This window comes from Bacillus sp. WC2507, from assembly GCF_052656125.1.
Genome location: NZ_JBQXPN010000001.1, coordinates 5,105,001 through 5,312,500 on the forward strand (window position 1 = coordinate 5,105,001; position 207,500 = coordinate 5,312,500).

A 207,500-nucleotide genomic window follows, 5' to 3' on the forward strand; every position below is an offset into this window, starting at 1 on the left:
GTCAATACTTTTTATAAAAAAATTTCACATCCCGTTAAAAGTTTAAAAACATGTTCTAAAAACCATTATAGCCTCCCGTCATTCTTCATCATACTCCACATTTCATATCTCATCGCTTTATCACATTTATGAACGAGTGAAAATTCTAAATTTTATGTTATATTATTGTTATAGGAGTGTGATGCAAATGAGCATTAAGTATTCAAACAAAATCAATAAAATCCGGACCTTTGCATTAAGTTTAGTATTTATCGGCCTCTTCATTGCATATTTAGGAGTCTTTTTCCGTGAAAACATTATTATTATGACAACATTTATGATGGTTGGCTTTTTAGCTGTTATCGCTAGTACTGTTGTTTACTTTTGGATTGGCATGTTATCTACTAAAACTGTACAAATTATTTGTCCAAGCTGCGATAAGCCAACAAAAATGCTCGGTCGTGTCGACGCATGTATGCATTGCAATCAACCTTTAACAATGGATCGGAATCTAGAAGGAAAAGAATTTGATGAGAAATATAATAAGAAGAGCTATAAATCATAAGTATATATGAGGACAGCGAGTAAAATGTATCCTTACAAAAACTAAAGAGGTTTCAAATTATTAAAAAGGTGATTTCTTAACCAAGAAATCACCTTTTATATTTGTCCTTAATTAAGTTAGGTTCTTCACTTAACATTTTAAATCCTCCTGAACCTAACGTAATTCCCATATATAATAAAGAAAGAGGTCGACGTAAAGCCGTCAGCCTCTTTCTTTATTATATATTACGCCTTATGACACTCTGGACAAACGCCATAAATTTCTAAGCGATGGCTATTAATAACGAAGCCTGTCGTTTTCGCAGCTTCTTCTTCAAGCTGTTCCAAGCCCCCATAAGGAAAATCAACAATCTTACCACATTTTTCGCAAATCACATGATAATGTTGACTTGTAACATAATCAAATCTACTTGAAGCGTCTCCATAAGTTAATTCCTTTACAAGTCCAACCTCTTTAAACACACGTAAGTTATTATAGACAGTTGCAACACTCATATTTGGAAACTTACCTTCTAATGCTTTATAAATGTCATCCGCTGTTGGGTGCGTCATTGATTCCACAAGGTACTCTAAAATAGCATGACGCTGTGGAGTAATGCGTACACCCGTATTTTTCAGCATTTCTAGCGCTTCTTTTAATTCTTCTTTGACCACCGTCATGCACCCCGATTCTATACGGATTATTATTTTATAATTCTTATAAAGAGTGTACTCCTTTTCTTATAAATCGTCAATATTTCTACTATAAGTATGTGGTTTATTTTTGTATATAGCCTTATTCTTATGTATCTTTCCCCATTTCCTATACATTTACATAGAAAAAAAGTGCGACATAATCGCACTTGGAATACTATCATCTGAGGAGGTATGCCCTACACTTCACTTTATGTAACACAGTAAAATATGTATAGACACTTGCCTTACTTTTACATATTTTATCTCCACCATAGATTTACTTTATATAAGAAAGAACATCTTCAATATGTCCCTTCACTTTCACTTTACGCCATTCTTTTACAAGCTCACCATCTTTATTAATAAGGAATGTAGAACGCTCGATTCCCATGTACTCTTTCCCAAAGTTCTTTTTCAACTTCCAAACATCGTATAATTCTGCTACTTTATGATCCTCGTCTACTAAAAGTGTAAATGGAAGTTCATGCTTCTCAATAAATTTCAAATGTCTATTTGCCGGATCCGGACTCACTCCAAGAATAACCGTATCCTTCTCTTGAAATAATCCATAAGCATCACGGAAATCACACGCTTCGGTTGTACACCCTGGAGTCATATCTTTCGGATAAAAATATAGAACTACATTTTTACCACGAAAATCAGCTAAGCGAATTTGTTCCCCGTTACTTCCCTCTAATGTAAATTCTGGAGCCATTTCTCCTACTGTGATCATTGTTATCACTCCTACTCTTTTCTTTTACTATATCAAATGCTATCCTATTTTTCATTGTCTATTACAGACCTCATCACAAAAGCAAACGGTAATGTATATCCAATTAGCGCTTCCGCAATTGCAATCCATCTCCCAATTCCAATCGGAGATATATCACCATATCCAACAGACAATAAAGTAACCGCGCTAAAATATAAACAAATTTCTACAAGTTGAAAAGAGTGAGCGTTCAAGCTTTCTCCATCCTCTTTCAAAACTGCAAAACCCATTTCCTCTAATACAACGTAACTTAATCCAAACGCAATTAGTACAGTTGTATAAATCAAAAATAATGTGGCTAAATTATACAGCGAAAAAAAACGCGTTGAATCTGAATAGGAACTCCATAACAATTGGACACTCTTCAAAATAGCTATCGTTGCAAGTAATAGAATAAATCCCCATAACATGTCCTCCACCTCATTTTATATGTATGAGACGGCCATTGGATTTATCCCTTAGAAACAAACAAGCTTCTATAATTAATTCCCAGCACCACGGTACCTTTTTACCCCTTGATTCCAAAGAGTAATTGCAATCGTAAAACAGATAACACCAACGAATGGTGTTGCAAATGCATAGCTATTCCACTCTGTTTTTCTTAAAAAGTATGCTGCCGGATACACTCCGACAAACGCAAATGGTAAAACAAACGTTAAAATGAAGCGAATCACACGGTTATAAATATTCACAGGATAGCGACCATAGTTACCTATGTTATACATTAGCGGCATAATTGAACTTTTCGCATCCGACCAAAAACCAAGACTCGCAAGCGTAACAAATATCCCTCCATATACAAGTGCTCCTCCACCTACCATCAGTAAGAATAAGAAGAAATCGTACCAGTAAAAAGATAATTGTAACTCCACAGCTGCGTAGCCCATTACAATCATTCCTGTAATCGCTCCAATTAAAGATTCAAGTTCCATTCTTTCTAATATAATTTGAAATAAACTATGAATCGGTCTCGTTAATATACGGTCCATTTCCCCTTTAATAATGTAACGATCATTAAAGTCCCATATGTTAAAGAAAGCCGAGAAAATGGCAAACGGTACTAAAAAGAAACCATAAATAAAGATTACTTCTTCTCTACTCCAGCCTTTTAATGCTTGTGTATGTCCAAATACAACGAGAATAAAGATTAAATTAACAGCCTGTAGTGATAAATCAGAAAGTAATCCAACGATAAAATCGCCCCGATACTCCAATTTTGTTTTTATATATTGGCTTGCATATTGCAAAAATAGGTTTATATATATCATCTCATCATCCCCCCTGTACAATTAGACGTTTTCTCGCCGTTCTCCACATGAGTACAATTGGAATAATAAGTACAATTGCCCAAATTACTTGGAATAATAATGCCTCATACAATTTACTTCCTTGTATACCTTCTGAAAAAATCATACTCGGAATATAACTAATGGCCTGAAACGGTAAAAATACCATTGCCTTCTGGGCCCATAACGGATAAAAACTAATTGGTAATAATAGACCTGAAAATAAATCAATAACAACACGTTTTGCATACATAATTCCACTATTATTAAATAGGAAGAACGTGAGCATTCCCGTCATTAAATTAATTTGTGTATTAATAATAAAACTAAATATTAAAGATAAGAAGAAATATAACCACGTTTGAAAATTCGTTGTAATTTGCAATGAAAATAATAAGGTAACGATAACCATGCCTGGAATTGAAAAGAAGGCAAAACGAAATATTCCTTCACCAAGACCTTGCATCACTTTCATGCCTAAATAGTTATATGGACGAATCAGTTCTACCGCTACACGTCCTTCTTGAATCTCCATCGCAATTTCCCTGTCTATATTATTAAAATAAAAGGCACGTGCCATCCACGCAATTGCAATATACGTAGTCATTTGCGAAATAGATAAACTTTCAATATTCTCTTTTCCACTATAAATTGCTTGCCACAAAAAATAATACGCACCGATATTAATTGTATAAATTAAAATCCCGCTATAATAGTTTGTACGATACGCAAGCATCATTAAAAAGCGAATCCGAATCATTTCAATGTACTTACCCATGTTTAATACCTTCTTCATAAATGTTACGAATAATTTCCTCTGTAGACACTTCGTTAATTTTTAAATCTTTAATTTGAAAGGCTTGTACTACTTTAGAAATAAGCATTGAAATGATAACTTCTTCATTCGGTATTTTTGCAACCCACGCGTTTTCCTCTTTCGCTTTCGACCAAACGACATGACTATCTGGCATAACCATTGATAAAGCCTGATAGGAAACTGGTGCAATAAATTGAAAATGTATTTCCTTCTCTGCTCCCCACTGCATACGAAGATTATTTAAAGAACCGTCATACATAATATTTCCTTCATCCAGCATGATAACGCGCTCACATAAAGCTTCAATATCAGTAATATCATGGGTTGTTAATAAAATTGTTGTTTTATAACGTTCATTCATTTCTTTTAAAAATTCACGTATTTTCAATTTCACAAGTACATCTAACCCAATGGTTGGTTCATCTAAAAATAATAACGGCGGATTATGAATTAATGCTGCCGCTAATTCACAACGCATTCTTTGACCTAGAGATAACTTTCGAACTGGCTTATCTAATAAAGGACCAATATCTAACGTTTCAATCACGTGCTCCATATGCTCTTTATACTGAGCGTCTGATACACCGTACACTTTTTTTAATAAACGAAACGATTCTTGTACAGCAATATCCCACCAAAGCTGTGAGCGTTGCCCAAAAACAACACCAATTGTTCTTACAAATTCTTCTCTCTGCTTATGTGGATTCATCCCGTTTACTAAAATTTCTCCTGATGTCGGAGTCAAAATTCCAGTAAGCATTTTAATTGTCGTTGATTTACCGGCACCGTTCTCACCAATATACCCAACCATTTCACCTTGTTTTACAGTAAACGATACATCATTTACTGCTGGTACTATTTTATAATTACGATTTAATAAATCGCGAAATGCACCCTTTAAACCCGGACGACTTGAATAGGCTGTAAATTCTTTACGTAACCCTTGTACCTCAATTACCGATTTCATAATCGGACCCCCTTCCTAAATGTCACAACGAATAGTTTACCCAACTGCCTTCTCTATCACAAACAATACGTCTTTTCGAAAAACATGTTAGAATAATACATAGATTTTTGTAAGGAGATGAATTGTAGTGAAATTCACAAAATCAGAAGCATTACATAAAGAAGCTTTAGAACATATCGTTGGCGGCGTTAATAGTCCTTCTCGTTCTTTTAAAGCAGTTGGCGGCGGCGCTCCTGTTGCTATGGAACGCGGAAAAGGTGCTTATTTCTGGGATGTAGACGGAAATAAATATATCGATTATTTAGCAGCATACGGTCCTATTATTACTGGACATGCTCACCCGCACATCACAAAAGCAATTACAACAGCTGCTGAAAATGGTGTACTTTACGGAACACCAACAGCGCTAGAAGTAAAATTTGCAAAAATGTTAAAAGAAGCAATGCCTGCATTAGATAAAGTCCGCTTCGTAAACTCTGGTACTGAATCAGTAATGACAACAATTCGTGTCGCTCGTGCTTACACAGGCCGCACAAAAATTATGAAATTTGCTGGTTGTTACCACGGTCATTCTGATTTAGTACTTGTAGCAGCTGGATCTGGTCCTTCTACGCTAGGAACTCCTGACTCAGCCGGTGTACCACAAAGTATCGCTCAAGAAGTTATTACCGTTCCATTTAATAATGTAGAAACTTTAAAAGAAGCACTAGATAAATGGGGACATGAAGTAGCAGCTATCCTTGTAGAACCAATCGTTGGAAACTTCGGTATTGTAGAGCCTAAACCAGGATTCCTTGAAAAAGTAAATGAACTTGTTCACGAAGCTGGTGCACTAGTAATTTACGACGAAGTTATTACTGCTTTCCGCTTTATGTACGGTGGTGCTCAAGACTTACTTGGCGTAACCCCAGACTTAACAGCGCTTGGTAAAGTTATTGGCGGCGGACTTCCAATCGGTGCTTACGGTGGTAAGAAAGAAATTATGGAACAAGTTGCCCCGCTAGGACCTGCATATCAAGCTGGTACAATGGCAGGAAATCCTGCTTCTATGGCATCTGGTATTGCTTGTCTAGAAGTTCTTCAACAAGAAGGGCTTTATGAGAAATTAGATGAACTTGGTGCAATGCTTGAAAAAGGAATTTTAGAGCAAGCAGCAAAACATAATATCGATATTACATTAAACCGTCTAAAAGGTGCTTTAACTGTATACTTCACAACAAATACAATTGAAGATTACGATGCAGCACAAGATACAGATGGTGAAATGTTCGGTAGATTCTTCAAGCTTATGCTTCAAGAAGGTATTAACTTAGCACCTTCTAAATATGAGGCATGGTTCTTAACGACAGAACATACAAAAGAAGATATTGAATATACAATTGAAGCTGTAGGTAGAGCATTTGCTGCTTTAGCAGATAATAAATAATCCCTATAATGAAAAGGAAAAAAGAAAGCACATCTTTCTTTTTTCCTTTTTTCTATTTCATAAATCCCTTATTAATAGTATAATTATTCATAATTATCTGTTTTATTTTTCTTTTATATCCTTACTATCTTTGTATACAAGGCTGTTCATGCCTTAAATAGTAAGATTATTCAAACTTTAATAAGAGGGGGGATTGACGGATGCTCAATAAAACAAATACATGGACACCGTCTTTATTTCGAGATTATAGAAATGCAGAACATGATGCGTGTGGAATCGTTTCCGTTATGGAGAAACGAAAAATTGCTACGAAAGAGAACATTGATCTTTGCATACAATCACTCGTCAAAATGAATCATAGAGCTGGTTTCATTAATGGTGAAGGAGATGGTATCGGAATTCACGTTGATGTCCCAAAAGCACTTTGGAATGAGAAGCTGAAAAATAACGGATACAATCCAACGATTGTGGATCATCCCCACTTTATCGTTGGACATTTTTTTCTAAATAAAAAAGAAAATATTGCTACTTTAAAAAATTATATTCGTATGCAATTAAATAACGAAAATTTCACTATTATTTTTGAAAGTGATGATGTAATAAATTCCGATGCACTCGGCCCACTTGGTAAACAAGAAGAACCTTTATTTTGGCAAGTTGCCCTTATCGCAGAAAATGAAGTTCAAAATATTGAGCGAACATTATTTTCTGTAACGATAAAAATAGAGGAAAACGAAGCGATTCATGTTGCTTCATTAAGTCGTAATCATGTTGTATATAAAGTTCTAGGTGCTGGCGATACACTTGTTGCCTATTACAACGATTTACAACACCCACTTATCGCTTCAACTATGACGCTAGGACATAACCGTTATTCTACTAATACATTATCTAATTTTTTTCGTGTACAACCATTTAGCATCCTTGGACATAATGGTGAAATTAACACAATTGCAAAATTACGCGATCAAGCTGACATGATTCATGTTCCACTTACTGCTGGGGGCAGTGACTCCCAAGATTTAAACCGCACCTTAGAAACTCTACTTGTTCAATACGACTACAGTTTATTTGAAGCAATGGATATACTATTCCCACCAATTATTAATGAAATTAAACTTTATGAACCGCATTTACAAGATTTATATACGTATATACGTGAAGCATGGGGGCATTTCGCACAAGGGCCAGCTGGCATTATTTCACGTTATAAAGATGAAGCTGTTTTCAGTGTCGACTCCCTTGGACTGCGACCAGTATGGAAAGTGGAAACAGAGAGTTCTTATATTTTCTCTTCTGAACCTGGAGTTGTATCACCAACTGAATATGTAGCCGAACCAAAACCACTCGCTCCTGGAGAAAAGGTCGGATTAAAATGGAATGAACGAGATGAACTTGTTCTTTATGAATATGACAAATACCAAACCCAAGTATACAACCGTTTTAAAGAGCGAATTGATACTAAAGATTATCATTTAAATTTATCTATCCCTAAAACAGAAGAAATTCAGGGATTATGTGATTCTGTCCAAGTTGAAACAAAACAATACGTTGCTTTCGGATGGGACCGAGAACATATTCAGCTTCTTGAACAGATGGCAACAAAAGGCGTTGAGCCAATTCGCTCACTGGGGCATGATTCACCACTTGCTGCACTCGATACTGATAGACGAAATATCGCTGACTTCATTAAGGAAAGTGTAGCCGTTGTTACAAATCCAGCAATCGATCGCGATCGAGAGGTCGAACACTTCTCCACACGAACGATACTTGGAGAGCGCCCAAGTTTATTAAGTGGTGCTAAACAGCCATTTGTAGTTGAGATGCTTTCTCCAATTATTTTAGAAGGAAGTGTAGCACAATCTATCACAGAGGAATTACACACAATTACGTACGAACAACTTATACAGCTATTCAATACTCATAGCTCTATCGCTACAATTTCTGCTACGTTCAGTCCGACAGAAACTTTACAATGCGCCTTAAATCGAATTAGTTCTGAAGCGATAACAGCCGTGAACGATGGGGCTTCCCTACTATTAATAGACGATGCCAACGCTCATCTAAATGAACGGTTATGGATTGATCCGCATTTAGTTACCGCTAAAGTACATCAAGTATTAAGCGAAAATAAATTACGCCGAAACTGTTCTCTCGTTATACGTTCTGGTGCCCTTCGCTCCTTACACGATATCGTCACACTGTATGGATTAGGAGCAGATAGTATTAATCCATATTTATTATTTGCAACCGTCAATGATGGGACAAAAACACCAATTATGAATTTGTATAATGCTCTTAATAAAGGACTGGAAAAAGTCATTTCAACAATTGGAATTCATGAATTGCGTGGTTACGGTCGTCTCTATTCCTCTATCGGATTGCATGAGGAAATCGCAAATATATTACAAATTACGAATTTCTTCGGTTCAAATGATTTAGCTTTTTCGCTTGAATCACTTGCTGAAGATGCACAAATGCGAGCGGATGATTATAACAATCCTAAAATTAGAATGCGAAAATCTTTTCACATATTTCCGCGAATTTGGAAAGCAATTGGCGATGTCGCAAAAGGCAACTCTTATGATGATTACCGTGACAAGTTAAGTGAATTAGAAGAAAATAACCCAATCGCAATTAGACACCTTATTCAAACGAAACAAACAAAACAGGTAGTTCCAACTGAAGATGTGTCCATCGGTATCCGCAATCATGATTTACCATTTATTATTAGTTCCATGTCATTCGGTTCTCAAAATGAAGTTGCCTTTCGTGCATATGCAGAAGCGGCCGATCAGCTAAATATGATTAGTTTGAACGGTGAAGGCGGCGAAATTAAAGATATGATCGGAAAATACCCACATACACGTGGACAACAAATTGCGTCCGGACGATTTGGCGTAAACGCCGAACTACTAAATTCATCAAACTTAATTGAAATAAAAATCGGGCAAGGGGCAAAGCCTGGTGAAGGTGGACATTTGCCAGGTTCAAAAGTAACAGCCAAAATCGCTGAAGCACGTAATGCTACAATTGGCTCAGATTTAATTTCACCTTCTAACAACCATGATATTTATTCAATTGAAGATTTAGCTCAAATGATTACAGAAATTAAAACGGCTAATCAACTTGCAAAAGTAGCTGTAAAAGTCCCTGTCGTCCCTAACATTGGAACAATTGCTGTCGGTATCGCAAAAGCTGGTGCTGATTTTATTAACATTAGCGGATTTGATGGTGGTACAGGTGCTGCACGCATTCACGCATTGCAACATGTAGGCCTTCCTGTAGAAATTGGGGTTAAAGCTGCTCATAATGCTTTACTAGAAGCCGATATGAGGCATAACGTAGAGATTTGGGCTGATGGTGGTATTCGAAGTGTAAATGACGCCTTAAAAATCATGCTCCTTGGAGCAAACCGCATCGGATTTGGCACATTATCAATGATTGCAATCGGCTGTACAACTTGCCGCGGATGTCACCTAGATACTTGTCACGTTGGCATCGCAACACAAATCGAGTCTGAGGCTCAGGCGAAAGAACACGGATTACGCCGCTTCGTCCCACGCGAATTAGAAAGTGCCGTTGCTGGATTATTACATTTATTCACCACTTTTGGCGTAGAACTAAAACGATTAACAGGAAATCTTGGTTATACAAATTTACAAGACATTGTTGGGCGTTCCGATTTATTAGAGCAAGTTCGAGGCAAAAATTCATTAAACTTATGTAATTTACTACAAACGATAAAACATCCATCTGTTACAAAAACAGAATATGTACTGGAAAAACAATTTGAAACAGTTCATTCCCCTCACTCAAAAGAATTAGTGGGCGTCGGCGTAGAGCAACGCGTTATGGGTGGTCTAGAATCTTGCTATCGCGTTCGTAGTAAATTATATGAAGACACAAAACTTGAACCACTTACATTAAAGTATACGAATGGCTCTATTCCTGGAAATGGATTAGGCGCTTACAATAGTGAGAACTTATTTATACACGTAAATGGCGGTGCACAAGATGGTATTGGTAAAACCTCCTTTGGTGGTGGTATTTATATAACGAAAGCAAAAGGAAAAGACGGCATATATTATAACGGTTCTGTCGGAAAAGGTTTTGGATACGGCGCACAAAAAGGATCCCTATACGTTCAAGGTAACGCTGATGCTCGCGCTGGCATTCGCCTCTCTGGAGCAGACATGATAATTGGAGGGCGAATAACAAAGCCACTCCGTGAAAAAGAACAAGGGAATATAGGTGCATACTCTAATATTAAAGGGTTCGCTTTTGAATATATGACAAATGGGCGAGCGCTTGTTTTAGGGGATCCCGGTCCATGGATCTGTGCTGGTATGACTGGCGGTGTTGTTTATTTACGTCATGATGCAAGCCTTGGTTTAACAGAACAGGCCTTAAAAAGAAGAATCGCAAAAGGGGCAAATGTTACATTACAATCAATTAGTAAAAATGGTGTGCAAGATGTGACTGAGTTATTGCTAGATTATATTCGTGTATTAAATGAGCATGAGCAATATGAGGAAGTTGCTTTATTAACACCGTTACTCGATGATATGCAGCACCAGTTTTTTGAAATTATCCCGAAAAAAGAGCAGGCTGATCCATCTATCTCGACAGAGTGATATACCTCATTTTCATTTTCAAGAAAAAATTGACGAAGTACACTTCTCATAGTAATCTATAATAACAATTTGAAACCTGCTGAAATTCAGCAGGTTTTTTTACTAAAAATTGATGTTTAAAAAAAATTAGGAAAAATTATAAATGAATCTTAATTTCTTATTAACGTCACTAAAATATCACTTGCTAACATATTGTAATGAATGTATAGTATCATGTTGTACATTCATTATGACAAGAGAAAGGATCTTATTAAGGGTATGAAACTTGGTGCTCGCATTTTAAAAACGGGTATTGCCATCACATTAGCTTTATTTGCTTGTATTTTACTTCAATTACCGAGTCCGGTATTTGCGGGAATCTCAGCTATCTTCGCTGTTCAACCGTCTGTATACCGTTCGTATTTAACTGCACTTGAACAAATTCAAGCAAACGTCATTGGCGCGATATTCGCTATCGTATTTGCTACTGCTTTTGGACATAATCCTTTTATTATTGGATTAACATGTATATTAGTAATTGCTCTTACACTGCAATTACGATTAGAAAACACAATATCAATTGCTTTAGTAACAGTTATCGCCATTATGGAGTATCAGGGCGAAGATTTCTTTAGTTTTGCCTTACTTCGCTTTGCGACGATTATGATTGGGATTATTGCAGCTTCACTTGTAAATTTAGTGTTTATGCCGCCAAAATACGAAACAAAGCTATATCATCGTATCGTTGATAATACAGAAGAAATTGTAAAATGGATTCGAATGAATAGCAGGCAAGCTTCTGATTTTACAACGCTAAAAACTGATATTGATCGTATGAAAGAAAAAATGATCAAACTAAACCATTACTATTTGCTGTATAAAGAAGAAAGAAGCTACACGAAAAAAGTAAAGTTCGCAAAAATTCGTAAGCTCGTTTTATTCAGACAAATGTTAGCGACGACAAGCCGTGCTTTAAGTACGTTAAAATCATTACATCGTACTGAAAATGAACTGCGCTATATGCCAGAAGAATTTCAGGAATCTATCCAAAACGAACTTGATTCATTAACGCATTATCATGAACAAGTTTTATTAAAATTTATTGGTAAAGCAAAAAAACAACAATCCGTTGAAATGCTTGATGAAGTTGAAACAGGTAAACAAGAATTAATTGATATCTTTATGGATTATCAAAACAAAGACGATGAGGAAGCGTATAAAACATGGCTACACCTCTTCCCTCTTATTTCTGCCATTATTAACTATAGTGAAGAAGTAGAGCATTTAGATTTACTTGTGGATAGCTTCTACACATACCATAAACCAGAAGCAGAACTCCAAATCGACGATAAAAAAGAAGACGAATAAAGAAAACAGCTCCTTTTACGCTAAAGGAGCTGTTTCTGTTATGTGTTGAAGTTGATATAAATTGTAATAAAATCCTCTTTTTTTCATTAACTCTTCATGAGAACCTGTTTCTTTAATTTCACCATCTTCAATGTAAATAATCGTATCAACATGCGTAATCGTCGCCAATCGATGTGCGATTATAATCGTCGTCCGATCAGCAGCTAACGTCTGAAGCGCCTGTTGAATATATCGTTCATTTTCTAAATCTAAAGCAGACGTTGCTTCATCTAATATAAGTAATGATGGATTCTTTAGAAACACTCGTGCAATCGCTACACGTTGCCTTTGTCCACCGGATAACTTCACACCACGTTCCCCAACTACAGTATCATAACCATCAGGTAACTCAATAATAAAATCGTGAATTTGTGCAGCTTTGGCAGCTGAAATCACTTCTTCCTCTGTAGCTTTCGGATTTCCATATAAAATATTAGCTCCGATTGTATCGCTAAATAATAAATTATCTTGCAGTACAATTCCAATATGACTACGTAAATTTCTCATATCATACTTTCTTACATCTATCCCATCTACATAAACTGCACCTGAAGAAACATCATAGAAACGCGGGATTAAACTAGCAAGAGATGACTTCCCTCCCCCACTCGCTCCTACAAGTGCTACCTTCTCTCCTGGTAACATAGTTAACGAAAGGTTATGTAATATCTCTTTTTCATCCGAATTGTAACGAAAAGATACATTATCAAATATCACTTCACCATTTAATTTTTTCACTTGTACCGCACTTGGTACATTGACAATATCATATTTTTCATCTAACAATTCAAATACTCGATCCATCGATGCAAAAGACTGCGTTAATGTTGTAGATGAATTAACAAGGCGGCGAAGCGGACTATACAAACTATCCATATATCCAACGAAGGCAACCATAGTCCCTAATGTTAACTGCCCCTGAATCACTTCATATGCTGCAAAACCAATCACAAGTAACGGGCCTAAATCTGTTAACGTATTTACTGCCGAAAATGTTCTCGCCGTCCAACTCGTATGGGTTAATGCTTTCGTCAAAAATTCATTATTTCTTTTTTCAAACTGCTTCCCCTCATACTCTTCTAATGCAAAGCTACGTGTCACTTGCATCCCTTGAATACGTTCATGTAAATATCCTTGCATCGTTGCTAACGCTTGTGAACGCTCTTTCGTCAATTTTCGAAGACGCCCGAAAAAATATTTCACTGCCACTACATAAATAGGTAAAATTAAAAGCGCAACAAATGTCAATTTTATATTCATAGAAAACATAACGATAATAGCAATAGCAATTGTTGCCGTATCTAACCAAACATTCATCAAACCAGTAATTACAAAGTCCTTCGTTTGTTCTACATCATGAATGACACGTGAAATAATCTCCCCTGTTTTTGTATTCGAATAATAGCGTAAACTCAACTTTTGCAAATGACCAAAAATATGCTTTCGCAAATCATACAGTATTGTATTTGCGATACGCTGTGCGAAATATTGACGATAATATTCAATTGGCGGTCTTAATACTGCAAAAATAAAAAAAGCAATTCCAACGGCTGTTACTAATTGGGACGTTTTATCTTGAAGTGACCCTCCGCCTTGAATTACATCATCGATAATATATTTTAATAACCACGGCATAATAAGCGGGATGCCGAATTTAACTAGGCCAATCATAATCGTAATAGCAATAAGCCATCGATACGGTTTAACAAATTGCAAATATCTTTTTATGCCTTGCACATAATCCCCCCTCTAATAGGACAAACCTGCCGGGAAATCCCCTGCAGGTTTGTTTTAATTTCTGTACATTAAATATCTTTCATACCACATATCTACGAAATCTGGCGCGAATGGCCCTTTTCTTTGATGAATCCATTGTGTTAATTGTGCTACATTTCGTTTTAAAATGGTATCAATAACAGGTGGATACTGCATAATTTGACTGTGCTTTTCATACTCATCTTCATCCAAAAGTGTATATGTCATATCTGGATACACTTTAATATCTAAATCATAATCAATGTACTTCAATGCTTCGGAATCATATGCAAACGGTGAGCTTAAATTACAATAATAATATACTCCCTCTTCCCTTAACATTCCAATCACATTAAACCAATAGTTTGCATGAAAATAACAAATTGCTGGTTCACGAGTAATCCATGTTCGGCCATCTGATTCTGTCACTACTGTACGATCATTTGCTCCGATCACAAGACTCTGTGTCCCCTTTAAAATTGTTGTCTCTTCCCACATTCTATGAATGGAGCCATTATGTTTATAACTATGTATTTGTACTTTTTCTCCTTCGTTGGGAAATCCCATATATGCTCCCTTCTTTCAACTGCAAATGCCCTTTGAACTGCATTCACTTTTTTTCTATTATAACTTTTTTGTCGAAATTTTAAAACTAAAGCGACAAGACTCTATTTTTTCACACTGAATACCATATCCCTAATCTTCTTAGGAGACGGTGTCTTCGCTGAATTATTTACAAACGAGGAAATTGGAATAGAAAAAGCCCTTCCTTATTTCTATGTAAAGAAGGACCTTGCACCGAAAGGTAACAATATATCTTATCCTAAATTCGAAATCATTTTTTCAGTTTCAAAAGATTGAATCACACTATTTGTTTGCTTTTCAAACTTCTCATGTAACAGCTTTAACGCTAATTCTGTTCTATATATTTCTTGGCGGATAAAATGTAATTCCTTTTTATCGCACGTATCCTTTTCGCTCATTTCAATTTGCTGATACTTCTCTAGATGAGCTTGTAACTTCAACAACTCATCCATCGTTTCCAATTGCTCTCCTACCAACTTATCAAAATCGTTCATTACTTACCCCCTTTTGGACTTATTTATCAGTTATTATTCCTCATTACATATTTCTAATCTTTAACTTCCTTCTCCTTTGACTACATTTGTTGACTTATTAGAAGTTATGTCGTTCGCTTTATTTTCATTACCATGACCAAAGCACAAAGAAAACACTTCTCACGAATTAGAGAAGTGTTTTTCTTTCATTACTGATTTGAACTAGAAGATTGTGATTGTTTTGCAGCTGATTGTGCATTTTGTTTTTTCACAGCATGCACATCTGTTTCAGTTGCAAATTCTGTACCATAACTAGCGTTTGCACTTTGTGCACCAGAAGCTTGCGCTTTCTTTGCTTCTGATTGTGCGTTTGCTTGTTTTACTGCTTGTACATTTGTTTCAGTCGCAAACTCTGTACCATAACTAGCATTTGTACTTTGAATGCTAGCACCAGAAGTTGCCTTGTTATAACCTTGTTGTTTTTTACTCATCTTTCTCACCTCCACAACCAATAATGTAACCAATTCACTTAGAAGCTATCCGTAATTTTCTTTAAAAAAATTCCGCATATATCTCTTATTACTCATTCAAACTATAGAAAATGGAGGTGGAAATATGTATATAGGACGCGATATGACTGAACTAACGATGCTTTCAAAAAATGAATGGAAAGAAGATGAATTAGCTTATTTTCATCATTCATTACAACAGATTCTGCCCTATTTAAACGCAGAAGGACAAAGTATTTATAAAGAAATTGTTATAGAAATTGAATCAAGAGGCGGCTTACAAGAAGGTGAAGCTAGTTGGACTCATGGGACAAAAATTTCTTACGATTAAAAAAGTGTTCCCAATTTAGGGAACACTTTTTTGTTTATTGCATTGTAATTTTCTCAACGCAACTCTCATAAATCGTACGATGCGATTTAGAGAAAGGTAACTGTTCAAATGCTTCTTTCGATACAAATTTCAATGTATCTGTTTCAACAATTTCACCAGTTACTTTTCCGTAAAATACGAATATATCCCAAGTCCGATGTGTAAACGTATGTTGTACATTCATCGCGTATTCTTCAATAGAAATCGAAATCTCAAATTTTTCTTTCATATAATCTATAAGCTGTTCCTTCTGATTACGAATCCCTTCGCCAAGTTCAATATTCGGAAACTCCCACATATTAGCTAATAAACCGGTACTTGGACGTTTATTAATGACGTAACGACCATCTTCTGTTTGAAGTACTCCTGCAACAATCGGTACCATCGTAGGAGCCTTCGCTTTACTTTTTACTGGTAATTCCTTTTGAACACCTTCAGCATATCCCCTGCAATGCTCACGTACAGGACAAAGTAAGCATGCTGGATTTTTAGGAATACAAATCAGTGCTCCTAATTCCATCAAACCTTGATTAAAATAAGATGGATTTTCAGCCGAAATAATTTCACGCACAATCTCTTCAAACACTTTTCTAGTCTTCGGTTTTGCAATGTCATCCCACACGGATAAAATGCGAGATAATACACGCATAACATTTCCGTCAACTGCTGGCTCTGGTATACCATATGCGATACTTAAAATAGCACCTTTTGTATATGGTCCGACTCCTTTTAACTTTTCAATTTTCTTTACATCACTCGGTACTATCCCGCCATATACTTCTTTTACCTCTTTTACTGCTGCATGTAAATTTCTCGCTCTAGAATAATACCCTAAACCTTCCCATGCTTTTAATACTTCTTCATCATCCGCATTTGCCAAAGCCTCTAGAGTAGGAAACTTCCCCATAAAATTCGCGTAATATGGTTTTACAGCTTCTACCCTTGTTTGCTGTAACATAATTTCCGAAACCCAAACACGATATGGGTCTTTATTTTTACGCCACGGTAAGTCGCGTTGCTCTTTTTCAAACCAACCAATTAAATCATTTTGAAACTGCTCTATGTTAAAATTATTTAAAATTTCAAGTGTCAAACTTGATCCCCCTCATTTTTTTGCATATAAGTACTATTATAAAGATTTTAGGAAAAAATTTAAGTAAGATGACATAGGAAATAGAAGGCAAAGGACTTGAGGTATCGAATAAAAAGAGTTACATTAATAAAAAACGGAGGTGGATTTCTATGGACACAGCCACTCACCTTGTTATGGGCGTTACTCTAGGCAGTTTGGCTACATTAGACCCAGCCATAGCACAAAGTGATATTGGGCCACAAGCAGTTATGCTTGCTACAATTGCCGGTTCCAATATTCCTGACATCGATACAGTTTTAAAATTGCGTAATAACGCTAAATATATAAGAAATCATCGTGGTATTACTCATTCCATTCCTGCAGTGATTCTTTGGTCATTCCTTATAAGTGGCATCTCTTTCGCCTTCTTTTCAGAAGCTCCATATTTGCATCTACTACTTTGGTCATTTATTGCCGTCTTTCTTCATGTCTTTGTAGATATTTTCAATGCTTACGGTACACAGGCATTACGGCCCTTCACAAAAAAATGGGTAGCACTCGGCATCATTAATACATTTGATACCGTCATTTTCTTTATCCATATACTCGCAATTGCTTGTATGCTCGTAGGTTCCCATAAAGGGTATACTGCCTTAGCAGCGTATATATTGATGACTGTTTACTACATCGGACGGATTATGATGCATAGAAACATACGTAGCGTCGTATATAAACGTTTCAATAACGTTGAGAAGATCATCATTTCTCCTTCTTATCGATTTTATCATTATCATTTAGCAATCGTTACAACTGATTATTACTACGTTGCTAGATGGCATCGTGGTAACATCATGCTATACGATAAGTTCGATCGGGTACCGTTCCCAGATAATGCTATTATGCGCGCTGCTAAACAAGATGAAAACATCTCAGCATTTCTATCTTTCTCTCCTGTGTATCGCTGGGACATTTTCGATTATGATCATTATTACGAAGTTCGATTCATTGATTTGCGATATCGCAGTAAAGATTATTATCCATTCGTTGCAATTGTTCAACTCGATCAAAATTTAAATATTATTAGTTCCTATACAGGATGGATTTTTAGTGAAGAAAAACTTCGAAAAAAGCTGGAATTACTTCCACATTAAAAAAAGCGACTTAAGTCGCTTTTTTTAATGTTTCAAATGATCTTCTTGATTAATTAAATGGCTATATTTCGGATTATTTGTACGCATTTCATGAAGGCGTCCTCCATGATTATTAATCCATGATCGAACCACTTGTTCAGTCATTTCCTCTCCTTGATAACGACCGGATTTCGCATAAGTTGTTCGAAAGTCTTCCCACAGTAATTCAACCCACGCACGAGCCTGTGCGTAAGAAAGCTTGTCATTTTTGTCTAATAGTTCTTTCGTTAATGCTTCATAAATATCATTCATGTTCTAGTCTCCTTTTACCTAATTATCCCTTCATTTCTAAAGGATAGTTTCTTCTATTTTGCACATTCTATAAGTGATACTTCTTAAAGAGGTATCAACTGATGATGAGGAGGGCGTTCGCAATGGGTAAACAAGCCGAATTTTGGTCTGAGTCAAAAAACAACAGCAAAATCGACGGTCAACCGAAAGCGAAATCACGCTTCGCTTCGAAACGACCTAACGGCACAATTAACACGCACCCACAAGAACGTATGCGTGCTGCAAATCAGCAGGAAGAGTAGTACAAATTAAATTAACTTCCTACACGAGGTGATAAAGATGAGCTACCGTGATCGCTTAGATAGTCGTTCTGAATTATTTAACCATACGTGGACTCGTCCGAAACATGCTAAAGCGCAAGTTAACGGACAGACGCAACAAACCCAGTCTCTCATTATATTGGCAAATGAATGTAAGAAACGCCAATTTTAGAATCTCCTATCTCCTGTAACGCCTACCAAAGATGAAAACCAGAGAGATATTCGCTCTCTGGTTTTTATTTTTCTTGTAATAAGGAAATTGGTATTCCAATCTCTTCATTATCATTTTGCTTATGTCCCCAAGCAAATACCCCATTGAAATACGTAATTTCAAATAATATACCAGGTTCTTCTACCAATTCATATGTCTCACCAATATGGAATTTGTTTATGTCAGTCATATAAGCACGAGCCATTGCCATCTTTCTCATTAATACATCGAACTCATTTACAATTCCGAGCTGCTCTGCCTTTATTGCTTGCTCTTTCAAAACCCCAATTTCTTCCCTTAGCTCATGTGGTGTCATTTCACTGTAGCGCTTTGGCATATTCATCTTATTCCCCTCATCCCTCTTCACGTTTCATTTGCAAAAATATCTCTATCTCATCAATAGAGAATCCTTTGCGATATAGCGCTTGTTTCATCTTATTTTCAAATGTCCAGCCATCATACTTCTTATATTTCTCATAATATTTATTCCCATGATAGTGTAACGCTTCTTGTTGCTGTTCGTCATCTTTTTCGTCTTTCAATTCTTCCAAACAAATTTGAATCACATCTCTAGAATACCCTTTACGAACAAGCATTTCGTCTAACTTTAGCTTCATTTGTAAAAAGGAATGTTTTTGATAAGATCTTTTCTTCTTTTCTATAAGATGTAAAGCATTCTCAATTTGCTTTTCCTTCGGATATTCTTGTAAACTATGCGTAATAATTAGATCCTGAACTCCTTTATTTAACAACTCTCTTTTAATAACAGTGGGACCTTTTCGATTCACATTACTTTGTGTTCTCGTATATAAAACAGCGTACTCTTTATCATTAATATATCGGTCATGTAATAATTTCGAAACGACTTCAGAGATGATGGACTGTCCCACTTCTTTTTTTCGTAAAAAATCTTCTATTTCTTGTTTCGTTCTCATTTGATAGGATAAATAGGAGATTGCTTGTAAATATGCTTTTTGTACCTCTTCATTGTACAAAATATTTCCTAACGCTATTTCATCAATTTCTAAGCCCTTTTGTAATCCGTGTTTTATTAAGATTACTTGATTCACACTAAACCCGTACTCTTCACCTTGACCTTTATCAATATAAATATTAAACCGTTCTTTCGATCGTTTTTGCACTTCTATTTTTGTAATGACAGCCATACTCTCACCTCTCTATTATTTTAACGTATTATCCGAAAGAAGTCTCCTTCCTGGGGCGTGTGAAAGACGATAGTCTAGCGGTAGGTGGGGGATGAATTTCGGTTTGGCGTAGCCAAACATTTGGTTTTCTGATTTTTTTTGCCTCTGATATAATCATTCTTATAAGAGGTAAAGTTTGGTATAACAATGAAAGTAGATAATAATAATGTAATATTCAGGTTGTGTGATCACCGTCATAGCTTATGGGAAATGAAGCGAAAACTGAGGTGAATGGAAATGCTAAAGCAGAATAAGGCGTACAAATTTCGTCTGTATCCTACAGAAGAACAAGCTCATCTCATACGTAAAACGTTCGGATGTGTACGCTTTGTGTATAATAAAATGCTGGCTGAGCGGAAAGAAATATACGAAACATATAAAGAGAACAAGGAAGAGCTGAAGAAACAAAAATTCCCTACTCCTGCGAAATACAAAGTGGCGTATGAATGGCTTAAAGAGGTCGATTCCTTAGCATTGGCTAACGCGCAATTAAACTTGCAAACTGCGTATAAGAACTTTTTTAGTGGTCAAAGTGATTTTCCTACATTCAAAAGTAGAAAGAGTAGAAAATCTTATACAACGAATCGCGTAAACGGAAATATTATGTTATTTCATGGTTATATCAAATTACCGAAATTGCAAATGGTGAAACTGAAGCAACATAGGGAGATACCGCCAAATCATATCATCAAATCTTGTACGATTTCGATGACACCTACCGGTAAATACTATGTGTCTATCTTGACTGAATATAAAAAAGAGATTGTACAAAAAGAAGTACAAAGTGTAGTTGGATTAGACTTTGCAATGGCTGAATTATATGTGAGTAGCGAAGATGAGAAAGCCAATTATCCTCGCTTTTATCATCAGATGTTAGACAAACTAGCGAAGGCACAACGAGTATTAGCCAGACGTGTGAAAGATTCGGTACGCTGGAATAAACAACGCATTCGTGTAGCGAAGCTGCATGAAAAGGTCGCAAATCAACGTAAGAATTTCCTTCATCACAAGTCTAAAGAATTGGCTACTCATTTTGACGTTGTAGCAATCGAAGATTTACATATGAAAGGAATGTCACGAGCACTTCGCTTTGGTAAGAGTGTAGCTGATAACGGCTGGGGGATGTTCACGACATTTTTAGCATATAAGCTACAAGAACAAGGAAAACAGCTTGTGAAAATAGATAAATGGTTTCCTTCTACAAAGATGTGTAGTCGTTGTGGAAACAAAAAAGAAATGTCACTATCTGAACGTACGTATGCGTGTTCGTGTGGACTAACAATCAGTCGTGACTATAACGCAGCGATCAATATCAAAAAGGAAGCGATGCGGTTATTCGCATTGATATAAACCGTAAAAAATAACCTTTGGAACAAGGGAGTTAGCTCGGCTGTCTTAAGACAAATTCGTTAGCTATCAAAAGTAGCGATGAACCGAGAAGCCCCCACTTCAAGTCAGCTCGTAAGAGATACTAAGTGGTGGGTAGTTCACCATAGTCAAGGAACGTTTTTGCTTTTCAAGAATATATATAATGAGGAGGAAATAATTGTGAGAATCGCAATTTCTGGTGGTACCGGCTTTATCGGTAAATACCTTTCTACTTTTTTTATTCAAAAAGGATATACTGTTTACATTCTTACTCGAAACAAAACTACTGAAACTTCACATCCTAACCTTCAATACGTACAATGGACACCAGATTTACAAATCTTCCCCCTCTCCTCTATTGATGTAGTTATTAATCTAGCTGGAGAGTCTATTAATAGTAGGTGGACAAAGAAACAAAAGGAATCCATTTTAAACAGTAGAATTCAAACAACAAAAGGACTCATTAAACAATTGCAAAAACTAAATACAAAACCAAGCACATTTATTAACGCAAGTGCCATTGGATACTATGGCACTTCTGAAACCGAGTCTTTTACAGAACAGCATGAGACTCCTGGAAATGACTTTTTAGCAAATACAGTATATTCATGGGAACAAGAAGCATCTAAAGCACGTTCTCTCGGAATACGAACAATCTACGCAAGACTTGGAGTTGTATTAGGCGCAGACGGAGGAGCTCTTCCAAAAATGCTACTCCCCTATCAATTCTATATCGGAGGTACAATTGGATCTGGAAACCAATGGTTATCATGGATTCATATAGATGATGTCGTTCGCCTAATTGATTTCATCATACACAAAGAAGAAGTTGATGGACCTTTTAACATTACGGCTCCCCTACCTATAAGAATGAAGGAATTTGGAGAAACCATTGCAACTATAATGAAAAAACCTCATTGGTTACCTGTCCCTTCATTTATGCTTCACACTTTATTGGGTGAGATGAGTATACTTGTACTAGAAGGACAACATGTATTACCTACTAAAGCAATTGAACATGGGTATCAATACACATTTCCAACAGTAGACCATGCATTACAAAATATACTTTCGCATACAATGTAGTACTTCTAAAACACAGTTTTACAGGGGCCCTTTCAAAACCTTCATTTTCTAGAATCCGGAGCATTATTACACAAATAATCTTTCAGTTACTTCCCCTTAAATTCCATTAACATTATAAAGTAACAGAAATGAGGTACCTATGAAAATATTGCTCAAACAAGCCATTGTCTATCCTATTACATCCTCGAAATTTCAAGGGGATGTACTCGTTATAGGAGAACGAATTGCTGAGGTCAAGCCTTCCATTCAACCTACTCAAGATATGACAGTTATAGACGCGCGTGCTCTTCATCTCTTACCTGGATTTATTGATGTCCATACTCATCTTGGTCTCTATGATGAAGGTACTGGTTGGGCTGGCAATGATGCAAATGAAACATCTGAAGTTTCAACACCACATATCCGTTCTTTGGACGGAATCCACCCTTTTGATATTGCATTTCAAGATGCTGTACAAAACGGAATCACAACTGTTCATGTTATGCCAGGAAGTCAAAATATTATCGGTGGTACTACTTGTGTAATAAAAACAGCTGGAACTTGTATTGATCATATGATTATTCAAGAACCTGCTGGCTTAAAGATTGCCTTTGGAGAAAACCCTAAAAAGGTCCATAGTAATGGAACGAAAGAATCCATAACACGTATGGGAATTATGGGATTACTTCGGGAATCATTTTATGAAGCACAGCACTACGGGCATGAAGCTGATTTTCGAATGCTTCCTATCTTAAAAGCATTACGCCGCGAAATACCCGTGCGTATCCACGCTCACCGAGCAGATGATATTAGTTCTGCTCTACGCTTTGCAACAGAATTCAATCTCGATTTACGCATTGAACATTGTACAGAAGGACACTTTATTGTTGAAGAGCTTTCGAAACACAATTTGAAGGTTTCCGTTGGCCCCACTCTTACACGCCGTTCTAAAATCGAACTAAAAAACAAAACATGGGATACTTACCATATATTATCAAAAAATGGAGTGGAAGTTTCTATCACAACAGATCACCCTTATACACCCATTCAATATTTAAATGTTTGTGCTGCTGTCGCAGTAAGGGAAGGATTAGACGAAAAAACTGCACTAGAAGGAATCACTATATTTCCAGCGCGAAATTTACGTTTAGAGGATAGAATTGGAAGCATTGAGGTTGGAAAAGACGCTGATCTCGTGTTATGGACTCATCATCCTTTCCATTATTTAGCCAAGCCTGTACTAACCATGATTGATGGAAAAATAATTTACAAAAAAAATAAAAAAAACTAGTTTATTTTTTTGACTAGATAAAGTATTATACGATTATAAACTGAATGAAACCATAATCAATTTGTGTCGTGATTATCATTTTCAAATTGATGAATGGGGAAGGCAAATGGTGCGCCACCAGCGTTAGAAACTGGTTCTAGTGGGTTCGATTCCCACCCCGAAATTTTTTAAAGATTGATATAAAAATTTCGAGGGTGGGGTGTTTTTTCGGCATGCTACCCTCGTGTGAGGAGGAGTTAGTATGTTGAAAAAACGCGACTTACACGACAGCCACGTTCTATACGAGTTAATGGTGGATCCAGCTGTCTTCCCTTTTGTGCGTCAAAAGGCTTATTCTTATGAAGAATATTTATTTTTAACGAAACAAACGATTGAAGCAGAAGAGCGTGGGGAATTAATTTCACGCACAATTTTAGATGAATGGGGTAACCCCATCGGAACAATTACTTTATTTGATGTGCAAGAAAAAGCCGGATTCCTTGGAACATGGCTTGGTAAACCATATCATGGAAAAGGCTATAATAAATTGGCGAAAGATTCATTTTTTAGCGAACTTTTCTATGAATTAGATATTGAAACCATCTTTATGCGTATTCGTAAAATAAATATTCGTTCTATTAAAGCTGCCGAAAAACTACAATATGTAAATCTAGCAAACGAAACAAGAAAAGCCGTTTATGATGAAATTAACGCAAATGAAGAAGTATATAACTTATATGAAATTCCAAAAGATCAATATACACTTGCTACAATGCGAGATACAACATTCCAAGATGCTCATCAACTAAAAGAAGCATAATCTAAATTTTCAGAAATAATAATTAACCATTAACATTTTGACATATACGTATATCACCCCATGTCTTTGGAAACGATAGATAGTAACTTTAAGACACGAGGTGATTTGTAATGGATAAAAAGAAACGTGACAAAGCAAAAAACACATTATCTAGTACACAAGAAGTTCTATACCAACGAGAATTTCGCAAAGCAGATCGCGCAGCGGGTTATCGCTCGAAAAGTATTTAAAGTGAGAATGAATAATTAGAAGTTTTCCCCCTAATTATTCATTCTCATTACATATTTTTTCTACGTGATAGAATAGATAAAAAAGTTCCTTATTTATAAGGAACTTTTTTTATGTGGATAACGTTATCCACATAATTTATAGAATTGTGAATAAATTCCACGAACCCTTCACGAGTTTATATGTTGTAACGCATAGTAAATGTTAGAATTGTGGATATTTTTCTAAAAATTGTGGACAATGTGGATATAGTTGTTAATATTTCGACTTTACTGTTTAATGAAAGCGTAATCTTCATGTGGATAAGTTATTACTTTATCTTATAAAACAATAAAGAACCCTCTTTAAACATATAAAAGAGGGTTTCATATCAAGTAAATAATTGTGCAAGAGCAGGTGATTTAATAGGTATATGATTCGATTCTACATGATTTTCTGCCAAAATTGTATCCACAATATGACCAGCTGGCTCCGGACGATAAATGCCTTTCATCGCTTCTTTCATTTGAAGAAGCTTCATATCATCTTGTAATAACGCCTCTGTTTTTGCAAAAACCTCACTATCATCACGAATGACAACTGCAGCTCCTTTTCTTTCAAAGTACATCGCATTTTCATTTTCTTGTCCTGGAACAGGCTTATATAAAATGACAGGTACTTGCAATGCTGCCGCTTCACTTAACGTAATACCGCCTGGCTTCGTAATCATACAAGAAGTAACACGGAATAATTCATCAATATTTTCAACATAGCCAAATACTTTTAATGCATCAGGATTTTTTTCCTGTATCCCTAATAAATCCTGTTTTAACGCTTCATTTTTCCCACAAACGACAACTACTTGTAAATCTGGTACTGACATAAATGATTGGCATAGTTCTTTTACACTTCCTAATACCCCATGAGCACCTGCTACAATTAGTAAAATCTTTTTATTCTTACATAACTGATATTTATTATATATAATGTCTGGATTTATCTTTAACTCAAAACTACTACGAATTGGAATTCCAGTTTCAACAATTTGCTCCGCAGGCACACCAATATCAATCATAACTTTTTTCACGTGATCAGTTGCTACAAAATAACGATCTACTTCCCGATGAATCCATATTTTGTGCACACAAAAATCCGTTAATACGTTATACACAGGAATTGAAATACCTGTTTGCTTTTTTAATTCTGGTACAGCTATAATCGGAAAGGTATTAATAACAATATCCGGTTTCTCTGCTTGTAAAAGTAATTTCAAACGTTTTCTTCCAAAATTCGCATACCAAGATGCTATTTTTTTATCATAAATTTTTTCTACGCCATAATAAAACAAGCGGTATAATTCTTTTCCGATTGTATAACTTTTTAAATATAAATATTTTGTAATATCGGTTATAACTGGATGTGATTCTCCGAACAAATCGCATACAATTACATCTTTAATTCCTTTTTGGCGAAATGTTTGTTCTAATGTTTTCGCTACTTGCACATGACCATTACCGTAATGTGCAGTTAATATTAAAACCTTGGGGTTTTTTATCAAACAAATCCACTCCTAGCTTATTGTTTCTCCATATTGCATATACGACAATAGGAAAAACATTTTCCTTAAAAATTACATAAACAGATTCTAATACTTCTCTTTCAGCTATGTACCTGTCGTGGATATGCAAAGCATATAAGATTGACCCCTTAATCCTATCTGTGCTCATATCTTTACATTATACTTTCCTATAAGAGCTTTCGCAATAACTTACAAATGTTCTCTATTCCATGATACTCACTCTTTTACTTCTTAATTCTTTTTACTATTTTGATTTCCCTTTACAATTATGTAAATTTCTCCACTTATTCCTTACAAAAATATGGATATTCTGTTTTCAGTATACTCTTTTATATATATATACTCTAGGTTTTATTGTAAAGAAAGCAAAAAGCCTAATCCAATATTTGGATTAGACTACTTGTAAAATATGTCTTGCTTGTTCTACATTTTTTTCAGTAGGTGGTTCTACATTCACAAGTGGGTACTTATGCCCAAGTGCCTCCCATTTATATACACCAAGCTTATGGTATGGTAGCACTTCAACTTTCTGAACATTAGACAGACTTTGAATAAAGCTAGATAGTTTTTGTAGATCCTCTTCATTATCCGTAACACCAGGAACTAATACGTGTCGTACCCAAATCGGTTTATTTTTATCCGATAAATAACGAGCAAATTGTAAAATATGTTCATTGGGTTTCCCTGTTAATTTACGGTGTTTCTTTGAATCAATATGTTTCAAATCCAATAAAACTAAATCTGTGTAATCCATTAAAATATCTAGCTTATTTTGGAATTCTGGTTCTTCAGAATAACAACCACCCGAAGAATCAATTGTTGTATGAATTCCAGCTTCTTTACATTTCTTAAATAATTCAATTAAGAAATCTAGCTGTAATAATGGTTCCCCACCACTAACTGTTATACCGCCTCCGGAAGCTTCAATAAAAGGAAGGTAACATGTCACATCCTGCATTACTTCTTCGACTGTTATTTCTTTTCCTTTACCGATCTCCCACGTATCAGCATTATGACAATATTGACAACGTAATAAACACCCTTGTGTAAATATGACATAACGAATTCCTGGGCCATCAACAGTACCACAAGACTCTACAGAATGAATTCTTCCTTTTACCATGTTACTTCCTCCTTTATTGAAACAGCCTCCCTCTGCTATTTATAAAATGCAGAGGGACACCTTTTTCACTTACATGCTTTCATGCATTGTACGGTTAATTACATCAATTTGTTGTTCACGAGTTAATTTAATAAAGTTTACAGCGTAACCAGATACGCGAATTGTTAATTGTGGATATTTTTCAGGATGTTCCATTGCATCCATTAATGTTTCACGGTTAAATACGTTAATATTTAAGTGATGGCCTTCTTTTACTGCATAACCATCAAGCATTGATACTAAGTTACGTACTTGTACATCATCTTCTTTACCAAGTGCTTTTGGAATAATAGAGAATGTATTAGAAATACCATCTTGTGCATCTTCATATGGTAATTTAGCTACAGATAATAATGAAGCTAATGCACCTTTTGTATCACGTCCATGCATAGGGTTCGCACCTGGTGCAAATGGTTCTCCAGTACGGCGACCATCTGGAGTGTTACCAGTTTTCTTACCGTATACAACGTTAGATGTGATTGTTAAGATTGACATTGTATGAACAGAATTTCTGTATGTTTTATGTTTACGAAGTTTATTCATAAATGTTTTCACAAGATTTACAGCGATTTCATCTACACGATCATCATTGTTACCGTATTTAGGGAAATCTCCTTCGATTTCAAAATCAACTGCAATACCGTTTTCATCGCGAATTGGTTTTACTTTTGCGTGTTTAATTGCACTTAAAGAGTCTGCTACTACAGATAGACCCGCGATACCTGTTGCCATTGTACGAAGAACATTTGTATCATGAAGTGCCATTTCAATACGTTCATAGCTATATTTATCGTGCATGTAGTGAATAACATTTAATGTGTTTAAGTATAGACCCGCTAACCATTCCATTGTCATATCAAACTTATGCATAACTTCTTCATAATCTAATACTTCAGAAGTAATCGGTGCGTACTCAGGACCAACTTGTGCTTTAGATTTTTCATCTTTACCACCATTAATCGCATATAGTAATGCTTTTGCTAAGTTTGCACGTGCGCCGAAGAACTGCATTTGTTTACCAATTCTCATTGCAGATACACAACAAGCAATTCCGTAGTCATCGCCGTAGTCAGCACGCATAATGTCATCATTTTCATATTGAATTGCTGATGTTTTAATAGACATTTTCGCACAGTAGTTTTTAAAGTTCTGTGGTAATTGTTTTGACCAAAGAACTGTTAAGTTTGGTTCTGGAGCTGGTCCTAAATTATCTAATGTATGCAAGAAACGGAATGAGTTCTTTGTTACTAAAGGACGACCATCTAATGCCATACCACCGATAGATTCAGTTACCCAAGTTGGGTCACCAGAGAATAATTCATTATAATCAGGTGTTCTTGCAAATTTCACAAGACGTAATTTCATAATAAAGTGATCTACAATTTCTTGTACTTCTTCTTCTGTTAAAGTACCATTTGCTAAATCTCTTTCAATATAAATATCTAAGAATGTAGAAGTACGTCCAAGACTCATTGCAGCTCCGTTTTGCTCTTTAATTGCTGCCAGATATGCGAAGTATAACCATTGGAATGCTTCTTGTGCATTTGTTGCTGGCTTAGAAATATCAAAGCCATGAGAAGCAGCCATTTGTTTTAATTCTTGAAGTGCACGCATTTGCTCAGATAACTCTTCACGTAAACGCATTGTATCTTCGCTCATCACACCGCCAGTTAAATCTAAATCAGCTTTTTTCGCTTCAATTAAATGATCAATACCATATAACGCTACGCGGCGATAGTCACCGATAATACGCCCACGTCCGTATGCATCTGGAAGACCAGTAATAACGCCTGATTTACGTGCATTTCTCATTTCTGGTGTGTATGCATCGAACACGCCTTGGTTATGAGTTTTTCTCCAATCTCTAAAAATACGACTAAGTTCTTTATCCATTTCGTATCCATAAGATTCACAAGCTTGTTCCGCCATACGAATACCACCATATGGTTGTAAAGAACGTTTAAATGGTTTTTCAGTTTGGAAACCGACTACTTTTTCAATATCTTTATTTAAATATCCTGGTTCATGTGATGTAATAGAAGAAACAATTTTTGTATCCATATCAAGAACGCCACCGTTTTCACGTTCTTTCGTTGTTAAATCCATTACTTGATCCCAAAGTTGCTTCGTTGCTTCAGTTGCTCCCGCTAAGAAAGATTCGTCTCCTTCGAAAACGTTTACATTATTTAAAATGAAATCGCGAACATCAATCTCTGCTTTCCATTTTTCACCTTTAAAGTTTTCCCATGCATTTTTAACATTTTCTAATACTTGAGTCATCCTAATCTCCTCCATTTTTGATTAGTACAGGACTAAGATTTTTTATATAACAGCTTACACACTTAGAATACTACTTTTTTGCGAAAGTGAACGAAATAGTTGTGACATGTTTGTGAAATGTTGAGCAAACTACTATATACATAGTATTAACTTCACTTAAAAGTCTTTATAATTAACCCTTTCCTTAATTGTATTTTTTTGGTATCCTTATATACGAGTCCTATTTTGTAATAGAAGAACAATACCCATTGTAGAGCTGTAATACTCTTATCTCCTAATCTGTTATAGTTTTTATAACAGAACAAAAAAGTGTACATATGTTGTACACTTTTTTTGTTACTACTCTAAAACATCTCTTTTTCTATTCCCATCATAGAATCCACCACGACTGCCTTCTAATACAATTAATTGCTCCAATCCTTCTATATGATCACCTATAATTCGCAAGACAGCTGGAGGATGGCCTATTTTCGCAAAATGTTCACTGGGACGAATGCGGTTCATCTTATCGACCTCTACACGACTTACACATGCAATTTCGAATCCTGACAGAATAGCTTTCACTTGTGCTACACAAGGTGACAGTAAAGATCTATACCCGATTTCTTTCAAACACTTACGGCTAAACGCATTCGGTACAGCGATAAGAGAGCCTACTCCTAGATCTTTTCTATCACAAGCTAAATTTAATGCATATTTAAATGCAGTTACAAGATGAAGCGGTACTCTTAAATCTAAATAATGATTTAGATCATTTAATGCGACATCCATTCCATCTGCAATAGCTTTTGCGAAAGGATATAATTCCCTAGCCGGAATAACAAAGTCACCGTCTATAAACAACATAATATCCCCTTTTGCAAAATAAGTTCCAAGTGAACGCCCCACATCGTTTCCAAGTGCTTCTTTATATACAATTGTTGTTGCTCCCTTGTCTTTTGCAATCGTTGCTGTTTTATCAGACGAACCATTTACAACAACGATAATTTCAAAAGCTTCAATTTTGCGAAGCTCTTCTATAACGTTTCCAATTGTTTTCTCTTCATCTTGTACAGGAATAATGACCGATAATTGCTTTCCTTTATACAACTTAGATGTAACGCCCCATCCTTGATAAAAATCTTTGAAACTTAAAGTATGATAGACACACTCTCTTTTCCTATTTCCGTCATCATACCCTCCGCGCTCATCACTGCCTACTATCCGCTCCGCTACTGCTTCTATATGATCACCTATCATCCGTTTTTCAGATGGGGAAAGACCCGTGCCATACGCAGCGTGCTCGGTCGGACGAAATTTATTCGGGGTAATAACGTCAATTGCACAATGACGACTAATTCTCCATTTGCTTTGTACTAGGCGTAAATGAGCCACAATAGGATTAACAAAACATTCATATCCAATGCTTTGAACAACTTCTTTCGTCAACGCATGAGGTACAGATAATAAAGAATCAATTTTTAACTCTTCACACTCTAACATTGCATTTAATATTTGGCGCCATACTGTCACGGAGTGCGGTTTTTGTTTCTTTAAAAATAATGCGTCCAAATTATTTAAAACGATGTCGGCCTGATCATGTAAAATTGGATTCAGGAATAATTGTAATTTTGAAGTTTGAATAGCAAAATCTCCATCTATAAATAGTAATACATCACCTATCGCGTGTTTTGCACCAACCGCACGGCCAACATCGTTACCAAGTGAATCCTTATACCGGATTACCTTACATCCTAAACGCTCAGCGATCGCTTCTGTATTATCGTTACAACCGTTTGCTACTACAATAATCTCTACTGGATTTAATCCTTTTACCGATTGAATAACGTCTGAAATCGTATCCGCTTCATTACATACAGGTATAATAATTGATAGCGACTTAGCCATTGTTTTCTTCACGAAACCATTTAATAGTTTCTTTCAATCCTTGTTCCCACGTTACTATCGTTTCAAACTGCACAAGTTCTTTTAATTTCGTTACATCTGGTCTTCTATTTGGAATTTCTTCAAAACCATGTGGGTATACCTCTTCGAAAGGAACTTGGACAATCTTTGAAGAAGATTTCGTTAACTTTTTAATTACTTCTGCTACTTGTTTTATACTCTTTTCATTCTCAGAACCTATATTAATAATCTCACCATTTACCTTCTCATCCATCGCTCGAATCGTTGCCTCTACCGCATCACTTACATACGTAAAGCAACGTGTCTGCTTTCCATCTCCATATACGAGAATGTCTTCTCCTTGCAGTGCCGCACTGATAAATCGTGGGATTACCCCTGCATACGGACCATCTTTCGCTCTTGGGCCATAAATATTAAAATAACGAACAATCGTTACCGGTAAACCTTCTAATGCGTAGCCTAAACATAATGTTTCTTCTAACGTTTTACAAACTGCATAACTCCAACGTATTTTAGAAGTTGCCCCGTATAATCGATCCCCCTCTTCAGAGAAGGGTGGCTTTGCCTTACCATATACTTCTGAAGTAGACGCAAAGACTACTTTCTTCTTTCCTTTTAGCGCTGCTTGTAAAATGTTTCTCGTTCCATCAAAATTCGTTTCAATAAGCTCTATACTCTTTTCCATTGTCGTTTTCACACCTAAAATTGCTGCTAAATGAAACACTACATCATGTTGATTTACTAATTCATAAATAGAATTTTTATCTAAAACGCTTATTGGAATAACCCGAATTTCTTTCATTAACTCATCATGATATTTATTTTTTCCTTTATAGAAGTTATCCACAATCGTGACTTCATTTCCTCTTTTCACCAACTCTTCGGCTAAATGCGATCCAATGAATCCTGCTCCACCTGTAATTAAACATTTCTTACTCATACACTCACCTTCTTTATAATTCCACGTGTATCTATTACTCGCTTCATTCCTTTAAAAAGCTTCCAATCGATATTAGAGTGATCAGTTAAAATTAAAATACAATCCGCTTGTTTCATGACTTGTTCATTCAAAGAAACAGATTGGTACACCTTATCTCCAAATTTTGCAGAAGAAATATATGGATCGTGATATTCGATCTCATATCCTTCTTTTATTAACAATTCAATAATTGGTAAAGCCGGTGATTCTCTCAAATCATTTACATCTTTCTTATATGCAATTCCTACAATTAAAACTGATGCAGGCGATTGCACCATGCCTTTTACTTTCCGGACTATTTTCTCTGGCATTTCTTCATTAATCACATGTGCTGCTTCAATTAATTGACTAATTGTCCCATTCTTTTTTATTCTCCATTGGAAATATAAAGGATCTACTGGAATACAATGTCCCCCTATTCCTGGTCCTGGCCAATATGGGGTAAATCCAAACGGTTTTGTAGATGCAGCTTCAAGCGCCTCATAAAAATCAATTCCTAAACTTTCACATAACATATTTAACTCGTTTACTAACGAAATGTTCACTAAGCGCTGAATATTTTCAAATAGCTTACACATCTCCGCTACTTTTGGAGAGCTAACAGGAACAACTACATCGAAGATCGTGCTATATAAATCCTGTACTTTTTGTTTGCACTTTTCTGTTTGTCCACTAATTACTTTTGGAATCGTTTGAACTGAATATTGACTATTGGCTGGATCAATCCTCTCAGGAGAATATCCAATATAGAAATCTTCTCCTACCTCTTTACCTTCTTGAGAAATAATAGGAATGATAACTTCCTCAAGCGTACCTGGATATGTGGAGCTTTCGAAAATGAAGGTTTGTCCTTTTTGAAGGTTTTGTTGTATATAATGCGAAGCTGAAATGAGGGCACTTAAGTCTGGTTCTCTTTGTTCATTAATTGGAGTTGGGACAGTGACAATAACATAATCACTATTTTGAAAATCAGCAATACCTTGATCCGGTGTATTTACTATTAATTTTTTTTTAGTCAATAAACTTTGTAACAATTTAGAAGGAACATCCGGAATATAACTTTCTCCTTTTATAATTGATTCTATTTTTCTAGTATCTTTATCTAATCCAATTACTGTATGTCCTCTCTCTGCAAAATGAACTGCCAAAGGAAGGCCGACATATCCTAATCCGATAATGGCAACTGTACTACTAACATTCATCTGTATTCTCTTCTTCCTTTCTCAATTGTTGAATGATATTTCTATCCCGCTCTCCATCTGTAAAACTCCCGCGCTCATCTGTGGATTGCAATAAATATGCAATTGCCTCAAGTTGATCGCCGAAAATACGGTCAAATGCTGGAATGCGCCCATTTACAAATCCATGTTGCTCTGGGCGTACCCGATTTGTTTTTATAACATCTACAAATTCTACTGCTGTAATAGAGAATCCCTCCAAAATAGCTTTCATTTGAGCTAGTGGCGGAATGATAAGAGAATCGTATCCAATTTTCTCTATTACCTTTTTATGCATAGCATGTGGTACTGCCGTTAATGAGTTATTCCATAAATTTGGTCGTTTCGCTACTAAATTCACAAAATATTTTCCCATGCTAATTGGATCTGCCGGATGAAACATATCTAATAAACACTGTAAATCATTTAATGCCACATCATGTCCATCTTCAATAGCATGTAAAAATGGAATTAGTTTTTTTCCCGGAATAACAAAATCACCATCGACAAATAAACAAATATCGGCCGTGGCATGCATAGCTCCTATCGCTCGGGCTACATTATGTCCGAGCGCTTCCTCGAATTCAATAACGATGACATTCTCTAGCTTCGCTTGTTTAATTGTCTCAACGTCCGCTCCATTCGCAACAACTATAATTTCATCTACACCTGCTTTTTTCACTTCTTGTATAACAGATCTTATAGTCATCTTTTCTTCTGAAACTGGGATAATCGCACTATATTTCGCTTTTTCTCTTTGTAATAAAACTGGTTTATACTTTCCTATAAACTCTCTATCCCTATTTCCTTCCGAAAAGCCACCACGCTTACCATATATTTCGATTACGTATTGCAAAGCACGTAAATGATCCCCCATAATACGACTAGTCGCTTTCGGATAAGGAGAACCAGGTGATGTACCAGTATGAACAGGCCGAACTTTATTTGTGTGAATTACATCGACCGAAGCCATATCCACAATATCTACTCCTCTAGACATCGCCATCGCTTGAAATAATGCTGGATCTGCTAAATTCCACCATCCAAGCTTCTGAATAACTTCCCTACTCATCGCATGTGGAATTGCGATTAAAGATCCAACAACAAGCTCTTTCTTATTCAAATAACGATTCAACATACATTTTCCCACTGTCGTATAATGTGGTCTCATCTTTAAATAAACAGACCATGTTAAATTATTCACAACAATTTGATGGCCTTGCTGAATTCCTTTCACGAAACGTTGTAGGTCTTTATTATCAATGACGATGTCACCATCTAAAAACAATACAATTTCACCTTTTGCTTCTCTAGCTCCAATTGCCCGTCCAACATCATTGCCAAGAGAATGTTTATAATAAATTACATGGCAATGATGTTGTAACGCTATTTCTTTCGTTCCATCTGTTGATCCATTATCAACTACGATAATTTCATAAGGTTCGAGCTTCTCCACTTCTACTAAAACTTGTGATAAAGTACTCGCTTCATTATGCGCTGGAATAACAACTGATACTCTCATATTTGTATCACGCTTACCCTTCCAAGCGAACATAAGCAATAATAGGAGTACGCACAACTACATCTTCCGGTGGTCCATAAGAAGGAGAAGTACGAACACTTACTGCCCCATCTGTCACAGATAACAGAATACCCGCAACAATTTCAACCGCTGTCACAACTTGCACTAGCTCACCAACATGGTTACGCAATTCTTCAGTAAATAACATATATAAGTCTCCTTCCTTACGCTTCTTTAATTGATATAATGCTTGTAAATGGTAATAAAATTTCTGTTCCTATCCCTTCTTGCAGTGTTAAGAAATCATCACCAACTGCTACAATTACACCCGTTAACTGTCCAACTGTCACCGTAATTTCTACGTTTTCACCCAAATACTGCTCTGCAATTTCTTTAAAAGGTGATGTATTACATTCTTTTAATATGTTACAAATAATAGATTGAAATCTGCTTGATTCAATAAATTCTTCCGTAGCTTGCTTAGAGTTTCTTTGAATAAATCTCGCGAAGTTTTGTGAAAATAAAAGTCGTTCCACAGCAGGCAATAACTTATTATCTAAAAAATAATCTAATTGTCTATTAAACAATCTCGATAACTTTTTCCAATACTTACCGAACAGACACATACACTTCTCCTCCTATTATTTTTAGATTATAAAAATACATCCATACATCTTAATGTATACAAAGCAGATTTTTTTGTGATAGGTAAGACATACATTTTTTAACAAAACAATATGTTCTAATTACAAAAAAAAAGATAGATGGTATCCCATCTATCTTTATATATATATTAATTTTTAATTGTAACTATCGCAGAGACACTGTAATAAACTGCTCGTGGTAATTCTGCCTGTTCACTTATAGAAGCTGTAACAAGAGACCCTCCGCTTGCCGAAAAATACTTAACAGCTTCTAACGGAATACCGTCTTCTTTCACATCTATATGTGTTCCATCCCGCCAATCTATTTTCTGCATTGTTGCTGAAAGGTCCCCAGTCACTTTACCAAATTCTTTACCATCCACCCCTAAAAAAATCCATTCCCACTTTGTTAAACTTAGTATTTGTGTTAACTCTCCAATTTTCTTTCCATCTACATTAGAGAAAATATAGACGTTGCGTACTCCCATCTTCTTTTGAACACGCAACAATCTTTCTCCCGAGTGATTATATAAATACAATTGTTGCTTATGTAATCCCCTAAAAAGAAAAGAAAGTACAGCTTGCCATACACGTTGAATAACAAAATCATACTCTTCTTTTAAAAACCCTACTGTATTTCCATCTAATCCAAAGTACGTTATTGCTTGAAATACCCCTACCTCTTTGCGAACAACAAATTTTTGTTGCTCAAATAATTCAGAAGTCTCTATATTATAATTTTCCTGTTTAAGTATTTTTGATCTTCGTTTTTCCATAAAGCTATATATTAATAATCCAAATGCCGGTAGTACAACACCTATTAATTTTAGATTTTCTTTCTCCGAAGTGAATAGCGTCCCTTTTTTATATTCCATCAACAATGCAATTGCAACGATAATCCATACAATGATAGATACAAAGAAAATTCGTTTCGCATTACGTGCGTGATGCTTATGTATACTCATACCCCTCCTCCTTTTCCATTTATCCTGCATTAACGGGCAGTAAGACCCACACTTCAAAATTCGGCGAAAGCCAAGAAGTTAGGTGGGGGATGAAGAACCCCCCCACTGATTAAGGTTTCACTTTATTTCATTATCTCATTGCACATACACTTCCTCAATAAAAAAAGACTATCCATCAGGATAGCCTCTTACACTTCAATATTTCGCAACATCGTATAAATGTCGTTGTTCACTTTACCAAACGATTTAATGTTGTTTTGGATGTTAGATAATAAAACGACATATACACTTCCGTTTTTACTAAATCCATTTAAACAATTCCATCCTGGCATTACACCGTGATTCGAATAACTTCCCGGGTCTACATACCAACCAAATCCGTAATCCTTTTTCACGGCCGTAAACATTTGATTATAGCTCTCTTTTGAAATTAACTTTCCAGAGAATAGCGCTTCATTAAATAAATATAAATCATGTGCACTTGTATATATATCACCACAACCATATAGTTGTGACATACTTGGAATATTAGGTGTTGTCATATTGTTATTTACTATTTTATAACCTGTCGATGGAAACCTTGTTTGCTCTAACGCTTTACCGAAACCAGAATGTTTCATACCCGCAGTAGCAAAAATATGTTGTTTAATATATTCTTCTAGCGGTTGCCCACTTACCTTCTCAGCGATGTAGGCAAGTATAGAATAGTTCGAATCGGAATACTTCCATTTCTCTCCAGGACTCCCAATACGCTTTTGCTTTCCTATTCGTTTTATCAATTCTTCATGAGAAATATCCTCTGTTCCCTGCTCATACTCTGGAATTCCTGATGTATGTGTTAGTAAATGCTTTAACTGAATACCATTACCTTGAGGGAAATCTGGAATATACTTTGCAACCGTATCCTCTACGTTTAATTTACTTTGATCTTTTAATTGCATAATAGCAGTCGCTACAAACGCCTTTGAAATAGAGCCAATATAAAAAGTTGTCTCTGAATTATTCGGTACTTGTTTCTCTTTGTTCGCCATACCGTACCCTTTATTTAAAAGAACTTTTCCGTTCTTCACAATAACAGCTGTCCCACTAAATCCTGCGTTTTGTAAATATTGATCTAATTGAGCGTTTTCATTAATTTCTTGAGGTGGTCCCTCAGCAGGCTTTTCCACAGCTTGTGCTTGCTTCACTTGTTCTTCCTGCTCTTTTTGTTTTTGTGCTTCTTGCTTCTTTTTTTCTTCTTTCTTTTTTAGCTCTTCTTGTTTCTTCATTTCTGCTGCTGCTTTTAAAGTTTTTTCTTTCTTATTATCCGCAACAATTTTTGTATACATGAAATATACAACTGAAAATAGTAAGACGAGAATGATTGTTCTTTTTATGTATACAATCGGCTGACGTGCTTTCCCATTCGCATTATTTTTTTCCTGATCCATAATTGCTTTTTTCCCCTTATTTACCGATAATTTAATTCCACTACACAAGATTCATTCCAGAACTTTTTCATAGATTTTTGACATTCCATTCGACGTCATCCCTACTTTATCACGCACTGTACATATTACCAACCTATATGCATAAAAAAGAAAAAGAAAATTTACAAAAGTAAGATTCCCGTTAAATTATTAACAAAAAAAGAGGATATCCTCTAAAAAAATTGATGTCATCAATCTTTTTGGATATCCTCTTATCTTATTATTTATACGTGTTTTTTCATATCATCGGCAACAGATTCAACATTTGTACCTACGATAACTTGGACACTCGTGTTACTTAATTTCATAACACCTTTTGCACCCGCACGCTTTAATGCTGCTTCGTTTACTTGACCAGCATCTTTCACTTGTAAGCGTAGACGTGTTGCACAGTTATCAATAACAGTTAAGTTCTCTTTTCCACCTAAAGCTGCTACGTACGTTTCACCAATTGAACCTGCAACTGGCGCATCATCCTCTTCAGCTAACTCATCGTCATCTTCACGACCAGGAGTTTTCAAGTCAAACTTCTTAATTAAGAAGTAGAATACTACAAAGTAAATTACTGCGTAAATTAAACCGATTCCCGCTAGCAATACTGGTTTTGTTGCAATACCAAAGTTTAAGAAGTAATCAATTGCACCGGCACTAAATGTGAAACCATCGTGAATGCCAAGTGCTGTTGTTACAAATAAAGAAATACCTGTTAACACGGCATGAATACCATATAATACTGGTGATAAGAACATGAATGAGAATTCAATTGGTTCTGTAATACCAGTTAAAAATGAAGTTAATGCTAGACCACCTAACATACCTGTAACCATTTTACGTTTTTCTGGTTTAGCAGCTGCAATCATTGCGAAACATGCTGCTGGTAAACCGAACATCATAACTGGGAAGAAACCAGTCATAAACATACCTGCTGTTTTATCTCCTGCAAGGAAGCGAGCAATATCACCATTTACAACGTTACCTGCTGCATTTGTAAAGTCACCAAATACGAACCAGAAGTATGTGTTCATTACATGGTGTAAACCAATTGGAATTAAGAGACGGTTTAATAAACCAAATAGACCTGAACCAACTGCACCTAAATTAACAATTCCATGAGCTAATGCATCGATGCCATTTTGAATTGCTGGCCAAATTTGTGCGAATAAAATTCCTAATATTAGCATCACAACCGATGTAACAATCGGAACGAAACGTTTTCCAGCAAAGAAACCTAACCATTCTGGAAGTTTAATCTTATGGAATTTATTGTAAAGGAATCCTGCTATAACGCCGACAATAATACCACCTAAAACTTTCATATCCACTTTAGTCGATAATTCGGCTGCCTTAGATACTTGTGTCATTGTATCTGCAAGCTTAGATGGATCTACATTAGCGCTATTACCTATTAAATCTTGAACTTTGCCTAATTTATCTTGTAATTCTACAGTAGAATATCCCTTACTAAGTGCATCAATACTGTTTTTCATAACTAGATAACCAATTGCACCTGCAAGACCTGCTGCACCACTACCATCAACTGAAAGACCGATTGCAATACCAATTGCAAAAATAAGTGCTAAATTATCAAAAACTGCTGCACCGGCCTGTGCCATAACAGGAATATCAAATACATCTGGTTGCCCTAAACGAAGCAATAATCCTGCTGCTGGTAGTACGGCGATTGGAAGCATTAACGCTTTACCAATACGTTGTAAAAACTGCAACATTTTAATTCCCCCTATCAAATTTATGAAATCGTTATCATTATAAGTACGCCTTAGAAAACGCTTTCTATTTACATAACCATAATAACATATAGTTGTATAGATGTGTAGTTTTTATTTTCGAATTTTTTATGGATAAATCTCCTATTTCCAAACTGTTATATAAAAGGGAAATTCTCCTTTTTTAATACAGAAGACCCGAAACGAACGACCTACTATCGAACATGTAACTTTCGTTTTATCATTCCACTTTTTCATGTTATTATTTATTTCCGAGCATATCGGGAAAAGTAAACGTAGTTAATTCGAAATAGGAGCGTTGGTACTATGCAGTGCATTGAAACAAACAACTTACAACAGTTGTTAGAACAAGTAAAACCATATACGAAAAAAGGAAAACTTGCTACTTATATCCCCGAACTAGGAAATGCAAATCCAGATGATTTAGGGATTGCCATTTTCCATAAAGATACAGAATACATCCATGCTGGCAACTCACAAACACTATTTACTCTTCAAAGTATTTCAAAAGTAATTACACTTGCACTTGCCCTTTTAGATCGTGGTGAAGAATATGTATTTTCTAAAGTTGGAATGGAACCAACTGGTGATCCATTCAACTCTATTATTAAGTTAGAAACAACAAGCCCATCCAAACCACTTAATCCAATGATTAATGCGGGGGCACTAGCTATTACAAGCATGTTAACAGGAAAAGATAATGAAAAAAAAATGGAGCGCATCCTTCATTTTGTACGTGAAATAACAGATAATCCTACCATTAATTATTCTTCTAAAGTTGCCAATTCAGAATTAGAGACAGCTTACTTAAACCGTTCACTTTGTTACTATATGAAACAAAACGGAATTATCGATTGTGACATCGAAGAACTTATGGATTTATACACTCGTCAATGTGCAGTTGAAGTAAACTGTATCGATTTAGCACGTATCGGCTTAATTTTTGCGATGGATGGATATGATCCATATAAGAAAAAACAAATTATCCCTAAACATATTACAAAAATCTGTAAAACATTTATGGTTACATGCGGTATGTATAACGAGTCTGGTGAATTTGCGATCCGTGTTGGTATTCCTGCAAAAAGTGGTGTAGCTGGTGGCATTTTCGGCTGCGTAAAAGGAGAAATGGGAATTGGCATTTTCGGACCGGCTTTAGATGCAAATGGGAATAGTATCGCTGGTTTTAAAATTCTTGAACTTCTTTCTGCTCAAGAAGGTTGGAGCATTTTTTAATTCAGAGTTATCCTGCTATACTAGCAGGATTTTTTTATTTCATAAAAAACCTCAACTTTATTAGCTATCCATACCCTTACAAAAAACGTACTGAAACTTTCTCTATATCATGCATATTTGCTCCCCCCTCCTGAATAATATAGTACAACCTAGCGCTATATGTGGAGGTGTGAAAGATGAAACTAATATTTCAAATGGAAAAACAGCCTGTTCTTGAAAAAACAATTCTTCTTTTTATATTGAGTATTGTAGAAAGCTTGAAGTTAAAGGTGGTTTCACTCGATGAAGCTCACCGATACATATTTAATTTAGAAGTACTTGAACTACTAATGGATCGGAATATCGATGATCAAGTACTTGAACTTATTCATTTCGGAATGGGGCTTGAAGACATTCATCATGTGCTTCCTGAAGAACTTGAACATACGATCGAAGAATTAAAGTGGCTTTGTATTCAGGTTTTAAGTGAATACAGTATGCATGAAGAATCGGAACAATTAATTGAAGATATACGTTAAAAAAGCACCTATGTAGGTGCTTTAATATTTATAAAAACAGTAGCGTTTAGATAATTACGCATCCGATGTCGATATATGCAATTCATTCGAGTATTTCCGAGGAAATGCTCGAACATTGTATGTTACAATAACTGATCTATCCCAATAAGAATTAATAGCACGCCCGCAATCACAGTAGCCCATTTCCCTAAGTATTCTGCTAAAAATCGTTTTCCTACATACGCAAAACCACTAATACAAATAAAACTAAACACACCAGAAATAGTTGCTGTAAGCCACAGATTCAAGTTTGTTACCCCAGCATCAAACCCACCTGCAATATTATTAATAGACAGTGCAACTCCTAAAACAATTGCTTCTGAAAAACTAATTGTTTTAGAACCATCAAAATCTGCTTTTTCTGGATCACGTAAAATTCCCATAAGTACATTACCTTCTTTAGAGCCTACGGTATTTCTTTGCCCCAAGAAAGGCTGGCATAAAATAAACACCCCGATTATCGCTAAAACGATTGCTCCAATCAGGTTTGCCGTAAACTCTGAAATAAATAAAGCAATCCAGTTCCCAAAAAAGCCAGCTAGTAAAGTAAATAAAAAGCCAAAAAATGCGATGATAAAATTGTTAAGCCACGAAATTCGGATTTTACGAATGCCATATGCAATCCCAACACCTGCATTATCTAAATTAGAAGCAATCCCGATTAAAAAAATTGAAAATAGACCTGCCGTACTCATAAACAGTCACCCTTTCTTCTCACTTTTCAATGCATCTTATGAAAATGTTGAGCAACTGTGCCTGTCTGTTTCATATACATGTAATAAATGCTCAACATTTTTTCAACAATAAAAAAGGAGTGCCTCCACTATGCCTAAAGAAAATCCAAATGAACGGCTTAGTACATTAATAAAAAAACTTTTGAAAGAACGTGCCTTATCCATGCGCCAACTCGGAATGCTTACAAATATTGATCCCGCAACAATCTCAAGAATTATGAATGGTAAACAACCACCAAAACAAAAACATCTACAAAAATTTGCAGAATGTCTGCAAGTCCCACCCCAATTATTATTTGATGAAATGTATCCGGATTCTCCTCACATTAATAAAGAAAAAACGGATATGTACACATCTCTTGATACAATTCAACAAACACTGCAATCCTCTAACTTATTTGACTTCGATTACACAACAACTCGCGTAAAACAAGAACTTGAAAACTATGAACGCTACGCTCAAACAACAGAAGGTGAAAAACGGATTCATGAAAGTTTCGCAAGCAAATTAGAACAAATTGATAGTGCTGGTCCTTTTATTGAACAATTAACAGATATGTATCAACAATTTTGCAATGAAACTAATCCGAAAGAAGAGCGTGCAGTTCTTGGAGGCGCATTACTGTATTTCATTTTATCGACAGATATTATTCCCGATTACCTCTTTCCAATTGGCTATTTAGATGATGCAATTGCTGTTGAATTAGCAAAAGAGAAATTAATGGAACTAAAACGAAAGACATAGAAAAATAAAGAACTATTTCAGTTGTTTCTATTCAACTCTGAAATAGTTCACTAAAAAATCGTACAAGTATACATACCTGTACGATTTCAACATACTAATCTATTTTTTCGTATGACACCATTCATATATAAATGCTGTTATTACTTTTGTAAATTCAAATAACTGTTCTACTTCAACTTTCTCATTTATTGAATGAGCTTCTTCTAATGTACCTGGTCCATAAATAACAGCTGGAATATGAAATTCACTAAACCAACCACCATCCGTTACCGTTGCTGACATATCTAAAATTGCATTTTTAGAGAGAATTGATTCGTGTACTGAGCTAAGCGTTTTTACAGCTGCATGTTCACTATCTATTTCTAAAGAAGGGAAAATTTCGCCACGATCCACAATCATTGATTCTCCGCCCCACTTAAATTGTGGTGGATTTTCACTTAACCATGGATCAGCAGCTGCTACTTTCCCAATATACTCTTCAATTTCTTTTATTATTTTTTCATGTGTTTCATTCGGATAAAAGTGCACTGTTATCCATAACCGGCACTCATCTGCAATAAACGCTGCATGACGTCCGCCCTCAATAACAGCTGGATTAATTGTTGTTGTTCCAGAGGGATAGCCTTCATATGTTTTCATGACTGCCCAATGACGCTCTAATTCTTGTAAACTTTGCACAATTTTCATCATTTTTTCAATCGCACTCGCTCCGAATAAACGTCCTCCAGCATGGATCATTTGCCTGCGTGTTGCATCATGAAACGTTTGCGGGCTCTTCACAGTAATCCATCCGGTGATTACACCGCCCTGTCCTTGCATATGTAAATCACTCGTATCCACTACGACTGCAAAATCAGCATCATAACCTCTTTTGCAGCATTGAAGTGTACCCGCTTCTCCCACTTCTTCCCCAATTACTGATTGAAAGATTAAATCTCCAGGTAATTCAATACCTGCTTCTTGTAAAAGCTGAATAGCGAATAGCGCTCCAGCCAGTCCCCCTTTCATATCAGCTGCACCACGTCCAACTAACCAACCATCTTTTATAAATGGCTCAAACGGATTTGCCTCCCACACATCATCTGCTGACACTTCAGCTACATCCATATGTCCATTAATAATAAGACTTTTATGCGTGTCACTTTCTATCCCTTTTTTCACCCCAACAACGTTTGGGTCATTCGGATATACATCCCATTTATCAACACTGAAATCTCGCTTCCTTAGAAAATCTGCAACAAATTCTTGCGCCTCACTTGTGTTTCTCGCCGGCGGTGCTGGTGTTTCAAAACGGATTAAATTCTTTGTAAGCTCTAGTAACTCATCTTTTCGTAAATCAATCTGTTCTAATAGCTGTGAAACTTCTTGATTCATCGCTAATTCCCCTTTGCATACATAGTATGTTTCCAGCTTTATTTTCACAAAAAAAGAGACTGTTTACAATTTTACAGTCTCTTTTTTCAGCATAAGTTTCTAATATATTTATAAACTTTCTGCTTCTGTTGTATTTATTTTTTCAGCATGTTCTATTTTGCTTCCCTTATTTTTTGTCGCACGGTAAAACAGTAAACAAACAATCATAAATGGAATTCCACAATACAATGCCATTCTTTGTTCTGGAATAAAGGCCATACCAACAATTACTGTTACATTTAATACTAATGCAAGCAGTGGTACGAATGGATATAATGGTGTTTTAAATTTCAAGTCCTTCACATCCCCGCCCTGCTTTATGTATGACCTTCTAGCTAATAAGTTAGATAAAGCAATAGATGCCCAAACTAATATCGCCCCAAATCCTGCAATTGAAAGTAGCCATAAATAAACTGTATCTTCCGCATAAATACCTGATAGTAATGAAAGGCAACCTACAACTGTACTTACAATCAATGCGTAAATAGGAACACCATTTTTAGATAACTTACCAAAAATCGGACTAATCATTCCTTGATTAGACATAGACCATAGCATACGGGAAGTTGCATATAACCCCGAATTCGCAACGGATAGAACCGCTGTAATAATAACGAAATTGATAATATCCGCTGCATAAGGAATACCAATCTTATCAAATACAACTACGAATGGACTTTCTATCACTCCTGCTTGCTGCCAAGGGAATAATCCCGCAAGAATGAAAATAGATAATACAAAGAACACAAGTATACGCCAAACTGTATTATTAATTGCCTTCGGGATCGTTTTCTCTGGATTTTCACTCTCACCTGCTGCAATACCGACTAGTTCTGTTCCTTGGAAGGAAAAATTAACAGCAATCATCGTAATTAAAATAGCTGATAATCCATTTGGGAACAATCCACCATAATCAGTAAAACTAGAAAACATCGGTGCTGGTTCATGTCCTTTCATATCTAGAAAACCAAACATTGCTGCCCCGCCCAAAATAATAAATGCAATGATTGTAATTACTTTAATACTTGCAAACCAAAATTCAACTTCCGCAAAACTTCTTGAAGATAACGCATTAATAGCAAAGAGAAGCACTGCAAACACTACACACCAAATCCATGACGGTACATCAGGAAACCATCGTTTCATTAAAATACTAACTGCAATCAGTTCAATACCTATCGTAGCAGACCAGTTTAACCACGACATCCATCCCACTACATAACCCGCTGCAGGGGAAATGTGCTTTGTAGCATACGTTTGATAAGATCCTGCGTCAGGCATCGCAACAGCTAACTCTCCGAGACAGAGCATCGTTAAATACATAACAAATCCTCCAACAAGATACGCTACAATCGCTCCTCCAGGCCCAGCCTCATGGATGGTATACCCAGATCCTAAAAAAAGACCGGTACCAATAACTCCTCCAAGTGCAATCATAAATATGTGCCTGCTTTTCAATTCCCTTTTTAACCCTTGGTTTTGGTCCATCATATAATTCCCCCCTCTTCCCTTTGGAAACCCATTTCATGTAAGCGTTTTTAAAATTGTCCATAATAAGAATAATTATTGAAAAGAGCAAAATACATAGTATTAATCACTACCTGTTATTAAAAGATCATCCCTCACTGTTATTAATAACTTTTGATCAGCGATGGCTTGTCCTTCTACTACTTCTAATGATTCGATATACCCACTGATCCCTACCTTAATTTCTACTTTCTGTTTATCTATCGTTTCAATTAACGCTAATTTCTCCCACTCGTATACGTAAGAACTTTCCGCAACAAATAACTTCTCTACTTTCCCGTAACAAGGACTATACACGCCTTCTATAACCGTCTTCACTTTATAAACTCCTCCTTCTTATTAATTGGTACTGAAACGTTGCATATCCCTCCTTTAAAGATTTCAACTATTATTTATGCAAAAAGCATACCAATCTCCAATTCCTATTTAAAATGAGGATTCCTCACGAAAAAATCTTCATAACCGCAAAATTTTTCTATCATTCAAGAAGTTTTAAAAAGAAAATAGCAAAAAAATTTTGCGATTTTATAAGAATTTTAATAAAATTATAAAAAGTCAGTCTTCATAGGGTGAAATGAGGAGAAGATAATCTATGCGTACAGAAGACATTAATTTTAAACAGATCATTGAAATGAATATGCTATATGAAACTTTACTCAATGAACTCGATATCGGGATTCATATTATTAATGAGGAAAGTAAAACGATTATCTATAACCGCAAAATGATGGAAATTGAATCAATGGAACGCTCAGATGTGCTATATAAAAGTCCTTTAGAAGTATTCGCATTTGAAGAAAATAAAAATAGTACTCTTATAGAAGCATTAAAATTAGGAAAAACAAACAAAAATATAAAACAAACGTATTTTAACAATAAAGGGCAAGAAATTACGACGATTAACGATACTTTCCCTATAATAGAAAATGGAAAAATTAAAGGCGCTATTGAAATTTCAAAAGAGATGAATCACTTAAAGCAAACAATAAAAATGGACTCTTCTCGAAAACAAAACACTAAATTTACCTTTGATCACATAATTGGTGATTCTGAAGCCATTCAATCAACCATTGGGGAAGGAAAAAGGGTAATTCGTACATCTTCCTCCATACTTCTCGTAGGAGAAACAGGAACTGGAAAAGAACTATTTGCACAAAGTATCCATAATGAAAGTCAACGTTCAACAAAACCGTTCATTTCACAAAACTGTGCTGCTATACCTGATACGCTAATGGAAAGCTTATTATTTGGTACGAACCGAGGTGCATTTACAGGAGCTATCGATAAAGCTGGTTTATTTGAAGAAGCCAACGGAGGAACTTTGTTATTAGATGAGATCAACTCATTAAGTCCAGCACTTCAAGCGAAGTTACTGCGAGCTATACAAGAAAAAACAATACGAAGAATCGGGGGCACACAAGAAAAAGAAATTGATGTTCGTATTATAGCAACTATTAATGAAGACCCCCTTGAAGCTATTACACACAATCGATTACGGGAAGACTTATATTACCGATTAAGCGTCGTTACTTTATGTCTCCCGCCTTTACGAGAACGAAAAAAAGATATTCCAGCCCTTGTTCAGCACTTTATCGAAAAGTACAACATTCAATTTGGACTCGCTGTAACGGATGTAGATATACATGTAAGAGAATTCCTGTATGCATATAATTGGCCTGGAAACGTACGAGAATTGGAACATATCATTGAAGGTTCAATGAACTTGGTTGAAGATGAAAATATCATTACAGCATTTCATCTTCCCACTCGCTTTCGCGAACGAATAAAAAAAGAATTCAATACGCAACCTTTCCTAACCAGTAACGATACTGATGCACCTAAAACGTTAAAGCACACAATAGCAGAAATGGAAAAGAACTACATCAATCAAATTTTGAAAGAGTATCATGGTAATATTTCACAAGCTGCAAAGTTTTTGGGATTAAGTAGGCAAAACTTACAATATCGGATTAAAAAACTTCATTTACACATATGAAATGAAGTGAAACTTTAATCAAATGTAGGATAAATTCGCTTCCAAGTGCAAATAAACACTTGGAAAAATATTCTATAATAAACATATAACATACTAGAAAGGAACGATATATATGAGTAATGATAACAAATTAAAGTTATTACAATACTTAGCCTTCTTCCCTACCCTTGTATGTATGATGTTACTAGTTGAAATGAATGCTTATCCTTATGCAAAACTATTAGCAACAATTAGCGGCTCCTTTGCAGCTATTATGCTTGCTGCTTTTTGGAATTTGAAGATACGTATGAAGAAAGAAAAATCTTCTTAACGCCAAAACAATAAAAAAATCGAGCTTACACAGCTCGATTTTTTTATTGTTTATTAAAATTCAACATTCTCCAAATACAAACCACTCGCCTCAGCAAGACAATTAATTTGATTACGTTGTTTTTCCTCTAAAATATTTGGGATTGCGTCCGCATCTAATTGTCCTAATCCAACTTCAATTAATGCTCCAACAATTTTTCGTACCATGTTATGAAGGAATCCGTTACCACTTACTCTAATTTGTACAAATCTTGCTTCTTCCATCACTTCAAGTGTATATACTTCTCGAACCATAGACTTTTTCTTTGATTTCGCATTTGAAAAAGCAGTAAAATCATGTGAACCAACTAAATGTTTCGCAGCTTCTTTCATGCTTTTCACATTTAATTTTTTATTCACATGCATGCTGTATTTACGCATAAATGGATTTGTATGCTCTTCATTCCAAATTTTATAAAGATATGTTTTTGCTTTAGAATTGTAACGAGCATGGAAGCGATCTTGTACTTCTTCTACATTCGTAATGCTAATATCATTAGGTAAATATTGATTTAAATATTTTTTCACTTTATGTTCCACTAACTTCTCATCACTTTGAAAGTTAGCAACTTGATTTAAAGCATGTACACCAGCGTCTGTTCTACTACAACCGATAATTTCAATTTCTTTTCCGACCATTTCAGATATGACACTTTCAATTTTTCCTTGAATCGTATTATCGTTATTACCGAGACGTTGCCATCCTTTAAAACGTGCACCATCGTACTGAATCGTTAATTTATAATTGTACATTTCATTCTCCTTCATAGAAAATATTCCCTCGTGTCGTGAGGGAATATGAATACACTTTACTTTCTAACAAGCTTCACTACATTTTCTACATGGGCTGTATGTGGGAACATATCAACTGGTTGTACATACTCCACTTCATAGCTCTTCATTAACGCTTGTACATCACGTGCTAATGAAGAAGGATTACAGGATACGTAAACAACTTGTTTCGGCTTCACTTTTAAGATTGTTTCCAGTAATTTATCATCGCAACCTGTACGAGGTGGATCGACAACAATTACATCTGGACGCCATCCTTCTTTTACCCATTTCGGTAACCATTGTTCAGCTTTACCTGCTTCATATTTCGTATTTGTAAATCCGTGGCGCTTCGCATTTTTTCTTGCGTCTGCAATTGCTTCTGGAATGACATCCATACCACGTACTTCCGCTGCATCATTTGCAAGCCAAAGACCGATTGTACCAACACCACAATACGCATCTACAATTTTCTCATCGCCTGTTAAAGCAGCTGCTTTTTTCGCTTCATCGTATAAAACAACTGTTTGTTCTGGATTTAACTGGAAGAATGCACGTGCTGATAATTCAAATGATAAATCACCTAGTGTTTCTTGAATTACTTCTTTTCCAGCTAATTTAAATGTTTTATCACCGAAAATAACAGATGTTTTACGCCAGTTTACGTTTTGCATAATTGATTTAACAGCTGGCATCTGTTTTTGTACTTCTGCGATAAATTGATCTTTATTTGGTAATTCTTCTTTTGTTGTAATAAGTGTAACTTGTACTTCCCCTGTTTGAACTGCAGTACGTGTCACAATTGTGCGTACTAAACCTTTTTGTTTTTTCTCATTGTAAATAGAAACATTTAATTTTTCTAATATACGTCTTACAACTTTGGTCGCTTCATTCGTTGCTTTATGTTGAATCATACAATGAGCAATATCAATTAACTGATGTGAGTTTTGCTTATACAGCCCTGTAATGACCTTTTCGTCTTTACGTCCCACTTGTAATTGACTCTTATTACGATAATGCCATGGATTTTCCATGCCAAGCGTCGGACGAATTTTCTCTTCCAAAGTGTTATTCATGTACTTCTCAAATGCTTGTACAACGATATCACGCTTTTGATTTAATTGTTCTTTATAATCTAAATGTTGCAGCTGACAGCCGCCACACTCTTCATATACCGGACATGGTGCTTTCACACGATGTGGTGAAGCTTTACGAACTTTTTTCACTTTCGCTTCAGCGAAGCCACGCTGAATTTTCGTTGTTTCTGCAACAACTTCTTCTCCTGGTAATGCCCCTGGAATGAAAACAACTTGTCTCTTAAAATAACCAACGCCTTCTCCGTTAATCCCAAGACGTTTAATTGTCACAGGAAACGTTTGACCAACTTCCAACTTACTCTCATGTTGCTTTTGTATCATTATTACACCTCTACTCTATACTTTTCCATAAATATAACGCTGCATAACTGCAGTATGGTTCACACTCTTGTTTCACTTTTTCTAAAAATGCATCATCAGGTTTATCATCTAGTTGAAATACACCTTGTACTGCACGCTGAATCCCAATGTCCGCTTTCGGAAACATATTTTTCCGTCCAAGTCCAAACATTAAAAAGTTTTGCACTGTCCATGTACCAATCCCCCTAATTGGTAACAATTGTGCCGAAACCTCTTCTTCCGCCCTGGTTTCTATACTCGCTAAATCTAATGTACCGCTGACAATACTTCGACCTAATCCTACTATATATTCAGCCTTTCGCTGACTAAACTTCTGCTCTCTCAATTCCTCTATTGAAATATTTGCTACTGTTTCTGGAGTGGGGAAAAAGAATACACCGTTCTTCTCTGTTCCATATCGTTTCACAAACTGTTCTGTTAACACAGTAGCAAATTTCAAATTTATTTGTTGATGAATGATACAGCGAAGAAGACAAGCAAAATAATCAAATTCTAAAATAATTGGAGTATAAGCATATGTTTCAAATAGTGGCCGTAATGATGTGTTTAAAAAATGGTTTTGTATATCTTGAAACGGTTCATTCCAATGAAAAATGGCTCTCATTCGTTTCATGACTTTCTCCGGATCTCCTGTCTGACTAGAAATCCAAAACTGTGGATTTTGAACAGTACCAATCCCTTGTAAGCGAACAACAATCTGTTCCTCGTCTATACAAAGCGGGACATACATAACTTTCTCATCTAATTGAATGACGTGAAGAGGGTCAAAAGATAAACGTCTTAATACCTCTTCAAAGTGATACGGATACTCTAACGTAACATGTTCGCTCCACATACGTTTCCCCATCCTTTTTACAAATCATTATAGCATGAGAAAACCGCAAGCATACATGCTTACGGTTGATTGCTTTTTACTAAGTCATCTAGACTTTTAAAATGATACCCTTTCTCGCGCAAATCATCAATGATTTTCGCAAGTGCTTCTGCATTATCTTTTGATATTGCATGAAGTAATAAAATAGATCCTGGATGAATCATCGTCATAACATTATTATGCGCATATTGCCATCCTCTTTGCTGATCCACTTTCCAATCCAAAAATGCAAGTGACCAAAATACATTATAGTAGCCCATTTCTTTCGTAAGAGCTAACGTTCTTTCACTAAATACACCGCGCGGAGGACGTACATATTTCACTTCTTTTTGCCCAGTTACTTTTTTAATTTCTTCCGTTACACTCGTTAATTCTTCACGAAGTTTCTCATCATTTACCGTTGTGAAATCAGGATGACTCCACGAATGGTTTCCAATAATGTGTCCTTCATCCTTCATTCTTAACAATAAATCTTTTTGTGTTTTAATATAATGCCCCGTTACAAAAAAGGTTGCTGGTACTTTTTTCTCTTTTAGTACGTCTAAAATTTTCCCTGTGTATCCATTCTCATAACCGTTATCAAATGTTAAATAAATATCTTTTTTCTCCGTGTCCCCTAAATAAAACCCGCCATTTTTTTGTAATAATTCTGTATACAGTTTCCCTGCATCTGGTACTGTTTCATTTTTAGGACGCGGAATTCCCCAGTTATGTGGAGTATTTGTATAAGCTAATGTTGAAACTGGAACAAGTGCCATCATAATTGAAAAAATGAGACCGATATATAACCATTTATATTTCATAAATAGTCTCCTTTCCATATATAATCGTACTTGTAGTTTCTGTTGCCTCGCATTCTTTCATGCTGAACATGTTTTTCTATATATACCAAAAAAATGCATCTCGAATCATTCGAGATGCATTTTTGTTTACTTAAATACCGGCTCTTTAAAGCTAGCTAATTTTTCAAGTGATGTTTTATCAACATCTGCATGTAAGCTATTACCATGAGAATCCATCGTTACAACTGCTTTAAATCCATCGATACGTAAATGCCACATTGCCTCTGGAATACCAAATTGTAAGAAATCAACATCTTTTACTTCTTTAATACACTCAGCATAATATTGCGCTGCACCACCGATTGCATTTAAATATACACCACCGTGCTCTTCTAAAGCCGCTAATGTTTTCGCACCCATACCGCCTTTACCAATAACAGCGCGAATACCAAATTTCTTCATAATATCGCCTTGGTACGGTTCTTCACGAATACTTGTCGTTGGACCTGCCGCTTTAATTTGCCAATTGTCATTTTCATCTTTCACGACAACTGGACCACAGTGATAAATAACTTGTCCATTTAAATCTACTGGACAATCGTTATCCATTAAATGCTTATGGATTGCGTCACGACCTGTATACATCATGCCATTAATTGTTACAACATCACCAACGCGAAGTTCACGAATTTGCTCTTCTGTAATTGGTGCTTGTAATACAATCTCACGTTGCTCTGTTTTTTCTTGTGCTTCTTGCTCCAGTGTATCCTCACCTTCTTGATATAACCAATCCATAATTTCACCTGTTTCAGGGTGGATTGTTACGCCAAGGCGGCGATATGCCCAGCAATTATACGCCACAGACACATAGAAGCTAGCTGGCAGACGGTTATACACGCCAATTTTACAACCAAGTAAAGTTGTTTCTCCGCCAAATCCCATCGTACCAATGCCAAGCTTATTCGCATTTTCTAATACGTACTCTTCAAGCTTTTGTAACTCTGGAATTGGATTGACGTCATCTAATGTACGGAATAATTGATTTTTTGCTAATTCGTAACCTGATGTGCGGTCTCCCCCGATACCAACACCAATTACACCTGCACTACATCCTTGACCTTGTGCTTGATATACTGCATGAAGAAGGCATTTACGAATCCCTTCTAAATCACGGCCAGCTCGTCCAAGTCCTTCTAATTCACATGGTAAGCTATACTGAATATTTTTATTCTCACAGCCACCACCCTTTAGGATTAAACGAGCATCAATATAATCTTTTTCCCATTGTTCAAACTTAATAACCGGTGTACCTGGTCCTAAATTATTTCCACTATTGTCTCCAAAAAGAGAATCAACAGAATTTGGACGAAGTTTACCATCTTTTGTCGCCCGCTCAAGCGCATTATAGATAGCTTCCTTCAACTTTAATTGATTCACACCAACTGGTGTATAAATTTTAAACGTTGGCATCCCTGTATCTTGGCAAATTGGCGAGATGTTATCATCAGCCATTTTAATATTATTCGTAATTGTGCCAAGTGCCATCGCTGAACGAGTCCCTGCATTTTCTCGTTCTTTCGCTTGTTGAATCGCACGACGAACATCTTTCGGTAAGTTCGTTGACGTTTCAACAATTAGTTGATACATGCTTTCTTGAAGCTTTTCCATTGTTACTTCCCCCTCAATTGTGAACGCTACCAAAACGTTATGAGCTGAAAATTCCATTGTTATGCTCTTCAGCTTTTTATTTATTTCACGCTATAAAGCATAAATGAAATTTTTCACAACTTGATTATACCTTTTTTTCTACCTTCCTTCTATTATCCATACAGAAAAAGGCTGCCAATTTTGCTTTGGCAGCCTTTTTAATATATTATTCGTCTTTTTTAAATTGCTCACATTTTAATTCTAATTCATCTAACATTGCAAGTAGACGATCTACATCTTCTAACTCTACTTCTTCAGGTTCAATTGTATCAATCACTTCAATGAACATATTTAAACGTTCTTTTAAATATACTAATTGTGTATCTTTATCTTGAATTGCTTTTCCCATGAAGGCACTCTCCTTTTAATTCGAGTTGCTTTTATTATACCGCAAAAATGATTGCTATGGGCATGAAATTTCATCAATTTTGTCACGGTCATTCATTCAAATGTAAGCCCTCTCTCTTTTTTCACAAAAAAGTTTCACTTTATAAAAAGTACATATTCTTCTATTATAGAGAATGGACAAATTGTTATTTCAATAGTCAAAGGAGTATTTCATATGACGATATCACAAAAAATGAAGCCGATTACTCCTTCTTACGATCCATGGGAAGCGTATATGGACCTTGAAGAGTACGGCAAACTACTATTAACAAACGTTGAATTTACAACGACAACGTTATGCAATATGCGTTGCGAGCATTGTGCTGTTGGTTACACATTACAGCCGAAAGATCCAAATCCGCTTCCGATGGAGCTTTTATTAAAACGATTAGATGAGATTCCTCATTTACGTTCTTTAAGTATTACTGGCGGAGAACCTATGCTTTCAAAAAAATCCGTCGACAACTATGTAACACCACTCTTAAAATACGCCCATGAACGAGGCGTTCGCACTCAAATCAACTCAAACTTAACTATAGATTTAGCACGTTACGAACAAATTATTCCTTATTTAGACGTATTGCACATATCTCATAACTGGGGAACAATTGATGACTTCGTTGAAGGCGGATTTGCAATGATGGAGCGTAAACCTACGTATGAACAGCGTGCAAAACTATTTGAACGAATGATTACAAATAGTAAAGCTCTATCAGATGCCGGTGTACTCGTATCAGCCGAAACAATGCTGAATAAAAGAACTCTACCACATATTGAACATATTCATCGTCAAATTGTTGAAGAAATGGGCTGTAAACGTCATGAAGTACATCCGATGTATCCAAGTGACTTCGCGAGTAATCTAGAAATTTTAACAAAAGCTGAAATTCGTGATGCAATTGAGCATTTACTAGAAATTCGCGATGAAAATGTATGGATGTTATTTGGGACTTTACCTTTCTACGCTTGTAGCGATGACGAGCGAGACATCGCCACATTTAAGAAATTACAAGAAAGCAAAAATGTAACCGTTCGTAACGATCCGGATGGCCGTTCTCGTTTAAACGTTAACATTTTCGATGGAAATATTATTGTAACTGATTTCGGTGACGTTCCTCTTCTAGGTAACGTACAAACAAACACACTACAAGAAGCGTATGACAAATGGAGTGCTTCAAAAACAGCAAAATCATTAAGCTGTCACTGTCCTGCTGTAAAATGCCTCGGACCGAATGTTCTTGTAAAAAACAGCTACTATCCAACAGAAGATTTCTTATCAAAAACAGCAAATATTACATTCTAAATAAAAACGTCAGCTTATAAGCTGACGTTTTTTCATATTATTGCGAGTGAGAAGAAGATATGAATTTAAAATATAAATGATCATGAATTGGAATAGCAGCTCCAATTCCTTGTGAGGTAATATTTTTTACAACAAGCCTTTTTTGATTTCCTTTTAATACAAGGTATACTTCTCCAAACGTCACTTTTCCTTTTTCATTTACTGCTGGTGTATAGGCGTATAAATATCCAAGTTGACTCGGGCTAATATTATACACGCGCTCATGTCCTGTACCATAACCAATGGTTGTTTTAAATGAAAGTGGCAATTGTACTTTTTCAAGTGCTTTGAGAAGCATCATTTTTTTCACATCTGTAGCATCTTTCATATCCGCTGTTAAATCGCCTTCAACTGTCTTCTGCGTTTCTTGTTTATAGCGTAACGGATATAAGCGATCTCCTCCGCGATTATCGTACACATTGCGATTTACTTGTTTATATTCCCAATTAATCGTTGTATCAACCGATTCATAATTCAAAGCCCATTGACCTAAATAGATTTTTGCTCGGTACCCTACCGCAAGCGGCGCATTCGAAATTGTCGTTTCATTAAACATTCGAATTAAGTCCGGATTTTCAATTTTAATATTTGCTGTTTTCAATAGTTCTTGAGCAAACTTACTCGGCTGTAAACGCGGCAAATCTTGCGCATCATTTGGAAACGTATTGTCTTTAGAAATATTTAAAACAGATGAAGGCATTTTTGTTTCTACCGTTGTCTTTGCAAAACTTATGTTAGGAAATAATAGAATAAACGAGACCATAGTTGAAAGACATATGCTGTATACTCGTTTCACCTGTCTGGCTCCTTCCTACGTAAAGGTATATACTACTTTTTTTATTGTTTTCTCTCAGCACAATTGTTATGCCTATTTTTCATAATAAATAAAAACCAATTCCCATAATGACATACGCCGCTAATAACGTACCTCCTTCAAACCAGTTTGTATCACCATCGTTTGAAATCGCTATCGTTAAGAAAACAGCTGTAATCATAGAAACAAGTTCTGGTATGGTAAATACTAAAGGCATCCTATTTGCAAAAAACATGGATAGCAATACCAATACAGGAGCAACAAACATGGCAATTTGTAATGTAGAACCTACTGCGATTTCGACTGCAATATTTACTTTATTTTTATAAGCCATAATAATTGCAGATGCATGTTCTGCTGCATTTCCAACAATCGCAACGATAATAACCCCTATAAATAACTCTGACCAGCCAAATGATTTCGCGACTGTTTCAAATGTATGCACGAGCGCCTCTGACACATAAGCTACCGCAATTGTCGCTATTGCTAAAATGAGTAACGCTTTTCCTTTTGACCACTCTGGCTCTTCTTCATGAGCGACTTCATCACTTTTATGCTGATATACACCGCGGTGCGTAACTAACTTAAATAGCAATGCAGCAAGGTACATAATAATCATAATAATAGAAACACCGATACTTAATTGATACGTCTTTCCAGCTTCCATCTTCATTGAAAAGATCTCTGGAATAACAAAAGCTACTACTACAGCAAAGATTAATAAAGCTGAATTGTGTCTTGCATCATACACATTAAAACTTTGTCTTTTGTATTTCAGACCTCCTACAAAGAAAGATAGTCCCCCTACTAATAGTAAATTTCCAAGTACAGATCCTGTTAAAGAGGCTAACACCACTTCAATTAATCCCGCTTGAAGTGCAAAAATCGAAATGATTAGTTCAACAGCATTACCGAAAGTAGCATTTAATAATCCACCTATTCTAGGTCCAGAGACAATTGCTAAACTTTCTGTCGCTCTCCCCATAAAACCAGCTAACGCGATAATCGTAATACAATACACAGCGAACATAATTGTTTGGGGCCAATGAAGTGTTTTTCCAAGTACAGACAGTGGTACACCTATAAGCCCTACTATAAGAAATATTTTATTAAACATGCCTTTCATCCTTCCATCGTATGTATTTCTCCTCGATCTTATTATTATTCTTCTCCTAACTTGTACGATTTCATCACAATTACGTTTAAAAAATCGGATTGAAGAAAACAGTATGAAAGATATTCAAATTATCTCGTTTAAACAGAGAAAATATAAATTAGGAAAAGAGGTAAAAAACATGCACTTAAAAGAAAAAATCGCAACAATTATTCAAGGACAAAGAACTGGTGTATTATCAACTGTACGTAACGATAAGCCGCATAGTGCCTTTATGATGTTTTTCCACGAAGATTTTGTACTATATGTTGCAACAGATCGACAATCAAAAAAGATAACAGATATCGAAAACAATCCAAATGTCCATGTACTACTTGGACGAGAAGGAAAAAAATTAGATGAAGATTATATTGAAGTTGAAGGCTTAGCTTCCATCGAGGAAGACTCCACATTAAAAAACAAGTTTTGGAATAATAGCTTAAAACGCTGGTTACTCGGTCCTGAAGACCCTAATTACGTATTAATAAAAATCAATCCCGACACAATTTATTACATCGATGGTGCTGGTACGACGGAGCCCGAGTTTTTACGACTATAAAATAAAACAAGCCCCCTTTAGGTGGGCTTGTTTTGTCGAAAAGTTCTTCTGAAAAAAACAATAAAATAGGTGGAACTTTCTAAAGATTCTGTTATATAATAGCAGTAACTTAAATAAACTGTATTAAAACAGATTGAGAGGAGAAATAACATTGATGAAAAGAGAAGAACGCAAAAACATGATTGAGTTTATTGAAAAGAAAAAAGGGATTGAGCGTGACGAATTATTGTTTATGACAGACGATGAAGTGGAACATATTTATAATGTAACGTACTTTTTATATGAGGAAATTGCAGAGTAGTATAATAATCCCCACCTTATTAAAAATATAAGGTGGGGATTATTTCGTTATTTATTCCGCTATTTGCGGGACGATAAAATCCCACTGATTAAAGTTTCGCTTTATACATGAGAATGGTTTTCATGTATAATAATGTAAGATTGGAGGAATTTTACTATGAGTTCATGGCTCTTATTCGCACTATTATCAGCAATTGCTGCTGCCCTTGTATCTATTTTCGGAAAGATTGGTTTAGATGGAATCGATGCCAATGTCGCCACAACTGTTCGTTCTATTATCATGGCATTATTTATGGTGGGCGTTATTATTATCCAAGGTAAATTTCAAAATATTGGCGATGTACTGCTAAATAAAAAAGCACTGCTCTTTATCACATTAAGTGGGGTTGCAGGTGCTTCGTCATGGCTATTTTATTTTCTTGCCCTCAAAACAGGGAAAGTTTCACAAGTGGCTCCTGTCGATAAACTAAGCGTCGTATTTTCTATCATTCTCGCTATGATTATACTCGGCGAAAAGTTAAACTTTATGACTAGTATTGGTGTTGTCTTTATTACAGCTGGTGTACTATTTATTGCTTTCAGCTAAAAAAACCGCGATTAGCGGTTTTTCTTTTTCTTTATGTAAAACCATACAATACATGTAACAACTACTGAAATGGATAAAATCCATATTCCATAATGATGTAAACTATACTCAACGAAACGCCACTTCTCTCCTAACTTCCAGCCAAGTCCAATAAAAACACTGATCCAAATAAACGCACCACCGTAAGCGTACAAACAAAAACGCCAAAGTGTTAAATTCGACATCCCAGCAAAATATGCTGTTAAATGACGTACTCCCGGGATAAAGTAACCAATCATTAAAAGAAATGGGCCATATTTTTCAAATAAAATATGTGTTTTTTCGATGTGATGTTCTTTGATCCTAACTTTCGGCCCATATTTTTTTAAAACAGGGAGTCCAAGTTTCAAACCTAATATATAGCTTAATGTAATGCCTAACATTGCGCCAGCCATCCCACTTAAAAACGCAGCAGTTCCTGACATAACTCCTTTTGAAACGTTATAACCAACAAAGGTCAATAAAAACTCATCTGGTATCGGTAATCCAACAATCCCACCGGCCAAAGCTATAATAATTCCAAAATACCCATAATGTGCGATTAACTCGCCAATATGTTGTTCCATTCGGAAGACACATCCTATGCACGATCGTTATTCCACATTGTGCCCTTTCTATCCTTCAGACAAACATGGTATACATATTCACTATACATTGTTTTTATAATGAACTCTACTTCTATCCATTCCTTTAACAGGAAGAAAGTGAACCATTAATCGGTGAGGGTTTGTTCATCCTGGCTCATTCTTAGTACACATCAATCGTGCGCCAGACTCCCGCCTCCTCCCCTTATATTCACCGCTTTTCGAAGCGCTAGTCTTACCATCCACAAATAACAGGATTAAAAAATAAAAATTCATATGCTTGTTTTTTTGTTACAATAAAGGAAAGTTACTTTTCGCAACGGTTTAACTCTCAGGAAAAATGATATACCTAGCAAAAACATAGTTTGGTCGATATAATGCAACTTCTACCTATTAAAAGAACATGCACCCTTTACATACAACATCATTTTTCTAAATTATACAGGGGGAACGAACATGACCATTGAAAATCAATTTATCCAAAAGGTTTACTATAAAACATTTTTAACAGAAGAAACTTCTACTCCAGTATCGGAAGTACTCGGTGAAGCATATATAAATGAATCTATAAATGAATTCTCCAACATTTCTAATATCCGCTTTGCTCAAGGTGAATTTTATTACCAAAATAAAGACTTTGAAGCAGCGATATTTAAATGGGAGAAAGTAAATAACGAGCTTGCACTTTGGGCAACCAAAAATATTGCAGATTCTTATTTTGAACTAGGCTTCTTACCAAAAGCAGAAGAAATTTATCAATCTATCCAAACGGAAGATACAACTCTTACAATGGAAGTTTCCTTACAACTTCTTTCTCTTTACATCGAACAAGATCGTTTAGGTCTAGCTTTTAAGACAATTAGTGAGGCTGTTGCATTTCAACCTGACTATCCAAACATTACTGCAATTGCTCGCTCATTCTATGAAAAACAAGCAGATTGGAATAATGCTATCGAACTTGCCGTTCAAGAAGGAATTCGAACAAAATCATTGCACTGGTTCGATACTTTAATCAATTATGTAAATCAAGGATTTACGAAACAAATCAATCCAGAATATTTCTATGAATCTTTAAAAGCTTTATATGCAATTGATCAAGTCCAATTTAAAGAACTTGTTATTGCTCTTTGGAACAGCTATCAAAATGAAAAATTGCATCTACCTTGGATTCAAACAATAAATCATTTATTCTTACATATTGAGACAGACAACAATGACGATTGGCATGAAATTATTGAACGCTATCAAGATACGTACTTTGAATTAATTACTGGTGAGCATTTCATGCATGAAATGCAGGGACTTGTACCCGATCTATTAACAAATTGGTTTAGTTTAACGAAAGCAAAAGATGCCCTATTTGTCTCTGCTGCAGTATTAGCGTGGAATGAAGTTTCACCTACAACTTTAGAGTCATTACTCGTAAAAAGTGCGGGAGCCCTACTCTCTAATTCAACAGCTGAAACAAATGTAAATATGGAAACCGTTTCTCATTTATTCGAAACAATTGCTGTATGGGCTGAAAAAAACGATGTGGATTTAAGTCATCAATTTACGTTACTCGTTCATGAACTATGTGATTTAAATGTTACACAATTACTAATAGCGGGAACTAGTGACCATGATAAATTATCATTCATCAATTCAATATTAGGAGAGAACATCTTAACTGAGACTGTAACAGCTCCTATTCTATTTAAAGATGATAGCCAAACTGAAATAACAGAATTCACTGCGTTAGATGTACACAATATACCGAACTTTGATGAATTCCATCAAATAATGGCTACACCTTCCGATTCAGAACTTGAGAAAAAATGCATAGAAATTAAGTTACCAAGTAGATTTTTAAGAAAAAATAAATTTGCATTTCTTGTTACGCCATCTGTTCAAGGGCAAGTGGATAAAAACAGCCCATATTTTGAATACTTACAAGCAGCAGATAGCCTTATTTACGTATTAAATTCAGCTTCACCATTACATGGGGCAGAGCTTGATACATTACTTTATTTACGTGAACAAGTGCCAAATTTACAAATTCATTTCGTATTACACACAAATAATACGACCAATAATGAAAAGCTAATAAGTAAGATTAAAGTCCATTTCCCAAGTGCACAGTTCTTCCCATACTCTCCTTCACAAGAGAGTAGCCAGCAACTTGGGGACGTGACAGAGTCTATTCTTTCTAATCTAGCTGGACGCGACATGGAACAAGAACGTATAGAAAAACTAATATGGTTTACTCAAAAGACAATCGCATACCTTGTAAATGAACGTGTGGAATTAGAAAATACATTAGTGAAATCAGTACGATGGAATAAACATATCTCAGTGAAACTAAATGGATTTATTAACAATCTTACTGCTCTTGAAAAAGATAAAATTCGTTCTATTACAGAATCTTATCTTTTAACGAAAGAAGAAATCACACGAGATATCCATTCTCAAATTCCTGAATTATTACAGAGCTGTTCTGACCTTGTTCAAGAAGATAGTGATTTCAAATTAGTTCATGAAGAATTAAATACTGCAATGAACGAACGAATTCAAAAACATGTACAGCAAGTGCTTCTTCCTAAATTTACTGGGTTTATTCAAGAGTGGATTGAAACAGCACATAATGAATTTATTCAAGCTCAATCTTATTTAGATGAAATGAGTGAAACGTTTAATAAATTATATAAAGAAGAACGCATGAAACTTCCTTGCGATTTCAAATTATTAGATGATTGGCATCGAGATGTTGTACGCATGACAAATAGAATTACAGTATCGAACATCAATATTTTATTACGCTTTACACCGACACAATTTTTCTTAAAGAGTGCGGGAAAACTATTTGGTAACATGCAAAAAAATCAATCTATGCTCGCAAACAAATATAAACAATATATTGAAACGGAAGACTATACGGAAATTTCTCAAACGATTTCAAAACAATTCTTCCTTCAATTTGAAGTATTTGAAGGCGCATTAGAACGAGATATTATGATGTTCTTTAAAGATCCACTTAGCATATTGAAACAAAATGTGGAAGCAGCTCAACTTGAAATAGAGGAAGACGAACAAACATTAGCAACGTTAAGAAGCAACCCAGAAACTTATCACGATCCGTTAGCATTCTTTAAACTGCAACTATTGCAGCACAAATTCGTTTTAAGTACGAACAAAAACAATGAAGACGTCTATGAATTTAATGAGTCTCCTACGATTTAACATAAAAAACCAAGCAAACTAAAATTTGCTTGGTTTTTTACTTTAATTCATTATTTTCATATGTTCAAATGGATAATAAATTGCCGCTAATTCTCCTAATACATCCGCTTTATCAATAAGTCCTAAACCATTTCTACTATCTCTGCTTATTAAGCGATTATCCCCCATAACAAAAATCTTATTTTTAGGAACTGTAATTGGTCCAAAGTCCTCTGTTAAATTCATAAGTTTTTTTTCAGCTTGTTTTTTATTACTATACAAATACGCTTCCTCTATCACTTCATGATTCACATATAATTGATCATTTCTCACCTCAATGACATCGCCAGGCAAACCAATAACCCTTTTCACGTAAAAATTATCCGTCTTCACAACAATAATGTCTTCTCTCTCATAACTTTCAAATTGCTTTGCCAACTTATTAACAATCACCTTATCCCCATCTTGTAACGTTGGCTTCATAGACGCTCCTTTTACAGTCGTAGGAAAAAACACAAAAATTTTCGTTAAAAACACCAACAAACATGCAATTGCAATCGTTCCAAAGAATTTACGCCAACGTTTTTTCTTTTGCATCATTCCACCATCTCATCATCTTTTTACTTTTATTATAAATAATACGACCGATGATTTTCTACAAAATTCTGAATTATAAAATTACAATATTAGAAATTCCAAAATGGCGATGCTGATCAAATTAAACAAGCAAAAAAGATACTCTCCAAATAGTCTATCCACTATTTGGAGAGTATCTTTTTATATTCCCACATATACAATACACATTTGAGCCGCTACATATGTAAACCAAATCCAAAGTGGTTCATACTTTAATTTACGCCCTCCAATATCTGTCACGCCTATAATAAAATCAGAAATCACAAATAATAAACCACCAAATGCTGGTATCCACCATACTCCTGAATTCTCATAATATAAGGCGAATGCAAAGCAAGCCATTCCTCCAACCCATAATCCATAAATTAGAGCTCCTATCGTAAACAATTTATCTTGTTTATCATTTCGGATAAAAAAGAACCACCCTATAATGAGAAAGAGTCCGTATACAAGTAGACCAATCCAAAAACCATTCCATGAAATGCCTGTTTGCAAAAATGCTTTTACATAAAAACAATGCGCAAGCGCAAAAGTAACCATCCCTCCAATTAACCTGTGACCAATTGGAATCAAACCTGCCATAAATAAATCCCCTACAGTTGATAACGTCATACCTAGTGCAACCCACGTACTATACGCTACTGATGGATCTTGTAACCATATCCAAATTGCACTTGCTGTTAAAGAAAAACTAAGAATAAGACGCACTGCTAAAGGCAACGGCATATTATTTCTTGTTTTTTTTGTCTGCCCTATTGCGTACATTGCACCAATTAAAAAAAGAATGATTTGTCCAATTAACACCATGTAAAGTAGATTCATAACATGTTCTCCTCAATAAATGCTTTTTGTATTTTTTTCGTTACACCTAGTCTATTATCCTTTTTCTATATAAAAAAAGAAGAACAGTACTGTTCTTCCATTGTAATCGTTTTCCTGTTATCTATGCTACTTGTTTTTCTTCCTCCATTTTCTGCTTAGCTGGCGTACGATTCACCACAATAATTCCCGCAGCTACACACGCTAAACCAATTAATACAAATGAGTGAATTGCTTCTCCTAAAATCATGCTCGATAATAACACACCAAATACGGGTATAAAGAACATGTACATTGATACTTTTCCAACCTTATTGTACTTCATAATTGTATTCCAAATACAAAATCCTGCTGCGGATAAGAAAGATAAATAGGTAAGCATAAGTATTGCATGTACACTAAATGTAAATGGCGTGATTCCCACTTGCAAAGCCCCTATACATAATAGCCCAATAGAACCAAAAATCATTTGGTATGCTGTCATATAGCCAACATCTAATGTTTTGCTACCTTCTTTCGCCAATATGTTTCCATATGAATACAACATTGCTGCACTAAGAAGTAATAAGCTACCGATTCCGAAATGGAATGACAAACTACCATCACTCGGTACATTTACTAAAATGACACCACAAAAGCCGATAGAAACCCCAATTACTTTTCTCATATTAAGAGCATCATCTTTATATAAAAAATGCGCGAGTAAAATTTGAAAGAATGATGATGTTCCTGAAATGATAGCTCCTTCAATACCAGAACTATAGCTCATTCCAATATAAAAACATATATATTGGAGAAAGGTTTGAAATAAACCAATTTGTACTAACTGCTTTCCCGTTCCTTTTTTGAAGCTCATATTTTTTCCTAACGCTTTAAAGAAGAATAAGAGCATGACTCCAGATAAAAAGAAACGATAGCCAGCAAATAATATTTGCTCCCCAACTTCTTGTGGCTGAATTCCAAGTTCAGCATAACTTAATTTAATAAAAGGGAATGCGCTCCCCCATAAAAAAGTCGCTACTATCGCAGCAATAAACACGCCAATCGGATGGGTAAAAAATTTCTCTGTCTTCACTTGTTGTCTTCCTTTCCGATCTTTTTATGAACAATATTCATATATACCAAAGGAAGTGTGAAAACACAAGTTTTCAGTTTATACACAAACAAAAACCTATCATCTAAAGAAAACATGTGCTATGCTATAGAATAATTACAACATAATAACTATTAAAATCAGGTTCAACAGAAATGCTGCTATCCATTATGGATGGCAGCTTTCGTCGTTTTATAGGGGTTTCGATTTTGATTCTTTTTCTCAATAAGAATTTGGAAGGAGCGAGTAGTAATGAACTCAGAAGTAAAAGCATTACAAGTACAAAAGTCTATTTCTCATCCCTCTTTATGGGATACATTAAAGAAACATTATGAACTTATATTTGCAATCGCATCTGGTATTTTCATTTTAGCTGGTTGGTTATTCACAAAGAACGATGTAATGAATGTAGGCATTACTTGCTATATCCTTGCTTATATAGTTGGTGGATATGCAAAAGCGAAAGAAGGTATTGAAGATACAATCGAGGAGAAAGAGCTAAATGTCGAGATGCTTATGCTCTTTGCTGCTATCGGTGCTGCAATCATTGGCTACTGGGCAGAAGGCGCAATTTTAATCTTTATCTTCGCACTAAGCGGTGCGATGGAATCTTATACATTAAGTAAAAGTCAAAAAGAAATTTCAGCGCTTCTTGATCTACAACCTGAAGAAGCATTACGTATTTCAAACGGAACCGAAGAACGTGTTCCTGTTGGACGATTACAAATTAACGACGTTATTTTAATTAAGCCAGGTGAGCGCGTTCCTGCTGACGGTACGATTCATAGCGGTGAAACAAATATCGATGAGGCAGCGATTACTGGTGAACCTATTCCAAATGAAAAAAAACATGGTGATGAAGTATTTGCTGGTACTGTAAATTTACGCGGTGCTATCGAAGTTAAAATTACGAAGCCGAGCGATCAAACATTATTCCAAAAGATTATCCGTCTCGTCCAAAGTGCACAAAGTGAAAAATCACCATCACAACTATTCATAGAAAAGTTTGAAGGAACATATGTAAAAGGTGTACTACTCATTGTTGCGCTTATGATGTTCGTCCCTCATTTCTTACTGGATTGGAGCTGGAATGAAACGTTTTATCGCGCTATGATCTTACTTGTAGTCGCATCTCCTTGTGCACTCGTTGCTGCCATTACACCAGCAACATTATCTGCTATTTCTAACGGAGCAAGAAATGGAATTCTCTTTAAAGGTGGCATACATTTAGAACGCCTTGCTTCAGTAAAAGCAATTGCCTTTGATAAAACAGGAACATTAACACAAGGAAAACCTACCGTAACAGATGTATATGTTCGAGAAAATATGACAGAAAAAGAAGTACTTTCTATTACAGCAGCAATTGAAAGTCACTCAACACATCCTTTAGCTGAATCTATTGTGAAGTATGCACAACATGCGTATGACATTACATTAAAAAAACCAGAAAATGTTGAAGATGTAACTGGTTTTGGGCTAAAAGGAATATTTGAAAGCAAAGCTTATAAAATAGGTAAAGCTGATTTTATTGGTGAAGAAACAAAGACATTTCATAATGGTATTTCTGCCTCACTTGAAAAAGAAGGTAAAACTGTCGTTTATATTAGCGATGAGGGCGGCATCCTTGGACTTATCGCTTTAAAAGATACGCTTCGCCAAGAAACAATAGCTGCTATTCGCGAATTACAAAGCATTGGTGTCGAAGCAATTATGATTACTGGAGATAATGAAGAAACAGCAAAAGCAATTGCCTCCGAAAGTAATATAAAGGAATATTACGCATCATGCTTACCAGAAACAAAAGTGGAAACGATTAAAAAGCTAAAAGAAAAATACGGGACAGTAGCAATGGTCGGAGATGGTATAAATGATGCCCCTGCACTCGCTACTGCTAGCATTGGTGTAGCAATGGGAGAAGGAACAGACGTAGCTTTAGAAACTGCAGACGTTGTACTTATGAAGAACGAGTTATCTCGACTTTCCCAAGCAATCCGTTTATCAAAACGAATGAACCGTATTGTAAAGCAAAACGTAATCTTTTCACTAGCTGTAATTGCAATGCTGATTTGTTCAAACTTCTTGCAATTCTTAGCTCTGCCATTCGGTGTTATTGGGCATGAGGGAAGTACGATTCTTGTCATTTTAAACGGGTTACGATTATTAAAAGGAAACAAATAAAAACGGGTCCCTCATAGAGGACCCGTTTTTTCTAATGGTAGCTATTATGCCCGTTCGCACTACTACTCGTTTTATGCTTTGGATGCGAACTACTCTTTTGTTTATTGTTATTTTTATTGTTGTGATTCTTTTTATTATTACTCATGAAATATCCCCCCTGTTCCCTTTTATTATGGAACAAGAGCTCACTTTTCATTACGGGAATTATTGTCACTCGTCCTATAATGATGGAGTAAACCATTAATTTCGCCACCAAGTAAAATTACCCATCCAGTCAAGTAAAACCATAACATTAAAATAATAATACCACCGAGACCACCATATGTATTGGCGTAATTCGCAAACTTATCTACATAATAAGCAAATGAGTACGATACCACAATCCATCCGACAGTAGCAAATGTTGCTCCTGAAATGACTTCTCTTCTTTTTAACTTTCGATCTGGTGCAAATGTATATAAAAAACTAAACAATGCAAATAGTACGAAGAAACTCGCTACTAATCGTGTAATGCTCCACACGTAAGAAAAACTATCCGATAAACCAATTGCTTTAAATACCGCTGCCCCAATGACTTGTCCAAACACTGGAACAATTAGCGCAAACACAATCATAAAAATGATAGCTAACGTAAACACAATTGATAACGCTCTTGTTTTAATAAAAGAACGTGTTTCTGTTACATCATACGCACGGTTAAAAGCATTCATAACCGCATTTACCCCGTTTGAAGCAAACCATAGCATTGACAATAAACCAAATGATAATAAACCACCATTTTGCTCATTTACAACTTTATCCACGTTTACTTCAATTAAGGACATTGCATCTTCCGGTACGTACGGTTCTAATAAATTGAGCACACTTTCTGTTTGAAGGTCAATGAATCCAAGAAGCGTAATTAAGAAAACAAGCCCAGGAAAAATCGCAAGCAAGAAGAAATAAGCGAGCTGTGCTGCCAAGCCCGCTACATCATCACGCATCGTCCGGTCATACAAATCTTTACCAAACGAATAAGCACGATTTCTTCTCACCTTTTCTAAAATTTTTCTCATATACGTTTAAACGCTTTTCTTCTCTTCTTTATCTTGCTTCAACTCAATGTACGCTTCAGTTTTTTTTTCCTCTACATTAGAGTCTTTCATAAATAGTTCACGCGCTTCTTTCATACCGCCATCTTCAGCAACTACTGGCTCTTCTTCTGCTTTCAGCTCATCTACTTTTGAAGATACAGCTTGAATTTCAATCGTTTCTGGCTTCTCTGCTGGCTCAACCTTTTTCTTACTAAAAATTTCTTTCGTTTCTTTTAACGTCTCTACAACAGACGGCGTCAATTTTTTAATTTCTGCTACTTTCGCTTTTACTACATTGAAGTCAGCGAGTTCGCGTCCTTTATCTGTAACAGTTTGCACTTTTTCTTTTATCTTCGCACTTTCACCGATTTCAATCATCTTTGTTTTTGCTTTTTCCGCAGTATTTTTTACTTTTTCACGGTTTTCTTTCTTCAACATAGATACAGCTACACCTGCAGCTACACCAATCGCAATGTTTCGAGCAATATTATTTTTCTTTGCCATATTCCTTCACCCTTTCATTTCTTATGTTAGAAAGTATTTCTTTCTAAGCTTCCTCATATTCCTTGTTCATTTCGAATGAAAGCTAATAGCTTTGCACACCCTTCTGTTACAAGGTCATATACTTCTTGGAAATTCCCTGTATAGTAAGGGTCGGGAACGTCTGTCCAGCCACCGTCTGGAACAAAATCGGACAGCCTACCAATATAGCCTCCAGTTTTACCTAAACTTTTTAAATCTGCTATATTCTTGTTGTCCATGGCAATAATATAATCAAACTTTGTTAAGTCTTCTTTTTCTACTTGCCTTGCTTTAATTCCTTCAAAAGTGACTGCATTTTCTTTTAAAATTTTTTGTGTTCCTTTATGTGGCGGATGACCAATATGCCAATCTCCAGTTCCCGCAGAATCAATGACAATTTTCTCTTCAAGTCCCTCTTTTACGACAAGATCTCGAAAAATCGCTTCTGCCATCGGAGAACGACAAATGTTCCCAAGACAAACAAACAATACTTGAACCATATTTTTGTTTCTTCCCTTCTTGGTGTATTTCTTAATATATAATTATAGTATAAACAACCAATTATTAATTATAAAGGAAATCCCTACTAATTTAATAGGATTGAAAAGATTCATTAACGAAAATGATAAAAAATGTTAAGATAGCCTTATGTTATTTTAAAGGGGGACACTTCGGTGGATTTATCCGTAAAGTCAGAAGAAAACGTTGAATATATGGTCGAAGCTATTAAAGAAAAATTACGTATGGTTAATGCTGGAGCGATGAGAGCTGCTAGTTTTAATGAAGAAATGTACGAAGACTTACGTGACATTTATGAGCATGTTATGAAACGTGAAACATTCAGCATTAGTGAAATGCAAGCTATTACAGAAGAATTAGGTACATTAATTAAAAAGTAAAAAAAGCCTCGCTTATATGAGGCTCTTTTTTATTTCCAACAAATTCATGACAACTCTTCTCTTCCCCTCACCCAACTGTAAAATACTGTACAATAGAAGTAGAACCTCACCTTAGATTTTTTCTCCATACATACTACTCACAAATAATAGCAACACTACCATTGCTAACTGTTTTTACTGGAGGTGCTTACTTATGAGCAATTGGTACAGTAAGACGAAAGATCAAACATTAATCGACCTAGAAACAAACGAACAACACGGTTTAACAGATGAAATTGTAAATGAACGTTTACAGCAATACGGCTCTAATGAATTAGCTACAAAACAAAAACGCTCTTTATGGCAGCGTATTTTCGCCCAAATTAATGACGTCCTCGTATATGTCCTTATTATTGCTGCCCTTATTTCTGCTTTTGTAGGTGAATGGGCTGATGCAAGTATTATCGCGCTCGTTGTAGTTTTAAACGCTGTTATCGGTGTCATCCAAGAATCGAAAGCAGAACAAGCTTTAGAGGCCTTGAAAAAAATGGCGACACCTAAAGCTATCGTCAAACGAGATGGTGAACTAAAAGAGATTCCATCTGAGCACGTCGTTCCAGGTGATATCGTTATGCTTGATGCCGGACGGTATATACCATGCGATTTACGGCTTATCGAAACTGCAAATTTAAAAGTTGAAGAATCTGCTCTAACTGGTGAGTCTGTCCCTGTTGATAAAGATGCAATCTACCACCCTTCTATGCAAAGTGATGAGCAAGTGCCGTTAGGCGATCAAAAAAACATGGCATTTATGTCTACTCTTGTAACATACGGACGCGGTGTCGGTATTGCTGTTGAAACAGGAATGAACTCACAAATTGGTAAGATTGCTACCCTGTTACATGAAGCAGACGATGATATGACACCACTTCAAAAAAGCTTAGCACAAGTCGGAAAGTATTTAGGCTTTGTCGCTGTAGCTATTTGTATCGTTATGTTTCTCATCGGCTTTTTACAAGGACGGGATACGCTAGAAATGTTTATGACTGCTATTAGTTTAGCCGTTGCAGCTATTCCAGAAGGTTTGCCAGCTATCGTTTCCATCGTTCTTGCAATTGGTGTGCAACGAATGATTAAACAAAATGTTATTATTCGTAAACTTCCAGCTGTGGAAGCTCTCGGTTCTGTCACAATTATTTGTTCAGATAAAACAGGTACGTTAACGCAAAATAAAATGACCGTTACTCACTTTTATAGTGATAACACATACGATCACTTAAAAAATTTAAATATAAATAATGATGCGCAACGACTATTGTTAGAAAATATGGTGCTATGCAACGATGCGTCTTACGGTTCCGATTCACAAACAGGGGACCCTACAGAAATCGCCCTTCTTGTTGCCGGAAACACTTTTAACATGCAAAAAGATCATTTAGAAAAGATACATGAACGCGTTAATGAGCTGCCTTTCGATTCAGATCGTAAAATGATGTCAACCATACATACATACGATGAAAGCTACTATAGCATGACGAAAGGCGCTATTGATAAACTCTTACCTCGATGTACCCACATATTTAAAAACGGTAAAATCGAGGCTCTAACAGATGCTGATAAAAATCAAATATTAGAAGCTGCCAGGGCAATGTCTCAAGAAGCTTTAAGAGTACTTTCATTCGCATTTAAACAATACAATTCAAGCAATGTGGATATAGATCATCTTGAAGAAAACCTCATCTTTATTGGTCTTGTCGGTATGATTGATCCACCACGAACTGAAGTAAAAGATTCAATTTCAGAATGTAAAAAAGCCGGTATTCGCACAGTTATGATTACTGGTGACCATAAAGATACCGCCTTTGCAATTGCCAAAGAGCTTGGCATTGCCGAAGACATATCTGAAATTATGATTGGAACTGAATTAGATAATATTTCAGATACAGAACTAGCAAGCAAAATTAATCACTTACATGTATTCGCTAGGGTCTCTCCGGAGCATAAAGTGAAAATTGTAAAGGCATTACGCGCGAAGGGTAATATCGTTTCTATGACTGGTGATGGTGTCAATGATGCTCCATCTTTAAAGCAAGCAGATGTTGGCGTAGCGATGGGTATTACAGGAACAGACGTTGCAAAAGGGGCAGCGGATGTAGTATTAACAGATGATAATTTCTCATCTATTGTGAAAGCTGTTGAGGAAGGTAGAAATATTTATCGTAACATAAAAAAATCAATTCTCTTCTTACTCTCATGTAACTTTGGAGAAATTATCGCTTTATTTTTAGCGATTTTACTTGGCTGGGCGACACCATTACGACCAATTCACATTTTGTGGGTCAATTTAATTACCGACACACTTCCTGCATTATCACTTGGCGTTGATCCTGAAGATTCAGATGTGATGAAAGAAAAACCACGCCGTGCGAAAGAAAGCCTATTTAGCGGTAGTGTCCCTTTTCTTATTTTCAATGGCGCTATAATTGGATTTTTAACGCTAGCAGCCTTTATCGTCGGAGCAAAATTCTATACTGGAGATACAAATTTATTCCCTCTTTTCCCAGAGAAAATTGATGAAGATGCTCTATTACACGCTCAAACGATGGCATTTGTTGTTCTTAGTTTTTCTCAGCTCGTTCATTCATTTAACTTGCGTTCAAGAACGAAATCAATTTTTTCAATTGGGATTTTTACAAATAAATATTTAGTCTTCTCCCTTCTTATCGGTGTTCTTATGCAAGTTTGTATCATCTCCATCCCACCCCTTGCAAATATATTCGGTGTGCATGCGTTAACGATGCGAGATTGGGGATTTGTTCTTTTATTAAGTATCATTCCACTTGTTGTGAATGAGATCATTAAATTAGTGAAAAGAAACTAAAAGGCAATGAGGAACAATCCTCATTGCCTTTTCATTTATCCCACTATTCGCCGGACAGTAAAACTCCCACCTCAAAATTCAGCTTGAGCAAAGAAGTTAGGTGGTAGATTAACTGCCCATAAATGTCCGATTGGTTCAACTAATAATCAGTGGGGAAGAACAAAACCCCACTGATTGAAGTTTCACTTTATCCTTGTAATTCTTTTTTGATGTTCTCTGTTAATGTAGCCATACGCTTACGGCTTTCTTCACGCTCACGTTTGTTTTGCTCTTCAATTTGTTGTGTTTCTTGCATACCTCTTGAAATAATGTTCCAAGTTTCCTCAAGTGTTTCCATCTTAATACTAGAAGAACCTGATAATCTCGCTACTTCCACACTTTGCGTTGCGATATTTTGTGCATTTTTCTTAAGTAATTCATTTGTACGACGATCCAGTTCAGCCATAGAATCTGCAACAAGCTTTTGACGCTTCGCATTTACCGCTTGAATGATACCATTTTTAAAGATAGGAATCGTTGTAATAAACGCTGTATTGATTTTACCAATTAATTTATTATTACCACGTTGAATCATACGAATTTGTGGTGCTGTAAGTAAAGCAACCATACGTGCTTTTTCTAAATCATCAATACGTTGTTCTAAAATTTCAACAGAGTTTTTAAGCGACTCTAACTCAATACCTGCCAATTGATCATTATTACGTACACGCTCTTCATACATCGGAACTAGCTCTGTATTTAAACGATCTAATAACATTTCTCCTGCTACTACGTATTTTTCTAAATCTAAGTAATATTTTAAGTTTTGCTCATATAACCCGTCTAACGTACCAATTGATTTTTTCATTTCATCTTGATACTTCGTAATTTCCACGTACACTTTATCAATTTCACGGCCCATCGTTTGATACTTGCTAAAGATTTGTTCAATCATTTTATCCGCTTTTTTGAACATACGTGAGAAGAAACCGCTTTTCTCTTCCGCAAAGTCTTTGCTATCAAACCTGTCCATAATTTTACCAAGCTGTTTTAATAACTCACCAGAGTCTTCTATTTTTGACAGAGACATTGTATGTAAAATTTGATCTGCAAAGCGTGAAATTTCCATAGAAGGTTCTTTTCCAAGTTCAATTAATTCTAACTGATCTTTAATATCTACCGCATTATAAATACGTTGCACATCTGCATCTTGTCTAAGTTGCAAGCGAACATCTTGTGCTGTTTGCTCATTTAATTCTGTTTTCGAATCTAGTACGACTGGGTTATTCATATCGTATTCTCCCTTTCCTTATAAAAATGGACGAAATAGTCCTTTTATTGTTTGTGATAAATTTTTATAGGCTGATGAACCATGAAACTCAAGATCGAAATTAACTTCTTCAAGCCAATGTGAATCAAATGCTGCTGCATCAATATACGGTTCAATATCATTTCGTCCCGTTGGATTGAAGTGGAATACATCTACTCCTATTTGATTTAAAAATAGTAATAAAACAGCATCAGAACGAGTTAATTCTCCACTCTTCTCATTATTAAATATAACAATTTTCGGTACATCTTGTGAATAATCAAATTTCTCAAGCTGTTCTAAAATATTCGGTGGTATTTGAGAAAGTTGCGCGAAAACATATAGCGCTACATCTTGTTTCGTCTCTTTTGCAATTGGTTTACACATTTCACTTTCACACGTATGGATAATCGCTTCTGCAATACCATGTTGTAATCCTTCTGGCAATCGTTTATGCGGCCACCAATGACTGTTCATAATTAAATCTGGATGTAATTTCCCCGCACGGTCTAATGCATCTCGATAATGATATTGGAAATTTGCTTTTTGTTCTTTCGTAAACGGAAATGTATTAATTAATAAACTGTTATCAAATGATGTAACAGCCTTTAATCGCTGAAAATACTCTTTATCATTCTTTGAAACACCTGATATTTTCGCAAATAAAGAAGGGATATAAATGTGTTTATTTTCAACAAAGAATGTCGGGCGTACAAACGCCTTTTCTTTCGTGATTAAAAAGAGTTCATCGTATGTTGTTTTTAGTGTACGAGCTACAGGCGTATAGGAACGGAATTGCCACGGCTTGTATAATAGTGAATTATCGTGGTGAAGTACTTGTTCAATTTCCTTTGAAGCTTGATATGCTACTGTTGCAACACGCTCGCGGCGACGATCTGGAAATGGTTCAAGAGAAATACGGCCTGGATGAGACACAATAAAAGTCCTTCCCTCTTCATCAACACTCTCAAATCCATCTTTTCCTTCTGGGTGATAATAAAGTACATCGCAGCCGAGCATAATAAGGAAGTATAAGAAATATATACGGCTCTCCGTCGCATCCCCATACCAAACGATACGCGGCATTTGTTTCTTATAATTAACCGTAGAGAACCACTTCGCGACGTAATTTTCGCTTAATTTAATCATGTCGATTAAGAAACGACGGAAGCCTTCTGTCTTTAAAGATTGATTATGTTGTTTCTCATATAATTTCAATACTGAAATGAACGTCGTATGTATATAATGCTGTAAGTCAGGATTGTCTACTTTCGGTAAAAGTTGTTTCCCAGATAAGTGTGCCACTAACCTATTTACTGTCAGACCATTTGGTGCTTCTTGATGTAATCCGAACACTTCTTGAATGTGACGAAGCTTTTCTGAATCAATCACTTTGTTTAAATTTTGTTCGTGTAAAACTTCAATTCCTTTCGCTTCACTATAATCAAATAGTTCATTAAAATATTCATCTACATCATTAGGAACGCCAATAATTCGACATGCTATATAACTAAATTTCATCTCATTCTCTGTCAGTTCATATTGTGGGCGTTTTTCTAAAAGTGTTTCAAATTGCTTTAAATCTGATTCATCTTTTAATGCATATGGTTGAAGTGTAAAACGTGAAAACACAACAGTTCACCTCCAAAAACATTTACGTTTTTTCTAAGTCCTTCTTCTATTATAAACTATTTTTGGTTATAAAAAATGGGCGCTCGCAAAACGAGCAAACCCATTTCAATTATTTATGATTATTTTTAGTAGCTGCAACTTCTTCTTTAGCTTGTCCAGAATTCTTCATGTAGTGAAGTATAAATGTTGCTCCAAATGCTACAACTAAAATAATAAAGAACAGTGTATGACTTACTTCAATATGAATAACAGACAGTAACATTTTTGCTGCAATAATTAAGATTAAAATATATGCTGTCGTTTCAAGTTCTGGAATACGCTCTAATAATTTTAAGAATACACCAGCGATCCCACGCATCATTAAAATACCGAGCATTCCACCTAATAATAGAATCCAAACTTCATTTGATACACCAAACGCAGCAAGCACGCTATCTACAGAGAACGCGATATCCATTAATTCAACCATCGCAACTGTTCCCCAGAAGACACCAAACATTCTGAAGAGAATACTGTTTTGGTTCATACCATGAGCTTCCTCTTCTTCTGCATTACCTTTTCTTTTATCAATGAAGTATTTAATTGATAGCCAAGCTAAGTAAAGTGCACCTAACACTTTTACCCAAGCTAATTTAATTAAGAACATTCCAATTCCAATTGCAATAAATCGGAATACATAAGCTCCAATAAGTCCATAGAATAATGCTTTTTTACGTTTTTCTTCTGGAAGGTGTTTTACCATTACCGCTAATACAAGTGCATTATCAGCAGATAATAACCCTTCAAGTACAACAAGTGTACCTATTAATCCCCAAGATACTGGATCTTGCAACACTTTAATCCACATGTCCAAGTCGAAAAACTGAGCATACGTATCAAGGATTCCTTGCAAAATACTCATCTTACCTTTATCCCCTATTCTTTGCTAGATTTATAGAAAGGTCAAAAAAAGGAAACGAATATCGTTTCCTTTCTATGCATCCAAGCCATACGCTCTTACAAGCGCACCTAAGCCACCTTGGAATCCACTTCCTACTGCATTAAACTTCCACTGTCCATTATGACGGTATAATTCACAAAAGACAACTGCTGTTTCAATGGAGAAATCTTCTCCTAAATCAAAACGAAGAACTTCTTCGTTTGTTTCTTCATTTGCTAAACGAACGAATGCGTTTCCGACTTGTCCAAAGTTTTGATTACGGCCTTCTCCATCATAAATTGTAACTGTAATAGCAATTTTATGAACATCTGCTGGAACCTTTTTCAAATCTACAACAAGTTGCTCATCATCCCCGTCACCTTCACCTGTACGGTTATCTCCTGTATGTAAAACAGATCCACAAGGAGACTGTAAATTGTTATAGAAGATAAAATCAGTTTCCTTCGTACATTTTCCGTTCGCATCTAATAAAAAAGCAGATGCATCTAAATCGAAATCTGATCCACCATCATAAGATTTAATATCCCACCCAAGACCAATTACTGCTTTTGTTAAACCAGGGCTTGTCTTACCTAAATCAATCTTCTGTCCTTTTTGCAATTGAATTACCATTTATACTCACCTCTATATTTTAATATTTAAAAATATATCCATCAGTAAACATCTGTTTCACCGATGGATATATAAAGTGAAACTTTAATCAGTGGGGGTTTTCTTCATCCCCCACTGATTATTAGTTGAACCAATCGGGCTTTTACGGGTAGTTGATCCCCACCTAACTTCTTTGCTCTCGCTAAATTTTGAGATGGGGGTCTACTGCCCGTTAATGCGGGGCAAATCTATTACTCTACATCTAAACCGAAATTATTACATAGAGACGCTAATCCACCTTGGAATCCACTTCCGATTGCATTGAACTTCCAGTCACCTGCATGACGGTATAGTTCACCTACTACAACAGCTGTTTCAATAGAGAAATCTTCTCCTAAATCGTAACGAATTAACTCTGCATTTTTTTCTTCATCAAGAATACGTACGAAAGAGTTAGAAACTTGTCCGAAGTTTTGGCTACGGCCTTCTCCGTCATAAATTGTAATTGTGAAGCAAATACGTTCGATATGTGCAGGTACATTTTTTAAATCTACTTTAATCGCTTCGTCATCACCTTCACCGTCACCAGTTCGGTTATCTCCTAAATGCTCTACAGCACCATTCGCACCTTTAGGGTTATTATAGAAAACGAAATCCTCTGCACCTGAAACTTTACCGTTAGCACCTACTAAGAAAATACTAACATCTAAATCGAAATCGTTTTGTCCGTCATAGCGATTCGTATCCCAACCAAGTCCTACAAGAACTTTTGAAAGACCTGGATTAGTTTTTGTTAAGTCTACCTTTTGTCCTTTTTTCAATGAAATTGATGCCATATTCAATTCCTCCTCGGTTTATTTTATTGATAACGTGATACAATCTCACTTAAGTTTTTATCTTGTGTGCCTTCTCCAACAGCTGAAAACTTCCATTCACTTCCGTGGCGATACATTTCACCTGCGATTAGAGTCGTTTTGCCAGCATAATTATCCGATAAATTATAGCGTGCTAATTCTTCACCAGTTTGCGGGTTTTGAATCCGAATATATGCATTACGAATCATCCCGAAATCTTGACGACGATTTACACAGTCATAAATATTTACAACGAATACTAAACGATTAATACGGCTCGGAACTTTATGTAATTCTACGAAAATTGTTTCGTCATCACCAGCGCCTTCACCTGTTAAATTATCTCCTGAATGAATAATACTACCACAAGTAGAAAGCTTGTTTCCGAAGTAAACTAAATCGTTTTTGTTTAAAAAGCGATCCCCTTCTAACATAACAACAGATGCATCACAATCTACATTTGGTTTACTTCCAAATAATGAAGACAGAAACCCACCTGATTGCCCAATTGGATCCCAGCCTAAGCCAACCTGTAGTTTTGCTACTTTTGGTTGTCCTTTCGTTAAATCGATCTTTTGACCTTTTTCTAAAATAATAGGCATGCAGTTTCTTCCTTTCTACAAAGCATTTTCCAAGGCGGAAAATATTGTATTCTTCCCTTATATTGTAGCATTATTTACCTAGTGATAAAAAGGATAAATTCTCAGTTATATGAAAACATTCATATAATTTACTTATGATGATGTAAGAAGTGGTAAATAGCACCAATCATTCCTGCACAATTTCCGTTTTGTGCAAGTTCAATCTCACAATCACTGTAAATCTCTTTATTCAAATATTTATCAATCCCTTCTTTTACTTCTTTTAAGAACTTATTTCCTCTATCAGTAATTCCTCCACCTATAACAATCATTTCTGGATTAAAAATATAAGCAAGATTACTAATTCCAATCGCTAAATGTTTAAAGAAAACCTCAACTATTTGCGTAACTTCCTTATCTCCTTTATCATACAATTCGAAAATTGTTTTTCCATTCCAATCACTTTCACCTTTATATTTTCGTACAAGACGAATTAACCCTGAAATCGAAGCGACCTCTTCAAACTGCTTTCCTTCTATTAACATATTTCCCCATTCACCAGCACTAAAAGAATGTCCCCTGTATAACTCTCCATCTATAAAAATCGCTCCCCCAATACCAGTTCCAAGAGTAAGCATAATAAAATTTCTTTTTCCGTTTCCAATACCTTTCCACCTCTCACCCAAAGCTGCACAATTCACATCATTTTCAACGGACACAGGAACTTGTAATACCTCTTGCAATCTATCAACAATAGGAATAGTCGAGTAGTTCGGAATATGCTCCGCCCCTCCCGTTACAACTCCTTTATGAATATTAACAATTCCCGCAGTACTAATGCCAATTCCCGAAATCGTATGTTCATTCATTAATTTTCGGGATAGAAGAATAAGCTTTTGAATGATTTGTTCCCCACCCAAATGAATTTCTGTTGGAACTGTTTTATGCTTTAGTACTGTTCCTGTTTCTGAAACAATTCCATATTTAATTTGTGTACCACCAATATCAAATGCAATATATTCTTTCATCTGCTGTCACTTCCTCTACTGTAATGAGTGTAAAATTCCCACCACTCTACTATTATAAAGAATTTACACTAACTCTTTTCTCTCTTCAGAAATACACCACCTTTTTCTATATATAGTTTTTTTTGCATAAAACTCTTTTTCCTAAGAAATATTACAAAGGGATGTATTTTAGATGGAATATTAATTTCTTAGGAGGAAAACAATGACGAAAATCTTCATTTTAGCATCAACACTCTCTTTATCTTTTTTTAGTGGTTTAAATATCGGTAGTGCAGCAACTGAAAACTTCTCTCCAGCAACAAACGCAATTGTACAAAATAACGATCATTTAGCAGAAGGCAACTCAAAAGATAATAATAAACCACCAGGAAACAGTGGTTCTCAGGACGATAGTGGTTCTGGTGGTAACGGTTCTGGTGGTAACGGTTCTGGCGGCAGTGGTTCCGGTGGTAGCGGTTCTGATGGCAGTGGTTCTGGTGGCAACGGTTCTGGCGGCAATGGTTCTGGCGGTAGCGGTTCTGATGGCAATGGTTCTGGCGGCAGCGGTTCTGGCGGCAGTGGTTCTGGCGGCAACGGTTCTGGCGGCAATGGTTCTGGCGGCAGCGGTTCTGGCGGCAGTGGTTCTGGCGGCAATGGCTCTGGCGGCAATGGCTCTGGTGACAACGGTTCTGGTGGCAATGGTTCTTCTGGTGGCAATGGTTCTTCTGGTGGCAGTGGTTCTGGCGGCAGTGGCTCTGGTGACAACGGTTCTGGTGGCAATGGCTCTGGTGGCAGTGGCTCTGGTGGCAACGGTTCTGGTGGCAATGGCTCTGGCGGCAGTGGCTCTGGTGGCAACGGTTCTGGTGGCAATGGCTCTGGTGACAACGGTTCTGGCGGCAGTGGCTCTGGTGGCAACGGTTCTGGCGGCAGTGGTTCTGGTGGCAGCGGCTCTGGTGGCAACGGTTCTGGTGGCAACGGTTCTGGTGGCAGTGGCTCTAGTGGCAACGGTTCTGGCGGCAGTGGCTCTCAAGGTGGCAACCGTGTTAAAGGCGATAGCAGTTCTCAAGGTGGTAATGGCTCTCAGGGCGGCAACCGTGTTAAAGGTGATAACAGTTCTCAAGGTGGCAACCGCGTTAAAGGCGATGGCAGTTCTCAGGGGGGCAATGTAAAAGATAATGCGAAAGAACAAGGCGATAAGTTACCTAATACGGCAACACATTATCCTGCATCTATTTTAATGGGACTTTCAACATTCCTAATCGGTATGTTACTATTTATTCGCCGTAAAAATGCAAAATAAAACCACATCCTTCCATCTAAAACATACATGAAACAAATTGCAGAACTAAAAAGGACTTTGGATTGCAGTTTATTATGCAGCCCAAAGTCCTTTTCATTCTCTATCAAAAAGGGCATTAATACGCTTTTCCCCAATACACCATTTGCTGAGCTTCTTTACCACAACAAATGCATTCATTAGCTACATGCTCTTGCTCAAAAGGCATACAGCGTGAAGATACTCCAACTTCTTCTTTTAGTCTCTCTTCACAAGCTAATTCCCCGCACCACATTGCCTTAATAAACCCTTGCTTTTCATCAGCTACTTTTTTCAGCTCTTCGAAATTCGTCACACTATACGTATGCTCATCGCGGAATACTTTTGCCTTATTAAATAAAGAACTATGAATTTCCTCAAGTAGTGCTGGAATGCGTTTTTCTAATTGATCCATTGAGATAAATTCTTTTTCTTTCGTATCTCTTCTTACAAGTACGACTTGATTCTTTTCAATATCTTTAGGACCAACTTCTAATCGAATTGGAATGCCCTTCATTTCATACTCATTAAATTTCCAGCCTGGAGTTTTATTACTAGCATCTATTTTCACTCGTGCAACCTTTTGAATATATCCTTGTAACTCTGTTGCTTTCGCTAAAACACCTTCTTTATGCTGAGCAATCGGCACAATAACAACTTGCACTGGTGCGACTTTAGGAGGCATTACAAGCCCATTATTATCACTATGAACCATAATAAGTCCACCTATCATTCTTGTTGATACACCCCAAGATGTTTGGTGTACATATTGCCACTTACCGTTACGATCTAAAAATTTAATATCAAATGCTTCAGAGAAATTCGTTCCAAAGTTATGGGATGTTCCTGTTTGAAGTGCTTTCCCATCATGCATTAAGCTTTCAATCGTATAAGTTGCCTTTGCGCCCGCAAATTTTTCTTTTTCTGTTTTTTGTCCTTTAATTACTGGTATCGCTAAGTAGTCTTCACAGAAAGAAGCATATAGATTTAAAATATTTAACGTTTCAGCTTGAGATTCTTCTGCTGTTTCATGAATTGTATGACCCTCTTGCCATAAGAATTCCGTTGTACGAAGGAATGGTCGCGTCGTTTTCTCCCAACGAACTACTGAACACCACTGATTATACAGCTTTGGCAAATCATTATAGGATTGCACAATTTTTGAAAAATGCTCACAGAATAAAGTTTCAGATGTAGGGCGTATACAAAGTCTCTCCGCTAACTTTTCATCCCCGCCATGTGTCACCCATGCTACTTCAGGAGCAAATCCTTCTACATGATCCTTCTCTTTTTGTAATAAACTCTCTGGGATAAACATTGGCATATACACGTTTTCATGACCAGTTGCTTTTAACTTTTCATCCATAACCTTCTGCATATTTTCCCATAAGGCATAACCGTACGGACGTAGAATCATACATCCTTTTACACTCGAATAATCAACAAGTTCTGCTTTTTTCACAATATCTGTGTACCACTGTGCAAAGTCCTCTTCCATCTTCGTAATCGCTTGTACTTGTTCTTTTGCCATAGTCAGTCTTCCTCCTTTTAGAAAATACAAAAAAGCCCGCGTCCCTAAATAGGGACCGAGCTTTGCCGGCGTTACCACCCTGATTCATGCACAAAAATTGTGCATGCTCTCTTTTTGATAACGGGAAATTCCCGCTGCATATGCAGAACTCGAAGGTAGGTTCCATATCGCCTTTTTAAGAATCTTTCAGCCTAGCGGATTCTCTCTCTGCTAAAAAGGGTAAACATGTACTAGTCCTTTTTCATCGTTATAACGAAATAAATTTGTTGATTATCATAATACAAATTCTTTTTTAAAACAATAGCTAATTTTCTTACTTTTATATATTCTTTTCATTTTTTGCAGTTTTATACGTAGCTTTTTCGCGAGATTTTTACAAGTTGATGTGCAATCATACCGATAAGTGTACCCAGTAGAACGAAGAAACCAATAAATCCATATCCCATTCCTTCCCATCCACCAATAACCATCATTGTAACGGGAAAGGATACTAAACAAAGAAGTATTAAACTAAGTGCAAATATAATATCAAACTGTTTATCTGGAAACCGTTTCTTTAGTAAATACGAAATAGCAAATACAAGGATAATCGTGATTACGCCAATGATGTAAAAGATACCGAACCCATCTAGCCAGTCCATACTATTCCCTCCTTCCCTAGATTCCCTTATACTTATTATATATTTGATTTTTCTGAAAATAAATAATAAATTTTCACCTAAAAATATATTTTTATTACTAGGTATTAATAGTAATATATAATAATAGGTTTTATATAATTAGGAGGATTACTCTATGGGTACAGCATTAACGAATCGTGTCATTATTTTATCATTCGACTGTTTATCAGCTTTAGATTTTCCTATACTACAAAAATTACCTCATTTCCAATCTCTAATAAAAAAGGGCACGGTTGTCGAAAAAGTAGAACCAATTTATCCTTCTGTAACATATCCAAGCCACTCAACAATCGTAACCGGTAATTACCCTAACAAGCACGGTGTTGTTAGCAATACATTACTTCAACCTGGATGCGAGTCACCAGATTGGCATTGGTACCGAAAATCCATTAAAGGAACAACTTTATACGATGAAGCACGTAAAGCAAATTTAACGACAGCTGCCCTTCTTTGGCCTGTGACTGGCAGAGCAAATATTGATTACAATTTACCAGAAATCTTTCCAAATAGACCGTGGCAAAATCAAGTTTTAGTTTCATTATTTAGCGGTAGCCCGCTATACCAATTAGATTTGAATCGGCGCTTCGGCCATATACGAAATGGACTGTCACAACCTGAACTCGATGATTTCGTACTTGCTTCTACCGTGCATACAATCCAGACAAAAAAGCCTAATGTCATGTTTGTACATTTCACCGATTTAGATACCCAACGACACTATCACGGCTTTGAATCCAAAGAAACAATAGCTGCAATTCATAGACATGATGAAAGGCTAGGTAAAATTATTCAAGCTTTAAAAGACAGTAATCTATATGAAGAGAGTACAATTATCGCTCTTGGTGACCATAGCGCTTTAAGTGAAAACAAAGCCATTCAATTAAATGTACTATTTCATCAAAAAGGGCTTATATCTCTAAATACAAAAGGAAAATTAGTAGACTGGAAGGTCTATTGTCAAAGTTGCGACGGCTCTGCCTATGTATATGTGAAAGACAAAAACGATACGGATACAATTCGGGAAGTACAACTACTCCTTGAAGACCTGCTTCAAAATAAACAAAATGGAATTGAATTTATGCTTCATGATGAAGCTGCAAAAGACTGCGGTGCAGATGGTAATTGTTTATTTATGTTAGAAGCGCGAGAAGGGTATTATTTCACTGAAAACTATACAGGAGATTTTATAAAGGAAATTACCGAAAAAGATGTTACGCCTAGTAAAAAATATACATTTGGTACACATGGATACTCTCCAACAAAACCTAACTATGAAACAATTTTTATCGCTGCTGGGAAAGGTATCAAAGAAGGCGTTACCATTCCGTATATGAGACTTATTGATGAAGGTCCAACTATCGCTAGACTACTCGGTTTACACTTAGGTGAAACAGACGGGTCAATTGTAGAGGATTTACTTCAATTGTAAAGAACTGTGTATATATGTAAAAGTTATGTAAAAATCATCACTGTTTCTCTTTTTACAATTTTTATTTTTGTACACTGTTAGTAGAACAAATTTAAGGGGGAACACTATATGAAAAAAATGTCCAGACAAGAAAAAAGCTGGATATTATACGATTGGGCGAACTCGGTATATTCGCTCGTCATTACAACTGCATTATTCCCAATTTACTTTAAAACAGCTGCAAAAGAAGCTGGACTATCTGGTGCAACTTCAACAGCATATTGGGGATATACAAACTCGTTCGCTACACTTTTAATTTCTATACTTGCCCCTATTCTCGGCACAGTCGCTGATTATAAAGGATTTAAAAAACGATTTTTCACATTCTTCTTTGGACTCGGTATCGTATTTACAAGTATGCTAGCAGTCGTCCCAACATCTCAGTGGTACTTATTACTAGGCTGCTATATGCTCGCATTAGTCGGTTTTGCGGGAGCAAACATTTTTTATGATGCATTTTTAGTAGATGTCACTTCTGAAGATAGAATGGATCGAATTTCTACGAGAGGTTTCGCTTTAGGCTATATTGGGAGTACTATTCCTTTTATTGGTTGTATCGCTCTTATTATTCTTGCTCAAAAAGGAACTATTCCTTTATCCGTTGGTATTGCTAGTCAAATTTCATTCGCGATAACAGCTCTTTGGTGGGGGTTATTTACAATTCCAATGCTAAAAAATGTAGAGCAAACACATTATATTGAACGTCACCCAAGACCAATTACAATGAGCTTCAAACGCCTTGCTAGTACTTTTAAAAACATTAAAGAATATAAAACTGTATTTATGTTCCTAATTGCTTACTTTTTCTACATTGACGGGGTCGATACCATTATTACTATGTCTACCGCTTACGGAACAGATCTCGGTATTAGTGCAACGAACCTATTAATCATCTTATTTGTAACACAAATTGTAGCTTGTCCATTCGCTTTATTATACGGAAAGTTATCAGAAACATTTACAGGTAAAAAGATGCTATATGTCGGTATTATTATTTATATCATTATCTGCACATATGCTTATTTCTTAAAAACGACACTTGATTTCTGGATTTTAGCAATGTTAGTTGCCACTTCTCAAGGTGGTATTCAAGCACTTAGTCGTTCCTATTTTGCAAAACTAGTACCAAAAGAATCTGCTAATGAATTCTTCGGATTTTATAATATATTTGGTAAGTTCGCAGCAATTATGGGTCCAGTATTAGTCGGTGTTACAACGCAATTAACTGGAAAAACAAACGCTGGTGTCCTTAGTATTATTGTCCTGTTTATTATTGGTGGATTTTTACTAACTAGAGTTCCCGAAAATGATACATCCGTTACACCACCTAGTCCAAAAACGAAAACGCTATAAGAAAAATATCCTCTTCACATGAGAAGGGGATATTTTTTATTTTTAACGGTGCGCCTTACAATGAGAGACTCTACTGCTTGTACAAAAATAATTTATCAACAGTTGTTCCTAATACTTCCGCTAAACGAAAGGCTAACGCTAAGCTTGGATCATATTTATTATTCTCAATTGCATTTATCGTCTGTCTAGAAACCTTGCATTTATCAGCTAATGCGCCTTGTGAAATATTATTTTCAGTGCGTAATTCATAGATTTGATTTTTCACACCATTGCTCCTAACCTGTAAAATCGTTTTTACAACATCAGTATATAATTGGCTCATATAGTTGTCAAAAGTTCCTCAAAGAAAAAGGGAGCAATTTTGCTCCCTTACAATAGTTATTTCGAAGCTAATGAATTTGTTAGTTCCTCTTTATTAACGACATCTTCTTTCTTTATTTGCATGCGTAGAACTGGCCCTATCCCTAATAAAATAAGTGCCATTGCTATACAAAACACAGTAACTAGTGAGGTCATCTCCTTTAATCCTCCAGCTAGTGAAGTTCCAATTAGCATAGCGCCCATAAACAGTGGTAAAATTGTTCCATTTACTCTTCCAACCATATTTTCCGGTACAAGTTGAATCATAAGCGTACCGACAACGATATTAACACAAGCTAAACAAATACCTGTTCCAAACCTCATGAAACTAGTAATCCAAAATGATGTAGATAGCCCTTCTACTAAAAATGATATTGCTAATATGCTCATACCGAATACAAACATCTTTTTCGGATTCACTTTTGAAGCGAAAACTGCAGCAACAATACCACCAATTAACATACCTATTCCATCAGCTGCGGCTAAATATTGAACTGCTTCTTTTTCCATTCCAAGCCGTTCTATTACAAGAAATACTTCTAATGGATTCGATAGTCCAACAGCTAAGCCAATAATGGTGAAAGTGATTGTAATCATACGTAAATTTTTCGTATGAAGAACGTATTTCCACCCCTCTTTTATATCATTTTTTAATGAATCTCTCGCCACTTGCTCTTGTTCAACCCATTTTGGTAAAAATGAAAGAGCGATAGCAGATAACAAAAATAAAATGATTAAGCTATATAGTGACGTAAATAAGCCAAGTTGTGTATACACAAGCGAGCCTACCACTGGTCCAAAAATCATAAATAATGACTGTAATGTTTGGTTAAATGCAATCGCATTTGCCACCTGTTCTTCCTTTACATAGCGCTTAAATATACGCGAAGATGATGGTTGAGAAAACTGACCTACAATCGCAGAAATGAGTGTTGCAAAAAATATAGCCTGCCAATAATCCAGCTTTAACAACAAGACAATTCCGATAATAGACAGTACACTTAACACATCCCCAGCAACCATTGTTCTTTTCGGATTCCAGCGATCAGCTAGCGCACCACCGATAAACGAGAAAATAAAAATAGGTGCATATTCCATAACCGATAACAACGAAACTGAAACCGGATCATTATTCGTTCGCTCCATTATGAAATACAAAAGAGCCATATTTCTAATCCAAATTGCAAATTGTTGTAAAATATCAGATGTCATAACGAGCATAAATGCTCGGTTTTTAAATAAAGCGTTCATTTTCATTCCTCTTTCATAAACCGACCGTTCGGTCTAATTTGTTTTGTAAGAAAAGCAACTGACTTATTATTCAGCTGCCATCCCTTTTAACAATACATCTATTGCCTTTTTATAAATACGTTTCAGCTCTTTATGATCTAATTCGTAGTAAAGTACTCCAAGCCCTGATAATAATCCATTCACAATATACATAAGATCTCGCGTATTCTCTTCACGAAACTCTCCAGACTGTATACCCGCTTCAATTAATTGCTCAAACATAACATATGATTCTCTAGTTAAAGCTAACAGTTCATCCAAAATCTCTTTACTTACAACTTGGCTCATAGAGAATTCCTCTATTGCATTTGAAATGGGTTGCTGTATGTCCTCTACATAGTATTCCGCGAGACCATATAGTTTTTCAGTACTGGTACTATACAATTTCTCTTTTTCATTCCATTTTTCAAGCCAATCATACGTATGCTGTTTTACTACAAATAAAAATAATTCTTCTTTACTTTTAAAGTGATAATAAATGCTCCCTTTACTTCGCTCTGTAATTTCACAAATCTCTTCCATAGATGTAGCTGCATAGCCCTTCTGTGAAAACAGACTTTCCGCTTTATATGCAATTTCTTTCTTTATCTCTTCTGCGCTTCTTCTCATATTCACACCTCTTTAAACCGACCGTTCAGTCTAATAATAACAAATAAAAAACCTCTATCGCAAGAGGCTATATTCCTTATTTAAGAAAACGTACTCTCAAACCACGTTCGAATCGTATGTATTATTCCAATTTTAAATCCTAATTTGACAAGAAATACGCCTCCCGCAGCTAATAAAAATAACACTACTTTCCCCTTATTTTTCACTTTTGGCTCCCTTTTCATTTCCATTCCCCTTAGTATGTTAAAAATATTTAATCAAACGTTTGTTTAATTGTTTTTATGCATAGGTAAGCCAACTAATCAAACGTTTGTTTAAAAAGAAATACGCCCCCTATAGGGCGCATTCTCATCAATCACCGCCACCTCCACCACCATCGCAGCTGCCTCCGCTATCTCCACCGAAAGATCCTCCACAATCATGTGAACCTCCATCGTGCGAGCTATCATTATCAGATCCAGCAAAGAAAAATAATGGTGATGAACTGTTAGATGAATTATGAATGTTATTTTGTTTCGTAAGATTTACCTTCTTTTTGTTTGATCGAACTGCTGTTACGATCGTTCCAACTACAACAAATAATAGTATGACAATAATAAATTCCATATAAAAGCCTCCCTTAATCTTCGAATAATTGAATCGTTCTCTCTAGATTTTCAAGTGAAATGAAGCGCGATTCACGAAGGATCTCTTTTCCATTATAAAATAATAAAACTGTTGGTCCTGTAAATACTGCATATCGCCCCGCAATCTCTTGCATGTCTTGTAGTAATATTTCTACTTTCTCTACGTAATCATAATTCTCTAATACGCAATTTACTTTTCTTAGCATAACATCACAAACACCACAATTTTCCGTTTTAATAAACAGAAGTACTAATTGTTGTTCTTCAATATATGTCGCTAATTCTTCTATCGTTTTAAATGTAGTCATCTTATCCCTCTTAGCGTAATTTACGAAATACCTTATCTTGATACATACGAAAAGCCGAATTCTCTTTAATCTTTCTCTTTTCCATTATCTGCTGAAAACGAAGCATTTTTGCTGTTAACTCTTCTTGTAATTTTTTTCTCTCTACTTCATCATAACAGCACGCAATTAAGTCTTCTATTTTTAATATATCTTTTTGTAGTTCCATTTCTGGTGGAATCATACCTGCATTTTTTAATATTTTATAACTCATTCTAAGTTCTGGAGGTACCATTGAAAGGTCTTCTAATTGTAGTGGTTTTCCTTTTCCAGGAATATGATCAAGGTCTCCATTCCGTATTGCTTGTCGAATTTTTTCTTCAGCAATGTTCAAAAACACATCCACACCATTCCCTCCTTTACATATTTTTACTATTATTTTACATGATATTTTCTCATCTTGCTATGCCATTACAAGTTGACCTCATACAATTTTTTCTCAAATTTAATTACAAAGAGCCTTTTCTTCCCTAATCAATATTTTATTTTCATATGTAGTCTATATTAGAGCCATTTAATATTGAGAAAATCTTTTTGAATCAAATAAAGCGTTTACACCAAATCTTACATTTGCTACGATTTAATCACCCCAGCTCCCTTGTATAGACTTCGTGATGTCTGATCATTTTTTTCTAGACGTTTCATACGTCTAGATTCATTTTGATTTATTGGCGCATGCCTTTAAATATATCTTTTACTTTGAAAGGAGAAATGACTATGAGATCAAAAAAATTCACACTGCTATTACTATCCCTACTACTCTTCTTGCCTCTTTTTCTCACAAACTTTATTACTCCAAATGTCGCATTAGCAGATTCACCGAAGCAAGGTCAAAAAATTGTTGGGTATTTTCCTTCATGGGGTATTTACGGACGTAATTATCAAGTTGCAGACATTGATGCATCAAAGCTAACCCATTTAAACTATGCTTTCGCTGATATTTGCTGGAATGGAAAACATGGAAACCCTTCTACTCACCCCGATAATCCAAATAAACAAACGTGGAACTGTAAAGAATCTGGTGTACCACTGCAAAATAAAGAGGTCCCTAATGGCACTCTCGTACTCGGTGAACCATGGGCTGATGTCACAAAACCTTATCCTGGCTCAGGTACAACTTGGGAAGATTGTGATAAATACGCACGCTGCGGAAATTTCGGCGAACTGAAACGATTAAAAGCTAAGTATCCTCACCTAAAAACAATTATTTCCGTTGGTGGCTGGACTTGGTCTAACCGCTTTTCTGACATGGCCGCGGATGAAAAAACAAGAAAAGTATTCGCTGAATCTACAGTAGCTTTTCTTCGCGAATATGGATTTGACGGCGTTGATTTAGATTGGGAATATCCGGGCGTAGAAACGATTCCTGGTGATAGTTATCGTCCTGAAGATAAGCAAAACTTCACCCTACTCCTTCAAGAAGTTCGAAATGCATTAACTAAAGCTGGTGCAGAAGATGGTAAACAATATTTACTAACAATCGCATCAGGTGCAAGCCAACGTTATGCCGATCATACAGAGCTAAAGAAAATCTCTCAAATACTGGATTGGATTAATATTATGACATATGATTTCCACGGTGGATGGGAAGCTACTTCTAACCATAATGCAGCTCTATACAAAGATCCAAATGACCCAGCAGCGGATACGAAATTTTACGTAGATGGTGCGATAGACATTTATACAAATGAAGGTGTTCCAGCGGATAAACTCGTATTAGGTGTACCATTTTACGGACGCGGATGGAAAAGTTGTGGAAAAGAAAATAACGGACAATACCAACCTTGTAAACCAGGTAGTGATGGAAAGCTCGCTTCTAAAGGTACTTGGGATGATTATTCTACCGGTGATACAGGTGTGTATGATTATGGTGATTTAGCAGCTAATTATGTTAATAAAAATGGTTTTGTTCGCGGATGGAACGATGTAGCGAAAGTACCTTATTTATATAATGCGACTACAGGTACGTTTATTAGCTATGATGACAACGAATCTATGAAATATAAAACAGACTATATAAAGACAAAAGGTTTAAGTGGCGCAATGTTTTGGGAACTTAGCGGGGATTGCCGTACAAGTTCAAAATATAGTTGTAGTGGGCCCAAATTACTTGATACGTTAGTAAAAGAATTACTAGGTGGACCTATTACTCAAAAAGATACTGAATCACCAACAAACGTAAAAAATATTGCTGTTACAAATAAAAATTCAAACTCAGTTCAATTAAACTGGACTGCATCTACTGATAACGTAGGAGTTACGGAATATGAAGTTACTGCTGGAGAAGAGAAATGGAGTACAACAACAAATAGCATTACAATTAAAAACTTAGAATCTAATACAGAATACACATTTTCAATAGTAGCAAAAGATGCTGCTGGGAATAAATCACAGCCTACTTCTATTATTGTAAAAACAGATGATGCTAACACAACACCTCCTGGTGGAAATGGTAATGCTTCCTTTTCAATCACTTCAAATTGGGGAAGTGGTTACAACTTCTCGATTGTAATTAAAAATAGCGGAACGAACCCTATTAAAAACTGGAAATTAGAATTTGATTATAACGGCAATTTAACACAAGTTTGGGATTCTAAAATTAGTAGTAAAGTAAATAATCATTACGTAATTACGAATGCAGGATGGAATGGTGAAATTCCTCCTGGTGGATCTGTTATAATCGGAGGGGCAGGAACAGGCAATCCCGCCGAACTTGTAAATGCATCCATTAGCGAAAACTAAACGTAATCCCCATTAATTATTTCACTAAAGTTTGAATTTAGGTTTGAGTGCTCTGTCCTAAATTCAAACTTTTAACTTTTAGAAAAATCACAAATCGATATTATAATAACCTATTATAATTATATTTAGTTTCTAATATGAAGTTCGTGTGAAGTTCATCTGAATTTTACATGAATTTCCTTTAACTTCTATTGTCTTCCCATACTAATCACATTATCCTTTACATATAGGAATTATTTTAATTCCACTTTAAACTATCTATATATATAAAGAAAGATAGTCGCCTATTAGGGAAAGGCATCTAGTATTATTATAAATATAAACATAACAAAAGAAAAAGCACGCTTATAAGCGCACCATAAGAGTGCTTCTTCATACAATTCTCATGTAAGAATTCTCGAAAATCATGTTAATCACAAAGAACAGGCATTAGCTTTTATAAGCTAATGCCTGTTCTTTATTCATATTGTTCAACGTTCCAATCTTCTATATTCCATACTTTTGTTATCCATGCTTCATAGAAAGAAGGCTCATGTGAAACAAGTAAAACTGTTCCTTTATATTGTTGTAACGCTTCCTGCAAAGATTTCTTTGTTTCTATATCCAAATGATTAGTTGGTTCATCTAAAATTAAAACGTTACTTTTCGTTACGATAAGTTCACATAAACGTACTTTCGTTTGTTCTCCACCGCTTAATAAACGAATAGGTTTTAATACGTGTTCTTCTTTCAATCCACACTTTGCTAATGCTTGGCGTACTTCTTTCTTTGTCATATCTGGTCGTTCTGCCCAAACTTTCTCTAATGGTGTTGTTTCTGAAGCAAACTCTTCCTGTGCAAAATAAGCAGGATTTACTCGTTCTCCAACAGAAATTGAACCGCTTAACGGCTTTATTTGGCCTAATAACGTTTTTAATATTGTCGTTTTTCCAATACCATTATGGCCAACAATCGCTATCTTTTCTCCTTTTTTCACTTGTAAATTCAATTCTGGAAATAGCGGATCACTATAGCCTATTCTCAGTTTCTCAGCCTGTAATATACGACTCACTGGCTCCTCATAAACATTGAAATCAAAACGGGATCGAGGTACATGATTAACCTTTTCAACCCTTTGCATTTTCTCCAATACTTTCTCCCGACTTTTCGCCTGTTTCGCTTTTCGAATTTTATTTTTTTGAATAAATGTTTCTAACTGGGCAATTTCTTTTTGTTGTTTCGCATACGCAGATTGTAATTGTTTTCTTTGCAATTGATAACTTTGCAAAAAACGTTCATAATCGCCTACGTACCGCTTAACCTTCCGTTCTTCTAGATGATAAATAACATTCGTAATATTATTCAAAAATACTTCATCATGCGAAATGATAATGTAAGCTTTTTCATATAGTCTCAAATACGATTGCAACCATTCTATATGAGCTGTATCTAAATAGTTTGTTGGCTCATCTAACAATAAAACATCAGCTTTTTCTAAAAGGAGCTTCCCAAGTAATAACTTTGTTCGCTGTCCTCCACTTAACTTTGAAACATCCTTTTTCAACCCGATTTCAAATAACCCTAAACCGATTGCTACTTCTTCAATTTCTGTATGAATTTGATAGAAATTAGAGCTTTCCAATATAGTTTGTAATTCTCCATACCTTACTAACAGTTTTTCTATTTCTCCTGCTCCATTCATTTCTTCAGCAATTTTTAACATTTCGCATTCAATCGCATACAAATTAGAAAATGCACTTTGTAAATATCCTTCAATTGTTATCCCTTCTTGTAAATCCATATGCTGCTGTAAAAAACCTACCTTCACATGTGGAAACCATTCAATGTTCCCATCGTCATGTATAAGTTCTCCTGTTAAAATCCTTAACAATGTTGATTTCCCAATTCCATTTTTCCCTACTAACCCAACATGCTCGCCCTTTAATAGTCGAAAACACGCATTATATAAAATAGTTTTCTCACCATACGAATGACTTACATTTTCTACTGTTAATATACTCATTTTTTCTCTCCTCTACTTATACTTCTTCATAAGCTAAATAGAGAGAAGAACAGTATAAAGCCTTATTTAATTGTATATATAAAAAATGGGTAAGGTGAATACACCTTACCCATTACATATTATCGTAAAAAAGGATTAAGGTTCTTTACCTGCTGTCTTCAATTTAGCTTAATTTTAAAAAATAGGCAGACTTCTCCCGTATCAAGCTAAAACCATTTGAAGAACAGTTGATAAAGTCATTTTATCCTTTCACTCCTTTAACATTTGTTATATTAAGAGTATAAACTACTCTGTTATATTCTATTCTCTATTTTTTCTTTTGTTCCTTCTTCAAGATTGTCCATCGTTAATGAATTCACTATTTTTTCTATAGATTTCATCTTTCTCCTCCTATATAAAAAAACCTCTCAACAGTAATTATACAAAAAACTGTTAAAAGGCTTTTTCTATTTTTTCATATAAGGAGCTAATACTCTCAGAATTTCTTCCTTATCCTTCTTTAACTCAAGTGATGTTAACATATCCATCGTTCTCGGTCTAGGTAATTTCACTTGTACCTCACCAACTATTGATGCTGGTCTTTGAGATAAAATAAATACGCGATCTGAAAGTAAAATCGCCTCATCTAGGTCGTGTGTAACCATAACGATTGTTTGCTTCTCTTGGTGCCAAGAGTTTAAAAGCCAGCTATGTACTTCCATTTTTGTAAAGGCATCTAATTTCCCAAAAGGCTCATCAAGTAGCATAATTGGCTTTTCACATAAATATGTGCGCAAAAAACTAATTCTTTGACGCATACCACCAGATAACTCATCTGGATAATGGTCTGCATATTCATCTAGTTCAAACTGCTTTAATGCTTCCATTCCCTCTGTCAGCCTTTGTTTTTTCGGTTTACCTTCGATTTCCAATGGAAGAACTATATTTTGCAAAGCTGATCGCCAAGGTAGTAATAAATCCTGCTGTGGCATATAACTTACAACATCTTGCTCTTGTACGTACTTATCCTTATACGTTACATTCCCACTTGTTGGATTTTCAACATTTGCAATCATATTTAATAATGTGCTTTTCCCACAACCACTTGGGCCTACAAAGGAAACGAATTCTCCCTCTCGTATAGAAGCACTAATATTTGCTAATACATTCTTTCCATCGAAAGATTTCACAATATCTTTTATTTGTAATCCACTCATTTTTCATTTGGAAGGAACTCATTTGTAAAGGCATCTTTTACATCAATTTTCTTCTTAATAACTTTGTTATCATATAAGAAATTCATGTAATTCGTCCAAACTTCTTCCTTCTGTACTCCCCATGCTTTTGCATCATCTTGATACTTCGTACTTAACCACTTTTGACTTTCTTGTACTAAGTCTTTATTCACATCTGGAACAGCTTTAATTAAAATATCAGCAGCTTCTTTCGATTCTTTAATTGCAAAATTATAACCTTCCGTCGTTGCACTCATAAACTTTTTCACAAAGTCTTTATCTTGCTTCGTATGTTTTTCACTCGTAATAATAACAGGACTATAGAAATCAAGCGCTGGGTCTAAGTCTTTCACCATAATTGTATTTAACTCTTTTCCTTGACGCTTCGCTTCAATACCATCCCAGCCGTAATAAATCCATTCAAAATCAGCATCACGGCCAATTGATTTAAAGAAATCTGTTTGTCCTAAAATGATTTTTTCGACTTTATTAAAATCAGCTTGATGTTTCTCCATAATTGTCTTCAACGTCGCTTCTTCTGCTGGTCCTCCCCAGCCTCCGTAACGTTTGCCTTCAAAATTTTTCGGTGAAGTCATGTTATCTTTCTTAAGTGACGCAAAAGCTGAAGTGTTATGCTGAATAATCGCTCCTACAGATACAACAGGAATACCTTCCACCCGAGCCAACGTTACATTTTCTTGTGCGCTTATTGCGAAGTCAGCTTTTCCTGAAGCTATCATTTGCTCTGCTGTTACATTGTCACCAGGCTGAATAATTTCTACATCTAAGCCTTTCTTTTTATAATAATCTTTCGCTTGCGCTACATATAAACCAGTATGATTCGTATTCGGGAACCAATCTAATACTACTTTTACTTTTTGATCTTTACTTACACTTTCTTCTTTCTTCGCCGGATTACATCCAGCCACACCTACTGCTAATAAGGCAGCCAACATAACTTTTAAACCTTTTTTCATTTTCTGCCGTCCTTTCTATATATCCATGGTGCTGTTATTCTTGCCATAAACTCCACGATAAAATACAGACATAATGTCACCATGACGATAATTGCTGCAACACCAAATACCCGGGCAGTTAAAAAAGATTTTGTAGCCCTCGTAAGCATAACTCCTAACCCTTCGCTTGCACCGAGCCATTCTCCAATAATCGCTCCCATTACGCTATATGTAACTGCAATTTTTAAACCGGAGAAAAAGTATGGAAGCACTGCTGGAAACTTTACTTTCTGGTAAACTTGCCATTTCGTTGCCTTCATCGTTTGCAGCAACTTCAACATATTTTTATCTACCGTTTGAAAACCTTCTAAAATGCTAAGCGCAATCGGAAAGAAACAAACGAGTATTACTACCATTACTTTCGGTAGCATTCCATATCCAAACCAAATAATAAATAACGGTGCAAGTACAACGATTGGAATCGTTTGCGAAATAACAAGCAACGGATTTATTAAAATACGAAATAAAGGGATAACGTCCATAATAATTGCAATACTTGTCCCAATTAAAATTGCAAAAAATAGTCCAATTATAACCTCTTGTAACGTTTGTATCGTATTCGGTAATAGTAAATCTTTCATTCCAATTAATTCTTGAACAATGGCAGAAGGCTTCGGTAAAATCCACGGTTCAATTTTAAATAATGAAACAGATCCTTCCCATATCGCAATGAGAAGGATAAGCCAAATTGTTGTAATTATTTTAGATTGCTTCTGGTTTTGCATATTCATCACGGTACTTCCAAACCTTTTCATCTATCGTTACACCAGTGCTTGGACGATAATGGATTTTAATAGAAGTAATCACTTCTTCTGCACCAGCATCCACACAAGCTTGTTGCGCACGTTTAATGACGTCAAGAAGTACATCTAATTCTCCTTCCAGTGTTGTTTCCATTGCCCCTACTTCATAACGAACTCCCGATTGTTGTACAACCTCAATTGCTTTATCAACAACAGAATACACATCTTTGTTCTTCGCTTGTGGTACTACTGAAAATGAAATTGTAACTTGTTGTGACATAGTAAAATCCCCCTTATAAAATGAAATATTAAAACAAGAAAAGGCTTTCCTACTGCGTAGGAAAGCCTTGTATGCAAGTTATTATAGAATAACATATGCTACATCACTTTAAGTAACTCCCTACGCTGGCATTATCCAGATCAGGTTGAGGGTCGATGTTTGTTTACATCCTCTCAGCCAATTGGCTCCCCGGTCCTTAATTCGTTTTCATTGTAGCATGATTTATTTTATTGAACAAACAAAAGCACATATAATCACTTCATTTAACTTTTGAATTCCCCAATTAACTCTTGTAACTCCTGTGAAAGCCAGCTTAAAGAACTGGCTAATTCAGCAATATCTTGTACAGACATTTCCTGTTCTTTCATACTTTCTTCAACATTACTACTACTATTCGCATACGTATTTGCGATAAGCGATAGTTCATTTACAACACGAACAATATTTTGGCTATTTTGCAATATATCACTTGAATTGCTAGAAACAACTCTAACTTGATTTGTAACAGATTGTGCTGATTTTGAAATTTCCCCAAAGAAAGCACCACTACTTTCAACAAGTTTCATTCCAGATTCTACTTCTTTTAAAGTATTTTGCATTGAAACAACAGCTTCTTCCGTTTCAACTTGTGTTTCCCCTATTAATTTCGCTATATCTTTTGCTGATACTTCCGTCTGCTCTGCTAATTTACGCACTTCATCTGCAACAACGACAAATCCATTTCCGGTTTCCTCAGCACGTGAAGCTTCAATAAAAGCATTTAAAGCTAGCGAATTGGTTTGATTTGAAATACCGGTAATTACTGTTACAATATCACTAATTTCTTTTGATCTTGTTTCCAAAGAATAAATAGTAGAAGATAAATCTTGTACTGCATTTTGTATTATGTTCATTTGATTAATCGTCTGTTCAATAACACCATTTCCTTTTACCGATTGATGCTCCATACCTTCAGACTCTTTCGCCATTTGTTTTGCAGCATTATTTATCTCTTCCATCTTATCTTCCATTTCATATACAATACCTAAATACTTTGGTCCTGAAGTTTCTTGTGACTGAGCGCCAGCTCTTAACTCAACCATAGAACTTACGATTCCTTGGACTGCCATGCTATTCTCTTTCGTACTCACTGACAATTCTTGTGAAGATGAGGAAACCTGTTCTGCTGTCTGCTTCACTTTATCTATAATTCCTTTAAACTTCTCGATGGTACTATTAAAATACGCATTAATAATACCTATATCATCTGGCCTTTCCTCTAATTTAATACTTAAATCACCTTCACCGACTTTGCGCAATCCTTCACGTAAATCTCGCAATGGAGCAAGTGCGTTACGTACAATTAAGAATTGAATAAAAGTTGCAATTAAAACAGAAATGCAAATAAACATTAAACCTTGTATAATGAACTTTTCCTTTGTACTAGGAACAATAGAGGCATCTACATCAGCTGCAACAAGTGCCACAATATTATCTTCTCCATCTTTAATTGGCTCTAATATCGTTACCCACGTTCCTAATGCGTCTTCATATACTTCTGTCATATTTGCTTTTTTCGTGCTCATTACTTTATCATATGCTTTCATCCAAAGATCTGGTTGTTTATAATATTCTCCCGGCCTTACTTCAACAACATTTGCTAACCCTGTAGACAAATCAACGATTAGTAATTCACCTTTTTCATTTTCTTTTGCTCCAACAATATAGGTTTGTCCAACACTATTCAACTCTTCCGTTGCTTCATCTAATTTCTCTGTTAACTTCTCTCTCTTTTCTCTTTGTGCCACTGGATCTTTTGTAACATCTCTCACTATTTCTTCGTCTAATTTATGTAATACCGTATCTCCTGTTTCAAAAGAATGCCTTTCAAATATAGACATCATGCTATTTTGAAACATGTTAAAACTTAACGCTCCCATAGTACCAACAAGCGTCAAAATAACTAACACAGTTAACAATACATTCTTTTGAAGAAATGATAGCTTGTGCCAATATTTTTTCATCAACATCACCTTTCTTAATTAACTTAATATAAAGGAAAACTATTAAAATATAAACCTTACCAGCAACTGATAACAGTTCTCATTTGTTTACAAATAAAAAAAAGACCAATGAAAAGAGCATTGGTCAAGACCAACCCTATCCGTCCGGTAACTGGCTAGCGTAGCCTTTCGGCCTTAGCTCCTGCAGTTTTGCGTCCTAATGTTTCCATCAGTTTGCCTTTCTCGCTGAACGAGTTGAACGATATGGGAGTTCTATGAGAATTAAATTATTCTCTACAAAAGATTACAACATAAAAATTAAAATGTCTACCTATTTAGAGATGCAAATGTAAAGTTTTAATGTATTATTTTTTCGAAATAATTTAACAAACTACGTGAATGTTACATTTCTTGTGTTATATAATAAAAAATGTATATAACACAAGGATTGTTTTGAGTATTTATTTTAATTTTCATTTAAATTAAATTATTCGAATATATCTTAACTAATGAATTTCGGAGGTAGTTTATCATGTTTTGGCTACAATTTCTTACGTTACTACTCTGCATTTTTATTGGCGCACGCCTAGGCGGAGTTGGTCTAGGAGTAATGGGTGGCGTTGGTATGGCAATACTTGTTTTCGTCTTCCACTTACAACCTACAGCTCCGCCTATTGATGTAATGCTTATGATTTTAGCAGTAATTACAGCTGCCGGTGCACTGCAAGCCGCTGGAGGAATGGACTACCTTGTTCATCTGGCTGAGAAAGCATTACGAAAAAATCCAAAGCGCATTACATTCTTTGCTCCAATTGTTACTTATTTATTTACACTCTGCGCAGGAACTGGTCACGTTGCTTATTCTGTACTTCCTGTTATCGCAGAAGTCTCTCGCGAATCTGGTATTAGACCGGAACGACCAATGTCAATTGCCGTAATCGCTTCCCAACAATCAATTACAGCTAGTCCTATATCAGCTGCAACAGTTGCACTTTTAGCAATGCTAGCTGACTATAAAATCACTTTATTAGATATTTTAAAAGTAAGTATCCCTTCTACTTTCATCGCTTGTATGGTAGCTGCATTTGTTGCTAGCAAAATGGGGAAAGAATTAAATGAAGACCCTGAATACTTAAAACGATTAAAAGAAGGAATGATTCCTAAGATTGAAGAGAAAAAAGAATTTGTTGGTGTAAAAGGAGCTAAATTATCAGTTATCCTTTTCCTAGTAGGAACTTTTCTTGTCGTACTTCTCGGTTCATTTGAAGCACTTCGTCCAGGATGGATAGTTGATGGGAAGTTAGCCCGTCTTTCCATGCCAAACACAATTGAAATGGTTATGTTAACGATCGCAGCTCTTATTATTATTTTCTGTAAACCAAATGTAGAAAGCATCGTGTCTGGTAACGTCTTTAAAGCGGGGGCAACAGCAGTTGTTGCTATTTTCGGGATCGCTTGGATGGGAGATACTTTCTTTAACGGAAACTTAAATATGATTCAAGGATCAATTCAGCACCTAGTAACAAGTGCACCATGGCTATTTGCCATCGCATTATTCATTCTATCTATTTTACTATATAGTCAAGCAGCAACAGTACGCGCTTTAATGCCTCTTGGATTATCACTCGGTATTCCACCAGCACTACTAATCGCGATGTTCCCTGCAGTAAATGGATACTTCTTCATTCCAAACTATGGAACAATCGTTGCTGCCATTAACTTTGATCGCACTGGTACAACTGGCATTGGTAAATATGTTTTAAATCATAGCTTTATGATTCCAGGCCTAATCGCAACATTCACTTCTATCGGAATTGGAATGCTCTTAATTTCAATTATGTTTTAAAGAAAAAGCACAAACCCAAAGTTTTAAAGGGTTTGTGCTTTTTTAATCAAACGTTTGTTTAAATATTTTTAACTGTCCATTCTGCCATTATGTTCTTTAATATTTGTGTGAAGTCCGCTGGGAAAAGATGACCCAAACCTTCTCTCACAATTAATTTACAGTTCACATTATATTTCTCGAACATCGACATTAATTGAAGCGTGTTTTCGTAAAACGGATCTTTATCTCCCGTAACAATATATCCTTCTACATTCGTTATATCATTTGATACGACTATACTTTCAATTGCCTCAACATCTCGAATAGCGGGTATAGCTGCAATAAATTTTTGAGTCTCTAACATATTCTTTAACGCTAACTCTATCGCTATATTCCCCCCTTGAGAAGCTCCCGCAAGGATGGTGTCTTCCAAGTCATATTTACCCATAAAATCATTAAAACTTTTCATAATATCTTTTATAGCTATATCATGATTATCCCAGCTATAAGAATTCATTCCATGTACTTGTGAGGATTGAGAAAAACCTAACATATACTCACGTAATATTTCTTCTCCATACCAATACGGTGCAAAATCATTTATGTTTGATCCTCTCCAATGTAAAGAAAATAGTCCTGTCTTCGCCTCTTCATTTCCATAAGTAAATAATTTCGGGTCGGCTGTTAGCTGCTGTTTCTTAAAGATTTCTTCACACTTTTTCACTATCATTTTAAAAGCTTCATTCTCTCGTAATTCCTTTAAATCTTCATCCTGCATAAGTGTATGTGGATTCCACCAAATTCCCTTTTCTAAAGCTTCATTTAAACTAACAATTGCTTCTTCATACTTCCCTTCTATCGAAAGTACACACGCTTCCCAAAAGCTAGTTTTATCCATCCTTTCAGGGAACTCTCTTTTCGCTTTATCTATGTATCTATAAATAACATCAAAGTCTCCTTGTTCGAATAAACGAAATAATTCATTTTGCAACTCTACAAACTGTTTACGTTTCAAACAATCATCTCCCTTTTTCTAAATATCAATATCAGAAAAAAATAAAAAGCTATGTAGCCTTTTAATACTACATAGCCTTCTTCTACAAACTGTTACTTACTTCCTCTACTAGCTTCTTCGTACTTTCATACGCAGATTCTGCTAAACTAATCGCGGAAATAACGGAAACACCGTCCGCACCTGCTTCTATAACTGAAGCTGTATTTTCAATTGTAATACCACCAATTCCGACGATCGGTATTGTAATTCCTTGCTCTCTAAAATGAGCTAAACATTTCGTTCCTTGCACAGCTTTCGTATCTTTTTTCGTACTCGTTGGGAAAATAGGGCCAACACCTAAATAATCAGCTCCGTTTTCAATTGCCCAACGTGCTTCTTCAATTGTATGTGTAGATACACCAACAATTTTATCCCCCATTTTTTCACGAACAGAAGTAATTCCTTCATCATCTTGTCCAACATGCACGCCATCTGCATCTAACTCGAGAGCTAGTTCCACATCATCATTTACGATGAATGGTACACCGTACTCCTTACAAATTGCTTGTAGTTCTTTTGCGAAACAAATGCGTTTCTCTCCCGTTAAAGCGCCTTCCCCCTTTTCACGAAATTGAAAAATTGTTATACCGCCTTCAAGTGCATCTCTCAATACTCGTAGTGGCTCCTTCGTACAATTGTTACTTCCCATAATAAAATATACTGATAATAACCTAGACATTTCAGCCTTTGTAATCCGCGACATCTAGTTCCCCTCCTTACTATATAATCTCAATCTTCCCATACTTCTCAATATCACCTGAAGTGGTATTCGCTAACTGATTTAAAAATTCAATTTGGAAACTACCCGGTCCCTTTTCCACTGTCTTGGCAGCTGCTAGTTCCGCAGCTACACCATAAAATGTTAATGCGGCTACCGCTGCCTTTACATAATCCTTTTCTATCGCTACAAATGCTCCTATTACAGAAGTTAGTAAACAACCAGTACCTGTAACTTTCGTTAAAATAGGGTGACCATTTTGAATAAGAATAGTTCGCTCTCCATCTGTAACAACATCTTCTTTTCCAGTAATTACCGCAACTGTATTCAATTCGTCTGCTGCCTGCTTTGCAATACTTACGACATTACCATTTCCAGCACCAGCGTCTACTCCTTTAATTTCCCATCTCTCATTAATAACATTCGCTATTTCAGCTGCATTTCCGCGAATAATCGCTAACTCGATTTCAGCTGGAATATGTCTCGCAACTTCTGTTCGATACGATGTTGCTCCTGCACCAACTGGATCAAACAGTACTGGTACATTGTTCACATTTGCTGATTTACCTGCAAGTAACATTGCTTCTACTTCTTCAGGGCGAAGTGTCCCCATATTTAATACTAACGCTCCAGCAATGCTAGCCATTTCTGCTACTTCTTCTTTTGCATACGCCATTACAGGCGATGCCCCTAACGCTAACAAACCGTTAGCTGTAAAATTTGTTACAACGACATTTGTAATATTATGAACGAGCGGATTAGATTCTCTCACCAAATCCACTACTTTACTAATTTCTTTTATATTCATCATTCTCATCCCCTAACTATAGTGATGGGAGATACACAAAAAGACACTTTGCGCGTACGCAAAGTGCCTGAACATGTGCTTTTACACTCTCCCTACGCTGGCATTATCCAACAGGTTCAAATGGTCAATGACGGATTAGTCATACTCTCAGTTTGCATCCACAAACTCCCATGTGTTTAGTATTCTTCTACTTCAAAGTCTACTCTTATTCTAGTAAAATAACAAGTTCTTTACTTTTCTATTTAATATAGAAGCAACTAATAAAACAATACGTATAATAAATAAGTATCTATTTCTCATAGTCTCATCATGGTGCATATTATGTTCTGTCGCCATCATTCACTTTCAAACAGATGTTATCCCACTAAAAAACGTTCAAATCTGGAGCGAAACTGAATCTCAAGAAGATGTATGCTATAGTTAACGTATGGAAATTTGAAAGGATGTTTTAAATATGTCAAAAAGCGTTGTAATCGCTGAAAAGCCTTCCGTTGCACGTGATATTGCTCGCGTACTGAAGTGCGATAAAAAAGGAAACGGCTACCTTGAAGGTAGTAAATATATTGTAACTTGGGCTTTAGGTCATCTCGTTACATTAGCAGATCCAGAAAGCTATGATGTGAAATATAAAAAGTGGAATTTAGAAGATTTACCGATGCTACCAGAGCGTTTGAAATTAACGGTGATTAAACAAACAGGGAAACAATTTAATGCTGTAAAAAGTCAGCTTCTTAGAAAAGATGTAACTGAAATTATTGTAGCAACAGATGCTGGACGTGAAGGAGAGTTAGTCGCTCGCTGGATTATTGATAAGGTTCGAGTTAACAAACCAATCAAACGTCTATGGATTTCATCCGTTACTGATAAAGCAATTAAAGATGGCTTCGCTAATTTAAAACCAGGTAAAGCATATGACAATTTATACGCTTCTGCAGTTGCACGTTCAGAAGCTGACTGGTATATCGGTCTTAACGCGACTCGAGCTTTAACGACTCGCTTTAATGCCCAGCTGAATTGCGGCCGTGTTCAAACACCTACTGTCGCTATGATCGCTAATCGTGAAGATGAAATAAAGAACTTCAAAGCTCAAACTTACTACGGCATCGAAGCTCAAACAACGAATCAGTTAAAACTAACTTGGCAAGATGCAAACGGCAATAGTCGCAGTTTTAATAAAGAAAAAATCGATGGTATTGTAAAAGGTTTAGATAAACATAATGCTACTGTTGTAGAAATTGATAAAAAACAGAAGAAGTCATTCTCTCCTGGTCTTTACGATCTAACTGAATTGCAACGTGATGCAAATAAAAAGTTCGGTTATTCTGCGAAAGAAACATTAAACATTATGCAGAAATTGTATGAGCAACATAAAGTGCTAACGTACCCTCGTACAGATTCACGCTATATTTCATCTGATATCGTTGGAACACTCCCAGAACGTCTAAAAGCATGTGGCGTTGGAGAGTACCGTCCTTTAGCACATAAAGTATTACAAAAGCCTATCAAGTCTAATAAGTCATTTGTTGATGATAGTAAAGTAAGTGATCATCACGCAATTATTCCAACAGAAGGATACGTTAACTTCTCGGCCTTCACAGATAAAGAACGTAAAATTTATGATTTAGTTGTAAAACGTTTCTTAGCCGTTTTATTCCCAGCATTCGAATACGAACAACTAACGCTACGCACAAAAGTTGGTAATGAAACGTTCATCGCACGCGGAAAAACTATTCTACATGCCGGCTGGAAGGAAGTATATGAAAATCGCTTTGAAGATGATGATGTAACCGATGACGTAAAAGAGCAACTTCTACCTCACATTGAAAAAGGCGATACATTAACTGTGAAGTTAATTATGCAAACATCAGGTCAAACAAAAGCACCTGCACGTTTTAACGAGGCGACTTTACTTTCAGCAATGGAGAATCCTACAAAATATATGGATACGCAAAATAAACAACTTGCTGATACGTTAAAATCAACTGGTGGATTAGGTACTGTAGCGACACGAGCTGATATTATCGACAAGCTATTCAATTCATTCTTACTTGAAAAACGTGGTAAAGATATTCACATTACTTCAAAAGGTCGTCAGTTACTCGATTTAGTGCCAGAAGAGTTAAAATCACCTACGCTAACTGGTGATTGGGAACAAAAGCTCGAAGCAATTGCGAAGGGTAAACTGAAAAAAGAAGTATTCATTTCAGAAATGAAGAACTATACGAAAGAAATTGTTTCTGAAATTAAATCGAGTGATAAAAAATATAAACATGACAACATTTCAACGAAGTCTTGTCCAGACTGTGGTAAACCAATGCTGGAGGTAAACGGCAAAAAAGGAAAAATGCTCGTTTGCCAAGACCGTGAATGTGGTCATCGTAAAAATGTATCTCGTACAACAAACGCTCGTTGCCCACAATGTAAGAAGAAGTTAGAATTACGTGGTGAAGGCGCTGGCCAAATTTTCGCATGTAAATGTGGCTATCGCGAGAAATTATCGACATTCCAGGAGAGACGTAAAAAAGAATCTGGAAGCAAGGCTGATAAGCGCGACGTTCAAAAATATATGAAACAACAGAATAAAGAAGAAGAACCATTAAACAACCCGTTCGCAGAAGCATTAAAGAAATTAAAATTTGATTAAACAAAAAGGTTCCTACCTCTATCGGTAGGAACCTTTTTTTATTAATGAATAATTTTACTTCCTTTTGCGTTCTCAACAAACTTTTCACTCGATTTGTTAATTGGTGTTTTCAATAATAACGCAGCGATAACGATGACTACTACGAACACACTTAATACAAGTAAATCTCTAATAACTATATCCCAAAGCATGCCACCTACTGTTTCACGAATTGCACTAATTGCATATGTGAATGGTAAGAACGGATAAATTGCTTGGAAGAATGGTGGTGTCATTTGAATTGGGAACGTACCACCCGATCCTGCTACTTGAAGCACAAGTAAAATGATTGCCATCGATTTCCCAACGTTTCCGAAAATAGAAACGAGTGAGTACACGATACAAACAAATACTCCGCCAATAAATAAACTAAATAACACAAACCAGAATTTATCGACTACGTACGTACCGAGCAAGAATATATCCCCTATCGATACGATAAATGCCTGCGAAAGACCTATCGTTAAGAATGTTAATAAACGTCCAAAGTATATTTCATGGCTCTTATAATTCGCGCCCTCTTCATGTACTTCTACCGTTAATAACGAAACCATTAATAGTGCGCCTACCCATAATGCAAGCACTGTGTAGAATGGTGACATCGCTGAACCGTAGTTCGGCATTGCAAATAACTTATTCTCTTTTAAATTTACTGGATTCGCGAAGTAATCACTTTGCTTTTCAACATCATTTTTCAATAAGCGTATGATGTCTTTTATATCCTCTTCTGATTCAAAATCACGAATTTTATTTGCTAAGTCTTTAATCTTTTTCTCAGTAGCTGGCATTTCAGCTTTAATATCTGCAATTTTCTTTTGACCATCTACTAAGCCTTTTGATGAGTCTTCAAGTAATTTTTTCACATCTGGAAGCTTCTTATCTGCCTCGCCTAAAATTTGAGATGTATTTTTAGACATCTCTTTTGTACGAGCAATTGCTGCATTGAAATTCGGAGTGATTTCCGAGTCATATTTAGCTAAAATGTCACCAATTTGGCCCGAAACATTTTTAGACACTTGATTAATACTTTCAATAACATCTGCTGCTGGTTTTTGACCTTTATTAATAGCGTCAATTCCTTTATCAGTTAAATCCATTCCTTTTTGCAAACCATCTTTTGCTTTATTTAACTTAGCAATTGTGCCATTAAGATTTTTATCACTATTCACATCGCCCAAAACTTTATTTGTACTTTCCATAACCGGAATCATATCATTAACTAAATTCCATCCTGCTTTGAACTGTCCATTTAACTCATTTAAGGCTACTTTTGTAGAATCTAATCCATTAACACCTTTGTTACTTAAGTCTTCTCTTGCTTTTTCAAGCTCCGTTTTTAATCTGCTGTAATCATTTACAGCCTTATCATATTTTTCTCTACCATTGTCTAATGCTTCATTTGTTTGGTTTACTAAATCATTTGCTGCTTTTATATCTTGATTTAAATTCCCTCTTAACTGCTGAGCGTCTTCTTTTACATTTTCAGCTGTGTTTTTCAATTGCTCAGCTGTGCTTACTGCTTTTTCGAAATCTGCTACAAATGTTGCATTATAATCCTTTTCAGCTTGATTTACTAAATTATTTACTGTATCTAATTTTTGATTCACAGCATCTCGCACATCTTGTTTAACTTCTTGTCCGGAACTAATTAAATCTCCTACATGCTTAACTCTATTGTTAACATCCACCATAGAATTTTTAAGCACCGTTAAACTTTCTACTCTGTTCCCAAAGAACTGTTTACCAAAGTCCGTTGAAGCTGATTCTTTAAAAGTTGTAAAGAAATCAATTAAATATGAAACACTATCAATACGGTCTTGGAGAAGTTTTGAAGCATCCTGAACGTTTTTCTGTGCTACAGCTGGATCCACGCCCTTATTTTGAAGACCATCCATAACACTTTTCACATATGCCGTTCCAACACGAGTAGAACTAAAAACATTATTTACAGTTTGATCAATATTTTTAGCAATATTTTTATACCCCTCACCATTCACTTGCGGTAACGCTGGAATTTCTGGTATTTGTGGTACGTGCGGAATAGTTATATTAGGCAACACCGGGAATTTAGCCGGATCTGGAAGTGTCAGATTAGAATCAAATGATGGATTTTTTAAGAAATCCGTAATTGCTGCCGCACTATCTAAACCTTGTTGCATTATAATTAAATTATTCTTAATTGTTCCAGGTGCACGTTTCAATGTTTCATCATTTCTCGCAAAGAAGTTATCTAAATTCCCTAACGCTTCTTGCCCATCATTCATAACACTTTCTACAACTGGCAACTCTTTTTGCGCTACTTTCACAACATCTTCTGCCCGAGTCGCATCATCTAATGCCTTATCCACAAGTGTATTCATTTCTGGGAATTGTGCTTCTAACTTAAAGACAAGATCCTTGACCTTCTCAATACTCGGTAAGTTAGTTTCTAAATCGATTCCAAGATCGTTGAAGATTTCAAAAATCTCGCCGTTTGCTGTTTTAACAAAGTTTTTACTAATCTCTTCTGTCAGCCCCGATGCACCTTTAGCTGTAATCTTCGGCGCAATGGCATTGACCTTTTCATTTACGTAATAATCAATTTCTGGTTTCTGTGGATTTTCATTCAAGACTGTTGCAATCTTTTCAGAGAAATCCTTTGGAATAGTAATACTTGCAGAATAATCTCCACGCTCTACCCCATAAATCGCTTGCTTTTCATCAACAAACTTCCACCCAAAATTTTTGTCCTTCTTAAGTGAATCTACAATTTCTTTCCCGATGTTAATATCTTTCCCTCTTAAATTTGATCCAACATCTTGGTTAGAAACTGCAATCTGGATTCCTTTCGTATTTCCATAAGGATCCCAAGAAGCTTTAATGTTAAACCATGCATATAACGATGGTAAAATCATTAATCCTAAAACAATAACAATTGCAGCCCAATGTTTAGCTACATTCCGTAAATCTGTCTTATAAATACGCCAAATTTGTTTCATAGAAGTTATCACCTAATTATATATTTTTCCTTCTTTAGAAAATGATACATGCATTTTGCAATTATATCACTTTCTACATCGTGGATTAAACGAAAACACACTATTTTTCCCATTAAATATTTCACTTACTTCATTATATAACGAAGTAAAAAAAGTATGCATACAAAATGACCAAATTAGTTTTACATTCAATAATAACAAATATATAGGAAATGTCATAAAAAATACAAGTATTTTCTCTTGGAAATACTTGTATTCCTCAAAAAAATCCTCACAGCTTTTCATCATCTGTGAGGATTTCTTCTATTATATATCTACTTGTACTTCCACACCGAAATGATCTGAAATTACCTTTCGGTTTATACCATTAAAAATAACTTTTGAAGAACGAACTTTTTCACTTCGGTTACACAATATTAGATCGATTCGCAAATTATGTTTATTTTCATCCCAACCAGCAATTTCACCTTGGACAGTTGTTCCTTCATCCTTCTCTATTGCTAGTTCATATGTGTCGTACAAACCTTTTTGTATCATATATTCATAGCCTTCACCTTGCAAACGGGCGTTATTATTAAAATCACCCATTAAGAAGGATCGTTCATTACTATCTACACGCTCCATTAAACGCTCAACTTGATCTTGGAATGATTCTTCTTCATCATTCCACCAACCGAGGTGGCAAGAGTAAAGCGTGACGTTCTTACCATTATAAGCAATTGTTGTACTTACAATTTTACGTGTTTTCCAATACGTTGTATCCTTATTTTCTGAAATAAAGAACGTATCTTCTTTTACAACATTATGCTTCGTTATAATCGCTAATCCTTCTTCATACACATCATAACCAATATGAGAGAAATCCCAAGTAATATTGTAATCTTTTACATGTAACACTTTTAGCTCTTCTAGTAGTAAAAGTCCAAAATTATCTTCTTTCTTGTTACCGCATACATTTTCAGCTTGTATCGACTGACTTACTTCTTGCAATGCGATGACATCGTACTCTTCTTCTTGAATGACTTTAGCAAGATATTTTATCTTTTCCATTTGATTCTCTTCTTGCCAAGAGTGACAGTTTAAAGTTAGCAATTTCATCTTATTACGCACCTAACATATCTTGAATGTCTGACTTTAATACGTCAGCTTTCGGACCATATACTGCTTGTACACCTTTATCTTTTACGATCAGTCCTAAAGCACCATTTTGTTTCCACTGCGCTTCTGGTGCAACAACGTCTAAATCTTTTACTGTTACACGTAAACGTGTCATACAAGCATCTACATCTGCAATATTATCTTTTCCACCTAATAGATCAATAACTTTCGTTGCTAATGAACCATCTTGTACATTTCCTGTTCCTTCTGATGACTCATCTTCATTATCAATATAGTTACCTGCACGTCCTGGTGTTGGTAAGTTGAACTTTTTAATTAAGAAATTGAATAATGTAAAGTTCAGACCGAAGAATACGAATGAAACGATAACAAAATTGATTAAATCTCTAGTTAGTCCTGCATTAACCATCATCGGTGTACGAGTAATTAACTCAATAAATCCGAATGCATGAACACGTAAGTTAATTAAATCTGCTAACGCGAATGCAAGTCCTGTTGTAATTGCATATACAACATATAATACTGGAGCAATAAACATGAACATAAATTCAATTGGTTCTGTTACACCTGTTAAGAATACTGCTAATGCAGCTGATAAGAACATTGGTTTATATTTTGCACGTTTTTCTTTATCAACATTACGGAACATCGCGAAAGCAATACCCATTAACGCTGCTGTTGAACCGATAACTTGTCCAGCTTTGAAACGAGCTGGTACAACGTTATTTAATAAATCGTTATATGCTTTTGTATCTCCATTTGCTAGTAAATTATTTAAGTCTGTAATCCATGCAAGCCATAAAGGATCTTGTCCTGCTACAATTTGTCCAACTTTTGAGCCAGTTAACATCGTATATGTTCCGCCTAGCTCTGTGTAGTTCATCGGAATTGTTAACATATGGTGTAAACCGAATGGTAATAGTAAACGCTCTAACGTTCCATATACAAATGGTGCAACAACTGGTGCACTATCCTTTGAAGCTGCAATCCAGCGACCGAATTCATTTAATCCACTTTGGATGAATGGCCATAAAAGTGATAATACAATTGCAGTGACTGTAGACCAAACAATCACAACGAATGGTACGAATCGTTTTCCGTTAAAGAATGCTAATGCCTGTGGCAGTTTGTTATAGTTATAATATTTGTTATATAAAGTAGCTCCTAAGAAACCTGTGATAATCCCTACGAAAACTCCCATGTTTAATGCTGGTGCACCAAGTACAGAAGTAAAGTAATCTTTTACAATTAAATCTCCTGCTAATACTGAAGAAACTTTTGCTTTTGAATCCGCTAACATTTCAGCGTTTACGCCAAATATAGCTCCTGTAATTCTGTTTGTTAAGACGAATGCTAATAGCGCTGCAAACGCACCACCTGCGCGATCTTTCGCCCAAGATCCCCCAATTGCTACTGCGAATAAGATGTGTAGATTTGTAATAATTGCCCAACCGATGTCTTCCATTACTCGAGCGATTGTATGAACTGCGTTAATATCCCCAGCAGACATCCCAATTAACTTACCGATAGAAATCATTAAACCAGCTGCTGGCATTACAGCTACAACAACTAATAATGCTTTCCCGAACTTTTGCCAAAAATCAAAAGACGTAATTTTCATCTGTTCTTCCTCCCCTTTATTTATAACAACATAATGATTTAAATTATAATTTCTATTTTTCTTATGAAAACGATTCCTTATGTCACTTCATTTTCCTCTTTACGCAACCGTTTTCATAAATCTATTTTAATAAAAGCGTTTTCACATTGCAATAGAAATTTATTTTTTTTCATAAAAAAAGATGCTCTAAGAGCATCCTTTTTTATTACGAAATGCGATAAACCCTTGTTTCATAAGGCTTTAACGTGATTGTAGTTACTTGTTCATGTTCCACAATTTCATAGTTATTTAAAAGCAAACGTTTGCGTTCTAGTGCGAATGAACTCTCATTGTACACAGCTTCCTCTTTTGAGATATTGCTAATTACAACAATTTTTTCATCGTTTAATGTACGAGTATATGCATAAATTTGCGGATCATCTTCTAAAAGTAAATCATACGTACCGTAGTTCAGTACATCGTGCTCTTTTTTCACGGCAATCATTTTCTTATAGAAATTGAAAATAGAATTCTCTTCATTTTTCTGCTTTTCAACATTAATTTCTTTGTAGTTTGGATTCATACCAAACCAAGGTGCACTTGTTGTGAAGCCAGCATTCTTCTCATCATTCCACTGCATAGGTGTACGTGAATTATCGCGGCAAGAAGCCCATATAATCTCCATCATTTCTTGATGTGATACGCCCTCTGCAATTTTCTCTCGATATAAATTTTTAATTGCTACATCATCGTAATCTTCAATATTTGGGAATTGAACATTTGTCATACCAATTTCTTGCCCTTGATAAATAAACGGTGTACCGTGCATAAAGAAATACATCGCTCCAAGAGCTGTTGCACTTTCACGCCAATATTGTTTATCATCTCCCCACGTTGAAACGATACGTGGTTTATCGTGATTCTCGATATATAAAGCATTCCACCCTTTATTTTCTAACCCTTTTTGCCATTTTGTTAATACCTTTTTCAACCCTACAACATCAAGGTCTTTCTTCTTTTCTGCATCCCATAAGCTTAAATGTTCAAACTGGAATACCATATTGAATTTACCTTGCTCTTCTCCAACCCAAAGCTCAGCATCTTCAATCTTAACGCCATTCGCTTCACCAACAGTCATAATATCGTACTTAGAAAACGTATTTTCTTTTAACTCTTCTAATAAAGGTTGAATACCATCCACATTCATATGCTTATCAAAAGATGGTACATACTTTAGTTCTTTTGGATTTGGCATATCCTTAAAACCATCTTCTTTTTTAATATGGCTAATTGCATCCACTCGGAAACCATCAATTCCTTTATCAAGCCACCAATTCACTGTATCGTATAATACTTCGCGAACTTCTTTATTCTCCCAGTTCAAGTCTGGTTGTTTACGCGAGAATAAATGTAAATAATATTGTCCTGTTACTTCATCATATTCCCATGCCGAACCATTAAAAATACTTTCCCAGTTGTTTGGTTCCGCACCATCTTTACCATCATGCCAAATATACCAATCACGCTTCGGATTGTCTTTAGATGAACGAGATTCAATAAACCATGGATGTTCATCACTCGTATGATTAATAACTAAATCAATAATAAGCTTCATATCACGCTTATGAACTTCATCTAGTAAAGTATCAAAGTCTTCCATCGTACCAAACTCATCCATGATATCTTGATAATCACTAATGTCATAGCCATTATCATCATTAGGTGACTTATACATTGGACAAATCCAAATTACATCTATACCTAAATCTTTTAAATAGTCCAGCTTTGCAATAATACCTTGTAAATCTCCAATACCATCACCATTTGAATCCATAAAGCTACGTGGATAAATTTGATAAGCAACCGCTTCTTTCCACCATGTCTTATTCATAGTCATTCTCTCCTTTTGCATCCCGTCGGGAAATTTATGCAAACGTTTTCGTAACACTATCATAACAAAATATGAATAGTTTGCAACTGTTTTCATTGAACTCAATGTAGATTCTTTATTCTTATGCTTTATTTATTTCTCACAAAAGCAAACTCATTCCTCACCTACTCTTGTCCACGCACGTTACATACGCATTTCATATATTAATAAAAAGCACTGCTTATTTTAGAAAGGCGTGATAAATTGAAACAAACAAAATTAACAGGTCGTATCGTTGTTCCTTCAGATCCTGACTATGACGTATCCCGAATGAATTTAAATTTAAGTATTCCAAAAATCCCTTGTATTATTGTTTTTTGCCAAAATAAAAATGATGTCTGTAACGCCTTAAAATGGGCACGCGAACGTCATATACCATTTCGTTTAAGAAGTGGACGTCATAGCTATGAAAATTTTTCTCTTTTAAATAGAGGACTTATTATTGATGTAAGTGAAATGAATCAAATTACTGTTAATACCAAAAATTTAACCGCAACACTTGAGGCTGGGTCAAATCTCGGCACTGTCTATAAAAAACTTTGGAAATATGGTGTTACAATACCAGCCGGTACAAGTGCAAGTGTTGGAATTGTTGGATTAACACTTGGTGGTGGCATCGGTATGCTTTCACGCTTATTTGGATTAACATGTGATCAATTAGTAGAAGTTGAAATGGTACAAGCGTGCGGTACATTTGGAGCAAAAATTATTCGCGCAAACGAACATGAGAACCAGAACTTGTTTTGGGCGTGCCGCGGTGGTGGTGGTGGAAACTTCGGCATTGTTACTTCTTTAACTTTTCGAGTACATCCTATAAAAAATGTATCAATCTTCTCCATTACATGGGAATGGGAAGATTTTATTGCTGCATTTCAAGCTTGGCAAAACTGGGCGCCTTATATAGACGAACGTCTCACTTCATCAATTGAATTATTTGCAAAGCAACAAAATAAAATTGAAGCACAAGGTGAATTTGTTGGCTCCCCCTCTGAACTCCACGCCTTATTATCTCCTCTTCTTGAAACTGGTATCCCCTCTCTCTTTATAGATGAAGTTCCTTATATAAAGGCTGTTGAATTTTTTAACAGTGGTAATATCCCTGAAAACTTTAAGCGCTCCGGTTCCTACGTATATAAACCTATCCCTCTTAAAGGAATTCAAATCATGCAACACTTTCTTTCTCATGCACCAAATAAAGATGCGAGTATTTGGCACCAATCACTCGTAGGTGCTGTTGAAAATATTCCGCCTACTGAAACAGCTTATTTTCATCGTAAAGCAATTATTGCGCAAGAATACATTACCTCTTGGAAATGCGATGATGAAGAAAATCAAAATATACGCTGGGTTAAAGATTTACGAGAAACCTTAGATCCTTATACACTAGGTGACTATGTCAATTGGCCCGATATCGACATTAAAAATTGGCAAACTAGTTATTATGGCCCTAACTTTCAAAGATTGCGTAAAGTGAAAACCATATATGATCCTTGTAATGTTTTTCATTTTCAACAAAGTATCCCACCCTTTCATACGTAAAAAAGGAAGAACAGAATACTGTTCTTCCTTTTTACATTGAAAATCGTTCAATTGTTTGTTTTAAGTCCGCTGCTTGCTTCTCTAAATCCTTTAATAATTGATCGATTACTACCATATTTTTAGATTGTTGCAACGTCACACGTGCCACTTCTTGTGAACCAGCTGATGTTTCCTCAGCAATTGCTGCTACAGCCTTTGTTTGTGCTCCTGTTTGATGAATGTGACTCACTTGTTCATTCATATAACTACTAATTTGCTTCGTTGCATCAGCCACTTCCATAACACTTGATGACATCTCTTTTAAAATTAATTCCGTAGCTTCCCCACGTTTTGCCTCTTCTTTAGCTATTTTCACTTGTTCTGTCATTTTCATTGCAACTTGTTGTACTTCATCTTTCATATTTCGTAATAACTGCGATATGTTTCTTGCAGAATGATCGCTTTCATCGGCAAGTTTACGTACTTCTTCAGCTACAACTGCAAAGCCCCTTCCATGTTCTCCAGCACGAGCAGCCTCAATAGAAGCGTTTAGTGCTAATAAATTCGTTTGACTAGCAATCTCACTCACAACAGAAACAATATGTTCTACTTGTTTCATTCGTTCTTCTAACTTCTGTACATTTTGCATTGAATCTTCATTTTCTTTTGCCAATGTTTGAATACCTTGAATTAAGGAAGTAAAGACACGAGTACTATGCCCTAAAGCTTGAACCATTTCTGAAGACAACTCATCAGACTGTTTCGCTTTCTCTTCTACTTCACTTGCAATAGAAGTTGTTGTATCAACGGCAGACACAATTGCCTGAATGGAAGCGGCCGATTGCTCAGCTCCAGAAGAAATCTCTGCAAGTGTCTCAGAAACACCTTGTGCTTGTTTCGTTGCTTCGCCTGTTTGTTTTCTAATCTGCTGTACTTGATTGTTTGTATACGAAAATGTTGTATCAATATTCTTTACCATGCCTCTTAAGTTTCCTAGCATCATATTAAATGCAACACTTAAAGATTTAATCTCATCATCTGTTTTTGGTAATGGAACATCTTCACGAATATCTCCTTCAGCCGCTTTTCTCGCCGCCTCCTCCAACTTTCGAAGTGGTTTAATTAAAAAGATTGCTGCTCCATACGCTAAAATCCCAGACCATACTACACCTAATAACATAACGATAATATTATAAACAGTTTGACTTACATGACTTTGAAAATAATCGTATATTACGTAAATAAAAAATATACTTGTTGAATATGTAATAAAAGCTAAAACTGTAGTGAATAGCATAAGTTGTGTACGTAAGCCAAAGGAAAATGTCTTCCTTTCTTTTTCCATCTCTTCTTTCCCCCTTTTTATAAGCAATATAAGTACTACCTATATATTATTATCCATATTTTCGTTATAGAAAGATATAGGGATTTTAAAAATCATTATTCCCTTGAATATCAAATCACCCGAAAAAAATAAAGGATTCTGACAATTTATGACTAATAACAGAAATAAGGGGCAACATTTGTAAAATATATTTTGACTGGGGGTTTTGTATGATTCAGGTTCGAAATCTAGTAAAATCATTTGGCTCACTTGATGTTTTAAAAGGAATTGATTTAGAAGTGCAAGAAAAAGAAGTTGTTGTTTTAATTGGTGCCAGTGGTTCCGGTAAAAGTACATTACTTCGCTGTCTTAACTTTTTAGAAATGTACGATGAAGGTGAAATTCACTTACAAGGTGAACAAATTGATCCAAAGCATTCAAATTTAAACAAAGTCCGTGAAAATGTTGGTATGGTTTTTCAGCACTTTAACCTCTTTCCCCATATGACCTCACTAGAAAACATCATAGAAGCACCTATTCATGTAAAAAAATTAGAAACAGCACATGCAAAGGAGATTGGAAATCAGCTTTTGCAAAAAGTCGGCCTACAAGATAAAGCAGATGTAACTCCCCACCTCCTGTCAGGTGGTCAAAAACAGCGCATTGCCATTGCACGAGCTCTTGCTATGAATCCTAAAATTATGCTATTTGATGAACCTACCTCAGCCTTAGACCCTGAACTTGTTGGAGAAGTATTGCAAGTTATGAAAGAACTTGCTGAAGAAGGAATGACCATGGTTATTGTTACTCATGAAATGAATTTCGCAAGAGATGTAGCTGATCGCGTCATTTTTATGGATGATGGAAAGATTGTAGAGGACGCTCCACCAGCGCAATTCTTTTCAGCTCCATCACATGAACGCGCAAAACAATTTTTACGCAACGTTCTATAATGTAACTTCTGTTTCAAACGAAAAGAACTACATTCATACGGTGCACAAAAATATCTCAATAACATACTTAAAACCATCCGTATGATCAATATATAGGAGGGGTTTTATGAAAAGAAAACTATTAACCATTGTTGCGAGTATTACATTATGTACATCCTTCATACTAGGAGCCTGTGGTAAGGAAAGTGCTACTACTTCTTCAAATGGTGAAAAAGAATTTCGTTATGCGATGAGTGGATTATACAAACCTTTTAACTATAAAGAAAATGACGGAAAGCTTGCCGGATTTGATGTGGAAATTGGTGAAGCTCTCGCAAAAAAGATGGGAATGAAACCCACTCCCATTACAAATCCATGGGAAACGCTAATTCAAGGTCTACAATCAAAAAAATATGATGTGATATTAGGAAGTATGGCCATTACAGAAGAACGATTAAAAGCTGTTAGTTTCTCAAATCCATATTATCGCTCTGGGGCCCAGATTTTCGTAGCTAAAAAGAATACATCTATCTCTTCTCCAGAAAATTTGAAAGGTAAGAAAATTGGTGTTGTAAAAGCTAGCACCTTTAAAGATCTTGTTGCAAAACATACAGATCAAATTACAGAATATGATAGCGATATTACTGCACTTATGGACTTAGAGCCTGGACGTATTGATGCAGTAATCACTGATCAAATGGTTGGTTTACGCATGATTAAAGAAGGTAAATCAAATATAAAAGAAGCTGGAAAACCATTAAATCTTGATGAAATGGGAATTGCTATTCGTAAAGATGATAAAGAAATGGTTGAGAAAGTAAATAAGGCTTTAGATGAAATCATTAAAGATGGTACGTATGAAAAGATCAGTAAAAAATGGTTTGGACGTAATATTCTTGGTGAAGAGGAAAAAACGAAGTAAATTAGCTATTCAAAGGTTTCATAAATTATGCCCCACTTTTTATCCCGCTATTTAGGGCAGTAAAGCTCCCGATTGATGCGAGATAATAATCAGTGGGGTATTTCATTCTCTACCAAAATCTATACAATATGAGGTGACACATATGTTTGAAATTTTTATGTCTACTTATCCCACACTATTAAAGGCTACTATTGTCACATTACAATTAACACTAACATCCCTATTACTCGGTTCACTAATTGGATTACTATTCGCTTTTTTTCGAATCTCTAACAATAAGATTTTAAATAGTATTGCTCATGTATACATCGCTATTATTCGTGGTACACCTTTAATTGTTCAGATCGCCATTCTCTATTTCGGTATTACATCTATTATTGTTTTCACTCCTTTTTGGGCAGGAGCCATTGCTTTAGCGATCCATAACGGTGCATATATTACTGAAATTTTCCGTGGATCCATTCAATCTGTCGATAGGGGGCAATTAGAAGCCGCTCGCTCTCTAGGTATGCCGTATCCTTTAGCGATGCGCCGTATTGTATTACCGCAAGCATTTCGGCAATCTCTTCCTCCTTTAGGAAATCAGTTTATTATTGGATTAAAGGACTCTTCGCTCGTTGCATATGTAGGATTGTCCGAATTATGGGGATCAGGTTTATCAATTGCTGCAAGTAACTTCCAACAATTAGATACATACATAATCGTTGGTTTATATTACCTCGTACTTGTTCTTGTATTTACTTATTTTGTTAATCTTTTAGAAAAACGACTACAGCGAAAAGAAACAAATTCAGTTCAAGTTCGTGCAAATAATAAAAAAGAGGTCTCTTTATAAGAAAAAGCAAGCCTGAGATGGCTTGCTTTTTCTACTATAAAAATATATTAATTTTACTGATTTACTTTTTTAATACTCTCTTTTTCCTCTATATGTTCCTCACGATATGAAATATTATGAGGATCTAGTCCATTTCCTAAAGAACCATAGAAATGCTCTCTATGCGGATCCACTAATTCACTTCCTTGATAATACACACGTGGTGTATTCCATAGCGCTGCCAAAGCTTTTGTCATCGGCATCTCATGATAACGTTCCGGCCACATTTCTTTAATTTTCTCTTTTACTAACGGATAGTATTTAGAGCTCATAGCAGGAAACAGATGGTGTTCTGTATGGTATGAGAAATTGAAATGTAAAACGTCTACCCAGCGCGGCACTGTTACTGATAAACAGTTTGCTAACGGATCATTTACTGGAACAATTGGATTTAAGCGGTGATTCGTTGCGATATATGCCATTACAATAAAGTTAGCAATTAACAACGGAATCACATATGCAAACAACCATTTTCCAGGTCCCATAATAAACAATAAACTAATCCAAACAGTCCAAGGCAAAAGAAGTTGAAGCCATACCGATTTTTGATTAGATGACTTAAATTCTTTTATAAAATGAAAGAACATTCGAGTCGAATGCAATGTAAATTGAATTGTTAATGACAGAAAGCTAAAGAATGAACGTACATGAAGAGGCATACGATACACCCAACTCAGAAACTTACTCTTCTTAAGCTTCTCAAGTGTCGGCCATGCATCTGGATCATTCTCTTCATGCTGCGTATGAACATGATGCGTTGCATTATGCCACTTTCTCCAAAGTTTAGGGCCTGTTGATAATGGCATAAATGCAATGGCGCCTAAGAAATCACGAAGCCATGCCTTTCTTACAACAGTTCCATGTAAAATTTCATGTCCTAAAAACCCAAGTGAAGCAAAACATAATCCGAGAACAATCGCAATTCCTAGATTCGCCCACACATTCAATTCAAATACACCAATCGATATTAACCCCGCCAATGCCACAAGCAAATAAGCCAGTCCACCAAATAAACGAGTAGGAACTGGTTTAAATGCTTTTTTTGGCAAATGTGGTGATACACGTGCTGCATACCACCCAAACGTATGAAGCTCCTTCATCCTTTTGCCCCTTTCTTATGCCGCGCCTCGCGCAACTTACATATATCAATTCTTGCTTCCAGATTGATTTTACTAGGTAATTAAAAAAGCATCTATTATAAGGAAAATATACTCACTCTATCGTCACTTATTTTTCGCTTTTATTATCAATGAAAAACATTTCTCTTTTTACTCTCTATCAACCTTTCCACATGATGAATCATATCAATAGAATTTCTATATTGTCAACAACTTTTATGACCTAGTAATAAAAGTTGGTTATATTTTTATAATTATACTTTATTTCACTAAAGAAAAAACATAGATTTTATAAGGTTTTATCCGTTATACATATACATACGCTTACATCCTATAGACTCTATCTTATTCAAGAACCCTCGATGTAAACAACAAATAAACTCACCTGCATCTAGCTTTACACAACTCCTACCTCTTCATACCGACAACATTAAATAATTATACTAAAATAACTTTATCTTTCTTTTAATAAAAATAGACTCCTTCTAAAACAGCACACATGATTTTCATATAATATGGAAATATTATAAGAAAAATTGTTCTAAAATCGGGAGGTTTCTATAATGACAAGCGATACATTTCCACAATTGCCATTATCTTATTGGATTGAATCTACTCAGGTCCCTGCATTTCCCCATTTATCTGAAAATATAAAGACAGAAGTTGCTGTTATCGGAGCTGGTATTACAGGTATCACCACAGCCTATTTACTTGCAAAAGAAGGTATGAACGTTGTTTTAATTGATTCCGGTCTTATTTTAAATGGAACGACTGGACATACAACAGCAAAGGTAACAGCACAACATGATCTTATTTATGATGAATTAATAAATCATTTCGGTGTGGAAAAAGCGAGGCTTTACTATGAATCAAATAATCATGCTCTACAATTCATAAATGAAACGGTGCAAACATATAAAATCGACTGTAATTTCTCAAATGAAGATTCATATTTATATACAACTACTGATAATGGATTAAGAAATTTATCAAAAGAATATGAAGCCTATCAAAAATTAAATATACCTTGTGACTATGTTCAATCTCTATCGATTCCAGTTCCAGTACAATCTGCACTTGTCATGAAAAATCAAGCACAATTCCATCCCCTCCTTTATTTGAAAACACTTTTAGAAAAGTTTGTCGAGATGGGCGGCAAAGTTTATGAACAAACTACAGCGATTGATGTAGAAAAAGGTGATGATCCACAAGTCATTACAAAGGGCGGACATCGTATCACTTGCAAATACGTTGTTTCTTGTTCACATTTTCCTTTTTATGATGCAAATAGTTTTTTCTTTACACGAATGTACGCAGAGCGCTCGTATGCTCTTGCAATCAAAGCAAAAACGGATTATCCAGGTGGCATGTATTTAAGTATTGATGACCCAAAACGCTCCTTGCGCTATACAACAAGCAATGGGGAAAAATTAATTTTAATTGGCGGAGAAAGTCATAAAACAGGACAAGGAGTAAACACAATGCTTCATTATGAAGCACTGTATTCTTTTGCAGACGCAACGTTTGGAGTAGATGAAGTTCCCTATAGATGGTCAGCACAAGATTTAATCACGCTAGATAAGCTTCCTTATATCGGACATATTAACGAAAGAAATCCAAATATATTTGTTGCAACTGGATATCGTAAATGGGGAATGACAACTGGAACTGCTGCCGCTCATTTACTGAAGGATTCCATTCTAAAAGTCCACAGCCCATATAAAGAGCTGTATGCACCATCACGCTTCCATGCAAATCCAGATATAAAAACGTTCCTCTCCCAGAACATTGATGTTGCGAAACATTTAATTGAAGGAAAGATTGAAACCGCATTACGTAAGCCAGAAGATCTCGAAGTTGGTGAAGGATCTGTCGTTCATGTTAACGGGAAACGAGCAGGTGCTTATAAAGACAAAGATGGAAAATTACATATTGTCGATACAACTTGTACACATCTCGGCTGCGAAGTTGAATGGAATAATGGTGATTGTACTTGGGACTGTCCTTGTCACGGTTCCCGCTTTTCAATTGATGGGGATGTTATGGAAGGTCCAGCAGATCAACCGTTAAAACGAGTTGATAATGAGTAGACAATGCAATATGACTTAGCGTGGAATTTTTACTTATTCTCATTCGCAGGTCTTCTCGCATCTATATCTGTTTTTTTATTCCTGCAAAATAAAAAAGAGCACAAACTCACTTGTGCTCTTTTTCATATACTTCAAACAGCATATCTCGAAACAATGTATTTAAACTCTCAATATCGATCCCTAATCCCTTTTCAATCCTTTTCACGTATTGCTGATAGTAATGAATTTGTTCTTCTAAGAATTGATTTAGCACCTGAATTTTCAATCCAACATCTACTTCAGTACCTGCTTTTTTCTTTATTAACAACTTTTCAATTTCATCTAACACGCTACGTTCTAATGATAATTCTGTAATCAACCGATCAAATTCTACGGGAGGCAAAGTCGATTTCTCTTCTAACCATTTACAAGCTAAAATAGGACGTAATACATAAAAGTACTTTTTCAACTTTACATTCTCACCTTGCAAAAATTCACGATAATTTTTTGATGCCATATGTAAGTAATGATATATCGTTGCTTTTGGATCAAAATTCTTTTCACTCATTTGTTGAAGCTGCTCTGGAAAATGAGAGTTTTTCGAATAAAAAATTGGTGATCGAATCCACTCGAGTAAAGCTGGATTTGACTTTGCGAATAGTTGTAATGCCTTTTTAATATCCCAGCCACTTATATCTAAATCATCACTAATCGGATATTCAATTACATCTCGTTTATCATGAATTGATAAATACCATTCCACAGGGTGTATATAAACGAATCTAACATCATAATCACTATCTTTCGATGGAAATCCCCACGCACGACTCCCTGATTCTACTGCAAATAAAATTTTTACATCATTCTCTTTTTCAATTCTGTCTAACTCCAGCTCAATTTTCTCTCTCATTTCTTACCATCTCCATTTTTTGATTATTTCCTTGGAAATTCGACAAATATATTACTCATTTTACTACATACTAAAATAACTGTCAGAAAAATTCTGACAGTTCAAAAATCCCTATTTGTTCTTTTCTGTTACACTAACCGCAATTCGTTCAAACTCTTTTTGAATCTCCTCTTTATATGCATCCACTTTTGAAAAGTCCATAGCAGCAATATAAATTCGTTCTAATTTATCACGAACTGATTTTGCTTTTGCTAAGAAAGACATCGCCTCATTCATTTTTGCTTTATATTGAATGGAAACGTCGCGAATTTCTGTCGCATACTTCTCATCTGTCCCTGGTGTCACAATCAAGGCATACATATCTATAATTTCATCACCTTCGCGGCTCGGAAAATATTCATGTGGTGCGGTGCTATCAAAAATTGCAAAACCCAAGTCTCTTACGATAACCATATCAAGACTATTTGGATCAAATCCACAATGATATACTTCCGCTTCAAATCCTTTTTCTTCTGCTGCCTTAGCTAATTTTTTGAGCATTGTCGATTTCCCAGAGCCTGGGCGTCCTTTTATAAAATAACGATGTGATAACCCTTCTGTTAAATTCGGAACAAAATCAACTGCTCCTTTCGGTGTAGCTGCTCCTAAAAAGCGATGTTTCACAAGCGGTTGTTTCCCTCCTTTATCTGTAAATAATTTCTGAATCAGCTCATCTGTTAGTTCATTCGCTTTATCAAAATCAATATTATTAATATATATTTTCTCCCACGCATCATGTATAATTAATGCCTCTTTAAAACAAGCGTATGCTGCTTGAAAAGCTTTGCTTGCTTCTGAAACAAATCGTTCAATTTCCACCTTCTGCTTTCTTAATTTATCTGAATCCCAAGCAACCCCTAAATTAATATACTCTTCGACAACTCCTGGCATTTTCGGCTCAATAACATGCGGTGATGTTCCATCAACAATTCCTACTTTTAACTTCGGGATAATTACACCATCAACCGATTTATTATCAGAAGAACAGTGTAAAAATTCAATATCGTATCCTTTTTCAATCCATTCACGACCTATTGCCTTGATTAAAGAAGATTTACCGGTTCCAGGACCACCTTTTAAAATAAATAACCTATCTAGCCCTTTCAAATTCTCGTCGTATAAATTATGGAATCCTCTAGCTGTATTTCCACCAGCATAATAATTCAATATATTCCCTGTCACTGCACTCACTCCTTCGCAGCATTCTATTTACATAAGCTACAATATGCGAGCAACTTTATTTGGGTGAATACCTATTTTGTGTTGCGTAAAAAAAGGAAATGAATTACAATTTAAATATCGTAAATATTCCGAACTTTAAAATTAAATATACCTTTTATCAAGAGAGGCAGAGGGACCGGCCCTTTGAAGCCCAGCAACCTCAGTTTATACAAACTGAATAGGTGCTAATTCCTGCAAAATGCATTGCATTTTGGAAGATAATACTCAACTAGTATGTAAAGCTCATCTTTCTTGATTATGAAGGATGGGCTTTTTATTATTTGAAAAACATATATTGGAGGTATGTAAAATGAAAGTAATTGATCTATCACAAACATTTGAAAACAATATGTCTCAATTTCCTGGAACACCAAAAATCCAACTAGAAGCAATTACAAACGTTGAAGAGACAGGCTATCAAGTTACAGATTTTCATTCTGTCGTTCATGTTGGCACGCATTGCGATGCTCCTGCACATTTCATTTCAGGTGCAACAACCATCGATCAATTACCCCTTGATCAATTTGTAGGCGAGGCCGTTCTTATCGATGTAACTCATATTCAAGAGCGAAAATTACCTAAGGAAGTATTGTATAATGCTGACATAAAAGAAGGTGATATTATCATTTTCCATTCCAACCTATCTACTAAGTGGAATACAGAAGCTTATGAGAAAGAAGCATTTTATCTTTCCGAAGAATTAGCTACAGAACTAGTTCGATTAAAAGTAAAATCGGTCGGTTTAGATTTTATTTCTCCTGATGAGGTAACGACAGAAACATCACCGATTCATCACATACTACTTGGAAATAATATTTATTTAATTGAAAACTTAACAAACTTAGATGCCATTAACACGAAACGTTTCTTTTTCTCAGCGGCACCTTTAAAAATTAAAGATAGTGACGGTGCTTTTGCAAGAGCATTCGCTGTTATTTTTTAAACACAGTCTATAAAAAAAGCAAAGATCATCATTGACCTTTGCTTCTATATTTTTTATTTAAATTAAGAAATAATTGTTCAACACGAGGGCGTACCCAAGCTAAATAATCTTTCTCTTTCTTCTTTGTACAAGCTATCTCTTCTCCATCTACCATTTCGACAAGTTCTAGCTCTAACAGTTGCCTCGTGAATGCTAACATATCCACTTCTTTGGCCGGATACTCTTCTTTTAATTTCTCCTCAATTTCCCCCAATAAAAAACCGTCACGCATCATTGCCAATGCATCAATCCAAAGTGGCGGCATTTCATATTTTTCTCCTGTAATTGTATCTTTTACAATATAATTCTTTTGCTCTTTTCGAAATTGAATCGTGTGTAAACATACAGTCGAATTTAATGTTAATTCCATCATACCACCCCTCTCATCATATCTGCATAGAAAAAAGGATGCGCGTGCACCCCTTCTTATCTTTTCATAACACTACTAAACCGTTACATGAGAAAACAATCTCATGTCGATATTTTCCTCCATTATAAACGAAGTATTTTTAAAAAAAAACCCTTCTTGCAACATTTTATAAAATGTTTATATTTACACAACAAGAACACTTTTCTGAAAAATAATTTCTTTTACTACGCTACACTGTTGGCAAATAAATTTCCACTTTCGTTCCTACTCCCACACTACTTTGAATGGAGATACTTCCTTGATGCTCCTTAATAATTTTATGTGTAATCATTAACCCAAGTCCTGTACCATTCTCCTTCGTTGTGTAAAAAGCTTTACCGATTTTCTCTAACTTCTCGCTCTCTATACCAGATCCTTGGTCTTCGATAGAAATACATAAATGTCCTTCAGTTTTTTCGTATACACGGATATGAATGTCTCCACCTTCTAGCATAGATTCTATCCCATTTTTAATAATATTTAATAACACTTGTTTTAATTGTTTATCATCACCGTTTATAGCTGGTAAATTCCCCTCTATTTGCAAATGAAATTGTACTCTATATTGCGCTGCATAACTTTCCATTAGCTGCACAACATATAGAAGGATTTCTCGTATATTACACAATTCATAATTTGTTGGCTTCGGCTTTCCTAACAACATCAATTCACTAACAAATCCATTTATCCTTTCAATTTCTTGTAACATAATATCATAGCTTATCGTATCTGCTGGGTTTCTTTCTTTTTGCATTTGCGTAAACCCTTTTAACGCTGTTAATGGATTTCGAATTTCATGAGCAATTGTTGTAGACATTGTACCAATCATAGCTAAATTCTCCGTCTCTTTCATATTGTTCATCATTTCTACCACTGTTCTTACATAAGATTGAAATCGTTTTAACAAAGAATGTGAAATAATGAAATAGAATACACATAAAACAAGCGGAATTACCACTTTTAAATCTTGTAATAGCAATGTGAACAGTACGTACTTTCCAATTACACTAAAGGAAACTAAATAAAAATATTTTCTATTCACAAAAACTGGGGCAAATAAAATTAATAACATTTCTACCATACTACCATGTTCAAAAGCTCTATCCGTTCGCAAATAAATCATTAAATTATTAACAAGATTGATAAACATGTACCCAAATAAAAATAAATATTTTACAGAATATACATACCCTCTTTTTTGAAGATATATCGAAATAGGAAATAATGCTATTACAAATATATACACACCTATCCCAAGGCTACCTTCTGGCCAACCTACCGCTGTTCCATTAATATTCATAGCCGGATACACAAAATAATAAATAACGTCATATAAAAAAAAATATAATATAGAATAATAATACAAATACTTTTAAAGCTTCTCTTTCCTCATAAATCAAGCTTTTAAATTTGTTCATATAAATACTCCTCATGATCAATACAAAAACTCTACATATTATCTCCTTAAATTATAAGTATGAAATTGCTTTCAGAACAATATGTAACCTTATAACACGAAAAGGAAGGAGATCTCCCCTTCCTTTTCGTCACAACTTATATCCATCTTACCCGATCATGTAGCAGGCCATCCGTAAAATTATTATGTCCTATTACAAAATTATTCATATATAAATTCAAATATTCTCCGTACTTACTTTCTGTATTTAATAATAATTCCTCTACATAATAGGCACCTTGTTTAAAGTTATCGAACAGTAAACTACATAAGCCAGCATAAATTCCGCATCCTACTTGGAAGTAAGTCGCATTCGTTTTATATTTATGAAAAACTTGACTGCTATTCATCACGTTATACATATATGTCTCGCTATTTTCATAAACGAGTAATACACCTACTAGATCCTCGCCCGCAATCTCTTCTTCGGCTGGATTAAATACTTTACGATTCCAATTCCATAAATCTTCTACTTGATCTAAGTTCTGTCTAATTACATTAGTCGTATACTCATTAATTCGGTAAAGAAAACCCACTTCCATATTGAAGTTTTTTCCTAAAATTAAAACTTCCTCATGTGGCATTAAACAGCCATAAAACTCTTTCTCTCCTAACTTTACTTTATACTCTGAAGCATATACATCTTCATAAAAATAAAGAGGACGATGCTGACTCATATACATCGGATAACTCCATATCGCTTCATCTAGAAATCGCTCTACTGCCCATGAAGCATAAAGTGTATGAGGCTTTATCAGTGCTGTATCATTCAAAAATGACGTATCATGTTCTACTATATAGCATGCTCTTGGCTTTTCTTTTGGCCGCTCCTTCATAAGTTCAACAACCATCCATTGAACAACACCTGGATTCATACCTGAGCCTATAATTGCTTTTGTATTTGTAAATTTCTCTTTCTCCTTCTCAAACCTCGTATATCTTTCCGTAAGCTGAAAGCCGATTAAACTATCGTCCTGATCTACTTCCTCATTTTCCAAAGCTGAATTAATATAACAAATTCCAAGTTCATTACAACAACTTAATACTCTGATTGTATCTGCCCCCGAAACATCAATAACAACACCCGTGCTTTTTTCTTTCAAATGTTGTTTGAATTTCACTACATCTTGAAGGTCAATTTCATATAAAAACAATTGATCTTTCAAATTTGGAAACAACTCACCATAATAAGCCCTATCTTTTTGTTTTATATCAACCAAATGAAATGTAACATTCTTTATCGCTTCATAAATCGGGTCTTTTTCATTTACTATCGCTTGATTTAAAATTGCTAAAACTGCTTTTGCTGCTCCACCAGCACTACCAAGTAATGTAATCGATAACGAATTTGGAAACTGCTCCACAAACAAAACCCCTTTAATATATTAGTTGAGCAGTTCTCCCTCAAAAAATAAATTGAATATATTACAAGATGGCTCGTACATATTTTTTATAATTTCGCACAAGATTAGCTCTTCATAGATAAAGCTAACATATTTATATTCAATTCATTTTTACCCTCATATTCAATTCAATCTAAACAAATAGGCTCGACCTTTTCTTCTACATATAAAAGAAAAAGCCAGCCCTTTCAACTCGTCTACGGACAATGGACAGATTTCACATGTTGAATATTCACATACATTTTTGCATCACGTGCTTTTAATATTTCAATATGCCCCTCATCAATCTTCGCCATCTTTCCAATCTTATTAGACTCCTCACCTAAATCGAACACCATAATTTTTCCAGCCATTTTAATAAGCTGCTCTTCAAATGTTCTAGCTAACGTAATATTTAACGGATTCACGGGGAGTTCATTTTTATTGAGGGCATACGGAACTTGATTTTCTTTATACGGAATTAACCATTTCAAATGCTTTAAAGATATATATACTGTTTTATAAACTGGACTATAAAAAACAATATAATCGTTCATTACACTTGTAACATAACCGTGTATTGGAGCATTTCCTGCTACATAAACTTCTGTAAAAATCCCTTTAGAAGTACTTAATACTTTTCTCAAAGAAATGGAAGGGGATTCCCTCTTAATTACAGAATCCACATCTGGTTTTGATATCTCTTCATCATATGGTCTTAAAAACTTATAATATTGTACATGGTATAAAGATATATATACGTAGTCTTGTCCATTGTAAAGAACAACAATATCATTTCCTACGTCTATTAATACACCTTTAAATCTTTTTTCACCAATTAATTTAACATATATATTTTCTCCAATACTTTTGTTTAACTCATTCATCTGTATCCTCCTTCCTATGAATTTTTACTCTCCTATTCTCCATTTCAAAAAATAACCAGGGGCAATGTTCTGTTTTTTAATAGTAAGAAACCCTTTTTCATATATCCAAAAATAATTACAGAGAAATATGAAATCATTCTTCACTTTCAATCATAATGCCCCTTTTATTTATTAAACATTATTCTTCTTCAGTCTTTTTGTTTTTAACTATTTGACTCACGCTCTTAATATGGGAATTAATCACATAAATGACCTCATCACCGTTAACTAGTGTAATATTTCCATCATGTATATCACTCAATAAACCTTCCACACACTCTGGTCCACCACGATTAATCTTTATCCATTTATACTTCAAGTCATTTAATACATCTAAAAAAGTATCTTCTTCCGCATAAAAACATGAACCATATTCTCCTTGTGCCTCTTTTACTTTTCTGACTAGACTCTTCACATGTTTCAGCTGATAATACACTAATTCTCCATGAGGTAATTGTAGTGTAAGGTAATCTTTTCCTAACAATGACAGTACACCTACTCGACTTTCCGGTCCACGAAGATTTACTTTTACATTCTCACCAACTAAACCTTTGATTTGATCACAGCATAATACATCCTTCAAATTCATACCCTCCTTTCTGTTTTATCTTCCTCTACTTGATTGTCTTAGTGCGCGAGCTCGACTTGAATTATTGCTGTTTTCATTACTTTTCTCATTGCTACTCTCATCACTCTCTCCACTTACAGATGCATTATAATTAACACTCTTAATATGAGATAGTGTAATTAATACAACTTCTTCTTTAATAATCAATGTTACATAACCGCCAGAAACATCTTGTAAAATACCTTCAATTTTCTCTGGTCCACCACGGTTAATTTTCACCCAGCGGTATTTGAAGCTTTGAAGTAGCGTTTCAAAGTCTTCTGCAATGTCTTCTTCTCCCCATTCTAAATCACCTACTCCACCATCTTTCGTATTTTGGGTAATGCTTTTCAGATGGCGAAGCTGGTAGTAATGGTTCTCTCCTTTTTCATTCTCTAATCCGAAGTAGTCCACACCTAATGATACTATTGTTCCTTTTTGAGATTCTGGTCCACCTCTGTTTACTCTTACATAAGATCCAATTAAGTCTTTCAAAAAATCCCAATGAAATAAACTCACGAGAAAACCCCTTCCATTAATTTATAAGCTTTTGCACTGATAGTATATGTATCTGTACAGGTTACGTTCTCTATGTTTGTCCTAGCTAGAAAAAAATATGCTTTTAACCTGGTAGACTAATACCTATCAAACTCCCGAAAAGCCCTGGAGACTCCTTAAAATTTTGATATCTTGAAACAAAAAATCCCGTATGAAGATACATTTCTGCATATCTTCATACGGGATTTCCCATAGTTTAATCTTCGTCTTTAACATCCATATCTTCTGGAATTGGTTCGTTCAATATTTCTTCCACTAATTGCTTATATTTCTCCATTTGTTCTAAATGTGTATTGAATTGTTCTTTATTTAATAAATATTGCTCTCCATCAAATAGCGCACGAACTTTCTTTTGCTGAATTAGTTCTTCAATATACGACTTTGGTAAATTCAAATACTCCGCAGCTTCTTCTAATGTTATATACAACGCGTTCATTCCTTTATTATTTTTTCATATATACTGTATCTTACTTTATTTTTGTAAACAAATAAAAAAGATTTTGTAAATGCAATTTAAAAAGAAGGTGGATGCATTCCATATATTGTATAATAATATAGTAAGGATTTTTTAAATACAGAATGGTATTACCCATTTACACAAAGGAGAGTTAACATATGGCTACTCGTCACATCATTACAATGTTAGAACAAACATTACAAGTTGAAACAAAAAACACAATTTCTCATTTAACTACATCTTTATCTGATCGTATTCTTTCTCAAAGCGCAGCAATACATGAAAACAATTGTTACCATACAATTGGGGAATGGTACAAAAATCATTTTTTATTCCAACAAGATGATTTCCTTTGGGCTAAATACGCTTTCTATGACGCATATTGTGAAGCTATAAAAGAACAAGGACATCTTACAAAACGCATCCGTCAAATATTAGAATCATTAGCTCGAATGCATGGAAAACAGTACATTGTTTCTATATTAAATATGCCATTTCCTAACGAACGAGCTAAAGGGACAGCATAATTTAATACTGTTCTGCGTAATCAAAACATAGATTCATTGTTTTCTAGGAAGATTTACAAATAAAACGTTCATATCACATGAACTGATGAAACCGGTGTCATTATAATGATTGAAAATATAGTAAACAGGAAAACCCCCATTTATCTCTCTCGTCACTCGAATAGAGAAGTAAATGGGGGTATACTTGTTCTTTTCTTATTTCATCATCTGCTTGATCAATTCACGATTTCTCTTCTTAAATACTTCATTATGCGAAGAAACCATTCCGTACTCACTTGCATCTGGTTGAATAAATTGTTTTGCTTTATTTACAGCATTTCCAGCATCTTGGAATGCTCCCGCAATTAAGTGTAATTTCCCTTCATGCTTTAAAATATCTCCAGCAGCATATAATCCATCTACTGAGGACTCACTATTCGCATTCCCTGCAATATAATAATTATCTATAATTGCAACGTCTAATTCACTATTTTCTAATAATGTAATGTCACGTTCATATCCATGATTAATAATAACTTCATCAATAGGTAAATGTGAAACTTCACTTGTTTCATGATTCGTTAATTCTACATATTCGATCGCTTCATGATTGTCACCAGCAATGAGTTTTGTAATCGATGTATTAAAGAAACACTCCGCCGAGCTATTCAGCAATTGTTTTACTTGTGCTTCATGACCAGATAATTCTTCTTTTCTATATGTTACATACACTTTTTTCGCGATTGGTTCTAATTCATTTGCCCAATCAACGGCAGAATTTCCTCCACCGGAAATAATGACCGTCTTACCTTTGAAACGCTTTAAAGATTTCACTGTATAATTTAAATTAGATACTTCAAATCGCTCAGCACCTTCAATGGATAACTTTTGCGGTTTCAATATCCCACTTCCAGTTGCAACAATAACTGTTTTTGAAAAATGTTCTTCTCCATCGCTTGCTTTTAACGTAAAAGTACCATCTTCATTACGAATAATCGATTCTACTTTTGTATTTAATACCACTTCCGGCTTAAATGTTAGCCCTTGCTGTACAAGTTGTTCAATTAATTTATCACCTGTAACTGGCAATAACCCTCCTACATCCCAAATCATCTTCTCTGGATAAACATGTATTTTTCCACCTAACTGTGGTTGAAATTCTATTATTTTCGTTTTCATTTCTCTGAGTCCACTATAAAAAGCTGAATAAAGCCCTGCAGGTCCACCGCCTATCACGGTTACATCAAACAATTCTTCTTGATTCATTCGTGTCACTCCTCAGCTACTAATCATTGATTATCATTCTCAATAAAATATAACCTGTTTCCGCAAAATTTACAATCAAAATTACTATTGACAATACACCTATATAAAATTATATTATTTAAAGAATCAATAGTGATAATCATTATCAATTTGTTAATAATTAGCAAATTTGAGATTACATCTTCTTTCATTAATAGGGTTAATACTATATTGTGAAATCTCATATTCAAGATTTTTAATAAACATTTTGTATTACCACTACTCTTTCAAAAAGATTGCAGTTAAACAAATTATTGTATACACATATCATCTATGTTAAAGGAGAAAGACGATGAAAAAGTTATTTATTTCACTAACAGTTCTTTTCGTTCTTGTTATGAGCGCTTGTAGCAATGGCTCTACAGACAAAAAGAACGATACAAAAGGCAGTAAATCAGAAACAATTACATACCAATCTGAAAATGGTAAAGTAGAGGTTCCTGCAAATCCAAAACGCGTTGTTGTTTTATCATCATTCGCTGGTAACGTAATGTCATTAGATGTAAATCTTGTTGGGGTAGATTCATGGTCTAAACAAAACCCACGTTTTGATAGCAAACTTAAAGATGTTACTGAAGTATCAGATGAAAATGTTGAAAAAATTGCTGAACTAAATCCAGATTTAATCATTGGTTTATCAAATATTAAAAATGTCGATAAGTTAAAGAAAATCGCTCCTACTGTAACATACACTTACGGAAAAGTTGATTACTTAACACAGCATTTAGAAATCGGTAAGTTATTAAACAAAGAAAAAGAAGCAAAAACTTGGGTTGATGATTTCAAGAAACGTGCACAAGACGCTGGTAAAGAAATTAAAGCAAAAATCGGTGAAGATGCAACAGTTTCTGTTGTAGAAAACTTCAACAAACAGCTTTATGTATACGGCGAAAACTGGGGCCGTGGAACAGAAATTCTGTACCAAGAAATGAAATTAAAAATGCCTGAAAAAGTAAAAGAAAAAGCATTAAAAGAAGGTTACTACGCATTATCTACTGAGGTATTACCTGAATTTGCTGGTGATTACTTAATCGTAAGTAAAAACAAAGATACTGATAACTCATTCCAAGAGACAGAATCATATAAAAATATCCCAGCAGTAAAAAATAATCGCGTATATGAAGCAAACATGATGGAATTCTATTTCAATGATCCACTTACATTAGATTTCCAACTAGACTTCTTCAAGAAGAGCTTTCTTGGTAAATAATACAAACATGAGGAATTCTTAAATTAAGAATTCCTCTTCCTTTATTCTATGAACAGAAAAGATGTGAAACGAATGACAAAAGATCACGACAATCCACGTTCGATAGCTTTTACATACAAACTAATTTTGAGCTTAATTGCATTCTTTCTTATTTTTATGGTGGCAATGGTATTAGGTGCTGCAGATACTTCAATAAAAGACGTATGGTTAGCACTCACTTCCTCCGCTAAAGGGGACAAAATATCTATTATTCGCGAAATACGTTTGCCACGTGAAGTTGCTGCTATTTTTGTAGGAGCTGGACTCGCTGTTTCTGGAGCCATTATGCAAGGATTAACACGAAATCCTCTTGCAGATCCTGGATTATTAGGGCTATCTGGTGGAGCAAATGCTGCGCTCGCGCTGACACTTGCTTTCAACCCTTCCATCAGCTATCTTTACTTAACATTTGCTTGCTTTATCGGTGCTGCGGTTGGCGCAATTATGGTATTTGGAATTGGTATGATGAAAAAGGGCGGACTTTCTCCTCTTCGAATTGTATTAGCAGGGGCTGCCGTTTCAGCATTCCTACTCGCAATTTCAGAAGGAGTCGGCATTTACTTCAAAATTTCACAAGATGTATCACTTTGGACTGCTGGGGGCGTAATTGGAACAACTTGGAGCCAATTGAAAATTATTATTCCAGTCATTTCAATTAGCATCTTTATCGCTATCTTACTAGCAAAAAAATTGACAGTTCTTAGTTTCAGTGAAGAAGTGGCTATTGGACTAGGTCAAAAAATTATTGTTATTAAAACCATTCTATTTATCATTATTATCTTACTTGCAGGTGCGTCTGTAGCGCTTGTCGGAAATATGGCATTTATCGGTTTAATGGTACCTCACATGGTACGTCCAATTGTCGGTCCAGATTATCGATTTGTTATACCGATGTCAGCAATTGCTGGAGCTTCCTTTATGCTACTTGCAGATACAATCGGACGTACTATTAACGCTCCGTACGAAACACCAGTTGCCGCTATTGTCGCAATTGTAGGGTTACCATTCTTCCTATTCGTTGTACGTAAAGGAGGAAAAACATTCTCATGATGCAATCTATTCTAAGAAAACAACGTCTTATTATACTCGCTTTACTCATACTAACCATCACCACCATCGTAGTTGGAATGGGACTTGGTTCAGCATCTTTATCTTATGATCGACTACTCCCAACATTAATGGGGCAAGGGACTTTTAAAGAGGAGTTTGTTTTATACTCTTTAAGGCTACCTAGAATTATCATTACATTATTAGCTGGTATGGCTCTCGCTTTATCAGGGGCTATTCTGCAAGGAATTACCCGAAATGATTTAGCTGAACCTGGTATTCTCGGAATCAACTCTGGGGCCGGTGTTGCTGTTGCTATTTTCTTTTTATACTTTCCCATAGATGTAGGTTCATTTCTTTACTTACTACCTGTCGTTGGATTTATCGGGGCATTTCTAACAGCTGTTCTAATTTACGTATTTTCATATAGTAAATCAACTGGACTTCAGCCAATACGATTAACATTAACCGGTATCGGTTTTGCATTTGCACTATCCGGAATGATGATTGTCCTTATTTCATCCGCAGATCGCATGAAAGTAGACTTTATTTCAAAATGGATTGCCGGAAATATTTGGGGAGATGACTGGATCTTCGTTTTAGCAATGCTCCCATGGTTAATCGTATTAATTCCGTTCGTTTTCTATAAAGCAAATCGATTAAACATTCTAGCATTAAACGAACCAGTCGCAATCGGTGTTGGAATTGAAATTGAAAAAGAACGCAGATACCTATTAGTTGCAGCCGTTGCGCTTGCAGCTGCAGCTGTTTCCGTAACAGGAGGCATTAGCTTTATCGGGCTGATGGCTCCTCATATCGCGAAATCTTTAGTAGGTCCAAGACATCAAATCTTCATGCCTATCGCCCTTTTAATCGGCGGATGGCTATTGCTATTAGCAGATACAATTGGACGAAATATCGTTGATCCTAATGGCATCCCAGCAGGTATTGTTGTCGCTTTAATTGGTGCTCCTTACTTTATGTATTTGTTGCTTAAGAAAGCATAGAAATACCCTCAAGAGTCAAATCTTGAGGGTATTTTTTTGTGTCATTCTACTGCTGCCCATACCCTTCAAACTTCTTCGCCAAATTCTCCATCTCATCTTCTGGCAACAACTTCGGCTCTCCGACACTTTTCGTTTGATAATAAATTTGCGCGCAAAACTCAATCTCTTCCGCAACAGTAAACGCCATTTTTATATGATTTGCACCTGCAATTAAACCGTGATTGGCAAGTAAAACGGCACGTCGATCAATCATACCTTCAAAAGCAGCCTCTGCTAATTGCTTCGTACCAAATGTTTCATACGGTGCACAGCGAACATTCGGGCCTGCAAAAGCAATTAAATACGATACAGCAGGAAGCTCCCATCCCAATGATGCGATCGTCTTCGCGTAAGGAGAGTGCGTATGCACAAGCGCATTTATGTCTTCACGATTTCGATAATAAATAAGATGCATATCTAGTTCACTTGATGGTTTTCTCTCTCCCTCTACCACTTCACCATCTAAGTTTAATATAACTACATCTTCAGGCTTCGTTTCATAATAATCTAAACCACTTGGGCTAATTGCAACAAGACCTTGCTCGCGATTGAAAATACTAATATTACCGCCTGTCCCCTTTGTTAAACCGCTAGAAATCATTTTCTTTCCATACGCTACAATTTCTTCTCTTTCTTTTTGTAATAACATATACATCCCCCTAAGTATGAAGCTTATGATGACTGACTTTTTAAATCTATCTACTTATTGAAATAGCTTTTTTAAGTTTTCCGTAAACGGTGCTTTTACAATCCCTTTTTCCGTAATAATTGCTGTTACATTTTCATGTGGCGTGACATCAAATGCCGGATTATATACTTTACTTTCTTTCGGCGCAGAATATTGTCCGAAGCGATTAATTACTTCAGCAGCATCTCTTTCCTCAATCGGAATTTCTTTTCCTGTTGGTGTTTTCAAGTCAATTGTCGGTGTTGGTGCTGCTACATAAAACGGAATGTTGTAATATTTTGCTAAAATAGATACGCCTAATGTCCCAATTTTATTTGCTACATCACCGTTTGCTGCCACACGATCGCATCCAACGATCACCGCATCAATCTTTCCTTGTGACATAACCATAGCTGCCATATTATCCGTAATGACAGTAACATCAATTCCCGCTCGCTGTAGTTCTAATGCCGTTAATGTTGAACCTTGTAATCTTGGACGTGTTTCATCCGAAAAGATTTTTAAGTCCCATCCTTTTTCTTTTGCTAAGTACATTGGAGCTGTCGCAGTGCCATACTTAGTCGTCGCTAACGCACCAGCATTACAATGTGTTAATACTCCCATCCCATCATGGAATAACGTCAATGCATGCTCTCCAATTTGACGGTTAATTTCTTCATCTTCTCTATGAATTTCTTTTGCCTCTTCTAGTAATCTATCTTTCAACTGAGCGATTGATAAGTGCGCGTTCTCTGTCGCTACTGCCTCCATTCTTTCAAGTGCCCAGAATAAATTCACTGCTGTCGGCCTTGATGTTGCTAAGTATGCACATACCTTTTTTACTTCCTCTATAAATTCTTCCACCGTACTTTGAGGAACTTCCTTGATTCCTAAATACACACCATAAGCTGCTGAAACACCGATTGCTGGTGCTCCTCGCACTTTCATTACTTGAATGGCATTCCATACACTTTCAGCTGTTTTGAAAGACTCATAGACAACTTCATTCGGTAATAGTGTTTGATCTAATAAAACTAATGTATCATCTTTCCACTGAATCGGTATTAACTGCTCTTTCATCACTTTCTCCCCTTACTTCGCATTCTGCACAGATTGTTCTTTTAGCGTTTCTATAAAGCTTTTACCTGTTTTATATTGTTTCGCATGTAAAATAAACTTCTTCGCTGCCTGAAGACAAATACGTTCCGCTCTAGCACGTACTTCCTCATTCTCAATACAAGTAATATCCTTTACTTTCGCTAACCCAACAATACGACGAATTAACTCAAGGCCTGTCACTGCAGCCGTATCCTCTAATACAGATTGTAAATAAACTTCGTTAAAGCCTTCTTCCTTCGCCATAATCTCTGTCACATGAATATCCCAAGCATCTAAAAACTTCTTCTTAAATAAATCAATTACATCCACCATTGTCGATTGTAGCCAATCCATATACGTATCTTTCTCAGCCCCAGGCGGCATAGTCGCATCTGCATTCACCCAAGCAAACATTAAATTCGCCATTACGTTTCCAACGTCATATCCCATCGGTCCATAAAAGGCAAACTCAGGATCAATTACCTTTGTAGAATCATCTTTCACAAAAACAGAACCGGTATGTAAATCACCGTGGAGCAACGCCTGTGCATTCGTCATAAAAGAAAATTTAAGCTTTGCTACTTCCATACGAAGCTCTTTATCACTATAAATATGCTCTCTAATCCATCCTTCATTTAACGGAAATAACTCATTACGATTATGATGATTTGTAAATGGTTCCGCGTATACGAGGTCCTCTGTAATCTCACATAACTCAGGATTTATATAATTCTTCACAAGTTCCTTCTTTTCTTTATGATTCATTACAACGTCTGATGTTAATAGAAGAGTATTTACCACAAAAGTCGTTAAATCATCAGCAAGCCTCGGAAATATTTGATGATTTATAAGTGCTGTACGTAATATTGTGTGATCCGATAAATCTTCCATTACGCAACAATTCATCACACTATCAAACAAATATACCTTTGGAACAAGCCCAGGTGCTAACTCCTCCTCTAACTGCAAAACATCTGATTCTATACGAATACGATTCGTCGACAACTTAAACTCATCTGAAATACGTGCTGTATCTCCAGCTTGCTTTACAATGACAGAAATATTCTTCTGTTCATCCCAAACGCGGAATACATAATTTAAATTACCATCGCCTATTTCTTTACACTGTAACCCCTTTGCATCCTCAAACTTAGATAATTTCTCTTTCACATATGCAATCACATCTTTAGCTTCCATTAAAAAATACTTTGTGAATGTAGACATGGTTTCCCCTCCATACCAATTGTAAGCGTTTTCTAAAGGCCGTAAAAAATAATAGGGTGAAATTTTTTCATCCTATATTATATATTCTTCTTTTTGAAAGGTATATCTAGGTTTTATTATATCTTGTTAGCACCTTGAGTCAATATTTCTAATTATCATTACAATATACTTCCTAATTATATATTTGGGATGACAAAAATTGTTCAAAAAGATTCTGATTCATTTTATTTTATTTATCGCACAATTCTTTGTAAAATAGAAGTAGACAACGACTTTTCAAATACACAACTTCTAAGAAATATTTCCTCCCTAAGAATCTATCCTTACACCATATCTCTAACATACACACCACTCTTTTAAGCACTCATTGAAAATTTACGACATAAAATTACCTTTTAATTCCCTAATAGCCTTAATTGAGAATAAATATTAATTAAATTGGTATAAAGTTGGTTTATTCACTTGACAAAATAACCACTTCTATATGATAATTAATATCGAATTAGAATTATTATAGTTAATTAAAAAATATATTTTATGAGCACACTATTTTTTGATGCTCAAAACCAACATTTAGGAGGAATTTTAATATGTTATTAATCGGCACAGAAGTAAAACCGTTTAAAGCTAATGCTTACCATAATGGAGAATTTATCCAAGTTACTGACGAAAGTTTAAAAGGAAAATGGAGTGTAGTTTGTTTCTACCCAGCTGACTTCACATTCGTTTGCCCAACTGAACTTGAAGACTTACAAAACCAATACGCAACTCTTAAAGAGTTAGGCGTTGAAGTATACTCTGTATCTACAGACACTCACTTCACTCACAAAGCATGGCATGATAGCTCAGAAACTATCGGCAAAATCGAATACATTATGATTGGTGACCCAACTCGCACAATCACTACAAACTTCAACGTTTTAATGGAAGAAGAAGGTCTTGCTGCTCGTGGTACATTCATCATCGATCCAGACGGCGTTATCCAATCTATGGAAATCAATGCTGACGGTATCGGCCGTGACGCAAGCATTCTTGTTAACAAAATTAAAGCAGCTCAATACGTACGTAACAACCCAGGTGAAGTTTGCCCAGCTAAATGGCAAGAGGGTTCTGCAACACTTAAACCAAGCCTTGACCTTGTAGGCAAAATCTAAGGAGTTCGATCAAAATGATACTAGATGCAGATATAAAAACACAACTATCCCAATACCTTCAGTTAATGGAGAACGATATTTTACTTAAAGTAAGCGCAGGAGACGATAACGTATCTAAAGATATGTTAGCTCTAGTAGACGAATTAGCTACTATGTCATCTAAGATTACAGTAGAAAAAGTTGAATTAGAGAGAACACCAAGCTTTAGCGTAAACCGCCCTGGTGAAGACACTGGTGTCGTATTCGCTGGTATTCCATTAGGACACGAATTTACTTCATTAGTGTTAGCTTTACTACAAGTAAGTGGACGCGCTCCAAAAGTTGAACAAAAATTAATCGATCAAATTAAAAACATTCAAGGCGAATATCATTTTGAATCTTATATCAGCCTAAGTTGTCATAACTGTCCTGATGTTGTACAAGCTCTTAACGTAATGAGCGTTCTAAACTCTGGTATTACACATACTATGATTGATGGCGCTGCATTCAAAGAGGAAGTAGAAAGCAAAGACATCATGGCAGTACCAACTGTTTACCTAAACGGCGAATCTTTCGGAAGCGGTCGTATGACACTTGAAGAAATTTTAGCAAAAATGGGTAACGGTCCAGATGCATCAGAGCTTTCTGATAAAGATCCATACGATGTTCTTGTTGTTGGTGGCGGCCCTGCTGGTGCAAGTGCAGCGATTTATGCAGCACGTAAAGGCATCCGCACTGGTATCGTTGCTGAGCGCTTCGGTGGTCAAGTAATGGATACTATGGGTATTGAGAACTTCATCAGCGTAAAACGCACTGAAGGTCCTAAGCTAGTAGCAAGCCTTGAAGAGCACGTAAAAGAATACGACATCGATGTAATGAATCTACAACGTGCAAAACGTTTAGAGAAAAAAGAACTTATTGAAGTGGAACTTGAAAACGGCGCTATTCTGAAAAGTAAGAGCGTAATCGTTTCAACAGGTGCTCGCTGGCGTAACGTTGGCGTACCAGGTGAAGCTGAGTTCAAAAATAAAGGTGTAGCATACTGCCCACACTGTGACGGTCCATTATTCATTGGAAAAGACGTAGCAGTTATCGGTGGAGGTAACTCTGGTATTGAAGCAGCTATCGACTTAGCAGGTATTGTTAAGCACGTAACTGTTCTTGAGTTCATGCCAGAATTAAAAGCTGATGCTGTATTACAAGAGCGTCTTAACAGCTTACCTAACGTAACTGTTCTGAAAAACGTTCAAACGAAAGAAATTACTGGTACTGATAAAGTAAACGGTATTTCTTACATCGATCGTGAAACTGAAGAAGTTCATCACGTTGAATTACAAGGTGTATTCGTACAAATCGGTCTTGTGCCAAACACAGACTGGTTAGGCGAAACAGTTGAACGCGCTCGTGGTGAAATCGTAACAGACAAGCACGGCGCTACAAACGTACCAGGAGTGTTTGCTGCAGGTGACTGTACAAATAATCCGTACAAACAAATCATCATCTCTATGGGTTCAGGTGCAAACGCAGCTTTAGGTGCATTTGATTACTTAATCCGTAACTAATTAAAAAAAACAGGTGCCTTAGCACCTGTTTTTTTTATAATCCTAACGTATAAACTAAAAATCTCTCATTCCCATTCTTCTCATAAGCACCCGGCAATCTAACCTCTCTCTTTAATTCAAACGCTGTCTGGTTCTCTAAGAAGAAAATATAATCCTCCGAAGGATAGTATAAAATAATATCCACTTCCCTCTCTACCTCTTCTACCGAAAGCAAAATGTTATTTACTACGTTCATAAATACTTGTACTGAAAACGGATTAAAGAAATAAAATCGGTTATCACGCGAATCAACTTCATATTCTTGTGCTAAACAGCACTCAAATTGAATTTTATCTTTGCTGTTTCGTACTTTTCGCACATAACGATCACGATTATCCATCGCATCTTTATAAAACTCTTCATTCATTTCAATTCCAACTGCTGAAGCACCGCACTTATGGTGCATGTAAAAGTTTAATCGTCCTTTTCCGCATCCAAAGTCTACAATTCGGTCGCTACTTTTAATTTCGTATTGGTTCAAAAGTTCCTCTAATCCACTATATGGCGTCGGCTCATAACGGTGGTAATGCATAGACTTATTAAATCCCTTTTGCTCGCCGACTGTTTTTATATTTAAAACTGCATCATAATATTGTTCGTTCATTGATTTTCTCCTATTAAAAATGGTACTTATTATTATACACCATGTATTGGAGAGGAATTTTTCATCAAATTAGTTGGTATGTGAAATTATATCAACGATTTTTTCAATATATCTATCGTAACTTCAAATATATCGATTTAACGACAAAGTATGACAAAAAAACAGGAGCTCTCTAGCCCCTGTCCTCTAATACTTTCAATACAGTTTGTTTCAATATTTCTACTCCATCCATGATACAACTATGATCGAACTTCATATACGGATGGTGTAATCCAGGTTGTAGATTAGCCCCTAGTCCAAGCATGACAGCTTTTAAATGTGGTCTCTTCACTGTGTAGTAATGGAAATCATCGCTTCCTGTCGTATACAGTGGTCCAGTACATCCCTCTTCCCCGTACACTTCAAGAATGCCCTTTCGCATAAAGCGCTCAGCTTCTTCTGACACTTCAGCTCCTGGTGCGAGATCGATCCACTCATAAGATACTTTAGATCCCATTGATTCAGCTGACAAAATTACTTGCTCTATTTTTTGCTTCAATTCATTTAGTAATATGTTATTCTCTGCTCTTACATCTAAACTAAAATGACCGTTACCCGGAATAATATTTAAATTATCACCACCAGCTTGGCACCTTGTCATCTTCACTGAATAGGAACTTTGCGGCGGTAACCATATATTTTTCAATCCAATATTGATCATCGAAATGACATCAATTGCATTTATCCCTTGATGCGGGCGTGCCCCATGTGCATCATCTCCGTGAATCGTTCCTTCTAAAAATCCTGCTGCTCCGTGACGAATAGATGGGGCAGCTTGTTTCAAAGGTAGTTCTTCAATCGGTCTTAAATGAACACCAAATAAGAAGTCAGCATCATCCACGGCACCCTTCTCTACCATCTTTAAAGAACCATTTCCTTTTTCCTCTGCCGGCTGAAAAATAAACCTAACCGTTCCACTACCCCATCTCATATTTTTCAATTGTAAAATAAGCCCCATCACAATTGTCATATGTGCATCGTGACCACATGAATGATTCGCTTTAAACTCTCCGTCTACTTCTTGCCAAAGTGCATCCATATCGGCACGAATTGCAACAACTGGATTTCCACTTCCAATTTCAGCGATCACGCCTGGGCAATCATCAAATATTTTATATGAAATTCCTTCTTCTTTTAAAAAGTTAGTAATATACGCTGTCGTTTCATACTCTTTCCAACTCACTTCAGGGTTTTCATGTAAATACTGAAAAATTTCAGTTAAACGCTCTTGTAGTTCTAATGTTTTCAAAGCTACATTCTCCTTCCCAAATTCCAAAACCATTCAGGTTAATTATACTTATGAAAAACAGATGTTTTTATGAACATATTGAATTTTAAGAAAAAAGTCAATTGTTTATTTTCAAACACTTAAAAAGCTTACTCTACATCTATATTACAAACTAAACAAACAACTAGAATATTACTTATTTTCTGTCTTTTATGTTGACGCTTACATATCTTTTTAGTTATCATAACCTAATAAACGTCTATTTTACGACAATTCTAAAAATACAAACAAACATACATAACAAGGAGGAAATTTATGAAAAAAGAAATACCTTTTGGAATAGCAATAATCCCTATTATTATTACAGTTGCAGTTATGATGGTTACAATTGTTGTATTAGAACAAAGCCCTCACGTCCCACTTATTATCGGTACAACCGTTGCTTCTATCGTCGCTTGGCGTTACGGTTACAAATGGAACGACATTGAAGAATCAATGTATAAAGGAATTCGCCTCGCATTACCCGCTATCGTTATCATTATTCTAGTAGGTTTAACGATCGGTGCTTGGATTGGCGGCGGAATCGTCGCAACAATGATTTATTACGGGTTAAATCTTTTAACTCCATCACTATTTTTAGTTTCAATTACAATTATTTGTTCTATTGTTGCATTAGCGATTGGTAGCTCTTGGTCTACAATGGGAACAATTGGTGTTGCAGGAATGGGAATTGGCCTAAGTATGGGAATCCCAGCTCCAATGGTTGCCGGTGCTATCATTTCCGGTTCTTATTTCGGCGATAAAATGTCACCGCTTTCAGACACGACAAACTTAGCCGCAGGATTAACAAATACAGATTTATTCACACATATTCGTCATATGTTATTTACTACAATTCCAGGTTTAATTATTACTCTTATCGTTTATGCGCTCTTAGGAAGAAGCTTTGGCGCTAACAATATTGATGCAAAAAGTATCGATCAAACGTTACAAGTATTACAACAAAATTTTGTTATTTCACCCTTCCTATTAATTATACCTGTAATCGTAATGGTATTGGTTGCTAAAAAGGTTCCAGCTATACCAGCTATTCTCGTAGGTATTATTTTAGGATTTTTATCACAAGTCTTTATTCAAGGTGGTTCTGTCTCATCAGCTGTCGGCGCACTCCAAAGTGGATTTGTTATAGAAACTGGAAATAAGCTAGTAGACGAACTCTTTAATCGTGGTGGTTTAAGCTCTATGATGAATACGGTCTCTATGACAATTGTCGCTATGACCTTCGGAGGAGTACTAGAGCATACTGGCATTCTTCGCGCAATTGTAAATCAAATTTTGAAATTAGCGAAGTCATCAAAAGGACTTATCGCTTCTACTATTGCTTCGTGCTTTGCGACAAACCTTACTTGCTCTGAACAATATATCTCGATTGTTGTTCCTTCAAGAATGTACGCAAATGCATACACAGAAAAAGGACTGCATTCTAAAAATTTATCCAGAGCATTAGAAGATGGCGGAACATTAACTTCTGTCTTCGTACCTTGGAATACATGTGGTGTATTTATTCTCGCAACACTTGGAGTTGGTGCATTCGAATATGCTCCTTATGCTATATTGAATTTCATCGTACCTATTATCTCAATCCTTTACGGCATAACTGGTCTCACAATTACGAAACTATCAGACATTGAAAAAGCAGAACTACTAAAAAAACAAAAGGCTCAATTAGAAGCTTAAAGATAACGGTAAATTCAGTTCGTATATTGCGCGAGGGCGTCCTTGTTGATAAGGCATTTCCTCGCCGCAAATATGAACATACCCATAATCAACTAGTTTCTTTAATAACCTTTCTGTTGATCGGCGAGTCACTTGTAAGTATTCAGAAAGATCTGCTGCTGTAAACTTCAATGACGGATGTGATTGACTAAATTGAATAATTTTTGATAAGTTTGCTGGACTAAGTTTCGTTTCCTTCGCTATTTTCATTAGCTCCGGGTTATCATTCTTCAAACTTTGTACTCTCTGTTCTTTCGGGAACGGACCAAATAGTTCTTTATCACTTGTTAGTATATAAAAACAGTGGTCTATTGGATTATTCTTCGCGAAACCTTGAGCGATTTTAGCATTTTGCTCTGCTTCCTTCACAGTTTTTCCGTAACCAAATCCAATAGCTATCGTTCCTTCTATACTCGCAAATAAATCATTTATCATATTTGTTTTTATAATCGATTCAATATCACCACGAGTCGTATACAAAATGAACGTCATTTCATCAACTTTTTTAAATGAACCACGTAGTTCTTTTGAAATGACATCTAATTGCTCAAGCAAACCTTCTCGTAATTCTAAAGAAGAAATCATGCAAGCACCAACAGTAGCTGAATGGCTTTTTGCTAACTCAGCTTTTATTTTCGCATCTTTTAACCCATGTATAATGGATTGCTTCGGATCTATCATACGCTCTGAAGGAATACCTATTTTTTGAAGTTCATCATAGACAGCGTGAATGCTAGTTAAAGCTAAATGAGCCTCTCCAGATTGGTATTTAGCTACATGAAAATCAATAACTCTCTTTATTTCATCTTTACTCCACAGCATATTTTCATAATCAAACACTTGTGGATTTTCTTTTATACCGATATCATGGAACACATTTGTAATGAATGAGCGGTCTACTAAATCAATTGAAATTTTATGTGGTTGAATACGTTGGTGATACATGACAGAAAGAATAGAAGATGCGACAGTTGTCTCGTCTTGCTGTAAGTACGTACTTGGAATTCGTAATTGTTCTCTTATTTCTTTTGCCATATAATAAGGTAAAGCACCTGAGAAAAAGATGAAATCACAAGGCTTTAAACGCTTCAATAGTTCAGAAGATTCTGCCGGATGAAGGTAAATATATGGATCAATGTCTATTTCTTCTAGTTTATGAGCGATAGGTAAAAGTGTCTCCATAAACTCTTTTGAACCGACAACTGCAATTTTTATCATCATTTTCTCTAACTCCTTATCATTAATTAACGACTATTTAACGTCAACTATATCAAATGTACAAAACCATTGTAAACAGGAAGGGGTCTTTATTCAATGAAAATTACAGCTATTCATCTTTACGCGATTCGTTTACCGCTTCGCGATCCGTTTGTTATTAGTTATGGTTCTTATTCTGATATGCCTTCTATTATCGTCAAAATGGAAACAGACGAAGGCATTATCGGTTACGGTGAAGGCGTTGCTGATGATCACGTTACAGGCGAATCATGGGAAAGTACTTTCCATACTTTAAAACATACACTGGCTCCTGCACTCATCGGGCAAAATCCAATGACTATCGAGAAAATACACGATATGATGGATAACACAATTTACGGTGTTCCTACTGCGAAGGCTGCAATTGATATCGCTTGTTTCGATATAATGGGTAAAAAACTAAATCAACCTGTATATCAATTAATTGGCGGACGATACCATGAAGAATTCCCTGTCACTCACGTCTTAAGTATCGCAGACCCAGAAGACATGGCTGAAGAAGCTGCTTCTATGATTCAGAAAGGTTACCAATCTTTCAAAATGAAAGTCGGTACAAATGTAAAAGAAGATGTAAAACGAATTGAAGCAGTACGTGAACGTGTAGGAAATGATATTGCGATTCGCGTTGATGTAAACCAAGGGTGGAAAAATAGCGCAAACACATTAACGGCACTTCGTTCATTAGGACATGTAAACATCGACTGGATTGAACAGCCTGTTATAGCGGACGATATTGACGCAATGGCTCATATTCGTTCTAAAACAGACCTTCCGCTTATGATTGATGAAGGATTAAAAAGTTCTCGTGAAATGCGCCAAATCATTAAATTAGACGCTACTGATAAAGTGAACATAAAACTAATGAAATGCGGCGGCATATATCCCGCTGTAAAACTCGCTCATCAAGCAGAAATGGCAGGCATTGAGTGCCAAGTTGGATCCATGGTCGAATCATCTGTTGCCTCTTCCGCAGGATTCCATGTCGCTTTCTCAAAAAAAATCATTACAAGCGTAGAACTTACAGGACCATTAAAATTCACGAAAGACATTGGTAACTTACATTACGACGTGCCATTCATTCGCTTAAACGAAAAACCAGGACTAGGCATTGAAATAAACGAAGATACATTACAAGAACTAACCGTCTTTCAAGATGTTGTACGCTAAAGGAGGGCTCATACATGACAGTTCTATATGAAGGTGCATTAAAACAAAATAACGAATCATTTCATGTTACATTACTATCACTAGAGCACATCGAACAAATTTTATCACTACAAAACATCGTAGTTGAAGCACTAGAAGATAAAAGTCGTTTACAACCACTCTCACAAGAAGAATTTCAATACATTCTAGAAGGAAACGGCATGATGATCGGTGCTTTTATAAAAAACGAACTCATCGCATTTCGCGCCCTACTCGTCCCTCCTATCGACGACGAACATTTAGGACTTGATATTGGCCTATCAGAAAGCGAACTACACCGCGTCATCTATCAAGAAATCTCAAACGTTCATCCGAACTGCCGAGGAAATGGGATGCAAAAAATATTAGCAAACGTCATCATGGACGAATTACAAAAAGAAGATGGCAAATACGATTACGTTTGCTGCACAGTTGCGCCTTTTAACATTCCGAGTTTAAAAGATAAGTTTGCGCAAGGGATGGAAATTGCTGCGCTGAAAGAGAAATACGGCGGGAGTATGCGGTATGTTTTTGTGAAGGAATTGCGCGGGGATAAAGAAAGAGATTGGACGGATGTTCAGCGTATTCTAATGAGTGATGCTAGTGGACAGCAGGCGTTGCTTTCGGAAGGGTATCGTGGGTATGAGATGGAGAAAACAGACGATACTTTCATTGTGAAGTTTGGACGATAATTTACATGCAAGAAAAGGAAGGGGTATCCCTTCCTTTTTATTTTCTCCTCGCTGAACAGTTCTTTGGTACATGAAATTATATCAACGATTTTTCAAATATATCTATCGTAACTCAAAATATATCAACGATTCGACAAGGAATATCGATTTACCGACAAAAATCGATATTCCTTACTAAACCGTCATCTTCCAACTCGATAACGCTAACCAATTCTCCATTTCCTTATAATCAGGCATTATCTTCCCGACAAGACGCCAAAAAGAGCGATCATGATTTAAATGAACCATATGACACATTTCATGAACGACTACATAGTCAATTACTCGCTGTGGTGCCATTGCTAACTTCCAATTGAATGTTAGCTGTAAATTTGAATCACAAGTTCCCCAAGTACGACTACTATCTGTAATACGAATAGAACGTGGTTTTGTTTTGAAATTACTTTGATGCGCTTTAATACTCTTCTCTACTAAAGTTTTACACTGCTTATAATAAAATCGTTTTAAAGCTTGCTGTATTTTCTCATCCTTAAGCTCTTTCACATAAATATGTAGCTTATTCCCTTCAAACACTGCATTGTCTTGCGTAATACTTGCATCTTGAGAAATTTGTATTGGATACGTATTCCCTAAGTACAGAAAACCCTCGCCTTGATCATAATCCTTTTCCTGTGGTCCAAGCGCTCGTTCCTGCATTTCCTGACGTGTTTTCTGAATCCACTCCCATTTCTCCTCTAACAATTGGACTAAGTATTCAACAGGCGTTCCTTTTGGAGCCTGCACTTCCACATTTCCGTACGAATCTACAAAAAGACGCACCGATTTTTTCTTTTTATAAGTTATATGAAAATTAATTGTCTCACCTAAATATGTATGTACCATTTCATCACCTAGCATAGTATTTTTACAAATAAAAAAGAGTAGGATACGAACATCCTACTCTACCTATTATATCATTTACTGCTTTAACGAACTCATTATCCTCTATACTTTACACCTAATCCCTTAATGAAATTCCTTGCGTATCTATCGCCGCACTCTTTGTAATTTTTATGACCTTTTTTTCTTAATAGAGCGCCTAACTCTCCTTTTGTTACCGTAACACCTACGCTATCTAATATATCAAGTACATCCTCACTCGTTAATGATAGTGCAATTTTCATTTTCTTTAGAAGAAGGTTATTAGCACTCTCTTTGCTTTGTACAGGTGCCGGTTGTCCTGGTTTCGGATCTTGTTTCCCTCTTTTTAAAGTAATAAATCCATTTAAAAATGCCTCTAACATCATCATATCGCATGTTAATACGTACTCATCTTCGATTACATCATCATTTTCAGCTTCATGCTGAGGAGCTCTCTTTATTTTTGTAAGCATATCAACTACGTCTTCTTTCGTTACTTCCATACCACCAAGTTTAAAGATTTCTACCATATCTATATCTCTTATATCTAAAGCGTACCTTACTCTTTTTAATATATCGTTGTTGCTCATTGCCATTGTTTTGCCTCCTGAAATGTTGATTATAATAATGCTTTTAGCATGTGTAAATGAATGTCGTTAAGTTACTACTTTAACATTTTAGAGGGCGGTTTTGTAGTCTTAGGTGGATTAATGGTTGTGGGGATGATTTTATTTATTATTAAGAGATACTTCTAATAACGAATTTATTTTATTAGAAATTAAGAAAGATCCTATCGATAGAAACGCCTTCAATCAAATTTAATACTGTAAAAGGTATTTTAGTTGGTAGTGGGATAGCTCCTTCCTTTGAGGATGATATTAATAAAGCAAAAAAGGATGGGGATTTACTATTAATTAACTCACTTAAAAATGGACTAACCTGATATAGGTTAGTCCATTTCTTTTTATGCAGCTCTAATTTAATTGGCAGCTCAAACGTGAATGTTACGTAAAATTCAGGCGAAATATATTGATTATATTTACTTAAGTTTTACTTTTTATTTGTGGTACAGTTCACCGTAACTAATCTAAATGAGGTTATTATTCATTATTTTCATAATTAAATTTAACAAAAAAGGTCGTGCCTTCCGATCCTGTTTGAATTTCTATTTTTGCATTATGACGGGCAGCAATGGCATAACATATGCCTAGCCCCAATCCAGTTCCATTATCTTTTGTCGTGTAAAATGGAGTACCCAGTTTCTCTAATACTTCAGGCCTGATACCTTCTCCTTGATCCCGCACTGCAAGCACCACACAATTTCGACCTTCTTTGTAGGTGCTAATGGTTAGAGCTTTTTCTGTGCCCATCGCTTCTAAGCCATTACGATATAGGTTTATTAATAATTGCCGTATCTCATTACGATTTAAAAGTAATTCCGGAATGTCATTTGTATCGACTTGAATATATTTATTTTGATTATACGTATCAATCTTTATTAAAGGAATAATATCGCGGATAATTGAATTTAAATCTAACATCTGCAAATCTGATTTCTTTGTATTACCCATTGAGAGAAATTCAGTAATAATAGAATTGGCACGGTCAAGTTCTTCAATCATTAAATTAAAGTGCTTATTATGTTTCTCATAGGTTGGCTCTTCTTTTAATAACTGCAAAAATCCTCGTACTGTTGTCATTGGATTTCTAATCTCATGGCTGATGCCTGCTGCCATTTGCCCTATTAAATCTAGGTTCGATAACCTTTTCAATTCCTGCTCATATTGCTTTTTTTCCGTTATGTTTTTAAAAATACAACAAATACCATCATCATACGGGTATGCAATAACTTCGTGCCAATATTCATCAGAGGTAGAAAAAAATTCGAAACAAACTGTAGTTCGCTCTGACATTGCACGATGAAGTTCCTTATACATAACTTCGTCAACGCTACTCGGGAAAATCCCCCATATATTCTTGCCTAATACATCTTTTGCTGTTTTTCTTTGTGGAAAATATTGATGCTTATTTACGTACGTAAATGCCCATGTATTATTCAAAGTAAAAAATCCATCCGTAATACTTTCAATCACACTTGTAACTTTTTCATTAGCAACAGCCAGTTCTCTCGTTCGCTCTTCCACCATGCTTTCAAGTCGATCCATATATAACAAGTTGGAAAATGTAGGCGCTGTGGCATCAACGATAGATTTTGCCAGTTGCATTTGGGAATTATCATAATTGTGAGCTTTTCCCTCTTTGCCAACGACGATTACCCCTAATACTTCTCCCATTGAAACCAATGGAATCATCAGTAGACCCTTACAATCTATTTTTTTTGTTTGAATAACCTCTTGGATCTTCGCTTCATAGCTTTTCTCCATCCAATCCGCTTCTGTCCAATCACAGTCCTTGCTTAACTTCGTTGTTTTAATCGTGGTTTTGTCTAGCGGGTCTAAAAGGTGGGCAGCCATGTTTTTACTCTCTAAAATCTGTCCTAAGTAAAGAAAACATTTATCAAAACTCTCCTGTATCGAGGAACACATTGATAAATCACGGGTAACATTTAGTAACAGCTGCTTCTCGGCAATAAGGTTTTCCTTTTGAGTTAAATTATTTGCGTTTTGAATTGCGACCGCGGCCATATTTACATAAGCTTCAACACTTTGAATTTCTGAATTTGTTAAGTTCATTGGAACTCCATAATCAAATAAAAAAACCAGACCAAATAACTCTTGCCCAAATGAGATAGGTAGAGCTAATAAGGACTTAATTTTGAACGCAGCAACTGGTCTCGAATCCGGCCGATCATCCTTTGATGTATCAGGGATATAAATGGTTTTTTTTGTTTCAATAACTTCTTTTGCTAGTAAGTCTATTTCAGGATCGATTACCTGAGTATCGAGCGTTACGCCATTTATTGTCTCTGGTTTTCCTGCAAACCCTCTAAATGTTCCATCTTCCTGGGGTAAATAAATTCCAACAGCGTTGCACTTAACTCCTCTGATATAGCCATTGTTACACGCTGCAATACTTCACGTAGTTCTAATTTTGTATTTATGATTTTTGTTATATTCGCGAGCCTAGAATATCTCGCCTGATCACTTAACATTCACATGGCCTCCAATTATAGGCATAATAAAATAAACATGATACTATCATTGAAAATCAAGACCAACCATTTTCGATTTTCTCCTGTATTCTTTTCTTACCCTTGTTCGACATAGAATACCGCCCTTACTTATAATACGGTTCACCTTAATTAAAATGAAACAGTGTAACTTTCAAAAGTTACACTGTTTCACTACCCCCATCTTTATTAACACTCGCCTCAAACTTATCAAGTAATGCACGCACTTCATCCGTCGACTTCGTGCTCATCAATTGATTTCTCAATTCAGCAGCTCCAGGGAAGCCTTTCACATAAATTTTGAAGAAACGGTGAAGCCCTGTGATGGAGCGTGGTAGTACTTCTGCATATTGATCTTGAAGATCAAGTTGTAGTCTTAAAAGATCAAGGTGTTCTTTACTGCTATGCTCTCTTGGCTCTTTTTCAAAAGCAAATGGATTTTTAAAGATGCCTCGTCCAATCATTACGCCATCAATACCGTATTTTTCAGCAAGTTCCAGCCCCATTTTACGATCAAGGATGTCTCCATTGATTGTTATTAGCGTATTTGGTGCAATGCGGTCACGTAATTTTTTTATTTCCGGAATTAGTTCCCAGTGCGCATCTACTTGGCTCATTTCTTCTCTTGTACGTAAGTGAATAGAAAGGTTTGCAATATCTTGTTTGAAAATGTGCGTTAACCAATCTTCCCACTCGCTTAACTCTTTAAAGCCAAGTCGTGTTTTTACGCTGACAGGTAGTCCGCCCGCTTTTGCTGCTTGGATAAGTTCTGCCGCAACGTCTGGACGTAGAATAAGGCCACTCCCTTTTCCTCTTGATGCAACGTTCGGTACAGGGCATCCCATATTAATATCGATACCTTTAAATCCTAGCTCTGCCACACCAATACTCATTTGGCGGAAGTATTCAGGGTTATCTCCCCAAATATGTGCCACGATCGGTTGCTCATCTTCTTTGAAAATTAAACGGCCACGTACACTTTTCATACCTTCTGGATGACAATAGCTATCCGAGTTTGTGAACTCTGTGAAGAATACGTCTGGGCTACCAGCTTCACTTACTACGTGACGAAAAACAACGTCTGTCACATCTTCCATTGGTGCAAGTACGAAAAATGGTCGTGGTAAATCACGCCAAAAATTATCTATCATTTCAAATTCAAATCCTCTCACTATGAATACAATTTCAAACTCTCAATTTATAATTTGTGAAAATCAGCAATATTTATTTTAACTAAAATCGCTTATAAATGGTATTTTTGTAAACCAAAAAGCAGATGGTATAGATTCTCCTATATCAACTGCTTTTCTATTATACCAACTTAAGCCAAGCTACACACTCAACATGAGTCGTATGCGGGAACATATCAACAGGCTGTACTTCCTGCGTTTTATATCCGCCTTCTTCTAGTACTTTTAAGTCACGTGCTAATGTTGCTGGGTTACATGATACGTATACGACGCGTTTTGGTTTCATGTCGATGATTGTGTTTAGTAGTGCATCATCACAACCTTTACGCGGTGGATCTACGACCATTGTATCGGCGATTATGCCTTCTTTGTACCATTTTGGAATGACTACTTCTGCTTCTCCTACGCCAAACTCAGCGTTTGTCATGTTGTTTAGTGCTGCATTTCGGTTTGCGTCTTCGATTGCTTCTGGGACGATTTCAACGCCGTACACTTTTTTCGCTTTTTGCGCTAGGAATAGGGAAATTGATCCAATTCCACAATAGGCATCAATTACTGTTTCGTTGCCATCTAGTTTTGCATATTCTAACGTTTTATCGTATAACACTTTCGTTTGTTCTGGGTTTACTTGATAGAATGAACGTGCTGAAATTGCAAATTTAATGTCACCGATAAAGTCATAAATGTATTCTGATCCGTACAGTACTGTCGTTGTGTCTCCGAAGATTACGTTTGTACGTTTCGTGTTTACGTTTTGAACAATCGATTTTACTTCTGGGAATTTCGCAGCAATTTCTTCAATGATTGCTTTTTTGTTTGGTAATTCTGCTGTACGAGTAATGAAGACAAGCATGATTTCCCCTGTTACTTGTCCGTAACGAGCCATTACGTGACGAAGTGTTCCTTTATTACGCTCTTCGTTGTATGCCGAAATACCGTGCTTCTCACAAATACGTTTCACTTCTTGAATTAATGTATCGTTTTCTTCAGCCTGAATTAAGCAAGATTCCATATTAATGATGTCATGCGTTCCTTGGCGATAGAAACCAGCTACAAGTCCGCCTTCACGTTCTCCGATTGGTACTTGTGCTTTATTGCGGTATACCCACGGGTTTTTCATGCCAAGTACAGGATGAACAGGAACATCACCTAGTCCTCCGATGCGTTGCATAACGTCGCGTACTTGTTTTTCTTTCGCTTGTAATTGTCCTTCATATGTTAAGTGCTGAAGCTGACAACCGCCGCACTGATTGTACACTGGGCATTCTGCATCTTTACGATATGGGCTCTCTGTATGAAGCTTCATTAAACGACCGAATGCGAAGTTTTTCTTCACTTTAATAATTTTAATTTGTGCTTCTTCACCTGGTAATCCGTTTTTAACGAAAATAGGATAGCCTTTTACTTTCGCAACACCGGCACCATCATGTGTTAAATCTTCAAACACTACATCTATAAATTCGTTTTTTTCAACTGGTGGCGTCATTTTTGTACTCATTTTCCGACCTCTCTTTTTCATAACACTGCGTTACATTTTATCATACTTATACGGTCTATTTCTATCGGAAGAAAAAAAGCTATTGACGATAGTTCTCTGTTAATGTTACGCTACTACTAATTTAATACGGACGATGTTACCTCATATATACTCGATAATATGGATCGAGAGTTTCTACCCGGCAACCTTAAATTGCTGGACTATGGGGAAAACTAATGAATATTAGCCTATGTGCAAAAAAGGACTCATATTGATTAGCTTTCTCTCATAGATGAAAGTGAATCCATATGGGTCTTTTTTTATTTTTATTTTTCTAAAAGGTCAGACATCTTACGTATGACATAAAACCTCTTTGTTTTATTTTTAGTAATATAACGAGCGTTTTATGTACAAACTTTATACGAACTTCTGAAAGGGGCAACTACATGCAATATGTAATGAGCATTATCGGTATTCTTGTCGTTTTAGGTTTATGCTTTGCTTTGTCAAACAACAAAAGTAAAATCAACTTCCGTGCAATTGCTATTATGATTGGTTTCCAAATTTTAATCGGTTGGTTTATGTTTGGCACAAAAATTGGTCAACAAATTATCATCTTCATTAGTAAAGTTTTCAACAAACTAATTAAACTTGGTACGACAGGTGTCGATTTTCTCTTTAATGGAATTCAAAGAGATTTTGTCTTTTTCTTAAATGTATTATTAATTATCGTATTTTTCTCAGCATTACTTTCTATCTTTAGTTATTTAGGTGTTTTACCATTCATCGTCCGCGTTGTCGGCGGTGCAATTTCAAAAATTACCGGTTTACCACGCGTCGAGTCATTCCACGCAGTAAACTCTGTATTCTTCGGTTCAAGTGAAGCGTTAATCGTTATTAAAAATGATTTACAGCATTTTAACAAAAATCGTATGTTTATCATTTGTTGTTCTGCGATGAGCTCCGTTTCTGCTTCTGTTACAGCATCATACGTAATGATGTTAGATGCGAAATATGTACTAGCAGCTCTTCCATTAAACTTATTCTCAAGCTTAATCGTTTGTTCGTTATTAACACCCGTTGATACGAAGAAAGAAGATGAAGTGATTCAAAAATTTGATAGAACTTTATTCGGAGACAGCTTTATCGGCGCAATGATTAACGGTGCGCTTGATGGTTTAAAAGTAGCTGGTATCGTTGCTGCATTAATGATCGCCTTCATCGGTGTGATGGAAGTTGTAAACTACGTAATTAGCGCAGCTTCAGGTGCAATGGGATATGCTGTTACTTTACAACAAATCTTCGGTTATATACTTGCTCCATTCGCATTCTTAATGGGTATTCCGACTCAAGATATTATCCCAGCTGGTGGTATTATGGGTACAAAGATTGTTTTAAACGAATTTGTAGCAATCCTTGATTTAAAAGGTGTTGCATCAACATTATCTCCACGTACAGTCGGAATCGTTACAGTATTCTTAATTAGCTTCGCAAGTATTAGCCAAATTGGTGCGATCGTTGGTACAATCCGTGCCCTTTCTGAAAAACAAGGAAGCGTCGTATCAAAATTTGGTTGGAAAATGCTATTTGCATCAACACTTGCTTCTATTTTATCTGCGACAATTGCTGGATTGTTTATTTAATAAAAACTCCACCTTACTTCTCCTTTTTCTAAAGGAAGTTTAGGTGGAGTTTTTTCATCTTCTAAATGTATTTTTATGTAAATCTCACCAGAAAAAAATAAGGTATTTTTTCCGAAATATTCCAAAAGTGTATTCCCCTATATATTCTATAGTGATATGATGGACAAGGGTATAATTCAAATTTTTAAAACCAAAAATTTGAATTATTGTCACTTATAAGAACGATGGTTTCATGACATAAGTGATGATAATTAAAACACAATAGAAGGATGATAGAATGAAAAAGTATACATATATCGCTTTACTTTCTTCTGCTATTCTCGTAGGTTGTAACACTAGTAGCTCTAGTGATAAACAAATAAAAGAAGCAACGGCGAAACAAACAGTTGAACAGAAAAAAGCGAAAGCAGTTGAAATTCCTTTAACACAAGGAGTTATTACATGGGATCCGTATGAATATAACGCACAAAACACCACGCTTTATACCAAAGATTTAAGGGATTCATTCAAACAAGTACGTTACAATATTTGGCGTACTGCTGATGGTCCTGAAAGCAAACAAACTTTTACTTCACAAGAAAAAGATCGTGACTTTGCCCTCCCACTACATTTAAAATCATTTCATTTAAAACGTGGCGAATTTCAAATTGAAACAGTAGGAATCAAAGAAGATCATACTGAAACAAATCTAGTAACATCTAAAATTACATTCCAGCAACATGTACCCGTATTAATGTACCATGCGATTGAAAAATACCCTGGACCAAGTGATGGGGATTACGGCTTATACGTACCACCTGAGCAATTCGAAAAGCATATGCAATATTTGAAAGATAACGGTTATACGATGCTTACGTTTGAACGTTGGAATGATATAAATCGTGTAAATAAACCTATTTTTGTAACGATGGATGATGGTCGAAAAAATAATATGAATGCTCTTCATATTTTACAAAAATTAAAGGATGATAGATTCCAACCTACTGCTACTGAATTTCTTACTGCAAATGAGATAGACAAACCAAATCGTCTATCAACAGATGAGATAAAACAAATGATGGATTCAGGCATTTTTTCTATTCAATCGCATACTGCTAATCATACGATGATGGCTCATTCAAGTAATTATGATGAGGAATTACGTAGTTCGAAAGAAAAAATCGAAGCCCTTACTGGTAAAAAAGTCATTGCTCTCGCCTATCCAGTAGGTTCTTATAATGATCCAGCTGTTGAAGAAACAAAAAAACATTATGAATTCGCAGTAACTACTGATCATGGTAATCACATTACAAAAGGGATGCCAAACGAACAGTACTTAATTAAACGCCATTTTGTAGGGCCTAATACATCTATGGAAAAATTCATATCTCTTATAAAGTAAACTTTACTAAAAGACGAAAGAATATTTCTATCGAAAGGCACTAACCTATCTCATAATTAAAAATGATATGCTGAACAAGGGTATGTCCCCACCTCTCTTACAGCGGTGGGGATTTTAAATACGTATGCAACATAATACACAATAGAAGGTGATTTTATGAGAAAATACGCAGCAATCGCTTTATGTACGTCTGCCATTTTAGCTGGCTGTAACAGTAGCAATGTAAGTCCTGAACCTAAAAAAGAGAAAAAGGTTCAAGAGACTAAGAAACAAGAAGTGACCGTACAAGAACAAGGTAAAATTTCTTATCATCCAATTACACACGAATCTACAAACACTACTATTCATATGACAGATATAAAGGATACTTTAAGTGAGGTACAATATAAAATTTGGCGCACAGCTGATGGGAAGGAAAGTGCTAAATCTTTTTCTTCTAAAGAAAAGGAGAAACAATTTACACTTCCTTTTGATATAAAAGAATTTGAAGGAAAACGCGGTGAGTTCCAAATTGAAGCAATAGGAATGAAAGAAGATGGGAAAATCATTCCACTCACAAAAGCTGCTATTACTTTCGAACAAAAGGTTCCCGTTCTTATGTACCATGCACTCGATGATTATCACGGACAAGGCATTAAAGATTTATTCGTATCACCCGCTAACTTTGAAGCCCAAATGAAATATTTAAAGGAAAACGGCTATACATTACTAACTTTTGAACGCTGGGGCGATATTAATAAGGTGAATAAACCTATCTTTGTTACATTTGATGACGGTATGAAAAATAATATGAATGCATTTCATATTTTGCAAAAGCTAAAAGACGATACGTTTAAACCAACAGCAACAGAATATATGATTGTTAATAATGTCGATGCTGACGGATCTCTTTCTACATCCGACATAAAAGAAATGGTTGATTCGGGTATTTTCTCCATGCAATCTCATACTGCAACACATGCAGACTTACCGAAGATTACAAACTATGAAGAAGAATTAAAGGAATCGAAAGAAAAGCTAGAAAAAATAACAGGTAAGCCTGTTATCGCAGTTGCTTATCCATTCGGTCATGTAGATGATAAAGTCGTTGCAGAAACGAAGAAGTATTATCAATTTGCGACGACAACAAAGCCCGGAAAGTTCATTACGAAAGGTGAACCCGATGAGCTGTTAAAAATGAAGCGTGTTCGCATACACAATACGACGACAGTAGAACAATTTGCTTCTTCGATTAAATAACGATCAGAGCTCAATATATTTTGAGCTCTCTTTTTACGCTATATTTATATATATTTTTTGAATTTTCTTGTATTATATATAGTAAGAAATCTTTCAAATTAAAGGAGATTATACATATGTCATTTGAACAAACGTTAGAGAAATATGCTGCTCTTGCAGTCAATGTTGGTGTTAATATTCAACCAGGACAAACATTATCAATTAGTGCACCTCTTGAAGCTGTACAATTTGTACGCCTCGTTACAGAGAAAGCATATAAATCTGGTGCAAAACACGTATATGTTGATTGGAATGATGAAACGTTAACACGCTTAAAGTTCGATCTAGCTCCTGAAGAAGCATTCTCTGAATTCCCTTCTTGGAAAGCACACGCTCGTGAAGAATTAGCAAAAGAAGGCGCTGCATTTATGTCTATTTATGCAGAAAATCCTGATTTATTAAAAGGTGTAGATTCAACGCGTATTGCAGCTGCTCATAAAGTAGCCGGTGAAGCAATGAAAGTATATCGTGATTACGTACAAGCTGATAAAGTAAGCTGGTGTGTCATTTCTGTTCCTACGAAAGAATGGGCTGCGAAAGTATTCCCTGACGTTGCACCAGAAGAACAAGAAGCAAAACTATGGGATGCTATCTTTAAAGCGACTCGCGCTGATTTAGAAAATCCTGTAGAAGCATGGAAAGAACACGATGAAACGTTACATACAAAAGTTGATTACTTAAACGAAAAACATTATAAAGCTCTTCACTATACGGGTCCTGGAACAGATTTAACAATCGAACTTCCAGAAAAACATGTATGGGCTGGTGCTGGTAGCTTAAATGAAAAGAACGTACCATTTATGGCGAACATTCCAACTGAAGAAGTATTTACAATGCCGCTTAAAACAGGTGTAAACGGCCAAGTATCTAGTACAAAACCGTTAGCATTTGCAGGTAACATTATCGATAACTTCACGTTAACATTTGAAAACGGACGTATCGTAGACTATAAAGCTGAAACTGGTGAAGAGGCTTTAAAACATTTAGTAGAAACAGATGAAGGTTCTCACTTCTTAGGAGAAGTGGCTTTAGTACCTCATGACTCACCAATTTCAAACACAAATATTTTATTCTACAATACGCTATTTGACGAAAACGCATCTTGCCATCTTGCAATCGGAAGTGCTTATGCATTCAACTTAGTTGGCGGAAAAACAATGTCTAAAGAAGAACTTGCTGAAAACGGAGCAAATACTAGTATTACACACAACGACTTCATGATCGGATCAGCTGAGCTTGATATCGATGGTATTACAGATGACGGAAGACATGAACCAATCTTCCGTAAAGGTAACTGGGCATTTTAATAAAAAGCAAAAGGCTATCTCCCGCACCGGAAGATAGCCTTTTATGATGCCGATGAAACCTTAAGTCCAATTACTCCTAAAACAATAAAAAGAATACAAAATGCTTGGAATAAGCTAATGTGCTCTTTAAAAAAATACACGCTAATGATTGTAATAAGTAATGTTCCTACACCAGACCAAATGGCATAAGCGATACTTAAATGAATTTTTTTGACAACGATTGCAAATACGCTGAAACAAATTCCATAAAATACGAAAATAAGTACACTTGGAACGAGCTTTGTTAAACCGTTTGATAATTTCATCGCAATTGTTCCAGCTACTTCAAAAACAATTGTTACGAGTAATAATAGCCAATATATCATACTAGAGTCTCCTTCTCTGTTACCTTATAGAGATTCTAGTATACTACTTATAGTCCTAATGAAATATATTTAATTTCTAAATATTCCTCGATACCGAAATGGCCTCCTTCACGGCCAATACCGCTTTCTTTAAAGCCACCGAACGGCGCTTGTGCAACCGATGGAAGTCCATCATTTAAACCGATAATTCCGTACTCTAACGCTTCGCTAATTTGGAATGCTTGGCTAATATCCTTCGTAAAAATATATGCAGCTAAACCGTATGGCGTATTGTTCGCACGCTCAATTACTTCTTCAACCGTTTTAAATTTCGCAACAGGTGCAACTGGACCAAATGTTTCTTCATTCATACAAAGCATCGTATCATTCGCCAACCCAATTACAGTTGGTTGCATAAAGTGTCCGTCTAGCTCTGCAACCTTTTGGCCACCATATAAAACTGTTCCACCCTTTTGAATAGCATCTTCGATATGTTCTTGTACTTTCGAAACTGCATTCTCGTCAATAAGTGGTCCTACAGTCGTTCCGTCACCGAAACCGTCTCCTACTTTCAACTGCCCTACTGCCTTTTGGAACTTCTCTACAAACACTTCATACACTTCTTCCTGAACAAATACTCGGTTTGTACATATACACGTTTGTCCTGCATTACGGAATTTCGAACCAATTACCGCTTCTACCGCTTTATCTAAATCCGCATCATTCATAACAATAAACGGTGCGTGACCACCTAACTCAAGTGAAACTTTTTTCATCGTTTGTGCAGCACTAGCCATTAATTCTTTCCCAATTTCCGTTGATCCTGTAAAGGAAACTTTTCGAACACGTCCATCTTCCATCCACGTATCAGCAATTGCTTTCGCACTACCTGTTACAATGTTTATTACACCTTTAGGAATGTCCGCTTCATGGGCTAATTCAGCTAATTTTAACGCAGTTAACGGCGTTTGACTTGCAGGTTTTACAACCGCTGTACATCCTGCTGCAAGTGCCGGGGCTACCTTTCTCGTAATCATAGCAGCCGGGAAGTTCCAAGGTGTAATAGCTGCCATCACTCCAACTGGTTGCTTCATAACTAAAATACGTTTATTTGGATGAGAAGCCGGAATCATTTCACCATATACGCGTTTTCCTTCTTCTGCATACCATTCAACAAAGCTATTTGCATAATTTACTTCACCAAGCGCTTCTAGAAACGGCTTTCCTTGTTCTCTCGTCATGATCGCTGCAATCTCTTCTTTATTTTCATCGATAAGTGTGAACCATTTTTTTAATTTCGTTGCACGGTCTGCTGCTGTTAACTTAGACCATGATTGAAAAGCTTCATGTGCAGCATCAACAGCTTGCTTTGCCTCTGTTACCCCGCCCTTTGGTACCGTCGCAAATATTTCCTTCGTTGCTGGATTATTTACTTCGATTTGTTCTTGCAATGTAATCCACTCACCATTTATATACATCGCCTTTTTCTCTACATTTACAAACGTCGCTTTTTTATCCAATGTTCTCTTCCTCCTCTATAAGTTTCTTTATTTTCCTCGTGGCAGCAGATTGACTTATTTTTAAAAACTCCGCTACTTTATAACTCGATCCATATGTTTTATATGCTTTCAAAATAATATTACGTTCCACTTCTTCTAACATTTTATAGAGACTTTGGCCGGACTGTTCAACCGTTGATTCTTGCATCGCTATTGGCAAATCTTCTATCGTAACGATATCATCAGCAGTTATAACAATTCGCTCAATCACATTTTCAATTTCTCTATTATTTCCTTCCCATGGGTAACCAACAAACATTTGTAATGTACTAGGTGCTAATTTTACATTCCGGCCATATTTCTCGTTAAAGTGCTGTAAATAATGATAAATGAGCGGCAAAATATCTTCTGCTCTTTCCCGAAGTGGCGGAATTAAAATTGGAATGACATTCAGACGATAATATAAATCTTTCCGGAATGTTCCTTGTTTCACCATCATACTTAAATCTCGATTTGTTGCCGCTACAATTCTAACGTCCACCTTTTTTAATTCTCTTCCGCCTATAGGGCGAAACGTTTTTTCTTGCAACACTTGCAAAAGCTTCGCTTGAATTTCGAGCGGCATTTCGCCAATTTCATCTAAGAAAAGAGTTCCTCTATGCGCTGATTCTAATAGTCCCTTTTTCCCTTCACGATTCGCACCTGTAAAAGATCCACCTGAGTATCCAAAAAGCTCTGATTCAATTAAATTCGTTGGCAATGCCGCACAATTAATTTCATAGAAACTTTCATTCTTCCTGTTACTCACTTCATGTAAATGACGTACTAATCGACTCTTCCCTACTCCTGTCTCACCTAAAACGAGAACTGTACTATCTACCACGGATACTTTCTTGATTGTCTCGACTATTTTTTGCATAGCGATACTTTTAAAAATAAGTCCTTCATGTTCATATGTTTCTCTTAATTCTTTTTTATATGTTTTTAACTGATTATCCATTTCCTCTACCTTTTGACGTAATTGGTAGAGTTCTGTAAGATCACGAGAATAACTAATTACTCTTCTTAAATTTCCCGCATTATCAAAAACAGGCCTTGTACGAACGTGTAAATACTCTCCTGATTTTGTCGTTTGAACGAGTTCAATCGGTCTCTTTTTTTCAATTACTTCTAACGTTGCCGATGGATAAAAGATACCATCCTTCTGCAATTCTTTCACATGCTTACCTACTAACTCTTTAGCACCTAGTTGATAATGCCTTTCACATGTACTATTTACACGCACAACGATTCCCTTTTCATCAGTCACAAAAATTTCGTCAAACGCATATTCAAATACATCTTGTAAATCCATTAACACTCGTTCCTTTTCTCCAACCATCCTAGCCACCCCTAACTTCCAATCCATCGATTCACTTCACTACCTTTATTATAAAGTGAATTTTCTGCATTTTATATAGAGTCAGCTAGAATGTTTGCGATTTATTATTTAGCTTTTAAACACGAGCAGTATTTGCTTTCTCATAACAGACTTGCAGTGATTCTTCAATTATTGTTAATCCTTCTTCAAGTTGCTCATCTGTAATAACTAATGGCATTAACACACGAATAACATTACCATATGTCCCTGCTGATAGTAGAAGTAATCCGCGTTTGTTTGCTTCTGCGCACAAATTAGCTGTTAACGTTTTATCAGGTGCTTTCGTCTTCCGATCTTGAACGAGCTCAAATGCACACATCGCTCCTAAACCACGCACATCACCGATGCAATTATATTTATTTTTCATCTCTTCGAATCGGTTCATTACGACTTTTCCTAATTCTATCGCTCTATCATTTAAATTCTCTCTTTCTATTACATCAAGTACTGCTAACGCTGCCGCACATCCTAGTGGGCTTCCTGCATACGTTCCACCAAGCTCTCCCGGCGCAGATTCATTCATAATTTCCTTGCGCCCAATAACACCACTAATTGGTACACCAGCGCCTAATGATTTAGATACCGTAATTAAATCTGGAACGACATCATAATGATCAATGGCAAAGTATTTTCCTGTACGGCTAAATCCTGTTTGAATTTCATCCGCTACAAATAAGATGCCGTGTTCTGAACAAATATTGCGTACTTCTTGAACAAACTTCTTACTTGGAACGATAAATCCACCTTCCCCTTGAACAGGTTCCATTACAACAGCTGCAATTGTTTCTGGTGCTACTTCTGATATGAAGAAATTCTTAAACTCTTCAATCATAAAGTCATCGTACTGCTCTTCCGTTAATCCTTCTGGACGGCGATATTCGTACGGAAACGGCGCTTTATATACCTCTGGAGCGAATGGGCCAAATCCAAATTTATATGGCTTTACTTTACTTGTCATCGTCATTGTCATTAATGTACGCCCATGGAACCCTTTAGAAAATGCGATAATACCAGGTCTTTTTGTATATTTACGAGCGATTTTCACCGCATTTTCAACCGCTTCTGCACCACTATTTAAAAATAGTACTTGCTTATCAAAACTTCCTGGCGCTAATGCCGCAAGTTTTTCTGCTAATTCAATATATGGCTCATACATCATGACATTAAATCCAGTATGAATGTATTGATCTACTTGTTTATGGAGCGCTTCTTTAACAGCTGGATGACAATGTCCTACGTTAATTGTTCCGATTGCTCCCGCGAAATCAATGTACTGATTGCCATCAACATCTGTTACAAGAGCACCATTTGCAGATTGTACAAACGTTAGGATGCCGTTACTTACCCCTTTTGGTACTATATTTTGGCGGCGTTCTAATAAAGACGCTGCTTTCGGTCCAGGAATTTGTTCATTTACTTTAGCAAATTTTTTTGTGTTCATTACGTACCCCATCCTTTTCTTTACATTGTTTTCTCTTTTCATTGCAAAATGTATGCCAATATTCTTTTCCAGCATTCATCCTACATGCCTTCTATGTCGACATAAAAAATAAGTCTATAAAGACTCATCAAGAGTCCTTATAGACTTATTTTCCTTACACATTAGACTTTCCTTGTTTCCAAATGAACTCACCCGAATGAGAAATAAACTCCCCAACAGATTGTACTACTAAATCAGCAAGTGGTTCTAACGTTTGACGATCTCCTGTACCAGATAGTACTCCAATCGCATAGCAATCGCCGCCATTTCTCGCTAAATATAAATCAGTTGGTGTATCTCCAACGACGGCTACTTCACATGCTTTTAAATGAAACTTCTCACAAAAAGATTCTATAATTCTTTTATCTGGTTTTTGTGCCGGAAACGTATCTGAAGCTACAACATAATCAAAAAAAGACTCTAATTGATACTGTTTTAAAAACAATTCTGTCGGTGCAAAATCATCGGCTGTAACAACACCTAAAATAAATCCTCTATCCTTTAAACCTTGTAAAATTCTCGGTAAATCCGTTGTCATTTTCATATAGGAACGGTGTTCATACATAAGAGAAAATAACTTTTCACTTACCCACTCATGCATCTCCTCTTCCATAGATGACGTAATATACTTGCAAAGTCCCTTTGCAACATCAAGGCTTGTTCCTGCCGCTATTGCGCTACGAGGATTCACAAACACCCCATCCACGCCGATTTCTTTTAGTAAAGTAGGCTGCATTGACCTTGGCAGTTGATATAAATTGATACATTCCGCCACAAGTTCTTCAGCTACTTTTATCCAAATTGAATGAAAATCCATTAATGTCCCATCTTTATCAAATAGTATTGCTTTTACCTTCTCCATAGCATCCTACCTCTCGTTTCTTATCTCCTCCAGTGTATCAATAAAGTATGGATATAAAATAAACGAATTGTAAAAATACCATAAAAATCAAACTAACTTCCAATTTACAATTCCTCTATATAATAAAAAGGATGCCTTTACAGGGCATCCTCTTGTTGTTCAGGAACAAATAGTTCAAGACAATGATATATATTTTCGAATTCCATCGGTGCATCTCCACCGTATTCACCATCTAAGTTAATCATTAGTTTATCTGGTGAATGCACTTTAATTCGATTTGCTTGTGTGTATAACACTTTTGGATTGTTAATATGTTCACCACGCTGCGCTTGTGTTGCTGCTTTAATTAAGTCAGCGATAGAACCTTTTTTCAGTACTAATAAATCAAATAAACCATCATTAATCGATGCATATGGTGCTACTTTTTCAAAGCCGCCCACTGAACGAGTATTCGTAATTAAAAACATCGTAATTTCTTCTTGTAGTAATTTTCCATCATACTCAATTTCAACATATGTTGGATGTAATGACGGTAACATTTCAATACCTTTTAAATAATAAGCAAGTTGTCCTAATACTGTCTTTAGCTTACTTGGTACTTCATATGTTAATTCTGTGATACGGCCGCCACCAGCGATATTAATGAAATATGTATCATTTGCTCTACCAAGATCTAACGGAACTGTTTTTCCTTCACAAATAATATCCGCAGCCTCTTCAATAGCACGAGGTACACCGATCGCACGCGCAAAATCATTTGTCGTTCCAACTGGAATAATTCCAAACTTTGGACGATGTTCATGTCCTACTAAACCGTTCACCACTTCATTTAATGTACCATCACCACCAGCTGCGATAACAACATCAAACTTACGATCCGCAGCTTGCCTAGCTGCCACAGTCGCATCTCCAGGACCAGTTGTCGCATGACAAGACGCTTCATATCCAGCTTGTTCTAATTTTTGTAATACTTCCGGTAAGCTCTTCTTAAATAGCTCGCGCCCAGAAGTAGGATTATAAATAATTCTTGCTCGTTTCATCATTTATTAGCACAGGAAATTTCTTTATATATCAAAAAGAACATACCGAACTTCTATTCAGTATTCCTATGCCTACCTCCTCTCATCTTCCTATCCTTCTTTTATCCCGCTCAAACAGGCAGTAAGAACCCGATTCGTGTAGTCCATCAAAAGTAAATATTCATTTCAATGGTTTTGTTTTATTTGACAAAAAATTTATGTCTATCTATTTCCTCACAACAATTTACATATAACGAATAATAATTATCTATTATTTCATGAGATGAAAAAAAACCTCTATGTCTAGATTTATCATTATTCCCACCTTTTTGCAACTATCATACCATAGTTGCTATACAAACATTTTTCCACTTTTGACAGTTAATCAAACGTTTGTTTAAACGATTTTGTCTCATTTAAACAAACGTTTGATTAACCTAGAAAAACACCCATGTACGGGTGTTTTTCTGCTTAATCTTTAAAAGTTACTACTATTTTATCGCTTATTAATCTCTTCAAGTAAGATTTTGTTAACAAGCGGTGGATTTGCTTGTCCTTTTGTAGCTTTCATAATTTGACCAACTAAGAAGCCAATTGCACGGTCTTTACCGTTTTTAAAGTCTTCGATAGATTGCTCATTATTATCAAGAATTTCTGTTACAACCTTACGAAGTGTACCTTCGTCAGAAATTTGAACAAGACCTTTTGCTTTAACGATTTCTTCTGGGTCTCCACCTTTTTCAATTAATTCGTTAAATACTTTCTTCGCGATTTTAGAAGAAATTGTACCTTTTTCAATTAATTGAACCATTTTAGATAGACCAGCAGGCGTTAGTGCAACGTCTTTTAATTCTTTTTGTTGTTTGTTTAAGTATGCAAGCACTTCACCCATTAACCAGTTTGATGTTAATTTCGCATCAGCACCGTCTGCAATTGCAGCTTCAAAGAAATCAGACATTTCTTTCGTTAATGTTAATACGTGTGCATCATAAGCAGGTAAGCCAATTTCTGCAACGTAGCGAGCTTTACGTGCATCTGGAAGTTCTGGAATCGAAGCACGAATTTCTTCTTTCCACTCATCATCGATGTAAAGTTCAACTAAGTCTGGCTCTGGGAAGTAACGGTAATCGTCAGATCCTTCTTTCACACGCATTAAGATTGTTTTCTTCGTTGCTTCATCATAACGACGTGTTTCTTGTTGGATGATACCACCAGATAATAATTCTTTTTCTTGGCGCACTTGCTCATGCTCAAGACCTTTTTGCACGTAAGTGAAAGAGTTTAAGTTTTTCAGTTCTGCTTTTGTACCGAATTTCTCTTGTCCAACAGGACGAAGTGAAATATTCGCATCACAACGAAGAGAACCTTCTTCCATCTTACAATCAGATACGCCAGTGTATTGAATGATTGATTTTAACTTCTCTAAGTATGCATATGCTTCTTCCGGAGTACGCATATCTGGCTCAGATACGATCTCGATTAAAGGCATACCTTGACGATTGTAATCTACTAATGAACCATCAGCTGTATGCGTTGATTTACCAGCATCTTCTTCTAAATGAAGACGTGTAATACCGATACGTTTCTTTTTACCATCTACTTCGATTTCAATCCAACCATTTTCACCAATTGGCTTATCAAATTGAGAAATTTGGTAAGCTTTCGGATTATCTGGGTAGAAATAGTTTTTACGGTCGAACTTCGTTTCCGTTGCGATTTCACAGTTTAATGCCATTGCAGCTTTCATTGCAAAGTTAACTGCTTCTTTATTTAAAGTAGGAAGTACCCCTGGGTATCCTAAGTCAATTACACTTGTTTGTGTATTTGGCTCCGCTCCGAATTCTGTTGGACTCGCAGAGAAAATTTTCGAATTTGTTTTTAACTCAACGTGAACCTCTAAACCAATAATTGTTTCTAAATTCATCTATGCTCGCCTCCTTACAGACTTGCTTTTTTTGTATGATAGTCTGTTGCTTGCTCAAATGCATGTGCAACGCGGTAAATTGTCGTTTCATCGAAGTGTTTACCAATGATTTGTAGACCAAGTGGCATGTTGTTAGCACCAAATCCACATGGAACAGAAATCGCTGGAACACCAGCTAAGTTTACTGGGATTGTTAAAATGTCGTTTGCATACATTGTCATTGGATCATCAACTTTTTCGCCCACTTTAAATGCCGGAGTTGGCGTTGTTGGTCCAATAATAACATCATAGTTAGCAAATACATTTTCAAAGTCGTTTTTAATTAATGTACGTACTTGTTGTGCTTTCTTGTAGTATGCATCATAGTAACCAGAGCTAAGTGCAAATGTACCAAGCATAATACGACGTTTTACTTCATCACCAAAACCTTCGCTACGTGTGTTTTTGTAAAGGTCTAATAAATTATTTACATTATCAGAACGAACCCCGTAACGTACGCCATCAAAGCGTGAAAGGTTAGCAGATGCTTCAGAAGAAGATAGTAAGTAATACGTTGCTAGAGCGTATTTAGAGTGTGGAAGAGATACTTCCTCCCAAGTTGCGCCCATACCTTCTAATACTTTTAAAGCAGCTAGTACTGACTCACGAGCTTCTTCGCCAACACCTTCTCCTAAGTATTCTTTCGGTACAGCAATGCGTAAACCTTTAACGTCGCCTGTTAAACCAGCTAAGTAGTTTCCTACTTCAACGTTTGCAGAAGTTGCATCCATACGGTCAATACCTGAAATAGCTTGTAATAAGTATGCATTATCTTCTACTGTACGTGTAATCGGTCCGATTTGGTCAAGTGAAGATGCGAATGCTACTAATCCGTAACGAGATACGCGTCCGTAAGTTGGTTTTAAACCTACAACACCGCAATATGCAGCTGGTTGACGGATAGAACCACCCGTATCAGAACCTAGAGAGAATAATACTTCTCCTGCTGCTACAGCTGCTGCAGAACCACCACTAGATCCGCCTGGAACGTAATCTAAGTTCCATGGATTTTTCGTAGCGTAGAAACCTGAGTTTTCATTTGAAGAACCCATTGCGAACTCGTCCATGTTTAACTTACCGATTGTAATTGTGTCAGCAGCTTTTAGCTTTTGCACAACTGTCGCATCATAAATTGGATCGAAGTTTGCTAACATTTTGCTCGCACAAGTAGTACGAAGACCGTTAGTTACAATGTTATCTTTTACACCAATTGGCATACCGAATAATAAACCATTATCTTCCGCACCAATTTTCGCGTCTAATTCTTTCGCTTTCGCGCGTGCGTTTTCTTCATCTAATGTAAGAAAAGCTTTTACGTTATCTTCAACATCCGCAATACGTTTGTAAGATTCTTCTACTAAATCCGTAACGGAAATTTCTTTGTTGTTTAACTTCTTATGTAACTCTGATACTGAATGATCAAATAATGACATCGAAATTCCCCTCCTCTATTCTAATACTGCTGGAACACGGATTTGATTATCTTTGTGATCCGGTGCATTTTTTAATACGTCTTCTACTGGTAAACCTTTTTCTGGTACATCTTCACGCATAACATTTTTCATAGTTAATACATGAGTTGTTGGTTTTACATCAGTTGTATCTAATTCATTTAACTGTTCTGCAAATGTAACAATTGCATCTAGTTGTTTTTGAAATTTTTCTGCTTCTTGATCAGTAATTGCAAGACGTGCTAAATGTGCTACGTGCTTTACATTCTCAACGGAAATTCTTGACACGGCTAGGCCACCTCCATAATATATCGTTCAATCTACAATACTATTGATGATACCAAATTTTCAGTACTTCAAGCAAGTCAACACACGGCACTTACGGCATTTTTACATAAAAAAAGAAAGGCAATTGCCTTTCTTTACAATTTACTCCTTATCTACCGGTTTATTTTTCGGAAATCTCTCGTTATCTTCTTCATTATCACGAATTGTTTTTTGTAATACAAAACAAGACATCGTTAAAAATAATGTGCCTAATAAATAGTACCCTTTTACACTAAGCGTTGCATCTAATGTATATATCCCTATTAACATTCCAGAAAGCGCACAAACAAATGAAGTCCATGCTAAAAACGTGAACGCTTGCGTATTTCGTCTTCTCATCGTCCTCCCCCTCTTTATCTGTACATTCATTTTATAGATAAATATATTTATCATGATGGATTTTTATGTAAATTCTATTTTTCGATTTATAAAACTATCATAAAAAACATTATTCCACATATAGTTTTCTGGCTTATCTGAAAAAACAATCAAAATGATTGACATTTTTTTCAATTCCACATAAACTAAAAACAAATATTACGAACCTCGAAATATACGGGAGTGGAATTAATTGTTGCAATATGAACATTTTTTAGACTTACTGCTAGATAACGCCAAGAAATTTTTCTATCCTGAGGAATGGGTAAGCCTAGATTTAACACTTTCTAAAACAGAAGTATTTTGTTTACTTTGGATGGAGCGAAATACAGATATTACAATGACAAAAATTGCTGAACTTCTTGATATACCGATGAGTACAACGACGGGCGTTGTAAATCGCCTTGTAAAAAAGGGGTATATTGAACGGTACCGTGATGAAAACGACCGACGCATTGTATTAATTCGTTTAACGGAAAGCGGTATAATGCTCGTTCAAGAAGTAAAACAAAATGCAGCCCATTACTTTAGCTTAGTGACAGAAGCATTATCAGAAGAAGAAAAAACATTCTTACTACAAATCTTCCAAAAGATCATGAATCACATTGCTACGTCACAGCAAAAAACAGAAGAAAAGGTTTCTACACCTAAAATGAAAAACATTCCGATTGAATAAAAACCCTAATAGGGTTTTTATTCAAGAAAATATTTCGTAACTCGTAATATTCGACATCCGAAACAAAGGGGATATAATGATGAGAATTATTTTGTATACAGGTAAAGGCGGCGTAGGAAAAACTAGCATTTCAGCAGCAACAGCATTTCAAAGTGCAAAACAAGGATTAAAAACATTAGTAATGAGTACAGATCCTGCTCATAGTTTAGGAGATTCATTTGGTATAAAGCTATCTTCTGAGCCATTAGAAATTCGTGAAAACTTGTGGGCACAAGAAATTAATACGATTTATGAGATGGAAAAAGGCTGGGGGAAATTACAGAAATATATTACACTACTCTTCACTTCCAAAGCAGCTGATGATATTACAACAGAAGAATTAACAATGTTTCCTGGTATGGAAGATTTAATTAGCTTACTTCGCGTACTCGATTATTATAAACAAAACACATATGATGTTATCATCATTGATTGCGCTCCAACAGGAGAAACTTTAGCAATGCTCAGCTTTCCAGACATGCTCGGCTGGTGGATGGAAAAATTATTTCCTATTAAAAGAAAAGTTTTAAAAGTTGTTCGCCCTGTAGCTCAACCACTTCTTGGTGTTCCTCTTCCAACCGATGATATTATGGACGAATTAACAAATACACTTGAACAGCTCGGAGAAATGAGAGATATTTTATCAAATCGAGAAATAACAAGTATCCGCATCGTTGTAAATCCCGAAAAAATGGTCATTAAAGAAGCTCAGCGAAGCTTTACTTATTTAAATTTATACGATTATAACGTAGATGCCATTATGATTAACCGCGTCATTCCTAACACTGTCACTGATCCTTATTTTCAAGCATGGAAAGATACTCAAAAAAAATATAAAACATTAATTCAAGATAGTTTTCAGCCGCTTCCTATTTACGAAGCTCCTATGTTTGAACAAGAAGTTGTCGGTTTGTCCATGTTAGAGCGTGTAGGAGACACTTTATTTAAATCAGATTCTTCTCCTACCGAAGTGAAATTTAACGGGCGCACTCAATATGTAAAAAAAGATGGTGATGAGTATATTTTCGTTCTCTCCATTCCCTTCTCAAACAAAAGTGAACTTTCATTAAATCAAAAAGGTGATGAACTTATCATTCGTTCAGGTTCTGTGAAACGGAACATCACATTACCAAAAACGTTAACACACCTTTCTATTCAAGGAGCTAAGTTCGAAGAAGATGTACTAAATATTCGGTTTGGAGGTGTAGTACATGCATGAGGAACTACTAAGAAAGGTAATTCGTACAAAAATAAAAGTCGGTATGAATATATTAGAAGAGTTACCTACCCCAATCCAACAATCAGCTAAGCAAATACTAAATATTTTGCAAGAGGAGCTAGCTACTTATCCGAAAGAACAAGAGCATCACGAAGATAATTTAAAAAGTATCATAATTGAATGAACATCTCTGGATAGAGAGCCTTTCTAGGCTTTCTATCTCCATATTGGAGTGATGTAAGTTGTTGAAAAAACATTCCACTATTATGCTTTGGATTATTCCCTTTTTATTTTTCATTCATAACCTTGAAGAATCTTTCCAGATGCCACGATATCTTGCTAATCAATTTTCGATTACTTTTATAACTAGTCAACAATTTTTCATTGCAATTTCTGTATTAACTCTCTTTGTTTTACTTATCGTCTTTCTATATCAACTGAACTTCTTGTCTTCTATATACTGGATTATTTTTATACAAGGGGCTATCTTCTTCAACTCTGTTCAACATATTATTTTGTTTTTTATTTATCGTTCCTATAATCCTGGCGTAATATCAGCTGTTTTCATTGCTATTTTTTCTATTTTCTTTTTTTTATCCCAAAAATACTTAATTCATAACAAGCAATTCGTAATTACACTTATTTTCAGCTTATTTTCTTACCCCATTATAATTTGGATTATCTTACTACTCGCTAGCTACTTTTAGTAATAAAAAAAGACCAGGAAAACTCCTGGTCCATTACTCTACTTAACAAACATTGGATTCTACGTTATACAGAATTGGAAGGTACAGAATTAGGGTTTTGTTTGTTAAGTAGATTATATGTTGAACGAGCTAACAGCGGAGGGGTTCCTACTGTTAATCGTTAAACCCACTAATTATTTTACGATTTTTTCAAGCTCATCAAGTGAAAGATCTACTGAAATGGAACCATCATTTGTTTCTTTCTTAATTGCATCTGTTACTTCTTTTGAATGATATAGTTCAATTACTTTTTTCAGTGTTGGATCATCTTTATCTTTTGTACGAGCTGCAAAAATGTTAATATATGGCTTCGCATTTTCATTCTTTGGATCTTCTAAGAAAATTGGATCCTTCGCTGGATCTAATCCAGCTTGACCAGCAACACCGTTATTAATAACTGAAGCTGCTACATCTTTTAATACACGAGGTGTTTGCTGTGCGATAACCGGTGTAATTTTTAACTTCTTCGGATTTTCAGCAATGCCGCTTGGGTCTCCAAATAAGCCAAAGTCTTTCTTAAGCTTTAATAATCCAGCTGCATCAAGAAGTTTTAATGCACGAGCTTGGTTCGTTGGATCATTTGGAATCGCAATTTCTGAACCATCTGGAATTTCATTTGCCTTCTTATATTTTTCAGAGTATAAGCCCATTGGTGCAATTTGCGTTGTACCAACAGCTGTAATATCTAACTTATGCTCTTTTTTAAATTGCTCTAAGAAAGCAACGTGCTGGAATGAGTTTAGTTCAATATCTCCATCAGCTAACGCTTTATTTGGCGTTGTGTAATCAGAGAACTCAACCAGTTTAACTTTAATTCCTTCTTTTTCAGCTTTTTCCTTTACAATTTCCCAAGCGTTTCCATCCGTTCCAGTTACACCAATGCGAACTGTTTTCTCTTTTGCTCCTGCCCCCGTGTCCCCACTTGAGCAGCCGCTTAATGCTGAAATCCCTACGATTGCTGATAATGCAAATGCTAAAATTTTCTTCATTTTCTTTTCCCCTCTTCCTTTTTATGATCTGCGTAAAAAGACTTTCGCAAAGTAGTTTCCTAAGTTTTGAGCTACCTGTACGAGAATAATAAGTAAAACGACCGTTACGAACATAACTGATGTATCAAAACGTTGATAACCATATGTCATCGCTAAGTCACCAAGACCGCCACCACCGACAAGCCCAGCAACTGCAGAAAATTCAATTAAACCAACTGTCATAAATGTAACCCCTAAGATCAATGGCGCTAACGCTTCTGGCACAAGAATTTCAAAAACAATTCTAATTGGTGAAGCTCCCATTGCTTGTGCTGCTTCAATTACCCCCTTCGGAACAGAAACAAGATTTGTTTCAACCATTCTCGCAATACCAATCGAAGCGACTAACGTCATTGGGAAAATTGCTGCTGCTGTTCCAATCGTCGTTCCAATAACGCTTCTTGTTAGTGGGCTTAAAGCTACTAAGAAGATGATGAATGGAACCGGGCGAATTGTATTAATAATGATATTAAGAATAGAAAAGACCCATTTATTTTCTAAAAAGTTTCCTTTTCTCGTTACATATAACAGTAAACCTAGAGGTATACCAAGAATTGTAGCAAATATAAGGGTTACAATTACCATTAAGAGGGTATCCCCCGTCGCATCTACTATGCGTGGCCAAAATATACTCCAATCAACTCGCATGAGCTTCTACCTCCTTCAGCTGCACTTGCAGTCTTAGATGTTGTAATGCTTTTTGAATTTCTTTCTGCTCACCTTGCAGTTCCACAAGTAGATTTCCAAATAGCACATTTTGAAGTTCAATAATATTTCCGTACAGTACGTTTACATCGACGTTATAGTTTTTCGCGATATATGATAGTACTGGCTGCCCTGTCTCTTCACCAGTAAATGTTAAGCGATAAATCTGTCCACCATTTTGAATTTTCCCTAGAACACTTTCCGGTAAATGATCATTAATAATAGAGCGTACAAAGTTTTGAGTTGTCTTTGTTTTTGGTTGTGTGAAAACGTCAAACAGTTTTCCTTCTTCAATAACCTTTCCCTTCTCCATTACAGCTACACGGTGACAAATTTCTTTCACAACATGCATTTCATGTGTAATAAGAAGAATTGTTACATTGTATTCTCGATTTACTTTCTTTAATAAGTTCAAAATTTCTGTCGTTGTTTCTGGATCTAAAGCTGATGTTGCCTCATCACATATAAGAATGTCTGGCGATGTTGCAAGTGCTCTTGCAATACCAACACGCTGCTTTTGTCCGCCTGATAGTTGCTCTGGATAATAGTTTGCTTTATCTTCTAATCCTACAAACTTCAGCAGTTCATTTACTCTTTCTTTTATCTCATTCTTTGGTACTTTCGCTAATTTTAATGGATAAGCAATATTCCCAAACACTGTTCTTGAATTAAATAAATTAAAACTTTGAAAAATCATCCCGATTCTTTGTCTTAGCTTCCGTAATTCTTTCGTCGATAAGGATGTAATATCTTTATCATCTATTGAAATCGTTCCTGCCGTTGGTCTCTCTAACATATTTACTAGGCGTAATAACGTACTCTTTCCAGCGCCACTAAAACCGATAATGCCGAAAATTTCGCCCTTCTCAACTGATAACGTTACATCCTCCACCGCATGAACAGATTGCCCACCTGATTCATATACTTTACTTACATTGTTAAAAGAAATCATTTTTTCCCCTCCTATATGCTGTAAAAACTTGAAGTAGAGCTTTCGAGGTAAAATAAAAAGTGCTCTCCTTCTTATCAACCATAAAGATAAGAAGGAGAGCACTTATATGTACTCGTTCACATCTTCTCATCTTCCAAGCCTTTTATAAGGCTTGCTGGAGTTAGCACGGTATTAAAAAAACCGTTGCTGAGGTATCGTAGGGCCAGTCCCTCCACCTCTCTGGATAAGAATGTATCGATTTAATTGTCGTTTAATTAATTCTCATTATAGAACTCAGAATAATAAGAGTCAATACATTTTTTAGAAAAATATTAATTATTTCTCTATTAAAATTTTTAAATAAAAAATCACAATACAAATAGTAATTTTTAAAGTTATGTAAAATTCTCCTCCTTCATATTTTTTAAAAGGAGAATCCTCTCTATACATTGAATACCATTATTTGAATATGAAATCGGAGGAAGATAAATATATGAAAACAGCTCTTTTACTCGTTGATATTCAAAATGATTATTTTCCGAATGGAAAGATGGAATTGCGTAATCCAGTAGAAGCAAGCGAATATGCTAGCCAGCTGCTACAATTCTTTAGAACGAAAAACGAACCTATTTTTCATATCCAACATGTAGCAATAAAAGATGACGCTACTTTTTTCCTACCAAATACAGAGGGTGTACATATTCATGAAAGCGTACGCCCACTTAGAGAAGAAACCGTTATACTCAAACATTATCCAAATAGTTTTCGCGAAACCGATCTTCTAGAACAATTACAACGTTTAGACATTGAGCACGTCGTCATATGCGGGATGATGACTCATATGTGTATTGATGCTACTGTAAGGGCTGCTTTTGATTTCGGCTTTCCATGTACCGTTATACATGATGCTTGTGCTACAAAAGATCTTTCCTTTAAGAGTGCTACTATACCAGCCGTTTATATTCATAACACAATTTTAGCTAGTTTAAATGGAGTATATGCAAATGTAATGAGTACAGAGGAGTTTTTGGCTACAAAAAAACACTCCCTTCAGTGAGCAAAACCGAAAAGAGTGTTTCTTGTCAAACCATAGATTTTCTTTCAAATTGTATTATACAGGAAATCCTTAAAATGAATACTAAAAAATGTGACTAATAAGTCAACTTTTCTCGTTGATTTGTTTCTATTTACATGTTTATCCTGATATTAATAGGGTTTAGCTAGTTCTAATCACCGAATAGTAATATATGGAAATCACTTTCGGTTCAAATGAATTAGCTTCCCCTATTATAGGGTAAGTTAAAGCATACATTGTCCAAAACGTTAAATATATAACCATAAATGGCCATTGAAAAATAAATCCTATATTTTCAATGGCCATTTACTTTTCGATATAAGCTCTATTATTCGTTGGTTTTGTTGTATCTTTAAAATAACGTTTAATCAAAAACAGAGTTATGTGTAGCAATGGAATAAAAACTACTAATTTATATATATTTGAACGATGAATAACTTACCTATTTTCTTGTGTTTGTTTACACCATATACAAAAAATCAGGGAAAACGTAATCAAAAACGTAACATATTATTTATCTGTTTATTTTTGCTTCTTTTTCAAATACTCTGCACGCAATTTTTCAATTTGCTGCTTTTTATCAAATTTGGCAGGCGTCTGTTTTTCATGAAACTTTGCCACAGCTACCTGACTTTTGTAATCCAATTGATATTTTCCCACTTTGTTCACCTACTTTTCTTGTCTTTAAAGAGAATCTATTCAACAAATATAATATACCTTATTTTACTGAAGTAAACCTTATTTATTAGTTTTTCTACTTATATCTATCTTAATCCGAATATGATTTTATTCAACTAATCTGCCCCGTTAGTTTAAGCAGGAAACTTCACAATCTCAATAGAGTAAAGCCTATTGGTATTAAAATTTTTTGGACAATCTATGGTTGGTTTTTAGTTCTTTAGAGAATTTATTGTTTATTAATTTTATTTTAGCTTAGTGGAAAATGAAAAAGCGTATATAAAATAGACAATATATATAATTAATTTGTAGACCCATTCATGCTTTAAACCACATATAGAAATTTTTTCAAAAAAAAGAGATCTTCGCAGACTGCGAAGATCTCTTCTACTATTTCTTATAAAGTTTCAGAAGTAGTTTTTGCTTGCATGTGAAGTGCTAAGTAATCAGGGCCACCAGCTTTAGAGTCTGTACCAGACATGTTAAAGCCACCGAATGGTTGGTAACCTACGATTGCACCAGTACATCCACGGTTGAAGTATAAGTTACCCACATGGAATTCTTCACGTGCTTTTTCAATATGGTCACGGTTGTTAGTAACAACAGCACCTGTTAAACCGTATTCTGTATTGTTTGCAATTGCAAGTGCATGATCAAAGTCTTTTGCTTTACAGAATGCTACTACTGGTCCAAAGATTTCTTCTTTCATTAAGCGAGCATCTTCTGCAACGTCAGCAACGATTGTTGGTTGGATGAACCAGCCTTTAGAATCGTCTCCTTCGCCACCTGTTAAGATTCTACCTTCTTCTTTACCAATTGCAACATAGCTCATTACTTTATCGAATGCAGCTTGGTCATTAACAGGACCCATGTTTGTACCTAATACAGCTGGGTTAGCTACTGTTAATTCTTTCGTTAATTCAACCGCACGATTTAATACGTGATCGTATACATCTTCATGGATTACTGCACGAGAACATGCAGAACATTTTTGTCCTGAGAATCCGAATGCTGATGCAACGATAGATTTAGCTGCTAATTCAAGATCTGCTTCTTTATCAACAACGATTGTATCTTTACCACCCATTTCAGCGATAACGCGTTTTAACCAAATTTGTCCTGGGTTTACTTTCGCTGCACGCTCATAAATACGGATACCTACATCACGAGATCCAGTGAAGCTCACGAAACGTGTACGAGGGTGATCTACTAAGTAGTCACCAACTTCAGAACCATTACCTGGAACGAAGTTTACTACGCCAGCTGGTAAGCCAGCTTCTTCTAATACTTCCATGAATTTCGCTGCTACTACAGGAGTTGTACTAGCTGGTTTTAGTAATACTGTGTTACCAGAAACTAAAGCAGCTGTTGTCATACCTGCCATAATTGCGAATGGGAAGTTCCAAGGAGAAATGATAACACCTACTCCTAGTGGAATGTAAGAGAAACGATTATATTCAATTGGACGGCTTTCTACTGGAATTCCGTCTTTTAATTTTAACATTTGACGACCATAATATTCCATAAAGTCGATTGCTTCTGCTGTATCAGCATCTGCCTCATTCCATGGTTTACCTGCTTCTTTTACAAGAATAGCAGAGAATTCATGTTTTCTGCGACGAACGATTGCTGCAGCACGGAATAAAATGTCTGCACGCATTTCTGGTTTTGACTTTCTCCAAGTTTGGAATGTTTCATCCGCTACTTGCATTGCTTTTTCAGCTAACTCACGGCTTGCTTTTGAAACGCGACCAACAAGTTCCTCTTTATTTGCAGGGTTTACAGAAACAATTTTGTCTTCTGTAGTGATCTTTTCTCCCCCAATAATTAATGGATAGTCTTGTCCAAGATAAGATTCTACTTTCTTTAAACCTTCTTCAAACGCTAATTTGTTAGCCTCTACTGAAAAATCTGTAAATGGCTCATGTTTGTATGCTACTACCATTCTTTTTAGCCTCCCCTTAGAAAAACGTTTACATTTTACAACATTATTCTACACGATAATTTAGATTTATTCAAATATTCCTAGACTTATATTTTAAAAATTAATTAATTTTTAAAATATAATAAAAAAATAGAGTTATACATACGTATAACTCTAAAAAATATGAGTATATTCCAAAATGTTTTTTCCGATTAATAAAATAGTTACTAATAAAAATAAAGTCCTTACATATCCAACACCTTTTTGAACTGCAAACTTCGATCCAAAATAAGCGCCCAAAATCATCGATAATCCCATAATAATACCGTATTCAAAATGAATTACGTCTAAAAATAAAAAAGTAATTAAAGATACGATATTACTAACAAAGTTCAAAAGTTTTCCAGATGCTGCCGCTTGAATAAAATCCAAACCAATTAATAAAAATGCAAAAATTAAAAAGGATCCTGTCCCTGGTCCAAAAAATCCATCGTAAAACCCTATCATTAAAATAACAAAGAAAAATATTAATGTTTTTCTTTTCGTCATCTTCTTATAGGTAGATACACTTCCCCAATCCTTTTTCGCAATAATATAAATGGCAATAAACACCAACATTACAAGTACTAACGGACGTAAAATATCCGGCGGAATAAACTTTACTACTAAAGCACCTGCGACTGCTCCTATAACAGTTAACGGGATTAACTTTCCTACAATTTTAAAATCGACCTTTCCCGATCGAATAAAATAAATCGCACTCGTAAACGTCCCCATCGTTGCAGCTAATTTATTCGTTGCAATTGCCGAAGCTGGTGGTAAACCAACAAACATAAGTGCTGGAAGCGAAATTAATCCTCCACCGCCAACAACTGAATCAATAAAAGCTGCTAAAAATCCGAATGCAATTAATAAAATAATGACTTGAAAACTCAATTCGTCCATGTGCTTTACCCCTTACCCCATTATTTATAACATTTTAAATTATAACAAAATTCTTCAAGAAAAAAAGCCGTTCCATAAAGGAACAGCCCTCCTATTTAATCTAAAATTTTCACAAATGGTTCATCTTGCTTCGCTTCACGTATAATAATCGCTTCTGGGCGTTCTACAGATTTAATCGTTACTTGTACTTTCATATAATTCGGGAAGTATTCCATAACAAGCCCAGCTACATATTGTGTAAAGCCAATTATTTCTGCTTTCCCATTAAACTGGACAGGAATATCAAGCTTTATTTCTCTTAATTCATCATCTCTATACATACCGGTACCGATAACAGCTGTATAGTCGCCTTGGAAATAATCGCTTAGTTTTGATTTAAAGTTCGATACTCTCGCCAGATCTTCACGTTTATTATCTGTTTTCGCTTGTTCAGATGGGAACAAATAATATTTCTCATTAATTTGTTTCCAATCCTCAACCGTTTCGCTGCCTTTTTCGACATTCGCATAAGAAACAAAGTTACCTGGTACGAGCGAAGACTTCGGAGCCTGACGATAAATTGCAAATGTTATCGGAAGGGTTTTGGTTTCAGGATCTCGTTGATGCATAACTTTCAAGATTTCTTGCGCCATTTTTTTCCCTTCAGCTAACATTTTTTCATTCGAGATTGTAGCTTCACGCGGGTAACCATGCTCTTCCTCGTAATAATGAACCGAATTCATCGCTAATCCAACTGTAATGCCGCTACGCTCATCTTTTTCGCCTTTGTTCACATAATAATCATGCTCTAAAATATTTGAAATATATATTGGATTTTTTTTATTTTTCACTTCTAGTGATTCGGATCCTGCACCTAATGCGGGATTTAACCCTATGTTCGGGAAGTTAACCGCATCTTTTTTTAATGTATCTTCTAGTTCCTTTTGTTCTGCATCTGTACGTTTTCTTTTAACAAGCATCTGTATATCCTGAGTTTTTAGGGCCTTTCCGCCTTTTAAAACATTATCTTTCGTACTAAATGATTCTTTCGCAATACGCATTAATCCTGTTTCAAATTCATCTATATCAAGACGATTACTTACTCCTTGCACAACTAAGCCACGTGCCTTTCCTCCATCAAATGGAATAGTCGTCTTATAATATTCATCCGAAATAGAGTACTTCGGAACGATTGCTTGTTCTTTTGCTTTCCCCGATTTCTCAACCACTTTGTCATCTTTATCGGCACCTGCACTACACCCACTTACTAGTAGACCAAGGCTTAATACCGCTAATGCTATTTTTTTCATGGTAAGTTTGCACCTCTTACTTATTTAGCTCTTGTAAGAACCTCTCTTCATTCCAAACCTCAACATTATGTTTCTCCGCTTGTGCTAATTTCGAACCTGCCGCTTCACCCGCAACAACTAAATCCGTACTTTTACTAACACTTCCTGTTACTTTTCCACCTAATGCCTCAATCTTTTTCTTCGCTTCACTACGTCCCATAACTTCTAATTTCCCTGTTAAAACGACAGTTTTTCCTGCGAAGTACGACTCAACATTTTGTAAATCAGCAATTTTTATGCCTTTGTATTTCATATTCACGCCATACTCTTTAAATTGTTGTAATAACTCTAATACGTCTTCATTACCAAAATACGTCACGACGGATTGAGCCATTTTTTCACCAATCTCATTAATTGCTTTTAGTTCTTCTTCCGTTGCCTTCACAAGTGCATCCATCGTTTCAAAATGCTCTGCAAATGTACGTGCTGCTTTTGCTCCGACATGGCGAATACCAAGACCGAATAATAATCGCTCTAATGAGTTTTCTTTAGAATTCTCAATCGCTTGTACTAAATTCGTTGCTGATTTTTCGCCGAATCGTTCTAGTTGTAATAATTGCTCTTTCGTCAACGAATATAAATCAGCAAATGTACGAATATAATCTGCATCAAAGAGTTGTGTAATGACACGTTCTCCAAGTCCATCAATATTCATTGCATTTCTTGAAACGAAATGGATTAACCCTTCACGAATTTGAGCCGGACAAGTCGGATTTATACATCGAAGCGCTACTTCTTCTTCTAAACGAACAAGTTCACTCTCACATGCTGGGCAATGCGTTGGCATATGATATTCTTCTTCTTCGCCAGTACGCTTATCAAAAATAACGTTCACAACTTCAGGAATAATATCTCCGGCCTTCTTCACAACAACATAGTCACCAATTCGAATGTCTTTTTCACGAATTAAATCTTCGTTATGTAAAGAAGCACGACGAACGATAGTACCAGCCACTCGCACTGCCTCTAGCTCTGCAGTCGGTGTTACAACCCCTGTGCGACCAACACTTAATTCAATGCCTGTTAATCTTGTTACAACTTCTTCAGCCGGGAATTTATAAGCAATTGCCCATCTTGGACTCTTTGCTGTAGTTCCTAAACTTTCTTGAAGGGCAACATCATCTACTTTTATAACGATTCCATCAATCTCATAATCAAGATGCGGACGTTTTTCTTGCCATTCTTCTACATAAGCTATAACTTCTTCGATTGTTTCACATGTACGACGATTTGGATTTGTTTTGAACCCAAGTTCACCTAAGAAATCAAGCGATTCACTATGTGATGGAATTGTTTTTTCTTCTACATTCGCAAGACCGTACACAAACATAGATAAGTTACGCTTCGCTGCAATTTTCGGATCAAGTTGGCGTATTGAACCTGCTGCCGCATTACGCGGATTCGCAAATACATCTTCACCATTTTGCTCTTTTTCTTCATTTAACTTAACAAATGAACGCTTCGGCATATAAGCTTCGCCTCGAGCTTCTAACGTTACTTCTTCATTTAAACGAAGCGGAATCGCTTTAATCGTTTTCAAGTTTTGAGTAATATCTTCACCCGTTACGCCATCACCACGTGTTGCCCCTTGAATAAAGCGTCCTTTTTCATAATGAAGCGAAACAGCAAGTCCGTCAATTTTTAATTCGCATATATATCTTACATTCGCATCATCAATTCCTTGACGTACTCTTCGGTCAAAATCACGTAAATCGCCTTCGTTAAACGCATTTCCTAAACTTAACATTGGTGACTTATGTGTTACTTTTTCAAATATATCAAGAACAGTCCCGCCAACGCGAATGGAGGGAGAGTCTTCACTCATAAATTCTGGGTTCTCTGCTTCTAATTTTATAAGCTCCTGCATATTACGGTCATACTCCGCATCAGAAACAGAAGGATTGTCTAATACGTGATACTGATAGTTAAATGTATTTAACAAATCACGCAGTTCTTCTATACGTTTTTTTGCTAACTCTTTTGACATATCCTCATTCCTTTCCTATTGTTTCGTCACAGGTGCAAATTTTGCTAATAAGCGTTTAACACCAATTGGGCTTGGGAACGCAATATCTAACTCTTTTGCATCACCTTCACCTTTTACACTTACAACTGTACCGACTCCCCATTTTTGGTGGGAAGCTTTATCGCCTACTGCCCAGCCGATTTGTTCGCCACCTGTCGTCTTAGCTGCAGGACGCGCGAAAGCCGAACGAGAACGTGTTGTAGTTGTCGTTGTCGTTCTACCGCTACTGGCCGTTCTTCCTTTTGCACCAAACGAAGTTTCACGCTTCGGCGCTGTTTCATTTAACGATTCCACTAGCTCTGCCGGGATTTCTGTAATAAATCGAGATGCGGCGTTCATACTTGTTCTACCAAATAAAGTACGCATTTGTGCATTGGATAAATATAACTCTTCTTCTGCACGAGTAATACCTACATAAGCGAGACGACGCTCTTCTTGCATTTCATCTTCTTCCATTAAAGAACGCGTATGCGGGAATATTCCTTCCTCTAAACCAACAATAAATACAACTGGGAATTCTAATCCTTTCGCTGAGTGCATCGTCATTAAAATAACTTCCTCACCAGCAGTTGGATCTTCATCTACACGATCGATATCAGCAACAAGCGCTAAGTCTGTTAAGAATGCAACAAGGCTCTTATCTTCGCTTTGAGATTCAAATGTTTGCGTAACAGATAAAAACTCATCTAGGTTCTCTAAACGACCTTCGGCTTCTAAAGTACGCTCGTTTTTCAACATATCGCGATAGCCTGTTTTTTCAATAACTTCTTCTACCAACTCTGTAACAGATAGATACTCTTGCATATTTACCCAGTTGTGTAATAGACCTGCGAATTCTTTTACTGCCTTTGTTATTTTTGCACTTACACCAACATGCTCGATCTCATCGAATACAGCAGTTAATGAAATTCCATTTTGTACACCGTAATTGATAATTTTATCGATAGAAGTCGCACCAATTCCGCGCTTTGGCATGTTAATAATACGCGCGAAACTAATCTCATCATCTGGATTCCCAATTAAACGTAAATACGCCAAAATATCTTTAATCTCTTTACGATCGTAGAACTTCGTGCCGCCGACAATTTTGTAAGGAATATTTGATTTCAGGAAAATCTCCTCGACCATACGAGACTGAGCATTTGTACGATATAACACTGCAAAGTCAGTATATTTTCGTTTTCCCATTTGAATATCGTCACGAATTTTTTTCGCAACAAAATATGCTTCGTCTTTTTCCGTTGCAGCACGATAATACGAGATTTTGCTTCCAACTTGATTATCTGTCCATAATTTCTTCGGTTTACGATTCGTATTTTTCTCGATAACAGCATTCGCTGCATTTAAAATATTTTGTGACGAACGATAGTTTTGTTCTAACAGAATAACTTGCGCATTCTCATAGTCTTTTTCGAATGACAAAATGTTAGAAATGTCCGCACCACGCCAGCGATAAATAGACTGATCTGAGTCACCTACAACGCATAAATTTTTAAAACGTGCTGCTAAATGTTTAACAAGAAGGTACTGCGCTTTGTTCGTATCTTGATACTCATCCACGTGAATATATTGGAACTTACGCTGATAAAACTCTAGTACTTCTGGAACACGTTCAAATAGCTGAATTGTTGTCATAATTAAATCATCAAAGTCTAATGAATTATTTTTCAGAAGACGCTTTTGATATTCTGTATACACGTCGCTCGTTAATTTTTCATATGGATCAGCGATTGTAATTTTTTTTGCATATTTATCTGCAGATAACAATTCATTTTTCGCATTACTAATACCAGCTAAAATAGAGCGCGGCTCAAATTTTTTCGGATCAATATTGCGCTCTTTCATAATTTTTTTGACTACAGTTAACTGATCGCCTGAATCTAAGATTGTAAAGTTACGATTAATACCAATACGATCGATATCACGTCGTAAAATACGTACACACATAGAGTGGAACGTCGAAATCCAAATATCTTCTGCTTCTGGTCCAACAAGTGTATCAATACGCTCGCGCATTTCACGAGCAGCTTTATTTGTAAAAGTAATGGCTAGTACATTCCATGGTGCTACACCTTTTTCACCAAGTAAATACGCAATACGATGTGTTAACACACGTGTTTTACCACTACCTGCGCCTGCCATTAATAGAAGTGGTCCGTTCGTTGTTTGTACTGCTTTTTGTTGCTGCGGATTTAAACCATTTAATAACTTATCTGTCTTACTCATATACGCCTGCACCTACTCTCCTTTTACTGCTTTAACTGTTTTTAACGCGGATTTTATATCATCATAAATAATATTTCCAACCACTACCGTATCAGCGTACTGTGCCATTTCTTTCGCTTGTTCTGCATTAGAAATACCGCCGCCATAATACAACTTCGCTTGTTTTAATTCTGCTTTTACATTTTTAACAAGTTCAACGTCTCCATACGTACCGCTATATTCTAAATAAAATATCGGTAAACGTAATAGCTTGTCTGCTAAACGCGCGTATGCAATCACATCATCTTCTGTTACATCACATTTCGCATCTGTAAGCTGGGCTACTTTCGCTTCCGGATTTAAAACACAATACCCTTCCATGAAAATTTCGTCCCAGTCCATAATATCCCCAAATTCTTTCAAAGCCTCATGATGAACGCCTGTTACCCATTCTACCTTTCGGCTATTTAAAACGCTTGGGATATAATAAAAATCAAATCCTGGTGTAATTGCTTCCACATCAGAAACCTCTAATACACAAGGAACTGCATATCTACGAATGCTAACTAGCATGTGTAGTACATTATCAATTGTCACTCCATCACTTCCGCCTACAATAACAGCATCCGTTCCAGACTCACAAATCATTTCTAAATGTTCATCGCTTAACTCCTTATTTGGATCAAGCTTAAATACATGTTTCCACCCGGAAATATCGTACATGAAAACACCCTTTCTTTTCTCGAGTTATATATATTTCTGTTCAAAATAACAGTTTATTTTCATCATTATTGTTTTAACTTCATCTTAAATATTTGTTTAAAACGGAGAATTAAGTTTGGAATTACCTCTTCCATATTTTTTAAACGAGAGGATCTAATTTTGAAGTTCCTTTTATGCATTCTTTCATTATAACAAAAAAAGCTACTTACACACACGCACATTCCAACATCTTTTTCCACGTCAAATGTTGGATTACATATCCCAAAAATCAAATGGGATACTAATAAAAGAAATAGTATTATCTATTTCAACTTTCATAAAAAGGAGTGTTTTTCTAATGAAGCAAAATATCGGTACAATAAATGCCCTAATTCGAATTACACTCGGACTTGTTCTCTTCGGTTGTAGTGCAACTAAACTCGTACGCAAACCTTGGTGCACTTGGTCTAACATTTTGCTATGGATTGGTGCAATGAAAGTTGCAGAGGGAATTGTTCGTTTCTGCCCTGTTGTTGAAATGTGGAAATTCGGAAAATACATGAATATGGGGGCATTTAAAATGCCTAGCATGAATTTTACTGAAAAGGACCATACTAAAGAAGAAGTGAATCAAACTTCCAATGATGACAAATCAAAGTCAAATGGAAATTATGACGCTTCTGACAAAGAGATTGAGTCAGCGATTGAAGATATAATCCTGGCAAAACCGCTTTGAATCATTTGTCACGATGCAAGATGCTCTCAAAGAGACTTAGCTGCTGCAGTGGGCGGTTAAGTCTTCTTTATTTTACCACAAAACAGAACGTACATTCTTGTTTTGAATCTTAAAATGTACATAAGAGATACCCAATCAATAAAATTCAGAAAATTAGGTGTAAATCCCTTGCTTAAAATGATATAAAAGTGATATCATTTTTATATCAGGAGGCGATCATATGAAAGAAAAACAAGTTTTTTATGTTAATGGTTTTCTTGGTGTTATCGGGATTTTAATTTTAGCTGCTATCGGCGTATTTTTCCTTGTACAAGAAATTTTCATAGGAGCAGCATTAACTATTATTTTAGCTGCAGTTCTTGCTACAGGTATTGGTATTGTTCAACCAAACCAAGCAAAAGTCATTACGTTTTTCGGTAATTATTTAGGAACAATTCGTCAAAACGGTTTATTTTTAACAATTCCATTCGCATTCCGTCAAACTGTATCGTTACGTGTTGAAAACTTTAATAGTAAGAAATTAAAAGTAAACGATGTTGAGGGAAATCCAATTGAAATTGCGGCCGTTATCGTATATAAAGTTGTTGATTCTGCAAAAGCAATGTTCGGTGTTGAACATTACGATCGATTTGTAGAAATTCAAAGTGAAACGGCAATCCGCCACGTCGCAACAAAATATCCTTATGATAATTTCCAAGATGAAACTTGTATCACGTTACGGGGAAATACTGAAGAAATCTCTGAAGAATTAAAGCGTGAATTAGAAGCACGCCTTGAAATCGCTGGCGTAGAAGTATTAGAAACTCGTTTAACACATTTAGCTTACGCAACAGAAATTGCCCATGCAATGCTACAACGTCAACAAGCGAAAGCAGTATTAGCTGCTAGAAAAGAGATTGTTGAAGGTGCTGTGAAGATGGCGAAAGATTCAATCCATATGTTAGATGAAGAAGGCGTACTCGAATTAGATGACGAGCGTAAAGCAAATATGGTGAACAATTTATTAGTTGCCATCGTTTCAGATAAAGGTGCGCAACCAGTTATTAATACAGGAAGCCTATATTAAAGGTTGTAAATCCTTATGGCTAAAAAGAAAAGCTTTCCATTACGTATTGATCCTGAATTACACGCAGTCATCGAAAAATGGGCGAATGATGAGTTTCGTAGCGTCAATGCACACATCGAGTATTTACTTCGAGAAATGGCAAAGCAAAAAGGAAAATTGAAAAAAGATAAAGATGCATAAAAAATCCTGCTGAGAAATCAGCGGGATTTTTTTAATACTATATTACTAAATATTTTTCGATGATGATGTTTTCTTTTTAAATATATTGTAAAATGCAAATATAATGTTATATATAGAGGTGGTTAGCTTTGCATATCAAACACTACTATAAAAAAACTAGTTTATTCTTTATCACACTACTCTCATTCAATCTTGTCGCTTGCTCAAATAAACAACCAACGATTGATACATCCAATAAAGAATATAGTTTTGAAACCGCCGAAAAATATGGTGATGTCATTCAAAAGAATGATACAGTTTACAATATCGAAAAATTAGATACCTTCATTAAAAAATATAATTCAAATAAGAGTCACTCCATTCGAATCACTCAATTTAACGAAAAAGATGAGCCTCTCATCATAGATTTAACAGTAAAGAAAGGAAGAGAAACGACATCTTTGTATTATGATGTTGATTACTCAAAAACAAGCGGTCGAAATACAGAAGACAGGGAAATTCAATATTCCAATAACTCTTGCCAAAAAATTTCTAAAAAAGTTTCATCAACAGCAATAACTTATCAATTACACTGCCCTGACATTATCGACCTTATAAAACTACCTAAATAAAATAATATAAAAAAGTGGAGAATGGACTACACCATTCCCCACTTTTCTTATCTTCATAATATTAGCTTCTCGTCATCTCATGTCCAATTGCACGATATCCTATATCACTTCGATAAAATAGACCATCACTCTCAATTTTACCGATTTCTTTATATACTTTATCTTTCGCTTCTTGTAAACTATTCGCCTTACAAGCAACAAATAATACACGGCCACCGTTTGTTACAAAGTCCCCATGTTTCATTACTGTACCCGCATGGAAAACAATCACATCTTGCAATGCATCTAATCCGCTAATAATATCACCTTTTTTATATGCTTCTGGGTATCCTTTCGAAGCAAGTACAACACCAATAACTGCTTCTTCTGACCATTGTAACGTTAGTTCACTCTCATCTAATACAGCGTTACATACATCAACTAAATCATTTTCTAAGCGAGGTAATACAACTTCCGTTTCAGGATCACCAAAGCGAGCATTAAACTCAATTACCTTTGGACCATCATTTGTTAAAATAAGTCCCGCGTATAAAATACCTGTAAACGAACGATTTTCTGCAATCATCGCCTTAGCAGTGGGGTGTAATACAGTTTTTATCGCCTCTTGAACTGCTGATTCCGGAATTTGTGGTACTGGAGAATATGCACCCATTCCACCTGTATTTGGACCTTTATCACCATCAAAAGCTCGTTTATGATCTTGAGCAATTACCATCGGATGCACAGTTGTTCCATTCACAAATGCCATTAATGAAAATTCTTGTCCATCTAAAAACTCTTCAATAACGACCTTCTTACTTGCTTCGCCGAACTTTACATCTTGTAGCATCTCTTTCGCAGCTTGTAATGCCTCTTCAAGTGTCATTGCTACCGTTACACCTTTACCAGCCGCTAAGCCGTCTGCCTTAATAACAATTGGTGCACCAACTTTTTGAATGTACTGTACTGCTTCTTCATAGTCTGTAAAAGTTTCGTACGCCGCAGTTGGAATACTATATTTTTTCATAAGCTCTTTTGTAAAAGCTTTACTACCTTCAATAACAGCAGCCGCTTTATTCGGACCAAATACGCGAAGTCCCTCTTCTTTAAAACGATCAACAATTCCATTCATAAGTGGAATTTCTGGTCCAACGAAAGTTAACTCCACATGATTCTCTTTTGCAAATAAGACTAATGCATCAAAATCATTTTCATCAATATCAACGGGTGTTGCAACATCTCGCATACCTTCATTACCTGGTGCTACATACACCTTTTTCACTTTTGCAGATTGTGCAAACTTCCAAGCTAAAGCATGCTCACGCCCACCGCGGCCGATTACTAAAACATTCATATTTCATCCCCCAATACTTAAATAAGTACAAACTAGAAGCTATGCTCCTAGTTTGTTTTCATATCAATGTAAGTTTAAAAAGGAGGACCAAGATAACCGAGCAGGTTGAGGCGCATTTGACAGGAGGACACGGAGTGTAGCTTTCCTACATGAGTACCGCACTGGCTATGCAACGACGACATGCGAAGGTTATCTTGACCGGACTTTTTAAACATCCATATCAATAAAGGTTTAAAAAGGAGGATCAAGAGAACCGAGTAGGTCGAGGCGCATTTGACAGGAGGACACGGAGTGTAGCTTTCCTACATGAGTACCGCACTGGCTATGCAACGACGACATGCGAAGGTTATCTTGACCGGACTTTTTAAACAACCTCTATTAGTGTTTGAAATGACGTACGCCAGTGAACACCATAGCAATCCCGTACTTATCCGCCACTTTAATAGAATCCTCATCACGGATTGATCCGCCTGGTTGAATGATTGCTGTAATTCCTGCTTTTGCTGCTTCTTCTAACGTATCTGGCATTGGGAAGAAAGCATCAGATGCAAGTGCGCTACCTTGCGCCTTTTCGCCTGCTTGTGTGATAGCAATTTTCGCCGAACCTACACGGTTCATCTGTCCTGCACCTACACCAACTGTCATGTTATCATTTGCTAAAACAATTGCATTTGATTTCACATGTTTTACAACTTTCCAAGCTAGTTTTAAATCTTTCCATTCTTGCTCTGACGGTTCACGTTTCGTCGGAATTGAAATTGTACTTTCATCTAATGATAACGTATCTTCCTCTTGAACAAGAAGTCCACCTTGTACAGAAGTTAGTTTTTTACTTGCACTTGTCGCTTTTTCAATATTTACAGTTAGTAAGCGTAAGTTCTTCTTACTTTGCAACACTTCTAAAGCTTCTTTTGAGAAAGAAGGTGCAATAATAATTTCTAAGAAAATTTCGTGTAACTTTTCTGCTGTAGCTTTATCAATTTCGCGATTCGCTGCGATAATACCTCCAAAGATTGATACTGGATCCGCTTCATAAGCGCGTGTGTATGCTTCATGAATGTCAGTACCCACTCCAACACCACATGGATTCATATGTTTTACTGCTACTACTGCTGGCTCTGTAAATTCTTTTACAATACTAAGTGCTGCATCTGCATCGTTAATATTGTTATAAGATAATTCTTTACCGTGTAATTGTTCTGCATACGCAACAGAAGAAGTTGCCGCGAATGGCGCTTTATAGAATGTTGCTTTTTGATGTGGATTTTCTCCATAGCGTAAATCTTGTTTTTTCTCAAATGTCACTGTTAATGTTTCTGGGCTTTCTTCACCCATTTGCGCTGTTAAGTAATTAGAAATTAACGCATCATATGCCGCTGTATGACGGAATACTTTCGCTGCTAATTTACGTTTTGTTTCTTCTTTTACTTCACCGTTCTCTTTCAGTTCTGCTAATACAACATCGTAATCTACTGGATCTACAATTACCGATACAAATTTATGATTTTTCGCAGCAGAGCGAATCATTGTTGGACCACCGATATCAATATTTTCAATTGCATCAGCAAATGTTACATCAGGCTTAGCGATTGTTTCTTTGAATGGGTATAAGTTAACAACAACAAAATCAATTGGCTGAATACCTAACTCATTCATTTGCGCTACATGCGTTTCATTATCGCGAACTGCTAATAGACCACCATGAATGTTTGGATGTAATGTTTTTACGCGACCATCCATAATTTCTGGGAACCCAGTTACTTCAGAAATACCAATTACTTGTAAGCCATTTTCTTCTAGTAATTTTTTCGTACCACCTGTTGAGATAACTTCGATCCCTTGTTCTAGTAAACCTTTAACAAATTCCACTACTCCTGTTTTATCTGAAACACTTACCAATGCACGCTTTTTCATTTATCCTTCACCCCTGGTTGTATGTTAGTTAACAGTTGGTTCTTTAACAGATTGAACAATTTGATTCACTGTATTTACGTATAATTTATGTTCAACTTGTTGAATTTTCTTTTGTAAGCTTTCTCTCGTATCCCCTTCAGAAACAACTACTGCTTCTTGCGCAATAATTGGCCCTGTATCCATACCTGCATCTACATAATGAATTGTTACTCCAGTTACTTTCACACCTGCTTCTAACGCTTGACCAACAGCATCTTTCCCTGGAAAACTCGGTAATAGTGATGGATGAATATTAATAATCTTCCCGCCGTAAGCTTCTAGTAAAGTCGGTCCAATTAAACGCATATATCCAGCTAAAATAACATAATCAATTTCATACTCTTCTAGCTTCTTTAATATTTCTTTTTCAAATGCTTCTTTTGACTCATATGCTTTCGCTGAAAAAGCGAAACATGGAATATGATGATAATGTGCCCGTCCAACAGCACGTGCTTCTGGTTTATCACATACTAATAAACTAATATCTGCGTCTAATCTTTTTTCTTCTACCGCATTGATGAGAGATTGAAAGTTAGAGCCGCTTCCAGAAGCAAAAACTGCTAATCTACTCATAGTGCTGTGCCCCCATTAAAGGTAACGCCAGACCCTTGTACAGTACGTCCAATAATACGAGCTGTTTCTCCTTGCTCTTCAAGAAGACGAACGATATCTTTCGCTTCTTCTTCCTTCACTGCAACTACCATACCAATACCCATGTTAAAAATATTGAACATTTCTTTCTCTTCTAGTTTTCCAACTTCTTGAAGTAAACTGAAAATCGGTTGAATTTTCCAAGATCCTAATTCAATTTCTGCACCGATTCCTTCTGGTAACATACGTGGAATATTTTCAATGAACCCGCCACCTGTAATATGCGCCATACCGTATACTTCATGTTTCTTCAATAGTTCTAAAATAGGTTTGACATAAATTTTCGTTGGTTTTAATAATTCTTCACCAAGAGGTAGTTCTAAGCGTCCGTAAATGCGATCTAAAGATAGTTCTCCATCTTCTAGTAATACTTTTCGTACTAAAGAATAACCATTACTATGAATACCGCTAGATGCTAAGCCTATTAATACTTGACCAGCTTCAATTTTTTCACCTGTTACAATTTTCTTTTTATCAACAATTCCAACTGTAAAACCAGCTAAATCGTATTCTTCCGTAGAATACATTCCTGGCATTTCAGCTGTTTCTCCACCAATTAATGCACAACCAGCTTGGCGACAGCCCTCTGATATACCTTTGACGATGTTTTCAATTTTACTAGGTTCAGCTTTACCACAAGCAATATAATCAAGGAAGAAAAGCGGCTCTGCTCCTTGGACAACAATATCATTTACACACATTGCTACTGCATCAATACCAATTGTGTCATGTTTATCTGCCATAAAAGCGAGCATCAATTTCGTTCCCACGCCATCTGTTCCAGATACTAATACAGGTTCTTCTAATGCAAATTTTGATAGATCAAACATACCTCCAAAACCGCCTAAACCGCCTAGTACTTCTTTTCTCATTGTTGTTTGTACGTGTTTTTTCATGCAAGATACCGCTTCATATCCAGCTTCAATATCTACTCCTGCTTGCTTATATGCATTCGCCATCGTTATCTACACCTCGTCTTTTAATTTCTCCCTATCCAGGGCGGGCTGTTTTAAGAAAGAAGCTAGCTTCTACATCAAAAGAAGTAGAAGCTTTTTTCTCCTTATTTCATACTTTCTAAAAGCTCTTGCTCATAATCATAAAGAGCTGTTGGATAATCTCCATTGAAGTACGCCATACATAGACCGCCGTATTTCCCTTCATATGGACGTCCAATTGCATCTACTAATCCATCTTCACTTAAAAATGTTAATGAATCTGCACCGATTATTTCACGGATTTCTTCTACTGTATGATTTGCTGCAATTAATTCTTTTCTCGTTTGAATATCAATGCCATAGAAACATGGATACTTAAGAGGTGGTGAAGCAATTCTTACATGAACTTCTGTCGCTCCAGCCTCGCGAAGCATACGAACAATTCGTTTACTCGTCGTTCCTCTTACGATAGAATCGTCAATCATAACCACTCGTTTCCCCTCAACTACACCTCTTACTGCCGAAAGCTTCATCTTTACCCCTTGCTCTCGCAGTTCTTGAGAAGGTTGAATAAACGTACGTCCAACGTAACGATTTTTAATTAACCCTAACTCATATGGAATGCCTGTTGCCTCCGCATAACCAATTGCTGCCGAAATACTAGAGTCTGGTACACCAGTAACAACATCAGCTTCAATAGGAGCTTCTGCCGCCAAACGTTTTCCCATGTTTTTACGTGCTGCATGGACGTTAATACCTGCAATATTAGAATCCGGACGTGCAAAGTAAATGTACTCCATACTACAAATTGCATGATCTACTTCATTTGTAAAACGATCTACATGAATTCCTTCATCATTAATGATAAGTAATTCACCTGGTTCTACATCACGAATATATGTTGCACCTACTACATCGAAAGCACATGTTTCTGATGCTACAACATAAGCATCCCCCATCTTTCCAATTGAAAGAGGACGGAATCCATTCGGATCTAGCGCAACGATCATTTCATTTCCAGTTAGTAAAAGATATGCAAACGCACCTTTTACTTTATTTAGAGCCTCTTTTACACTTTCAATTAACGAATCTTTCGTACTACGTTTAATAAGATGTAAAAGTACTTCTGTATCTGAACTCGTTTGGAAAATACTTCCTTCTGCTTCTAATTCGCGGCGAAGCATTTTTGCATTAATTAAATTTCCGTTATGAGCTAGCGCCATGCTATGATCGGAGAAACGGAATAATAATGGTTGAACGTTAGCAACTTCACTTCCGCCAGCTGTCGCATATCTTACGTGTCCAATTGCTGATTTTCCGTTTAAGCCTTCTAGCTCACCTCTTGAAAATACTTCCGATATTAAACCTAACCCCTTGTGACCGACAATTTTCTCACCATTATTTACAACGATGCCTGCGCCTTCTTGTCCACGGTGCTGTAAACTATGCAATCCGTAGTACGAAACTTGTGCTGCATTTTCATGCCCCCAAATTCCGAAAACGCCACATTCTTCATTTAACCCCTTTATTTCAGCAAGCATGGGATTGCCCCTTTCCAAGCCTTTCTCATTTCATCTACATTTGCTGTAAGTAATACTTCATTTTCTTCATTATGAATTGTTACTTCATTTGTATTTGTCACTTCTCCAACTTGAATTGCTTCTACCGCTTTCTCGAATGCTTCCTTATTTTCACGTTTTACAGTTATAACGAAGCGAGATTGTGATTCAGCGAATAATGCTGCTGTTGCTTCCCCATCTAATTTCACAGTAGCACCTAAACCGTTCGCACCAATTGCACTTTCAGAAATTGCAACTGCTAAACCACCTTCAGCAACGTCATGTGCAGATTGAACAAGGCCAGCTTGAATTGCTGCTAATACTTGTTTTTGAAGTTTTAATTCTACGTCTAGATCGATACTTGGTGATTGACCGAAAATTTTGCCGTGCATCATTTTCTGTAATTCACTTCCACCAAACTCAGCTTTCGTCTCTCCAATTACATAAACTAAATCGCCAGCTTGCTTAAATTCCTGTGTTGTTACATGTTTTAAATCGTGTACAAGTCCAACCATCCCAACTGTCGGTGTTGGGTATACTGCTTCCCCACTACGCTCGTTATACATCGATACGTTTCCGCCAATAACTGGTGTTTGTAATGTGCGACAAGCTTCACTCATACCATCTACTGATTTTTCAATTTGCCAGAAGATTTCTGGTTTTTCTGGATTACCGAAGTTTAAGCAATCTGTAATTGCAAGTGGCTCTCCGCCAGAACATACGATATTACGCGCTGCCTCTGCTACTGCAATTTTACCGCCCATTTCTGGATCTAAATAAATGTAGCGAGAGTTACAATCTGTCGTCATTGCTAATCCTTTTTCTGTACCACGTACACGTACAACCGCTGCATCTGAACCTGGTGTAACAACTGTGCTTGTGCGTACTTGATAATCATATTGATCATATACCCACTCTTTACTTGCGATCGTTGGTTGTTGTAATAACGCGAATAACGTTTCTTTATAATTTTCTACTTTCGGCGTTTCCATTTTCATTTCTTGGAATTCAGCAAAGTAGGCTGCTTCTTTTGATGGCTTATGATAAATTGGTGCTTCTTCTGCAAGAGCATCTGCTGGTACTTCAGCTACCTTCTCACCTTTATGGAATAAACGAAGCATTTTGTCTTCCGTTACTTTCCCCATCGTAACTGCTGCAAGACCATACTTCTCAAATAAATCTACTATCTCTTGTTCTCTACCTTTTTTCACAACAATTAACATACGCTCTTGTGATTCAGATAGCATCATTTCATATGGTGTCATTCCTGTTTCGCGCTGTGGTACATCATCTAAGTACATTTCAATACCCATTCCTGCTTTACTTGCCATTTCTGCAGAAGATGATGTTAAACCAGCTGCACCCATATCTTGAATTCCAACAAGTGCATCCGACTGAATAAGTTCTAAGCAAGCTTCAATAAGAAGTTTCTCCATAAATGGATCTCCTACTTGAACTGCTGGACGCTTCGCTTCTGAGCTTTCAGATAGTTCTTCAGATGCGAATGTTGCACCGTGAATACCATCACGACCAGTTGACGCTCCTACGTACATTACTGTATTACCAGCACCGTGCGCTTGCCCTTTTTTAATATCTTCGTGGTTAATTAAACCTACGCACATTGCATTTACAAGTGGATTTCCTTCATAACATGGATCAAACTGTACTTCTCCACCAACAGTAGGGATACCGATGCAGTTACCGTATCCTGCGATTCCTGCTACTACTTCTTCGAATAAATATTTCACACGTGGTGATTGTAATTCACCGAAGCGAAGTGAGTTTAATAGAGCTACTGGACGTGCTCCCATAGAGAATACGTCACGGATAATACCGCCAACGCCTGTTGCTGCCCCTTGATATGGCTCAATAGCCGAAGGATGGTTATGACTTTCCATTTTAAATACAACCGCTTGATTATCACCGATATCTACAATTCCAGCGCCTTCTCCAGGTCCTTGCAGAACGCGCTCACCTGTTGTTGGGAACTTGCGAAGAACTGGTTTTGAATTTTTATAACTACAATGTTCAGACCACATTACAGAGAATAATCCTGTTTCCGTATAATTTGGCAGACGTCCTAAAATCTTTTCAACCATGGCAAACTCTTCGTCTGTTAGCCCCATTTCCGCATATATACGCTCTTCTTTAATTTGTGTTGGATTTGGTTCAAGCATTAACGACATATGTTTCCCTCCACTGTTTTAAGATAGATTGAAAGACTTTTAATCCTTCAGCACCGCCAAGTAGTTCATCTACAGCACGCTCTGGATGTGGCATCATACCAAGAACATTTCCTTTTTCGTTTACAATACCAGCAATATCTGAAACGCTTCCGTTCGGATTTTCCACATAACGGAATGCAATTTGATTATTCTCTTCTAATCTTTTAAGAGTTTCTTCATCACAATAGTAATTCCCCTCACCATGTGCGATTGGAATATTGATCACTGCACCTTTTTCATATTGTGATGTAAACATCGTTTCATTATTTTCAACACGCAACTGAACAGTGCGACACATAAATTTTAAGTTTTCGTTTCTCATTAACGCTCCTGGTAGTAATCCTGATTCAACAAGAATCTGGAATCCATTACAAACACCTAAAATCGGCTTTCCTTGCTCAGCAGCTTTTTGCACTGCTTTCATTGCGTTAGCAAAGCGAGAAATAGCACCGCAGCGTAAGTAGTCGCCGTAAGAGAATCCACCTGGTAGTAAAATTGCATCATATTCATCTAAATTCTCTGTATCGTGCCAAACGTAATCTACTTCTTCGCCAAGCTCATCTTTAATTGCATGGAACATATCAACATCACAGTTCGAACCTGGAAATACTATTACTGCAAATTTCACTGTGCGACAACCTCCTCAACCTCATAACGGAAGTCTTCCATTACAACGTTCGCTAATAGTTTTTCACACATTTCCTTTACCTTTGCGTCAAGGTCAGATACTGATTTATCAATTGTTAGTTCCATGTACTTTCCGATTCGTACATCTTGTACTTCTGTAAACGAAAGACTATGAAGTGCTCCTTTTACCGCTGTTCCTTGTGGATCTAATACGCTTTCTCTTAATGTTACATATACCTTAACTTTATACATGTGAAATTCCCCCTAAACGTTTTAAAATCTCTTCATAAGCATCTGTTAAATTTCCAAGATCGCGACGGAATACGTCTTTATCAAACTTTTCATTGCTCGTTTCATCCCATAAACGGCAAGTATCTGGTGAAATTTCATCCGCTAAAATAATTTCTCCTTCTTCCGTTACACCAAACTCTAATTTAAAATCTACTAATCTTACACGACAGCTTGCGAAATGCTCAATCAATACTTGATTGATTTGTAGAGCCATATCTCGTAATACGCTTACTTGCTCTGGCGATGCAACGTTTAATACACGAATATGATCTTCTGTTACAAGCGGATCTCCTAAATCATCATCTTTGAAGTAAAATTCTACGATTGGTTCTGCAAGTACAGTTCCCTCTTCCATTCCTAATCGTTTTGAAAGACTTCCTGCAATTACATTTCTTGTGACAACTTCTAAAGGAATAATACTCACTTTTTTAACAAGTTGCTCTATCTCAGATAACTTCTCAATAAAATGTGTTTTAATTCCTACTTCTTGTAACTTTCTGAACAATAAAGTTGTAATCTCATTGTTCAAACGACCTTTTCCTGTAATCGTCTCTTTTTTCTCCCCATTGAAAGCAGTCGCACTATCTTTGTACTCTACCCAAACCATATCTGCTGATTCTGTACGATAAATTCTTTTTGCCTTACCTTCATACAGCAATTCTAGCTTTTGCATTTCGCAAGCCCCCTGTAGTTTGAAAAATGTGAATAATATTTTTATAAAGAATGGCACAGAATGACTCTATTCTGTGCCATATGAAATTTTATGCTTCGTTTAATCCTAGGCGTTCAAAGATTGTATCAACGTGTTGCATATGATGCTCATAGTTGAAGCATTCATTAATTTCTTCTTGTGTTAACTTGCTCGTAATACGCTCATCAGCTTCTACAAGCTCTTTAAATTGTACTTGTGTTTCCCAAGCTTCCATCGCTTTAGGCTGTACGATATCATAAGCTTCTTCACGTACCATACCTTTGTCGATTAATGTAAGCATTACGCGCTGAGAATAAATTAAGCCGTATGTTCTCGTCATATTGCGTTTCATATTCTCTGGGTATACAGTTAAGTTTTTAACGATATTACCAAAGCGATTTAGCATATAATTTAACGCGATTGTAGCATCTGGTAAAATTACGCGTTCTGCCGAAGAGTGAGAAATATCACGCTCATGCCATAATGGAACATTCTCATACGCTGTCATCATATAACCGCGGATAACACGAGCTAAACCAGTCATATTTTCAGATCCAATTGGATTACGTTTATGTGGCATTGCAGAAGAACCTTTTTGGCCTTTTGCGAAAGCTTCTTCAACTTCACGTGTTTCACTCTTTTGTAAACCACGAATCTCAACCGCCATCTTTTCGATAGATGTTGCGATTAGTGCAAGTGTTGACATGTAATGAGCATGGCGATCACGTTGCAATGTTTGTGTTGAAATCGGTGCTGCTTCTAATCCTAAGTTTTCACAAACATACTTTTCTACGAATGGATCGATATTTGCGTATGTACCAACCGCACCAGATAATTTACCAACGCGAACTGTATCAGCAGCTTGCTTGAAACGCTCTACGTTACGTTTCATTTCTTCATACCAAAGACCAAGTTTTAAACCAAATGTTGTTGGTTCTGCATGAACACCGTGTGTTCTTCCCATCATGATCGTGTATTTATGCTCTTTCGCTTTGTTAGCTAAAATGCTTACAAAGTTTTCTAAGTCTTTTAATATGATTTCATTCGCTTGTTTTAAGATGTAAGATAACGCTGTATCTACTACGTCTGTAGATGTTAAACCGTAATGAATCCATTTACGTTCCTCACCTAATGTTGGTGTTTCTGATACAGCACGAGTGAATGCAACGACGTCATGACGTGTCTCTTTTTCAATTTCATAAATACGATCAATATCAAATGATGCATGCTCACGAATTTTTTTAACATCTTCTTTTGGAATATCGCCAAGCTCAGCCCATGCTTCACAAGCTAAAATCTCAACTTCTAACCACGCTTTAAATTTGTTCTCTTCCGTCCAAATTGCACCCATTTCTGGGCGTGTATAACGACTAATCATCTTTTTCCCTCCAACAGTTGTTCTTGATGGTCCCAAATATGCAAACTCTTCGCTTTTTCTAGAGCGACTTCAATATTATCATTTAAAATATTAACATGCCCCATTTTTCGCTGCGCTTTTGCTTCTTCTTTTCCATACAAGTGTAAATAGCACCCGGTTAATCTATTCACTTGTCTTAGGACCCCTTCTATATGTTCGCCTAAAATGTTTACCATGACAACTGGTTTTAACAAATTTGTTTCTCCAAGAGGTAAATTACAGATTGCTCGAATATGTTGATCGAATTGACTCGTTTCACATGCATCCTGTGTATAGTGGCCTGAATTGTGAGGTCTTGGTGCTAATTCATTAATGTAAATCTCACCATCAGCTGTAGCAAACATCTCTACCGCTAGTGTTCCCACAAGTTCTAGTTCATCCGCGAGCACTTTTGCATAAGCAATTGCTTTTTGAGAAAGTTCTTCTGTAATGCGAGCTGGAACGATAGATTCATGCAAAATGTTATTTACATGAATATTTTCCGCTACCGGAAATACTTTCGTTTCACCACTTACACTACGAATCACAATAACTGATACTTCTTTTTCAAAAGGCACCCATTTCTCTAAAATACACTCTGTTGCATTCGCAAGCTCTCGCGCTTTATCAATGTCACCTTCACTTCTTAAAACAACTTGCCCTTTCCCATCATATCCACCTGTCGTCGTTTTTAAGACGGAAGGATATGATAACTCGGCGATTGCTTCAGTAAGCTGCTCTTGAGTTTGAACCAATCTATACGTTGCTACTGGTAATCCCGCTTTTTCAATTGCATTCTTTTCTGTAAAACGATTTTGCGTTTTACTTAACAACTGACTGCCTTGCGGTAAGTACGCATGTTTTTCAAGCCATTGTAAACATCTATAATCAATATTCTCAAATTCATATGTGACAACATCACTGATCTCTGCTAAATGCTGAATTGCTTTTAAATCGTCATATGGTGCAACAATTTCAATATCAGCAACTTGTGCACATGGTGAATTTTTTGTAGGATCTAAAACAGCAATTTTATATCCCATCTCCTTAGCTGCCAATGCCATCATTCTTCCTAACTGGCCGCCTCCAATAATGCCGATTGTTTTTCCAGGTAAAATGATTCTCGTCATACTAGCTCACTACCTTCGCGCACATCTTTTTCAATTGCTTCTCGTCTCAATTCTAATGCATCATGTATATCATCATGGAATGATCCAAGTATTTGTGCAGCAAGTAAACCAGCATTTGTTGAACCAGCCTTACCAATTGCAACAGTTGCAACCGGAACCCCTCCTGGCATTTGGACGATGGATAATAATGAATCTAAGCCGTTTAACGCTTTTGATTGAACTGGAACTCCGATTATAGGAAGATTCGTCTTCGCTGCAACCATTCCTGGTAAATGCGCTGCTCCACCAGCTCCAGCAATAATAACTTTCAACCCACGTTCACGAGCTGTCTCTGCATATTCAAACATATAATCCGGAGTCCGATGAGCAGATACAACTTTTTTCTCATACGGTATATTTAATTCATCTAAAATGTCACAAGCATATTTCATTGTTTCCCAGTCTGACGTGCTTCCCATTATGACTCCAACTAGTGATTTCATATTAGAATCCCCCCGATTCAAATAAAAAAAGCCTGAAATAGAACAGTTTCTCTTTTACTATGAGAGAAAGCGCTCTACTCAGGCATACGTATCCCTTGTGAATAGAAAAATACCGAGTGACTTTCCCTCATAGTCTAACGAATAACGGTCGTTAGGTAGAGACTTGCAGGCCATATCCCCGCGATTATATGAGGTGTTATATATTATTGTTTCTATGGCTATATTAACAATATTTCATAAACAATGTCAATAAATAATCGAATGTTTTTTTATTAGTTGCTGATAACGTTCGTGTTTTAGTTATATTCAAAAGAAGAATTGCAACTATATGCAAGAAGGAAGGGGAATTAGAATATATATTTCTAGAGATCTATTTTACATATAACTGTTTACATAGTACTTCAGTATGTTTTGATCAAAGTATATAGAACTTATTATTGTAGCGATTTAATTTCTAAGGGGGGAATAATCGTGAAAAAAATAACTATGCTATTATCCTATTTATTTTTCTCTATTGCAGTAATTGCTGTAATGATTGAATACTTATTTATATCATCCCATTTTTTCTACTCTCATTATTTTAAATATATACTTGCGCTAGAAATAATGTGTCCTATCATAGGTATTATTTTAGGAGTACTCGGAAAATCTGGAAAACCAAAAATCATTGCTATTACTTTGAATAGCCTTATTTTCATTCTTTTTTCTTCTTTAGCGTTATTAAATGTATGAATTATGACATTTGGTAAATAAAAATAAACACAAAAAAACCTAAGTCGAATCGACTTAGGTTTTTGCTTGGCGACGTCCTACTCTCACAGGGACAAGGTCCCAACTACCATCGGCGCTAGAGAGCTTAACTTCCGTGTTCGGTATGGGAACGGGTGTGACCTCTCTGCCATCATCACCAAACTATGAAGGCATATTCCTTCAAAACTAGATAACATTTGCTTCATATTATATGGTTAAGTCCTCGATCTATTAGTATTCGTCAGCTCCACATGTCACCATGCTTCCACCTCGAACCTATCAACCTGATCATCTTTCAGGGATCTTACTAGCTTACGCTATGGGAAATCTCATCTTGAGGGGGGCTTCATGCTTAGATGCTTTCAGCACTTATCCCTTCCGCACATAGCTACCCAGCTATGCCCTTGGCAGAACAACTGGTACACCAGCGGTGCGTCCATCCCGGTCCTCTCGTACTAAGGACAGCTCCTCTCAAATTTCCTACGCCCACGACGGATAGGGACCGAACTGTCTCACGACGTTCTGAACCCAGCTCGCGTACCGCTTTAATGGGCGAACAGCCCAACCCTTGGGACCGACTACAGCCCCAGGATGCGATGAGCCGACATCGAGGTGCCAAACCTCCCCGTCGATGTGGACTCTTGGGGGAGATAAGCCTGTTATCCCCGGGGTAGCTTTTATCCGTTGAGCGATGGCCCTTCCATGCGGAACCACCGGATCACTAAGCCCGACTTTCGTCCCTGCTCGACTTGTAGGTCTCGCAGTCAAGCTCCCTTATGCCTTTGCACTCTACGAATGATTTCCAACCATTCTGAGGGAACCTTTGGGCGCCTCCGTTACACTTTAGGAGGCGACCGCCCCAGTCAAACTGCCCACCTGACACTGTCTCCCGGGTCGATAAGACCCGTAGGTTAGAATTTCAATACAGTCAGGGCGGTATCCCACCAGCGCCTCCACCGAAGCTAGCGCTCCGGTTTCAATGGCTCCCGCCTATCCTGTACAAACTGTACCAAAATTCAATATCAGGCTACAGTAAAGCTCCACGGGGTCTTTCCGTCCTGTCGCGGGTAACCTGCATCTTCACAGGTACTATAATTTCACCGAGTCTCTGGTTGAGACAGTGCCCAAATCGTTACACCTTTCGTGCGGGTCGGAACTTACCCGACAAGGAATTTCGCTACCTTAGGACCGTTATAGTTACGGCCGCCGTTTACTGGGGCTTCAGTTCAGAGCTTCGCTTACGCTAACCCCTCTCCTTAACCTTCCAG

General features: G+C 36.0%; 190 protein-coding genes, 2 rRNA genes, 3 pseudogenes, 7 riboswitches and 1 other annotated feature (1 of these 203 only partly in view). Of the genes and pseudogenes, 61 read left to right on the plus strand and 134 right to left on the minus strand.

What is annotated here, in order from left to right; translation table 11 throughout:
• Positions 1 to 187 precede the first annotated feature (187 nt).
• Entirely contained in the window at positions 188 to 544 is a 357-nt protein-coding gene (locus ACUN28_RS26865) for a YgzB family protein (protein WP_000025063.1), read from the plus strand.
• 224 nt (positions 545 to 768) lie between these two features.
• On the opposite strand, the gene perR is transcribed toward ACUN28_RS26865, so the two are convergent.
• The 6 genes from perR to ACUN28_RS26895 all read right to left on the minus strand — a co-directional run bounded on the left by perR (position 769) and on the right by ACUN28_RS26895 (position 5,060).
• Positions 769 to 1,197: a peroxide-responsive transcriptional repressor PerR gene (gene perR, locus ACUN28_RS26870; protein WP_000237831.1), complete on the minus strand. Its 429-nt coding sequence runs from the start codon at positions 1,195 to 1,197 to the stop codon at positions 769 to 771.
• Between the two features lie 298 nt (positions 1,198 to 1,495).
• Complete coding sequence (gene bcp, locus ACUN28_RS26875; RefSeq protein ID WP_016089407.1) at positions 1,496 to 1,951, minus strand: thioredoxin-dependent thiol peroxidase; 456 nt, start codon at positions 1,949 to 1,951, stop codon at positions 1,496 to 1,498.
• Between the two features lie 44 nt (positions 1,952 to 1,995).
• Positions 1,996 to 2,400 carry a potassium channel family protein gene (locus ACUN28_RS26880; RefSeq protein WP_016089408.1) on the minus strand — a complete coding sequence of 135 codons (405 nt, stop codon included), beginning with the start codon at positions 2,398 to 2,400 and terminating at the stop codon, positions 1,996 to 1,998.
• 72 nt (positions 2,401 to 2,472) lie between these two features.
• Positions 2,473 to 3,258: an ABC transporter permease gene (locus tag ACUN28_RS26885; protein WP_016089409.1), complete on the minus strand. Its 786-nt coding sequence runs from the start codon at positions 3,256 to 3,258 to the stop codon at positions 2,473 to 2,475.
• A 4-nt stretch (positions 3,259 to 3,262) separates the two neighbouring features.
• On the minus strand, positions 3,263 to 4,054 hold the full coding sequence (locus ACUN28_RS26890; RefSeq protein WP_000521523.1) for an ABC transporter permease: 792 nt from the start codon (positions 4,052 to 4,054) through the stop codon (positions 3,263 to 3,265).
• Entirely contained in the window at positions 4,047 to 5,060 is a 1,014-nt protein-coding gene (locus tag ACUN28_RS26895; protein ID WP_016089410.1) for an ABC transporter ATP-binding protein, read from the minus strand. The genes ACUN28_RS26890 and ACUN28_RS26895 overlap by 8 nt, the downstream gene beginning before the upstream one ends.
• Positions 5,061 to 5,187: 127 nt before the next feature.
• Between ACUN28_RS26895 and hemL the strand changes: the two genes are divergently transcribed.
• The 3 genes from hemL (at position 5,188) to ACUN28_RS26910 (ending at position 12,470) form a co-directional block, all read left to right on the plus strand.
• On the plus strand, positions 5,188 to 6,486 hold the full coding sequence (gene hemL, locus ACUN28_RS26900) for a glutamate-1-semialdehyde-2,1-aminomutase (protein WP_016089411.1): 1,299 nt from the start codon (positions 5,188 to 5,190) through the stop codon (positions 6,484 to 6,486).
• A gap of 200 nt (positions 6,487 to 6,686) precedes the next feature.
• Entirely contained in the window at positions 6,687 to 11,123 is a 4,437-nt protein-coding gene (locus ACUN28_RS26905; RefSeq protein ID WP_016089412.1) for a glutamate synthase-related protein, read from the plus strand.
• A gap of 258 nt (positions 11,124 to 11,381) precedes the next feature.
• Positions 11,382 to 12,470 (plus strand): aromatic acid exporter family protein, encoded by a 1,089-nt coding sequence (locus ACUN28_RS26910; protein ID WP_016089413.1) that lies wholly within the window; start codon positions 11,382 to 11,384, stop codon positions 12,468 to 12,470.
• 15 nt (positions 12,471 to 12,485) lie between these two features.
• Here ACUN28_RS26910 and ACUN28_RS26915 read toward each other — a convergent pair whose 3' ends face one another.
• From ACUN28_RS26915 to ACUN28_RS26930, 4 genes are all read right to left on the minus strand, one after another.
• A complete protein-coding gene (locus ACUN28_RS26915) occupies positions 12,486 to 14,246 on the minus strand; it encodes an ABC transporter ATP-binding protein (RefSeq protein ID WP_016089414.1) in 1,761 nt (586 codons plus the stop codon).
• A 54-nt stretch (positions 14,247 to 14,300) separates the two neighbouring features.
• Complete coding sequence (gene ntdP / locus ACUN28_RS26920) at positions 14,301 to 14,831, minus strand: nucleoside tri-diphosphate phosphatase (RefSeq protein WP_016089415.1); 531 nt, start codon at positions 14,829 to 14,831, stop codon at positions 14,301 to 14,303.
• 251 nt (positions 14,832 to 15,082) lie between these two features.
• The gene (locus ACUN28_RS26925) at positions 15,083 to 15,343 is read right to left on the minus strand and encodes a YgaB family protein (RefSeq protein ID WP_016089416.1); all 261 of its coding nucleotides are present in this window, start codon (positions 15,341 to 15,343) and stop codon (positions 15,083 to 15,085) included.
• A gap of 188 nt (positions 15,344 to 15,531) precedes the next feature.
• Entirely contained in the window at positions 15,532 to 15,813 is a 282-nt protein-coding gene (locus ACUN28_RS26930) for a gamma-type small acid-soluble spore protein (RefSeq protein ID WP_000039039.1), read from the minus strand.
• Positions 15,814 to 15,937: 124 nt separating this feature from the next.
• Here ACUN28_RS26930 and ACUN28_RS26935 point away from each other — a divergent pair, with 124 nt between their 5' ends.
• Positions 15,938 to 16,162, plus strand: coding sequence for a hypothetical protein (locus tag ACUN28_RS26935; protein WP_016089417.1), 225 nt, complete (start codon positions 15,938 to 15,940; stop codon positions 16,160 to 16,162).
• A gap of 34 nt (positions 16,163 to 16,196) precedes the next feature.
• Here ACUN28_RS26935 and mutY read toward each other — a convergent pair whose 3' ends face one another.
• Entirely contained in the window at positions 16,197 to 17,294 is a 1,098-nt protein-coding gene (gene mutY, locus ACUN28_RS26940; RefSeq protein ID WP_016089418.1) for an A/G-specific adenine glycosylase, read from the minus strand.
• 149 nt (positions 17,295 to 17,443) lie between these two features.
• Here mutY and ACUN28_RS26945 point away from each other — a divergent pair, with 149 nt between their 5' ends.
• The gene (locus tag ACUN28_RS26945; protein WP_016089419.1) at positions 17,444 to 18,424 is read left to right on the plus strand and encodes a metal-dependent hydrolase; all 981 of its coding nucleotides are present in this window, start codon (positions 17,444 to 17,446) and stop codon (positions 18,422 to 18,424) included.
• A 24-nt stretch (positions 18,425 to 18,448) separates the two neighbouring features.
• On the opposite strand, the gene ACUN28_RS26950 is transcribed toward ACUN28_RS26945, so the two are convergent.
• On the minus strand, positions 18,449 to 18,715 hold the full coding sequence (locus ACUN28_RS26950; protein ID WP_016089420.1) for a YfhJ family protein: 267 nt from the start codon (positions 18,713 to 18,715) through the stop codon (positions 18,449 to 18,451).
• A 122-nt stretch (positions 18,716 to 18,837) separates the two neighbouring features.
• Here ACUN28_RS26950 and ACUN28_RS26955 point away from each other — a divergent pair, with 122 nt between their 5' ends.
• Positions 18,838 to 18,996 carry a small, acid-soluble spore protein K gene (locus ACUN28_RS26955; RefSeq protein ID WP_000517891.1) on the plus strand — a complete coding sequence of 53 codons (159 nt, stop codon included), beginning with the start codon at positions 18,838 to 18,840 and terminating at the stop codon, positions 18,994 to 18,996.
• 37 nt (positions 18,997 to 19,033) lie between these two features.
• The gene (locus tag ACUN28_RS26960) at positions 19,034 to 19,186 is read left to right on the plus strand and encodes a YpzG family protein (protein WP_000122093.1); all 153 of its coding nucleotides are present in this window, start codon (positions 19,034 to 19,036) and stop codon (positions 19,184 to 19,186) included.
• Between the two features lie 64 nt (positions 19,187 to 19,250).
• On the opposite strand, the gene ACUN28_RS26965 is transcribed toward ACUN28_RS26960, so the two are convergent.
• Positions 19,251 to 19,568, minus strand: coding sequence for a YfhH family protein (locus ACUN28_RS26965; protein WP_001057030.1), 318 nt, complete (start codon positions 19,566 to 19,568; stop codon positions 19,251 to 19,253).
• A gap of 10 nt (positions 19,569 to 19,578) precedes the next feature.
• Positions 19,579 to 20,391, minus strand: coding sequence for a recombination regulator RecX (recX, locus tag ACUN28_RS26970; RefSeq protein WP_016089421.1), 813 nt, complete (start codon positions 20,389 to 20,391; stop codon positions 19,579 to 19,581).
• Between the two features lie 276 nt (positions 20,392 to 20,667).
• Here recX and ACUN28_RS26975 point away from each other — a divergent pair, with 276 nt between their 5' ends.
• From ACUN28_RS26975 to ACUN28_RS26995, 5 genes are all read left to right on the plus strand, one after another.
• Positions 20,668 to 21,780, plus strand: a complete 1,113-nt coding sequence (locus tag ACUN28_RS26975; RefSeq protein WP_016089422.1) for an RNA-guided endonuclease TnpB family protein — start codon at positions 20,668 to 20,670, stop codon at positions 21,778 to 21,780.
• Positions 21,781 to 21,978: 198 nt separating this feature from the next.
• Positions 21,979 to 22,884 (plus strand): TIGR01777 family oxidoreductase, encoded by a 906-nt coding sequence (locus ACUN28_RS26980; RefSeq protein WP_016089423.1) that lies wholly within the window; start codon positions 21,979 to 21,981, stop codon positions 22,882 to 22,884.
• Between the two features lie 139 nt (positions 22,885 to 23,023).
• The gene (locus tag ACUN28_RS26985) at positions 23,024 to 24,154 is read left to right on the plus strand and encodes an amidohydrolase (protein ID WP_016089424.1); all 1,131 of its coding nucleotides are present in this window, start codon (positions 23,024 to 23,026) and stop codon (positions 24,152 to 24,154) included.
• A gap of 241 nt (positions 24,155 to 24,395) precedes the next feature.
• Positions 24,396 to 24,953, plus strand: a complete 558-nt coding sequence (locus ACUN28_RS26990; protein ID WP_000914737.1) for a GNAT family N-acetyltransferase — start codon at positions 24,396 to 24,398, stop codon at positions 24,951 to 24,953.
• A 110-nt stretch (positions 24,954 to 25,063) separates the two neighbouring features.
• A complete protein-coding gene (locus tag ACUN28_RS26995; protein WP_000358484.1) occupies positions 25,064 to 25,183 on the plus strand; it encodes a YfhE family protein in 120 nt (39 codons plus the stop codon).
• Positions 25,184 to 25,551: 368 nt separating this feature from the next.
• Here ACUN28_RS26995 and ACUN28_RS27000 read toward each other — a convergent pair whose 3' ends face one another.
• From ACUN28_RS27000 to ACUN28_RS27060, 13 genes are all read right to left on the minus strand, one after another.
• On the minus strand, positions 25,552 to 26,718 hold the full coding sequence (locus ACUN28_RS27000; protein WP_016089425.1) for a diglucosyl diacylglycerol synthase: 1,167 nt from the start codon (positions 26,716 to 26,718) through the stop codon (positions 25,552 to 25,554).
• Positions 26,719 to 27,130: 412 nt separating this feature from the next.
• Positions 27,131 to 27,862 carry a pyruvate formate-lyase-activating protein gene (pflA, locus tag ACUN28_RS27005; protein ID WP_016089426.1) on the minus strand — a complete coding sequence of 244 codons (732 nt, stop codon included), beginning with the start codon at positions 27,860 to 27,862 and terminating at the stop codon, positions 27,131 to 27,133.
• A 69-nt stretch (positions 27,863 to 27,931) separates the two neighbouring features.
• Positions 27,932 to 30,181, minus strand: coding sequence for a formate C-acetyltransferase (gene pflB / locus ACUN28_RS27010; protein ID WP_016089427.1), 2,250 nt, complete (start codon positions 30,179 to 30,181; stop codon positions 27,932 to 27,934).
• 339 nt (positions 30,182 to 30,520) lie between these two features.
• On the minus strand, positions 30,521 to 32,068 hold the full coding sequence (locus ACUN28_RS27015) for a glycosyltransferase family 2 protein (protein ID WP_016089428.1): 1,548 nt from the start codon (positions 32,066 to 32,068) through the stop codon (positions 30,521 to 30,523).
• A complete protein-coding gene (locus tag ACUN28_RS27020) occupies positions 32,061 to 33,026 on the minus strand; it encodes an NAD-dependent epimerase/dehydratase family protein (RefSeq protein WP_016089429.1) in 966 nt (321 codons plus the stop codon). Before ACUN28_RS27020 ends, ACUN28_RS27015 begins: the two co-directional genes overlap by 8 nt.
• The gene (locus ACUN28_RS27025) at positions 33,023 to 34,267 is read right to left on the minus strand and encodes a nucleotide sugar dehydrogenase (protein WP_016137012.1); all 1,245 of its coding nucleotides are present in this window, start codon (positions 34,265 to 34,267) and stop codon (positions 33,023 to 33,025) included. Before ACUN28_RS27025 ends, ACUN28_RS27020 begins: the two co-directional genes overlap by 4 nt.
• On the minus strand, positions 34,257 to 35,804 hold the full coding sequence (locus tag ACUN28_RS27030; protein ID WP_033660246.1) for a glycosyltransferase: 1,548 nt from the start codon (positions 35,802 to 35,804) through the stop codon (positions 34,257 to 34,259). Before ACUN28_RS27030 ends, ACUN28_RS27025 begins: the two co-directional genes overlap by 11 nt.
• Before the next feature lie 13 nt (positions 35,805 to 35,817).
• Entirely contained in the window at positions 35,818 to 36,012 is a 195-nt protein-coding gene (locus tag ACUN28_RS27035; RefSeq protein ID WP_000899482.1) for a hypothetical protein, read from the minus strand.
• A 16-nt stretch (positions 36,013 to 36,028) separates the two neighbouring features.
• Positions 36,029 to 36,430, minus strand: coding sequence for a hypothetical protein (locus tag ACUN28_RS27040; protein ID WP_016137010.1), 402 nt, complete (start codon positions 36,428 to 36,430; stop codon positions 36,029 to 36,031).
• A gap of 167 nt (positions 36,431 to 36,597) precedes the next feature.
• On the minus strand, positions 36,598 to 37,413 hold the full coding sequence (locus ACUN28_RS27045; RefSeq protein ID WP_016137009.1) for a hypothetical protein: 816 nt from the start codon (positions 37,411 to 37,413) through the stop codon (positions 36,598 to 36,600).
• A 188-nt stretch (positions 37,414 to 37,601) separates the two neighbouring features.
• On the minus strand, positions 37,602 to 38,843 hold the full coding sequence (locus ACUN28_RS27050; RefSeq protein WP_033660243.1) for a serine hydrolase domain-containing protein: 1,242 nt from the start codon (positions 38,841 to 38,843) through the stop codon (positions 37,602 to 37,604).
• 263 nt (positions 38,844 to 39,106) lie between these two features.
• Positions 39,107 to 40,609 (minus strand): N-acetylglucosamine-specific PTS transporter subunit IIBC, encoded by a 1,503-nt coding sequence (nagE, locus tag ACUN28_RS27055; protein WP_016137008.1) that lies wholly within the window; start codon positions 40,607 to 40,609, stop codon positions 39,107 to 39,109.
• 141 nt (positions 40,610 to 40,750) lie between these two features.
• The gene (locus tag ACUN28_RS27060) at positions 40,751 to 40,864 is read right to left on the minus strand and encodes a transcriptional regulator (protein WP_080118111.1); all 114 of its coding nucleotides are present in this window, start codon (positions 40,862 to 40,864) and stop codon (positions 40,751 to 40,753) included.
• Between the two features lie 69 nt (positions 40,865 to 40,933).
• Between ACUN28_RS27060 and glsA the strand changes: the two genes are divergently transcribed.
• Complete coding sequence (glsA, locus tag ACUN28_RS27065) at positions 40,934 to 41,863, plus strand: glutaminase A (RefSeq protein ID WP_016089435.1); 930 nt, start codon at positions 40,934 to 40,936, stop codon at positions 41,861 to 41,863.
• A gap of 176 nt (positions 41,864 to 42,039) precedes the next feature.
• Entirely contained in the window at positions 42,040 to 42,381 is a 342-nt protein-coding gene (locus ACUN28_RS27070; protein WP_000766602.1) for a DUF3969 family protein, read from the plus strand.
• Positions 42,382 to 42,503: 122 nt separating this feature from the next.
• On the opposite strand, the gene ytaF is transcribed toward ACUN28_RS27070, so the two are convergent.
• A complete protein-coding gene (gene ytaF / locus ACUN28_RS27075; protein WP_016089436.1) occupies positions 42,504 to 43,115 on the minus strand; it encodes a sporulation membrane protein YtaF in 612 nt (203 codons plus the stop codon).
• Positions 43,116 to 43,245: 130 nt separating this feature from the next.
• Between ytaF and ACUN28_RS27080 the strand changes: the two genes are divergently transcribed.
• Positions 43,246 to 43,899, plus strand: a complete 654-nt coding sequence (locus ACUN28_RS27080; RefSeq protein WP_016089437.1) for a helix-turn-helix domain-containing protein — start codon at positions 43,246 to 43,248, stop codon at positions 43,897 to 43,899.
• Positions 43,900 to 43,998: 99 nt separating this feature from the next.
• Here ACUN28_RS27080 and ACUN28_RS27085 read toward each other — a convergent pair whose 3' ends face one another.
• The 3 genes from ACUN28_RS27085 to ACUN28_RS27095 all read right to left on the minus strand — a co-directional run bounded on the left by ACUN28_RS27085 (position 43,999) and on the right by ACUN28_RS27095 (position 47,157).
• On the minus strand, positions 43,999 to 45,273 hold the full coding sequence (locus ACUN28_RS27085) for an acetylornithine deacetylase (protein WP_016137007.1): 1,275 nt from the start codon (positions 45,271 to 45,273) through the stop codon (positions 43,999 to 44,001).
• 108 nt (positions 45,274 to 45,381) lie between these two features.
• Positions 45,382 to 46,803 (minus strand): amino acid permease, encoded by a 1,422-nt coding sequence (locus ACUN28_RS27090; RefSeq protein ID WP_033660242.1) that lies wholly within the window; start codon positions 46,801 to 46,803, stop codon positions 45,382 to 45,384.
• A gap of 99 nt (positions 46,804 to 46,902) precedes the next feature.
• Positions 46,903 to 47,157, minus strand: coding sequence for a biotin/lipoyl-containing protein (locus ACUN28_RS27095; RefSeq protein ID WP_000859484.1), 255 nt, complete (start codon positions 47,155 to 47,157; stop codon positions 46,903 to 46,905).
• 274 nt (positions 47,158 to 47,431) lie between these two features.
• Here ACUN28_RS27095 and ACUN28_RS27100 point away from each other — a divergent pair, with 274 nt between their 5' ends.
• Together ACUN28_RS27100 and ACUN28_RS27105 are read left to right on the plus strand one after the other, a co-directional pair.
• Positions 47,432 to 48,835, plus strand: a complete 1,404-nt coding sequence (locus ACUN28_RS27100; protein WP_016089440.1) for a sigma-54 interaction domain-containing protein — start codon at positions 47,432 to 47,434, stop codon at positions 48,833 to 48,835.
• Positions 48,836 to 48,947: 112 nt separating this feature from the next.
• Complete coding sequence (locus ACUN28_RS27105) at positions 48,948 to 49,145, plus strand: hypothetical protein (RefSeq protein ID WP_016089441.1); 198 nt, start codon at positions 48,948 to 48,950, stop codon at positions 49,143 to 49,145.
• A 53-nt stretch (positions 49,146 to 49,198) separates the two neighbouring features.
• Here the strand turns inward: ACUN28_RS27105 and truA are convergent, their stop codons facing one another.
• From truA to ACUN28_RS27135, 6 genes are all read right to left on the minus strand, one after another.
• Positions 49,199 to 49,936, minus strand: coding sequence for a tRNA pseudouridine(38-40) synthase TruA (gene truA, locus ACUN28_RS27110; RefSeq protein ID WP_016137006.1), 738 nt, complete (start codon positions 49,934 to 49,936; stop codon positions 49,199 to 49,201).
• A gap of 56 nt (positions 49,937 to 49,992) precedes the next feature.
• Positions 49,993 to 51,372: a 23S rRNA (uracil(1939)-C(5))-methyltransferase RlmD gene (rlmD, locus tag ACUN28_RS27115; protein WP_016137005.1), complete on the minus strand. Its 1,380-nt coding sequence runs from the start codon at positions 51,370 to 51,372 to the stop codon at positions 49,993 to 49,995.
• A gap of 10 nt (positions 51,373 to 51,382) precedes the next feature.
• On the minus strand, positions 51,383 to 52,246 hold the full coding sequence (locus tag ACUN28_RS27120; protein WP_016133542.1) for a DNA-3-methyladenine glycosylase family protein: 864 nt from the start codon (positions 52,244 to 52,246) through the stop codon (positions 51,383 to 51,385).
• Between the two features lie 59 nt (positions 52,247 to 52,305).
• Positions 52,306 to 53,088 carry a delta-lactam-biosynthetic de-N-acetylase gene (gene pdaA / locus ACUN28_RS27125; RefSeq protein ID WP_016089445.1) on the minus strand — a complete coding sequence of 261 codons (783 nt, stop codon included), beginning with the start codon at positions 53,086 to 53,088 and terminating at the stop codon, positions 52,306 to 52,308.
• 126 nt (positions 53,089 to 53,214) lie between these two features.
• Positions 53,215 to 54,735 (minus strand): class I fumarate hydratase, encoded by a 1,521-nt coding sequence (gene fumA / locus ACUN28_RS27130; protein ID WP_080118112.1) that lies wholly within the window; start codon positions 54,733 to 54,735, stop codon positions 53,215 to 53,217.
• A 205-nt stretch (positions 54,736 to 54,940) separates the two neighbouring features.
• The gene (locus ACUN28_RS27135) at positions 54,941 to 55,123 is read right to left on the minus strand and encodes an SE1561 family protein (protein WP_000513558.1); all 183 of its coding nucleotides are present in this window, start codon (positions 55,121 to 55,123) and stop codon (positions 54,941 to 54,943) included.
• Positions 55,124 to 55,336: 213 nt separating this feature from the next.
• On the opposite strand from ACUN28_RS27135, the gene yfkAB reads away from it, so the two are divergent.
• Entirely contained in the window at positions 55,337 to 56,464 is a 1,128-nt protein-coding gene (gene yfkAB, locus ACUN28_RS27140) for a radical SAM/CxCxxxxC motif protein YfkAB (RefSeq protein ID WP_016133541.1), read from the plus strand.
• Positions 56,465 to 56,501: 37 nt separating this feature from the next.
• Here the strand turns inward: yfkAB and ACUN28_RS27145 are convergent, their stop codons facing one another.
• Together ACUN28_RS27145 and cax are read right to left on the minus strand one after the other, a co-directional pair.
• Positions 56,502 to 57,299 (minus strand): YfkD famly protein, encoded by a 798-nt coding sequence (locus ACUN28_RS27145; protein ID WP_016089448.1) that lies wholly within the window; start codon positions 57,297 to 57,299, stop codon positions 56,502 to 56,504.
• Between the two features lie 79 nt (positions 57,300 to 57,378).
• A complete protein-coding gene (gene cax / locus ACUN28_RS27150) occupies positions 57,379 to 58,434 on the minus strand; it encodes a calcium/proton exchanger (protein ID WP_016133540.1) in 1,056 nt (351 codons plus the stop codon).
• Positions 58,435 to 58,612: 178 nt separating this feature from the next.
• On the opposite strand from cax, the gene ACUN28_RS27155 reads away from it, so the two are divergent.
• From ACUN28_RS27155 to ACUN28_RS27165, 3 genes are all read left to right on the plus strand, one after another.
• On the plus strand, positions 58,613 to 59,029 hold the full coding sequence (locus ACUN28_RS27155; RefSeq protein WP_000550210.1) for a pyridoxamine 5'-phosphate oxidase family protein: 417 nt from the start codon (positions 58,613 to 58,615) through the stop codon (positions 59,027 to 59,029).
• Positions 59,030 to 59,183: 154 nt separating this feature from the next.
• A complete protein-coding gene (locus ACUN28_RS27160; RefSeq protein ID WP_000817786.1) occupies positions 59,184 to 59,330 on the plus strand; it encodes a BH0509 family protein in 147 nt (48 codons plus the stop codon).
• Positions 59,331 to 59,486: 156 nt separating this feature from the next.
• Complete coding sequence (locus ACUN28_RS27165; protein WP_016137004.1) at positions 59,487 to 59,915, plus strand: EamA family transporter; 429 nt, start codon at positions 59,487 to 59,489, stop codon at positions 59,913 to 59,915.
• Between the two features lie 11 nt (positions 59,916 to 59,926).
• Here the strand turns inward: ACUN28_RS27165 and ACUN28_RS27170 are convergent, their stop codons facing one another.
• The gene (locus tag ACUN28_RS27170; RefSeq protein WP_016089451.1) at positions 59,927 to 60,520 is read right to left on the minus strand and encodes a DedA family protein; all 594 of its coding nucleotides are present in this window, start codon (positions 60,518 to 60,520) and stop codon (positions 59,927 to 59,929) included.
• 474 nt (positions 60,521 to 60,994) lie between these two features.
• Between ACUN28_RS27170 and ACUN28_RS27175 the strand changes: the two genes are divergently transcribed.
• Complete coding sequence (locus ACUN28_RS27175; RefSeq protein ID WP_016137003.1) at positions 60,995 to 63,757, plus strand: tetratricopeptide repeat protein; 2,763 nt, start codon at positions 60,995 to 60,997, stop codon at positions 63,755 to 63,757.
• 42 nt (positions 63,758 to 63,799) lie between these two features.
• Here ACUN28_RS27175 and lepB read toward each other — a convergent pair whose 3' ends face one another.
• The 3 genes from lepB to ACUN28_RS27190 all read right to left on the minus strand — a co-directional run bounded on the left by lepB (position 63,800) and on the right by ACUN28_RS27190 (position 66,266).
• Positions 63,800 to 64,336, minus strand: coding sequence for a signal peptidase I (lepB, locus tag ACUN28_RS27180; protein ID WP_016137002.1), 537 nt, complete (start codon positions 64,334 to 64,336; stop codon positions 63,800 to 63,802).
• 177 nt (positions 64,337 to 64,513) lie between these two features.
• Entirely contained in the window at positions 64,514 to 65,194 is a 681-nt protein-coding gene (locus tag ACUN28_RS27185; protein ID WP_016089454.1) for a lysoplasmalogenase, read from the minus strand.
• Positions 65,195 to 65,315: 121 nt separating this feature from the next.
• Positions 65,316 to 66,266, minus strand: a complete 951-nt coding sequence (locus ACUN28_RS27190) for a DMT family transporter (protein WP_016089455.1) — start codon at positions 66,264 to 66,266, stop codon at positions 65,316 to 65,318.
• A gap of 270 nt (positions 66,267 to 66,536) precedes the next feature.
• Between ACUN28_RS27190 and ACUN28_RS27195 the strand changes: the two genes are divergently transcribed.
• Positions 66,537 to 68,462, plus strand: a complete 1,926-nt coding sequence (locus ACUN28_RS27195) for a heavy metal translocating P-type ATPase (protein ID WP_016089456.1) — start codon at positions 66,537 to 66,539, stop codon at positions 68,460 to 68,462.
• A 185-nt stretch (positions 68,463 to 68,647) separates the two neighbouring features.
• Here ACUN28_RS27195 and ACUN28_RS27200 read toward each other — a convergent pair whose 3' ends face one another.
• From ACUN28_RS27200 to ACUN28_RS27210, 3 genes are read right to left on the minus strand one after another with little or no spacing between them, the layout of a single operon-like run.
• A complete protein-coding gene (locus ACUN28_RS27200) occupies positions 68,648 to 69,517 on the minus strand; it encodes a YihY/virulence factor BrkB family protein (protein WP_016133536.1) in 870 nt (289 codons plus the stop codon).
• Positions 69,518 to 69,523: 6 nt separating this feature from the next.
• Positions 69,524 to 70,039 (minus strand): DUF4075 domain-containing protein, encoded by a 516-nt coding sequence (locus ACUN28_RS27205; protein WP_016137001.1) that lies wholly within the window; start codon positions 70,037 to 70,039, stop codon positions 69,524 to 69,526.
• Positions 70,040 to 70,092: 53 nt separating this feature from the next.
• The gene (locus ACUN28_RS27210; protein WP_016089459.1) at positions 70,093 to 70,557 is read right to left on the minus strand and encodes a low molecular weight protein-tyrosine-phosphatase; all 465 of its coding nucleotides are present in this window, start codon (positions 70,555 to 70,557) and stop codon (positions 70,093 to 70,095) included.
• 174 nt (positions 70,558 to 70,731) lie between these two features.
• On the opposite strand from ACUN28_RS27210, the gene ACUN28_RS27215 reads away from it, so the two are divergent.
• Together ACUN28_RS27215 and ACUN28_RS27220 are read left to right on the plus strand one after the other, a co-directional pair.
• Positions 70,732 to 70,956: a DUF1128 domain-containing protein gene (locus ACUN28_RS27215; RefSeq protein ID WP_000366197.1), complete on the plus strand. Its 225-nt coding sequence runs from the start codon at positions 70,732 to 70,734 to the stop codon at positions 70,954 to 70,956.
• Positions 70,957 to 71,149: 193 nt separating this feature from the next.
• Entirely contained in the window at positions 71,150 to 73,816 is a 2,667-nt protein-coding gene (locus ACUN28_RS27220) for a cation-translocating P-type ATPase (protein ID WP_016089460.1), read from the plus strand.
• Between the two features lie 187 nt (positions 73,817 to 74,003).
• Here ACUN28_RS27220 and ACUN28_RS27225 read toward each other — a convergent pair whose 3' ends face one another.
• The 7 genes from ACUN28_RS27225 to ACUN28_RS27255 form a co-directional block, all read right to left on the minus strand.
• Positions 74,004 to 75,086, minus strand: coding sequence for a toxic anion resistance protein (locus tag ACUN28_RS27225; RefSeq protein WP_001064411.1), 1,083 nt, complete (start codon positions 75,084 to 75,086; stop codon positions 74,004 to 74,006).
• Positions 75,087 to 75,104: 18 nt separating this feature from the next.
• Positions 75,105 to 76,736 carry a YceG family protein gene (locus ACUN28_RS27230; RefSeq protein WP_016137000.1) on the minus strand — a complete coding sequence of 544 codons (1,632 nt, stop codon included), beginning with the start codon at positions 76,734 to 76,736 and terminating at the stop codon, positions 75,105 to 75,107.
• 109 nt (positions 76,737 to 76,845) lie between these two features.
• Positions 76,846 to 77,637: a TerC family protein gene (locus tag ACUN28_RS27235; protein ID WP_016089462.1), complete on the minus strand. Its 792-nt coding sequence runs from the start codon at positions 77,635 to 77,637 to the stop codon at positions 76,846 to 76,848.
• A gap of 72 nt (positions 77,638 to 77,709) precedes the next feature.
• A complete protein-coding gene (locus tag ACUN28_RS27240) occupies positions 77,710 to 78,288 on the minus strand; it encodes a TerD family protein (protein WP_000236647.1) in 579 nt (192 codons plus the stop codon).
• A gap of 230 nt (positions 78,289 to 78,518) precedes the next feature.
• Positions 78,519 to 79,103, minus strand: coding sequence for a TerD family protein (locus ACUN28_RS27245; protein WP_000146724.1), 585 nt, complete (start codon positions 79,101 to 79,103; stop codon positions 78,519 to 78,521).
• A gap of 23 nt (positions 79,104 to 79,126) precedes the next feature.
• Positions 79,127 to 79,723, minus strand: a complete 597-nt coding sequence (locus ACUN28_RS27250) for a TerD family protein (RefSeq protein WP_001121586.1) — start codon at positions 79,721 to 79,723, stop codon at positions 79,127 to 79,129.
• Positions 79,724 to 79,851: 128 nt separating this feature from the next.
• Positions 79,852 to 80,730 carry an ROK family protein gene (locus ACUN28_RS27255; RefSeq protein ID WP_016136999.1) on the minus strand — a complete coding sequence of 293 codons (879 nt, stop codon included), beginning with the start codon at positions 80,728 to 80,730 and terminating at the stop codon, positions 79,852 to 79,854.
• Between the two features lie 202 nt (positions 80,731 to 80,932).
• On the opposite strand from ACUN28_RS27255, the gene ACUN28_RS27260 reads away from it, so the two are divergent.
• The gene (locus tag ACUN28_RS27260; protein ID WP_116329464.1) at positions 80,933 to 82,009 is read left to right on the plus strand and encodes an LPXTG cell wall anchor domain-containing protein; all 1,077 of its coding nucleotides are present in this window, start codon (positions 80,933 to 80,935) and stop codon (positions 82,007 to 82,009) included.
• Between the two features lie 115 nt (positions 82,010 to 82,124).
• On the opposite strand, the gene proS is transcribed toward ACUN28_RS27260, so the two are convergent.
• Together proS and ACUN28_RS27270 are read right to left on the minus strand one after the other, a co-directional pair.
• On the minus strand, positions 82,125 to 83,555 hold the full coding sequence (gene proS / locus ACUN28_RS27265) for a proline--tRNA ligase (protein ID WP_016136996.1): 1,431 nt from the start codon (positions 83,553 to 83,555) through the stop codon (positions 82,125 to 82,127).
• A 47-nt stretch (positions 83,556 to 83,602) separates the two neighbouring features.
• Positions 83,603 to 83,809, minus strand: a binding site (T-box leader).
• A 93-nt stretch (positions 83,810 to 83,902) separates the two neighbouring features.
• The gene (locus ACUN28_RS27270; protein WP_016089468.1) at positions 83,903 to 84,196 is read right to left on the minus strand and encodes a YesK-like family protein; all 294 of its coding nucleotides are present in this window, start codon (positions 84,194 to 84,196) and stop codon (positions 83,903 to 83,905) included.
• 154 nt (positions 84,197 to 84,350) lie between these two features.
• On the opposite strand from ACUN28_RS27270, the gene ACUN28_RS27275 reads away from it, so the two are divergent.
• Both ACUN28_RS27275 and ACUN28_RS27280 read left to right on the plus strand, forming a co-directional pair.
• Positions 84,351 to 85,664 (plus strand): alkaline phosphatase family protein, encoded by a 1,314-nt coding sequence (locus ACUN28_RS27275; protein WP_016089469.1) that lies wholly within the window; start codon positions 84,351 to 84,353, stop codon positions 85,662 to 85,664.
• 108 nt (positions 85,665 to 85,772) lie between these two features.
• On the plus strand, positions 85,773 to 87,056 hold the full coding sequence (locus ACUN28_RS27280; protein WP_016089470.1) for an MFS transporter: 1,284 nt from the start codon (positions 85,773 to 85,775) through the stop codon (positions 87,054 to 87,056).
• Positions 87,057 to 87,126: 70 nt separating this feature from the next.
• Here ACUN28_RS27280 and ACUN28_RS27285 read toward each other — a convergent pair whose 3' ends face one another.
• The 7 genes from ACUN28_RS27285 to ACUN28_RS27315 form a co-directional block, all read right to left on the minus strand.
• Positions 87,127 to 87,378: a helix-turn-helix transcriptional regulator gene (locus tag ACUN28_RS27285; protein ID WP_002023181.1), complete on the minus strand. Its 252-nt coding sequence runs from the start codon at positions 87,376 to 87,378 to the stop codon at positions 87,127 to 87,129.
• Between the two features lie 56 nt (positions 87,379 to 87,434).
• A complete protein-coding gene (locus ACUN28_RS27290) occupies positions 87,435 to 88,667 on the minus strand; it encodes an MFS transporter (RefSeq protein WP_016136995.1) in 1,233 nt (410 codons plus the stop codon).
• A 66-nt stretch (positions 88,668 to 88,733) separates the two neighbouring features.
• Positions 88,734 to 89,315 (minus strand): TetR/AcrR family transcriptional regulator, encoded by a 582-nt coding sequence (locus tag ACUN28_RS27295; RefSeq protein WP_016089472.1) that lies wholly within the window; start codon positions 89,313 to 89,315, stop codon positions 88,734 to 88,736.
• Positions 89,316 to 89,395: 80 nt separating this feature from the next.
• On the minus strand, positions 89,396 to 89,539 hold the full coding sequence (locus ACUN28_RS27300) for a hypothetical protein (protein WP_016089473.1): 144 nt from the start codon (positions 89,537 to 89,539) through the stop codon (positions 89,396 to 89,398).
• A gap of 127 nt (positions 89,540 to 89,666) precedes the next feature.
• A complete protein-coding gene (locus ACUN28_RS27305) occupies positions 89,667 to 89,921 on the minus strand; it encodes a hypothetical protein (protein WP_016089474.1) in 255 nt (84 codons plus the stop codon).
• Between the two features lie 13 nt (positions 89,922 to 89,934).
• Entirely contained in the window at positions 89,935 to 90,249 is a 315-nt protein-coding gene (locus ACUN28_RS27310; protein ID WP_016089475.1) for a thioredoxin family protein, read from the minus strand.
• Between the two features lie 10 nt (positions 90,250 to 90,259).
• The gene (locus ACUN28_RS27315) at positions 90,260 to 90,631 is read right to left on the minus strand and encodes a DnaJ family domain-containing protein (protein WP_016089476.1); all 372 of its coding nucleotides are present in this window, start codon (positions 90,629 to 90,631) and stop codon (positions 90,260 to 90,262) included.
• 371 nt (positions 90,632 to 91,002) lie between these two features.
• Between ACUN28_RS27315 and ACUN28_RS27320 the strand changes: the two genes are divergently transcribed.
• The gene (locus ACUN28_RS27320) at positions 91,003 to 93,027 is read left to right on the plus strand and encodes a glycosyl hydrolase family 18 protein (RefSeq protein WP_016089477.1); all 2,025 of its coding nucleotides are present in this window, start codon (positions 91,003 to 91,005) and stop codon (positions 93,025 to 93,027) included.
• Between the two features lie 457 nt (positions 93,028 to 93,484).
• Here ACUN28_RS27320 and ACUN28_RS27325 read toward each other — a convergent pair whose 3' ends face one another.
• The 6 genes from ACUN28_RS27325 to ACUN28_RS27350 form a co-directional block, all read right to left on the minus strand.
• Positions 93,485 to 95,029, minus strand: a complete 1,545-nt coding sequence (locus tag ACUN28_RS27325) for an ABC-F family ATP-binding cassette domain-containing protein (RefSeq protein ID WP_016089478.1) — start codon at positions 95,027 to 95,029, stop codon at positions 93,485 to 93,487.
• Positions 95,030 to 95,475: 446 nt separating this feature from the next.
• On the minus strand, positions 95,476 to 96,225 hold the full coding sequence (locus ACUN28_RS27330; protein ID WP_016089479.1) for an ABC transporter ATP-binding protein: 750 nt from the start codon (positions 96,223 to 96,225) through the stop codon (positions 95,476 to 95,478).
• Positions 96,222 to 97,220, minus strand: coding sequence for an ABC transporter substrate-binding protein (locus ACUN28_RS27335; RefSeq protein WP_016136994.1), 999 nt, complete (start codon positions 97,218 to 97,220; stop codon positions 96,222 to 96,224). The genes ACUN28_RS27330 and ACUN28_RS27335 overlap by 4 nt, the downstream gene beginning before the upstream one ends.
• A complete protein-coding gene (locus tag ACUN28_RS27340) occupies positions 97,217 to 97,990 on the minus strand; it encodes an ABC transporter permease (RefSeq protein WP_016089481.1) in 774 nt (257 codons plus the stop codon). The genes ACUN28_RS27335 and ACUN28_RS27340 overlap by 4 nt, the downstream gene beginning before the upstream one ends.
• The gene (locus tag ACUN28_RS27345; protein WP_000082898.1) at positions 97,962 to 98,282 is read right to left on the minus strand and encodes an MTH1187 family thiamine-binding protein; all 321 of its coding nucleotides are present in this window, start codon (positions 98,280 to 98,282) and stop codon (positions 97,962 to 97,964) included. Before ACUN28_RS27345 ends, ACUN28_RS27340 begins: the two co-directional genes overlap by 29 nt.
• A 100-nt stretch (positions 98,283 to 98,382) precedes the next feature.
• Positions 98,383 to 98,484: riboswitch (TPP riboswitch) on the minus strand.
• A gap of 61 nt (positions 98,485 to 98,545) precedes the next feature.
• A complete protein-coding gene (locus tag ACUN28_RS27350) occupies positions 98,546 to 100,285 on the minus strand; it encodes a methyl-accepting chemotaxis protein (RefSeq protein ID WP_016089482.1) in 1,740 nt (579 codons plus the stop codon).
• A 143-nt stretch (positions 100,286 to 100,428) separates the two neighbouring features.
• Positions 100,429 to 100,513, minus strand: a riboswitch (cyclic di-GMP riboswitch).
• A 283-nt stretch (positions 100,514 to 100,796) separates the two neighbouring features.
• Between ACUN28_RS27350 and ACUN28_RS27355 the strand changes: the two genes are divergently transcribed.
• On the plus strand, positions 100,797 to 102,110 hold the full coding sequence (locus tag ACUN28_RS27355; RefSeq protein ID WP_016136993.1) for an anaerobic C4-dicarboxylate transporter family protein: 1,314 nt from the start codon (positions 100,797 to 100,799) through the stop codon (positions 102,108 to 102,110).
• A 58-nt stretch (positions 102,111 to 102,168) separates the two neighbouring features.
• Here the strand turns inward: ACUN28_RS27355 and ACUN28_RS27360 are convergent, their stop codons facing one another.
• The 3 genes from ACUN28_RS27360 to thiM form a co-directional block, all read right to left on the minus strand.
• Entirely contained in the window at positions 102,169 to 103,104 is a 936-nt protein-coding gene (locus ACUN28_RS27360; RefSeq protein WP_016089483.1) for a hypothetical protein, read from the minus strand.
• An 82-nt stretch (positions 103,105 to 103,186) separates the two neighbouring features.
• Positions 103,187 to 103,846, minus strand: a complete 660-nt coding sequence (gene thiE, locus ACUN28_RS27365; protein ID WP_016089484.1) for a thiamine phosphate synthase — start codon at positions 103,844 to 103,846, stop codon at positions 103,187 to 103,189.
• Between the two features lie 16 nt (positions 103,847 to 103,862).
• Positions 103,863 to 104,669, minus strand: coding sequence for a hydroxyethylthiazole kinase (gene thiM, locus ACUN28_RS27370; RefSeq protein WP_033659616.1), 807 nt, complete (start codon positions 104,667 to 104,669; stop codon positions 103,863 to 103,865).
• 72 nt (positions 104,670 to 104,741) lie between these two features.
• Positions 104,742 to 104,851: riboswitch (TPP riboswitch) on the minus strand.
• 272 nt (positions 104,852 to 105,123) lie between these two features.
• On the opposite strand from thiM, the gene topB reads away from it, so the two are divergent.
• The gene (gene topB / locus ACUN28_RS27375) at positions 105,124 to 107,313 is read left to right on the plus strand and encodes a DNA topoisomerase III (RefSeq protein WP_016089486.1); all 2,190 of its coding nucleotides are present in this window, start codon (positions 105,124 to 105,126) and stop codon (positions 107,311 to 107,313) included.
• Between the two features lie 41 nt (positions 107,314 to 107,354).
• Here the strand turns inward: topB and ACUN28_RS27380 are convergent, their stop codons facing one another.
• From ACUN28_RS27380 to ACUN28_RS27395, 4 genes are all read right to left on the minus strand, one after another.
• Entirely contained in the window at positions 107,355 to 110,330 is a 2,976-nt protein-coding gene (locus ACUN28_RS27380) for a YhgE/Pip domain-containing protein (protein ID WP_016089487.1), read from the minus strand.
• 306 nt (positions 110,331 to 110,636) lie between these two features.
• A complete protein-coding gene (locus ACUN28_RS27385) occupies positions 110,637 to 111,428 on the minus strand; it encodes an endonuclease/exonuclease/phosphatase family protein (protein WP_016089488.1) in 792 nt (263 codons plus the stop codon).
• A gap of 4 nt (positions 111,429 to 111,432) precedes the next feature.
• Complete coding sequence (locus tag ACUN28_RS27390) at positions 111,433 to 113,070, minus strand: PTS transporter subunit IIBC (RefSeq protein WP_016089489.1); 1,638 nt, start codon at positions 113,068 to 113,070, stop codon at positions 111,433 to 111,435.
• A gap of 205 nt (positions 113,071 to 113,275) precedes the next feature.
• Positions 113,276 to 114,940, minus strand: coding sequence for a glycoside hydrolase family 13 protein (locus ACUN28_RS27395; protein ID WP_016089490.1), 1,665 nt, complete (start codon positions 114,938 to 114,940; stop codon positions 113,276 to 113,278).
• A 243-nt stretch (positions 114,941 to 115,183) separates the two neighbouring features.
• Between ACUN28_RS27395 and ACUN28_RS27400 the strand changes: the two genes are divergently transcribed.
• Positions 115,184 to 116,518 carry an FAD-binding oxidoreductase gene (locus ACUN28_RS27400; protein WP_016089491.1) on the plus strand — a complete coding sequence of 445 codons (1,335 nt, stop codon included), beginning with the start codon at positions 115,184 to 115,186 and terminating at the stop codon, positions 116,516 to 116,518.
• 31 nt (positions 116,519 to 116,549) lie between these two features.
• Here the strand turns inward: ACUN28_RS27400 and ACUN28_RS27405 are convergent, their stop codons facing one another.
• Positions 116,550 to 117,500, minus strand: coding sequence for a methyl-accepting chemotaxis protein (locus ACUN28_RS27405; protein ID WP_445423431.1), 951 nt, complete (start codon positions 117,498 to 117,500; stop codon positions 116,550 to 116,552).
• Positions 117,492 to 117,842: pseudogene (locus ACUN28_RS27410) on the minus strand (HAMP domain-containing protein); the annotation flags it as partial. The gene ACUN28_RS27405 and the pseudogene ACUN28_RS27410, both read right to left, overlap by 9 nt.
• 209 nt (positions 117,843 to 118,051) lie before the next feature.
• On the opposite strand from ACUN28_RS27410, the gene ACUN28_RS27415 reads away from it, so the two are divergent.
• From ACUN28_RS27415 to ACUN28_RS27425, 3 genes are all read left to right on the plus strand, one after another.
• Positions 118,052 to 118,774 carry an amino acid ABC transporter ATP-binding protein gene (locus ACUN28_RS27415; protein ID WP_016089493.1) on the plus strand — a complete coding sequence of 241 codons (723 nt, stop codon included), beginning with the start codon at positions 118,052 to 118,054 and terminating at the stop codon, positions 118,772 to 118,774.
• 106 nt (positions 118,775 to 118,880) lie between these two features.
• A complete protein-coding gene (locus ACUN28_RS27420; protein ID WP_016089494.1) occupies positions 118,881 to 119,675 on the plus strand; it encodes an ABC transporter substrate-binding protein in 795 nt (264 codons plus the stop codon).
• A gap of 142 nt (positions 119,676 to 119,817) precedes the next feature.
• Positions 119,818 to 120,510 (plus strand): amino acid ABC transporter permease, encoded by a 693-nt coding sequence (locus tag ACUN28_RS27425; protein WP_016089495.1) that lies wholly within the window; start codon positions 119,818 to 119,820, stop codon positions 120,508 to 120,510.
• Positions 120,511 to 120,563: 53 nt separating this feature from the next.
• Here ACUN28_RS27425 and ACUN28_RS27430 read toward each other — a convergent pair whose 3' ends face one another.
• Positions 120,564 to 121,649, minus strand: a complete 1,086-nt coding sequence (locus ACUN28_RS27430; RefSeq protein WP_016089496.1) for a fatty acid desaturase family protein — start codon at positions 121,647 to 121,649, stop codon at positions 120,564 to 120,566.
• 581 nt (positions 121,650 to 122,230) lie between these two features.
• Here ACUN28_RS27430 and ACUN28_RS27435 point away from each other — a divergent pair.
• Positions 122,231 to 123,757: an FAD-dependent oxidoreductase gene (locus ACUN28_RS27435; protein WP_016089497.1), complete on the plus strand. Its 1,527-nt coding sequence runs from the start codon at positions 122,231 to 122,233 to the stop codon at positions 123,755 to 123,757.
• Positions 123,758 to 123,863: 106 nt separating this feature from the next.
• Here the strand turns inward: ACUN28_RS27435 and ACUN28_RS27440 are convergent, their stop codons facing one another.
• Positions 123,864 to 124,646 carry a nucleotidyltransferase domain-containing protein gene (locus tag ACUN28_RS27440; RefSeq protein ID WP_016089498.1) on the minus strand — a complete coding sequence of 261 codons (783 nt, stop codon included), beginning with the start codon at positions 124,644 to 124,646 and terminating at the stop codon, positions 123,864 to 123,866.
• 111 nt (positions 124,647 to 124,757) lie between these two features.
• Positions 124,758 to 125,867 carry a PRK06851 family protein gene (locus tag ACUN28_RS27445; protein WP_016089499.1) on the minus strand — a complete coding sequence of 370 codons (1,110 nt, stop codon included), beginning with the start codon at positions 125,865 to 125,867 and terminating at the stop codon, positions 124,758 to 124,760.
• Positions 125,868 to 126,018: 151 nt separating this feature from the next.
• A riboswitch (SAM riboswitch) is annotated at positions 126,019 to 126,131 on the plus strand.
• A gap of 85 nt (positions 126,132 to 126,216) precedes the next feature.
• Here ACUN28_RS27445 and ACUN28_RS27450 point away from each other — a divergent pair.
• The gene (locus ACUN28_RS27450) at positions 126,217 to 126,849 is read left to right on the plus strand and encodes a cyclase family protein (RefSeq protein ID WP_016089500.1); all 633 of its coding nucleotides are present in this window, start codon (positions 126,217 to 126,219) and stop codon (positions 126,847 to 126,849) included.
• A 28-nt stretch (positions 126,850 to 126,877) separates the two neighbouring features.
• Here ACUN28_RS27450 and ACUN28_RS27455 read toward each other — a convergent pair whose 3' ends face one another.
• The 7 genes and pseudogenes from ACUN28_RS27455 to ACUN28_RS27485 form a co-directional block, all read right to left on the minus strand.
• Positions 126,878 to 127,258, minus strand: coding sequence for a hypothetical protein (locus ACUN28_RS27455; protein ID WP_033660241.1), 381 nt, complete (start codon positions 127,256 to 127,258; stop codon positions 126,878 to 126,880).
• 229 nt (positions 127,259 to 127,487) lie between these two features.
• Positions 127,488 to 128,715 (minus strand): annotated as a pseudogene (locus ACUN28_RS27460) (ATP-binding protein).
• A gap of 136 nt (positions 128,716 to 128,851) precedes the next feature.
• Entirely contained in the window at positions 128,852 to 130,117 is a 1,266-nt protein-coding gene (locus ACUN28_RS27465) for a hypothetical protein (RefSeq protein WP_016089503.1), read from the minus strand.
• A 236-nt stretch (positions 130,118 to 130,353) separates the two neighbouring features.
• Entirely contained in the window at positions 130,354 to 131,022 is a 669-nt protein-coding gene (locus ACUN28_RS27470; protein ID WP_001004278.1) for a hypothetical protein, read from the minus strand.
• A 178-nt stretch (positions 131,023 to 131,200) separates the two neighbouring features.
• Positions 131,201 to 131,644, minus strand: coding sequence for a hypothetical protein (locus ACUN28_RS27475; RefSeq protein ID WP_000655885.1), 444 nt, complete (start codon positions 131,642 to 131,644; stop codon positions 131,201 to 131,203).
• Positions 131,645 to 131,665: 21 nt separating this feature from the next.
• A complete protein-coding gene (locus ACUN28_RS27480) occupies positions 131,666 to 132,187 on the minus strand; it encodes a hypothetical protein (protein WP_000051644.1) in 522 nt (173 codons plus the stop codon).
• A gap of 235 nt (positions 132,188 to 132,422) precedes the next feature.
• Positions 132,423 to 132,662, minus strand: a complete 240-nt coding sequence (locus ACUN28_RS27485) for a helix-turn-helix domain-containing protein (RefSeq protein ID WP_080118117.1) — start codon at positions 132,660 to 132,662, stop codon at positions 132,423 to 132,425.
• A 179-nt stretch (positions 132,663 to 132,841) separates the two neighbouring features.
• On the opposite strand from ACUN28_RS27485, the gene ACUN28_RS27490 reads away from it, so the two are divergent.
• Positions 132,842 to 133,210 carry a hypothetical protein gene (locus ACUN28_RS27490; RefSeq protein ID WP_016089505.1) on the plus strand — a complete coding sequence of 123 codons (369 nt, stop codon included), beginning with the start codon at positions 132,842 to 132,844 and terminating at the stop codon, positions 133,208 to 133,210.
• A gap of 195 nt (positions 133,211 to 133,405) precedes the next feature.
• Here ACUN28_RS27490 and ACUN28_RS27495 read toward each other — a convergent pair whose 3' ends face one another.
• Positions 133,406 to 134,455: an NAD(P)/FAD-dependent oxidoreductase gene (locus ACUN28_RS27495; RefSeq protein WP_016089506.1), complete on the minus strand. Its 1,050-nt coding sequence runs from the start codon at positions 134,453 to 134,455 to the stop codon at positions 133,406 to 133,408.
• 331 nt (positions 134,456 to 134,786) lie between these two features.
• Between ACUN28_RS27495 and ACUN28_RS27500 the strand changes: the two genes are divergently transcribed.
• From ACUN28_RS27500 to ACUN28_RS27510, 3 genes are read left to right on the plus strand one after another with little or no spacing between them, the layout of a single operon-like run.
• Entirely contained in the window at positions 134,787 to 135,704 is a 918-nt protein-coding gene (locus ACUN28_RS27500) for an iron-hydroxamate ABC transporter substrate-binding protein (RefSeq protein WP_016089507.1), read from the plus strand.
• A 48-nt stretch (positions 135,705 to 135,752) separates the two neighbouring features.
• The gene (locus ACUN28_RS27505) at positions 135,753 to 136,793 is read left to right on the plus strand and encodes a FecCD family ABC transporter permease (protein ID WP_016089508.1); all 1,041 of its coding nucleotides are present in this window, start codon (positions 135,753 to 135,755) and stop codon (positions 136,791 to 136,793) included.
• Positions 136,790 to 137,797, plus strand: coding sequence for a FecCD family ABC transporter permease (locus ACUN28_RS27510; protein ID WP_016089509.1), 1,008 nt, complete (start codon positions 136,790 to 136,792; stop codon positions 137,795 to 137,797). Before ACUN28_RS27505 ends, ACUN28_RS27510 begins: the two co-directional genes overlap by 4 nt.
• A gap of 46 nt (positions 137,798 to 137,843) precedes the next feature.
• Here ACUN28_RS27510 and ACUN28_RS27515 read toward each other — a convergent pair whose 3' ends face one another.
• Genes ACUN28_RS27515 through mtnK form a run of 3 tightly spaced genes read right to left on the minus strand, consistent with a single transcriptional unit; the run spans position 137,844 to position 140,825 of the window.
• Positions 137,844 to 138,485, minus strand: coding sequence for an L-fuculose-phosphate aldolase (locus tag ACUN28_RS27515; protein WP_016089510.1), 642 nt, complete (start codon positions 138,483 to 138,485; stop codon positions 137,844 to 137,846).
• Positions 138,486 to 138,539: 54 nt separating this feature from the next.
• Positions 138,540 to 139,583 carry an S-methyl-5-thioribose-1-phosphate isomerase gene (mtnA, locus tag ACUN28_RS27520; protein WP_016089511.1) on the minus strand — a complete coding sequence of 348 codons (1,044 nt, stop codon included), beginning with the start codon at positions 139,581 to 139,583 and terminating at the stop codon, positions 138,540 to 138,542.
• A gap of 12 nt (positions 139,584 to 139,595) precedes the next feature.
• On the minus strand, positions 139,596 to 140,825 hold the full coding sequence (gene mtnK / locus ACUN28_RS27525; protein ID WP_016089512.1) for an S-methyl-5-thioribose kinase: 1,230 nt from the start codon (positions 140,823 to 140,825) through the stop codon (positions 139,596 to 139,598).
• A 590-nt stretch (positions 140,826 to 141,415) separates the two neighbouring features.
• On the opposite strand from mtnK, the gene ahpC reads away from it, so the two are divergent.
• Together ahpC and ahpF are read left to right on the plus strand one after the other, a co-directional pair.
• Positions 141,416 to 141,979, plus strand: a complete 564-nt coding sequence (gene ahpC, locus ACUN28_RS27530; RefSeq protein WP_000924422.1) for an alkyl hydroperoxide reductase subunit C — start codon at positions 141,416 to 141,418, stop codon at positions 141,977 to 141,979.
• 14 nt (positions 141,980 to 141,993) lie between these two features.
• On the plus strand, positions 141,994 to 143,520 hold the full coding sequence (ahpF, locus tag ACUN28_RS27535) for an alkyl hydroperoxide reductase subunit F (protein WP_016089513.1): 1,527 nt from the start codon (positions 141,994 to 141,996) through the stop codon (positions 143,518 to 143,520).
• Positions 143,521 to 143,554: 34 nt separating this feature from the next.
• Here the strand turns inward: ahpF and ACUN28_RS27540 are convergent, their stop codons facing one another.
• The gene (locus tag ACUN28_RS27540; RefSeq protein WP_016089514.1) at positions 143,555 to 144,163 is read right to left on the minus strand and encodes an SAM-dependent methyltransferase; all 609 of its coding nucleotides are present in this window, start codon (positions 144,161 to 144,163) and stop codon (positions 143,555 to 143,557) included.
• 172 nt (positions 144,164 to 144,335) lie between these two features.
• Positions 144,336 to 145,451: a M20 peptidase aminoacylase family protein gene (locus ACUN28_RS27545; protein WP_016089515.1), complete on the minus strand. Its 1,116-nt coding sequence runs from the start codon at positions 145,449 to 145,451 to the stop codon at positions 144,336 to 144,338.
• A gap of 294 nt (positions 145,452 to 145,745) precedes the next feature.
• Here ACUN28_RS27545 and nhaC point away from each other — a divergent pair, with 294 nt between their 5' ends.
• On the plus strand, positions 145,746 to 147,167 hold the full coding sequence (gene nhaC, locus ACUN28_RS27550; protein WP_016089516.1) for a Na+/H+ antiporter NhaC: 1,422 nt from the start codon (positions 145,746 to 145,748) through the stop codon (positions 147,165 to 147,167).
• Here the strand turns inward: nhaC and ACUN28_RS27555 are convergent.
• A complete protein-coding gene (locus ACUN28_RS27555; RefSeq protein WP_016089517.1) occupies positions 147,156 to 148,427 on the minus strand; it encodes a hypothetical protein in 1,272 nt (423 codons plus the stop codon). The genes nhaC and ACUN28_RS27555 overlap by 12 nt on opposite strands.
• A 93-nt stretch (positions 148,428 to 148,520) precedes the next feature.
• Here ACUN28_RS27555 and ACUN28_RS27560 point away from each other — a divergent pair, with 93 nt between their 5' ends.
• Both ACUN28_RS27560 and ACUN28_RS27565 read left to right on the plus strand, forming a co-directional pair.
• Positions 148,521 to 149,630: a mandelate racemase/muconate lactonizing enzyme family protein gene (locus ACUN28_RS27560; RefSeq protein WP_016089518.1), complete on the plus strand. Its 1,110-nt coding sequence runs from the start codon at positions 148,521 to 148,523 to the stop codon at positions 149,628 to 149,630.
• A 14-nt stretch (positions 149,631 to 149,644) separates the two neighbouring features.
• The gene (locus tag ACUN28_RS27565; RefSeq protein WP_016089519.1) at positions 149,645 to 150,340 is read left to right on the plus strand and encodes a hypothetical protein; all 696 of its coding nucleotides are present in this window, start codon (positions 149,645 to 149,647) and stop codon (positions 150,338 to 150,340) included.
• Between the two features lie 174 nt (positions 150,341 to 150,514).
• Here ACUN28_RS27565 and ACUN28_RS27570 read toward each other — a convergent pair whose 3' ends face one another.
• The 5 genes and pseudogenes from ACUN28_RS27570 to rlmD (ACUN28_RS27590) all read right to left on the minus strand — a co-directional run bounded on the left by ACUN28_RS27570 (position 150,515) and on the right by rlmD (ACUN28_RS27590) (position 157,058).
• Positions 150,515 to 151,222, minus strand: coding sequence for a M48 family metallopeptidase (locus ACUN28_RS27570; RefSeq protein WP_016089520.1), 708 nt, complete (start codon positions 151,220 to 151,222; stop codon positions 150,515 to 150,517).
• A 95-nt stretch (positions 151,223 to 151,317) separates the two neighbouring features.
• Positions 151,318 to 151,836 carry a YehS family protein gene (locus ACUN28_RS27575; RefSeq protein WP_016089521.1) on the minus strand — a complete coding sequence of 173 codons (519 nt, stop codon included), beginning with the start codon at positions 151,834 to 151,836 and terminating at the stop codon, positions 151,318 to 151,320.
• A 504-nt stretch (positions 151,837 to 152,340) separates the two neighbouring features.
• A pseudogene (locus ACUN28_RS27580) lies at positions 152,341 to 154,352 on the minus strand (GAF domain-containing sensor histidine kinase).
• Between the two features lie 179 nt (positions 154,353 to 154,531).
• Positions 154,532 to 155,521 (minus strand): tRNA dihydrouridine synthase, encoded by a 990-nt coding sequence (locus ACUN28_RS27585; RefSeq protein ID WP_016089523.1) that lies wholly within the window; start codon positions 155,519 to 155,521, stop codon positions 154,532 to 154,534.
• A gap of 160 nt (positions 155,522 to 155,681) precedes the next feature.
• The gene (gene rlmD / locus ACUN28_RS27590) at positions 155,682 to 157,058 is read right to left on the minus strand and encodes a 23S rRNA (uracil(1939)-C(5))-methyltransferase RlmD (protein WP_016089524.1); all 1,377 of its coding nucleotides are present in this window, start codon (positions 157,056 to 157,058) and stop codon (positions 155,682 to 155,684) included.
• Between the two features lie 121 nt (positions 157,059 to 157,179).
• A riboswitch (purine riboswitch) is annotated at positions 157,180 to 157,281 on the plus strand.
• Between the two features lie 202 nt (positions 157,282 to 157,483).
• On the opposite strand from rlmD (ACUN28_RS27590), the gene ACUN28_RS27595 reads away from it, so the two are divergent.
• Positions 157,484 to 158,680, plus strand: coding sequence for a NupC/NupG family nucleoside CNT transporter (locus ACUN28_RS27595; protein WP_016089525.1), 1,197 nt, complete (start codon positions 157,484 to 157,486; stop codon positions 158,678 to 158,680).
• Here ACUN28_RS27595 and ACUN28_RS27600 read toward each other — a convergent pair.
• Complete coding sequence (locus tag ACUN28_RS27600; RefSeq protein WP_255290085.1) at positions 158,677 to 158,805, minus strand: hypothetical protein; 129 nt, start codon at positions 158,803 to 158,805, stop codon at positions 158,677 to 158,679. The two genes, ACUN28_RS27595 and ACUN28_RS27600, sit on opposite strands and share 4 nt — an antisense overlap.
• A gap of 152 nt (positions 158,806 to 158,957) precedes the next feature.
• On the opposite strand from ACUN28_RS27600, the gene ACUN28_RS27605 reads away from it, so the two are divergent.
• The 3 genes from ACUN28_RS27605 (at position 158,958) to ACUN28_RS27615 (ending at position 162,646) form a co-directional block, all read left to right on the plus strand.
• A complete protein-coding gene (locus tag ACUN28_RS27605) occupies positions 158,958 to 160,061 on the plus strand; it encodes a polysaccharide deacetylase family protein (protein ID WP_016089526.1) in 1,104 nt (367 codons plus the stop codon).
• A gap of 156 nt (positions 160,062 to 160,217) precedes the next feature.
• Positions 160,218 to 161,300 carry a polysaccharide deacetylase family protein gene (locus tag ACUN28_RS27610; protein ID WP_016089527.1) on the plus strand — a complete coding sequence of 361 codons (1,083 nt, stop codon included), beginning with the start codon at positions 160,218 to 160,220 and terminating at the stop codon, positions 161,298 to 161,300.
• 116 nt (positions 161,301 to 161,416) lie between these two features.
• Positions 161,417 to 162,646, plus strand: a complete 1,230-nt coding sequence (locus ACUN28_RS27615) for an aminopeptidase (RefSeq protein WP_016089528.1) — start codon at positions 161,417 to 161,419, stop codon at positions 162,644 to 162,646.
• A 41-nt stretch (positions 162,647 to 162,687) separates the two neighbouring features.
• Here the strand turns inward: ACUN28_RS27615 and ACUN28_RS27620 are convergent, their stop codons facing one another.
• The 10 genes from ACUN28_RS27620 to ACUN28_RS27665 all read right to left on the minus strand — a co-directional run bounded on the left by ACUN28_RS27620 (position 162,688) and on the right by ACUN28_RS27665 (position 173,350).
• Positions 162,688 to 163,011 (minus strand): DMT family transporter, encoded by a 324-nt coding sequence (locus ACUN28_RS27620; protein WP_016089529.1) that lies wholly within the window; start codon positions 163,009 to 163,011, stop codon positions 162,688 to 162,690.
• A 47-nt stretch (positions 163,012 to 163,058) separates the two neighbouring features.
• Positions 163,059 to 164,510 (minus strand): NADP-dependent succinate-semialdehyde dehydrogenase, encoded by a 1,452-nt coding sequence (gene gabD / locus ACUN28_RS27625; protein ID WP_016089530.1) that lies wholly within the window; start codon positions 164,508 to 164,510, stop codon positions 163,059 to 163,061.
• Positions 164,503 to 165,870 (minus strand): sigma-54 interaction domain-containing protein, encoded by a 1,368-nt coding sequence (locus ACUN28_RS27630; RefSeq protein ID WP_016089531.1) that lies wholly within the window; start codon positions 165,868 to 165,870, stop codon positions 164,503 to 164,505. The genes gabD and ACUN28_RS27630 overlap by 8 nt, the downstream gene beginning before the upstream one ends.
• A gap of 115 nt (positions 165,871 to 165,985) precedes the next feature.
• Positions 165,986 to 167,350, minus strand: coding sequence for a 4-aminobutyrate--2-oxoglutarate transaminase (gene gabT / locus ACUN28_RS27635; RefSeq protein ID WP_033660245.1), 1,365 nt, complete (start codon positions 167,348 to 167,350; stop codon positions 165,986 to 165,988).
• Between the two features lie 154 nt (positions 167,351 to 167,504).
• Positions 167,505 to 168,251, minus strand: a complete 747-nt coding sequence (locus tag ACUN28_RS27640; RefSeq protein WP_016089533.1) for an HAD family hydrolase — start codon at positions 168,249 to 168,251, stop codon at positions 167,505 to 167,507.
• A gap of 137 nt (positions 168,252 to 168,388) precedes the next feature.
• Entirely contained in the window at positions 168,389 to 169,294 is a 906-nt protein-coding gene (locus tag ACUN28_RS27645; protein WP_000977669.1) for a diacylglycerol kinase, read from the minus strand.
• Between the two features lie 472 nt (positions 169,295 to 169,766).
• Positions 169,767 to 171,194 (minus strand): Asp-tRNA(Asn)/Glu-tRNA(Gln) amidotransferase subunit GatB, encoded by a 1,428-nt coding sequence (gene gatB, locus ACUN28_RS27650; RefSeq protein ID WP_001047687.1) that lies wholly within the window; start codon positions 171,192 to 171,194, stop codon positions 169,767 to 169,769.
• Between the two features lie 14 nt (positions 171,195 to 171,208).
• Positions 171,209 to 172,666 (minus strand): Asp-tRNA(Asn)/Glu-tRNA(Gln) amidotransferase subunit GatA, encoded by a 1,458-nt coding sequence (gene gatA / locus ACUN28_RS27655; RefSeq protein ID WP_016089534.1) that lies wholly within the window; start codon positions 172,664 to 172,666, stop codon positions 171,209 to 171,211.
• A gap of 15 nt (positions 172,667 to 172,681) precedes the next feature.
• The gene (gatC, locus tag ACUN28_RS27660; protein WP_016089535.1) at positions 172,682 to 172,972 is read right to left on the minus strand and encodes an Asp-tRNA(Asn)/Glu-tRNA(Gln) amidotransferase subunit GatC; all 291 of its coding nucleotides are present in this window, start codon (positions 172,970 to 172,972) and stop codon (positions 172,682 to 172,684) included.
• Between the two features lie 141 nt (positions 172,973 to 173,113).
• A complete protein-coding gene (locus ACUN28_RS27665) occupies positions 173,114 to 173,350 on the minus strand; it encodes a YiaA/YiaB family inner membrane protein (protein WP_016089536.1) in 237 nt (78 codons plus the stop codon).
• Between the two features lie 232 nt (positions 173,351 to 173,582).
• Here ACUN28_RS27665 and ACUN28_RS27670 point away from each other — a divergent pair, with 232 nt between their 5' ends.
• The 4 genes from ACUN28_RS27670 (at position 173,583) to ACUN28_RS27685 (ending at position 176,030) form a co-directional block, all read left to right on the plus strand.
• Positions 173,583 to 174,065, plus strand: a complete 483-nt coding sequence (locus ACUN28_RS27670) for a MarR family winged helix-turn-helix transcriptional regulator (protein WP_016089537.1) — start codon at positions 173,583 to 173,585, stop codon at positions 174,063 to 174,065.
• Positions 174,066 to 174,141: 76 nt separating this feature from the next.
• Positions 174,142 to 175,323 (plus strand): ArsA family ATPase, encoded by a 1,182-nt coding sequence (locus ACUN28_RS27675; protein ID WP_016089538.1) that lies wholly within the window; start codon positions 174,142 to 174,144, stop codon positions 175,321 to 175,323.
• The gene (locus ACUN28_RS27680; protein WP_016089539.1) at positions 175,316 to 175,507 is read left to right on the plus strand and encodes a DUF3926 domain-containing protein; all 192 of its coding nucleotides are present in this window, start codon (positions 175,316 to 175,318) and stop codon (positions 175,505 to 175,507) included. The genes ACUN28_RS27675 and ACUN28_RS27680 overlap by 8 nt, the downstream gene beginning before the upstream one ends.
• A gap of 58 nt (positions 175,508 to 175,565) precedes the next feature.
• Positions 175,566 to 176,030, plus strand: coding sequence for an HXXEE domain-containing protein (locus ACUN28_RS27685; RefSeq protein ID WP_016089540.1), 465 nt, complete (start codon positions 175,566 to 175,568; stop codon positions 176,028 to 176,030).
• A gap of 173 nt (positions 176,031 to 176,203) precedes the next feature.
• Here ACUN28_RS27685 and ACUN28_RS27690 read toward each other — a convergent pair whose 3' ends face one another.
• Genes ACUN28_RS27690 through ACUN28_RS27700 form a run of 3 tightly spaced genes read right to left on the minus strand, consistent with a single transcriptional unit; the run spans position 176,204 to position 178,754 of the window.
• On the minus strand, positions 176,204 to 177,058 hold the full coding sequence (locus ACUN28_RS27690) for a MetQ/NlpA family ABC transporter substrate-binding protein (protein WP_016089541.1): 855 nt from the start codon (positions 177,056 to 177,058) through the stop codon (positions 176,204 to 176,206).
• 21 nt (positions 177,059 to 177,079) lie between these two features.
• Entirely contained in the window at positions 177,080 to 177,745 is a 666-nt protein-coding gene (locus ACUN28_RS27695) for a methionine ABC transporter permease (RefSeq protein ID WP_001261881.1), read from the minus strand.
• A complete protein-coding gene (locus ACUN28_RS27700) occupies positions 177,735 to 178,754 on the minus strand; it encodes a methionine ABC transporter ATP-binding protein (protein WP_016089542.1) in 1,020 nt (339 codons plus the stop codon). Before ACUN28_RS27700 ends, ACUN28_RS27695 begins: the two co-directional genes overlap by 11 nt.
• 123 nt (positions 178,755 to 178,877) lie before the next feature.
• A riboswitch (SAM riboswitch) is annotated at positions 178,878 to 178,984 on the minus strand.
• Positions 178,985 to 179,226: 242 nt separating this feature from the next.
• On the opposite strand from ACUN28_RS27700, the gene ACUN28_RS27705 reads away from it, so the two are divergent.
• Positions 179,227 to 179,790 carry a cysteine hydrolase family protein gene (locus ACUN28_RS27705; protein ID WP_016089543.1) on the plus strand — a complete coding sequence of 188 codons (564 nt, stop codon included), beginning with the start codon at positions 179,227 to 179,229 and terminating at the stop codon, positions 179,788 to 179,790.
• A gap of 540 nt (positions 179,791 to 180,330) precedes the next feature.
• Here the strand turns inward: ACUN28_RS27705 and ACUN28_RS27710 are convergent.
• The 7 genes from ACUN28_RS27710 to ACUN28_RS27740 all read right to left on the minus strand — a co-directional run bounded on the left by ACUN28_RS27710 (position 180,331) and on the right by ACUN28_RS27740 (position 189,637).
• On the minus strand, positions 180,331 to 180,468 hold the full coding sequence (locus tag ACUN28_RS27710) for a hypothetical protein (RefSeq protein WP_000521651.1): 138 nt from the start codon (positions 180,466 to 180,468) through the stop codon (positions 180,331 to 180,333).
• Positions 180,469 to 180,883: 415 nt separating this feature from the next.
• The gene (pruA, locus tag ACUN28_RS27715; protein ID WP_000259557.1) at positions 180,884 to 182,431 is read right to left on the minus strand and encodes an L-glutamate gamma-semialdehyde dehydrogenase; all 1,548 of its coding nucleotides are present in this window, start codon (positions 182,429 to 182,431) and stop codon (positions 180,884 to 180,886) included.
• A 153-nt stretch (positions 182,432 to 182,584) separates the two neighbouring features.
• Positions 182,585 to 183,355, minus strand: coding sequence for a TSUP family transporter (locus tag ACUN28_RS27720; protein ID WP_016089544.1), 771 nt, complete (start codon positions 183,353 to 183,355; stop codon positions 182,585 to 182,587).
• Between the two features lie 95 nt (positions 183,356 to 183,450).
• Positions 183,451 to 184,644: a CamS family sex pheromone protein gene (locus tag ACUN28_RS27725; protein WP_016089545.1), complete on the minus strand. Its 1,194-nt coding sequence runs from the start codon at positions 184,642 to 184,644 to the stop codon at positions 183,451 to 183,453.
• Positions 184,645 to 184,660: 16 nt separating this feature from the next.
• Positions 184,661 to 186,670 carry an NAD-dependent DNA ligase LigA gene (gene ligA / locus ACUN28_RS27730; protein ID WP_016136992.1) on the minus strand — a complete coding sequence of 670 codons (2,010 nt, stop codon included), beginning with the start codon at positions 186,668 to 186,670 and terminating at the stop codon, positions 184,661 to 184,663.
• 15 nt (positions 186,671 to 186,685) lie between these two features.
• Entirely contained in the window at positions 186,686 to 188,935 is a 2,250-nt protein-coding gene (pcrA, locus tag ACUN28_RS27735) for a DNA helicase PcrA (RefSeq protein ID WP_016089547.1), read from the minus strand.
• A 12-nt stretch (positions 188,936 to 188,947) separates the two neighbouring features.
• Positions 188,948 to 189,637 (minus strand): heptaprenylglyceryl phosphate synthase, encoded by a 690-nt coding sequence (locus ACUN28_RS27740; protein ID WP_000272092.1) that lies wholly within the window; start codon positions 189,635 to 189,637, stop codon positions 188,948 to 188,950.
• Positions 189,638 to 189,974: 337 nt separating this feature from the next.
• On the opposite strand from ACUN28_RS27740, the gene ACUN28_RS27745 reads away from it, so the two are divergent.
• From ACUN28_RS27745 to ACUN28_RS27760, 4 genes are all read left to right on the plus strand, one after another.
• The gene (locus ACUN28_RS27745) at positions 189,975 to 190,352 is read left to right on the plus strand and encodes a YgaP family membrane protein (RefSeq protein ID WP_016089548.1); all 378 of its coding nucleotides are present in this window, start codon (positions 189,975 to 189,977) and stop codon (positions 190,350 to 190,352) included.
• Positions 190,353 to 190,572: 220 nt separating this feature from the next.
• The gene (locus tag ACUN28_RS27750) at positions 190,573 to 191,418 is read left to right on the plus strand and encodes an SPFH domain-containing protein (protein ID WP_016089549.1); all 846 of its coding nucleotides are present in this window, start codon (positions 190,573 to 190,575) and stop codon (positions 191,416 to 191,418) included.
• Positions 191,419 to 191,433: 15 nt separating this feature from the next.
• A complete protein-coding gene (locus tag ACUN28_RS27755) occupies positions 191,434 to 191,598 on the plus strand; it encodes a toxin-antitoxin system HicB family antitoxin (RefSeq protein ID WP_001085171.1) in 165 nt (54 codons plus the stop codon).
• Positions 191,599 to 191,726: 128 nt separating this feature from the next.
• Positions 191,727 to 192,209, plus strand: coding sequence for a DUF4362 domain-containing protein (locus tag ACUN28_RS27760; RefSeq protein ID WP_016089550.1), 483 nt, complete (start codon positions 191,727 to 191,729; stop codon positions 192,207 to 192,209).
• Positions 192,210 to 192,270: 61 nt separating this feature from the next.
• Here ACUN28_RS27760 and purD read toward each other — a convergent pair whose 3' ends face one another.
• The 12 genes from purD to purE all read right to left on the minus strand — a co-directional run bounded on the left by purD (position 192,271) and on the right by purE (position 205,482).
• Complete coding sequence (purD, locus tag ACUN28_RS27765) at positions 192,271 to 193,542, minus strand: phosphoribosylamine--glycine ligase (RefSeq protein WP_016089551.1); 1,272 nt, start codon at positions 193,540 to 193,542, stop codon at positions 192,271 to 192,273.
• 378 nt (positions 193,543 to 193,920) lie between these two features.
• Entirely contained in the window at positions 193,921 to 195,456 is a 1,536-nt protein-coding gene (gene purH / locus ACUN28_RS27770; RefSeq protein ID WP_016089552.1) for a bifunctional phosphoribosylaminoimidazolecarboxamide formyltransferase/IMP cyclohydrolase, read from the minus strand.
• Positions 195,457 to 195,480: 24 nt separating this feature from the next.
• Entirely contained in the window at positions 195,481 to 196,068 is a 588-nt protein-coding gene (purN, locus tag ACUN28_RS27775) for a phosphoribosylglycinamide formyltransferase (protein ID WP_016089553.1), read from the minus strand.
• Positions 196,065 to 197,105 carry a phosphoribosylformylglycinamidine cyclo-ligase gene (gene purM, locus ACUN28_RS27780; RefSeq protein ID WP_016089554.1) on the minus strand — a complete coding sequence of 347 codons (1,041 nt, stop codon included), beginning with the start codon at positions 197,103 to 197,105 and terminating at the stop codon, positions 196,065 to 196,067. Before purM ends, purN begins: the two co-directional genes overlap by 4 nt.
• A 101-nt stretch (positions 197,106 to 197,206) precedes the next feature.
• The gene (gene purF / locus ACUN28_RS27785) at positions 197,207 to 198,622 is read right to left on the minus strand and encodes an amidophosphoribosyltransferase (RefSeq protein WP_000879028.1); all 1,416 of its coding nucleotides are present in this window, start codon (positions 198,620 to 198,622) and stop codon (positions 197,207 to 197,209) included.
• Positions 198,607 to 200,826, minus strand: a complete 2,220-nt coding sequence (purL, locus tag ACUN28_RS27790; protein ID WP_016089555.1) for a phosphoribosylformylglycinamidine synthase II — start codon at positions 200,824 to 200,826, stop codon at positions 198,607 to 198,609. The genes purF and purL overlap by 16 nt, the downstream gene beginning before the upstream one ends.
• Positions 200,810 to 201,493, minus strand: coding sequence for a phosphoribosylformylglycinamidine synthase subunit PurQ (gene purQ / locus ACUN28_RS27795; RefSeq protein WP_000666781.1), 684 nt, complete (start codon positions 201,491 to 201,493; stop codon positions 200,810 to 200,812). Before purQ ends, purL begins: the two co-directional genes overlap by 17 nt.
• Complete coding sequence (gene purS, locus ACUN28_RS27800; RefSeq protein ID WP_000278820.1) at positions 201,490 to 201,744, minus strand: phosphoribosylformylglycinamidine synthase subunit PurS; 255 nt, start codon at positions 201,742 to 201,744, stop codon at positions 201,490 to 201,492. The genes purQ and purS overlap by 4 nt, the downstream gene beginning before the upstream one ends.
• Positions 201,737 to 202,456: a phosphoribosylaminoimidazolesuccinocarboxamide synthase gene (gene purC / locus ACUN28_RS27805; protein ID WP_016089556.1), complete on the minus strand. Its 720-nt coding sequence runs from the start codon at positions 202,454 to 202,456 to the stop codon at positions 201,737 to 201,739. Before purC ends, purS begins: the two co-directional genes overlap by 8 nt.
• Before the next feature lie 88 nt (positions 202,457 to 202,544).
• A complete protein-coding gene (gene purB, locus ACUN28_RS27810) occupies positions 202,545 to 203,852 on the minus strand; it encodes an adenylosuccinate lyase (RefSeq protein ID WP_016089557.1) in 1,308 nt (435 codons plus the stop codon).
• Positions 203,849 to 205,000, minus strand: a complete 1,152-nt coding sequence (purK, locus tag ACUN28_RS27815; RefSeq protein ID WP_445423427.1) for a 5-(carboxyamino)imidazole ribonucleotide synthase — start codon at positions 204,998 to 205,000, stop codon at positions 203,849 to 203,851. Before purK ends, purB begins: the two co-directional genes overlap by 4 nt.
• Entirely contained in the window at positions 204,997 to 205,482 is a 486-nt protein-coding gene (purE, locus tag ACUN28_RS27820; protein ID WP_016089559.1) for a 5-(carboxyamino)imidazole ribonucleotide mutase, read from the minus strand. The genes purK and purE overlap by 4 nt, the downstream gene beginning before the upstream one ends.
• Positions 205,483 to 205,592: 110 nt before the next feature.
• A riboswitch (purine riboswitch) is annotated at positions 205,593 to 205,694 on the minus strand.
• Between the two features lie 259 nt (positions 205,695 to 205,953).
• Here purE and ACUN28_RS27825 point away from each other — a divergent pair.
• On the plus strand, positions 205,954 to 206,214 hold the full coding sequence (locus ACUN28_RS27825; RefSeq protein WP_016089560.1) for a hypothetical protein: 261 nt from the start codon (positions 205,954 to 205,956) through the stop codon (positions 206,212 to 206,214).
• Between the two features lie 64 nt (positions 206,215 to 206,278).
• Here ACUN28_RS27825 and rrf read toward each other — a convergent pair.
• Both rrf and ACUN28_RS27835 read right to left on the minus strand, forming a co-directional pair.
• Positions 206,279 to 206,394: ribosomal RNA gene (gene rrf, locus ACUN28_RS27830) — 5S ribosomal RNA — on the minus strand.
• Between the two features lie 49 nt (positions 206,395 to 206,443).
• Positions 206,444 to 207,500: ribosomal RNA gene (locus tag ACUN28_RS27835) — 23S ribosomal RNA — on the minus strand (it continues 1,865 nt past the right edge of the window).

Coding starts and splice junctions, on each gene's coding strand:
- ACUN28_RS26905 (WP_016089412.1), top strand. CDS start 6,687: ATGCTCAATAAAACAAATACATGGACACCGTCTTTATTTCGAGATTAT.
- recX (WP_016089421.1), bottom strand. CDS start 20,391: ATGGCTGTCATTACAAAAATAGAAGTGCAAAAACGATCGAAAGAACGG.
- ACUN28_RS27175 (WP_016137003.1), top strand. CDS start 60,995: ATGACCATTGAAAATCAATTTATCCAAAAGGTTTACTATAAAACATTT.
- ACUN28_RS27015 (WP_016089428.1), bottom strand. CDS start 32,068: ATGGCTAAGTCGCTATCAATTATTATACCTGTATGTAATGAAGCGGAT.
- mtnA (WP_016089511.1), bottom strand. CDS start 139,583: ATGAAAGAGCAGTTAATACCGATTCAGTGGAAAGATGATACATTAGTT.
- ACUN28_RS27135 (WP_000513558.1), bottom strand. CDS start 55,123: ATGGGAAAAGCAATTCAAGATAAAGATACACAATTAGTATATTTAAAA.
- gatB (WP_001047687.1), bottom strand. CDS start 171,194: ATGAATTTAGAAACAATTATTGGTTTAGAGGTTCACGTTGAGTTAAAA.
- ACUN28_RS26930 (WP_000039039.1), bottom strand. CDS start 15,813: ATGAGTAAAAAACAACAAGGTTATAACAAGGCAACTTCTGGTGCTAGC.
- ACUN28_RS27300 (WP_016089473.1), bottom strand. CDS start 89,539: ATGAAAAGGGAGCCAAAAGTGAAAAATAAGGGGAAAGTAGTGTTATTT.
- topB (WP_016089486.1), top strand. CDS start 105,124: ATGTCAAAAAGCGTTGTAATCGCTGAAAAGCCTTCCGTTGCACGTGAT.
- ACUN28_RS26965 (WP_001057030.1), bottom strand. CDS start 19,568: ATGAATATGCCAAAGCGCTACAGTGAAATGACACCACATGAGCTAAGG.
- ACUN28_RS27050 (WP_033660243.1), bottom strand. CDS start 38,843: ATGGATCAGGAAAAAAATAATGCGAATGGGAAAGCACGTCAGCCGATT.
- cax (WP_016133540.1), bottom strand. CDS start 58,434: ATGTTTAATAAAATATTTCTTATAGTAGGGCTTATAGGTGTACCACTG.
- ACUN28_RS27020 (WP_016089429.1), bottom strand. CDS start 33,026: ATGAGTAAGAAATGTTTAATTACAGGTGGAGCAGGATTCATTGGATCG.
- ACUN28_RS27205 (WP_016137001.1), bottom strand. CDS start 70,039: ATGGCAAAGAAAAATAATATTGCTCGAAACATTGCGATTGGTGTAGCT.
- proS (WP_016136996.1), bottom strand. CDS start 83,555: ATGGCAAAAGAACAAGTACAAGCGATTACGAAGATGGAAGAGGACTTT.
- ACUN28_RS27090 (WP_033660242.1), bottom strand. CDS start 46,803: ATGATGGACCAAAACCAAGGGTTAAAAAGGGAATTGAAAAGCAGGCAC.
- ACUN28_RS27455 (WP_033660241.1), bottom strand. CDS start 127,258: ATGGAATTAACATTAAATTCGACTGTATGTTTACACACGATTCAATTT.
- ACUN28_RS27560 (WP_016089518.1), top strand. CDS start 148,521: ATGAAAATTACAGCTATTCATCTTTACGCGATTCGTTTACCGCTTCGC.
- ACUN28_RS27390 (WP_016089489.1), bottom strand. CDS start 113,070: ATGAAAATTACGTCTTTTGATTTTTGGCAAAAGTTCGGGAAAGCATTA.
- ACUN28_RS27470 (WP_001004278.1), bottom strand. CDS start 131,022: ATGAATGAGTTAAACAAAAGTATTGGAGAAAATATATATGTTAAATTA.
- ACUN28_RS27070 (WP_000766602.1), top strand. CDS start 42,040: ATGAAACTAATATTTCAAATGGAAAAACAGCCTGTTCTTGAAAAAACA.
- ACUN28_RS27355 (WP_016136993.1), top strand. CDS start 100,797: ATGTTTTGGCTACAATTTCTTACGTTACTACTCTGCATTTTTATTGGC.
- ACUN28_RS27160 (WP_000817786.1), top strand. CDS start 59,184: ATGAAAAGAGAAGAACGCAAAAACATGATTGAGTTTATTGAAAAGAAA.
- ACUN28_RS27255 (WP_016136999.1), bottom strand. CDS start 80,730: ATGAAAGAATATATTGCATTTGATATTGGTGGTACACAAATTAAATAT.
- ACUN28_RS27705 (WP_016089543.1), top strand. CDS start 179,227: ATGAAAACAGCTCTTTTACTCGTTGATATTCAAAATGATTATTTTCCG.
- ACUN28_RS27440 (WP_016089498.1), bottom strand. CDS start 124,646: ATGAGAGAGAAAATTGAGCTGGAGTTAGACAGAATTGAAAAAGAGAAT.
- ACUN28_RS27245 (WP_000146724.1), bottom strand. CDS start 79,103: ATGGCATCAATTTCATTGAAAAAAGGACAAAAGGTAGACTTAACAAAA.
- ACUN28_RS27250 (WP_001121586.1), bottom strand. CDS start 79,723: ATGCCTATTATTTTAGAAAAAGGTCAAAAGATCGATTTAACGAAAGGA.
- ACUN28_RS27450 (WP_016089500.1), top strand. CDS start 126,217: ATGAAAGTAATTGATCTATCACAAACATTTGAAAACAATATGTCTCAA.
- purB (WP_016089557.1), bottom strand. CDS start 203,852: ATGATTAGTCGTTATACACGCCCAGAAATGGGTGCAATTTGGACGGAA.
- ACUN28_RS27200 (WP_016133536.1), bottom strand. CDS start 69,517: ATGAGAAAAATTTTAGAAAAGGTGAGAAGAAATCGTGCTTATTCGTTT.
- ACUN28_RS26995 (WP_000358484.1), top strand. CDS start 25,064: ATGGATAAAAAGAAACGTGACAAAGCAAAAAACACATTATCTAGTACA.
- fumA (WP_080118112.1), bottom strand. CDS start 54,735: ATGGAAAAGCTTCAAGAAAGCATGTATCAACTAATTGTTGAAACGTCA.
- ACUN28_RS27170 (WP_016089451.1), bottom strand. CDS start 60,520: ATGGAACAACATATTGGCGAGTTAATCGCACATTATGGGTATTTTGGA.
- ACUN28_RS27505 (WP_016089508.1), top strand. CDS start 135,753: ATGAACAGAAAAGATGTGAAACGAATGACAAAAGATCACGACAATCCA.
- ACUN28_RS27595 (WP_016089525.1), top strand. CDS start 157,484: ATGCAATATGTAATGAGCATTATCGGTATTCTTGTCGTTTTAGGTTTA.
- ACUN28_RS27640 (WP_016089533.1), bottom strand. CDS start 168,251: ATGGAGAAGGTAAAAGCAATACTATTTGATAAAGATGGGACATTAATG.
- ACUN28_RS27305 (WP_016089474.1), bottom strand. CDS start 89,921: ATGGAATTTATTATTGTCATACTATTATTTGTTGTAGTTGGAACGATC.
- nagE (WP_016137008.1), bottom strand. CDS start 40,609: ATGTTGCAGTTTTTACAACGTATTGGTAAAGCGTTAATGCTTCCAATC.
- ACUN28_RS27740 (WP_000272092.1), bottom strand. CDS start 189,637: ATGTACGATATTTCCGGGTGGAAACATGTATTTAAGCTTGATCCAAAT.
- ACUN28_RS27515 (WP_016089510.1), bottom strand. CDS start 138,485: ATGTTATTACAAAAAGAAAGAGAAGAAATTGTAGCGTATGGAAAGAAA.
- pdaA (WP_016089445.1), bottom strand. CDS start 53,088: ATGAAATATAAATGGTTATATATCGGTCTCATTTTTTCAATTATGATG.
- pruA (WP_000259557.1), bottom strand. CDS start 182,431: ATGGTAGTAGCATACAAACATGAGCCATTTACAGATTTTTCAGTAGAG.
- ACUN28_RS27295 (WP_016089472.1), bottom strand. CDS start 89,315: ATGAGAAGAAGCGCAGAAGAGATAAAGAAAGAAATTGCATATAAAGCG.
- ACUN28_RS27210 (WP_016089459.1), bottom strand. CDS start 70,557: ATGGTTCAAGTATTGTTTGTTTGTCTTGGGAACATTTGTCGTTCTCCG.
- ACUN28_RS26950 (WP_016089420.1), bottom strand. CDS start 18,715: ATGAATGATATTTATGAAGCATTAACGAAAGAACTATTAGACAAAAAT.
- ACUN28_RS26885 (WP_016089409.1), bottom strand. CDS start 3,258: ATGATATATATAAACCTATTTTTGCAATATGCAAGCCAATATATAAAA.
- ACUN28_RS26925 (WP_016089416.1), bottom strand. CDS start 15,343: ATGAACGATTTTGATAAGTTGGTAGGAGAGCAATTGGAAACGATGGAT.
- ACUN28_RS26895 (WP_016089410.1), bottom strand. CDS start 5,060: ATGAAATCGGTAATTGAGGTACAAGGGTTACGTAAAGAATTTACAGCC.
- yfkAB (WP_016133541.1), top strand. CDS start 55,337: ATGACGATATCACAAAAAATGAAGCCGATTACTCCTTCTTACGATCCA.
- ACUN28_RS27615 (WP_016089528.1), top strand. CDS start 161,417: ATGTCATTTGAACAAACGTTAGAGAAATATGCTGCTCTTGCAGTCAAT.
- ACUN28_RS27490 (WP_016089505.1), top strand. CDS start 132,842: ATGGCTACTCGTCACATCATTACAATGTTAGAACAAACATTACAAGTT.
- ACUN28_RS27720 (WP_016089544.1), bottom strand. CDS start 183,355: ATGGACGAATTGAGTTTTCAAGTCATTATTTTATTAATTGCATTCGGA.
- thiM (WP_033659616.1), bottom strand. CDS start 104,669: ATGAATATAAAAGAAATTAGTAAAGTAGTGGATTTGGTGAGAGAATCT.
- ACUN28_RS27510 (WP_016089509.1), top strand. CDS start 136,790: ATGATGCAATCTATTCTAAGAAAACAACGTCTTATTATACTCGCTTTA.
- ACUN28_RS27290 (WP_016136995.1), bottom strand. CDS start 88,667: ATGAACGCTTTATTTAAAAACCGAGCATTTATGCTCGTTATGACATCT.
- ligA (WP_016136992.1), bottom strand. CDS start 186,670: ATGTCAAAAGAGTTAGCAAAAAAACGTATAGAAGAACTGCGTGATTTG.
- ACUN28_RS27745 (WP_016089548.1), top strand. CDS start 189,975: ATGAAGCAAAATATCGGTACAATAAATGCCCTAATTCGAATTACACTC.
- thiE (WP_016089484.1), bottom strand. CDS start 103,846: ATGTCGCGGATTACAAAGGCTGAAATGTCTAGGTTATTATCAGTATAT.
- ACUN28_RS27275 (WP_016089469.1), top strand. CDS start 84,351: ATGGGTACAGCATTAACGAATCGTGTCATTATTTTATCATTCGACTGT.
- purE (WP_016089559.1), bottom strand. CDS start 205,482: ATGAAATCACTAGTTGGAGTCATAATGGGAAGCACGTCAGACTGGGAA.
- ACUN28_RS27120 (WP_016133542.1), bottom strand. CDS start 52,246: ATGTGGAGCGAACATGTTACGTTAGAGTATCCGTATCACTTTGAAGAG.
- ACUN28_RS27485 (WP_080118117.1), bottom strand. CDS start 132,662: ATGAACGCGTTGTATATAACATTAGAAGAAGCTGCGGAGTATTTGAAT.
- ACUN28_RS27235 (WP_016089462.1), bottom strand. CDS start 77,637: ATGAGTATTTTGCAAGGAATCCTTGATACGTATGCTCAGTTTTTCGAC.
- ACUN28_RS27725 (WP_016089545.1), bottom strand. CDS start 184,644: ATGAAAAAAATAGCATTAGCGGTATTAAGCCTTGGTCTACTAGTAAGT.
- ahpF (WP_016089513.1), top strand. CDS start 141,994: ATGATACTAGATGCAGATATAAAAACACAACTATCCCAATACCTTCAG.
- purF (WP_000879028.1), bottom strand. CDS start 198,622: ATGCTTGCTGAAATAAAGGGGTTAAATGAAGAATGTGGCGTTTTCGGA.
- ACUN28_RS27280 (WP_016089470.1), top strand. CDS start 85,773: ATGAAAAAAATGTCCAGACAAGAAAAAAGCTGGATATTATACGATTGG.
- purM (WP_016089554.1), bottom strand. CDS start 197,105: ATGGCGAATGCATATAAGCAAGCAGGAGTAGATATTGAAGCTGGATAT.
- rlmD (WP_016137005.1), bottom strand. CDS start 51,372: ATGATACAAAAGCAACATGAGAGTAAGTTGGAAGTTGGTCAAACGTTT.
- purD (WP_016089551.1), bottom strand. CDS start 193,542: ATGAATGTTTTAGTAATCGGCCGCGGTGGGCGTGAGCATGCTTTAGCT.
- ACUN28_RS27565 (WP_016089519.1), top strand. CDS start 149,645: ATGACAGTTCTATATGAAGGTGCATTAAAACAAAATAACGAATCATTT.
- bcp (WP_016089407.1), bottom strand. CDS start 1,951: ATGATCACAGTAGGAGAAATGGCTCCAGAATTTACATTAGAGGGAAGT.
- ahpC (WP_000924422.1), top strand. CDS start 141,416: ATGTTATTAATCGGCACAGAAGTAAAACCGTTTAAAGCTAATGCTTAC.
- ACUN28_RS27060 (WP_080118111.1), bottom strand. CDS start 40,864: ATGAAAAAGTGGAATGATAAAACGAAAGTTACATGTTCGATAGTAGGT.
- ACUN28_RS27690 (WP_016089541.1), bottom strand. CDS start 177,058: ATGAAGAAAATTTTAGCATTTGCATTATCAGCAATCGTAGGGATTTCA.
- ACUN28_RS27350 (WP_016089482.1), bottom strand. CDS start 100,285: ATGAAAAAATATTGGCACAAGCTATCATTTCTTCAAAAGAATGTATTG.
- ACUN28_RS26975 (WP_016089422.1), top strand. CDS start 20,668: ATGCTAAAGCAGAATAAGGCGTACAAATTTCGTCTGTATCCTACAGAA.
- ACUN28_RS27750 (WP_016089549.1), top strand. CDS start 190,573: ATGAAAGAAAAACAAGTTTTTTATGTTAATGGTTTTCTTGGTGTTATC.
- ACUN28_RS27325 (WP_016089478.1), bottom strand. CDS start 95,029: ATGAGTATATTAACAGTAGAAAATGTAAGTCATTCGTATGGTGAGAAA.
- purC (WP_016089556.1), bottom strand. CDS start 202,456: ATGCAAAAGCTAGAATTGCTGTATGAAGGTAAGGCAAAAAGAATTTAT.
- ACUN28_RS26910 (WP_016089413.1), top strand. CDS start 11,382: ATGAAACTTGGTGCTCGCATTTTAAAAACGGGTATTGCCATCACATTA.
- ACUN28_RS26890 (WP_000521523.1), bottom strand. CDS start 4,054: ATGGGTAAGTACATTGAAATGATTCGGATTCGCTTTTTAATGATGCTT.
- ACUN28_RS27035 (WP_000899482.1), bottom strand. CDS start 36,012: ATGTTATTTACTGAAGAATTGCGTAACCATGTTGGTGAGCTAGTGCAA.
- ACUN28_RS27100 (WP_016089440.1), top strand. CDS start 47,432: ATGCGTACAGAAGACATTAATTTTAAACAGATCATTGAAATGAATATG.
- ACUN28_RS27030 (WP_033660246.1), bottom strand. CDS start 35,804: ATGAGAGTATCAGTTGTTATTCCAGCGCATAATGAAGCGAGTACTTTA.
- ACUN28_RS27575 (WP_016089521.1), bottom strand. CDS start 151,836: ATGGCAATGAGCAACAACGATATATTAAAAAGAGTAAGGTACGCTTTA.
- ACUN28_RS27620 (WP_016089529.1), bottom strand. CDS start 163,011: ATGATATATTGGCTATTATTACTCGTAACAATTGTTTTTGAAGTAGCT.
- ACUN28_RS27415 (WP_016089493.1), top strand. CDS start 118,052: ATGATTCAGGTTCGAAATCTAGTAAAATCATTTGGCTCACTTGATGTT.
- ACUN28_RS27555 (WP_016089517.1), bottom strand. CDS start 148,427: ATGATGATAAAAATTGCAGTTGTCGGTTCAAAAGAGTTTATGGAGACA.
- ACUN28_RS27385 (WP_016089488.1), bottom strand. CDS start 111,428: ATGAAATTGCTAACTTTAAACTGTCACTCTTGGCAAGAAGAGAATCAA.
- ACUN28_RS27335 (WP_016136994.1), bottom strand. CDS start 97,220: ATGAAAAAAGGTTTAAAAGTTATGTTGGCTGCCTTATTAGCAGTAGGT.
- ACUN28_RS27195 (WP_016089456.1), top strand. CDS start 66,537: ATGAACTCAGAAGTAAAAGCATTACAAGTACAAAAGTCTATTTCTCAT.
- ACUN28_RS27405 (WP_445423431.1), bottom strand. CDS start 117,500: ATGATGCTAGGAAACTTAAGAGGCATGGTAAAGAATATTGATACAACA.
- ACUN28_RS27085 (WP_016137007.1), bottom strand. CDS start 45,273: ATGAATCAAGAAGTTTCACAGCTATTAGAACAGATTGATTTACGAAAA.
- ACUN28_RS27340 (WP_016089481.1), bottom strand. CDS start 97,990: ATGAATATGCAAAACCAGAAGCAATCTAAAATAATTACAACAATTTGG.
- ACUN28_RS27435 (WP_016089497.1), top strand. CDS start 122,231: ATGACAAGCGATACATTTCCACAATTGCCATTATCTTATTGGATTGAA.
- ACUN28_RS27345 (WP_000082898.1), bottom strand. CDS start 98,282: ATGTCACAACAAGTTACAATTTCATTTTCAGTAGTACCACAAGCGAAG.
- purL (WP_016089555.1), bottom strand. CDS start 200,826: ATGTCGTTAATGCTTGAACCAAATCCAACACAAATTAAAGAAGAGCGT.
- purH (WP_016089552.1), bottom strand. CDS start 195,456: ATGAAAAAGCGTGCATTGGTAAGTGTTTCAGATAAAACAGGAGTAGTG.
- mtnK (WP_016089512.1), bottom strand. CDS start 140,825: ATGTCTACATTCACAAAGTATTTTTTAATGGAAGCTAAAGATGTGATT.
- purS (WP_000278820.1), bottom strand. CDS start 201,744: ATGTATAAAGTTAAGGTATATGTAACATTAAGAGAAAGCGTATTAGAT.
- ACUN28_RS27040 (WP_016137010.1), bottom strand. CDS start 36,430: ATGTGTCTGTTCGGTAAGTATTGGAAAAAGTTATCGAGATTGTTTAAT.
- ACUN28_RS27610 (WP_016089527.1), top strand. CDS start 160,218: ATGAGAAAATACGCAGCAATCGCTTTATGTACGTCTGCCATTTTAGCT.
- ACUN28_RS27270 (WP_016089468.1), bottom strand. CDS start 84,196: ATGGACTGGCTAGATGGGTTCGGTATCTTTTACATCATTGGCGTAATC.
- nhaC (WP_016089516.1), top strand. CDS start 145,746: ATGAAAAAAGAAATACCTTTTGGAATAGCAATAATCCCTATTATTATT.
- ACUN28_RS27420 (WP_016089494.1), top strand. CDS start 118,881: ATGAAAAGAAAACTATTAACCATTGTTGCGAGTATTACATTATGTACA.
- purK (WP_445423427.1), bottom strand. CDS start 205,000: ATGACGAGAATCATTTTACCTGGAAAAACAATCGGCATTATTGGAGGC.
- pflA (WP_016089426.1), bottom strand. CDS start 27,862: ATGGTAAAAGGAAGAATTCATTCTGTAGAGTCTTGTGGTACTGTTGAT.
- ACUN28_RS27155 (WP_000550210.1), top strand. CDS start 58,613: ATGCACTTAAAAGAAAAAATCGCAACAATTATTCAAGGACAAAGAACT.
- ACUN28_RS26880 (WP_016089408.1), bottom strand. CDS start 2,400: ATGTTATGGGGATTTATTCTATTACTTGCAACGATAGCTATTTTGAAG.
- rlmD (WP_016089524.1), bottom strand. CDS start 157,058: ATGAGTACAAAAATGACGCCACCAGTTGAAAAAAACGAATTTATAGAT.
- ACUN28_RS27260 (WP_116329464.1), top strand. CDS start 80,933: ATGACGAAAATCTTCATTTTAGCATCAACACTCTCTTTATCTTTTTTT.
- ACUN28_RS27755 (WP_001085171.1), top strand. CDS start 191,434: ATGGCTAAAAAGAAAAGCTTTCCATTACGTATTGATCCTGAATTACAC.
- ACUN28_RS27645 (WP_000977669.1), bottom strand. CDS start 169,294: ATGATGAAACGAGCAAGAATTATTTATAATCCTACTTCTGGGCGCGAG.
- ACUN28_RS27380 (WP_016089487.1), bottom strand. CDS start 110,330: ATGAAACAAATTTGGCGTATTTATAAGACAGATTTACGGAATGTAGCT.
- ACUN28_RS26935 (WP_016089417.1), top strand. CDS start 15,938: ATGTATATAGGACGCGATATGACTGAACTAACGATGCTTTCAAAAAAT.
- ACUN28_RS26955 (WP_000517891.1), top strand. CDS start 18,838: ATGGGTAAACAAGCCGAATTTTGGTCTGAGTCAAAAAACAACAGCAAA.
- ACUN28_RS27025 (WP_016137012.1), bottom strand. CDS start 34,267: ATGAATGTTAGTAGTACAGTTGCCATTATCGGATTAGGATATGTCGGC.
- ntdP (WP_016089415.1), bottom strand. CDS start 14,831: ATGGGATTTCCCAACGAAGGAGAAAAAGTACAAATACATAGTTATAAA.
- ACUN28_RS26945 (WP_016089419.1), top strand. CDS start 17,444: ATGGACACAGCCACTCACCTTGTTATGGGCGTTACTCTAGGCAGTTTG.
- ACUN28_RS27395 (WP_016089490.1), bottom strand. CDS start 114,940: ATGAATAAGACATGGTGGAAAGAAGCGGTTGCTTATCAAATTTATCCA.
- ACUN28_RS27105 (WP_016089441.1), top strand. CDS start 48,948: ATGAGTAATGATAACAAATTAAAGTTATTACAATACTTAGCCTTCTTC.
- ACUN28_RS26865 (WP_000025063.1), top strand. CDS start 188: ATGAGCATTAAGTATTCAAACAAAATCAATAAAATCCGGACCTTTGCA.
- ACUN28_RS27225 (WP_001064411.1), bottom strand. CDS start 75,086: ATGAATAACCCAGTCGTACTAGATTCGAAAACAGAATTAAATGAGCAA.
- ytaF (WP_016089436.1), bottom strand. CDS start 43,115: ATGAGTACGGCAGGTCTATTTTCAATTTTTTTAATCGGGATTGCTTCT.
- ACUN28_RS26990 (WP_000914737.1), top strand. CDS start 24,396: ATGTTGAAAAAACGCGACTTACACGACAGCCACGTTCTATACGAGTTA.
- ACUN28_RS27045 (WP_016137009.1), bottom strand. CDS start 37,413: ATGAGTATACATAAGCATCACGCACGTAATGCGAAACGAATTTTCTTT.
- ACUN28_RS27680 (WP_016089539.1), top strand. CDS start 175,316: ATGCATGAGGAACTACTAAGAAAGGTAATTCGTACAAAAATAAAAGTC.
- ACUN28_RS27695 (WP_001261881.1), bottom strand. CDS start 177,745: ATGCGAGTTGATTGGAGTATATTTTGGCCACGCATAGTAGATGCGACG.
- pcrA (WP_016089547.1), bottom strand. CDS start 188,935: ATGAGTAAGACAGATAAGTTATTAAATGGTTTAAATCCGCAGCAACAA.
- ACUN28_RS27630 (WP_016089531.1), bottom strand. CDS start 165,870: ATGGTTGGAGAAAAGGAACGAGTGTTAATGGATTTACAAGATGTATTT.
- ACUN28_RS27310 (WP_016089475.1), bottom strand. CDS start 90,249: ATGACTACATTTAAAACGATAGAAGAATTAGCGACATATATTGAAGAA.
- ACUN28_RS27185 (WP_016089454.1), bottom strand. CDS start 65,194: ATGAATCTACTTTACATGGTGTTAATTGGACAAATCATTCTTTTTTTA.
- purN (WP_016089553.1), bottom strand. CDS start 196,068: ATGAGTAGATTAGCAGTTTTTGCTTCTGGAAGCGGCTCTAACTTTCAA.
- ACUN28_RS27495 (WP_016089506.1), bottom strand. CDS start 134,455: ATGAATCAAGAAGAATTGTTTGATGTAACCGTGATAGGCGGTGGACCT.
- ACUN28_RS27570 (WP_016089520.1), bottom strand. CDS start 151,222: ATGGTACATACATATTTAGGTGAGACAATTAATTTTCATATAACTTAT.
- ACUN28_RS27585 (WP_016089523.1), bottom strand. CDS start 155,521: ATGATAGATAATTTTTGGCGTGATTTACCACGACCATTTTTCGTACTT.
- ACUN28_RS27500 (WP_016089507.1), top strand. CDS start 134,787: ATGAAAAAGTTATTTATTTCACTAACAGTTCTTTTCGTTCTTGTTATG.
- ACUN28_RS27700 (WP_016089542.1), bottom strand. CDS start 178,754: ATGATTTCTTTTAACAATGTAAGTAAAGTATATGAATCAGGTGGGCAA.
- ACUN28_RS27665 (WP_016089536.1), bottom strand. CDS start 173,350: ATGAGAAGACGAAATACGCAAGCGTTCACGTTTTTAGCATGGACTTCA.
- ACUN28_RS27675 (WP_016089538.1), top strand. CDS start 174,142: ATGATGAGAATTATTTTGTATACAGGTAAAGGCGGCGTAGGAAAAACT.
- gabT (WP_033660245.1), bottom strand. CDS start 167,350: ATGAACACAAAAAAATTTGCTAAAGTAAATGAACAAATTCCTGGACCG.
- ACUN28_RS27080 (WP_016089437.1), top strand. CDS start 43,246: ATGCCTAAAGAAAATCCAAATGAACGGCTTAGTACATTAATAAAAAAA.
- ACUN28_RS26985 (WP_016089424.1), top strand. CDS start 23,024: ATGAAAATATTGCTCAAACAAGCCATTGTCTATCCTATTACATCCTCG.
- ACUN28_RS26960 (WP_000122093.1), top strand. CDS start 19,034: ATGAGCTACCGTGATCGCTTAGATAGTCGTTCTGAATTATTTAACCAT.
- ACUN28_RS27320 (WP_016089477.1), top strand. CDS start 91,003: ATGAGATCAAAAAAATTCACACTGCTATTACTATCCCTACTACTCTTC.
- ACUN28_RS27605 (WP_016089526.1), top strand. CDS start 158,958: ATGAAAAAGTATACATATATCGCTTTACTTTCTTCTGCTATTCTCGTA.
- gatA (WP_016089534.1), bottom strand. CDS start 172,666: ATGTCATTATTTGATCATTCAGTATCAGAGTTACATAAGAAGTTAAAC.
- ACUN28_RS27425 (WP_016089495.1), top strand. CDS start 119,818: ATGTTTGAAATTTTTATGTCTACTTATCCCACACTATTAAAGGCTACT.
- ACUN28_RS27540 (WP_016089514.1), bottom strand. CDS start 144,163: ATGAACGAACAATATTATGATGCAGTTTTAAATATAAAAACAGTCGGC.
- ACUN28_RS27330 (WP_016089479.1), bottom strand. CDS start 96,225: ATGAGTGGATTACAAATAAAAGATATTGTGAAATCTTTCGATGGAAAG.
- ACUN28_RS27220 (WP_016089460.1), top strand. CDS start 71,150: ATGAGCAATTGGTACAGTAAGACGAAAGATCAAACATTAATCGACCTA.
- glsA (WP_016089435.1), top strand. CDS start 40,934: ATGCAGTGCATTGAAACAAACAACTTACAACAGTTGTTAGAACAAGTA.
- ACUN28_RS27165 (WP_016137004.1), top strand. CDS start 59,487: ATGAGTTCATGGCTCTTATTCGCACTATTATCAGCAATTGCTGCTGCC.
- ACUN28_RS27240 (WP_000236647.1), bottom strand. CDS start 78,288: ATGGTAATTCAATTGCAAAAAGGACAGAAGATTGATTTAGGTAAGACA.
- ACUN28_RS27430 (WP_016089496.1), bottom strand. CDS start 121,649: ATGAAGGAGCTTCATACGTTTGGGTGGTATGCAGCACGTGTATCACCA.
- ACUN28_RS27285 (WP_002023181.1), bottom strand. CDS start 87,378: ATGAGCCAATTATATACTGATGTTGTAAAAACGATTTTACAGGTTAGG.
- pflB (WP_016089427.1), bottom strand. CDS start 30,181: ATGACTCAAGTATTAGAAAATGTTAAAAATGCATGGGAAAACTTTAAA.
- truA (WP_016137006.1), bottom strand. CDS start 49,936: ATGTACAATTATAAATTAACGATTCAGTACGATGGTGCACGTTTTAAA.
- lepB (WP_016137002.1), bottom strand. CDS start 64,336: ATGATGCAAAAGAAAAAACGTTGGCGTAAATTCTTTGGAACGATTGCA.